This is a genomic window from Amycolatopsis saalfeldensis, from assembly GCF_900110575.1.
GTDB lineage: Bacteria > Actinomycetota > Actinomycetes > Mycobacteriales > Pseudonocardiaceae > Amycolatopsis > Amycolatopsis saalfeldensis.
Genome location: NZ_FOEF01000003.1, coordinates 170,772 through 377,618, shown reverse-complemented (window position 1 = coordinate 377,618; position 206,847 = coordinate 170,772). Strand labels below are relative to the sequence as shown.

Here is a 206,847-nt window from a genome sequence, read left to right as displayed (position 1 = left end):
TGCGGGCACCGCCCGACGACCGACCCAGCAAGGTCCACCGCGTACAGCAGCCCCGCTCTGCCACCCACTGCGGGCACCGCCGGAAGACTGACCCAGCTAGGTCCACCGCGCGTAGCAACCCAGTTCCGCCATGCACTGCGGGCACCGCCCGACGACCGACCCGGCAAGGTCGACCGCGCGCAGCAACCCAGCCCCACCACGCGCCAGGGCCGGACGACCGATCCGGCCGGGTCCACCGCACGCCGGACCGGCCGGGGAGCCCAACCGGGCAAGCCCCGCCGCACGTCACGGGCAGTGCGGGAGGGCTGAGTCCGCCGCGCGTTCTGGGTGCCGCCGGAGTGCCGGGCCTGGCAAGCCTCGTTGGTTGGCTTCTTACCAACGTGTGGGGATATTTTGCCAGCTGTTGACCTTCCCCGGTCGTACGGCGTATGGTCTAGACCACAAATTCCCCTTCGCTCGAGCACCTTTCCGCCCCGGTGCCGTTGTTCTGCTGGGCCACATCGCCAGGTCACAGTGCCGTGGCGGGAAGCGAGCCTTCCCCGAAGGAGCTGGTATGAAAGCGAACCGGAAACTTCTCGCCGCACTCGCGGGCGCGGTGCTCGCACCGGTGCTCGTGCTGGTGAGCCCGGCCGGCATCGCGAGCGCGCACGGGTACGTCAACTCCCCCGCGAGCCGGCAGGCGCAGTGCGCACAGCACACGGTCTCGTGCGGGCAGATCACCTACGAGCCCCAGAGCGTCGAAGGCCCCAAGGGCCTGCACAGCTGCAACGGCGGGCTGGCCCAGTTCGCCGACCTCAACGACGACAGCAAAGGCTGGCAGGCCACTCCGGTGGGCACCACGGCGACCTTCGACTGGACGTTCACCGCCCGGCACAGCACCGCCAGCTACGAGTACTACGTCGGCAACGACCTGGTGGCCAGCTTCGACGGGCACAACCAGCAGCCGCCGGAGACTGTTTCGCATCAGGTGGACCTGAGCGGGCACACCGGGCGGCAGACCGTGCTGGCCGTGTGGAACATCGCCGACACGGCGAACGCCTTCTACTCCTGCATCGACGTGCAGGTGGGCTGACGCCCGCAGAATCACCGGACACCAGTCAGCCAGCGGACCGTCGCCTCGACCACTTCCGGGCCGTGGCCGCGGAAACCGTGCCCGGCGCCGGGAACCGACCGCCAGTCGGTTCCCGGGCGGGCGGCCGCGGTGGCGCGGGCGATTTCGTGGGACACGTGCTCGTCGGCGTCGCCGTGGATCACCAACGCGGGCTGGTCGGCGGACAGGAAAGCCGCGCGCGGGTCCAAGCGGGTGAACTCCTCGAACAGCGGTGCGCCCAGCTGGAACCGGCCCTCGATGTCGAGGAAACCCTTGTCCCGCAACGAAGATCGGTCCGAGTACAGCTTGATCCCCCGGGGCAGCTCCGGCGCCAGGAACGTCCGGCGCAGGTCCAGCACCGGCTGCCACAGCACCACCGACCGCACCGGCAGCGTGGCCAGCGAAAGCGCGGTGCTCACTGCCCCGAAGCTCGACGCGACCACCGACACCGGAGCACCAGCGGCCGAAACAGCGGCGCGCAAGTCCAGCAGCTCTCCCGCCACGGTCATGTCACGAGGCCGTCCCTCGCTCGCCCCGTGCCCGCGAAACGAGAACCGCAGCACCGAAAACCCCGCCGCGACAAGCTTTTCCGCCAGGGTCACGAACAAACCCTGCTCGGTCAGGTCGCCGGTGATGCCGTGCGCCAGCACCACCGCGGACGGCCCGCCCGGGTGCCAGGCCGAGTCGAGCCGGACCCCGTCCGAGGCAGTGATCACAGGTAGAGCACGGACGTGAGCACCATCCCGCCGAGCGCGACGACCCAGGTGTAGGGCAGCGTCGAGGTCATCGCCTTCTCCGGGCGGACGCCGGAGTACTGCGCGGCCCACACCGTCTGCGTGCTGGTCGGGTCGGACACGCTGAACACCTGGTTGTACGAGGCCATCAGCCCCACCACCGCGGACAGCGGGTAGATCCCGCCGGTCACCAGCACGCCCGCGACCCCGGCGCCGAGGCCGAACACGTTGAGCGGCCCGCGGAACAGGCACAGCGGCACCAGCACCACGAACACCACCACGAACCACACCGCCGACGCCGGGCTGATCGCGGACACGATCGGCGTCAGCGCGCTCTTCGCGCCGGGCAGCTTCACGGCCGCGAGCAGCATCCCGATCGCGATGAACAGCACGATCGGCGGCGCCGCCACATGGAACGCCTTGTACAGCGATCGCAGCGCGCGGCCGTTCAGCTCGCCCCACTTCGTGGTCGTCACCAGCGCGTAGACGATCCCGACCAGCAGCGAGGGCACGATCGGCACGGCGAAGCCCAGCGCCAGCACGATCGGGACCAGCGGCGTGATCAGCGCGTACCACGGCGCGTCGCCCCGGCGGACCCGCGCCTTCGGCCGGTCCAGGCGCACCGCCCAGGCGTGCCGGGCGCCGCGCCGGCGGGTCTCGATGAGCACGTACGCGATGCCGACGACCAGCGCCATCGGGAACAGCTTCACCATGATCGCCTTGACGTCGCCGACCGGCGCGCCCAGCGCGTCGGAGAGGAACTGCCACACCGGCAGCTCCAGCGGCGAGCCCGCGGAGATGCCCATCAGCACCGTGCCGCCCGCGACCACCGGTGTGACGCCGACGGCGATCATCGCCGGGATGCCGACCACCCCGGCGAGCATCGCGGCCGGCGCGGAGCCGGTGATGCTGCCGCACAGGATCGACACGGCGAACACGCCCAGCGCCACGACCGAAGGCCGTTCACCGCCGAACTCGACGATCTTGCGCACCAGCGTGGCGGCGATGCCCGTCTCGTCCATCAAAGTACCGAGCCACGAGCCCAGCAGCACGGCGATCATCGTCGACGCCAGCGCCGCCGAGCCGGTCTGCAGCACGCTGGTGAGGATGTCGTTCCTGCCGCCGGACAGCGGCGCCCCGGCGAGCAGGGCGATGCCGAGCGCCAGCAGCACCAGCGCGAACGCGGTGGGCAGGACCCGGGTCAGCATCAGGACCACCCCGACGGCCATCAGGGCCAGGATCGCGATACCCATCAGCGGTTCCCTTCGGCGAGCGCGGCGGTGAGCCGCAGCGGGCTGACGCCCAGCCCGCTGCGGTGGTGGGCGAAACGGTGCGCGACGATCTCGTCCGCGCCGGCCACATGGCCCCGGAGACGGAACGGGCCGAGCCGCGCGGCGGTGTGCCCGAGCCGGCGGTTCAGCTCCCGCACGTCCAGCCGGTGGTGCGCCAGCTCGTGCGCCACGGCGGCCTTGCGCAGGCCGTCGGAGGTGACCGGCCAGCCGCGTCGGGCGGCCAGCTTTTCCATCCGGGCCAACGCATCCCGGTACAGCGTGACGGTGGCGCGGCGGTACTCGGCGAGCAGCAGCTCCCCGTCACGGACCCCGCCGTCGCGTTCGACGATCCGGACGTCTTCGTCGTCGGGCGCGGCGGCCAGCTCGTCGCCGTAGGCCAGAGCGATCGAAGCCCAGCCGCGCAGCTGCGCCTCGGGCCGGTTTTCGTGGGTCGGCGTCGCCCGCAGCAGGGCGACGGCCAAATCCAGGTCAGTACTCATCGCCGGTCCTCCAGAATCGCGACGACCGGCTCGTCCGCCGCCCGGGTCTTCAGCTCGGCCCCGATCAGCGCCACGAGCTGGTCGCGGTCGAGCACCCCGGACAGGTCGGCGATCTTCGGCCCGACGAGCAGCCAGACGGCGGGCGCGCGCGAACCGCCGTCGCCGTAACGAGTGTGTTTGTCGACAAGCGTGGCGAGGCGGGCCGGCGCGGTGCCGACGTCGGTCTTCTCGACCAGCGCCCCGGCGCTGTGCAGGCGCACGACCCCTTCGGCGTCGACCACCCGCACGTGCTCCACCGGCGCGGAGAACCGTCCGAGCCGGCCGGGACGCCGGGCGCGGGCGCCGAACACGCGGTGCTGGGCCGTCGCGGCCAGCTCCGCCACCTCGGAGACCGGCACGCCGAGGCTGCGCGCCACCTCGTCCCGCATCGCCTTATCGTCCACAGTGGACGCGCGGTCCTTGGTGCGCAGCTCGGTGGCCCCGGTGGCGACCGCGCGGATCAGGTTGCGGGTCGGGTCCACCGTCACGTCGACCTCGACGCCGGCCGGGTCCGCGCCCTGCGCGACCACCGCCGCCTCGGCCTCCGCGCGGGCGGCCAAGATGTCCTCATTGGACGGACTCGGCACGATCCGCTCGACCGACTCGCGCACCAGCGCCAGCGCCGCGCCGAGCGGGCTGATCACCTCGCTGTGCGCCGCGATCCGCCAGTCGTGCCCGGTCTCCTCGCCGAGGAACGGCGTCACCGCCGCCGCCCCGCCGCCCCCGCCGACCAGCGACGGGTGGTCGAGGCGGTACTCGCGGACCAGCGTCTCGACGACCGCGCGCACCGGTTTCACGGCCTGGCGCAAGACAATCCGCGCCGCTTCCTCGACCGTCAGCCCCAGCGCTTCGGCCAGCGGCCGCACTGCGAGACGCGAGGCTTCCGGCTCGGCGCGGGCGTAGGAACCGGCCGGCACGACCCCAAGGGCGTTGGCCGCGCAGGTGAGCGTGAGCGCGTACCGCCGGCCGTCCGCCGCCTCCAGCGCCACGTAGTCGTCCGGGTCGTCCGGACGCGGCGAGACCGTCACCAGCTTCGCGCCGGTGAGCGCTGAAGCAGGCGCGAAGCAGGCGTACGGCAGCCCCGCGATGTGCGCGCTGCGCGGGCCGACTTCGGTGACCGCGCGGCCGGAGAACCGGACGAGCGAGCCGCCGCCGATGCCGACCGTGCGGACGTCCAGCGCGGGCAGGTAGGTCTCCCGCCCGCCGAGCCGCGCGTGCCGCACCGGCACCCGGCCGCGGCGGATCACGCTGATGTCGGTGGAGGTCCCGCCGGTCTCGAGGAACACGCCCTCGCTGAGCTTCTCCCCCATCAGCGCGCCCGCGACGCCCGCGGCCGGCCCGGACAGCGCCGTCAGCAGCGGCCGCCGGCGCATCTCCGGCAGCGACATCACGCCGCCGTCGCCGCGGACCACCATCAGCGGCGCGGTGATGCCCGCCCGCTGCACGCTGGCCTCGACCAGGTCGGCGGTGGACACCATGCGCGGCATGATGCCCGCGTTCAGCACCGCCGTCCTGGCCCGTTTGGTGAGGCCGTACAGGCTGGTGATCTCGTGCGTCGCGGTCGCGAGCAGCCCGCGCTCCCGGGCCGCGGCGACCACCGCGCGCTCGCCCTCGGGATCGTCGACGCTGAACGGTTCGACCGCGACCACCACCTCGGCGCCCTGCTCGACCAGCGCGGTGACGGCTTGGTCGGCGTCGCCGGGGTCGGGCACGGCCGCGTACCGCACGGGCAGCCGGCGCCCGGGTGCCAGCTCCATCTTGCCGAGCGACTCGAGCCGCCGGGTGGCGAAGCCGTCGAAGCCCGCGCCGATGCCCGCGATACCCACGATCGCGACGTCGCCTTCCAGCAGCGCGTTGGTGGCCTGCGTGGTGCCGTGCGCGAGGAACGACACGTCACCGGCGCCGATCCCGGCCTCGGCCTGCAGTTTCTCCAGCGCCTCCAGGATGCCGTGGGCGACGCCGTCGGCGTGGTCGTGGCTGGTCGGCACCTTCACCTGGCCGAGCAGCTCGAACGAGTGCGCGTCCACGGCGACGGCGTCGGTGAACGTGCCACCCACGTCGATGCCGATCCGCACGGGACCGGGATGGACCGTCATTGTCCATACCTCCTGGGGAACTGGGGGCTTCAGTAGCCGCGGACTTCGGGCCAGCGCCGCTCGACGCCGGCCTGGTCGAGCAGGCGGGCGAACTCGTCGAACAGCTTCGGGTCCTCGCGGACCTGGTGGGGCTCGCCGCCGCGGCGCAGCGCGAAGCCCGCGAGGTGGCCGGCGACCTCGCCGACGTTCCACTCCACGGGATGCAGCCGGTGGCAGCCGTTGGTGATGTGCGTGGTGCCGATGTTCTTGCCCGCGGGCAGGAGATTCCGCATCCGCCGCGGCAGCAGCGCGCCGAGCGGGATCTCGAACGGCACGCTCGGCACGTCGACGTAGTTGTCGCCGGCGGTCGAGGGGTGCAGGTCGAGGCGGTAGCTGCCGACGCCGACCGAGTCCACATGGGACTTGCGGCCGGTCGCGCCGAGCAGGTCGAGTGACACGTCCTGTTCGACCACCGTGGTGACCGCGCGGATGCGCCGGCCCTCGCGGACGTACGCGGACTTCGCGAGGCCGTCCTTCGTGCCGACGACGTCCGGGCGCAGTTTGAGGCCGGGGAAGCCGGTGCCGCCGTCCAGCCGCGGCGCCTCGGTTTGCAGCCAGTACAGCACCGAAAGCGAAAGCTGCTTGGCCTCGTAGTGGGCGCGCGTGACGTCCTCGGCCGTGCTGACGCCGTCGATCTCCAGGCCGGGCCGCAGCCAGTAGTCGTTGAGCGGCCAGTTCACCAGCGTCAGGTCGGAGTCGAACGCGCCGGGCCGGTGCAGCCCGCGGGCCAGGATGCGGCGGAAGCCCCACAGCTCCTTGTCCCCGGCGTCGGCGCTCTGGTCCGCGCTGATCGCCAGCGGGTCGGTGTCCGGGTTCGGGTCGAAGGTGCGCGGCACCGGCTCCAGCGAGCGCGGGTCCGGCGCCAGGAAGCCGAGCAGCGGGCCGGGCCAGAACTCGGGCCGGTAGTCGCGCCAGAAGCCGTACATCGACGGCCGGTCGATCACGTGGTCCTGGCCCGCGTGGTGCGAAACCGCGAAGCAGTAAGTGAAACCCTGAAGATTCCCCGGATCGGCCCGCTCCGGCGCGTGCGGCTCGCCGTGCTCGTCACGCGACTCGGCGCCGACGGCGAACTCGACGCCCGCGAGCGCCAGCAGGTCGCCGTTCTCGGTCGCGTCGAGCACGTACGCGGCCCGCACCGTGGTGTGCTCGCCGTCCGGTCCCTCGAACGTGACGGCGTCGACCCGGTCGCCGGTCACCTCGGCCGAGACCGGCCGATGCCCGGTGAGCACGGTGATCCGCCCGGCCGCGCGATGGGGCGCCAGCAGGGATTCGAGCACCGCGAGCGCGACCCGCGGCTCGTGGCACAGCTTGCTGACGCGCCCGGCGCCCGGGTTCAGGTCCGCCAGCCGCGCGGCCTCGGCCCGCAGCGGGTAGTGCCGCCGGTAGTAGTCGCGGATCCCTTCGCGGAACGCCCGATACGAGGCTGTGCCACCGAAACGCTCGATCCACGGGTTCTCGTCCGGGGGCACCGCCTGGGCGGTGAACTGGCCGCCGACCCAGTCGGTCTCCTCGGTCAGCACGACCCGATGCCCCGCTCCGGCGGCGGCCAGCGCGGCGGCCACGCCGCCGGTCCCACCGCCTGCCACGAGGATCTCGGTGCCGAGTTCAGCCATGCTCCGTCCTAACGGGATCGTGGTGCGCCGACGGAATCGCCGGCCACCGGGGGGCACCACAGCAGCTGCTGCGGCGTCGTGTCCTGCTCGGTGACGAGGTCGACGAGCAGGCGCACCGCGCACCGGCCCATCTCCCGCATCGGCACCGCGAAGCCGCTCACCCCGGGCGGGCCGCCGAGCACGGCCAGCGAGAGATCGTCCGGTGTGGACAGTCCGGCGGCCTTGACGGCGGTGCGGACCGCGGCGTGCGCGGCCCCGGTGTCGGTGCCCTCGACCACCACGGCGGTGACGCCGTCGCGGACCCAGCCCCGCACCGTGTCCGGGTGCACCTCCGGCCCGCCGACGCGCACGATCTCCGTGCGCGGCGCCGCTTCGAGCACCCCGCGCTGGCGGTCGCTGGACGAGGGGGCCTCGTCCAGCTCGCGGACGTACCGGATCTCCCGGTGCCCCAGCGCGGTCAGCCGCCGCAGCACCTCCGCCGACGCGGTGACGTAGTCGGCCCCGACGTACGGGATCCGCCCGCCCAGCTCCGGCCGCCGTCCGATGTAGACGAACGGGAAGCCGGAGTCGACCAGCCGCGCCACCGGCTCCTCCGGCACGTGCCGGCCGAAGAACAGGCAGCCGTCGGCCATCCGGGTGCGGCGGATCGCGGCCTCCCGCAGCGCGCCGGACCCGGCGGTGCCGGTGAACAGGATCAGGTCCTGCCCCAGCGCCGCGGCCTCCTCCTCGACCCCGGCCAGGATCGGGTGGTAGGAGTCGGCGGTGTCGGTCGGGAACGTGGTGCGGAAGGTGTAGAGCCCCAGCATGTTCGACCGCGCCGACGCCAGCCGCGTCGCGACCGGGTGCGGCACGTAACCGAGCCGTTCGGCGACCTCCAGCACCCGGTGCCGGGTGGACTCGGCCATCCGCACGCCGCGGTTGCCGGCCAGCACCACGGACACCGTCGCCTGGGAGACCCCGGCGATCCGGGCGATGTCCGCCTGCCGCGGCGTCCTGCCTCGCGCTGCCACCTCCGCGCACCTCCTCGTCGCTAATGCGGATTAGCGAAGGCTCTGCGACGCGAAGCCTCCCGTCAACCTCGACCGGGAATTCTGTCCGATTCGGCGAAATGGCGGGACTAATACGTATTAGCACCTTGACAGTCGCGCCCGGCCCCACGCACGGTTCGGCCGCGCGCGGGGTTCCTCCTTCCGTCCGTAATTCACTGACAAAAAGGGCCAACCCCGTGGTTATTCGTTGACCTTCGCTTCCACGCGTGGCTACGGTGCCCGGCACTGAACCGATCAACAGCGCTATCCCTGGAGGCGGTTTCCTTGATTTCCCGGCGAGCTTTTCTCGGCGCGTCCGCGGCCGCGGCGACTTTTCCGTTGTGGGGCAAAGGTTTTGCCTCCGCGGCCACCCCGGACACCTTCAAGCTGGCGTTCGACGATCAGACGGGCGCGGGCGCCACCTACGCCTACGTCACCGGCACGACGCTCGACGGCAAACTGGTGGTGCTCAAGGCCGACGGCACCCCGTACTACCCGCCGTCGCCGGCGGCGCAGACCCCGCTCGCCGAGGACTGCGCGATCCCGATCAAGACGCTCTCGCAGGTGACCGTGCCGAAGATGGCCGGGGCGCGGGTCACCTTCGCCACCGACGCCAAGCTCGACTTCTTCGTCAACCCCGGCCCCGCCCTCGTGCCCCCGAGCTTCGTCAACACCGACGACGTCAACTACAACCGCAACTGGTCGTTCTGCGAGTTCACCTTCAACAATGACGTGCTGTTCGCCAACATCAGCTACGTCGACTTCGTCGCCTTCCCGCTCGGCCTGCACCTGACCACCACCGGCTCCGGCGACCAGACCGTGTCGGGCCTGCCGGCCAAGTCGCTGGACTCGATCGCCGACGCGCTCAAGGCCCAGGGCGGCGCCTGGACCTCGCTGATCGAGGCCGGCCCGGACGGCACCCCGCTGCGGGCGCTGAGCGCGCACTACCGCGCGGACCAGTTCAGCGGTTACCTCGACGGCTACATCGACCAGGTGTGGCAGAAGTACGCGGGCACGGACCTGACCGTCGACACGCAGGTGCCCGGCCTCGGCGTCTTCACCGGCCGCGTCGGCTCCGACGGCGTGCTGAAGTTCAACAACGGCGAGGCCTTCACGAAACCGGTGACGGCCGACGTGTGGAGCTGCGACAGCGGCCCGTTCGCGATCAAGGACGGCGACAGCGACGCGCGCAAGGCGATCATCCCGCGCCTGGCCGCCGCGCTGAACCGCACCACGTTGCTGGACAACGCGAACCAGCCGACCGGCGAGGACCCGGCGAAGTTCTACCAGGCGGCCGAGACCAACCACTACGCCCGCATCGTGCACAGCAAGCTGCCCGACAACCGGGGTTACGCCTTCCCGTACGACGACGTCTCCCCCGGCCCCGACTTCAGCGGCGCCGTCCAGGCCGGCGACCCCGACACGCTCACCGTGACGGTGAACGCGTTGCGCTGAAACACTTCCGCACCACGACGGCCGTGAGTGTCCGCTATGGACGCTCATGGCCGTCGCCGGCGGGGATCGATCCTATGACCCACAGCACCCGGCTGGGCCCTTGAAAATACTCCGCGTTGGCAATTATTGTCGGAGCTGGTAGAGCGCTGTCGCAGCTAGCGCACCCTGCACACTCCGCGGAGACGCCCGTATGAGCACGCTGTTCGAGCCGTACACCCTCCGGTCGCTGACCATCCCGAACCGTGTCTGGATGGCGCCGATGTGCCAGTACAGCGCGGCCCCGGCCGGAGAGCTGGCCGGCGCCCCGGCGGACTGGCACTTCGCCCACCTCGCGGCGCGCGCGGCCGGCGGCACCGGGCTCATCCTCACCGAGGCCACCGCCGTCAGCCCGGAAGGCCGTATCAGCCCGTACGATCTCGGCATCTGGAACGACACCCAGGTCGCCGCGTTCCGCCGGATCACCGATTTCCTGCACACCCAGGGCACCGTGGCGGGCATCCAGCTCGGGCACTCGGGCCGCAAGGCCTCCACCGAGCGCACCTGGGTCGGCCGCGGCGCGCCGATCCCGGCCGGCGCCGAATACGGCTGGACCCCGGTGAGCGCCAGTCCCGTGCCGTTCACCGAGGCCTCCACCACCCCGGAAGAGCTGACCACCGAACAGATCGCGGAGATCGCCGGACAATTCGGGAAGGCCGCGGAACGCGCCCGCGCCGCCGGCTTCGACGTCGTGGAAATCCATGGTGCACACGGTTATCTGATCCACCAGTTCCTGTCGCCGTTCACCAACCGGCGCACCGACGGCTACGGCGGCTCCTTCGAAGGCCGCATCCGCTTCGCGCTGGAGGTCGTCGAGGCGGTCCGCGCCGCGTGGCCCGAGGACCTGCCGGTGTTCTTCCGCGTCTCCGCGACGGACTGGCTGAGCGAGAACGCCGACGACCCCCGCGAGGGCTGGACCGCCGACGAAACCGTGCGGCTGGCCAAGGAACTGCTCGCCCGCGGCGTCGACCTGCTCGACGTGTCCACCGGCGGCGCCGTGCCGGACGCGAAAATCGAGGCCGCGCCGGGCTTCCAGGTGCCGTTCGCCGAGCGAGTGCGCACCGGGGCCGGACTGCCGGTCGCCGCCGTCGGGCTGATCACCGAGCCCCGGCAGGCCGCCGGGATCGTGGCGGACGGCCGTGCGGACGCCGTCCTGCTGGGCCGGGCGCTGCTGCGCGACCCGTACTGGGCCCGCCACGCCGCGGCCGAGCTGGGCGGCGAGGTGGCGGCCCCGGTCCAGTACCACCGCGCCTGACCCGGTGCGTCCACAAAGGAGCGTCACGCCGCGGGAATCCGGTTAGGACTGTCCGTTTTATACGGTTTCTATCCAACGGCTGGTCTCGCCGCCGCTCCCTACTTTCGGCCCTTATTACCGCTCGCGCCGTTATCGAGACTGCCCGCAGCGGGTCACTCGGGATGACCCACTACGCGGAAGGTGATCCATGTCTTCGAAACGGCTGGCTGTTCTGACGACGGCCTTGGCCACGTCGTCACTCCTGGTGGCGGCGGGTGGCGCGGCGACCGCGTCCGCCCAGCAGGCCGACCAGGTGAGCACCGACGCCCAGGGCCGTGTCATCGCGGTCCGCCCCGCGGCGCCGCTGGCCGCCGCGCAGGCCCAGGCCGGGAACGTCGCCGCGGCGGCCGGTTCCCACATCGCGGGACTGGCGAAGCAGTTCGGCCTCGGCGTCGGCGACCTGAACCTGGCGGGAGTGCAGGCGCTGCCGGGCGGCAACGTCGCGCGGCTGCAGCAGACCATCGGCGGCGTGCCCGTGTACGGCGCGCAGATCGTGCAGGACCTCGACTCCCGCGGCGCGCTGCTCGCCGCACTCGGCAAGACCACCCAGCGCAGCGAAGGCGCCTTCCCCGCCGACGCGCGCGGGGCGCAGGCACGGGCTTCGAAGGCGGCGCTGGACGCCGTCACGAAGAAGGCCGGCAAGTCCGCGGGCCTGAAGGCCGGCGCCGAGCAGGCCTACTGGTACGACGCCAGCCTCGGCGGCGACAGCAAGAACGCCACCGCCGTGCCCACCTACTTCGTGCCCGTCAAGGGGATCGACCCCGAGGACAAGTGGACCGCGGTGGTCGGCGCGGGCAGCGGCCAGGTGCTGACCGTGTGGGGCGAGACGAAGCACGCGGGGGTGAACCGCGACGTCTGCGACGCCAACCGCAAGGTCGTCGACCTCGACACCGCCACGCTGGAGGACATCCGCTGCGGCGCGAGCCAGGCGTTCAAGATCACCCGCACCGAGGGCCAGGACCCGGTCGCGACCGAGGACGTCAACCACGTCTACGACTTCTTCGGCGCGGCACAGGACTTCTACAACTCCGCCGCTTCGTACGACCTGACCGCCAACATCGGCGCCGACTACGGCGACGGCAAGGGCAAGGCGCTGCGCGGCACCGTCCGCATGTGCGAGACCGAGAACGGCCAGGAGCAGTGCCCGTGGGCCAACGCCTTCTGGGACGGCGAGCAGATGGCCTTCGGCGAGGGCGTGACCACAATGGACATCACCGGTCACGAGCTCACCCACGGCGTCACCCAGCACACCTCGCAGCTCGGCAGCGGCTACGCGGGCGCGCTGAACGAGGGCATGTCCGACGTGATGGGCCAGTTCATCGCCTTCAAGGCCAAGGACGCGAACGTGCAGGGCGCCAACCGCTGGATGATGGGCGCGGGCTCGTCGATCGGCCAGGTGCGCGACATGAAGAACCCGGCCGACTCGGGTGAAGGCCCCGGGCCGGACCGCGTCAACGGCCAGTACTGGACCGACGAGAACGGCGACCCGCACATCGACGCGGGTGTCGTCGACAAGGTCGACTACCTGATCACCGACGGCGACAGCTTCAACGGCCAGACCATCACCGGGCTCGGCGAGGACAAGGCGATCGCGCTCTGGTGGAAGGTGGAGAACCTGCTCCGCCCGACGTCCACGTTCAAGGACCTCGGCACGGCGCTGAACTCCGCGTGCAGCACCAATGCCCAGACCGGCGTCGCCGGCACCACGACCGCCGACTGCACCCAGGTCGGCAACGCGGTGAAGGCCACCCAGCTGGACAAGGCGCCGTAACCCCGGCTCTGTCCACAATGCACGGAAGCGCCGCCGGTCTTCGCGGACCGGCGGCGCTTTCGTCGTTTTGTCGTTTCCGGTACCCGCGCGCCCGGGCCTTACGGCACTGAGTGCACTTGTCCCGGATCGGCACCGGCGCTGCGCAGGGCCGCGCCCACCCGGGCGACGACCTCGTGCAGCGGCGTCGCGGTGCTCATCACGGCGACCACGGTGGTCTCGGCGGCGGTCCCGTCGGCTTGGCGGCCCGGCCCCGGGGCTTCGGGACCGCGGAAGGCGTCGGCGACGAGCCCGAACGCGTGCGCGGCGCTGGCCGCGATGTCGTCCTTCCCGCCGCTGCGCAGCCAGCTGCGGAGCACGTGGTTGTTGGCCGCCGCGATCGCCGCGGCGGCGACGGCCGCGCGCAGCTCCGAGGAGTCGTCGCCCTGCTCGGCGAACCGCCGCCGGAGGTAGCGCGCGAGCACGCGCTGGTACCGGTCCACGGTCGCGACCTCCTTGTCCCGCAAGGAAGGCACGGTGCGGGTGAGCGCGAACCGCTTGACCGAGACATCGAGGTCCGCGGCGTAGTAGTCGAGCACGAGGCCGACCGTCGCGCAGGCCACCTCGACCGGGTCGCCGCCCGGGCCGGCGGTGTCGAACACCCGCTCCATCTCCGCCACGATCTCGTCGTGGTTGGCGAAGATCACGTCGTCCTTGGCGTCGAAGTAGCGGAAGAATGTGCGTCGCCCGACGCCGGCCGCGGCGGCGATCTCGTCGACAGTGGTCGCCTCGTAGCCCTGGGCCACGAACAGGTCGATCGCGGCCGCAGCCAGCGCCCGGCGCAGCTCCCGGCGACCGGCGGCGGTGGCCCCGACCCGCGTGGCCGGCGAGCGGCGCGGCGATTCCGTCATGGTCCGGAACGGTAGCAGCCGTCTTGCTAGTGGCACTGAGTGCCGTTAGACTGGACGACGGGTTGCGGGCCGCGGCACGCCCGAGCCCTCCCCACCGAGTGGAAGGCGTCGACGATGACCCTCGACCAGCAGCTTCAGCCGACCGGCGCGACGCGGCCGGAGTCCGAGCGTTTCGACGCGTATTACGGACGGCTGTTCGGCTGGTCGGTCCAGTGGCGCGGGCAGGGGCTGTTCCTGGTGCTGGACAACGGGCTCTGCGCGGTGACCCTGCCCAAGCTCACCGCGACCCCGGTGCTGCAGCGGCTGGCCGCGACGGGCTGCCAGGGCCCGGCGCTGACCCTGCCCACCCAGCACGGCGCCCGCGCCGCGCTGCTCGCCGAGACCGACGGCCTGGTCCCCCCGCGCGGCACCCTGCCGAAGGACGTGGACCTGCTCGACTGCGGCGCGCTGGTCCCCCTGCCGATCGGCCCGCGCGCCACCGGGGTGGCCGTGGAGTGGCTCACCGCCCCCGACCCGCGGCAGCGCTGGCTGCCGAGCCTGGGCGCGGTACTGGCAGCACTACACCCACGCCGCTGACCGACGCGGCCCGCTGTCCGCTGCCGAACCTGGGCGCGGTACCGGCAGCACTACACCCACGCCGCTGACCAACGCGGCCCGCTGACCGATGCCGAACCTGCGCGCGGTACCGGCAGCACTACACCCACACCGCTGACCGACGCCGAACCTGCGCGCGGTACCGGCAGCACTACACCCACGCCGCTGACCAACGCGGCCCGCTGACCGATGCCGAACCTGCGCGCGGTACCGGCAGCACTACACCCACACCGCTGACCGACGCGGCCCCGGCCCGATGCGCCCCCATGTCGCCTTGCTAGCTCCAGCCCTGCCCCGCCACCACCCTCGGCTGAGGCGTCTGCTCCCAGCCCTGGTTCCACGCAGCGAACGCCGGGGCGCGGAAGGGCCTCGGCTCAGAAGTGGCTCAGCTGGGCCAGAACCTGCGGGTACGACCCGTCGCGTTCCGCGTAACGCAGCGGCTTCACCGTCTCGACCAGGAGCTCGCCCTCGGCCTGGGCGGCGAGCAGCGCCATCGCCTCGCTGAGGAACGGCTCGAGCGGCATCGCGTTCTCGTCGTCCTCCTGGTTCATCAGCGCGGTCTGCACGGCGGGCGGCACCAGCTCGAAGACCCGCACCGGCGTGTCCGCCAGCTGGACGCGCAGCGACTCGGTGTACGAGTGGATCGCGGCCTTCGTGGCGGCGTAGGTCGGCGTCAGCGGCAGCGGCACGAAAGCCAGCCCCGAGCTGACGGTGATCACCGCGGCCTCCGGCTGCTCCGCGAGGAACGGCAGGAACGCCGACAGCACCCGGATCGTGCCGAGCAGGTTGGTGGTCACCGTCGCCTCGGCGGTGGCCAGGTGCGCGGGGTCCAGCAGACGCTCCGGGTGCATGATCCCGGCGACGGTGGCCACCACGTTCAGCTCCGGGTGGGCGCGGGTGACCTCGTCGGCCACCTCGGCGATCCGCGCGGGGTCGGCGACGTCGAGCGGCACGGTCTCGATCCCCGGGTGCTCGGCGGCGATCCGGTCGAGCCGGTCCTCGCGGCGCCCGCTGATGATCACTTTGTCGCCGAGCTCGTGCAGCCGCAGCGCCAGCCCGAGCCCGATGCCCGACGTCGCCCCGGTCAGGAAGACGGTGTTCGGGGTCTGCTTCATGTTCGTGGTCCTTCCCGTTCGGTCTCCCCCAAGCCTGGCGGGATCCGTTGGGCGTAACCATGGTCTGCCGATCCGTGGCTGCGGCGGCCCTGTCTCAGTCCTGGGGCGGGAACGGCGAGTCGACGGCCAGGGTGAGGACCGCGACCATCGCGTCGAGCGGTAGCTGGGAGGCGCCGGCCTGGTCGAGGAACGCCAGGATGCGGACGCCCTCGGGCGTGAGCACGCCGGCCTCGTCGCTCACCTCGGCGCTCGCCGCCTCCAGCGTGCCGATGCCGGCGTTGTGGTGGGCGTCTCGCACCGCGTTGCGGAGCACGGCCAGCTCGGCCTTCGACGGCCCGCGCTTCTCGGCGCGCAGCCGTTCCACGATCCGCACGACCTGGGGCGAGCGGGCGGCGACCGACTGACGACCGGCGAAGCTGGCGACCATCCGCGGCGTGGACCGCACCTCGGGCGGCGCGAGCGGGACCACGGCGTCGCGCGCGGGCTCCACCCCCGGGACTTTGAGGCTCTCCAACGCTTCCGCCCGACGTCGCTCGCTCTCGCGCAGCCGGGCGATCGGGTCGCGCCGGCGCGACGCGGCGAACTCGCGCGCCTCCTCGCGGGCCTTGGCGCCGGACTCGGACAGCTGCGGGCGGCGCCGGTAGCTGCCCTCCTCGAGCGCCCGGCGACGGCTGGCGGCGAACCAGGCTTCGAAGGTCTGGCCCTGCCGGGGCGGCTCCAGCACGTCGGTCATCGACGCCTGGGCCTCGTCGCTGAACCAGCCGTTCAGCCGTGAGCGCAGGAAGTCCCCCGGCCGCTCGCCCGCCCCGCGCGGCCGCTGCCGGGTGCCGTCCGGCAGGGCGCCCAGCGCCACCAGCAGCGCGTCCGGGCAGTAACCGTTGCCGTACCAGAAGTCCAGCTGGCGATCGACGTCCTCGCGCTCGTCGCGGGTGAGCCGCTCGGTCACCCAGCCCATGCGCCGGAACAGCACGCCGGTGGCCTGGGCGCGCTCGTGCTCGTCGCTCGGCACCACCGTCGACGGCCACGCCCGGTCCGAAATCCGAACCACCAGCACCTCCTCGGGACCCACCCGACGGTACGGCCCCGCCCCGGGCGGCCCGCAGGGGACACGCCCATGGCCGGATCAGTGGGATACCCGTCATTGCTGACACCCTCGCCCGGTGCGAGGCTGGTGGGGTGCGAGAACACCTGGTCCTGATCCCCGTCTTCGACGGTGTGCAGGTGCTCGACGTCACCGGGCCGTTCGAGGTGCTGGCGCACGCCACCAAGCGGCTCGGCGACGCCCCGGGCTACGCCGTGCGCCTGGTCGCCGCCACCCCGGAGCCGGTGACCACGGACGGCGGGCTGAAGCTCGTCCCGGACGGCCCGCTCCCCTCGTCCGGCGAGATCGGCACCCTGCTCGTGCCCGGCGGGGCCGGGGCGAGGGCCCTGACCCCGGCCGACGAGCTGGTCGGCTGGCTGCGGAACGCGGCCGGCCGGTCCGCGCGGGTCGTCTCGGTGTGCACCGGCGCGTTCCCGCTCGCCGCCGCCGGGGTGCTCGACGGCCACGCCGCCGCCACCCACTGGCAGTACGCCGGGCAGCTGGCGAGCACGTACGCGCGAATAGACGTGCAGGCCGACCCGATCTTCGTGCGAGACGGCCGGATCTGGACGTCCGCGGGCGTCACCGCGGGCATCGACCTCGCGCTGGCGCTCGTCGAAGCCGACCACGGCGTGGACCTCGCGCAGCACGTCGCGCGCGAGCTGGTGGTGTTCCTGCGCCGGCCGGGCGGGCAGAGCCAGTACGCGGGTCCGATGTGGACGGAGCCGGCGCGCAAGCCCGGCATCCGCGAGGCGCAGGACCTGATCCACGGCCGCCCGGAGGCCGACCTGCGGGTGCCCGCGCTCGCCGCGCACGCGGGCATGAGCGAGCGGCACTTCAGCCGTGAGTTCACCCGCGCGCTCGGCTACCCGCCCGGCGACTACGTGGAGCAGGTGCGGGTCGACGCCGCCCGCCGGCTCCTGGAGTCCGGGCCCGCGCCGGTGACCGCGGTCGCCGCCCGCACCGGCTTCGGCACCGCCGAGACCATGCGCCGGGCGTTCCTGCGACGCCTCGGCGTGCCACCCGCCCACTACCGGCGGCACTTCGCCGCCGGACCGTCCTGAGAAAGGACTTTCCCATGCAGGTAGCGATCGCCGCCTTCCCCCGGATGACCGCGCTCGACGCCATCGGCCCGTACGAGGTGCTGCAGCGGATCCCGGCGCTGGACCTGGTGTTCGTCGGCGAGCGCCGCGGTGAGGTCCGCACGGAGAACGGCTTCCTCGGGCTCACCGTCGACGCCGCCTACGACGAGGTGCCCTCACCCGACGTGGTCGTGGTGCCCGGCGGCATCGGCACCCGGTCGCTGCTCGACGGCGGCCCGCTCGTCGACTGGGTCCGCGCGACCTACCCCGGCACCCGCTTCACCACGTCCGTCTGCACCGGCTCCCTGGTGCTCGCCGCCGCGGGCCTGCTGAACGGGCTGGCGGCGACCACGCACTGGGGCGCCGTGGACAAGCTGGCCGAGCTGGGCGCGAAACCCGTGCACCGGCGCGTGATCGAACACCTGGACCAGCGGCTGGTCATCGCCGCGGGCGTCTCCTCCGGCATCGACATGGCCCTGCGGCTGGCCGAGCTGCTCGTGGACACCACCGCCGCGAAGGCCGCGCAGACCCTGATCGAGTACGACCCCGAGCCGCCGTTCGACGCGGGCCACCCCAGCAAGGTGGACGCCGCGGTGATGGCCCGGGTGGAGGAGTACCGCGCGGTCCGCGCCTGAGCCGGTCAAGGCTCGTGAGTGTTCCTGACGGTGGGAACCGTTGTCGGCACTCACGAGTCCTGGGCGCGGAACCGCACGTCCGCGGCCGCGGCGGTCCCGGCGGTCCGCCCGGGCGCGGACTGGTACGTCCAGTACAGGTTCGTGTGCGCGATGACCAGTTCCGGTGACGGCGCGCCCCAGGAGGTGCCGTCGTTGGTCGTGTGGGCGTCGGAAACCAGCTGCGCGTCGTAGCCGCGGGTGAAGGCGCCGTGCAGGGTCGAGCGGACGCACGCGTCGGTCTCCGCGCCGGTGACGATCAGCTTCCCGGCGCCGAGGCCCGCCAGCACGGTCTCGAGCGTGGTGTCCTCGAAGGCGTCGCCGTACTGCTTCCCGACGACCGGCTCCGCGTCGCGCGGCTCCAGTTCGGGGACGATCTGCCAGTCTTCGCTGCCGGGGACGAGGTGCTCGGCGGAGTGCCGCACCCACACGACGGGCACGCCGTCCTCCCGCGCCCGCTCGACCAGCCCGGCGATGTTCGCGACGACCTTGTCCCGCTCGTACGCCTCGGCCACCACGCCCACCTGGACGTCGATGACGAGCAGCGCGGTGTTCGGCCGGTTTTCGAGTGTCGTCACGGTTCCCCCCGGTGTTTCGGCCCAGGCTACAACTCTCGCCGCGAGGCCGGATCGGGGACAATGGCCGTCATGGTGGCCCCACTCCGGTTCTCCGCGGCCGACGGCGCCGGGCGGCGGGTGTCGCGCTACCGCGAGCTGCCGCCGCCGGCCGGGCTGGCCCCGGTGGTCCAGTGCTCGTGGGAGGGCGTGCCCGGCTGGGCCCGGTCCCTGCGGGTGCTGCCGGACGGGTGCGCGGACCTGGCCTGGAACGGACGCCGGCTGGTGGTGGTCGGCGCGGCCGGGCCGGTGCGGATCCCGCTGTCCGGCTCCGGCACGGCGGTCGGCGTCCGGCTGCGCTGCGGCGTGGCGGGCGGGCTGCTCGGCCCGGGGTTCGCCGCGGACCCCGTGGTGGACCTGCACGACCTGGTTCGGACCCGGCTCGTCGACCGGCTGTCCGCGGCGGAAACGCCGGCCGCGCAACGCGTTGTGCTCACCGAGTTCGTCGAACGGCGGCTGCGCAACGGTTTCGAGCCGGACCCCGCGATGGCGGCGGCCGTGCGCACACTGTCCACTTCGGACATAAGGGTCGACGCGGCGGCCGGCCGGCTCGGCGTCAGCGACCGGACGTTACGGCGCCGGGTCCGCGACGCGGTCGGCTACGGACCGAAGGAACTGCACCGGGTACTGCGTTTCCACCGTTTCCTCCGGCGCCTCGACGACCTCGCCGCCGGTCGCACCACGCTGTCGGCGATCGCCGCGGAGCTGGGTTTCGCCGACCAGTCGCATCTGGGCCACGAATGCCGGCGCCTGTCCGGCTCCTCGCCCGCCCGGCTCGTGGCCAGTTACGCGCGTCACGAAGGCGTGGCCGAAACCGACCAGACGGCGGCGCGCTGAACGGCCGATCATCGACGGGCATGGACCCCCTCACCCTCGCCGTCCGAGCCGACGACCTCGACCCCAACGGCCACGTGCGCGGCCCCGCCTACCTGGCCTACGCCGACCACGCCCGGTGGGCCGGCCTCGTCGCGGCGGGCGTCGACCTCGCCGCGCTGCGCGAGCACGGCGTCGGCCCGGTCAACCTCACGACCACGATCCGGCACCTCGGGGAGCTGCGCGCCCTCGACTCGGTCACGATCACGTCCGCTTACGAGTGGGGCGACGGGAAGACGTCGAGCATCCGCCAGCAGCTGCACCGCGCGGACGGCCTGCTGGTCGCCGAGGTGACCAGCGTGTGCGGGCTGCTCGACCTCACCGGGCGGCGCCTGGTGCCGCGGCCCCAGGAGCACTGGCGGGCCCACGCCGCCGAGCCCGGGCTGCTCGGGCTCTGAGCCTTCAGAGCGTGAGTTCCCCGTCGCGCGCGACGACCTCGCCGCCGGCCAGCACCAGGGCCCGGCGCGGGACCCGCACCAGGGCGTCCGGCACGTTCTGCGCGTCGAGCAGCACCACGTCGGCGCGGGCGCCGGGCTCGATGCCGTGCCGGGCGCGGTGGACGAACCCGGCGGCGCGGCCGGTGGCGAGCTCGACCGCGTAGGTGAGGTCTTCGTCGGTGCGCAGGCCGTGGAGCCGGGCGAAACCGAGGGCGATGCGGAGCAGGTCGCCGTCGCCGAACGGGGACCACAGGTCGCGGATGCCGTCGGTGCCCAGCCCGATCGGGATGCCGCGCTCGGCCATGCCGCGCCACGGCAGCGGGGCGGTGCGGACGGGCGCGACCGTCGCCCACGAGATGCCGGCTTCGGCCAGCCGGTCGAGCAACGCCGACTGGCGCGGCTCCGGCAGCTCGCCCAGCGCGAAGCCGTGCGAGACCGTGACCCGGCCCTGCAGCCCGGTCCGGACCGTGCGGTCGATGATCAGCTCGTACTGGAACGCGCCCAGCTCGCCGCCGTCGTGCAGGTGGATGTCGAGGCCGACGCCGCGCCGTTCGGCGATCCGGAACAGCCCGTCCAGCTGGGCCACCGGATCACGGTCGATCGAGGCCGGGTCGAGCCCGCCGATACTGGCCGCGCCGGCGGCGGCCGCCCGGTCCAGCAGGTCGAGCACCCCGGGCCGGCGCTGCACCCCGTCCTGCGGGAAGGCGACGACCTCCACCTCGACCGCGCCGCCGAGGACCGCGGCCGCCTCGGCGACCGCCTCGATGCCCGTGAGCCCGACGCCGAGGTCGACGTCCACATGGGACCGGGTGGCCGTGGTGCCGTGGCGCAGGAACTCCCGCAGCACCGCCACCACCCCGTCGACGCCGGGGATGCCGTGCCGGTCCCGCTCCGCCCGCTCGTGCGCGATCCGGCCCTGGGTGGTCGGCTCGCCGCCGTAGGAAACCCAGTCCTGGCCCCACCAGCTCTTGTCCACGTGGGCGTGCGCGTTGACGAATCCCGGCAGCGCGAGCCGGCCACCGCCGTCGATCCGGGCTCCCTGCGCTCGGTGCGCGGTGCCCGCCGGGACGACCTCGGCGATCACCCCGTCCCGGATCACCACGTCGCGAGCCTCGCCGCCCCAGGGGCGGACATTCGCCAGAATCACTTCAGCCACGGACGGATGGTATCCCAAACGTCGGCTCCCCTCGGACCGCCGGGCCCTTCCGATCCCATACGCCTGTATTGTATCCGGCATGCCACGAGTAGTCGATCACGACCAGCGGCGGGCGCAGATCGCGCGGGCGTTCCAGCGGCTGCTGGCCGCCGAAGGTTTCGGCGGGGTGTCGTTCTCCCGGGTGGCCGGCGAGGCCGGGGTGTCGGTCGGGCTCATCCAGCACTACTTCGCGGGCAAGGACGCCCTGCTGCGCTTCGCCTACGAGGACGCCGTGGCCCGGATGAGCGAGCGGGTGCGGGTCCGCGTCCGCAACAGCGAGGCCGCCGGGAGCCCGGTCGCGGAGGTCCTGCTCGACACCCTCGTCGAACTGCTGCCCCTCGACGCGGAACGGGACCTCGAATACCGCGTGCGGCAAGGGTTACAGGCCCAAGCGCAGCACGATCCCGGCCTCGCCGCCGTCGCCCGGCGCTCCGGTGCCGGGTTGCTCGAGTACGTCGTGTCGGTGATCGAGAGCGGCAAGGAGGGCGGCGAAGTCGAGCCCGCCGTCGACGCCTCGCTCGCCGCCCGCCTGATCCTCGCCGCCACCCAGGGCCTGGCCGACCAGGTCGCGCTCTCGGGCGCGGGCGCGTTCCCGGCCCGCGAGGTGCTGGACCGGGCCATCGGCACGGTGTTCACCACCCGCCGCCGGCAATCCCCGCGACAGCACTGAGCCAGTGCGGCTAAGGTAGCAATATGATTGTATTGCCAACGAGGAAGCGCACCCGATGACCGAGCCCGTGACCGTCCGGCTGGCCGAGGGCACCATCCGCGGCCTCCGGCGCGAGGACCACCACTCCTTCCAGGGCATCCCGTACGCCGCGGCGCCCGTCGGCGAACGGCGGTGGCGCGCGCCCGCGCCGGTCGAGCCCTGGTCCGGAGTCCGCGACGCGACCCGCCCCGGCCCGCCCGCACCGCAAACGGCGCAGGCGTTCGACGCCGCCGCCTCGGTCGACGAGGACTGCCTGACGCTGAACGTCACCGTGCCCGCGGCCCCGCGCACCGGGCGCCCGGTGCTGGTCTGGCTGCACGGCGGCGGCGGGACCAACGGGACCGCGGCCGGCTACGACCCCCGGCGGCTCGCCGTCACCGGCGACGTCGTGGTGGTGGCCCCGAACTTCCGGCTCGGCGCGCTCGGCTGGTTCGGGCACCCCGGCCTCGACGGGAGCGGCACTTTCGGCCTGCAGGACCAGCAGGCCGCCCTGCGCTGGGTGCAGCGGGAGATCCCGCGGTTCGGCGGCGACCCGGCGAACGTGACGCTGGTCGGCGAGTCCCACGGGGCGCTCACCGTCGCGGCGCACCTCACCGCGCCCGGGTCGGCCGGGCTGTTCCACCGCGCGGTCCTGCAGAGCGTGTTCGGGATGCTGGGCCCGACGCCCGCGCACCTGTTCATGCCCGGCCTCCCGGCGCTCCCGCCGATGTGGTCGCCGGTGGCGGAGCTGGAGCGGCTCGGCGCCGCGGTCGCGATCGAGCAAGGCTGGGTCGAGCCGGGCAGCGACCCCGGGGCGGCGCTGGCGCAGCTCCGCCGGGTTCCGGTGGCGGATCTGCTCCCGGTGTCGGGCGCGTTCATCCGGCCCGCGTTCGGCGGCGGCGTGCTGCCCGAGTCGCCCGCGGACGCGCTGGCCGCCGGCCGGTTCCAGCGGATGCCGCTGCTGCTGGGCACCACCCGCGACGAGGCGCGCTTCTTCGCCGGGCTGGCGGGTAATCCCGTGACCGCGGAGAGCTACCCGCAGCTGGTGGCCGAAGCGTTCGGCGACGCCGCGGACGAGGTCGCCGCGCGTTACGCACTCGGCAGTTTCGCCACCCCGAGCGTCGCCTGGGCACGGGTCAGCACCGACCGCGCCTGGGCCCGGCCGTTCTGGGAGCTGGCCCGCCTGCTCGCCGCGCACACCGAAACCTGGCTGTACGAGTTCGCCGACGAGGAAGCCCCGGTGCTGTTCCCCGGCTTTCCCTCCGGCGCCCAGCACGGCAGCGAGTTGGCGTACCAGTTCGACCTCCCCGGCGGCCCGGTGTTGCCGGCGGCGCAACAGGAACTCGCCGAGCGGATGAACCGGTACTGGACGGCCTTCGCCCGCCACGGCGACCCGGCGGTGCCGGGCCTGCCGGACTGGCCCGGCGCCGGGCACGTCCACTCGCTGGCGCCCGGGCGGATCGGCGGCGTCGACTACGTCACGGAGCACAGCCTGGACTTCTGGGCACGAATGCCCTGAAGCGGGCGCATCCCCGGACGCCGGAGCGGGCAAGCACACAGGCGACCCCGGCCGGTCGGCGTCGACAGCCGTCACGCCCGCTGGCAGGGTCGTCTCATGCAGCAAGACGATCGGACCCCGCCCCGCCCCGAGGAGGCGACGGCGTTCATCGCCTTCGACGCGTCCGAGCTCAGCCTGCCCGGCGGCGCGCACTGGCCGACCCGCGACCTCGACGTGCCCCGCTCCTACACGGAGATCGCGGTGCAGGTCGCGGTCCCGCAGGCGCCGCCGTCGCCGATCGGGCCGTCCGCTTCGGTGGCCCAGTCGAGCAGCCGGCTGGCCGTCGCGGCGCTGGTCAGCCGGATCACCGGGTTCGGCTGGAAGATCGCGCTGGCGCTGATCATCGGCACCGGGGTGGTCAACGACTCGTTCAACATCGCCAACACCCTGCCGAACATGGTGTTCGAGCTGCTGCTGGGCGGGGTGCTGTCCAGTGTGGTCATCCCGTTGCTGGTCCGCTCGCACGACGACGCCGACGGCGGCGAGGCGTACGCGCAACGGCTGATCACCATGGCGCTGGTGCTGCTCGCGCTGGGCACGGCCTGCGCCGTCGCGGCCGCCCCGCTGTTCACCCTGCTCTACGTGGACAGCTCCTCCCCCGACACCAGCCCCGCACTGACCACCGCGCTGGGCTACCTGGTGCTGCCGCAGATCTTCTTCTACGGCCTGTTCGCACTGTTCGCCGCGATCCTCAACGCCAAGAACGTCTTCGGCCCGCCGGCCTGGGCGCCGGTGCTCAACAACCTCGTCGTGCTCGTCACCCTCGGGGTGTTCTACCTCGTGCCCGGCGAGATCTCGCTGAGCCCGGTCCGGATGGGCGACCCGAAGCTGCTGGTGCTCGGGCTCGGGGTGACGCTCGGCATCGTGGGCCAGGCCGTCGTGCTCATCCCGCCGTTGCTGCGCAGCGGTTTCCGGTTCCGCTGGCGCTGGGGCATCGACCCGCGGCTGAAGGAGTTCGGCGGGCTGGCCGCGTGGATCCTGGGCTACGTCGGGGTGAGCCAGATCGGGCTGGTCGTCAACACCAACGTCCTGACGAGCGGCACCGGTGGCGGGGTCACCGCGTACACCTACGCCTGGCTGCTTTTCCAGCTTCCGTACGGGGTCATCGGCGTTTCGCTGCTGACCGCGTTCATGCCGCGGATGAGCCGGGCCGCCGCGGACGGCGACACCCCGCGCCTGGTGGGCGATCTTTCTTACGCCGCAAGGCTTTCCACCGTGCTGCTGCTGCCCTGCACCGCCGTGCTCGCGGTGATCGGCACGCCGATCGGGATCGCGATCTTCACCTGGGGCAAGGGCACGCTCGCCGACGCCGACCGGCTCGGGCAGACCCTGGCCATCTCCGCGCTCGGCCTGCTGCCGTACGCGATGGTCCTGTTGCAGCTGCGGGTGTTCTACGCGATGAAGGACGCCCGCACACCGACCCTGATCATGATCGTGATGACCGCGGTGAAGATCCCGATGCTGTTCCTCTGCCAGGGCCTGCTCGACCGCGAGCACATCGTGCTCGGCGCGATGCTGGTCAACGGCGCGACCTACGTGATCGGCGCGGTCGTCGGGCAGGTCTGGCTGTGGGTGCGGCTCGGCCACCTGCGCAGCCGGCGCGCGCTGCGCGTCATCCTGGTCACCACCGCGGTCAGCGCGCTCGGCGCCGGCGCGGCTTATCTGGCCGGGCTCGTGGTGCCCGCCTCCCTCGGCGCCAGCTGGCAGGCCGTCGTCCGGCTGCCACTGGAGGGGCTGGTCGGCGCCGGGGTCTCGTTCGGGCTGCTGGCCGTGCTGAAGGTCAGCGAGTTCGACCCGATCTCCCGCCGGATCGCCGGGCTGCGGCGGGCCCGGGCCTGAAAGTTCATTTTCGCCGCGCTGCCACGGTGTTCCGCGGCTCGCGCGGCCGCTCTATCATCGGGCGCGAAACCCCGGCGGCGGACCGGGCCGGGTGGGGACGGGTGTCGAAGATGGGCTTGATCAGCCTGCTGCTCCTCGCCGGCGGCGGCGTGCTGATGTACTTCGGCTTCGACGCGAACCTCGGCCTGTGGATCGGCGGCCAGGCCGTGGTCATCGCCGGCCTCGTCCTGCTGGCCGTGCGCGGCGCGGTCCGCGGCTCGCGCCGGCGCGCGCGGCTGATGCGGTCCGGGGTGCCCGGCACCGCGACCGTCACCGCGTTCCGCGACACCGGGATCACCACGAACGACAACCCGAAGGTCGAATTCACCCTCGAGGTCACCCCGGCCGACGGCACCCCCGCCTTCACCGCGACGACCCGCCACACCGTCTCACGGCTGGAGCTTCCCTTTGTCGGGCAACAGTTCCTCGTGCGCTTCGACGCGGCCGACCACACCGGCCTCACCATCGCCGGCCCCGCCGGGACCCCGGCCTGAGCACGGCCGGCCCGGCCCCAGGAGCGCGCCGGGCGCGGAACCGGGCCATCATGGACGAGTGGAATCGACCCGAGTGGACCGGTGGCTGTGGGCGGTGCGGCTGACCAAGACGCGCGCGGACGCCGCCGCGGCGTGCCGGGGCGGGCACGTCCGCGTCAACGACCGGCCCGCCAAGCCCGCCACCTCGGTGGTGGCCGGCGACGAGGTGCGGCTGCGCAACGGGCAGCAGACCCGGATCGTCGAGGTCGCGCGGGTGATCCAGAAGCGCGTCGGCGCCCCGGACGCCGCCACCTGCCTGATCGACCGCACCCCGGCCCCGCCGCCGGAAGCCTCGGTCCCCGTCGCCCGCCGTGAACGCGGCGCCGGCCGCCCGACCAAACGCGAACGCCGTGAGCTGGACGAATTCCGCGCGCAGCAGGGCCGCCTCGGCTGATCCCGCGCCGGTCCGCCCTGATCAGGGATGCCGGTCCGCCTTTCTGATGACGCCACACCGCGCCCGCGCGGCTACCCGTTCGTGGCATCGAAGACGGGACGCCGGCCGTGCTCAGGCGAAAACGGTGGCCGGTGCCACTCGGCACGGTGGCGGCCCTGGCGGTGAGCGAAGGTGTGACGGCCGCAGCGCCGGCCGGTGCGGATGGCGGGCTGATCGCGCAAGCCGCCGGATCAGCACCCGGCGACCTGGTCGTCCGCACTGCCGCCGGGTCAGTCCGTGGCACGGCCGACGGCACCGTGCGCCGGTTCCAGGGGGTGCCCACGCCCAGTCGCCCGTGGGCGGTCTGCGGTGGGCGCCGCCGCGGGCGGGTCGTGGGCGAGGGTTCGCGACGCCGGGAAGCCCGGGCCGCGGTGTCCGCAGGCCTCCGGGCAGCCCGGTCGGGTGCCGAGCACCGACGAGGACTGCCTGTACCTGAACGTCAACTACCGGCTCGGCCCGCTCGGCAATTTCGCCGCGCCTCAGCTGGGCGCCGAGACCGGCTTCGGCACTCAGGACCAGCTGCGCTGCGCTGGGTCCGGGACAACGCGGCGGCGATCCGCGCAACGTGACGCTGTTCGGCGAGTCCTCCGGCGCACTGGCCACCTGCGCGGTGCTCACGTCGCCGCGGGCGGCTGCGCTGCAGCCGAGGGCGGACGCGGCGGCCAAATTCTGTTGCCAGGGAACGGATTCCGCGGTGCTGGCCTGCCTGCGCCGCGTGCCCGTGAAGGCCTGGCTGGACGGCGGGTACACCGAGGTGTTCACCGCGGCGCCGTACGGCATCCCGGTGCTGCCCGCGTCACCGGTGGACGCGATGCGCGAAGGCCGGACCCCGCACGTGCCGGTGCTGTTCGGCACCGACCGCGACGAGCTGCGGCTGTACGTGGCCGCCGACGCACGGGCGCTCGCCGTCCGCGGCCGTCCGGTGCACGCCTGCCAATTCGCCGACCGGGAGGCGCCCGGCACCCAGGGATACCCGATGCCACCGGGCTTTCCGCTCGTCGCGGCCCACGGCCTGGAGCTGGCCTCGTTGTTCGGGCCCGCGTCCCTGGAAAGGCTTACCACTGCGGGCTTTGGCGTCCGGTCGGGGAAGGCTGAGGCGCGAGCGCGCAAAAGCGGGCCCGAGTCTCCCCATCGGAAGACCCGGGCCCGCTCCGCAGTCAGTTACCCGAGCTCAGGACCTGGTTTCAGTGCCCGATGTGCAGGTCGCCCAGCACACCCTCGACACCGTGGTGCAGGTCGAGGCCGCCCGCGAGGTCGTGCGTGTGGTTCTCCACGTTGCTGACCAGGTCACCGGAGTGCGAGGCGCCGGTGAGGTCGCTGGTCACCGCGTCGCTGCGGATGCCCGTGTCGGTGTGCTCGCCGGCCGCGGCCAGCGCGTGGTTCACCGCGTCGCCGGCGACCGGCAGGTGCGAGGTGGCACCGGCGAGGGTGTGGGTGACCGAGCCGACGGTGGACGAGACGTCCGGCGTGGCCGGCAGCGCCGGGACGCCCGGGACCGCGGGCACGGCCGGCAGCGCCGGGACACCCGGAACGGCGGGCAGGCCCGGAGCCGAGGCACCCGGGACCGCCGGCAGGGCCGGGACCGCGGGCAGGGCCGGAAGCCCGACCGGCAGCGCCGAGACGGCGTGGTCCAGCGAGCCGGACAGGTCGCCGGCGGCACCGAAGTCGCCGTGCGCCTGGATGTTCTCGGCGTTGACGCCCACCGGGGTGGAGCCGATGGCGCCGTTGACCGCGCCGAGCAGGCCGCTGCCCTGGACGCGGACGTCCTCGACCACTCCGCTCAGCGGGCCGCCGACACCGGGCACCTCGCCGACGGTGCTGACCGCGGCCTTCCACAGCAGCGCGTCGCCGAGGTGGTTGGTGGTGGCGTCGACCGCGCTGCCGACCAGCTTGCCGTCGAAGAGGTGGTCGCCCACCGCGCTGACGGTGTGCTGCAGGTCGATGGCGCCGGCGTCGACCAGCGGGCCGACCAGCGGCACGCCGCTGGTGGCGCCGGCGACGCTGTCCACGATGCCGGAGACGTCGCCGAGGGCGCCGTGCGTGGCGGTGTTGAGGCCGGTCTGGTCGGCGATGTCGCTGACCGCGCCGAAAACGCCGCTCAGGTCGAGGGGCGGCACACCGGCGGTGGCGGCGTGGACGGCGTCCTCGGCCTGGGGCGCGGCCGCGGCGAGCGGCGATGTCGCGGCGGCGTGGTCCAGCGTGCCGGTGACGTCACCGGTCGCGAACGCGGCCGGCGAGCCGGCGGCGGGCAGCGGCGCGGTGTCCATGACCAGCGGCATGATGTCGTGGACGTCCGCCGCGCTCAGGTCCCCCAGACCGGCGCCGTTCAGCACAGCCTGCGGGTTGGCGTTGTACTCCGCCAGTGCCTGGGGGTCGCTGAGAAGATTCAACGCGAATTCGTGCAGCGTCTGCACCGGGCCCATAGTTCAATTCTCCTGATAATGACAACAGATCGGCAAGGTGAGGTCGGCACCGTGATCAGCACCGTCGGACATGCCGACGAGCCGGTGGCTCCGGGACGAACTTAGGGCGGCGCCATCTGGGGGCCAACGGGGGCCACCCCGGGTTTTGCGGAGCACCACTAGGGGGCTTCGGGACCCGGCCGATTAGGGGCACTAGGGATTCGCGAGCGGACCTGCGGATACCCGGTGGTCACAGGCCCGGACTGACCGACAGTGACCGAAAGTCACTACGAGGTGGCACGTTCGCTCACTGAAAGTGTCGATCGAAATCACTCGTTAGTGCAAGCGTGACGGCGGACCTTCGGTGTCGCGCGGCCGCCGAAGTGGACGTACTCGTCGCCGGTGGGCAGCGTGTAGAAGGTGGCCGGGAGCCAGCCCCGCCCCTGGGTGGACCGGACCACGAACAGGCCCGGCTCGACCGGGACCAGCGTGTGCTCCTGCACCTTCTCCGGCAGCAGCTCGGCGAGCGGCCCGGTGACGGTGACGCGCAGCCGCGCCCCGTCCTCGCCGCGGAACACCTCCATCAGCGCGCCGGTCCGCTCGTACGTGCCGAGGTACGGCTCGAAATCAACGTTCACCGGCTGCGCGGGCGGGCCGAGCGGCACCGGCAGTTCGACGTCCGCCAGCTCGGCGAAGACCTCCCGGTAGAGGTCCTGGTAGAGGTCGCGGGTGCGGCCGCCGTTGGTGAGCAGCGCGACGGCGAGGCCCTGTTCCGGCAGCAGCCGCAGGAATGCCGACTGGCCGACGGTGTTGCCGTCGTGCCCGATCAGCCGGTGGCCGCCCCAGCCGTACCGGATCCAGCCGAGGCCCCACGAGTCGCCGAACGCGTGTTTGTCGGGCAGGCCGGTCTGGAACGCGGCCATCGCCTCGGCGCTCTCCTGTCCCAGCACTCGGCTGCCGTCCGGGGCCAGCCCGCCGGTCAGGTGCAGGCGCGCGAAGCCGAGCACGTCCGCGGCGCTCGCGGTGATCAGCCCGGCGGGCCCGGCCGACCGCGGCAGTCCCCACACCGGGGCGGGCTCCGGCTCGTCGGCCCCGAAGTGCCCGACGGCCGCGCGGTGCAGCAGCGCCTCTTCCGGCAATGTGACGGTGTGCTTCAGCGCCAACGCGGTGATCAGCCGCTCGCGCACCACAATGTCCCATGTGGACCCGGTGAGCTTCTCGATCACCCGGCCGGCCAAGGAAAACCCGGAGTTGCAGTAGGACCAGGTGGCGCCGAGGGGATGGTTCCGCGCCACGTCGGCCAGCAGGGCGGCGTACTTCTCGAGGCAGTCGTCGCCGCGGCCGGTGTCGGTGAACACGTCGCCGTCGATGCCGCTGGTGTGCGTGAGCAGGTGGCGCATGGTCGTCTCGGCCGCGGCGGGGCCGGCCAGACGCAGCTCCGGCAGCACGTCGGTGAGCGGCGCGTCGAGGTCCAGCAAGCCCTGCTCGACGAGCTGCAGCACCAGGGTTGTCGTCCACACCTTCGAAATCGAGCCGATCTGGAAGACCGAGTCGGTGGTCGTCCCGACGCCGGTGGCGGTGCTCAGCACCCCGTGGGCGGCCTCGGCCAGCTCGTCCTCGCCGCCCGGGCGCAGCCGCAGGATGCCCAGCTGCGCGCCGGGCACCCCGTGCCGCCGAGCCAGCTCGGACAGGCGGCGCTGCCAGTGGGCGGCGTCGATCCGCGGCCGCCGCGGGCCTTCCGGACCCGCGGCGTACTGCTCGACCCAGTCGACGACGCGGCGGTTGAAGTCGAGCCGGTGCGAGGGCGAGCCTTCGAGGATGAACAGGTGACTGGCACCGGGATAGAGCACCAGCCGGGTCGGCACGCCGAGTTCGCGCAGGGCCGTGTGCCACTGCTCGGCCTGCCCGACCGGGCAGCGCAAGTCGTTGTCCCCGTGCAGGATCAGCGTCGGCGTCCGCACGTCGGCGACCTTCGTGTACGGCGACATCCCCGCCAGGTCCGGGCCGCCGGTCCACGGCTGCCCGCCCCACTCGTACTCGCTGATCAGGTGCCCCTCGTCGGAGGTGCCGGCCATGCTGGTCAGGTCGGCGGCCACGCCTCCCGCGACAGCCGCGGCGAACCGGTTGTCGCGGCTGGTGAGGTAGCAGGTCAGGTAGCCGCCGTAGCTGTAACCGGTGACGGCGAGCCGCGCCGGATCGGCCACGCCCTCGGCGACGAGAGTGTCCAGCGGTTCCAGGAAATCCTTCGCGTCGGCCACGCCCCACGCCCCGAGAGCGGCGTTGTAGAACGCCTCGCCGTAGCCGTCGCTCGCACGCGGGTTCAGCAGCAGCACCGTCCAGCCGCGGGCGACGAGTTCCTGATGGTAGAGCCGAATCGGGTCGGCGACGCCGCTCCACGCGCCGTGCGGGCCGCCGTGGATGTCCAGCAGCAACGGCCCGGGACCCTCGACGGCGGGGTCGCGCATCAGCCAGCCCTGGACCACCGTGCCGTCGGAAATCGTGAACTCGCGCTCCTCGCGGCGGAACAGCTCGACGTCCTCGAGCCCGTGCCGGGTCAGCACCGTCTCCGTGCCGGTGGCGAGGTCGACGCCGACGATTTCGCCGTACGAGCCCGGGGTGGCCAGCACGATCGCGGCGGTCCCGCCCGCGACGGACAGGCCGCCCACGGTCCGCCCGGCGCCGCTCACGACCGGGCGCGGCCGGTCACCGTCGTCGACCGGGACCGAGTAGAGGTGGGTGCAGCCGCGGTCGCGGACGCAGAACAGCACGTCGCGGCCCTCGTTCGTGAGCTGCGGCAACGCGCCGGGGTACGCGGGCCCGCCGGGCATCAGGTTGCGGTCGAGTGAGGCCGCGAGCTCGGCCGGCGGGCCGTCGAACGGCAGGCGCAGCAGGCGAAGGTGCCCGGTGGCGTCGCTTTCCGCGCCGATCACAACCAGTCCCGAACCGTCGGCGAGCCACTCGGCAGTGACGCCGACGCCCTCCTCGAGACCGGCGAGGACCGGCTCGGCCGCGGGGCCGTCAGTGTCCACTGTGTACACCGGCTGGCGCGCGACGAGGTCGGCGTCCGGCGCGGTGGCCGCGGCGAAAGCGAGCTTCCGGCCGTCCGGCGACCAGGCCGGGTCACTCGTGTGCCAGTCGCCGTCGGTGAGCCGGCGGACCTTCTTCGCGGCGACGTCCAAGACGTGCAGGTGGCTGCGCAGCGAGCGCAGCCGCCCGGCGCCGTCGGCCTTGTGGCCCAGGCGATCCACCGTCATCGGGGCGTCCGCGCGACGGGTGCGCGCCGCGTCGTCCTCGTTCTCGGCGGCCTCCCGGTCGACGCCGGCGGTGAAGGCGATCCGGGTGCCGTCCGGGCTCCACACCGGGCGGCCGGCGCCGAGCGGCAGGTGGGTCAGCTGCTCGGGCTCGCCGCCGTCCGCGGGCAGGAGCCAGAGCTGCGAACCGCGTTCCTGCGCGCGCAGGAACGCCAGCTGACTGCCGTCGGGCGACCACGCCGGGGCGACGTCGGCCTCCCCGCGCGTCAACCGGCGCGGCCGCCCGGACCGGACCCCCGCCTGCCACAACGCCCGGGTGACGCGATCGGCCTCGGCATCGGCGATGCGGAGCACGTAGACCACCCGGCTGCCGTCGGGCGAAAGGGCCGGCTGCTCGGGAACCGCGATGGCGGTCAGATCGTCGATGCGCGGGCGTCGGGCCACCGGGTGTCTCCTCGCTGTCGCTCGCTGTGCCTTCTCCACAACTACCAGTTCTCGTGCGACAGCGGATGTCCTGCGCGGTCAGGGGTTCACGCTCACCGGCCGAGGGCGGCCAGCTGGCCCAGTGCCAGGAGTTCCAGGGCCAGCAGGATCACCAGCCGCGAGTGGGCCGGGATCCGCGGCACCCGGCGGCGCCGGGCCGGGGCGGGACCGTCGTCCGGGACCACGTTGAGCACGTGGATGTCCTTGATCTCGTTGCCCCGGATGATCACCACGCTCCACCCGTCGGGCTCCAGCGACTCCCACGGTTCGCCGACCGGTTTGGTGATCAGGTGCGGCCGGCCGAGGGTCAGCTCACGGGCGTCGAGGTCGAGGCCGTTGTCGTAGCCGGCGAGACGGCCGCGGTAGAGCACGCCGCTGGCCGTGCGCACCTGCAGGTAGGTGAATTCCGGCGGTGGCAAGCCCTGGTCGGCCGCATCGCGCCGCGGTATCCGGTCGAAGTAGGAGACCCATTGGCTCTCCTGCCGGATCTCCGCGTGCGCGTTCTTCCCGGGCGTGTTGTACAGCCACACGGCCGGGATCGTCATGGTGAGGACCAGGAACCAGGCCACCGTCCAGGCCACCAGGCCGAGGTGCGCGGCCAGGTACCCCGGCTGGGACAGCAGGGCTTGCGGGTCGGCGAGCAGCCGCGGGTCGAGCGCGCGGAATCCGCCGAGCAGGATCAGCGCGGTCAGGCTCACGAGCACCCCGGCCAGCAGGATGCGCGAAACCTCGACGAAGGCGGAATCCCCGCGTCCCGGGCGGGAGCGCTGGCGGATCAGCTCATACCAGATCCCGGGAGCCAGGATGAGCAGGAGCCCGGCCAGGCCGCCGGCGGTCGACGGCACCACGGTTACGCGCCGCTCGGCTCCGCCTCCGGATTCGCGGCCGGGGCCGGCGTCACGGGGTCCGGGACCGGCCGGAGGGGATCGGGCACGGAATGGACGCGGATGACCGGGGTCTCAGGGTCGTGGGTCCCTCCCTTGTTGAAGGTCTCGTCCAGCTGCCGCGCGGCCGTCTCGTAGTTCGCTGACTGCTCGTTGTCCGCCATCGTTCGACTCCCGCCGGATCGGCTGTGCCCTCTGCCGACGCGGTCGCTCGCCGGGGCCCCGGCGTTACGCCCGCGTCCACTGCTGGCTCGCCGATCCCGTGCAGCCGGAGACCACGAGCGGGGTGCTGTCCGCGGTGCCGCCGCCCTCGGCGTCCAGGCATTGGCCCGACGCGACGTTCACCACGGCGCCGTCCGAGCGGACCCGCCACTGCTGGGCCGCGACGCCGGTGCACTCGCTGATCTGGAGCGGGGTGCCGTCGGCCGTGCCGCCGCCGACCACGTCGAGGCAGCGGTTGCCGAACACGGTCAGCTGGTTGGTGGCGGTGGACGTCCACTCCTGGTTGCTGCCGTGGTGGCATTCCCACAGGGTCGGGCGGACGCCGGGCGTCGAGTCTCCCGCGGGCACGTCCGCGCACCGGCCGGACGCGCGGCCCTGCAGCATGCTCGGCGCCGGACTGCGGGCCCAGCCCTGGTTCGGGGCGCCGGTGCACGACGCCGTGCCGAGCCCGTCGGCCGGCGCGGTGCCGGACGCGGCCAGGCACTGGCCCGAACCGCCGTTCACCACGGTGCCGTCGGCCTTCAGGTCCCACTTCTGCGCGGCCGCGCCGGTGCAGTCCTGGATCCGCGCGGCCGCGGGGTCGGTTCCGTCGAGGCATTTGGTGCCGTACACCATCAGCTGCCCGGCGGGGGTGGCCGTCCACTGCTGGTTCACGCCGCCGTTGCAGTCCCACAGCGCGATCGCGGTGCCGTTCTGGTCGCTCACCTTCGGCACGTCGGCGCAGATCCCGGACTCCAGTCCTTTGAGGACACCGCTGTGGTTCCCGGGCGGGGCCGCGGCCACCGACAGGTTGTCGAACAGGTCCGTCTGGTAGCCGGCCACGCCGAACCCGGCCTGGCCCGCGGGGAACGAGCTGTCCGCGGCGGTGCCGAGGGTGGCGCCGTCGAGCGTCGCGGTGATGTCGTCACCGGAGAAGCTGAGGCCGACGCGGTGCCACGAGTTCAGTCCCGGCGCGCCGGTCGTGCCCGAAGCCAGGGTGGTCAGCTCGCCGTTGCTGTCGTTCTTCGCGATCGACCACGCGCCCCGCTCGTCCAGGCGCAGCTGGTAGGCGGCCTGGCGATTCTGCGGCCGGTTCTGGGTGTTCGCCCGGCCCAGCAGGGTGACGGTGCCGGACTGCTGCAGGTCCACGTCGACCGCGACGCTGTAGTCCCGCCAGGCCAGGTCGCCGATCAGGCCGTACGCGTCGCTGTCGCCCTGCCATTCGATCGGCTTGACCGGGGCGACCTGCTGCAGGCACTGCCCGGCGCGGCCGTCGGCACACGGGCGGGACTCGAACGCGCCTTGCATGTCGGAGAAGTACTTCGCCTCGGTGCCGGTGGTGTTGCCGTCGAAGTTGTCGGAATACGGCAGCGCCAGGCCGTGCTCGGCCGGCGCGGTCGCGGTGCCCTTGCCCTGCCCGGTCGTGGTGGTGACCGAGTAGACCCGGCCGGGCTGCAGCGTCAGCGAGTACGAGCCGTTCTGCGGGGTCACGTCGGCCTGTTTGACGAAGTAGTCCGCTTGGTTGGCCGAGCCGAGGTCGCTCGACCAGACGTGCACCGCGCCGGTGCCCAGCCCGCCGGAGACCTGGACGTTCACGGTCTGCGCGCTGGTGGCACTGGTCGTCTCGTAGATGGTGGAGTAGTCCGTGCCATTGCCCGATTTCAGGCTGATGTAGCTGCCGTTCGCGCGATCGCCGCCGAGGTAGCCGCTCGCGGAGCCGGTGAGGAACTTCCAGCCGGGCTGGGTGAACTGGGTGACCTGGGCGGTCGCCCACAGGTTCTTGCCCAGCTGGTACGCGCCCGACCACGGCGAGTTCGCGGTCGCCAGGCCCACCGTGTTGAACGGCAGGTTCGGGTACAGGGCCGCGATGATCGGCCAGTTCATGAAGCCGGTCATCTGCCCGTCGAGGTAGCCGCGGGTGACGCTGCGGATCAACAACTGCGCGCCGGAATCCTGGTCCTGGGAGCCGAATTCGCTGGCCCACAGCGGTTTCCCGGTCGCAACGGCGTTCGCGCTGGAAGCACACGAGGTCGCGTCGGACAGGTAGCCGCACGGGTAATGCGCGCCGACCATGCCGACCGCCTTGCCGAACGCCGGGTCGGACAGCATGTCGTCGGCGGTCCCCCAGTCGGTGTCGTCGCCGACGATCTGCACCGAGCCGTAGCCGTTGGCGTCGAGCGAGGTGCGCAAATCCTTGTACCAGGCGGTGTTGTGGCCCTTCTCGTTCCAGCCGCCGAGGTAGCTGACGGTCAGTCCGTGCTGCTTCGCGCAGCCGAGCCAGGAGATGTCGTAGTCGATCATGTCCTGGGACCAGAAGTTCCCACCGCCGATCCAGCCGGGCGCGGCCCACGGCAGCGCGACCAGCTTGATCCCCGGGTTGCGCGCGACCGCCTGCTCCCCCAGCCAGAACTCGTAGCCGGCGTCGCAGTTCACCTGGCCGCGCACGTGCTCGTGGCTGGGCTCGGCGCCGTCGGTGGAGTTCGCGTCGCCGCCGATCTCCAGCTTCAGCAGCTGCACCGCGGCGCCGTAACCGGGCTTGAACAGGTAGTCGAGCAGTTGCGCCTGCTGCTCCGGCGGATAATCGCGCAGCAGCCGGGAATTGCCGCCACCGCCGCTGATCGCGCCGACGCCGTCGAAGGTCCGGCCCGTCGCCGTCCCGTTCACCGAAACATCGGTGGCGGTGACGGCGGTGGCCGTCGCGGCCGGCACGACCAGCGCGGCGAGGGCCAGCAGGAGCACCGCGGACAGGCGGGCGATCCGGGCCAGGACCATGGTGGGCTCCTCCAGCCGAAGCGAGGCGCCCCGCGACCAGGGCACCAAGAACAGGGAAGCGGCCGGCCGCCGGGGAAGTCAATGAAAACAACGCCCCCATCGATATATTAGTCCCGTTTTCTGTCCGGTTCTTTTCCCCGGCGGGCGGTTGACCGTTTCGGCGATTCACGCCGAAGATCACCGGCGTACCCCGGCAAAGGAGCTGGTCCCCTTGGCGAACCGTACCGTTTTCCGATTACTGTGCACCATTCTCGTCGCCGTCGGCCTGCTGCAGGCGCCGGTGGCGGCCTCGGCCGCGACGCGCGCCGACCTCTCCCGCGCGGTCGCGGATTCGACGATCGCCGCGCACCCCGCCGCCTCACTGGGACTGGGCTACACCGACGCCCTGTTCCTGCTCGGCCTGTACCGCGTTTACCAGCGCACCCACGACTCCCGGTACGTGGACTACCTCGAGGACTGGGGCGCCGCGAAGGTCAAGCCGGACGGCAGCACCGGCAACGCCTACAACGACCTCGACAGCATGCTCGCCGGCAACGTCTTCCTGATCCTCGCGCAGCAGACCGGCGACCAGCGCTATTCGCTCGCCGCGCAGCGCATCCGCACGCGCCTGGACACCTACCCGAAGACCTCCGACGGCGGGTTCATCCACAACACCGGCCTGACCGGGCAGCTGTGGGCCGACGGCGCGTTCATGCTCACCCCGTTCCTCGCGCATTACGGCGCGGACACCGGCGATTCCTTCGCCACCACACAAGCGGCGAAGCAGCTGCTTACCTACTTCGGTCACTTGCGCAATCCCGGCGGCCTGCTGTACCACGCCTACGACGAAACGCATAAGGCGAGCTGGTCCGACCCGGCCACCGGCCACTCCCCCGAAGTGTGGTGCCGCGCGGTCGGCTGGTTCGGCGCGGCGAACGTCGACGTGCTCGACGCGCTTCCGCAGACGGCGCCGGACCGCGGCGCGCTGACCGGCATCGTGCGCTATCTCGCCGACGGCTTCCGCAAGTGGCAGGACCCCGCGACCGGCCGGTGGTTCCAGCTGCCGGTCAGGCCGACGCTGGCGGGCAACTGGACCGAGACCTCGTGCTCGAGCCTGTTCACGTACACGCTTTCGCGCGGGATCCAGCGCGGGTATCTCGGGAAGGACTACCAGCCGGTGGTGGACGCCGGATACGCCGGTGTGCGAGACCGCGTCTCGATCGCCGACGGCGGCGCCACGCAGATCACCCAGATCGGCGTCGGCACGAACGTCGGCGACGCGCCGTTCTACCTCGCGCGGCCCCGCGCCACCAACGACTTCCACGGCGTCGGCGCGTTCCTCTACCTGAACGAGCAGATCACCGGCGCGGCCTGAATCCACAGTAGACACTGACCCGCGCGGCCCCCTTTTCGAAAAGGGGGCCGCGCGGGTTTCGCATGCGCCGGCTGAGCGCCGCCTTCCGCCGTCCGGCTGCCGACGGAGGTCTCTTGACACGCCTCTTAAACTTTTCCCAGCAAGAGTCTGAAACGTTTCAAACCCCGTCCCCGCTGAAGATCGAGGGTTCGCCATGAGGCATCGCCGCCTGGTCCGTGGGCTCGCTCTGGGTGTCACCGTGCTGCTCGTGCCCGCGCTGGCGAATGCGCCGGTCGACGCGGCGCCGTCCTGGCAGCGCTACATCGTCGGACCGCAGAGCCGGGACGTCCGGCCCGTCGCCGTCACGCAGGTGAGCGGCGACGTGACGAATCCACAGGGGGTGCTCGGCGCGGGCGTGACGACGCTGCGCCGCCCGCCCGCGCCCGCCAAGCCCCGGTGGCCCGCCGGCACCACCGCCACCGCGTCCAGCTCGCACGCCCCCAACAACGGCAACGATGGCCGGCCCCGCACCTACGACGCCGCGAACGCCATCGACGGGGACACCGGCACGTTCTGGAACGACGACACGCTCGCCGCGTACCCGGACAGCCTGACCGTCACCACGCCGTCGACCGCGCTGCCCGGCGTCACCCTGCAATCGAGCAGCGACGGCGTGCCGCAGGACTTCACCGTCGACACCTGGGACGGCGCCGCCTGGCACACCGCGGCGACGGTCACCGGGAACACCAAGGCCCAGCTCGCCGTCCCGTTCGACCGGCCGGTGACCACCACGCAGGTCCGGCTGACCGTGACCAAGGACCAGGCGACGGACAAGGGCGAGTTCACCCGCGTGAACGAGCTGTGGCCGGGGCTGGTCGCCGATCCGCCGGTGCCCTCGCTGGTGGTCGACTTCGGCAAGGTCGTGGTCGGGTACCCGAAGCTCGCCTTCGACGGTGCCTCGGCCGGGAATCCCGGGGTGCGGCTGGCGTTTTCCGAGACCCGGCAGTACCTCACCGACCGGTCCGACTTCGCCCGCTCCGATTTCGCCGGCGGGCCCGGCACCGACCAGCACGCCGTCCCCAGTGGACGTTCACAGTGGACGGACACGAAGGGCTGCCAGTCCGGCAGCCAGGTCTGCGCCGACGGCCTGCACGGCTTCCGCTACGTCCGGATCAGCCTCGACGCGCTGCCCGGCGACGCCCCGGCCGCGATCCCGAGCGGCGAGGTCCGCCTCGACGACGTCTCGCTGCTGTTCACCGGGGTGCTCGGCACCCCGGCGGGCTACACCGGCTGGTTCGAGTCCTCCGATGAGGAGCTCAACCGCTACTGGTACGGCGCGGCCTACACCAACGAACTCGTCACCGACACCTTCCGCGCCACCGATGTCGAGCCGCGCAACGCCGCCAGCCCGACCCTGGAAGGAAAGCTGGTGCTGCACGACGGCGCGAAACGCGACCGCGACCCGTATGTCGGCGATGTCGGAGTGTCCGGCCGCACCACCTACCTCACGCACGACACCGCGGCCGCGGCCCGCACCGTGCTCGCCGACCTGGCCGATCACCAGCGCGCCGACGGCTGGATCCCGCCCGCGTCGATCAACGACTACACGCTCCCCCTGTTCGACTATCCACTGTGGTGGGTCACGTCGAGCTGGGACTACGTGCTCTACACCGGAGACACCGGCTACGGCTCGAAGTACTACGCCGCGCTGACCAAGACGCTCGACGGCTGGTACCCGTCGATGACCGACGCGCGCGGGCTGCTGTCCAGGCCCAGCGGCTACGGCGATTACGCGTTCCTGCCCCGCGACGGCGAGGTCACCTACTACAACGCGCTGTACGTCCAGGCGCTCACCGACGCGGCCCAGCTGGCGCGGTCGCTCCACCGCCCCGCCGACGCCGACCGCTGGTCGCAGCGCGCCTCGGCCGTGTCGAGCGCGATCAACACCCACCTGTGGGACCCGGCGGCGGGCGCGTACCTCGACGCCGCCACGGGACCGGTCCGGCACGGCCAGGACGGCAACAGCATCGCGGTCGTCGCGGGGGTCGCCGACCCGGCGCGCACGGCCTCGGCGCTCGGCTACCTGGCGCAGCACACCGCGCTGCCGTACGGGAACTCGTTCATGGACAACGATTCCCTCATCGCCGGCGGTTCGCAGCGGGTGTACGCGTTCACCTCCTACCCCGAGCTGCAGGCCCGGTTCCGCAGCGGCCAGGCCGATTCCGCCGTCGACGAGATCAAGCGGATGTACGGCACGATGGCCGCGCACGACCCGGGGGTCACGGACTGGGAGGGCATCGGCCCGGGCGGCTCGATGTACGAGGGCGCCTACACCTCCGCCGCGCACGGCTGGTCCACCGGCGTGCTGCCCGCGCTGACCAATGACCTGCTCGGCGTCACCCCGCTCACCCCGGGCTTCGCGACGTTCACCGTGGAGCCGCACCCCGGGCCGGTCGCCTGGGCCCGCGGCCAGGTCCCCACGCCGCACGGGCCGATCACGGTGAGCTGGCAGAAGAACGGCTCCTCGATCGCGCTGACCGTGACCGCCCCGCCGGGCACACACGGCCAGATCCGGCTGGGCGACCGGCGTTTCACCGCCACCCCGGGCACCCACTCCTACCGCGCGGCGATCACGGCAGGGTGATGACCGTGCTGAGGGTTCCGCCGTGCGGGACCCTCAGCACGTGGATCCGGCGGCCACCGGTGGACAGGACGTTCACCGTGGTCGCCGTGACCGAGGCGGCGAGTGCGGTGCCCCAGCCGATGGTGATCGCCTTGCCGCCGCGGTGGATGGTCAGCCCGGTCGCGGTCGCGGCGGAATTCCGGCCGTGGCCGATCGGGGTTCCGTCCGAAAAGGACACTGTGTCGGTCGGCTTGAGCACCAGCGGGACCTGCTCGGTGAGCGCGCTGGTGCCCTTCACCGCGCGGGTGACCGTGTTCGGCGTGACGGTGAGCGTGGTGCGGATCCGGCCGTCCGGCAGGGCGTACGCCACCACCACCGGCGCGCTGCCGGGCACGATCCGCTGACCGTCCCAAGCCCGTCCGCCGACCTGGTAGGTGGCGTCGAGGTTGCTGCGCGCGTCCGGGTTCCCGTTGGGCAGGAGGCTCGCCCAGCACTGGGTGTCGTCCTGCTGGCTCTGCACGATCGCGCCCGCGGCCGGGTGCCACAGCAGCCCGGCCGAGCCGCGCACCTCCGAAGACGGGCGGGTGCCGAAGAACGCGGCGAGGTACAGCGCGGGCCGCCGGATGAAGGTGTACGCCTGCTTCGTCAGGTCGTCACGGCGCTGCACCGCGAAGTCCTTGCTCGCCAGGTAGGGCAGCTTGGCGATCGCCGCCTGCTTGGCCGCCTTGGAAGGCAACGATTCCCCGTACGGCGCGTGCGCGATGATCCGCGGCGAAGTGTCCTGTTTGGCCAGTCCGGGGGCCGGGCCGGACGCGGCCGCCCACGCCGCCCTCGTCGCGGCGCGGTCCTCGGCCGAGGTGAAGAACGGGGCCAGCGCGGGGACTTCGGGGACGAAGAACGAGGCCAGGTTCGTGCGGTCCGGGTCCGGGATCACGTTGTCGTAACCGGTCACCGTGGTGCGGGCGGACATGCCGACGTAGGTCAGCGAACCGGTGCCGTCCGGCTCGCGCACGACGTTGTAGCCGAACCAGCCCGCGAACTTCGAGGCCATCGAAAGCACGGTCTTGTCGCCGGTGAGCACGTAGATCTCGGCCAGCTCCGGGAGCATCACCTCGAAGTTGTAGTTGATGTCCATCCCGGTCGGCTCGTAGAAGAACCCGGCCGGGCTCTGCCCGTGCGCCGCGAGGTACGCGATCCGGCTGGCCAGTTTCGCCTGCATCGCCGCGTCCGGGTTCAGCTTCAGCGCGCGGGTGGAACTGGCCAGGCCGGAGGTGTTCTGGTTGGCGTAGTGGATCGGCGACGCCCAGATCGGGTTGGCCGGCTCGAGGAACCAGGTCATGCCCTGGTGCAGCGCGGTGCCGATCTGGCCGCGGCGGGTGGGCAGCGCGTTCGCCTGGCGCAGGTTGGCCAGCGTCTTGGCGAGGTAGCCGAGGCCGAACCCGGTGGCGGCCTTGGACTGCTCGGTCACACTGTATTCGGGCCACGAACCGTCGGCGTGCTGCAGGTTCAGATAATGCGCGATCGCCGCGTCGAGGCGTTTCAGCAGGGCCGCGTTGCCGGAGTACGGGTTCCACGAGCGCGCGTTCGCATGGAACCAGCTCAGCGTGAACACGTGCTCCTGCACCCGCGCGTTGGTCGGCACACTCGGGGTGCGCCACCAGCCGCCGCCCATATAGCCGAGCGTCGCCGGGTCGGTCACCTCGATGTCGTTCACCATTCCGGGCAGGATCGCCAGGTACGGCCCGAACCGCTGCTCCAGCGGGCTGAACAGCTTGCGCACCGGGGCGCCGGCGGGCAGCGGCGGCAGGGCCGGGAACGGCCCGGCCGGCGGGGTGACGGAGGCGGCGGCGACCCCGCCGGGCAGCGTCAGCCCGAGCCCCAGGGTGGCGCCCAGCCCCACCGTCCCGAACAGCATCCCGCGTCGCGACAAGACCATCGGTGAACTCCTTCGTCCGGCGTGGCCAAGACGTTAGGCAGCCACGCGAGACAAAGGCAAGACGCTAATACGTATTAGCTTTCCTCAGCACGAAAGTAGGGCTGAAAGGACACTTTTCCCGCCGATTACGCGCTTTCGGCGGAGGCGAGCACCCGCAGCCAGATCCGGGCGCAGGTCTCGGTCGCCGCGCGCAGTTCGCGGGGGCGAGCCGACGCCCAGTAGAACGTCCGCTCGGTCATCCAGCAGAGGCCGCGCGCCAACGCGGCGGCGCCCTCGGGCCCTTTCTCGTCCGGGATGCCACCACGGACCAGGACGCGGGCCATCGCCTCGGCGTAGGAAGCGAGCGTGTCCTGCCACAGCTCGCCGATTTCCGGGACGGCCGCGGAAAAGTCCACCGCCGCGCGCATCACCAAACCGTGCTCGCGCCATTGTTTCGCGGTGCGCCGCACGGCTTCGCGGACCGTCTCTTCGGGACTGGAGACGGTGTCGCCGGCCGCGCCGAGCGCGTCTTCGCGCAGCACGGCGACCGTGCGCGCCACCAGCGCGGCGAGCACCTCGTGCTTGGAGCCGAAGTAGAAATACAGCGAGGCACGCGAAATCCCGGCCCCCTTGGCGATCGTCTCCACCGTCATCGGCTCGACGCTCTCGTGCTCCAGCAACGCCTCGGCCGCGTCGAGGATCGCCTGCTCCCGCCGGTCCCCCTTGGTCGGGGCCGAGCGCCGTTTCCCGGGCCCGGTCACGGCCGGTTCGACACGATCTGGTGGCCGTCCGGGAAGTCGGTGGACCGCGAAAGGCCCTCCCACTCCCGCAAATCGGCTTCGACGGCCGAGCGGCCGGCCGCGACCAGGCGCAGCGCGTCGGAGCCCAGCACCAGGTGCACCGGGGGCTTCTCCGAGTCGATCACCCGGAGCACCGCCTCGGCGGCCTTCGCCGGATCGCCCAGCTGATGGCCGCTGGCCGCCTGCCGGGCCGCGCGGATGGGCTCGAACAGCTCGTCGTACTCCACAATGGACCGTTCACTGCGGACCATGGAGCGGCCCGCCCAGTCGGTGCGGAACGAGCCGGGCTCGAGGATCGTGACGTGCACGCCGAAGCCGGCCACCTCCTTGGCGACGGTTTCGAGCATTCCCTCGACCGCGTACTTGCTGCCGCAGTAGTAGGCCAGCCCCGGCACCGTCATCAGCCCGCCCATGGAGCCGACCGCGAAGATGTGCCCCGAACGCCGTTTCCGCATGGACGGCAGCACCGCCTGCACGGTCGAGGCGACGCCGAACACGTTGGCGTCGAACTGCGCGCGCAGCTCGGCGATCGGTGACTCCTCGAACACGCCTTCGTGGCCGTAACCGGCGTTCGCGATCAGGACGTCGATCGGCCCGACGGTCTCTTCGATCTCGCCCACCACGGCCGGTACCGCGTGGTCGTCGGTGACGTCGAGCTGCCGCGCGTGGGCCCGGCCCGGGGCGAGCGCCTCGAAGGCCGCGAGGTCGGCCGCCTTGCGGACGGTGCCGACCACGGTGTGCCCGGCGTCGAGCGCCCCTTGCGCGAAGGCCCGGCCGAGGCCGCTGCTGACACCGGTGATGAGGAAGGTCCGAGTGGTCATGCCATCGACTCTACATCGCGTCGGATTAAATCGACACTGTGTCGATTACGACACGGCCGGCGCCCGCCGTCCGGCGACCACCGAGTTGGCCGCCACGATGACCGCGATCGCCGTCCAAGCGGCCGCGTCGGGGTGCTGATGGAGCACCACGAGGCCGACCAGCGCGGCCAGCACCGGGTTGACGCTCATGAACACGCCGAAGAACGCGGCGGGCACCCGGCGCAGAGCCAGCAGGTCGACCAGGAGCGGCACGGCCGAGGAAAGCACTCCGGCGACGAGCGCCTGTCCGAGGGCAGCCGTCGTCGGCGGGTGGTGCGCGAAGGCGAGCACCCCGATCGGAAGGTAGGCCAGTGCGGACGCGCCGGCCGCGGCCGCGGTGCCCTGCACGCCGGGCAGGCGCCGTCCGACGGTCCGGTTCAGCAGGATGTAGCCGGCCCAGCAGGCCGCGGCCAGCAACGCCAGCCCGATGCCGGCGTAGTCCGTGGTGGGTTGCGGGCGGGCCAGCACCGCCACGGCCCCCGCGGCGGCGAGCGCGCACGCCAGGTCCGGCTTCCGGCGCGAGCCGGCCAGCGCCACCGCGAGCGGGCCCAGGAACTCCAGCGTCACCGCGAGCCCCAGGCCGATGCGGTCGATCGCGCTGTACAGCGTGAGGTTCATCGTGCCGAACACGGCCGCCAGCGCCAGGACCGGGCGCCACTGCCGCGCGGTGAACGAGCGCAGCCGCGGCCGTCCGACGGCCAGCAGCAGCGCGCCGGCCACCCACTGCCGCACCGCCACGACCCCGGCGGGGCCGACCACCGGGAAGGCCAGCGCCCCGGTCGCCGCGCCGGTCTGGTTGGCCAGCGCGCTGCCCAGCATCAGCGCCACCCCGGCGGCGCGGCGCTCCTGCGGCGCTGTCCCGGCCGCGCGTTCGGTCGTCGTCATGGCCCGAGCGTGCGCCGTGGCCATCCATGCGCAAAATGCATGAAACAGCGCGGCTATACGCTGAACGCATGGATCTGGAGCTGCGCCACCTGCGGTGCCTGGCCGCGATCGTGGACACCGGCACGTTCACCGACGCGGCGATCGAGCTGGGGGTGTCGCAGGCAGCGGTGTCGCGGACGCTGCTCGCGCTGGAGCGGGTGCTCGGCGTGCGGGTGCTGCACCGCACGAGCCGCAGCGTCGTCCCGACCACCGCGGGCGTGCAGGTCCTCGCCCGCGCCCGGCACCTGCTGGCCGAGGCCGACGAGCTGGTCCGCGAGGCCACCACCGGACACACCCGGCTGCGGGTGGGGCACGCCTGGTCGGCGCTGGGGCGGCACACCGCCGAGTTCCAGCGGCGCTGGGCCGCCCGGCACCCGGACGTCGAGCTGCTCGTGGTCCGCACCAACACCCCGACCGGCGGCCTGGCCGAGGGCCTGTGCGACGTCGCCGTGCTGCGCACCGCGGTCGACCCCCGCCACTACGCCCACCGGACCGTCGGCTACGAGGCCCGTTACTGCGCGATGGCGGCCGACGACCCGTGGGCGCGCCGCCGCACGGTCACCCTCGCCGAGATCGCCGGGCGCGAGCTGGTGATCGACCGCCGCACCGGCACCACCACGGTCGACCTGTGGCCCGAGGACGCCCGCCCGCGGGTCGGGCAGACCCACGATGTGGACGACTGGCTCGCCGCCATCGCGACCGGCCGGTGCGTCGGGATCACCCCGCACGCCACCGTCACGCAGTACCGGCGGGACGGCATCGCCTACCGCCGCGTCCGCGACGCCGCGCCCGTGCCGGTGCACCTGGCCTGGCCCCGCCGCGACCCGCACCCGGCCACCCCCGAGGCGGTCGCGCTGCTGACCGAGCTGTACGGCCGCTGAAGCCGGAATCCCGTGCCCGGAACGGGAATCAGCCGACTTCGACCGGCAAGGCGCACAGCTCTTCCTCACGGTCGACGTACGCGCCCGTTTCGCCGGGGCGGGGTCCGGCGACGGCCTTCGCGAGCATGGCGCCGGACGCGGCGGGCGAGTGCGCGAAAGGCGTCGCGGAACAAGCCGGTGGTCGGCCACCTCCGGAACTGAGTACTAATTGGCACTGAGTACCGTACGACATCCGGGACCGGATCGGCTAGCCTGGCGCCATGCCGCCGCTGCCCCCGCTCCGCGAGCGCAAACGCCGGCGGGCCCAGGAAGCCATCGTCGACGCGGCTTTCGCGCTGTTCGCCGAGCGTGGTTTCGCGGACGTGACGGTCACGGAGATCGCAGAGCGCGCGGAGGTCGGCCGGACCACGTTCTTCCGGTACTTCGGCGACAAGCAGGAAGTGCTGTTCGCCGAAGAGCGGGGGATGGCCGAGTGGCTGCTGGGCCTGCGCGCCGAGCCCGCCGAAACGCCGCCCACCTTGCGCGAGGCGCTGGACCAGGCGCGCGCCGCCGTCCACGCGATGTGCGAGGCGGTGACCGCCGACGCGAAGCGCTACCGCCTGCGCATGCGGCTCGTCAGCGACAGTCCGGAGCTGCACGACCGCGGCGAACGCAAGCTGCTGAACCTGGCCGAAGCCATGGTCTCCACACTGCGGACGCAGGGCATGCCCGAGCTGGAGGCGGCACTGGCCGCCCAGCTCGCGCTGGGGTGCTTCCGCGCGGGCCGGACCGTCGCGGGGCCGGAGCCGCGAGCGCTGGCGGCGGCCGTGGAAGACGCGTTCGCACTGCTGCTGTCCACGGTGCCGCCCGGCTGACGCCGGAAATGTCCACAGTGGAGGCGCCGGGCCGCGGCCGGGGCGTCCGGCCTGGCAATCGCAACGTTATCGGCGTTGACGGGCCGGTCCGGCTTCGGTCATGATGACCACGTCCGAGAACGAGGAGCACCCCATGCCCGGCAAGGCCATGCACCAGGCGCGCAGCAACGAGCGCGCCTCGCTGTGCGACGAGCTTTGCCCGTTGTGTGCCCTAGCGACCCCAGGCTCCCCGCCGTGACGTGCCCAGCGCGTCCTACGCAGGGAGCCGCCCGTCGGGAAACCGAGCCGGGCGGCTTTTTTCGTTCCCGCCCGCCCGACTCCCGAAGGGAGGTGCCCGTCGCCATGGGAGTACTGGTCCTCAATGCCGGCTACGAGCCCCTGCACACCGTGTCCGTCGCCCACGCGATACGCATGCTGGTGCGTGACGTGGCGGTGGTCCACGAGACCGACGGCACCGATTTCGGCGGGCTGTTCCCGCGTCCCAAGGTCGTGCGGCTGGTGCGCTACGTGGTGATGAAGTGGCGTTACTCCGGCCCGCCGCGCTGGTCGCGCCGGGGCGTGCTGCAGCGGGACGGCCACCAGTGCGCCTACTGCGGCCGCCGCGCCACCACGGTCGACCACGTGGTGCCGCTCTCCCGCGGCGGCGAGCGCACCAGCTGGCTCAACACCGTCGCGGCGTGCGGGGGCACGGCGCGCAGCTGCAATTCCCGCAAGGCCGACCGGACCCCGGCCGAGGCCGGGTTGTCGCTGCGCTTCGCCCCGCGCGTGCCTTCCTGGGACGAGCTGCACCGGCCGGCCTGGGCTTGAGGCGGTTCCTCCACCATGTCCACAGTGGAGGGACCGCCTCAGGCGAGCACCTCGCGCACCCTCGCGCGCAGCGCGGGCACCACCTCGGCCTCGAACCACGGGTTCTTCTTCTGCCATCGGAAGTTCAGCGGTGACGGGTGCACCAGCGGCAGCTTCGAGGGCAGGTAGTCCCGGTACGCGCGGACGGTCTCGGTCAGGTTCGCCCCGGCCGAGGCGCCCAGGTAGTACTTCTGCGCGTACCCGCCGACCAGCAGCGTCAAGGCGATGTCCGGCAGCCGGCCGAGCAGCCGTGGATGCCACTTGGGCGCGAAGTCCTTGCGCGGCGGCAGATCGCCGGAGGCGCCCTTGCCGGGGAAGTAGAAGTCCATGGGCAGGATGGCGAACAGCGCGGGGTCGTAGAACTGCTCGTCGGTCACGCCGAGCCATTCGCGCAGTTTGACGCCGCTCGCGTCGTCCCACGGCACGCCGCTCTCCTGCGCCTTGCGGCCGGGGGCCTGCCCGATCAGTGCGATCCGCGCGCCCGGCGCCGCCGCGAACACCGGCTCGTAGCCCAGCTCCCGCGCCCAGGCGTTGTCCGGGTCGGCCACCAGTTCCGCGCGGATCAGCTCCAGCTCGGCGGGCATCGCTCCCCTTCCTCCTGACCGGTCGCCGCTGATGCTACTGGTCACACCAGCCCGCGCCGGGCCGCCCACACCACGGCCTGGATGGGGGTCTCGAGGCCGAGGCGGTCGCAGATGGAGCGGACGCGGCGGCGGATCGTGCGGTCGGACAGGTCCAGGCGCCGCGCGATGGCCTCCAGCGGCAGGCCTTCGGCCAGCAGGGCGAGCAGGGCGATCTCCTCGCGTGCCAGCGACGCGTGCACCGCTCCTCCTCAGTCCGCGAAGACGATGGCGGGCCGGGTCCTCGGCCGCGCGAAGTCCGCGAAGGCCTCCCCACCCGCGTCGAAGTCCGTGAAGGACTCCTCACCCGCGTCGGAGGCGGTGATGGAGGCCTTCACCGCGACACCCCGGCCGGGTGCAGCCGGGCTTCGGCGGCGGCCCAGTCCCCGCCCGAAGGCGTGTACCGCCGCAGCGGCTGGGTCCGGCGGATCAGCTCGCGCATCGCGGCCAGGTCCGGCAGGCCGGCGCCCAGGGTGCGGGCCTGCACGAGCACGTTGCCCAGCGCGGCCGCCTCGACCGGGCCGGCCAGCACCGGGACCTCGCAGGCATCGGCGGTCAGCTGGCACAGCAGGGTGTTGTGGGCACCGCCGCCGACGATGTGGACCACGTCCACCGTCCGGCCCGCCAGCCGCGCGGCCTGGCGGACGGTCCGGCGGTAGGCCAGCGCGAGACTGTCCACAATGCACCGGACCAGCTCGCCGCGGGTCGCCGGCGGCCGCTGCCCGGTCTCCCGGCAGGCGGCGGCGATGCGTGCCGGCATGTCCCCGGGCGGCAGGAACGCGGGCGCGTCCACGTCCACCACGGCGCCCAGCGGCGGCGCGGCGGCGGCTTCGGCCAGGACCTCGGCCAGCTCGGCCCGCTCGTCCCGGGCGGACCACGTCCGCAGCGTCTCGGTGAGCACCCACAGGCCCATCACGTTGCGCAGGAACCGGATCGTGCCGTCGACCCCGCCCTCGTTGGTGAAGTTCGCGGCCAGCGCGGCGTCGCCCAGCTCCGGGGCGTCCAGCTCCAGCCCGACCAGAGACCAGGTGCCCGAGGAGATGTAGGCGAAGTTCGCGCCGGGCTCGGCCGGCACCGCGACCACGGCCGACGCGGTGTCGTGCGAGCCCACCGCGACCACCGGCAGCTCCGGCAGCGCCAGCTCGGCGGCCAGGTCCGGCAGCAGCGTGCCGATCCGCTCCCCCGGCTCGCGCAGCGGCGGCAGCAGCCGGGCGGGCACGCCGACGCGCCCGGCCAGCCCGGTCGCCCAGGTCCGCGCGCGCACGTCGTAGAGCTGCGTGGTGGAGGCGTTGGTGTGCTCGGCCCCGGCCTGCCCGGTGAGCCAGTAGGCCAGCAGGTCCGGGATCAGCAGCAGGGTCGACGCGGTGGCCAATCGGTCCTTTTCGGACACCAGCTGGTACAGCGTGTTGAACGGCAGCTGCTGCAGCCCGGTGACGTCGAACAGCTCCCGCTCCGGCACCGTCCGCACCACCCGCTCCAGCACGCCTTCGGTGCGCGCGTCGCGGTAGTGCACGGGGTTGCCGAGCAGGTTCCCGCGCGCGTCGAGCAGCCCGTAGTCCACCGCCCACGAGTCGATGCCGATGCCGTCCAGCGGTCCGGCGCGGTGCGCCTGGCCGAGGCCGGCGAGGATTTCGCGGTGGAGGCCGAGCACGTCCCAGTACAGCGTCCCGGCCGCGCGCACGGCGCCGTTCGGGAAGCGCCGCACCTCCTCGATCTCCAGCTGCCCGGGCCCGACCGAGCCGGCCATCACGCGCCCGCTGGACGCGCCGAGGTCGACCGCGGCCAGCCGTTTCACACCCGCACCACGGTCAGGTCCAGCCCCAGCAGGTCGGCCACCGCGGCCAGCTCGCCGGCCCGGTGCCCGGTGCCGAGCGCCCAGTGGTGCGCGATGCCGCTGGCCGACCACGCGTCGGTCCACTCCCCCGGATCGCAGCCGAAGTCGACGCGCGAGGTGGTATTGCCGATCTCCAGCAGCGGGCCGGGCACGACCTCGCCCTCCGACGCGACGATCGAGAACGTGCCGTCACGCCCCTGCGCGAGGCCGCACAGCGTCACCGGCCCGTGCTTCACGTCGAACTCGACGGACACGCCCCAGCCGCGTTTGCCGTGGTACACCCCGAGCCCGCGCAACAGCGGCCGGCTCGCGCTGATCGCCAGGTGCGCCGGTCCGTCGTGGCCCATCTCGACCACGTTGTCGCGGAAGTTGAGCGCCTGCAGCTCGGTGAACGAGCCGCCGGCGCCGAGCCGGTCCATCAGCAGCATGGCCAGTGACGTGCGCAGCTCGTACTCGCCGACGGCCGGGATGCCGCGGGCGGTGAGCAGCGAAGCGCCGAGGATGAACCCGGCGCCGACCCGCTCGTGCGCCTCGCCGTCGAGGCCGCGGTGATAGTAGGCGAGCGAGTCCAGCCCGAAGTCGGCCACCAGCCGGTCCAGCGCGACGGAAACCCTGGCGCCCCAGGCGAAATCCTCGTCCACAACGGACTCGTCCACAGTGAACACTTTGCGCGCGAGCTCCATCCGCGCGCCCGTCTCGGCGTCGGTGACCTGCTCCACGCGCACGCGCAGGTCGTCGACCTCCAGGATCTCGACGTGCCCGCCGAGCTGCGCCGAGACGAGCGTGGGATCGGTGGAGACGTCCATCATGCCCGGGTACAGGTGGCCCAGCAGGCCGTGGCGGCCGTGGCGGAACGCCGCCCGCACGCCCGCCGCCTTGATCCACCGCCCGATCCGCGTCCAGGCCCGCTCGTCTTCGAGGTAGCCGGAGACCGACCGGAACTCGACGCCGACGCGGCGGAAGGTGTTCGCCATCTCCGGCAGCGGGCAGGCGCCGCAGTAGGCCAGCCACGCGCCGGTGCCGAAGCTCGCGTGGTCCATCGCCTCGGTCGGCTGGAGGTTCAGCAGCAGCACGGGCGAGCCGCTGCGCTGCGCGATCGGGGCCAGCATGCTGGAGGTCAGGTACGTGGTGAGGAACCCGATGATCAGGTCGCAGTCGGCCACCCGGAGCCGTTCCGCCGCCGCCGCGCCCTCCTGGGCGTCGGAGACGAAGCCGGCGTCGATCACCTCGCAGTCCAGATCGGACAGTCGCGCGGCCACCCGCCGCGCCGAGGCCCGCAACTGCGGCAGCAGCTCCGGGAACTGCGGCCAGTACGCGCCGAGCCCGCCGGCCACCAGGCCGACGCGGGTGCGGCGCGGGGTGATCCGGTCGATCAGCGGGTCGGTCATGGGGTCCTCTCCCGTCTCAGCGAAGGAACGCGGCCGCCACGCCGGCGTCCACGGGCACGTGCAGCCCGGTGGTGTGGGTCAGGTCGCCGCCGGTGAGCGCGAAGACCGCGGCGGCCACGTGCCCGGGCAGCACCTCGCGCTTGAGGATGGTGCGCTGGGCGTAGAACTCGCCGAGCTTCTCCTCCGGCACGCCGTACACCGCGGCCCGCTGCGCGCCCCAGCCGCCGGCGAAGATGCCGGAGCCGCGGACCACCCCGTCGGGGTTCACGCCGTTGACCCGGATGCCGTGCCCGCCCAATTCGGCGGCCAGCAGCCGGACCTGGTGTGCTTGGTCGGCCTTCGCCGCGCCGTACGCGACGTTGTTGGGCCCGGCGAACACCGAGTTCTTCGACGAGATGTACACGATGTCGCCGCCGATGCCCTGCGCGACCATCGCCTTCGCCGCGGCCTGCGAGACCAGGAACGAGCCCTTGGCCATCACGTCGTGCTGGAGGTCCCAGTCGCGTTCGGTGGTCTCCAGCAACGGCTTCGAGATCGACAGCCCGGCGTTGTTCACCACCAGGTCGATCCCGCCGAACGCCAGCACGGTCGCGTCCACCGCGGCCTGCACGGCACCGGCCTCGGTGACGTCGGCGGTCACCGCGACGGCCTTGTCCGGCCCGCCGATGCCCTGCGCCGCTTCGGCCGCCGCGTCCGCGTTCAGGTCCGCGATCGCGACGCACGCGCCCTCGGCCGCGAGCCGCTCGGCGATCGCCTTCCCGATCCCCGAACCGGCCCCGGTGACCAGCGCGATCCGCCCGGCCAGCGGCTTCGGCTTCGGCAGCCGCTTCAGCTTCGCTTCTTCCAGCGCCCAGTACTCGATGCGGAACTTCTCGCTCTCCGCGATCGGCGCGTACGTGGACACCGCCTCGGCGCCGCGCATCACGTTGATCGCGTTGACGTAGAACTCCCCCGCCACCCGCGCGGTCTGCTTGTCCTTGCCGAAGGAGAACATCCCGACACCCGGCACCAGCACGATCGCCGGGTCGGCGCCGCGCATCGCCGGGCTGTCCGGTGTCGCGTGCCGTTCGTAGTAGGCGCGGTACTCGGTGCGGTACTCGGCGTGCAATTCCTTCAGCCGCGCGACGACGTCCTCCAGCGGCGCCGTCGCCGGCAGGTCGACCACCAGCGGGCGGACCTTGGTGCGCAGGAAGTGGTCCGGGCACGAGGTGCCGAGCGCGGCCAGCGGCGCGAGCTTCTCCCGCGCCAGGAATTCCAGCACCACCTCGCTGCCGGTGTAGTGCCCGACCTGGCGCTGGTCGGTCGACGCCAGTCCCCGGACCACCGGCGCCAGCGCGGCCGCCCGGCTCAGACGGTCCTTTTCGGACAGCGCCGCGAACCCGGGCACGACGGCGCCGAACGGCTCGGCCTTGCCCCGCTCGGCCAGGAACTTCTCCGCGGTGTGGATGATCTCGAGCGAGTTCCGTTGGCATTCCATGGAAGTCGCGCCCCACGCGGTGATGCCGTGGCCGCCGAGGATCACGCCGATCGCCTGCGGGTTGGCCGCCTTGACCGCCGCGATGTCCAGCCCGAGCTGGAATCCCGGCCGCCGCCAGTCCACCCAGGCGACGCGGTCCCCGAAGCACTCCTTGGTGAGCGCGGCGCCGTCGGCCGCGGTGGCCAGCGCGATGCCGGAGTCGGGGTGCAGGTGGTCGACGTGCGGCGCGTCGACGAGCCCGTGCATCGCGGTGTCGATCGACGGTGCCGCCCCGCCCCGGCCGTGCAGGCAGTAGTCGAACGCGGCGACCATCTCGTCCTCGCGCTCGACGCCGGGGTAGACCTCGACGAGCGCGCGCAGCCGGTCCAGCCGCAACACCGCGAGCCCGGCCTCGGTCAGCGTGCCGAGGTCGCCCCCGGAGCCCTTGACCCACAGCAGTTCCGTGGGACCACCGGTGACCGGGTCCACTGTGGACCCCTTGGCCGAGGTGTTGCCCCCGGCGTAGTTGGTGTTGCGCGGATCGGCCCCCAGCGCGTTGCTCCGGGCAACGAGTTCCTCCGGCACGGTCATCGCTGTCACGCCCCCCATCCGGCCTGGTCGCCGCCGACCCGTTCCGCGACGATCTTCTCCTGGTACCCGCTGCGGCGGTAAGCCGCGATCGGGTCGGGGTCCAGGCCGGCCTCGGTGCGCAGGTCGGCCAGGATCGGGCGGACGTCGGTGTTGTAGGCGTCCATCAGGATCGCGTTGGACTCCAGCACCCGGCCCTCGCGCTGGGCCGCGCGCAGGGCGTCGCGGTCGACCAGCAGCGCCTTGGCGGTGGCCTCCTGCACGTTCATCACCGACCGGATGATCGCCGGGATCTTCGCCTCGATGTTGTGGCACTGGTCGAGCATGAACTTGATGCCGTACGCCGGGTCGAGGGCGCCGCCGCGGACGATCTCGTACATGATCCGGAACAGCTGGAACGGGTCGGCGGCGCCGGCCATCAGGTCGTCGTCGGCGTAGAAGCGCGAGTTGAAGTCGAACGCGCCGAGCTTGCCCGCCCGCAGCAGGAACGCGACGATGAACTCGATGTTCGTGCCCGGCGCGTGATGCCCGGTGTCGATGCACACCGTCGCCCGCTCGCCCAGCTCCAGGCAATGCGCGTACGCCGTGCCCCAGTCCGGGATGTCGGTGGCGTAGAACGCGGGCTCGAACAGCTTGTACTCCAGCAGGATCCGCTGATCGCCGCCGAGCCGGGCGTAGGCCTCCCGCAGCGCCTCGGCCAGCCGGTCCTGCCGGTCGCGCAGGTCGTCCTGGCCGGGGTAGTTGAGGCCGTCGGAGAACCACAGCTTCAGGTCGCGCGAGCCGGTGGCGTCCATGATGGAGATGGCCTCGAGCAGGTGGTCGGTGGCCTTGCGGCGCACCCCCGCGTCGGGGTTGGTGACCGAGCCGAGCTTGTAGTCCTCGTCCTGGAAGACGTTGGTGTTGATGGCGCCGACCTCGACCCCGAGGTCCCGGGCGTAGCGGGTCAGCGCGCCGAAGTCGGCCACCCGGTCCCACGGGATGTGCAGCGCGACGCTCGGGGCCGCGCCGGTGAACCGGTGCACCGTCGCCGCGTCCGCGATCTTCTCCTCGGGCGTGCGCGGCACCCCGGCCTGCGGGAACACCTTGAAGCGGGTGCCGGAGTTGGCGAACGCCCAGGAGGGCGTCTCGATCCGCTGCGCCCGCAGCGCGGATTTCACGGCCGTCAGGTCGGACAAGTCGATCACGTCTTTCTCGTCAGGCGCTTGCGCGCGGTGTTTCCGGGGCCGGGGTCAGCCGGCGTGGAAGACCTCGGTGAGCAGCCACGGGTCCTCGTCCGGGGCGCGCCCGCCGAGCCCGGTGAAGAACCCGGCCATCTCGGCCTGCCAGCGGGCGTTCACCTCGGTGCGGGCCATCGCCGCCTGCGCCTCGGCCAGGTCCCCGGCCTCGACGTAGCCGATCAGCAGCCCGTCTTCGCGCAGGAACAGCGAATAGTTGTGCCAACCGCTTTCCGAAAGCGCGGCCTGCATCTCCGGCCAGACCGAGCGGTGCCGTTCGGTGTACTCGGCCATCCGCTCGGGTTTCACCTGGAGGCAGAAGCAGTAGCGCGCCATGGCGGTCAGAAGTTGAACTTGTCGATGTTGGACGCGTCGAACACGGTCGGCGGGCCGAGCACGATCTCGCCGTTCGCCCCGACGGTGTACTCGCCGAGCTTGCCCGCCTTGAACTTCTGTCCCGGGGCGCCGGTGATCTGGCCGGAGCTGAGCGCGACGCCGGCGTACGCGGCGAGGTAGCCGATGTCGGCCGGGTTCCACAGCGCGAACTGCTTCACGGTGCCGTCCTTGACGAACGCGCGCATCTGGTTCGGCGTGCCGAGCCCGGTCACCGCGACCTTGCCCTTGTAACTGGAGCTGCTGACGTAACGCGCGGCGGCGGCGATGCCCACGGTGGTCGGCGAGACGATCACCTTCAGGTTCGGGAACGACTGCAGCAGGCCCTGCGCCTCCTGGAACGACTTCTGGTCGTCGTCGTTGCCGTAGGCGATCTTGTCCAGCTTCAGGTTCGCGTACTCCGGCTTGGCCAGCTGCTGCTTGAGCACCTCGATCCAGGCGTTCTGGTTGGTGGCGTTGGGCGTCGCGGACAGCACCGCGATCTCGCCCGAGCCGCCGGAGAGGTCCTTGGCCTGCTTCGCCAGCTGCTCGCCGATGCCCTGGGTGGAGGCCTGGTTGATGAACAGGTCACGGCAGTCCTTCGCCGCGTCGGAGTCGAACGTGACGACCTTGATGCCGGCGCTGCGGGCCTGGTTCAGCGACGGGCAGACCGCGTTCGGGTCGTTCGCCGCGATGCCGATCACGTCCTGCTGCTGCTGGATCAGCGTGTTGATGTAGCTGACCTGGGACGAGGCGCTGGCGTCGTTGGGCCCGACCAGCTTGTAGGCCCCCTTGAGCTCGTCGAGCGCGGCCTTGCCGCCGCCCACCTCGATGTCGGAGTACGGGTTGTTCAGCTGCTTGGGCAGGAACGCCATCTTGACGCCCTGCTTGGTCGCGGCGTTGGGGTCGGCGGCCGCGGTGGACTGGGCGGGACCCGAGCCGGAGCTGTCGTTCTTGGTCGTGCCACCGCAGGCGGTCAGGCTGAGCACCAGCCCGGCCGCGGTGGCCGCCGAGAGCGCGCCGGTGAGGAATCGACGGGACATCTTTGTCACCTTTCTGATCATTGCTCGATCCCGGCGAGCGATCCGGGGTCCGGGGACGGGGATCGCCTTCGCCGGCGCCGCAGGGCCGCGCGGGCGGAGGAGACGATGTTGGGCAGCAGCACCGAGACGATCAGCAGCACCCCGGTGACGATGTTCAGCGCCTCGTTCGAGACGTCCTGCAGCCGCAGCGCGTTCTGCAGCCCGGCCAGCAGCACCACGCCGGCCAGCACCCCCGGCAGCGTGCCCTTGCCGCCGAAGATCGACACGCCGCCGAGCAGCACCGCGGCGACCACGGCCAGCTCCATGCCGAAGCCGTTGTCCGCGCGGGCACTGGAGTAGCGCAGCGTCCACAGCACCCCGGCGAGCCCGGACATCGCGCCGCACACCACGTACAGCCAGAACTTGAGCCGCCCGGTGCGGACGCCGGCGAACCGCGCGGCCTGCTCGCTCGCGCCGGCCGCGAACACCGCGCGCCCGATCGGCGTGGCGTGCAGGACCACGCCGAAGACCACGGCCAGCACCACCAGCGGCACGAGCACGTTCGGGATCGGCCCGCCGCCGAGGGTTCCGGTGACCCACGAGGTGTAGGCGCGCGGGAAGTCCGCCACCGCGCCGTCGCCGAGCACCACGAAGGCCAGGCCGCGGTACAGCGCCATGGTGCCGATGGTGACCGCGAGCGAGGGCAGCTTCAGCACCGTGACGAAAAACCCGTTCACCGCGCCCAGGATCGCGCCCAGCACGATGCTGATCGGGATGATCGACTCGATCGTCAGCCCGGCGTCCCACAGCGAGCCCATCACCGCGGAGGTGAGCCCGAGGGTGCTCGCCACCGACAGGTCGATCTCGCCGGTGACGATGATGAACGTCATCGGCAGCGCGATCAGCGCGATCGGCAGCAGGTCCAGCAGCAGGAAGGTGTAGTTGCGGCCGGTGCCGAAGTTGTCGACCACGCCGGAGGCGGCCAGCAGCACCACGATCGTGACCAGGATGACCGCGGCGTCCCAGCTCGCCAGGCGCGAGAGCCAGGCGGGCCTGCCGCCCGGGGGCGCTGTGCTGTCAGACATGGGCGTCCTTCTTCTTGAGGGACCGGGCGACGCGCACCGCGACCAGCCGGTCCGCCCCGATGGCCAGCAGGATCAGCGCGCCGACGATCGCCTGCTGCCAGAACTGGTTGATGTCGAGCACGGCCAGCGCGCTGCCGATGACGGTCAGCAGCAGGGCGCCGAGGCTCGCGCCCCACACCGAGCCGCTGCCGCCGAACACCGCGACCCCGCCGACCACGGCGGCGGCCACCACGTTCAGCTCGTACCCGGTGCCCGCGGCCGCGTCGACGGTGCCGAAGCGCGCCGCGAACAGCACCCCGGCCAGGCCCGCGAGCGCCCCGCTGACGAGGAACGCCACGGTGGTGTTGCGGCCGACCTTGATGCCCGCCAGCCGGGCCGCCTGCGGGCTCGAGCCCATCGCGTACAGCTCACGGCCGCCGCGGTAGTTCCGCAGCACCACCCCGGCCACGACCATCACCACCACCGCGATCAGCACCAGCCACGGCACGCCGAGCACCGCCGAGTCGCCGAAGCCGAGGAACGAGCCCGGCAGCTGGTCGGCGTTGATCTGCTGGCCGCCGGCCCAGAAGTAGCTCACGCCGCGGAACGCGTACAGCGTGCCGAGCGTGACCACCAGCGCGGGCACCTGGCCGAACCGGACCACCGCGCCGTTGACCAGCCCGCAGACCGCGCCGACCGCGAGCCCGGCCAGCAGCGCCACGACCACGGGCAGGCCCGGGTTCCCGCGCAGCAGCGAGCCGACGGCGAACGCCGAGAGCCCCAGCACCGACCCGACCGACAGGTCGATGTTGCGGGTGATCATCACGACCGCCTGCCCGACCGCCAGCACCGCCAGGATCGCCGTGCCCAGCAGGATGTCGCGGATGCTCTGCCCGGACAGGAACCTCGGGTTCTGCGTCGCGGTGAACGCCACCAGCACCACGAGCGCGAGCACGATGCCCGACTCGCGTGCCCGGAAAAGCCCGCCCAGCACCGATTTCCGCGAAGACGCGGTCAGCTCGCGGGGCGCTGCCACCTCGCCCGCCGTGCCCGGCCCGGTCTTGGTCACGTTCACGCCACCGCTCCTCGTGCTGCCGTCCCCTGGACCGCCTTGGTCACGTTCACGCCGCCGCTTCCTGTCCCATGGCCGCGAACATCACCGAGCTTTCGGTGGCGGCGGCCCGCGGGATCTCCGCCACGATCCGGCCCTCGCGCATGACCAGCACCCGGTCGGCCATGCCGAGCACCTCCGGCAGCTCCGAGGACACCATCACCACGGCGACGCCCTCGGCCGCGAGCGAGGACATCAGCCGGTGCACCTCGGCCTTGGTGCCGACGTCGATGCCGCGCGTCGGCTCGTCCACGATGAGCACCTTCGGCGCCATCGCGAGCCACTTGGCCAGCACCACTTTCTGCTGGTTCCCGCCCGAAAGCGTGCCGACGGGATCGCCGAGGCGCCGGTACTTCGTGCGCAGCCGTTCGGTCCAGCGCACCGCTTCCCGGCGTTCGCCGGGGCCGAGCAGCAGGCCGAGTTTCGAGAGTGCACGCGAACGCGGCAGCGTCACGTTCCGCTCGATCGAAAGGTCCATCACCAGGCCCTGCTGCCGCCGGTCCTCCGGGACCAGCGCCATGCCGGCGGACATCGCCGCGCGCGGCGAGCCGGCGCGCAGCTTCTTCCCGTTCAGCCGCACCACTCCGGCGTCGCGTCCGTCCACTCCGAACACCGCCTGCACGACCTCCGAGCGGCCCGAGCCGACCAGCCCGGCGAACGCGACGATCTCGCCCGCGCGGACCGAGAACGAGATGTCGCGGAAAACCCCTTCGCGCGCCAGGCCTTCCACTTCGAGGACCACCGCGCCGGGCTCCACGTCCTGCTTGGGGAACAGCGTGTCCAGCTCGCGCCCGACCATGCGGCGCACCATCTCCTCGACGGTCACCTCGGCGACGAGGTCGGTGGAGACGTGCTTGCCGTCGCGCATGATCGTCACGCGCTGGCACAGCTCGGTGATCTCCTCGAACCGGTGCGAGATGAACATGATCGCCTTGCCCTCGTCACGCAGGGCGCGCGCCACGGAGAACAGCCGCTCGACCTCGACCAGGCTCAGCGCCGCCGTGGGCTCGTCCATCACCAGCACCCGCGCGTCCGCGCTGAGGGCCTTGGCGATCTCGACGATCTGCTGGTCGGCGATCGACAGCCCGCGCGCGGGGCGGCCCGGGTCGATCCGCACGCCGAGCCGCGCGAACAGCCGCTCGGCCTCGGCGCGGACGGCGGCCCGGTCGATCATCCCGAGCGCCTTGCGCGGGTGCCGGCCCATCACGATGTTCTCCGCCACCGAGAGGTCCGGGAACAGCGTGGGCTCCTGGTAGATCACCGCGATGCCGGCGGCTTTGGCGGCGGCGGGCGAGGAGAACCCGGCCGGCTCGCCGTCCAGCGCCACGGTGCCCTCGTCGGGCCGGTGCACCCCGGCGAGCATCTTGACGATGGTCGACTTGCCCGCGCCGTTCTCGCCGACCAGCGCGTGGGCCTCGCCCGCGTACAGCGGGAACGACACCCCGGCGACCGCCGCGACCGCGCCGAACGACTTGGTCACGCCGCGAACCTCCAGAAGGGGCTCGCGGCCCGGCTCCTGCCGCGTCATCGCGACCTCCGGATTGAAAGGTTTCACAAACCTGGCGCGGTGACGCTACTATGCGTCAGAAGGTGAAGTCAATGACACGAGATAACCGGAAATGAAACGATTTTTCAGCCGGCAGCCGGTCGGTTGGCCCGTTTCGCACATCCCGCCCGGCGGGCTCCGGCAGGCAGGTTTCCCGCACGAAGGGCCGCGATGACGGTGCAAGACCCCCACGAGTCCGGGCCCGGCCGCGACGTCCTCGATGCCCGCGCCGCCGGCATCAAGGACGTCGCGGCCGCGGCCGGGGTCTCCCTCGGCACGGTCTCGAACGTGCTGAACCGGCCGGACCGGGTCAGCCCCGGCACCCGCGCGAAGGTCGAGGCCGCGATGGCCGAGCTGCGGTTCGTGCGCAACGAATCGGCGCGGCAGCTGCGCGTCGGGCACAGCCGCGTGCTCGCGTACGTGATGCTCGACGGCCGCAACCCGTTCTTCACCGACGTCGCCGCGGGCATGGAGGACACGGCCGACGAGGAAGACCTCTCGCTGTTCCTGTGCAACAGCGCCAATCTCGCCACGCGCGAGGCCGCCTACCTCAGCCGGCTGGAACAGCAGCGGGTGCAGGGCATCCTGATCACGCCCGTCGACCCCGGCTCGCCCCAGCTCGACGAGATCGCCCGGCGCGGCACGCCGCTGGTGATCGTCGACCGCACCCGGCCCACGGCCAGCCACTGCTCGGTGGCCGTCGACGACGTGGTCGGCGGCGAGATCGCGGTGCGGCACCTGGTGGAGCAGGGCCACGAGCGGATCGGGTTCGTGGGCGGGCTGCTGGGCGTCGGCCAGGTGCGCGACCGCCGCGAGGGCGCGCTGCGGGCGTTGCGCGCGGCCGGCCTCGGCCCGGACAGCCTGGTCGACCTGACGACGTCCCAGATGGGCGTGGCCGACGGGGGCAACGCGGGCCAGCGCCTGGCCGGCCTGCCCGCCTCGACCCGCCCGACCGCGGCGTTCTGCGCGAACGACCTGCTGGCGCTGGGCCTGCTGCAGGCGTGCGCCGCGCTGCGCCTGCACGTCCCGGACGACCTCGCCATCGTCGGCTACGACGACATCGAGTTCGCCGCGGCCGCCACCGTGCCGCTGACCTCGGTCCGCCAGCCGCGCCGCCGGCTCGGCCGGACGGCCGCGGAACTGCTGATGCAGGAGACCGCCGACCCGGGGCACGAGCACCAGCAGGTGACGTTCACCCCGGAGCTGGTCGTGCGCGCCTCGACTTACCGCTCGTAAGTCAGCGCGCCCGGCCCTCCATGGCGAGCAGCGTGAGCTTCGCGGCCTCGCCGCCGCGGTAGCGCCCGGACGTGCCGTCCGAGCGGACCACCCGGTGGCACGGGACGACCAGCGGCAGCGGGTTCGTCGCGCACGCCGTGCCGACCGCGCGCACCGCCCGCGGGCTGCCCGACGCGGCGGCGACCTGGGCGTAGCTCTCCGTGCTGCCGTACGGGATTTCGGCCAGGTGGGTGAGCACCTCGCGGCGGAAACCCTTGGACAGCCGGAAGTCCAGCGGCACGTCGAACGCGCGCCGCCGCCCGGTGAAGTACTCGTCCAGCTCGCGGGCGACCGGGTCCAGCCGCGCGGGCGCGGCCAGTATCCGCGGGCTGACCGCGCCGGCCAGCTCAGCCAGCACGTCGTCGTGGCCCTCGACGCCGAACGCGACGCGCACCAGGCCCTCCTCGGTCGCGGCGAGCAGCAGCGGGCCGACGGGCGAGTCGACGGTCCGGTAGGCGACGTCGAGCAGGCCGTCACGCTGGGCCAGCCCGGCGAGCCGCGCGCGCAGCCTGGCCGTGGTGGCCTCGTCCGGGCCGGGCACGCCTTCGAACAGCTCGGTGTCGGACGGCTCGGTCATGGGCGTGCTCCTTCCGGCTCCGCAGCACTCAAGTCCTTCAGCCGCAACGCTTTGATGCCGTCCGCGGCCGCGCGGCGGGCGGCGTCGGCGGTGCCGCCGGTGATCGCGGCGACCTCGCGGTAGGGGAAGCCGGCCAGGTAGTGGTAGGCGACGGCGGTGCGCTGCTTCTCCGGCAGCTGGGTGAGCGCGTGCCACAGGTCGCCGTCCCAGTCCTCGGGGCGGCCGGTGCGGCTCGGCTCCTCCGGCAGCGCGTCCACCGGCACCGGACGGCGCGCCCGCGCGCGCAGCACGTCGATCGCCTTGCGGTGGGCGATCGTGACCAGCCAGGCTTCGACGTTCGCGTCCGCGGGAAGCTCCGGGTACGCCTTCAGCGCGGACAGGAACGTCTCGGACCAGGCGTCCTCGGCGTCGGCCGGGCCCACCACCGCGCGGCAGACGCGCAGCACCATCGGCCCGTGCTCGTCCACCACCCGCTCGAACGGCCGCGCGCTCACCGGCGGGCCCCTTCGTCGACCTGCACCGGGTAACCGGCGCGCAGGACGGCCACTGTGGACGGTGGCGTGACGACAGTCGCGGTGCCCGCCTTCGGCCGCGGCCGGCGGGCGCCGTAGCCCGCGCGGGTCCATTCGGTCAGGTGCCCGTCGGCCACCAGCGCCGGGATTCCGTCGCGGAGCACGAAGACGCCGTCGGGCAGCCCGGCCCACGGCAGCTCGTGGAAGCGCCGCCGGTGCGTCCCGCGGAAGAGGCGTTCGCCGTGCAACTGCCGGTTCATCTCCTTCGCCGACGGCGGTGGCACTCGCAGCTGTTCGGCCCAGGCGTCGCGGTAGGCCCGGTAGTCCCGGTGCCGGCACTCGCCGCACGGCCGGTGCCCGGCGGCGAACGCCACCGCCTCGTCGTGGAAGTACAGCGGCGTCCAGCGGTTCGGCAGCCACTGCTCGCGCCACCGCCCGCGGAACTCCAGCGCACAGGTGATCCAGAGGTCGCTCGCGTGGAACCGGACGATCTCGCGGCCGGAGTGCAGGATGCCGCGGTTGCCCGTCCACGCGCCGCGCAGCGCGAACGCCTCGATCTCCCCGGTCGGCGTGACCCGGTTCCGGCCCGTCACGAATCCTCCCCTGTGTTCATGTCGCTCAGAACAGCCTGCCGTCCTCGTCCGCCGGCGGCTCCTCCAGGGCCAGGAGAAAGCGTTTGCGGTCGACGCCGCCCGCGTAGCCGGTGAGCCCGCCGCTCGCGCCGATCACCCGGTGGCACGGCACGACGATGCTGATCGGGTTCCAGCCGTTGGCGTTCCCGACCGCCTGCGCGGCGCCGGGATCGCCCAGCTCCGCCGCCAGCTGCCCGTACGTGCGCGTCTCCCCGTGCGGGATCGTCGTGAGCAGTCCCCAGACCTTCAGCTCGAACTCCGAGCCGCGGGGCGCCAGCGGCAGGTCGAACTCGGTCCGCGAGCCCGCGAAGTACTCCCCCAGCTGCCGGGTCACGTCGCCGAACCCGCGGTCGTCACGCGGCCCGAACCCGTCCAGCCGCGGCTTGCGCTGATGCCCGTCGAAGTAGAGGCCGATGAGCGCGTCGCCGTCCGCGACCAGCGTCAGCTCGCCCACCGGCGAGTCCACGACCGTGTGCCGGACACTCATGCCCCTCGTCCTTTCGCTCCCGGTGGGTGCCTCGTGCCCCCTCCACCGTGAAGACGTCCAGACTGCCGGAAACGTGAGATCCGGGCTCCGGCGGCCCGGCCGGAAGCACCCGGCCGGGCCGCTCGGACCGCCGCTCAGATCTTGCCGAAGATCTTCGAGTACGCGTAGCCGACCTTCTTGTCGTAGGAGTCGACCTCCCAGAACGCCAGCAGCGACACGCCCTTGGACGCCGCGAACGACTCCAGCGTCTTGGCGTTGGCCTGGGTGAAGTTCTCGTTGTCGTCGTTCTTGCCGGCGATCGGGGTCAGCCCGAGCTGCGCCCACGCCGCCGACGAGGACTCGCCGTACAGGCTCGCGAGCTGCTTCGCGGTGGCGTTCGCCCCGGACTCGGCGTCGTTCAGCGCGTTCTCGCCGTCGCCGAAGTCCATGGTCATGATGTTGACCGTGCTGACCTTCACGCCCTTGCTCTTGGCGTCCTTGAGCAGGGACAGCGCGTTGCCCTCCAGCCCGCTCGGGTCGACCGGCAGGGTGTAGTCGACCTGCACCGACGGGTCGGCCTTCTGCAACGCCGCCAGCGCGGTGTCCCGGCGCTGGATCGACGCGGTGTCGTCCAGCGGGCCGCCCTCGATGTCGAAGTCGAGCCGGTGCACGTTGTTGGTCTTCACCACGTTCGCGTAAGCGGCCTGCAGGCTGCTCGCGGACTTGCAGGTCTGCGCCAGCTCACCGCCCTCGGCTCCGCCGAACGAGATGATCACGTCACCGCCCGCCGACTGCAGCGAGCCGATCTGCGACTTGAAATTGCCGACCGGGTAATCGCCGTTCTCCCACTTGGCGGTGCAGCCGCTCTGCGGGATCAGGAAAGCCAGCGTGAAGTGGTTGACGCCGGACGCGCTCTTGTCGGCGGCCATGTCGCCGACCGTGCCGCTGCTGAGCTCGAGGTAGGGCGCGGCGAACTTCGCCGGGAACGACTGTGGCGATGATTGGGGCGAGGACTGGGGTGCGGCCTGGGCGACACCGCCGGCCGCCAGCGCCGCGGGCAGCAGCGCCGCCGCGGCGATCGTCAAGGCTCGGCGCACGGAACAAACCATGGGTCATCCTTCCGGGGACAACGGGGAAACCGAGGCGGCGGTGCCCGGCAGGAGCCCATTGGTTAGGAAAGATTCCTACCGAAGTGACTCAGACGGTAGGACCCGGCACGCAGCGAAGTCAAGACCCCCGCCGCGCGCCGGGCCACGTCAGCCTCAGCGCAGCAGGTCCAGACCTTTCAGATCCGCCGCGTACTTCCGGATCAGCTCCGCCGAAACGTGCGGAATGTCCTTGTCCGCGCCCACTTTCGCGCTTTGGACGGCGGCGCGGAAGCGCTCGGTCGGGATGTCGCCCGCCCCGTCGACCGGCTCGGCCGGCCGGGCGAACGCGTGCAGCAGCGGCAGCAGCGAGTGCTGCTTCTGCGGCTCCGGCAGACCGCGCAGGGCACGGTCGAACCGGGCGAACCACTCGGCGTAGTCGTCGATCCGCTGGATCCGGTAGCCGGCCTCGTTCAGCCAGTCCACGTAGACGTCGAGGGAGATGCCGTCCTCGTGCGGGTTCATCACGTTGTAGGTCCGGTAGCCCTCGGGCTCGGCCAGCCCGACGGTCGTGATGGCCTCGGCGGTGAAGTCGGCCGGGAGCCCGTCGTAGTGCGCGGGCCGGTCGCCGGCGTAGAACGAGCGCGGCGCGATGCCGGTGACGATGAGGCTGAGCAGCAGCCGGGTGAACATGTCGGGCACGTTGAGCTGCCCCGCGTACCGGCTGTGCGCCAGGATCATGTCGGAGCGGAAGGTCGCGACCGGCAGCCGCGCCAGGTCGTGCGCCTCGCGCAGCAGGACCTCGCCGGCCCACTTGCTCGTGCCGTAACCGCTGGCGTACTCCTCGTTGATCGGGCGCGCCGGGCAGGTGACGCGGATGTCGGAGTACTCGTCGGTGCCCGCGGCCTCCTCGGTGAACACGCCCACCGTGGACAGGTAGGTGACCGGCTTGACCCGCGTGGTCAGCGCCAGCCGGATCAGCTCCGCGGTGCCGACCACGTTGGGCCCGAACAGCTGGTCGTAGGGCAGCACGTGGTTGACCAGCGCGGCCGGGTGCACGATCAGGTCCACGGTGTCGGCCAGCCGTCGCCAGGCCGGCTCGTCGAGCCCGAGGTCCGCGTCCCCGATGTCGCCCGCGAGGACCTCCAGGTGCTCGGCCGCCAGCTCCCGGAAGTGCCGCAGCAGCCCCGCGTCTCCGCTGTCGAACGCGTCCTCGAGCCGCTTGCGCGCCGCCTCGGCCGTGCTGCCGCGGACGATGCAGATCAGCTTGCCGCCGGTCTCGGCCAGCCGCTCCAGCCACTCCAGGCACAGGAACCGGCCGAGGTAGCCGTTCGAGCCGGTCAGCAGCACGGTGCGCGGCTGCCCGCCCGGGCGCGGCAGGTCCTTCGCCGCGGCCAGGGTTTCCGCGTCGATGAACTTGTCCAGCGTGAGGTCCGCGGCCCTCGCCTCGGTGCTGCCCTCACCGTGCACGCTCGCGAAGGTGGGCCGCGGCGAACCGGACTCACGCGCCGCCTCGATGTACGCGGCCAGGTGCCGCAGGTCGTTGGCCGGGCTGATCACCACGCCGACCGGGACCTCGACCTCGAAGATCTCCTTGAGCAGCGTGGAAAACGACAGCGCGGACAGCGAATCGCCACCCAGGTCCATGAAGTGCGCGTGCGGCGCCAGCGCGCCGGCCGAGGAGCCGAGCACGGCCAGCGCGGCGCGGACCACCGTGTCGAACACCGGCTCGTCGCGGCCGGTGCGGCGCAGCGCGCGCAGCTCGTTCGCCTCGCGGTCGGCCAGCTCGGCGTAGAACTGCTCCAGCCGCTCGCCGTAGAACTCCTTCAGCTTGGGGCGCAACAGCTTCCGGATCCCCGACAGCAGGCCGTTCTCGGGCGTGAACGGCTCGGTCTCCAGCAGGAAGTCGCGCGGGATCTCGTAGGAGTTGAGGTCCGCCTCCTTCGCGATCCGCTGCAGCGACTCGGCCACCGCCGCCTTCAGGTCGCCGCCGCGCTCGAACGCTTCCGGCGTCGGCACGACCACCGCGAGCAGGTACGCGCGCTCGCTGCTGCCGTAGACGTAGATCTGCCGGACCAGCGGGCTGGTCGCGAACACCGCCTCCAGCCGGGAAACCGCGACGAACTCACCCTGCGACAGCTTGAGCACGTTCTTGCTGCGGTCGAGGTAGACCAGCTCCTCGGGCCCGACCTCGGCCATGATGTCGCCGGTGCGGTAGAAGCCGTCGTCGTCGAAGACCTCGGCCGTGGCATCCGGCCGCTTGAAGTAGCCCGGCACCAGCATCGACGACTTCACCAGCAGCTCGCCGCGGGGATGCGGCAGGTCCGTGGTGAAGTACCCCAGCTCGGGCACGTCGACGAGCTTGTAGGCGGTGACCCGCGGCCGGGAGACGACGTGGTCCACCAGCACCGCGCCCGCCTCCGTCGAGCCGTAGCCGTCGTGCAGCGGCAGCTCCATGCAGGACTCGACGAACGCCGTCATCTCGGCCGAGATCGGCGCGGAACCGGAGCCCACCCACAGCAGCCGGCCGCCCAGGACCTGTTCGCGCAGGCGGGCCTTCACCTCGTCCCCGGTCCCGGAGCCGGTGTCCAGCAAGCTCTGGTAGCGCTGGTAAAGCATGTCGCAGATCCGCGGCACCATCATCATCTCGGTGGGGCGCACCAGCTCGATGTCCTCGAACAGCGTGGACACGTCGCTCTTCGCGACGAAGTAGGAGGTGCCGCCGTCGGCCATCGCGCCGAGCAGGAGCGCGCGGCCCGCGACGTGGCTCATCGGCATGTAGTTGACGGTCAGCACCGCGCGGCCGGTCTTCTCCGGCCAGAACCCGAACCACAGCTCGCGCACCAGCCGGTCGGTGTACATGGCGCCCTTGGGCGTGCCGGTGCTGCCGGAGGTGTAGATGAGCAGGGTCAGCCGGTCGCCGGCCGGGCCGGGGTCGAACTCCGGCGCCGGCGGCAGCGCCTGCCCGCGTGTGACCACCTCGGCCAGCGTGTCGAGCACCACCGTGCTGCCGGACTCCGCGAGCCGCTGCCGCGCGGCCTCGAACTGTTCGCGCTGCTCGTCGACCCCGGCGTGGTAGTCGAACACCAGCAGCCGCCGCACGGAGGCGCTCTCGGCGATCGCGTCGACGGCGGTGGCCAGGTTTTCCGCGCTGGTGGCCAGAATCCGCGGCCCGGTCTCGGCGAGGATCGGCTTCAGGTGCCCCGCGGTCGCGCCGGCCTGCAGCGGGACGCAGACCGCGCCGATCCGCGTGCACGCCAGGTCGATGGTCGCGTAGTCGGTGCTGGTGAACCCGAGCACGGCGACGAATTCCCCGTCCGCCAACGGGTTTCGCGGGTCGTGGTGCCATTCGGCGACAACGGCGCCGACGCGTTCCCATAGCTGGCCGTAGGTGATCGTGTCGAACCGCGGCAGCAGTTCCAGCGTGGTGCGGCCGGTCGCCGGGTCGGTGACGAGCTCCTTCGCCCGCTCCCCCAGCACCGGCCGGTCCGCGTACCCCTCCATGACCGTGGCGACGACCCGCTGGAGCGACAGCCCGGGCCGCCGCATCGCGGCGCTGACGGAGTCCAGCGGCGCGGCTTCGCGAACCTGCTGGTCACCGGCGTACAGCGCGGCGGCGCGGTGCTCCAGCCGCTCGTCGATGGCCGTGCTTGCGGTCGTCATGGGTCAGCCCTCCCGTGAAGTTCGATTACGCACGTGTGGGAGCGGCAGTGGTCCCGGCGTTAGATGTAGTACGACAACTAAATTTACCTTCAGTGATCCACTGCTTACAGGGCCGGACCTTGTGAGATATCGCTCCTTGTGCCCTCTCGATCACCAGTGGTAACGATCTTGAGCGCGGCAAAGATCGGGCGAACCACCGCCCGGGACCTGCTACTGGCAGGCCAGGAATAGCTGCGTCCTCTGTGGACGGACGACCTCGCTCAGTCTCCGCCGCGGCGCAGGCGGACCAGTTCGAAGACGAGGATCCACGTCAGCAGACCCACCAGCAGGCTGCCGGCCAGCCAGGTCCACCACACGGCGGCCGCCCACCACAGGCTCGAAACCAGGAAACCCAGGCCGGCCACCAGGCCGAGACCCGCCATCTGGACCGTCCGGCAAGCGGTCCTTCGGTCGTCCATGGCGCGAAGGCTACTGCCACCCGGAGTAGAGCGGCGCCGCCGAACGAAGGACAGCCGGGGCCGCCGATAATCCGTTCGAGTGTGACCCTTGGTGATCTCTCCCGCGTATGGCCACTCACGGTGTCCAATGAAAACGAGCGGGAGGGCCGGCCTCCGGAAGGGGGAGGCCGGCCCTCCCGCTCGCACCACCGACGTGGCTTACTTCGTGAAGTACCACTCCTCCGGGCTGCGCGCGGTCTGCACGGCGGGGAACGCCACGCCGCCGAGCTTCTTGTCCACCACCTCGATGTACGTGCGCAGCGGCATGTTGATCTGCCCCGGCAAGCTCTTCACCGCGTAGTCCTCGTACGCGGCGAAGGCGTTTTTGTCGTCGCTGTGCAGGGTGGCCTGGATCAGCTTGTCGAGCTGCGGGTCGTCGTAGTTGCCGATGTTGCCGGTGGATCCCGGCAGCAGCAGCTGGTCGCCCGTCGGCACCGCGTTGTACTGCTGGTAGCCGAAGAAGCCCATCTGCCACTCACAGGTCGGGCCCGAACCGTGGCAGCTGCTGATGTCGTTGATCAGGGCGTTGAACTCCTGGCCCTTGAGGTCGAACACGATGCCCGCCTCGGCGGCGTCCGACTTCCACTGCTGCATGATCCGGCCGTACGCCGGGTTGCCGGTCGAGTACTGCAGCGAGAACTCCAGCCGCGTGCCGGCCGTGACGCCCGCACCGCACTGGTTCGGCGCGGTGCCGGGGCTGGTGCAGGTCATCGCGCCGTTCTGCAGGGTCCAGCCGTGGCCGGTCAGCAGGCCCTTGGCCTTCGTCTTGTCGAACGGGTACGGGCCGGCGCCGCGCTCGGACGCGGTCACGTACTCGTTGTCCGGGTTGACCGGCACCGGCCCCGTGGTCGGCGCGCCGTAGCCGCGGAACGCGACGTTCACGTCGGTTTCCTGGTCCAGCGTCTGCTGCATGGCCTGCCGCAGGTACAGCTGCTTGAACGCCGCGCCGAAGGTCGGGTTGTCCATGTTCAGCAGCGTCGTGCTCCAGCCCCAGCCGTACGCGGGCACCAGATCGTAGTTGGCCTGCAACGGGTTCGTGGCCGGCAGCTTCTCCGACGCCTTCTTCTGCGGCAGGTCCGCGCCCTGCACCGAGCCGACGTTCACGGTCTTCCCGCTGCGCAGCGCGTTGAACTCCGCGCTGGTGCTGGTGAACGGCTGCATCTTGTAGTGCGCCAGGTGCGGCTTGTCCGGCCCGCTGTACTTCGGGTTCGGGTCGTAGCTGATGTTGCCCTCGGCGTCGAACGCGGTGAGGTGCCACGGGCCGTCCACGACCTGCCACAGCGGGTCGGTGGCGTAGGTGGAGAGGTCCTTGCTCTTGCCGAACAGGTACTTGTAGACGGCGTCGCACTTCGCGCGGTCGTCCGCGCAGCCGCCGCTGCCGGCCGCCGCGGAGTCGGAGGTCTTGTCCCACGCCATCGGCAACGGCGCGATCTGCGCCAGCTCCTGGCCGGTGAACCAGGTCGGCGAGTACGAGTCGGTGAGCTGCAGCGTCACCTGCTGCGGGCCGGTGGCCGTGGCGGACTTGACGTTGTCCGGGAACTGGCCGGGCACGTAGCCGTACCAGTTCGCCTTCTCCGCGAACATCATGTTCATCCAGAACACGACGTCCTTGGCGTTCACCGTCTCGCCGTTGGACCACTTGTACGGCTTGACGTTGATGACGACCTTGCTGTTGTTGTCACTGAAGACCGGCGGGTCCGCGAGGCTCTTGGTGGTGTTCACCCCGGTGCTGCCCTTGGCGTCGCCGAACCAGTACAGCTCGCGGTACATCAGCTGCTGCAGGTCGCCCGTGGCGTAACCGCTGTTGTGCGCCGAGTCGACGAACGGGAAGATCCAGTTCGGCTGGGTGCCCGGGGCCTCGGCGAACACCGCGGTGCCGCCCTCGGTCGGGGTGCCGCCACCGGAGCCTCCGCTGCTGCCGCTGCACGCCGTCGCCAAACCGGCCAGCAGCACCAAGGGAAGCACGAACGCCCTGGTGATTCTCATCCGTTTTCTCCTTGGTAGACGGGTGTTGCCGCCTGTTCGAGAGGATTGTGCTCAAGCGGGCCGTGTTCGATAGGGAAGTGACAGGCGGCCTGATGCCCGTCGCCGAAGGTCCGCAGCACGGGCTCCTCGGCGGCGCACACGTCCTGCGCGAACGGGCAGCGGGTGCGGAACCGGCAGCCCGAGGGCGGGTCGAGCGCCGACGGCAGTTCGCCGGTGACCCCGCCTTCGCGCCCGTCGGCCCACGGGTCGGCGACCGGCACGGTGTCGATCAGCCCGCGGGTGTACGGGTGCCGCGGCCGCCCGTGCACTTCGGCGGCCGGCCCGACCTCCACGAGCTTGCCGAGGTACATCACGCCGATGCGCTGCGCGAGGTAGCGCACCACCGACAGGTCGTGCGAGATGAACACGTACGTCAGGCCGTGGCGCGAGCGCAGGTCGTTCATCAGGTTCAGGATCTGCGCCTGGATGGACACGTCGAGCGCCGACACCGGCTCGTCGGCCACGATCAGCTTCGGCTCCAGCGCGAGCGCGCGGGCCAGGCCGATGCGCTGGCGCTGGCCGCCGGAGAACTCGTGCGGATAACGCGCGGCCGCGTCGGCGGGCAGGCCGACCTCGGCGAGCAGCTCACGCGCCCGCCGGGCCCGCGTCGCGCGGGTGCCGACGCCGTGGATCTCCAGCGGCTCGGCGAGCACGGCGCCGACGCGCATCCGCGGGTCCAGCGAGGCGTACGGGTCCTGGAAGACCAGGTGCGTCTCGCGCCGCCGCTGCTGGAGTTCCTTGCCCCGCAACGAAGTCAGCTCGGTCCCGGCGATCCGGATCCGCCCGGACGTGGGCTCCTCCAGCCCGACGATCGACCGTCCGACCGTGGTCTTCCCGCACCCGGACTCGCCGACCAGCCCGAAGGTCTCCCCCGCCGCCACGGCGAAACTCACGTCCGCGACCGCGGACACCGTGCCCGCCTTGCGCCGCAGCACCGCGCCGCGCGTCACGGCGAAGTCCTTGACCAGGTGCTCGACTTCCAGCAGCGGCGCGTCCTCGACCCCGCTGCCGTCATCCGCCGGTGCCCCGCCACGCTCGTGCACCCGCACCACTCGCGACGGCTCGGTCAGGCCGGGCTCGCCCACCGGGTGGAAGCACGCGTAGTCGTGGCCCTCGACTTCGCCGTCCAACGGCGGCTCGGCCGCGACGCACTCTTCGGTGGCGTACCGGCAACGCGGCGCGAAGCGGCAACCGGACGGCGGGTCGCTCAAGTCCGGCGGCAGCCCCGGGATGCTGTACAGCTTCTCGCCCGACTCCGCCGCGTTTTCCGGCAGCGCCTCGAAAAGCGCCTCGGTGTACGGGTGGCGCGGGTTGCCGAACAGCGAGCGCGTGCCGGTCAGCTCCGCGATGCGGCCCGCGTACATCACCGCGACCCGGTCGGCGCGGCCCGCGACCACGCCGAGGTCGTGCGTCACCAGGATCACGGCCATGCCGAGGCGCCGCCGCAGGTCGTCGATCAGCTCCAGGATCTGGTGCTGCACGGTGACGTCCAGCGCGGTGGTCGGCTCGTCGGCGATCAGCAGCTCCGGCTCGCAGACCAGCGCGCGGGCGATCATCACCCGCTGGCGCATGCCGCCGGAGAGCTGGTGCGGGTAGTCGTCGACGCGCCGCTTCGCGTCCGGCAGCCCGACCAGTTCGAGCATCTCGACGGCCCGCTCCCGCAGCTTCGCCCGCGAAACCCGCTCGTGCAGCTCCAGCGGCTCGGTGACCTGCTTGCCGATCGGGATGGTCGGGTTGAGCGAGGTCATCGGGTCCTGGAACACCATGCCGATCCGCTTGCCGCGCACCGCGCGCAGCTCCGGATCGGTCATCGCCGCCAGATCGTCGTCGCCGAGCAGGATCCGGCCCGACTCGACCCGCCCGCCCGTGGGCAGCAGGCGCAGGATCGACAGCGCGGTCATCGTCTTGCCGCAGCCGGACTCGCCGACCAGGCCGAGCAGCTCGCCGCGGCCGACCTCGAGCGTGACGCCGTCGACCGGGCGCACCACACCGTCGCGCACGTCGATGGTGGTGCGCAGGTCTTCCAGCCTCAGGACCGGGCTCATTTCACCGCCTCCGCAGCCGCACTTCGAGCGCGTCGCGCAGGGCGTCGCCGAGCAGGTTGAACGCGACCACCACGAGCATGATCGCGATGCCCGGCGGGAGGATCATCCACCAGTAGCCGTTCTGCACGAACTCCGTGCCGTTGGAGAGCATGTTGCCCCAGTCCGCGTGCGGCGGGGCGATGCCGAGGCCGAGGTAGCTCAGCGACGCGACCAGCAGGATCGCGTCGGCCACCTGGAAGGTCGCGTTGACCACGATGGTGCCGATGGCGTTCGGCATGATGTGCCGCAGCACCACCCGGCGGCTCCCGCCGCCCATCATCCGCACCGCCTGCACGTACTCGCGCGTGCGCAGCGAGAGCGTCTCGCCGCGCACGAGCCGCGCCGGGCTCAGCCACGCGCCGAACGACACCACCAGGATCAGCAGGCTGACCGTCGGGGTGAAGATCGCCGCCAGGATCAGCAGCAGGAACAGGGTCGGGATGGCCAGCAGGGTGTCGACCACCCGCATCATCACCGCGTCCACGAACCCGCCGACGTAGCCGGCGATCGCGCCCCACAGCGTGCCGAACACCGTCGCGATCACGGCCGCCGCCACGCCGATCTCCAGGGAGGACCGGCCGCCCTCCATCAGCCGGCCGAGCTCGTCGTAGCCGACGTCGTCGGTGCCCAGCGGATGGCCCGCGCCCGGCGGCTGGTTGGCCCCGGAGAGGTTCGTGGCCACCTGCTCGGTGTGGTACACCAGCGGGCCGAGGAAGCAGAAGAGCAGGAACAGGACGATCAGCACCAGCCCGGCCACCGCGAGGCGGTTCTCCCGGAACGCCCGCAGCGTCATCCGGGCCGCCGAGCGCGGCGGGTTCTTCAGGTCGGAAACCTCGGTGGTCATCAGTACTTCACCCTCGGGTCGAGCACGGCGTAGCCGATGTCCGCCAGCAGCGAGCCCGCCACGGTCGCGAGCGCGACCACGAGCCCGATGCCCAGCAGCAGCGGGTAGTCGTGCACCTGCGCGCCCTGGATGAACGTGAAGCCCATGCCCGGGTAGTTGAACACCTGCTCGGTGATCAGCGCGCCCGCGAACAGCTGCGGCAGCGAAAGCCCGAGCAGCGTGACGATCGGGATCAGCGAGTTGCGCAGCACGTGGCGGGTCAGCACCTTGCCGTCGCTCGCACCGCCGGCCAGCGCCGTGCGGACGTAGTCCTGGCTCAGGTTCTCCATCACCGACGAGCGCGCGTACCGGCTGAACGAGGCGACCGTGATCAGCGCCAGCGTGAGCACCGGCAGCACGAGCGCGGGCGCCTGCGCGAGGATCTCGCCGATCGAGTCCCCGCTCGGCCCCAGCGGCGAGAACCACTGCAGCTGCACGGCGAACAGCAGCACCAGGATCTCGCCGAGGAAGAAGCTCGGCATCGAGTAGAACGCGAACGACAGGCCCGTCACCACGTAGTCGCCCGCGGTGTTGCGCTTGCGCGCCTGGTAGACCCCGAGCGGCACGGCGACCACCAGCGCGACCAAAGTGGACAGCGTCATGAGCAGGATCGTCTTGGGCAGGTGGTCGCCGATGACGGCCGTGACCGGCTGGTTGAGCTTGTAGGAGTAGCCGAGGTCGCCGGTCAGCACGTGGCCGGCCCAGGTCAGGAACTGCGCGGGCAGCGGCCGGTCGTAGCCGTTGTCGTGCAGGAAGGTGCTGATCTGCAGCGACGTCGCCTTCGGCCCGAGGATCGCGCGCGCCGGCCCGCCGGGCAGGAGTTGCAACAGGACGAACGTGACGACCGCGACGAGCACGACCACCACGAGCGACTGCAGGACGCGGCGCACCAGGTACCCCGCCATCACCAGCCCCCAGTTTTGTTTCCGGACCCGACGTGCCCACAACTACACCGGCGACGGCTCACCTGTCCATGACGTCCACGGAAACTGGCCCCCCGCTGTCCCGGTTCGTGATCTTCGCCCCGGCCAGGTCCCTACCTTCGGCGCTACCGGGTCCCGGACCGTCCGATGTAGACGGGGACAAGCGGAGCATTTCGTTCTTTGCGCCTTTTTCGGACATAGCCGTACATGGCCGCGGGGCGGCGTTGTACGGATCGTGTACGACCGCCGCACAGGCTTCACCGCATTCGCGTCGAACGAGTGAATGGAGAACGGTCGTGGTCGGGAATGTGATGGTCCGCCGCGCGGTCGCGGCGCTGCTGGCCGCGGGGGCGGTCACCGCCGGGAGCACGGCGTTCGCGGCGCCCGCCGGCGCCACCGGGGGCGCGCTCGCCTGGCGCGCCGACCTGTCCAAAGTGGATAGTGATGACGTCAACGTGCGGGATTCGGGCGGCGCACTCACCCTGCGTGATTCCGCCTGGCACCGAACGGACCTGATGACGGCGGGCAGCGAGGGCTACCTGATCTCGCCCGAGCAGCCGCTGGCCTCCGCGGTCAACCGCGTCACCGCGAAGGTGACCGCGGACCTGCCGGGGGGAACGGGCGTCGAGGTCGATGTCCGCGGCCGCTCCGGGCCCGGGTCCGACGACTGGACGGAGTGGACCCCGGCCGGCGCCCGGCCCGCCGCGTTCGGCCGCGCGGTGACCGTGGTCCAGACGCGAATCTCGTTGTCCAGCAAGGCCGACCGCGTCCGCCCCACGGTGCGCGAGGTCGGCCTGAGCGGCAGCCTGGCCCCCCAGGCCGAGGCGCTGGCCGCGACCACGCCGCTGACCTACACGATCTACGCCACCCGCGAAGGCCTCGTCGGCCACACCACCGCGAACGGTCACGTGATCACCAGCAACGACCACTTCGTCGCCCTGCCCTCCGGCAAGGCGACGTCGGCCAAGGGCAGCGGCACCTACAGCGTGAAGGTGTGCCGGACCGACGGCAGCCGTTGCGAGTACGCGCCGGTGTGGGACGTCGGCCCGTGGAACACCAGGGACGACTACTGGAACCCGGCCTCGGTGCGCTCGGAGTACAAGGACCTGCCGCAGGGCCAGCCGGAGGCGTACGCCGCCTACCACAACGGCTACAACAACAAGAAGGACGACCTCGGCTACACCGTCGGCAACCCCGCGGGCATCGACCTGGCCGACGGCACCTTCGGCAGCGGCGTGGGCCTGGGCGACAACGGGAACGTGAAGGTCACCTACCTGTGGACGGGCACCTCGGCCGCCTCCGGCACCGTCAGCACCGCCGGCGACCCGGTGAACGTCCGGGCGAGCGCCAGCACCTCGGCCGCCGTCAAGGGCCTCGCCGCGAACTACGCCAAGGTCCCCATCGAGTGCTACGTCAACGGCGACTCGGTCACCGGCAAACTCGGCACCAGCACGATCTGGGACCGCATCGGCGCGGGGAACTACATCTCCGACACTTACGTGCAAACGGGATCCGACCAGCCGGTCGCACCGCTCTGCTCCTAGGGGTTTGCTCGCTGCCCGGCAACCGAAACCGGCGGGGTCCACGAGCGGGACCCCGCCGGCGCGGGCGATCTGCGAGCAGGTCAGCGCTGGCCGCGGATGGTGGCGCGGGCGGCGTAACGGGCCTCGGTGCCCAGCTCCTCCTCGATGCGGATCAGCTGGTTGTACTTGGCCGTGCGGTCCGAACGCGACAGTGAGCCGGTCTTGATCTGGCCGCAGTTGGTGGCCACGGCGAGGTCGGCGATGGCGGTGTCCTCGGTCTCGCCCGAGCGGTGCGAGAGGACCGCCGAGTAACCCGCCTTGTGCGCGGTCTCGACCGCGTCGAGCGTCTCGGTGAGGGTGCCGATCTGGTTGACCTTGATCAGGATCGAGTTCGCGATGCCGCGTTCGATGCCGTCCTTCAGGATGTCCACGTTGGTGCAGAACAGGTCGTCGCCGACGAGCTGCACGCGGTCGCCGATGCCGTCGGTGAGCTGCTTCCAGCCGGCGTAGTCGTCCTGGGCCAGGCCGTCCTCGATGGAGACGATCGGGAACCGCGTGGTCAGCTCGGTGAGGTAGGCGACGTGCTCCTCGACGCTGCGCTTGCGGCCCTCGCCGGTGTAGTCGTAGACCCCGTCGGTGTAGAACTCCGACGCCGCCGGGTCCAGCAGCAGCGCGATGTCCTCGCCCGGGGTGTAGCCGGTCTGCTCGATGGCGCGCACGACGAACTCGAGCGCCTCGTCGGCCGAGCCCAGCTGGGGCGCGAAGCCGCCCTCGTCGCCGACGTTGGTGTTGTGGCCCGCCTCGTGCAGCGACTTGCGCAGGGTGTGGAAGACCTCGGAGCCCATGCGCACGGCGTCGGCGAACGTCTCGGCGCCGACCGGGCCGATCATGAACTCCTGGAAGTCGATCGGGTTGTCGGCGTGCGCGCCGCCGTTGATGATGTTCATCATCGGCATCGGCAGCAGGTGCGCGAAAACGCCGCCGACGTAGCGGTACAGCGGCAGGGCGCTGGCGGCCGCGGCGGCCTTCACCACGGCGAGCGAGACGCCGAGCGTGGCGTTCGCGCCGAGGCGGGCCTTGTTGGCGGTGCCGTCGAGCGCGATCAGGGCGCGGTCGACGTCGGCCTGAGCTTCGGCGTCCATGCCCACGACGGCTTCGGCGATCTCGGTGTTCACGGCGTCGACGGCCTTGCGCACGCCCTTGCCGTGGAACCGCTTCTTGTCGCCGTCACGCAGTTCGACGGCCTCACGGGTACCGGTGGAGGCGCCGGAGGGCACCGCCGCCCGGCCGACGGACCCGTCGGCCAGCACCACGTCCACCTCGACGGTCGGGTTCCCGCGGCTGTCGAGCACCTCACGGCCCTTGACCCGGACGATGGCAGTCATTTCGCTCCTCGGAAGTCGGCGCCGGAGCGCCTTCGACACAACCGTGGGCACTGCGGCAACAGGCGGCACCACGGTGAGCCGCGAATCACGGCGAGGCTAGCAGAGATCCACTGAATCGATCCCGACCTCCGTCCGGCGAATCCGGCCGCAACGCCAGCCACGCACCCAGTCGAGCAGCCTCGGGTCGCGCAGGGAGCCGATGACGAGGTCCGCCGGCAACTCCAGGTGCGCCAGCGTCGGCACCGCGATGACCGGGACGCCGGCCGCGCGCGCCGATCGCACCCCCGTCATGGAGTCCTCGAACGCGACCGCCTTGCCCGGCACCACGTCCAGCGCGGCACAGGCGGCGAGGTACAGGTCCGGCGCCGGCTTGGTCTCGGCAACTTCGTCCGCGGCGACGCTGACCTCGACACTGAAGCCGCCACGGGCCAGCGCCGTGTCGAGGAGCGCGCGCGGGGAGTTGCTGGCCACGGCGAACGGAACCCGCTCCGCGACCAGGTCCACCAGCTCACGCGCTCCGGGCAACGCTTCGGCCCGGGCGGCGACCACCTCGGCGACGCGCTCCAGCAGCTCGGCCGCGAGGGCGTCGCCGGCACCCGGCTCCCCGAACGCCTCCGCCATCGCCGCGCCCGCCGCGGGCAGGGACTTCCCGATCACCAACGCCTTTTGCGCCGGCCCGAACGGCAGCCCGCGGCGCGCGAACAACTCGGTCTCGGCGACCGTCCAGCACGGTTCGGTGTCCATCAGCAGGCCGTCGCAGTCGAAGACCACCGCGCGGGGAGCCGTCGTCCACATGCTCAGAAGGCCGAGTTCGAACGGGCGTGCTCGAGCAGCGCCGGCATCAGGTCGTTCCCCAGGTTCATGCCACCGATCCAAGCACGGCCGCTACGGCGCCGTCGCCACTCCGAGCACCGAATCCGCCATGCCGTAGTACAGGAACCAGCGGTCGTGGAACCGGACCAGGCCCTCGCTGAACGTCACGTGGTTCACCTGGCCGTTCTGCTCGTCGTCCGCCGTGGGGTAGATGAACGGCCGCTCCAGCCGGGCGACCGCCTTCGTCGGGTCGGCCGGGTCGATCAGCAGCTGGCCGCCGGAGTACTGCCCCTTCGGATAGCCGCCGTTGCCGTCCGAGCGGCCGTTGTAGGCCAGGACGAGGTGTCCGCCGGGCCCGGCGACCGGCGGCGGGCCCGGCTCGATGAGCGACCCCTCCCAGGGGAACACCGGCCGGGCGACCGGATCGTCGTTGCCGGGCGTCTCCCAGGTGATCAGGTCCTTCGACCGGGCCCAGAAGATGTTCGACTCGCCGAAGTACATCCAGTACCAGCCCTGCATCGGCGTCGCCGCGATCGTGCCGGACTTGTTCCACGGCTTCGCGCCGTGGCCGGGATCGCGCAGGTCGGGGAACAGCGGCGGATGCTTGGTCCAGTTCCGGAGGTCCTTCGAGGTGGCCAAGCACAGCAGCGCGCTGGTGTGGTCGTAGCCGGTATAGGTCATGTAATAGGTGTCGCCGACGCGCACCACCCGCGGATCCTCGCACCCGCCCGGCAGCTCCCACGGCTCGCTCGGCGTCAGCACCGGATCGGGCAGCCGGGTGAAAGTGATTCCGTCATCGCTGAACGCCAGCCCGATGCTGGAGGTTTTCGCCGCGTCCTGCGCCCGGTAGAACAACGCGACGCGATTGCCGACGACGATCGCACAAGGGTTGTACAGGTAGGCGGATTCCCAGGCGTGGGCCGGATCGGGGCGCAGGATGGGGTTCTGCTTGCTTTTCGTGAACGGCCCGAGCGGGAACGTCGCCTCGCGCGCCGGCGCCGCGCCGGCCGGACCGGCGGTGGCGAACGTGGTCGCCGCCGCGCCGGCGGCTCCGGCCAGCAAGGCCCGGCGGCCGATCGGGAAACCCTTCGCACTGTCCACGAAATACCTCCGCAATCGCCGTTCCCCGGTTCGGATTGCCGATAAAATCAGCACCTCCGCCGAATACCCTTACGAGCTTCGGTGCGGATATCCGGAATAGTCAACCGCCGCCAAGGGCGGGGAATCGGACAGAAAACAGGACACCGTCCGGCCCAGTGGCGCGGCGGACTTCACGCGGGCGACAGTTCGCGTTCACCGCCGCGTCGGGAAACGCGCATACGTTCGCTTCGCGCCGAAGCCGAGGAGGCCCCGTTGTCCGAGAGCAGCAAACACACCGTCACCCGCCGTGGTGCGCTCGGCCTGCTGGGGGCCGGGGCGGCCGCCCCGCTGCTCGGCAGCGGCATCGCCGACGCGGCCCCGCAGAGCGCCGCGTTCGTGCCCTCCATCGGCACCGGCGCGACGCCCGTGCAGGGCCTGCACCTGACCTTCGGCCGGGACCCGGCCCGTCAGATGGTGGTCTCGTGGATCACCGACGGCTCGGTCGCCCGGCCGCGGGTGCTCTACGGCACGCTCGACGGCGGCTTCGGCGCGATCGCGCCGGCCGACACCCGCACCTACGTCGACGGCACGTCCGGGCGGACGGTGTGGGTCCACCACGCCGAGCTGGACCGGCTGCGGCCGGGCACCGAGTACATCTACGCCGCCCAGCACGACGGCGCGACGCCGGACGCGGGCACGTTCCGCACCGCGCCGTCGGGCCGCTCGGCCTTCACCTTCACCAGCTTCGGCGACCAGTCCGCGCCGCAGGTGACCTGGAACGCCGCGGGCGGCGTCGGCCTCGACGCGAACTCGACCCCGGCAACCAAGGACATCGTCACCGGCATCGAGACCGTCGCGCCGCTGTTCCACCTGCTCAACGGCGACCTCTGCTACGCGAACCTCGACCTCGACCGCGTGCGCACCTGGAACAACTTCTTCACCAACAACACCCGCTCGGCGCGGTACCGGCCGTGGATGCCCGCCGCGGGCAACCACGAGATCGAGAAGCAGAACGGCGCCCTCGGCCTCGGCGCGTACCAGGCCTACTTCCAGCTGCCCTCCACCGAGACCGACGCCGAGCTGGCCGGGCTCTGGTACGGCTTCACCGTCGGCGCGGTGCGCGTGATCGTGCTGCAGAACGACGACAACTGCCTGCAGGACGGCGGCGACGTCTACGTCAACGGCTACTCCGGCGGCCGTCAGCTCGCCTGGCTGAAGAAGGAGCTGGCCGCGGCCCGCGCGTCACGCGACATCGACTGGATCGTGGTCGCGATGCACCAGGTGATGATCAGCACCTCCGACGCCAACGGCGCCGACCTCGGCCTGCGCGAGAAGTACGGGCCCCTGTTCGACGCGTACGGCGTGGACCTGGTGCTGTGCGGGCACGAGCACGACTACGAGCGCTCCCTCGCCGTGCGCGGCGTGGTTTCCGGCAGCGAGACGCTCACGCCGAACCCGGTCTCGACGGCCACCGACAACATCGACGCGACGCACGGCACCGTGCACATGATCCTGGGCGGCGGCGGGGTCTCGGGCACCACGAACGGCAGCTTCTTCAAGGACGGCACGGGAAAGGTGCTCACCGCCGTCTCCGCGAAGGCCGATCCGGGCACCGGCAAGCGCGTGCCGACCTACGTCCGCGAGCAGGCCGTGTGGAGCGCGGTGCGGGACCTGGACCACCCGTACGGCTTCGCCGCCTTCACCGTCGACCCGGGCCGCCACCGCGGCGACACGACGACCATGCACGTCACCTACTACAACGTGAACAAGCCGAGCGGGGAGCTTTCGGTGTTCGAGCGGTTTTCCCTGCACCGGCGCCGCGCCGACGGCTGAGCGGCGTCAACCCCTTTCCCCGCTCCCGATCTTCGACCCCTGGACCCGCGGGGGCCGGGCCGGTCGCGCGCTACAGTTCCGGTCGGATTTCACCGGCGTCGCACTACTTCCCCCATTTGTCCATTGTGGACGCGCCGGTGGCCGGTCAGGAGAGCCGCCGATGCAGTACACCGCCCCGCCCTTCGTCCTCGACCCGACCGCGCGCGACGTTCACGGCGAAGGGGCCCGGCTCCGCGAACACGGCCCGGTCACGCAGGTCGAGCTGCCCGGCGGGGTGCTCGCCTGGGCGGTCACGGGCCAGCACGCGCTCAGGACGCTGCTCGCCGACCCGCGGGTGTCGAAGGACGCGCGGCGGCATTGGCCGCCGTACCGCGCGGGTGAGATCTCCGACGACTGGCCGCTGCACATCTGGGTGTCGGTGCAGAACATGTTCACCGCCTACGGCACCGAGCACCTGCGGCTGCGCTCCTTGGTGCAGAAGGCTTTCACCCCGGCGCGGATCGAGCGGCTCCGCCCGTGGATCGCCGGGATCGCCGCGGGCCTGCTCGACGGGCTGGCGGCCGGCCCCACCGCGACCGACCTGCGCGAGCGCTACTGCTACCCGCTGCCGATCGAGGTGATCTGCCAGCTGGTGGGGGTGCCGGACACCGCACGGCCGGGGCTGCGCGCCGCCGTCCGGGGCATGTTCGACACCTCGGCGACCGCCGCGGAGGCGACCGCCAACGTCGAGGCGCTGTACGCGCTGCTGGCCGATTTCGTGGCGCTCCGGCGCGCCGAACCGGGCGACGACCTGGCCACCGTGCTCATCTCCGCCCGCGACGAGGACGGCGCGCAGCTGACCGAAACCGAGCTCGTCGACACCCTGATCCTGATGATCACGGCCGGCCACGAGACCACCGTCAACCTGCTCGACCACTCCGTCGCCGCGCTGCTCGGCCATCCCGCGCAGCTGCGGCTGGTGCTCGACGGCGAGCGCTCGTGGGGCGACGCCGTGGACGAGGTGCTGCGCTGGCAGTCCCCGGTTTCGCACCTGCCGCTGCGGTTCGCGGTCGCCGACATCGAGCTGGGCGCCACGACGATCCGCGAGGGCGACGCGATCCTGGCTTCACTCGGCATCGCCGGGCGCGACGAGGACCGGTACGGCCCGGACGCCGGCCGGTTCGACATCACCCGCTCGGACAAGGCGTCGCTGGCGTTCGGCCACGGCGTGCACTACTGCCTGGGCGCGCCGCTGGCCCGGATGGAAGTGGAAATCGCCTTGCCCGCGCTGTTCTCCCGCTTCCCGCGGCTGACGCTGGACGTGACGCCGGACGAGCTGGTGCCGCTGGCGTCGTTCATCGTCAACGGGCATCAGGCGTTGCCGGTGCGGCTGCACGGGTGAGTGTCCTCGCGACGGAGCGGGTGACCACCCAGCGGTGCGGCGAAATCGGCCGGGTGCGGGTGAAGCCGTGGTTCTCGAACACGGCCATCGGCCCGGTGTGCAGGAACGAGCCCGCCACCGTGCGGTCGTCGGTCTCCTCGGGGTAGCCCTCGACCGTGCCGCCGCCCCGGCGCGCGATCTCGGCCAGCGCCCCGCCGAGCGCGGTGTCGGCAACCCCGCGGCCGCGCCGGCCTTTGCCGGTGAAGAAGCAGGTGACGCGCCAGTCCGGCAGGGTGATCAGGTCTTTCTCGTACCGGCGGCGGCTCTTGACCTCCGGCAGCTCCTCCGGGGCGCCGAACTGGCACCAGCCAAGGCATTCCTCGCCGTCGAACACCAGCGCGGCGTGCGTGCGCCCCTCGGCGACGCGCTGCTGTTTCTCCGCCCGGTTCTGCGCCGCCGTGCGGCCCTGGCCCAGCTTCACGTGGAAGCCGAGGCACCAGCAGCCGCCCCACACGCCGTTGTTCGCCTCGACCAGCCGCGCGAACGCGGGCCAGGTGGCCGGGTCCAGGGGGCGGACGGACAGGGGCCCTGCCGTTTCCGGCGGGCCTGCCGTGCTCGGGGTCGCGGCCATGGCTCAGCCCGTCGTGCCGATCCGGTCGGCCTCGATGCGCAGCAGGAGGCGGACCTGGCCGGGCCCGCCGTACGAGGCGTAGGGCTTGCCGGTGTAGCGGTGGGCGAGCTTCTCGATGTGCTCGGCGGCGCCGTCGGCGGTGATGTCCAGTACCCGGCCGCGGACGCGGTAGTAGCGGAACGGGTTCGCGCTGTCGACGATGTTGAGCGCCACCCGGGGGTCGCGCTGGACGTTGAAGACCTTCTGGTGCCCCTGGACGGTGTTGACCAGCACGTGCTTGCCGTCGGTGTCGACCCAGGTCTGGGTCAGCTGGGGCGAGCCGTCGGGCATCGTCGTGGCGAGGAAGCACAGGCTGGGCTGCTCCAGCAGGGCGCGGAGGCCGTCGGGAAGGTCCATGCGCACCACGCTAGCCCGGGTCCGGCAGTGCCCGCTCAGACGCCCCAGTCATCGAGGACCGCTTCGGTGTCGGCTCCCGGTTTCGGCGGCGGCGTGGGCAGATCCGGTGCGGTGCGGGAGAAACGGGGCGCCGGGGCGGGCTGGAGGACGCCGTCGATTTCGATCAGGCCGTTGCGGGACGCGATGTGCGGGTGCGCGGCGGCCTCGTCCGGCGCGAGCACCGGGGTGACGCAGGAGTCGACTTCGCCGAACACCTCCGTCCACTCGTCGCGGGTGCGGGCCAGGAACGCCTTGGTGAAGGTGGCGCGCAGGGCCGGCCAGCCCGCGCGGTCCAGTTGCGGCGGCAGCGACGCCGGGTCCAGTTCGAGGCCGGCGAGCAGCGCCGCGTAGAACTGCGGTTCCAGCGAGCCGACCGCGACGTACCGGCCGTCCGCGCACACGTAGGTGTCGTAGAAGGGCGCGCCGCCGTCGAGGAGGTTGCTGCCGCGCTCGTCGGACCACGAGCCGAGGCCGCGCAACGCCCACATCATCTGCGCGAGCACGCCGGCGCCGTCGACCATCGCGGCGTCGACGACCTGGCCGAGCCCGGTGCGCTCGCGTTCCCACAGCGCGGAAAGCACCCCGGTGAGCAGGAACATCGAGCCGCCGCCGAAGTCGCCGACGAGGTTCAGCGGCGGCACCGGCCGCTCGCCCGCGCGGCCGATCGTGTGCAGCACCCCGATCAGCCCGACGTAGTTGATGTCGTGCCCGGCGCGCTTGGCGAGCGGCCCTTCCTGGCCCCACCCGGTCATCCGGCCGTAGACCAGCCGCGGGTTGCGGGCGAAGCAGTCGTCCGGCCCGACCCCGAGCCGCTCGGTGACCCCCGGGCGCAGCCCCTCCACCAGCACGTCCGCCTTCTCCGCGAGCCGGAGCACCAGCTCGCGCCCCTCGGCCGTCTTCAGGTCCGCGGCGACGGACCGGCGGCCGCGCAGCAACGGATCGGGCTTGCCCCCGCTGAGGTCGAGCGCGCCCGCCGGCCGCTCCACCCGCACGACGTCCGCGCCGAGGTCCGCCAGCACCATGCACGCATGCGGCCCCGGCCCGATCCCGGCCAGCTCCACGACCTTCAGCCCGCTCAGCGGTCCCGCCACGTGCCCTCCTCCGCTCCGATGCCCGACGGGGCGACGATACCCAGTACCCGGCTAGGTGTATTTGGTCAGGACGTTGGTGGCAGGTGGTGGTGTGGTTGACGTGGGGAGAGCCTCCGGGTGGGTGTGGTGCGTCCAGGACCGCGACTGGCGACGCTCGACCCCATGACCGGCGAGGTGATCCGAGCCAGCAAGACCACCGCAGTGCGCTATGAACGGGACCGGCCAGGCGAACTGGTCCGCATGGACGTCAAGAAGATCGGCCGCAGTCCCGACGGCGGCGGCCGGCGAGCCCATGGCCGTGTGAACCGGGAAGCCACCCGTGACCGCAGCGTCAAAGTCGGGTTCGACTCTGTCCACTCCCTGGTCGACGATCACAGCCGGCTGGCCTACTCCGAGATCCTCCCCGACGAGAAGGAACAGACCTGCGCTGCTTTCCTCACCCGGGCGATCACCTAAGGCGTTCACCAGCAACACCGAACGCACAGCAGCCCTTGCACCCCGGCTCGAGCACTACAACACTCAACACCGCCACAGCGCACTCGGCGACCACCCACCAGCCGACTGCCATCAACCTGATGGCCAAATACACCTAGGTCGTGGGAATGATGCCGCCGTCAACGCGGAATTGGGCTCCTGTCAGCCATTTCGCGCGCGCCGAAGCGAGAAAGGCGATGAGTTCGGCGGCGTCTTCGGGGTCGCCGGGGCGGCCCATCGGCACGTTCAGGTGCTCGACGACCTGGCGGGTCTGCTCCTCGAGGGTGATTCCCTGCCGGTCCGCGAACTGCCGCAGGTGCGAGAGCGCGCCCTGCGTCGCGATGAATCCGGGCAGGACGCACACCACTCGCACGCCGTGGGGGCCGACTTCGGCGGCCAGGGTGCGGCTGTAGGCGTTGAGCGCGGCCTTCGCCGCCGCGTACGAGGCCTCCTGGTTCTGCGGCAGCCGGCTCGCGATCGAGGACACGTGCACGACCACCCCGGTGCCGCGCTCGACCATGCCGGGCACCAGCTCCCGGTCCAGGCGGACCGCGCTGAGCAGGTTCGCGTCGAGGTCGGCCAGCCAGGCCTCGTCGGTGCGGTCCAGGGTCGCGGCCGGGCCGGTGGCCGCCGCCGCGTTGTCGACCAGGACGTCGATGCCGCCGACCTCGTCGAGCACCCGCCGGGCCAGCGCCGCGGCGCCGGCCGGGGTGCCGAGGTCGCCGGGGATGAAGGTGGCGGGCACCGGCTCGGCCGGCGCGTTCCGGGCGACGGCCAGCACCGTCGCCCCCGATTCCGCGAACCGCCGGACGGCCGCCGCCCCCAGGCCCCGGCTCCCGCCGGTCACCAGTACCCGCTTGCCCGCCAGTCCGTCGTCCATGAGCATGGCCTCTCCGCTAAGGTGAACGTACCTCCGGAAATATACGGAGGGTGGTTCACCTTTGGTGCCGGGAGGGATCTTTGTCACGTCCGTTGCGGGCCGACGCCCGCCGCAACCGGGAAGCGCTGCTCACCGTCGCCCGGGAGGCTTTCGCGGCCGGTGAGGCGGACATCCGCGTCGAGGAGATCGCCAAGCGCGCCGGGGTGTCGGTCGGCACGCTCTACCGGCACTTCGACACGCGCGACGCGGTCGTCGAGGAGGTCTACCGGCAGGAGGTCACCGAAGTCTGCGACAGTGCGCGACAGCTGCTCGAGGACCTGGAACCACGCGCCGCGCTCGCGGAATACCTCCGGCGGGTGGTCGAGCACGCCGCCGTCAGCAAGGGCATGGCCGCCGCGCTGGAGAGCATCATGGCGACCGACTCCCCCGTGTTCACCGGCGGCCGGGAGCAGCTCAGCGACGCGCTGGACCTGCTGCTCGAACGAGGCGCGGAAACCGGCGTGATCCGCGGCGACATCACCGGGCGGACGGTGCTGCGCGCGCTGGGCGGAATCTGCGGCGCCCGCACCTATCCCGGCTGGCACGAGGAGGCCTTCCGCATCACCGATCTGCTCGTCGACGGCCTCACGGCGGTGACCCGCCCCGTCTCACCCGATCCGGCGAACCCCGGGCCGGGCCCGCTTCCCGTGGGTACCCGGCAAGAGTCCACGCAGGATTCCGGCACGACGAGAGGAGCGGAACATGGACGGCTTGTTCGACAAGGCGAAGGAAAAGATCCAGGAGTTCGCCGGTAGCAACTCCGACAAGGTCGGCGAGGGCGTCGACAAGGCCGCGCAGTTCGCCGACGAGAAGACCGGCGGCAAGCACGGCGACCAGATCAACCAGGGCGCCGACAAGCTCAAGGAACACTTCAACGGCGGCGACCAGCAGCAGCAGTAGGCCGTTCCGCGGCGAAGGCCTCCGCACCACTTCGGACGGTGCGGAGGCCTTCGCCGGGTCCGATCAGGATTTCCGCGCGGTGCTCAGCAGATGCTCCTCCGGCTGGTGAGGCGCACGGGGCCGGGGAAGTCGACCGGCAAGTCCTCGATGTCGTACGGCACCGTGATCAAGGAGAGCCGCCCGCCCGGCACCAGCCACCGCGCGATCGAGGCGAGCACGCCTTCGGTGTCCGCGCGCGGCATCTGCAGGAACGGGAAAAACCCTGGAGGAAATCCGCGCCGGGCCGCTGCCGATGTCCAGGACCCGCGCGTGCTCCGCCAGCAGCTCTCGCACCGCCGCGTCGACCACCGGCGGACGGCCGAACGCCGCCTCGTAGCCGGCCCCGACCTCGTCGAACAGCTCCGCGGCGGTGACCGCCCGGTCCGCTCCCATCACGTGCTCCCCTCGCCGGACGAGGAACCCGGTCCAGCCAACCACGCCGGGGCGGTCAGCGGGCCCAGATGCCGCGCACGTGCCGGATGTGGCGGTCCATCAGCGCCTCGGCGCCGGCCGCGTCGCGGGCCTCGATGAGGTCCAGCAGCTCGGCGTGCTCGGCCGAGGAGGGGATCAGCTCGTCGCGCTCGGCGAGGCTGCGCAAGCCGTAGATGCGAGACCGGGCCCGCAGCGCGCGCACGGTCTCGACCAGGTGCGGGTTGCCCGCCTGCTCCAGCAGCCGCAGGTGGAACTGCATGTCCGTGGCGACGTGCGCGATGAGGTCGTGCTCGGCGGCCGCGCGCTCGATGCCCAGCGCCAGCGGGCGCAGCTCGGCGATCACCGCCGGGTCGACGCCGGTCTCGGCGAGGCGGCGGACCGTGGGCACCTCGATCAGGGCGCGGAGCTCGGACAGGTCGTCGAGGTCCTTTTCGGACGGTTCGGTGACCCGGAACCCCTTGTTGCGCACCGTGTCGATCAGGCCTTCCTTGACCAGGTCGAGCATCGCCTCGCGGACCGGGGTGGCCGAGACGCCGAACTGGGCGGCCAGGCTCGGCGCGGAATGCACCTCACCGGCCCGCAGCTCGCCGGAGATCACCGCCGCGCGCAGCGTCTGCGTGATCTTCTCGCGCAGGTTCCGCTGGACGCCGAACGAGGGCAGCGCGAGCGGCTGGTGGCCGTCCATCGTCATCGTCGGTCCCCCCTGGCGGTTTCGTGCCGCTTCGCGGCGACCACCAGATCCTCCCACGCCATGCCCACGCTCTTGAACAGCCGGGGCCGCCCCGCGGGCACGTCGGCCTTCCCCCGCACGAGATCCGGCAGCGTCCGCAGCGCGTCCGGCCCGATCGCGCCGGACCGCAGGGCCAAAACCACGTCGCCGGCCTCGCGCAGCGCGGCGGCCCGCGCCTCGACGACCACAATGGAGCGCCGCACCGTGACGTCGTCGACCTCCCGGGCGTCGGGCTCGTGCGAGCCGACCGCGACGACCGTCGTGTGGTCCGGCAGCAGCGAGCCGTCGAACAGCGGGGTACGGGCGGTGGTGCAGCAGGCGACGAGGTCAGCGCCCGCGACGTCCGCGGCCGTGCCCACCCGGGCGTCCAGGTCCCGGTAGCCCGCCACGAACTCCTTGGTACGGCCCGGATCGCGGGCGACCACGACCAGCTCCCGCACCGGCCGGACCGCGCGCAGGGCCTCGACGTGGCTGTGGGCCTGCGGCCCGGTGCCGAACACGACGAGCCGCGCGGCGTCCGGCTCCGCGAGGGCGTCGGCCGCGACCGCCGACACCGCCGCGGTGCGGACCGAGGTCAGCGCGACCGCGTCCAGCAGCGCGAGCGGGCTGAGCGTCGGCCCGTCGAGCAACAGGTAGCCGCCCTGGATCCGCGGCAGGCCCAGCGCCGGGTTGCCGGGCGCGACGGAGGCGACCTTGACCCCGGCGTAACGGCCCCAGTACGCGGGCATGAGCAGCAGCTGCCCCGGCGGCACCTCGGCCACCGACCGCGGCGGGTCCTGCTCCGGGTCGAGTCCTTCCAGCAGGGCCGCGCGCACGGCGTCGATCGCGTCCCGCATCGGCGGCGCCCCGGCCACGCAGTCGATCACAGCTGGAATCCCGCCGGGAACGGGTCGTCCGGGTCGAGCCAGTACTGAGCCGTGCCGGTCAGCCAGGCCCGGCCGGTGATCTTCGGGACCACCGCCGGGATCCCGCCGACCGAGGTTTGTTCGACCAGCCGCCCGAGGAAGTGCGTGCCGATGAACGACTCGTTGCGGAACTCGGTGTCCAGCGGCAGTTCACCACGCGCATGCAGCTGCGCCATCCGCGCGCTGGTGCCGGTGCCGCACGGCGAGCGGTCGAACCAGCCGGGGTGGATGGCCATCGCGTGCCGCGAGTGCCGGGCCGTCGAGCCGGGCGCGGCGAGGTAGACGTGGTGGCAGCCGGAGATCTCCGGGTTCACCGGGTGGGCCGGGCGGTCCTGCCCGGTCACGGCGTCCATGATGGACAGCCCGGCGTCGAGCAGCCGCTGCTTTTCCTTGTGCTCGAACGGGATGCCCAGCTCGGCCAGCTGGACGATGGCGTAGAAGTTGCCGCCGAAGGCCAGGTCGTACCGCACGCGGCCGAGCCCCGGCACGTCCACCTCGCGGTCCAGCCCGACCGAGAACGACGGCACGTTCCGGATCGTCACCGCGCGCGCGGCGCCGTCGGCCACCTCGACCTCGGCGACCACCAGCCCGGCCGGGGTGTCGAGCCGGATCGTGGTGACCGGCTCGGTCACCGCCACCATGCCGGTCTCGACCAGCACCGTGGCCACGCCGATGGTGCCGTGCCCGCACATCGGCAGGCAGCCGGAGACCTCGATGAACAGCACGCCCCAGTCGGCGTCCGGCCGGGTCGGGGGCTGCAGGATGGCGCCGCTCATGGCCGAATGGCCGCGCGGCTCGTACATCAGCAGCTGCCGAATGTGGTCCAGGTGCTCGACGAAGTACTGGCGCCGCTCGAACATCGTGGCCCCCGGCACGACGCCGACGCCGCCGGTGATCACCCGCGTCGGCATGCCCTCGGTGTGGGAGTCGACGGCGTGGAACAGCCGCTTGGCGCGCATGGTCTAGGAAAGCCCTTCCTCGAGTGCCCGCTCGGTCGCCTGCCGGACGGCCTTCTCCTGCTCGGGCGTCAGCGGCACGCGCGGCTGGCGGCACGGACCGCCGTAACGGCCGGCGATGTCCATGCTCAGCTTGATCGCCTGGACGAACTCGGTCCGGGAATCCCAGCGCAGCAACGGATGCAGCAGCCGGTACAGCGGCACCGCCTTCGCCAGGTCGCCGGCCGCGGCCGCGGCCCACAGCTCGGTGGTGGCCTTCGGGAACGCGTTGGGGTAGCCCGCGACCCAGCCGGGCGCCCCGGCGACGGCCAGCTCCAGCAGCACGTCGTCGGCACCGCACAGCACGTCGAGGCCCGGCGCCAGCTCGGCGATCCGGTACGGGCGGCGCACGTCGCCGGAGAACTCCTTGACCGCCGTGATCAGGCCTTCGGCGTACAGCTCGGCCAGCAGCTCGGGGACCAGGTCGACCTTGGTGTCGAACGGGTTGTTGTAGGCCACGACCGGCAGGCCGGCCTTGGCGACCTCGCGGTAGTGCGCGAGCACCGCGCGCTCGTCGGCGCGGTAGGAATTGGGCGGCAGCAGCATCACCGCGGGGCAGCCCAGCTCGGCCGCGTTCTCGGCCCAGCGCCGCGCCTCGGCCGCGCCGTACGCGGCGACCCCGGGCATCACGGTGAACCCCTGCGGTGCCGCGTCGACCGCGGTGCGCACCACCCGCGTCCGCTCCTCGACGCTCAGGGTCTGGTACTCCCCCAGCGAACCGTTCGGCGTCACGCCGTCACAGCCGTTCGCCGCCAGCCACGCGACGTGCTCGGCGTAGGCGTCGAAGTCCGCGGTCAGCGCGCCGGACTCCGGGCCGCGCAGTGGAAGGGCCGTCGCGACCAGCACCCCGTGCCACGGCTTTTCGCGCCCCGTCATGAGACCTCCAGGTTTCCGATGTTACCCAGCGTTGACGACCAGAACCTCAATCGGCAAAACTCATCGTGTCATGTGCCATGTGACATTGTACAGTGGCCTGACCTCGTTCACGCCGATGGAGGCACCATGACCGAGACGACCGGCGAGACCCCGAAGCTGACCTCGCACCTGATGGCGGCCCGGCTCGAACGCCTGCCTGTTTCCCGATTCCACTACAAGCTGCTGTTCGCCGGCGGCCTCGGCTACACCTTCGACGCGATGGACGGCGCGATCGTCGCGTTCATCCTCCCCTCGGTCACCAAGGAATGGGGGCTGTCCAGCGGGGCGACCGGCATCCTGGGCAGCAGCCTGCTGATCGGGTTCCTGTTCGGCGCGCTCGGCGCCGGCATCCTGGGCGACAAGATCGGCCGGCGCGCGGTGATGGTCAGCGCGCTGGTCATCTACGCCGCCGCCAGCCTGGTCGCGGCGGCCGCGCCGAACTTCGCGGTGCTGTTCCTCGCCCGCGTGGTGGCGGGCATGGGGACCGGCGCGGAGAGCGCGATCATCGCGCCGTACCTCTCGGAGTTCGTGCCCTCACGCGTGCGCGGGCGCTACATCGGCTCCCTGGCCGGGTTTTTCGCGTTCGGCTATGTCTTCGCGAGCCTGCTCGGCTACTTCGTGGTGAGCGACGTGCCGCACGGCTGGCGCTGGGTCCAGGTGCTCACCGCGGTGCCGATCCTGATGCTGCTGTGGTGGCGCCGGTCGCTGCCGGAGTCGCCGCGGTTCCTGCACGTCCACGGCCGGGTCGACGAGGCCGAACGCGTGGTGGCCGACATCGAACGGCAGGTGAGCGCGCGCGTCGGGCCGCTGCCCACGCCGCAGCCGTCCACCCAGGCCGAGGAGGTGCACGTCTCGTCGGGCCGGGTCGCGGACAACCTCAAGGCGCTGTTCTCGGGCGGGCTGCGCAAGACCACGATCACCTCGTGGGTCTACTGGTTCGTCGCGATCTTCACCTACTACGGGTTCTTCACCTGGATCCCGTCGCTGCTGGTGAAGCAGGGTTTCGACATATCGAAGAGCTTCCTGTTCTCCATCCTGATCTACCTGGCCCAGATCCCCGGCTATTACTCGGCGGCGTTCGTCAGCGAGCGGATCGAGCGCAAGTGGACGATCGTGATCTACCTGGCCGGCGGCGCCGTCGGGGCGCTGGGGCTGGCGTTCTCGGGCACCAGCACGCAGATCCTGGTCTGGGGCATCGTGCTGTCGTTTTTCATGAACGGCAACGCGGCGCTCGAATACTCCTACACCTCGGAGATCTACCCGACGATGATCCGGACCACCGGGCTCGGCGTCGCCTCGGCCGTCGGCCGGATCGGCGGGATCACCGCGCCCATCGTGATCGGCTTCTCCTACGGCAACGTGGGTTTCGGCGGCGTGTTCACCATGCTGCTGGTCCTGCTCGTGCTCGGGGCGGTGGTGGTGGCCGTGTTCGGCCAGCGCACCACCGGCCGGTCGCTGGAGAGCATCGGCCAGGAGACGATCAAGTCCCCCACCCCTGGAGGTAACGCATGAACGCCGACCTCGTGCTCCGGCACGCGACCGTCGTCGACCCGGTGAGCGAAACGGTGTCGGCCGGCCGGGCCGTCCGGATCGCCGCCGGGCGGATCACGGAGGTGGCGGCCGACCCCGGCGGCCCGGCCGGCGCGGACGAGTTCGACGCGACCGGGCTGTTCGCCGTGCCGGGCCTGATCGACTGCCACGTGCACGTGACCGCCGTGAGCGCGGACCTGGGCTCGGTCGCCGACCGTTCCCCCGCGTACGTGACGGCCCAGGCCTCGCACCTGCTCGGGGACATGCTCGCGCGCGGCTTCACGAGCGTGCGAGACGTCGGCGGCGCGGACTTCGGGCTGGCCGCCGCCGTCGAGCAGGGCCTGTTCGCCGGGCCGCGGATCTTCTTCGGCGGCAAGGCGCTTTCGCAGACGGGTGGTCACGGCGACCTGCGCCCCGCGGGCCGCGACGTCCACGACCAGCATTACGCGGTCCCCGGCCTGGGCCGCGTGTGCGACGGCGTCGACGAGGTGCGCCGCGCCGCCCGCGACGAGATCCGCCGCGGCGCGCACCACCTGAAGCTCATGCTGTCGGGCGGCTGCGCCAGCCACACCGACCGTGTCGACTCACTGCAGTTCTCCGACGAGGAGGTGCGCGCGATCGTCGACGAGGCTGCCGCGGCGAACCTCTACACAGCCGGCCACGCGTACACCGCCGAGGCCGTCAACCGCGGCCTGGAACTCGGCGTCCGCACCATCGAGCACGGCAATCTGCTGGACGCGACGTCGATCGAATTGTTCTTGCGCCACAACGCTTTTTACGTGCCGACGCTGGTGACCTACCAGGCGCTGCTGGAGCAGAGCCGCTCACTCGGGTTCACCGAGGAGCAGTACGCGAAGGTCCTGAAGGTCAGCGAGAACGGGTTCGAGGCCCTGCGGCTCGCCGACGCGGCGGGCGTCCGGATCGCCTACGGCAGCGACCTGCTGGGCGCCATGCAGTCCCGGCAATCGGAGGAGTTTTCCTTACGCGGCAAGGTCCAGTCGCCCGGCGCGGTGCTGCGCTCGGCCACCACGGTCGCGGCGGAGCTGCTGCGCCAGGAGGGTTCGCTGGGCGTGCTGGCCCCGGGCGCGCACGGCGATGTCGTGCTGATCCGCGGGAATCCACTGGACGATCTTGACATCCTGGCCGACCCCGCGGCCGGGGTTGCGGCCGTCATCCAGACGGGCGAAGTGCGGCTGCGGCGGTGATCATGGCCCGCTCCGGTCCGGCCACGATCGTCACCGGGCCGGAGCGGGCGCACAGCCGGTCGTAGTCCTCTGTGGACAGTACGACGATCGGCAGCCGGTGGCCGTACAGCTCCGCGGCGACCCACGCGCCGAGCATCAGGATCGCGTCGGGTTCGGTGAGGACCAGTGCCGCGGGGCCGGTGCCGGACCGGATCTGCTCGGCCAGCACCGAGGACGACGAACTCGACCCCCGCGCCTTCGGCAGCACGAGCACCCGCCCGGTGACCACGGCGCCCCGCTGCGGGTGATGCTCGTCGACAATCCGCCCGGTCGGGTCGGTGCCGCCCCAGAAGGACAGCGGCGCGTCGAGGACCAGCGGGATTCCGGTGGCCTCGCCGGGGAAGACGGTGCGGCCGATCAGCTCGCCCACAGTGCCTCGTCCCGGACGAGGTGGCCGGCGCGGGCCGAGGCGACGCATTCGGCCATCGAGCCGAGTGTGACGGCCACACCGATGTTGCCGGGCGCGTACCAGGCCCACTTGCCGGAATTCGTCATCGCGGTGCGGACGTCCGTGTCGAGCACCGGGGTGATGTAGCTGCAGGTGTCCACCACGATCCGGGCGCCGGCTGCGCGCGCGGTTTCCGCGTAGCCGAGCCGTTCGGCCTCCGCGAGCACCGCGCGGCTGGTCGTCACCCAGGCTCGCACGTCGGGGTGGAACGGCGGGCCGTCACCGAGCAGGCCGGCCAGCTGCTCGAACTCGGTGACCGAAAAGTGCGGTGTGCCAAGGCAAAGCGCGTCGATTCCGCCGCCGCGCGCGGTGGTCAGCTCGTCGCGGATCACGCGCAGGTCCGCGGCGGCGACCTCGTGGACCGGGAGGTCCGCCGTGGCCACCGCTGAAAGTGACGGCGCCTCCGGGGTCACGCCCACGACGTGGAACAGGCCCACTCCCCCGCTGGAGGCGGCCGCGGCGCCGAACGCCTTCAGCCGGTCCTCGGTCACGCCGTCCGGCACCCCGGTGAGCACCGGCACGCCACTGCCCGCGACGCGCCCGGCGAGGTGGCCGAGCACTCCCCAGGCGGCGTCCTCGGCGAGCAGCCGCCGTGACAGGCCCGCGCAGTCGAGCCGGACCGTGGCGCGCCGGTTCGCGTCCCGGTGCAGCCCGGCGTCCGGCGCGCGGCCGGTGATGGCCGCGCCGATGTCGAGGAAGTCGCCGTACCGGTCGGTGCGGGCGCCGAGCACGGAGTTGGCGAACACGATCGCGTTGGACTCCGCCCACGCCACGTGCGTGCCGAACGACGGCCGGTGCGTGAGCTGGTACGGCGCGCAGGTCCAGGTCGGGGTGCAGCCCAGCGCGGTGTAGCCGGCCATCAGCCGGCGCGCGTTCGCGGTCGTCTCCGCGTCGGCGTGGACCAGGCCCGGATGGCGGAGGTCGAGCGAGCCGACGTTGAGCGTCGTCGGCACCGCGACCCGGCCACCCAGCTCCCCGATCCACTCGACGAAATCCAGCCCGGCCTGGCCGTGGTAAAGGCACCCGTCGACGTGGGCCGACGCCACCCGCAGCAACCGGGGCGCACCGCGAACCCGCGCAAGCGCGACGACCATCCGCAGACACAACTGCGCCGCAGGACCGTCCGCGCCGTCCAGCATCGCCTCGTCCTCTTCGGACAGTGCCAGGTCAGCCATCCGCGAGACCCCCGAGCCACTCGACGAAATCCAGCCCGGCCCGACCGTGGTAAAGACACCCATCGACGTGGGCCGACGCCACCCGCAGCAACCGGGGCGCACCGCGAACCCGCGCGAGCGCGACGACCATCCGCAGACACAACTGCGCCGCAGGACCGGCCGCGCCGTCCAGCATCGCCTCGTCCTCTTCGGACAGTGCCAGGTCAGCCATCCGCGAGATCCCCGAGCCGCACCGGCTGCGCGATCGGCCGCCCGGCTGACGCGGCGAGGTCGGCGGCCGTGGGCTCGCGGCCCTGCTCGGCGGCGGTGAGGCAGGCCGTGGCGTAACCGCAGACCCGGCCCTGGCACAGTCCCATTCCGGGGCGCGCCAACAGTTTGACGGTGCGGGCGTCCGTCGCGCCGAGGTCCGCGATGGCACCGCGGACCGTCCCGACGCTCACCTCTTCGCACCGGCAGAGCAGCGTCGGCGCGTCGAGCCAGCTCAGCCAGCCGGGCCGGAGCGGGTGCGCCGCGTGCATCGCCCCGGCGAACGCGCGGGCGGACTCGCGGCGGCGCAACAGCCGCGTGACCCGTGCCCGGTCCGGCTCGGCACCGACCGTCGTGAGCGCGGCGTGCAGCCCGGCCAGCTCACCCTCCACAAGGGACAGTTCGGCCCCGCCGACGCCGCACACCTCACCGGCCAGGTAGACGCCGGGCACGCTGGCGCGCTGCTGGCGGTCGGCCACCGCGATCAGGCTGCCGTCGGCGCCGAGCCGGGTTTCGCAGCCGAGCTGCAGGGGGATCTCCAGCTGCGGCGTGAAGCCGTAACCCACCGCGACGGTGTCGCACGCGATCTCGCGCTCGCTGCCGGCCACGATCCGCCAGTCTTCCTCGAGCGACGCGACGGTCACCGAGCGGACTTCTCCGTCGCCGTGCGCCGCGACGACCGCCGTCCGTGTCCGGTACGGAATCCTGTTGCGCACCAGGGTTTTCAGGTACCCGGCCCCCTCGGCGAGCTTGCCGGGGCTGCCGAGCACGGCTCGTGGCGAGCGGGCGAACCCGGCCGGGGAACCGGCCTCGAACACCCCCGCCACCTCGGCCCCGGCCCGCGCCAGCCCCGCGGCGACCGGCAGCAGGAACGGCCCGGTCCCGGCGACCACGACCCGGCTCCCGGCCCGTACACCGTGGCCCTTGAGCAACGCCTGCGCGCCGCCGGCCGTGAAGACGCCCGGCAGCGTCCAGCCGGGGAACGGCAGCTGACGGTCGTACGCGCCGGTCGCCACGACGAGGGCGCGGGCGCGAACCTCGCCGTGGCCGGTGTGGAGGGTGAAGCCGGCGCCGGTCCGCTCGACGTGCCAGACCGCGTGCCTGGCCAGGAAGTCCAGCCGGGGCAGGGAATCCCTCAGCCGTACCAGGGTTCGCCAGTGGTGGTGGCCGGTGCCGTCGTCGGCTTCGCGGTGGCGCCAGTACTGGCCGCCGACGCGGTCACCCGCGTCGACCAGCGCGACCCGCGCACCGGCCCGCGCGGCGGTGACGGCGGCGGCCAGACCGGCCGGGCCCGCGCCCAGCACCGCGAGGTCATACTCAGCAGGCAAGGTCACTGCGACCGGCTCCTTCCTGGGACCGCACGTCGTCGCCGGGGCGGGCTTCGGTGAGGCAGGCGCGCTCGTTCGGGCGGCCGTTGACGACCACCAGGCAGTCGAAGCACACGCCGATGCCGCAGAACACCCCGCGCGGCGCGCCGCCGTGCCGCGTCGTCCGCCACGACCGATACCCCGCGGCGATCAGCGCGGCGCCGACGCTCTGCCCCGGTTCGGCCGTGATCACCTTGCCGTCGAAGGAAAACCTCACGCCACCTCCCGTGTTCCGCGGAACGCCCGCACGCGGGCCGGCGGCGTTCGCCATTGTGTAGTCACACCGCCTCCTGTGTTCTGCGGGACACCCGCACCCGGGTCGGCGGTGCGACCGGCGTCCGCCATTGTGTGCTTACACCGCCTCCCGGCTGAAACGATCGGCGCGGAACGGCGTCAAGTCCAGGTCCGGCGTCGCCCCGGTCAGCTGTTGCGCGATGAGGTGACCGGTCGCCGCGGCCAGGCCGATGCCCGCGCCCTCGTGTCCGCAGGCGTGCACCAGCCCGGGCCGGCGCGGATCGACGCCGATCACCGGCAGGTGATCCGGGCAGTACGGCCGGAAGCCGAAGTAACCGCGCAGCAAGGCGACGTCGGCCAGGAACGGGAACACACCGAGCGCCTGAGCGGCCAGCTTGCGCACGATCGGCAGCGAGAACTGCCGATCGAAGCCGACGCGCTCGCGGCTGGCGCCGATCAGCACCGTGCCGGCGCGGGTGCCCTCGACCACCACGGACGTCTCGAGCCCGGCGTCGCCACTGGCCACGTTCGCGACGTAGTCCGCGGTGTAGACCTTGTGCCGGACCACCCGCGGCAACGGCTCGGTGACCAGCACGAAACCCCGCCGCGGCAGGACCGGGATCGGCGCACCGGCCAGCGCGGAAACCGGACCGCCCCAGGTACCGGCCGCATTGACGACCCACCGCGCCCCGAACTCGCCACGGTTGGTGACCACGCCGCCCAAAGCCGCAGGTTCCGCGGTGCTGCCAGCCCGAGCTGCGCCAGGCCCAGCGCTGCCATGCCCAGCCCTGCCAGCCGGCGTCCTGCCGCCCGAAGCGGGGCCATTCCCAGCCGCACCGCCCAAAGCCGCGCCTCCACCAGCACCGCCAACCCCAGCACCACCAGCCGAAGCCCTCCCGCCCGAAGCGGGGCCATTCCCAGCCGCACCGGCCAAAGCCGCTCCAGCGCCGCGAGCCGAAGTCCCGCCCACCAAAGCCGCGCCATCCAAAACACTCCCGTCGCGCAGGCGGAACGCGAGCACCTCGGTGTCCGTGTGCAAGGTGGCGCCGAGTGCACGCGCGGCGCGCAACAGCTCAGCAGCAGCCAGCATCGGCTGCACCTGCATGTCCTGGGGGTAAAAAGCGCCCGCGCACACCTCGGGCGTCAGATTCGGTTCCAGTTCGGCCAGTTCCGCCGCGGACACGTCGACCGCCTCGACGCCCAGGCCGCGCTGTTTCGCCGTCAGCACCGCCAAACCGCGAGCCGCTTCGGGCGATTGTGCGACGACCACCCCGCCTTTGTGCTCCAGTTCGAACGCGCCGGGCCCGAATCGCTCCCCCAGCTCACCCCAGAGCCGCGTCGACAGCAGTGCCAGGTCCAGTTCGGGGCTTGGCGATTTGTCGGACACGAGGATGTTGCCTTCGCCGCCGCTGGTGGTTCCGCCGGCGACGCCGCCGCGGTCCAGCACCGCGACCCGCAGGCCCGCCGCCGCGCAGAAATACGCGCACGCGGCGCCGACCACCCCGGCCCCGACGATCAGCACGTCCGGGTGTTCTCGCACCGTCACGACAGTAGTATGTCACATTGCACAATCGAAGACGTGCTCTCCGCGTCACGCGGCCGGGAACTGGTAGTCCCGCTCGATCCGGCCGGCGGGGGGTCGGCAGCAGGACGATCGTTCCGCTCCACTGTGGACTCCCGCCGCCGACCGGGACCAGGTGGGTGGTGAAGACCAGCTCGTCGTGGCCGCGGCAGGGGTTCTCGGAGGTGCACTCCACCGCGTCCTCGTCCCAAAGGCGGCCGACGGCGGCGCAGCCCGGCGTCCGGCTCGTTCCAGACGGCGGCGAAATCAGTCAGGACGGCGTTGACATTCAAGTCAGTGTTGATATCGGTCATGGCAGCGACGCTAAGCCGCGTCAGTGAACCCGGGCACCATCATAGATACAAGCTAAGATGCATGCTAGCGTCCATGGTCATGACCCCCGCCAAGAACACCGCGCCCGGCGCCGCCGACCGGGCTTACCGGCTGACGAAGGAGCTGGTGCTCACCGGCGAGCTGCCGGGCGGGCACCTGTTCAGCGAAGGCGAGATCGCGGAACGCCTCGGCGTCAGCCGGACGCCCGTGCGGGAAGCGTTCCTGCGCCTGCAGGTCGAGGGGTTGCTGAACCTGATCCCGAAACGCGGCGCCGTCGTGGTGCCCGTGCCGCCGGGCGAGGCCGAAGACGTGCTCGACGCGCGGGAGGCCGTCGAGGCCGCGGCCGTGCGGCGGCTCGCGCGCCGGCCCGACCTGATCCCCGATGCACTGCAACAGCTGCGCACCGTGCTCGACACGCAGCGCGCGCACGCCGACGCCGGAGACCTGCCCGCGTTCGCCGAGGCCGACGAACTGTTCCACCGCACCATCGTCGCCGCCGGGGGCAACACGCTGCTGCTCGACTTCTACACCACGCTCGCCGACCGCCAGCGCCGGATGAACGTGCACGCGCTGCGCCCGATCCCGGCCCGCCTGCCCGAGGTCGTCGAGGAGCACACTGCGCTGATCACGATCATCGAGGCCGCCGACGCCGACGCGTTCGCCCCCGCTCTGCGCGCACACCTGGACGGGGTCCACCGCCGATGACAACCACCGCCACCCGGGCCGTCGAGAGCCGCAGCACGGCCTGGTTTCCGGCCGCCGCCGCGGTTTTCGCCTGCGGCTGGGGCGGCAACCAATTCACCCCGTTGCTGGTGATGTACAAGGACGCGGGCTATTCCACTTTCACGGTCGACGCGCTGCTGGGCGCGTACGTGATCGGGCTCATGCCCGGGCTGCTGTTGTCCGGCCGTCTGTCCAATCGCTACGGACGCCGCCCGGTGATGCTCGCCGGCACCGTGCTTTCGCTGGCCGCCAGCGCGCTGATCGCACTCGGCCCGCTGGGCGTCGCCTGGATCGCCGCCGGGCGGTTCGCCACCGGGGTCGCCGTCGCGGTGGCGATGGCCGTCGGCTCGACCTGGATCAAGGAGCTGTCCGACGCTGCCGGAGGCGCTCCCGACCTCGGCACCCGCCGCGCCGCGCTGTGCCTCACGCTCGGCCTCGGCATCGGCCCCGGCGCGGCCGGGGTGCTCGCGCAGTGGGCGCCGTGGCCGATGGTGCTGCCGTTCGCCGTCCACATCGGACTCACCGTGGTGGCGCTGGCCTTCGCGTTGCGGGGCCGGGAAACACTGGGCCGGACGACGACCCTCCCCCGCACCCGGCCGGTGACCACCCGGCATCCCCGCTTCCGCCGGGTGATCCTGCCGATGGCGCCGTGGATCTTCGGCTCGTGCGGCGTGGCGTACGCGATCATGCCGCAGCTGGTCGACGATCAGCTGGGCTCGTGGTCCCTCGCCTACTCGACCCTGCTGACGGTGTGCGCCGTCGGCGCGGGTGTCGGCATCCAGCCGATCGCGAAACGCGTGGACCGCGCCACCAGCGCCCGCGCGGTACTCACCGGCATGACCGTGCTGTGCGCGGGCCTCGCGCTCAGCGCGTTCGCCGCCGCCGTGCGCTCACCATGGCTGGCGCTGGCCACCGCACTGGTGCTCGGCACGGCGTACGGCATCGCGGTCGTGTCCGGGCTGCTTGAACTGCAACGCCTGGCACGGCCGGACGAGATCGCCGAGCTGACCGGTATTTACTACGCGCTGGCATATATCGGTTTTCTGCTGCCTTCGTTACTCGCGGCGCTCAGCGGGGTGGCCGGTTACCCGGTGCTGCTCGGCGGTCTGGTCATCGTGGCGCTCGCCGGGACCCTCGTGATCGCGCGGAACTCCCGCAGTCACCTTCCCGTGACCTGAATACAATTCTCGAAAACAGCCCATAAAAACCAAAAGGGACTCACCGCGCGAGCCGGGGCGGAATTCGGTCTTTTTTGTCGGATTTCTTCACCACTATTGTCGCTTGTGGATCGACGAGGGGTCCGAAATAGTTCTCCCACAGGGAAATCAGGCGGGCACAACCGCGCCCGATTTCGTCGGGGCCAGTAACTTTCAAACCCTTCGAGTAGGAAGTGGGAGCTGCACATGCGGCGTTCCTCGCGATCCGTTCGCGCCCTCGTCATAGCCGCGACGGGAGGTTTGGCCTTGGCCAGCTTGACTCAGCTGGGCACCGGCCAGGCCGCCGTCGCCGCGCCGAGTGCCACCGCGGCCGATGCCGCGCCTCAGTCGGTGATCGTGGTCCTCAACAACCAGCTTCCCGACGCGCCGCCCACCAAGGCGGCTTCGGGCGCCCGGCGCACTGAGGCCACTCAGCAGCAGGAGTCCGTGCTCGCCAAGCTCACCGGCGCGGCCCCGGCCAAGGTGAAGCACTTCGCGCTCGGCAACGCGTTCTCCGCCACGGTGACCTCGGCCCAGGCCGCCCAGCTGGCGCAGGACCCGGCCGTCGCCCAGGTGCTCCCGGACAGCAAGGTGACGCTGCCCGACGCGAAGCCGGCGCCCGGCGCGGACAGCAAAGCCCCGAAGGCCCAGGACAAGGCGGCCCCCCAGGCGCCCGGCACGATCTGCCCGGCCGACCCGGCCAAGCCGCTGGTGGAGCCCGAGGCGCTGACCTCGATCCACGCCTACAGCACCGACGGCTCGAAGAGCGCCTCGGACCTGGCGACCGGGGCGGGGGTGAAGGTCGCGTTCCTCGCGGACAACATGGACCCGAACTACGCGGACTTCATCCGCCCCGACGGCTCCCACGTCTTCTCCGACTACCAGGACTTCTCCGGTGACGGCCCCGCCACCACCGACTCCGGCGCCGAGGCCTTCGGCGACGCCTCGTCGATCGCCGCGCAGGGCACGGTCGTGCACGACCTGTCGAAGTTCGTGAACGAGAACCACCCGCTGCCCGCGGGCTGCAACATCGTCGTCAAGGGCGTCTCCCCCGGCGCGAGCCTGGTGGGCCTCAACGTCTTCGGCTCCACCGCCACGAACTCCGCGGTGCTGCAGGCGATCGACTACGCGGTGACCGTCGACCACGTCGACGTGATCAACGAGTCGCTGGGCCTGAACCAGTACCCGGATGCCAGCTCCCGCAACCTGTTCCAGGTGTTCAACGACCAGGCCGTGGCCGCGGGCGTCACCGTCACCGCCTCCAGCGGCGACGCGGGCATCACCTCGACCATCGGCAGCCCGGCCACCGACCCGCTGGTGATCTCGGCCGGCGCGACCACCGACAACCGGCTGTACGCGCAGACCACCTACGCCGCCTTCCCGTTCTCCAACGGCAAGTGGGTCAACGACAACATCTCCGCGCTGTCGTCCGCGGGCATCACGCAGAACGGCCGCACGATCGACCTGGTCGCGCCCGGTGAGGGCAACTGGGCCGACTGCGCGCCCGCGTACGCCGAATGCCGGAACTTCAAGACCGTGCCGCAGCCGACCGACCTCGAATCCTTCGGCGGCACCAGTGAATCCGCCCCGCTGACGGCCGGCGTCGCCGCGCTGGTCATCCAGGGCTACCGCGGCACGCACCACGGCGCGTCGCCGACGCCCGCGCAGGTGAAGCAGTTCATCACCGGCACCGCGCACGACCTCGGCCTGCCCGCCGACGAGCAGGGCTCCGGCCTGCTCGACGCCCGCGCGGCCGTCGAAGCGGCGCTGACCTCGCCCGGCACGACCGGTGCCCCGGCGGGCGCCGCGTCGAACATCGCCCTCTCGACCGACCAGCTCACCCTGGAAGGCGCGCCGGGCAGCACGCAGAACGCCACGGTGAAGGTGACCAACGTCGGCAGCAAGCCGCTGACGGTGAGCGCCGGCACCCGCACCTTCGCGCCGCAGTCCTCGCAGACGCAGACCACCGCGTTCGACTCGGCCAAGCTGCCGACTTTCCCTTACTACAACGGCACGAACTGGGCGTACAAGAAGGTCACCTTCAGCGTGCCCGCGGGGGCGCAGCGCCTGCTTTCGCGGATGGCGTGGCAGGGCAGCCCGAAGACGGTCAACGGCCAGTCCGTCACCCCCGTGGTGCGGCTGACCCTGATCGCGCCGGACGGCACCTTCGTGGCCAACAGCCGCCCGCAGGGTGGCGCGGCCACGGCGAACTACGCGAACGTGGACGTCACGCGCCCGGCCGCCGGCACCTGGACCGCGGTGCTCTACTCCGCGTCCGGCCCGACCGGCTACACCGGTGACATCCAGCTGAGCAACGACACGCAGCGAGCCGTCCCGTACGGCCAGGTCTCGCCGCAGGTGCTGAGCCTGAACCCGGGCCAAACCCAGCCGGTCAAGGTCTCGCTGGCCACCCCGGCCACGGGCGGCGACGCGGACTACTCGGTGACCTTCGGCAGCTCCGACGGCCACCAGACCACCCTGTCCGCCGTGTTGCGCTCGCTGATCCCGACCAAGAACGGCTCGGGCGGCTTCGGCGGCACGATCACCGGCGGCAACGCGCGGGCGGTCTCGCCGGCGCAGACCTTCAGCTACGAGTTCGACGTCCCCAAGGGCAAGAAGGACCTGGACGTCGCGCTGAAGCTGCAGGACCCGGGCACGCTCGTCGACGGCGTGCTGGTCGACCCGAACGGTGAGTTGGCGGACGTGAACAGCAACGTGTTCCTCAGCGCGCCGAACAAGCTCTCGCAGGGCACCACGCTCCAGCTGACCGACGCGAACCCGTTGCCGGGCCGCTGGCACTTCGTGGTCGTGGTGCAGAACCCGGTGACCGGCAAGCAGATCGACCAGCCGTTCACCGGCACGGTGGGCTTCGACCAGGTTTCGGTCAGCGCCCCGGCACTGCCGAACTCGGCGTCGAAGAAGCTGGCCGCCGGCCAGGCCGTGACCGTCCCGGTGACCGTGCGCAACAACGGGATCGAGCCGGTCGCCATCGGCGTCGACGCGCGTACCAACAGCCGGCAGACGCTGCAGCCGCAGCCGCTCGGCGGCTCGACCGAGGTGGACCTGCCGGAGCTGAACGCCAACGCCCCGGTGTACTCGATCCCGCCGGACACCAGCAAGTTCACCGTCGCCACCTCGTCGACGGTGCCGGCGCAGGTGGAGATCCAGGGCTCGGCCGCGGGCATCGACGTGCTCGGCGACCTGAAGTCCGCGCAGGCGGGCAGCACGGTCTCCGTCGCGACGATCGGCGAGAAGCAGGGCTACGTCACGAAGGGCATCTGGTTCGCCGACGTGCAGGAGATCGGGCCGTTCGGTCCCTCGGGCGCGCCGGCCGGGCACGCCTCGTACACCGCGTCGATCCAGACCGCGGGCTTCGACGCGGCCGTGACGTCGTCCACCGGTGACCCGTACGACCAGTCGGTGAACCCGAACGGCACGGGCGGCACCCCGATGATCGTGAAGCCGGGCCAGACGGTCACGGTTCCGGTGACCATCACGCCGTCGGGCAAGCACGGCGCCGCGGTGGCGGGCCACCTCAACCTGGTGACCGTGCCGACCCTGCCGACCGGGGTGACCGGCCTGCCGCAGGAAGGCACCGGCGAGGTCCTCGCGACCCTGCCGTACAGCTACCAGGTCGGCTGAGTTTGCAGTCCTTTCCAGACGGCCGGGCCGTCGGTCCCTTGTGGACCGGCGGCCCGGCTCGTTCCCGGGGTCAGCCCGGCCGGACCGCCCCGGTCGCGACGGCGTGACAAGCGCCGAAACCCTCGGCCCGCAACACAATCCGCCCGTCCCGGATCCGCACGGCGGTCTCGGTCGCATCGCTCACCGCCGTCACCCCCGCGGCCGCCGCCAGCGCCCCCGCGTCGTCCCGGACCACCTGGGCCCGTGGCCACGTCGACGCCGGGAACGCTTGCTTCAGGTGGCCGCGCAGCTCGGCGAGAGCCAGCTGCGTCAACGGCGACAGCTCGGCGGGCTCGCCCGTCACCACGGCGATCGTGACCGAGTCCCCCGCCGGAGCCGCGCGGATCGCCTCCTCCGCCGCGGAAAGCCGGTGCAGGCCCAGCACCGCCACCACCCCGTCGCCGTCCATCGCGGCGGCCGAATCCCGCAGCGAGTCGACGGCCGAAGGCGGCGTCCACCGCTCGTCCACCGGCCGCGCCTGCGCCACGATCGGCGGCTCCGGCGGCCATTCGTCGGGCAGCCCCAGCCCCGGCAAGGACTCGCAGACGCGCACGACGTTGAACGGCTCGCCGAAGCCCGGCGCCACGGCCGCGAGCCGGCTCGCCCCGTGCAGCGTGGTCAGCGCGGCTTCCGCGACGCGCACGAGCCGCCCGTCCCGTGGTGCCAGCCGTTCCAGCGCCAGCCCGAGCGTGATCGCCTCGAAGCGCATCAGCTGCGCGTACGGGCGGCGGGTCAGCTCGTCGGCCAGGATCTCCGGCATCAGGTCGGCGCCCAGCCGCGCCCCGGGGTCGGTGGCCAGGGGCAGCCGGGCGACCCACGCGCCGGCCAGCGCGCCGAGTGCTTCGGCGGGGCTGAGCGCGGGGTCCTGACTGCGCGGCCCGGCCGAATCCCGCTCAGCCGCCGCGGCCAGCACCGCGAAGTACAACGCCCGTTTGCCGGGGAAGTTCGAGTAGACGGCACCGCGGGTCAGCTCCGCGCGCTCGGCGATGACGTCGATCTTGGCGTCGCGGAAGCCCCGCTCGGCGAACTCGTCACGCGCGGCTTCGAGCACCTTCGCGCGGTTGCGTTCCTGGGTCTCCGCCCTGGTCAGCCGGGCCATCGTCCTCCTCACCTCGGAAAACCCCGGAAAGCCTCGGGATGCTTGCCCAAGATACCGTCACCATGCATATGATGAGAGCATCTGATCTGAACATGCGAAATGGGGACCCGATGGCGCCCGTCCAGGAAGTGCCCGAGATCGAAGTGCCCGAGATCGACCTGACCGACCCGGCCGTGCAGCGGGATCCGTTCGCCGCGTACGGCGCCGCCCGCGAACGCGGCCCGGTGGCGCGCCTGACCGGTTTCGGCCCGATGTGGGTGGTGACGCGGCACGAGGAGGCCCGCGCGATGCTCACCGACCCGCGGTTCGCGCTCGGCGCCGCCAGCTACCAGCGGCCCGAGGTGCCCGAGCACTGCGTGCCGTACCTGCGCACGATGCAGGAGATGGAGGGCGAGGAGCACGGCCGCCTGCGCCGGCTCGTCTCCCCCGCGTTCAGCGCGCGCCGGGCGCTGGAACTCCGGCCGCGGATCGAGCGGATCGTCGAGCGGCTGCTGGCCGCCCTGCCCGCCGGCGGACCGGTGGACCTGCTGCGGGACTTCGCCCAGCCGTTGCCGATGGAGGTGATCTGCGAGCTGGTCGGGGTCCCCGAGGCCGACCGGCCGCGCTGGCACGAATACGGCCGGACCGTCCTCGCGGGCGCGGGCCCGGGGTTCGCCGCCGCGGTGCCGGGCATCATCGACGGCGCGCGCGAGATCGTCGCGGGGCCCGGCCGCGATCTGGTCGCCCTGCTCAAAACCGTGGCCGGGCTCGCGGAGCGGGAACTGGTCACGCTCGTCTGGCAGCTCGTGCTGGCCGGGCAGACGCCGGCGAACCTGATCGCGAACGCGATCGAGGCCCTGCTGGCCCACCCGGGCGAGCTGGCCGCCCTGCGCGCGGACCCGGCGCTGCTGGCCGGCGCCGTCGACGAGCTGATCCGCTGGTGCGGCCCCGCGCTGCTGACGATTCCGCGGCAGGCGACCGAAGACCTCGAGCTGCACGGCGTGCCGATCCGCGCCGGCGAGCCCGTCACCGCGTCGATCGCGGCGGTCAACCGCGACCCCCGCGCCTTCGACGACCCCGAGCGCCTCGACGTCCGCCGCGCCCCCGGCGGGCACCTCGGCTTCGCGTACGGCCCGCATTTCTGCCTCGGCGCCTCGCTCGCGCGCGTCCAGACGGAGGTCGCGCTCGGCGCCGTGCTGCGGCGGTTCCCCTCGCTCGCGATCACCGAGCCCGGCGCGCACCGGGCCCCCGACCCCGGCACCTGGCGCCTCACCGCACTGCCGGTGACCGGCTGACGTCCATTTCGGACACCTATCGGGTGAATACCGGAGCAGTGCCCCGGACTCCTCGCGCTGCTAGCGTTTTCCCAGGTCTTCGTCCTCTCCTGGGAGCCGCACATGTCCGCGTTCATGGCCGCATCCGCCCTCGACCCCCGCCGGGCCTGGCCGCTGGTCGCGGCCCGCGGGGCCTTCGCGGTGCTCTTCGGCATCCTCACCCTGGTTTGGCCTGGCGTCACCGTGCTGGCGCTCGCGATCGTCTTCGGGGTGTACGCGCTTTTCGACGGCATCAGCGCGATCGTGCAGGCGTTCCGGCCGGGAGACGGCGCGCAACGGGCCGCGTACGGGCTGCTCGGTGCGCTCGGCGTGATCGCGGGGGTGCTCGCGCTGGTGTGGCCGGGCACGACCGTGCTCGTGCTGGCGACGCTGGTGGGCGCGTGGGCGGTGGTCACCGGCATCGCGGAGATCGTCGCGGCGGTGCGGCTGCGCAAGCAGATCACCGGCGAGGCGTTCCTCATCGTCGCCGGCGCGCTGAGCGTGCTCGCCGGGGTGCTGGTGCTCGTGCACCCCATCGCGGGCGTGCTCGGGATCGCCGTGCTGATCGGGATTTACGCGGTGCTGTACGGGGTCATGCTGATCGTGCTGGCGTTCCGCCTGCGCGGCCTGCCGGAGCCCGGGGCCTCCGGGGCGTCGGAACAAGCGCCCGCGGCCGGATAGCGGGACAATGGCCCGGTACGGCTCGCGCAACGGAGGGATCCGTGATGGCCCAGTACCCGCAGAACGGCGGTTACGACCGCGACGTCCGGACGGGGGTGGACGCGGCCAGGCTGTGGGCGGGCGGCGTCGCGACGGCGGTGGTGGCCGCGCTGGTCGCCATCGTCGGCCTGCTGATCGCCCGCGGCCTGTTCGAAGTGCCGGTGCTCGCGCCCAAGGGCGAGGGCATCTGGGGGAACGCGAGCACCCCGACGTACGCGATCTCCGCCGCCGTCGCCGCGCTGCTCGCCACCGGGCTGATGCACCTGCTGAGCGTCGCGACGCCCGCGCCGGGGCAGTTCTTCGGCTGGATCATGGTGCTGGTGACGCTCATCGCGGTCGTGCTGCCCCTGACCCTCACGGTCGAGCAGAGCGCGAAGATCGCGACGGCCGTGATCAACCTGGTGATCGGGCTGGTGATCGCGATCGTGGTGAACAGCATGGCCGCGAACGCGCGCACCCTGCACCACCGCAAGCGCCGCGAGACCCGCGCCGCCGACGCCCCGACCCGGCAGTGGAACGAGCCGCCGCAGCCGCCGTCGTCCTACTACGACCGCTGAGGCAACCGTTGTCCTCCCCCGTGCGTGAGAACGGCACAACGGAGGGGCAGGAAACCATGTTCACGGAACTCATCACCGGCGCGGCCCTGCTGGGCTCGACCCTGCTCAGTCCCACCGCCGCACCGACGAGCGTCGGCTGGTCCCTGTGGCCCGCGGAAGTGGCGCCGGGCGGCGAAATGCACGTCGAGACCTACGCCGCGCAGGGCGGTGGCTGCAGTCCGGCGGGCCCCGTCACGTCACCCGGCTTCGCCGCTCCGATCATCTGGACCGACGGTGGCAACTTCGGTTATGCCGGCGGCAAAGGCAAGGCCGGCACCCGTCCCGGCCACTACACCGCCACGTTCACCTGCACGGACGGCCGGGTCGCGACGGGCACGTTCACGATCACCGGCACCCCGCCGACTTCTTCGCCCACCCCGCCGCCTTCTTCGCGGCCGAGCAGGCCTTCTGCCCCTCCCGCCAAGCACCACCAGGTCGCGGTCCGCCCGGCCGGAGCGCCGCAGACCGGCGGTGGCGCGCCGGCGACGTCGTTCACCCCCTGACCGTCCTTTAAGGACGAAATGGCCGGGCCGGTCACCAGGCCTGGTCGAAGCGCACGCCCTTGCCGTACCAGTCCTCGTCCGCGACCGGGCCGGGCTCGGGCGGCGCCGGAGCCACGTCGCCCGAACGGTCGCGGAGGTACTCGCCGGGGAAAGCGGGCCCCGGCGCGGAATCCCCGGTGGCCGGATCTTCGGCGGCGACCTCGTTTTCGGGGATCTCCGGCGAAAACCCGGCCCGCCAGCGCAGGCGGTCCATCAGGTAACCCGTCGTGCCCAGCGGCGCCAGCAGCTCCCCCGTGCGGCGGGCCGAAATGCGCTGCGCCTCGGCGTACGTCCGGAGCACCAGCTCCGCGATCTCGTGCGGGGACATCTCCCGCACGGCGTCCGACAGGCGCAGCGCGGTCAGCACGCCGTCGGTGTTCACCGAGACGCCCGCCGCGCCGTCGGGCGACGTGACGTCGGCCGACAGCGCGGACAGGGCGGTCACGAGCGAATCGCGGTCCGGAGGCGGCGGGGTCATCAGCCGAGCGTGCCCGGGGACATCGGGCGGGACAGGCCGCCGTCCGGCGCGATGTCGACGTTCTCCCGGCGCACCTTGTCCTCCGTGCCCTTCGGGGTGTTCGAGGTCTCGAAGTTGCCCGGGTCGAACGAGTCGCCGGGGCTCACGTCCGGCGGGGCCGGGATCTTCGGCAGCTGGTCGCCGTGCGCGCGGATGTTCGCGGCCAGCCGGCCCGAAGAGCTCTGCATCCCGGTCCGGATCTTGTCGACGTGGTCGAAGAAGCTCTCGTAGATCTCCTTGGCACTGCTGCCTTCGACCGCGGCGCCCTGCTCGGCGACCAGCTCGTTGAGCCCCGCGCCGGCACCGGCGGCCGCGGCCTGGATGCCCTTGGCGGCGAGGGTGACCGTCACCCCCGCGGCGGCGGGCGCGGCCGCGACGACCAGCATCGTCGTCAGCGTCGTGACGAAGGCCGCCGCGAGCACCCGCGACCACGAGATCTCGCCCTGCTTCGACTTTTCCTCAGCCCACTTCTGCGCGGTGTCCTTGAACGTGGCCGCGAGGCTGTTGAGGTCCGAACGGGCGCCCCACACGGCGTCGCGCGCCGCGATGACGCCGCTCTCCAGCACCGAGATCTCCGTCGCCATCCGGTCGTAGGTCGCGTGCAGCTCGTCGAGGTAGGTCTTGACGTTCTCGGCGGCCGTGCCGCGCCACGACTCCATCTGCTGGCGCGCCCGGGTGAGGTCGGTCAGCGGCTCGTTGCCGAACGTCTTCCAGACCTGCTCGTAGCTGTTGACCATGGACTGGAGGCCGTCCGCGGAGTCCGGCTCGATGTCGGCCTCGGAGAACTCCCGGAAGACGTCCGCGATCGCCTCCTGCTGCTGTTCGTAGAGGCCCTCCATCATGTTGTAGGCCATCCAGTCGCCGTACTTCAGCGCCAGCAGGCCGTCGAGCGCGTCGTTGGCGCCGTCGAGCAGGTCGTCGCTGATGCCCTCGAGCAGCGCCGAGCGGTCCTCGTCGCCGGAGGAGGACTGGATGCCGAAGTAGTCGTCGCCCATGTCAGTTCCCCTCCAGCTGCGCGGCCGCGCGGTTCACGCGGGTCTTCGCGTCCGCGTCCGCCTCCTCGTACAGGTCCGCGACCTCGAGCAGCGCCCGGCTCGACTGCTGGGTGGTGAACGCCAGCTTCGCCAGCGCCTCCTCCACCTTCTGCCGGTGGTACTCGTAGGCCGACTTCACGTCGCGCATCCCGAGCGAGCGGCCGAACGCGGTCTGCGCGCCGCCGCCGAACGGCATCAGCGAATCGATCAGGTCCGCGGGCCCCGAAGAGCCCGGGACGTCGAGCTTCTTGACGCCGTCGCGCGCCGCGGTGGCGCCGTCGCCCGCCTTGCCCACCAGCCCCGAAGCGCCGCGCAAGTCGTCGAGGTCGGTCTCGAAACCGATCATGAGTCAAACCCCCAGTTCGTCGTGGATTCCGCCCCCTCGCCGGAAATCGCCGGTATGACGGCGAAAACCCGAGTTTAGTTCACCTCTTCGGAGGGGGTGTGCGCCGGATCACTCCCGCGGTCCGATCGCGGGCCCGCGCCCGCCGGTGGAGGATGGGGTGCCGGATTCCCGCTCGCGAAAGGACCGCTGCCATGATCTTCATCGTCGTCAAGTTCCCTGTGCTGCCGGAGAAGAGCGACGACTGGCTTTCGATCGTCGCGGACTTCACCGCCGGCGTCCGCGCGGAGCCGGGCAACCTCTTCTTCGACTGGTCACGCAGCGCCGACGACCCGAACGAATGGGTGGTGGTGGAGGGCTACCGCGATCAGGAAGCGGCGGTGGCGCACGTCAGCTCGGCGCACTTCAAGACCGCGATGGCCACGCTGCCGGACGCGATCTCCGCGACGCCGCGGATCATCAACACCCAGGTGCCCGGCGAGGACTTCGGCGACATGGCGGAATTGAAGCCCCGCAACGCCTGAGCGGCTTCAGGCCCCGGCTGCGGCACGCCGCGGCCACCACGGCACGATCGGCGACGTCCGGCGCTGGTAGTCGGCGTACTCCGGGTAGCGGCCGCGCGTGATGCTCTCGGTGAACACGGTGGAGCCGACGAAGAGCAGGGTCAGCAGGACCGCGCCGGCGATCGTCCAGGTGACCGCCGCGGCGGCGGCAACGCCGAGGAAGCACACCATCCACCACTGGGCCTGCTCGAAGAAGAAGTTCGGGTGCCGCGAGAAGCGGAACAGCCCGCGCTGCAGGAAACGCGGGTCGGGCGTCCGGCCCGCTTCCTGCTCGCGCGCCTTCCACTGGTGGAAGTCCCACTGCTGCTGGTCCGCCACCGTCTCGCCGGCCAGGAAGGCGAGGCCGATCACCGCCACCACAACGTCCCAGGCGCCGAACGGCGAACGGTTTTCCAGCGCGGTCCAGGCGGGCAGGGTGATCAGCAGCAGGATCGCGTTCTGGTAGATCGTGATGAAGAAGAGGTTGAACAGCTGGAACTGCCAGGGCCGCATCTTCGCGCGCAGTACCGCCCACCGGTAGTCCTCGCCGCCGCGCGCGTAGCCGCCCTTGCGCGCGAAGTTGAAGGTCAGCCTCGCGCCCCACAGCGCCACGAGGACGAACATCACGTCCAGCCGCGGGTCGGCGAACCCGGCGGCGCCGGCGAAGATCGCGACGTAGGCCACCGGCACGAGCGACCAGATCCGGTCCACCCACGAGTACTCCCGCGTGATCACCGACAACAGCCAGCAGACGGCGCAGACCCCCGCGAACACCCAGAGGCAGACCTGAAACGCGTTCATGCGGGCACTCTACTGGCGCGCCGCCCGGGAGGCCCGCTCTCGCCTGCCTAGAATCCGCTCATGACCGCGCCCGCGAACCTGCCGCTGAAGACCCGCCGGGCCGACATCTTCTTCGCGGTCCTGTTCGCCGCGTTCACGGTGACGTCGCTGATCAGCGACCTGCTGCCGACCGTCGGCGTGGACTTCTCGCAGCCGTCCTCGAACTTCTTCGTGCAGTCCAACTACTGGTATGCCCACGACGCCGACGTGCTGTTCATGCACCCGCCGGACTGGATGCGGATCGTCACGGGCCTCTCGGCCTTCGTCTACATGCCGTTCTACGTGCTGCTCGTGTACTGCCTGCTGACCGGGCGGAACTGGATCCAGCTGTTCGCGGTCATCTACGCGACGATGATCGTCACACTCACCGGCGTGGTGGTGTTCGGCGTGGAGTTCTTCGGCGACCCGGCGATGCGCACCGGGAACCCGGGCAAGTTCCTCGCCTTCAACCTGCCGTACGTGCTGGTGCCGTTGCTGCTGCTGATCCGGATGCGCAAGCCGCTGCCGTTCACGCGCCGGTTCTGAAGACTGTCCACACCGGACGGATCAGACGACCCATTCCCCGGTGCGGACCCGCGGCCGGCCGTCCGCCGGCGCCCCGGCCCCCGGATACGGCAGGCGCGGCGGCGGGCAGAGGTGGTACTCGAAGTGCCACCACTCGTTGTCGTAGCGGCGATGCAGGTGGTGGACCCCGCCGTGGCGCTCCAGCCAGGCGGCGCCCTCGGTCGGGCGCACGTCGAGGGCGAGGCCGCTGACGTGCGTCGACTCCGCGGGCGGCAGCACCAAGCGGCAGGCCTCGCGGACGGAGCCGGTGCGGCGGACCTCCTCGCTGAACAGGCGGTGCTGCTCGGCCGCGTCCCGGTGGCCGGAGGTGAGGCCGATCAGCTGGCCGTCGCGCCAGAACGCCTCGGTGCGCGCCGCCGTGAACGCCTCGCGGACGGCCGGCACCAGCCCGGTCAGGTCCTCGGCCGGGAACCGCAGGCCGAGCGCCCACTGGCAGGCCAGGTAGCAGGCCCGCCCGGGGGCCCGCAGGAAGGCGAACGGGAGCAGCAGGACGGCCAGCACCCGCGTTACCACCGCATAGAGCCGGGCTCGGGAGAAGATCATGCGATTCATGCTCGGCGGCCAATGTGCACGGGCGACCCCTGCTCGGTCCGCATCCGTCGACAGCTTTGTAACAGCCGCGTAAGCATCGCCGTTTGTTACCGAACGATGACACTCCGCTGACGCGGTCGTAGGCGCCACTGCAATAGTGGAGCCCATGCCCCGGGTGTTGCTGATCGAAGACGACCAGGCCGTGCGAGACGGCCTGCAGCTCGCGCTGACCTACCAAGGTCACACGGTGGAAGCCGTGGAAACGGGGGAACTGGGCCTGCAGCGCCTCACCTCCGACGTCGCCGACGTGGTGGTGCTCGACCTGATGCTGCCCGGCATGGACGGCTTCGAAGTGTGCCGCCGGATCCGCGCGGGCGGCGATCTGCCGATCATCATGCTCACCGCGCGCAACGACGACATCGACGTGGTCGCCGGGCTCGAGGCCGGCGCCGACGACTACGTGGTGAAGCCCGCGCAGGCCCGTGTGCTGGAGGCCCGCATCCGCGCCGTGCTGCGCCGGACCGCGAGCGAGCCGCGGCCGGCCGAGTCGAAGACGGAAGCCGAACGGCACGGGGCGCTGACCATCGACCGGGCCGGCCTCGTCGTCGCCAAGCACGGCGAGCCGGTCGGCCTCGCGCCCACGGAGCTGCGGCTGCTGCTGGAGCTGTCCGCGGCGCCCGGGCGGGTGCTGAGCCGGCAGCAGCTGCTGGAATCGGTGTGGGATCAGGGTTATCTCGGCGACTCGCGGCTCGTCGACGCCTGCGTGCAGCGGCTGCGCTCGAAGATCGAGGACGATCCGGCGGCGCCGGTGTACGTGCAGACGCTGCGCGGCTTCGGCTACCGGTTCGGCCCCCTGTGAAGGGATGGTCCGACTGGGGCTTGCAGACGCGGCTGCTGTCCGCGTTCGCCTTGCTGAGCGTGGTCACGGCGGCCGCCGTGGCCGGTTTCGGCTACGTGCAGGCCCGCACCACGATCCTGCAGAGCGCGCAGGACAAGGCCGTGATCGAGGTGACGAACCGGATCGAGCAGCTGTACCCGTTGACGACGCTGACGCCGACCGCGAGCGACCTGACGACGATGGCCGGCCACGTCGCGGGCCGGGGCGACAGCGCCGTGGCGGAGTCCGGTGGCCAGGCCGCCGGCGGTATGGCCCCCTCCCTGGTCAGCGCGGAACTGCACCGCCGGGTGCGCACCGGCATCGTGGCCTGGCAGCGGATCGACTACGACGGTCATCCGGGGCTGGTGATCGGAACCCAGCTGCTGGTCAAGGACCCTTCGGGGGCGGGCGGCACCCGGCCGTCCGGGATCGAGGTGTACGTGGTGCGCGGGCTGGACTCGGAAGCCGCGAGCATCGGCGACCTGGCGCGCGGCGCGTGGTTCACCGGCGGCGCCGCGCTGGTGCTCGCGATGCTGCTGGCGCTGCTGGCCGCGCGCAGTGTGCTGCGGCCGGTGCAGGAGCTGCGCCGGGCCGCGCACCGGCTCGGCGAGGGCGAGCTGACGACCCGGCTGGAGGTGCGCGGGTCCGACGAGCTGGCCGGCGTGGCCCGGACGTTCAACACCACCGCCGAATCCCTGCAGCGCCACGTCGGCGAGCTGGAGCGGATGGAGGCGGACGCCCGGCGGTTCGTCGCCGACGTCTCGCACGAGCTGCGCACGCCGCTGACCGCGATGACCGCGGTCACCGACCTGCTCGACGCCGAGGCCGCGGCCCTGCCCGGGCCCGCCGGGCAGGCGGCGCGGCTGGTCAGCCAGGAGACGCACAACCTGACCCGGCTGGTGAACGACCTGATCGAGGTGACCCGGTTCGACGCCGGCTCGGCCGCGCTGGCGCTGGACGACGTCGACGTCGCCGAGGCCGTCGGCGCCACCTTGCGCGCCCGCGGCTGGGCGGCGGAGGTGGCCACGGAACTGCCGCCCGGCGTCCGGGCCCGGCTGGACCCGCGGCGGCTCGACGTGATCGTCGCGAACCTCGTCGGCAACGCGCTGCGCCACGGCGCACCGCCCGTCACGGTGCGGCTCTCGGCCGAGCCGGACCGGCTGGCGATCGAGGTCACCGACGAGGGTCCCGGCCTCGACCCGGATGTGCTGCCCCACGTGTTCGACCGGTTCTACAAGGCCGACACGGCCCGTTCCCGGTCCGAGGGCAGCGGCCTGGGCCTCGCGATCGCCTGGGAGAACGCCAGGCTGCACGGCGGCGCCCTCACCGCGGCCAACCGTCCCGAGGGCGGCGCCGTCTTCACCGTCCGCCTCCCCCGCGACCCAGGAGGTGCTTGATGCGCACCGGAAAACCGTTGCCCGGAAAGGAAAACCCGAACGCCGGAGGGACGGGGCGGGCGGTGTGCCGGATCGGGCTGGTGGCCGTGGTGGCCGTGGTGCTGGCCGGCTGCGGGGTGCGGCCCAGCGGGGTGATCCCCGGGGGCCCGGCGCCGAGCGGGCCGGTCGTCCCGGAAAGCTCGCAGAGCACCGTGCTCTACTTCGTGCTGGGCGGACAGCCGACCGCGGCGCAGCGGCAGGGGACGACGACGTCGCCGGGCGGTGTGCTCACCCTGCTGGCGGAGGGGCCGGACGACGCCGAGCGGGCGGCGGGCCTGACCACCGAGGTGCCCGCGAACGCGGCCCCGGCGTCGGTGTCGATGGCGCCGGGGGACGTCACGGTGGCGCTGGGCCTCGACGTCCAGTCACTGTCCACAATGGCCACCCAGCAGATCGCTTGCACGGTGGGGCACCTGGGTTCCGCGCCCGGCGCGGCGGCGGTGACGCTGACCGGCGGCGGCCACCGCCGGGGGCCGCTGACCTGCCCGTTCTGACCTGCCCGTTCTGACCCCGCCGAGCTCAGCCGACCTCGGCGGGCTCACGGTCGCGGCGCCGGGTCAGCACCGGGGCGAACACCACGGCCAGCACGCAGAGCACAAACGGCACGGCGAAGGCGACGTTCAGCGGCATCCACCGGGTGAGGCCGCCGATCAGGGCGGGGCCGGCCAGCAGGCCGACGTAGCCGAGGCCGACCACCTTCGCCATCAACGCGCCGGAAGCGCGGGTGTCGAGGTTGCCCGCCGCGGTGAACAGCTGCGGCACCCCGCCGGACAGGCCGAGGCCGAACAGCGCCCAGCCCACCAGCGCGAGCGGCACCCACGGCGAGAGCGAAGCGATGGCGAGCCCGAAGGCGGCGAGCGCCGAGCCGTAACGCACGATCGCGGCCGGGCCGACCAGCGCGGCCACCCGGTCGGTCGCGAACCGGCCCACGGTCATCGCCACGGCGAACGAGCCGTAGCCCAGTGCGGCGGTGGCCGCGGACGTGCCCAGCACGTCCTGCAGGTGCAGCGCCGCCCAGTCGTTCGCGACGCCCTCGGACAGCATGAGCGCGAACGCCAGCGCGCCGAGCAGCCACACCAGGCGCAGCGGCGGCCGGACCCGCTCGGCCGGACCCGCCGCCGTCCCGGCCGGCTCGGGCTCCGCCGGTTCCGCGTTGAGCAGGAACCGCCCGGCCACCAGGGAAAGGACCACGCACAGCGCGCCCGTGCCGCCCAGCGCGGCCGCCGTCGGGATCCCGGCCTTGAGCACCGCCGCGCCGGCGAACGCGGCGATCGCCCCGCCGATCGACCACATGGCGTGGAACGAGGCCATGATCGGCCGCGGGTACGCGCGCTCGACGACCACGGCGTGGGAGTTCATCGCGACGTCGATCGAGCCGTTGAAGAATCCGAACGCCACCAGCGTGAGGCCGAGCGACCACCAGCTGCCGGCGAGCCCGGGCCCGATCAGCGCGAGCCCGAGCAGCACGCCGGACACCGGCAGGACCAGGCGCTGGCCCCACCGGTCCGCGAGCGGGCCCACCACCTGCATCCCGGCGAACGCGGCCGCGCCGAGCACCAGCAGCAGCACGCCCAGCGTGCTGTGCGAGATGCCGGTGGAGCGCTCGACCACGGGGATGTGCACGACCCACATGCCGACCGCGAACCCGTTCAGGGCGAAGAAGGTCCAGGTCGCGACGCGGGCGGCGCGGGGCAGCCCGGTGCGCGAAGGGCGATCGTTCATGATGGGCGGTTCCTCCTGGGGTGTGGTCCTGCCGATGATGCCACGAAACCCGGTAGTTCGTACAACCCGATTGTTCGAACGATCACTGTGATTGTTCATTTCGGGTCTGCGGCATGATGGTCGGGTGCATGTCGCCGAACCGATAGACATCCCGTGAGCGGGGGCTACCTCAAGGGCCGGATCCGCCGCGAGGACATCATTTCGGCGGCCGCCACCCTGTACGGCGAAGCCGGCTACCACGGTTCGTCGCTGCGGGAGATCGCAAAGCGCGTCGGCATCAGCCATGCCGGCCTGCTGTACTACTTCCCCACCAAGGAGGCGCTGCTCGCCGCCGTGCTGGTGCGCCGGGACGCCGAGGACTCCGAGCGTGAGCAGCTGAACGTGCCGCCGGGCCTGGAGGTGCTCCGCCACTTCGTCGCGCTGGCCGGGCACAACGTGCGCCACCCCGGCATCGTCGACCTGTACTCGCGCCTGGCCGCCGAAGCGGTGGCGCCCGACCACCCGGCGCACAGCTACTTCGAGCGCCACTACGAGCAGGCGCGCGAGAGCGTGGTCGAGTCGTTCCGCGTGCTGTCCGCGAGCGGCGAGCTGCGCGAAGGCGCCGACCCCGAGTACGCGGCGCTGACGTTCATCGCGCTGATGGACGGGCTCCAGGTCCAATGGCTCACCGCCCCCGACCGCGTCGACCTCGTCGGCTCCCTGCGCTTCTACCTGCAGAACCTGCTCACCGTGCCGCTCGGCTGAGCCGTCCCGGCGCGGGTGCCGCCGCGCCGGGACGGCCGGCTACAGGGTCGCGGCGTACGGGTCCCAGCCCTCCGGCAGGGCGGGCGGCACCTCGACCGTGCTCTCCACTTCGACCGACTGGCCGCGGGTGATCGACTCGTCGATGGCGAGCATCGCGTCGAGCACGTGGTAGGCCAGCTCGCCGGACGCGCGCTCCGGCACCCCGGCCCGGATCGCGCGGGCCAGCTCCAGCGCGCCGGTGCCTCGCGAGGCCGCATGTCCTTGCGCGGCAAGCTCTTCCGGCTCCCCGGCCCCGAGCAGGTGCAGCCGCGTGGCGCCGTCGAACCGGTTCGGGTCGGGCAGCACGGCGGTGCCGAGCGTGCCCGACACCTCGACGAAGCCCGTGCGGGTCAGCGCCGAATCGAAGCTCAGCACCACCTGCGCGCTGCCGCCCCGGGTGAACTCGACGAGCGCGGTCACCGTGGTCGGCACGGTCACCGGGAACCCGGTGCCCGCGCGCGGGCCGGAGCCGATCACGCGGGTCGCCCGCGCCTGTCCCCCGGCCCCGGTGACCCGGTGGATCGGGCCGAGGAGCTGGACCAGCTCGGTCAGGTAGTACGGCCCCATGTCGAGCAGCGGCCCGCCGCCGGCCTGGAACAGGAACTCCGGCGCCGGGTGCCAGCTCTCCGGCCCCGGCGTCTGGAACAGCGCCAGCGCCGTGCGCGGCTCGCCGATGCGCCCGGCGTCCACCGCGCGCCGGGCCGTCTGCAGCCCGGCGCCGAGCACGGTGTCCGGCGCGCTCGCGACGCGCAAACCCTTCTCCCGCGCGCGGTCCAGCAGTTTGCGCCCGGTCTGCCGGTCGAGCGCGAGCGGCTTCTCCGCCCACACGCTCTTGCCCGCGTCCAGAATGGACAGTCCGACCTCGACGTGCGCGGCCGGGATCGTGAGGTTCACGACCAGCTCGATCTCCGGGTGCGCGAGCAGCTCGGCGACCGTGGTCCCTTGCGGCACACCGTGTTTGGCCGCCTGCGCCGCCGCCCGACCGGCCTCGAGGTCCGCGACGGCGAGCACCCGCACGTCCGGGAACGAGGTGAGGTTCTCCAGGTAGGTGTCACTGATGACGCCGGCGCCGATCACGCCGACGCCGACCGGTCCGGTGCTCACTTCTCGGCGTCGGCGAGGAAGGCGAAGCTGCCCGCGACGGCTTCGAAGATGTCGCCGTCGTAGCGGTCGAACTCCACCACGCGCAACGCGTCCGGCGCCGCGGCGAGGATCTCCGCGAGCGGCAGGGCGCCCTGGCCCGCCGGGACCTGGCCGGAGGCATCGGTGGCCAGCGCCCCGTCCTTGACGTGGATGGCGCGCACGCGGTCGCCGAGCCGGCTGAGCAGCCCGGCCGCGTCCTCGCCGCCCGCGGTGGCCCAGTAGGCGTCGACCTCGAGCGCGACCGCCGGGTCGAGCTGGTCGGCGAACACCTCGAACGCGCTGCGCCCGCCGATCCGGGACTCCAGCTCCCACCAGTGGTTGTGGTAGCCGACCGTGATCCCGTGCTCCGCGGCGGTCTTCGCGGCCGCGTTCAGCGCGGCGGCGGTGGCGGCGATGTCGGCCGGGTCCTGCCACTGCTCCGGCTTGACCAGCGGGTCGATCACGATCCCGATGCCGAGCGATTTCGCGGCGGTGAACACGGCCTCCTGGTCGACGCCGATCAGCTGCGCGTGCGCGGTCGGCGCGGTGAGCCCGTTGGCCGGCAGCCCGGCGGCGAGCGCCTCGACGTTCTCGACCACGCCGTACGGCTCGACCTGGGTGAACCCGATGGCGGCCAGCCGCCGCAGAACGTCCGCCGGATCGGTCGCGAACACGTCACGCACCGAGTACAGCTGCACGGAGACCTTGCCCATTCCAGCTCCCTTGCCTCGCGGGGTCGACGGCCGCGAAGGACGGCGTCGGAAGATTTCTACCACCTGGTCAAAATTCACACCAGACGCTGACGCGGGCAGGCGGGCACAACCCCACGTTCGGCAGAGCGCGAGCGTCACGTGGTCCTGGGCCGTGGCCGCGCGCCAGAACTTCTACGCGGGCCGGCGACCGCGCTCGCCCTGCCAGATCCGGGCCGACGCCGACAGCGAGTCCCGGCCCAGCGCCGGCGGGTTACGCCAGATGCGGCGGATCCGGTCCGCGCGGTCGAATCGCGGCCAGCCCGGGTCGCCGGTACTGGCGAACGCGGTGAAGGCGGCACGCATCGCGGTCGAGAGCGGGGCGAAGTCCGGCGGCACCTCCGGGCCGATCAGGCCGGCGGCGAGCGGGCTGCGCGGGGTGGTGAAGGTGAACGGGATGTCGAGGCCGTGGCAGGCACCCAGCGCACCGCCGCGCGCCGGGCTGGGCCACGCGAACTCGTACAGGTAGGCGTTTCTTCCCGCGGCTGCGCCGGCCTCGGCGCACCACAGGGACGGCATCCGGAAGAGGGCATCGGACAGGATCAGGGCGTGCAGGTCATCGCCGGTGATGCCGGGGTTTCCGTCTCGGTAGGCCCGGACCGCGCGCTCGGACAGGCCGTAGGCGTGGGCGGTGCCGGCCGGATCCGCTGCCGACAGATCGGCGTCGACGGTGAACATCCGGGCCTCGTCCGTGGTGTACCCGCAGATGATTTCCCGGCTCAGGCCGGCGGCGCGCCGACGGGTGTCCCACGGCGGAGCGTCGAACAGCTCGCCGTCGACGATCAGCGAATACGGAGCGTTCGGCTGAGTCCACCGTCCCGGCTCACCCGCCATGACGGCCACCGGCGCCAGCTGCACCGCGTGGATGGTTTCGGCAGGCACCTCCGCCAAGGCTTCGACGGTCGGGCGGACGCCGAGCCGCGAAGTGATCATCGCCGAAACGGCGCGGGCCTCGTCGGCCGGGACGAAGATCCGTCCCGGGCTCTGCGCGATCCCGCGCCGGAAGAGCCCGGGCGCGCAGCCGGCCGCGATCAGGCCCGCGATCGACGAGGCGCCGGCGGACTGCCCGATCAGCGTCACCGCGTCCGGGTCCCCGCCGAAAGCGGCGATGTTCTCGTGCACCCAGCCGAGCGCGGCGAGCTGATCGAGCACCCCGCGGTTGGCCGGGGCGTCCTCGACCCAGCCGAAACCCTCGTAGCCCACCCGGTAGTTGAGAGTGACCACCACGATCCCCGCGGCGGCCAGTGCCGCGCCGTCGAAGTCGGGGGTGGTGGCGGTGCTGCCGAGGCACACGCCGCCGTGGAACCACACCAGGACCGGCAGCCCGGACTGGGTGATATTAGGCGTCCAGACGTTGACGGTGAGGCATTCCGGATCGTCGCCGGGATGCCAGAGCCCCGGCTGCGGAACCGGGGAGCCGAACGCCCGCGCGTCGCGCACACCGTCCCAGCGCCGCGCCGGAGCCGGCGCCTGGAACCGGCGAGGGCCCTCAAGTGGTGCGGCATAAGGAATGCCGCGAAAGCCCCTGAACTCTGCCGCGCTGTGGCGGCTGGCGTACCGCGAAGGCTGGGACGCGGTGGGCCTGCACCGGGTCGCGGCGGAGGCCGGGTTGTCGCTCGGGTCGGTCCAGCACTACTTCCCCGGGACGGACGACCTGCTCGACTACGCGGTCGGCGGAGTGCTGGAAATGCTCGACGAGCAGCGCGTCGGCCAGCTCACCGCGCTGACCGGCCCGCGACACGCCCAGTCGACCGTGCGCCGCGTGCTCCAGGGCATGATCCCCGGGACAGCCGGCGATTCCGGCCACGTCTGGCCGATCCAGGTGCTGGCCTGGGTGACCGTGGTGAACCGCGCGGCACGGAATCCGGAGATGTCGGCGCGCCTGTCCGCCGGTTCCGGGCAGCTCGCCGACGCGATCGCCGCGGCCATCCGCCTGAGCCGACCCCGCCGCTCCCCCGGCGACGCGCACCGCGACGCGCGGGGACTGCTTCCCTCGTCGAAGGCCTCTTGCTCCAGCTGGCGCGGCGCGACCTCGACCCGGCCGAGGCGGCCCTGGTGGTCGAGCGCTTCGTCGCGGCCGTCACTCGCTGAGCTCGGCCCCGAGATCCTTGCGGTACACCAGGAAATCGCACGGGGTGGCCAGCAGCGGGGCCAGATGCGGGTACGCCTCGTCGATCGTCGAGGTGCGCACCACGCGGTAGCCGAGACGGCCGTACCAACCGGCGAGGAACTCCTTCGACGGGTGGGTCCAGTCGCGCGGGACCAGCAGCTCCAGCTGCATCTCGGCGCATCCATCGGCCCGGCACCGCTGCTCGGCGAACCGCACCAGCGCCCGCCCGATGCCCGCGCCCCGCACGTCCGGGGCGGCGGCCAGCAGGCCGAACTCCCCGGCCCCGTCCGCCAGCCGGTGGATCCGCACGCAGCCGACGGTCCGGCCGTCGAGCCGCGCGACGGCGATCTCCCCGGCGCGCACCAGCCCGGCCACCTCGGCGACCGTCGTCCGGTCCGCCGGCCCGGCCCACAGGCCCTTCTCGGCGACCGCGTACACCTGGTTCACCAGGGCGGTGACGGCGAGGTCCTCGCCCGCCGCGGCCGAAGGCGGCAGCAGCTCGATCTCCAGGCTCACACGGACTCCGCGTCCGCCGGGTCCGCGGGCACCGGACGGGCCTCGCCGAAGCCGCCGTAACGGCCGGCCTTGGCGCGTTTGCGGACCTCGTCGAAGTGCCGGTGGACGGCCTCCGCCGCGGCCTCGGCATCGCCGCCGGCCAGCGCGTCGACGATCGCCTGGTGCCGTTTCGCGGTGCCCGCCGCCGAGGTCGGGGGCCCGCCCAGCTCGGCCTCCGCGGCCCGGTAGACGTCCCAGAACAGGCCGGTCAGCTCGCGGGCCAGGTCGAAGCCCGCCTCGGCGCAGATGAGGTCGTGGAACTCACGGTCGGCCACCGCCGAGTCGGGGCCCTTGCGGCGCATCCGGGCGACGCGCGCCTGCAGCTCCCCGATCAGCTCCGGCCGGTGCTCCAGCGCGACGCGGCTGGTCAGCTCCGTCTCGATCATCTCGCGGACCTCCAGCAGGTCGCGCAGCCGACCGGCGTCGCTCGCGCCGCGGGTGCGCGTGCGGAACAGCAGCCAGGTCTGCAGCGCCTCGGAGCCCGCGGAGCCGACGAAGGTGCCGTAGCCGTGCCGGATCTCGACGATGCCCAGCGCCTGCAGCGCCTTGATCGCCTCCCGGATCGAATTGCGGCTGACCCCGATGTCGTCCATCAGGCTCAGCTCCGTGGGCATCGGCGCGCCCGGCGGGAGGTCCCGCTCGATGATCAGGTCGATGATCCGCTTGGTGATCTCTTCACTGCGTTGAGGGCGCGCCAAAACATCTCTCCCCGGCTGTCCTTCGGTCGCTGGCCCGTCGCCATCGCCAGGACATCCTACGTCATGCCCGGCTTGTTTCCCCGCGGTGACGCCCGGGTTGCGAAAGTGCTTCGGTCCCCTTGACCGGTACCCCCGCGGGTTCTAGGGTTCGGCCAAGTCATAGGACGTCCCATGTCCTCCCTCTTGCAAAATCGCAGCTTGAAGCTTACTGGTGGGCGTACCAACATCGAGTCAGGAGACGCTATGTCCCGAACCGCCATGGGGACCGGCCCTTCGTTCAACCGGCGCGCGCTGCTGCGCTACGCCGGCCTGGCAGGCGCCGCGGCGGCGTTCTCGTCGACGCTGGCCGCGTGCGGCGGTCCCGCCTCGACCAACAAGACCGGCAGCTCCACCGGGCTGGTCACCGCGGTGGTCGGCTACGGCAACAATCAGTCCTGGGACCCGCTGCAGACCGCGTCGGCCTTCTCCATGGCCGCCTTCCTGCACGTCTACGAGTCCCTGGTGGAGGGTGACCCGATCACCCGCGACCCCTTCCCCGGCCTGGCCAAGGCGCTGCCCGCCGACGTGAGCGGCACGAGCATCGAGTTCGAGCTGCGCGACGGCGCCCAGTGGCACGACGGGCAGCCGGTGACCGCCGACGACGTGGTGTTCACCTACGCGCGCGCCCTCGACGAGAAGGAGAACGTGCTCATCCACAGCTTCTTCTCCCAGTGGCTGAAGGAGGTGAAGAAGGTCGACGACCGCAGCGTCGAGTTCGTGCTGAAGTTCCCCTTCCCCTACGCGCTCAAGCGCATCCAGTCGTGCAAGATCCTGCCGCGGCACGTCTACGAGGGCAAATGGGCCGACGCCGCGGCCGGCAAGGTGGTGGGCTCCGGCCCGTACAAGATCACCGAGCAGGCGCCGCTGAGCCACACCTCGTTCGAGAAGTTCGCGGCCTACAACGGCAGCCGGCCCGCCGCCTACGACAAGATGCTGTGGAAGTCCATCGTGGACTCCGCCCCGCGGGTGGCCGCGATCTCCGGCGCGAAGCCGGACGCGCAGGTCGTGGAGAACATCCCGGCCGCCAACGCCGATCAGCTGCGCCAGGCCGGGCGCACGGTCGAGTTCGCCGACGGCGGCAACAACCTGTACCTGATGTTCAACACCGCGCACGCCCCGTTCGGCGACCAGCGCGTGCGCCAGGCGCTGCACTACGCGATCGACAAGAAGAAGATGATCGACATCGGCCTGCGCGGCACCGGCACCCCGGGCACGTCGTTCATCAACCCGAAGCTGCCGGAGTCGCAGCCGGCCGCGCTGGACTTCGCCTACGACCCGGCGAAGGCCAAGCAGCTGCTCGCCGAGGCCGGCGTCACCGGGCTGAAGATCTCCTTGTCCACCACCAACACCTCGCTGGTGCTCGACTGCGTGAAGGTGATCAAGGAGGGCTGGGACGCCGTCGGCGTGCAGACCACTTTGGACTCCCAGGACACCAAGGCGCTGTTCTCCAAGCTGGACAACGGCGGCGACTTCCAGGTCGTGTCCACCACGAACAACCCGATGCAGTTCGGCAACGACCCGGACCTGCTCATCCGCTACTACTACGACGCGCAGTCGCTGATGATGACGAAGTACGCGCGCTGGACGAACGCCGACGCCCAGGCCCTGCTGGCGCTGCAGGACCAGGCCGCGCAGCAGACCGACGAGGCCAAGCGCAACGGGCTGTACAAGCAGCTGCTCGACCGGATCTCCGAGCAGGCGGTGATCTACCCGATCGTCTTCACCCAGCTGGGCACGGCCTGGGACCCGAAGGCCATCACCGGGGTGCGCGCGCAGGGTTACCCCGGCCTCTACCTGAACCAGGCCAAGCCGGTCTGAGCGAGGAGACCCCCTGTGACCGTTGTCGTGCGGATGCTGGCCGGCCGCATCCTCGCCCTGATCCCGCTGCTGCTCGGCGTGATCCTGTTCGTGTTCATCGTGATGCGCTTCTCCCCCGTCGACCCGGCGCTGGCCGCGTTCAACGGGGCGAACGCCACCGCCGCGCAGCTGCAGCAGTTCCGGGCCGACAACGGCCTGCTGGACCCGCTGCCGCTGCAGTACGTGCACTTCGTCTGGCACCTGCTGCAAGGCGACTTCGGCACCAGCGTGATCACCAAGGAGCCGGTCGGGCAGACCATCGCCACCGCGCTCCCGCTCACCGTGCAGCTGACCCTGCTCGGCCTGCTGATCGCGCTGGTGCTGTCGATCGTGCTCGGCGTGACCTCGGCGCTGTTCCGCGACCGCTGGCCGGATCACCTGATCCGGGTGGTCACGCTCGCGGGGGTCGCGGCGCCCGCGTTCTGGATCGCGCTGCTGCTCGTGCAGTGGCTCGCGGTGGGCCAGGGCCTGTTCCCCACCAGTGGTTACGTCAGCCCGGCCGACTCGTTCTCCGGCTGGCTCAACTCGCTGGCCCTGCCCGCGATTTCGCTGTCGCTGCCGGTGGCCGCGCAGCTGACGCGCGTGATCCGCACGTCGATGGTGGAGGAGCTGGACAAGGACTACGTGCGCACCGCGCGCGGCGGCGGCCTGCCGCCGGTGGTCGTGGTGGGCCGCAACGTGCTGCGAAACGCGCTCGTGAACCCGTTGACCGTGCTGGGCTTGCGGGTCGGCTACCTGCTCGGCGGGGCCGTGGTGATCGAGACGATGTTCGCGCTGCCCGGCATGGGGCAGAACATGATCCAGGCCGTGCAGGACGGCGACACCGCCAAGGTGCAGGGCTTCGTGATCACGATCGCCGTGGGCTTCGTGCTGGTGAACCTGATCGTCGACGTGCTCTACCTGATCGCCAACCCGCGGCTGAGGAGCCACTCGTGATGCGCCCGGTGATCCGCCCGAACCTGACCGCGCGCCTGGCCCGCCCGGGCATCCGGTTCCGCAGGCTCCCGACGACGTCATGGGTCGCGCTCGGCGTGCTCGCGCTGCTGGTGCTCGTCGCGATCCTCGGCACGGTGCTGGCCACGCACAACCCGGACGCGCTCAGCACCGACACCGGCGGCCCGAGCGCCGCGCACTGGTTCGGCACCGACCAGTCCGGCCGGGACGTCTTCTCCCGCCTGGTGGCCGGCACCCGCTGGTCGCTCGCGATCGGCCTCGGCGCCACCCTGCTCGCGCTCCTCACGGGAGTGGTGATCGGCTCCTTCGCGGCGACCTCCGGGCGCCGGACCGACGCCGTGGTGATGCGCGTGCTGGACGTGATCATGGCGTTCCCCGGCATCGCGCTGGCCGCGGTGCTGGTCGCCGTGTTCGGCCACGGCATCCTGGTGCTGATCCTCGCGATCGGCTTCCTGAACATGCCGTCGGTGGCCCGGGTGGTGCGGGCGAACGTGCTCGCGCAGTACGGCGAGGACTACGTGGCCGCCGAGCGCGTGATCGGCGCGAAGCGGCTCTTCATCCTCACCCGGCACATCGCGGTCAACACCGCCGCACCGATCCTGGTGTACTGCACGGTGACGGTGGCCGACGCGATCGTGTTCGAGGCGTCGCTCTCGTTCATCGGCGCGGGCATCCGGCCGCCGGACCCGTCGTGGGGCTCGGTGCTGGCCGACGGCAAGGACCTGGTGCTGACCGGCGGCTGGTGGGCGACGCTGTTCCCCGGCCTGCTGATCCTGATCACGGTGCTGGCGCTGAACGTCCTGTCCGAGGGCATCTCCGACGCGTGGGCGGCGCCCTCGGGCCGCGGCGCCAAACCGGGCGCGGTGGCGCAGGAGATCGAGAAAGCCATCGCGGGCACCGAAAACCCTGCCCCGGTGCTGCCGATCGCGGGCCTGCTGGAGGCCGGGGAACGGCTGGCGGCCAAGGCGCGTGACCTGACCGGGCGACCGGCGGTGCTGGAGGTGAAGCACCTCGCCATCGGCTTCCCCGGGCGGCATGACGGCGTGAACGTGGTGGACGATGTGTCGTTCACCGTCCGGGCCGGCGAGGTGCTGGGGCTGATCGGCGAGTCCGGCTGCGGCAAGTCGCTCACCGCGCTTTCCGTCATGGGGCTCCAGCCCACCGCCGCGAGGCTTTCCGGAGAGATCCTGTTCGACGGCGAAGACCTGCTCACCATGAAGCCCGGCACCCGCCGCCGTCACCTCGGCCACGACATCTCGATGGTCTATCAGGACGCGCTCAGCTCGCTGAACCCGGCGATGACGATCCGCGCGCAGCTCAAGCAGTTCACCCGCCGCGGCGGCACGCGCACCCCGGAAGAGCTGCTGGAACTGGTGAACCTCGACCCCGGCCGGACGCTGCGCGCGTACCCGCACGAGCTGTCCGGCGGCCAGCGCCAGCGGGTGCTGATCGCGATGGCGCTGTCCCGCAGCCCGCAGCTGATCGTGGCCGACGAGCCGACCACCGCGCTCGACGTGACCGTGCAGGCGCAGATCATCGCGCTGCTGCTGCGGTTGCAGGAGGAGCTGGGCTTCGCGCTGATCCTGGTGTCGCACGACCTCGCGCTGGTCTCGGATATCGCGGACCGCGTGGTGGTGATGTACGGGGGGCAGGTGGCCGAGACCGGGGCCACCGCGCAGGTGATCGGCTCGCCGCGCCACCACTACACCCGCGGCCTGCTCGGCGCGGTGCTGTCGCTGGAGGAGCACGAGGCCACGCTCACCCAGATCAAGGGCGTGGTCCCGGCACCGGCGGACTTCCCGCCCGGCTGCCGGTTCGCCGCCCGCTGCCCGGCGGCGCGCGGGCACTGCTTCGAGGTGGCGCCGGAGCGGGCCGGGGACAGTGCCGACCACGTCGTCGCCTGCCATTACCCGGCCGAGCGCACGGCACCCGCGATCGCGGAAGGAGCGCAGGTATGAGTCTCGTCGAAGTCGACGGTGTGCATGTGGTGCACCGAATCCGCGGAGCCGGCCTGTTCGGGCGCGACAGCGTGTACGCGCTCACGGACGCGAACCTGACCATCTCGGCGGGCGAGACCGTGGGCGTGGTCGGCGAGTCCGGCTGCGGCAAGTCCACGCTGGCCAAGGTGCTGGTCGGGCTGCAACACCCGACCTCGGGAACCGTTCGCTACCAGGGAAAGCCGCTCGCGGAGCTACGGGCGGCCGACGTCGGGCGCCGGGTCGGGATGATCTTCCAGGACCCGTCCACCGCGCTGAACCGGCGGCTTCCGGTCGCGAAGATCCTGCGCGACCCGCTCGACGTGCACCACGTCGGCTCCCCCGCCGGACGCGAGGAGCGCGTGCGCGAGCTGATGGGCCTGGTCGGGCTGCCGTCCAGCGTGGCCGACGCCGTGCCTTCGCAGCTGTCCGGCGGGCAGCGCCAGCGCGTCGCCATCGCCCGGGCCCTCGCGCTGGGCCCGGAGCTGCTGGTGGCGGACGAGCCGACGTCCGCGCTGGACGTCTCGGTCCGCGCGCAGATCCTGAACCTGCTGATCGACCTGCGTGACCGGCTCGGGCTCGCGATGGTCTTCGTCTCGCACGACATCCAGACCGTGCGGCGGATGAGCGACCGGATCGTGACGATGTACCTCGGCCGCGTCGTCGAGACCGCGCCGGCCGCCGATCTTCCCGGCGGCGCAAGGCATCCGTACACCCGGGCGCTGTTCTCGGCCACGCCGAGCCTGCTGCACCCGGTCGAGCCGATCGTCCTCAGTGGACCCGTCCCGTCCGCGACGGCGCCGCCGCCCGGCTGCCCGTTCCACACCCGGTGCCCGAAGGCCACGGACGAGTGCGCGGCAACGCTGCCACCGCTGTCCGAAGCCGGCGGGCACGCCTACCGCTGCATCCACCCAGAGACCCTCACCGGAGTGAACGCCTCATGACCGCGAAGAAGTTCGCCGGCATCATCCCGCCCCTGTGCACGCCCTTCGCCGACGACTTCACCGTCGACACCGAATCGCTGCGCCGGCACATCGAATTCCAGCTCGACGCGGGCGTGCACGGCGTCTTCGTGCTCGGCTCCTCCGGCGAGGTCGCGTTCATCCCCGACGCCCAGCGCCGCGTGGTCATCGAGACGGCCGTGGACCAGGTCGCCGGCCGGGTGCCGGTACTCGCGGGCTGTATCGACATGACGACCCAGCGCGTCGCCGAGCACGTGAAGACCGCCGAGGCGGCCGGCGCCGACGCGGTCGTGATCACCGCGCCGTACTACACGCGCACGCACGTGGCCGAGGTCGACCGGCATTTCCGGCTGCTGCACGAGCGGACCGCGCTGCCGATCTTCGCCTACGACATCCCGGTCGCCGTGCACACCAAGCTCGACCGGAACCTGGTGCTCGACCTGGCCGAGGCCGGGGTGCTGGCCGGGCTCAAGGACTCCAGCGGCGACGAGGCCGGCTTCCGCTTCGTGCTCAAGGGCCGTCGCGAGCGCGGGCTGGACCAGTTCTCCGTGTTCACCGGCTCGGAGCTGCTCGTGGACGCGGCGCTGGCCCTGGGTGCGGACGGCGCCGTGCCCGGGCTCGGCAACGTCGACCCGGTCGGCTTCGTGCTGATCTACGACCACTGCCGCTCCGGCAACCCGCTCGCCGCGCGCCGTGAGCAGGAGCGCCTGCTCACGCTGTTCGGCATCGTCGACGTGGCGCCGCCGAGCCGGATGGGGCGCGGCTCGGCGGCGCTCGGCGCGTTCAAGGCGGCGATGAAGATGCGCGGGTTCATCGACAACGCTGTCACGGCACCGCCACAGCTGCCGCTGAACGACGACGAACTGTTGCGCATCAAGGAGAAGCTCGCGGAAACGGGGCTGCTCTAGATGGTCTCCTTCGACCGGATCCACTACGGGGGCGACTACAACCCCGAGCACTGGTCCCCCGAGGTGTGGGACGAGGACGTCGAGCTGATGGCCGAGGCCGGCGTCTCCCTGGTGACCATGGGGATCTACTCCTGGGCGCAGGTGGAGCCGCGGCCCGGCGAGTTCGATTTCGGCTGGTTCGACAGTGTCATGGACAAGCTCGCGGACCACGGAGTCGCGGTCTGCCTCGCGACCATGACCGGCTCACCGCCGCCGTGGCTTTCCCACCAGTACCCGGAGATCCTGCCGGTCCGGGCGGACGGAACCCGGCTTTCGGCGGGCGCGCGGCAGCAGTTCTGCCCGTCCAGCCAGGTGTTCCGCGAGCACGCGGCCCGGCTCGTCGACCGGCTCGCCACGCGGTACGCCGGGCATCCGGCACTGGCCATGTGGCACATCGGCAACGAGTTCGGCTGCCACATCCGCGCCTGCTACTGCGAGGCCTCCGCCGAGCACTTCCGGCACTGGCTCCAGTGCCGTTACTCCACAATGGACTCGCTGAACGCGGCGTGGAGCACCACCTTCTGGTCGCAGCGCTACGAGGACTGGTCGGAGATCGAGCCGCCGCGCGTCGCCCCGACGTTCCCGAACCCCGCGCAGCAGCTGGACTACCACCGGTTCTCCTCCGACGCCTCCCTCGGCTGCTACCTGACCGAGCGCGAGGTGCTCGGCCGCGTGACGCCGGACGTGCCCGTGACCACGAACTTCGTCGGCCTGGTGCAGAAGGCGCTCGACTGGCACACCTGGACGCCGCACGAGGACATCGTCAGCCTCGACTCCTATCCCGACCCGCACGAGCCGCGCAGCCAGGTGGAGGCGGCGTTCGCGTACGACCTGGTCCGGTCCACTAAGGACGGGCAGCCGTGGATGCTGCTGGAGCAGGCGCCGAGCGCGGTGAACTGGCGCCCCCGCAACGGTCCCAAGCCACCGGGTGCGATGCGCCTCGGCAGCTGGCAGGCCGTGGCGCAGGGCGCGGACGCCGTCCTGTTCTTCCAGTGGCGCCAGACCTCCGGCGGCGCCGAGAAGTTCCACTCGGCGATGGTGCCGCACGGCGGCCGCGAGACCCGCACGTTCCGCGAGGTGGCGGACCTGGGCCGCGAACTGGCCGCACTGCCCGAACTGGCGGGCAGCCGCGTGCACGCCGACGTCGCGATCCTGCACGACTGGCCCAGCTGGTGGGCGCTGGAACTGGACTCCCACCCGTCCGACGACCTGCGCCAGCTCGAAACGCACCTCGCGCACTACGTTCCGCTGTTCGATGCCGGTGTCACCTGCGACGTCGTGCGGCCGACGCGGGAGCTTTCCGGCTACCGGCTCGTGGTGGTGCCGAACCTGTACCTGATGGACGCCGGGGTCGCGGAGAACCTGCGGTCCTATGTGGCCGGTGGCGGGCAGCTCGTGGTGTCCTTCTTCTCCGGCATCGTGGACGAGAGCGACCGCGCGTATCTCGGCGGTTACCCGGCCCCGCTGCGCGAAGTCCTGGGGCTGCGCGTGGACGAGTTCTGGCCGTTGCCCGAAGACGGCTCGATCGATATTGACACGGCGGGGAAAGCGGCGACCGGCACGATCTGGTCCGAGTGGGTGGAACCCGAGGGCGCCTCGGTGATCGCGACGTTCGGCGAGGGCCCTTTGGCGGGCCGCCCCGCGGTGACCCGGCACGAGTTCGGCGACGGGATCGCCTGGTACCTCGCGACACGGCCGGACCCGGCGGCCATGCGGGCGCTGTTCGACCGGATCACCGCCGAGGCCGGGGTCGCGCCGGTACTGCCCGGCCTGCCCGCGGGCGTGCAGGCGGTCGTCCGGGAAGCGGCCGGGGGAAGCGCTTACCTGTTCCTGCTCAACCATGGCGAGGAGGCGGTCACGGTGCCGCTGCCCGAGCCCGCCCGTGACCTGCTCACCGAGCCCGGCCGTCTGGTCGAATCGGTGCCGCTGGCGCCGCGCGGGGTGGCCGTCCTGACCCGAGGTGAAGGGAAAACCGTCTGATGAGAGCGATAAGCCGCTGGGGGCTGGCCTTCGTCGTACTGCTGTCCGGGCTGCTCGTGCCCGGCGCGGCGACAGCCAGTGCTCCAGTCCCTCAATTCGACCAGCAGGTCCTGTTCAACCCCCACCAGGAAACCGGGTACGCCTGCTTCTGCATCCCGGCGATCGTCCGCAGCACGCACGGCACCCTGCTCGCGTTCGCCGAGGGGCGCGTCGACAACTGCGGTGACACCGGCGACATCAACCTGGTGCTCAAGCGTTCGGCCGACGGTGGCAAGACCTGGTCCCCGCTGCAGGTGGTCAACCCCGGCGGCGGCGACACCCACGGCAACCCGGTGCCCATTGTGGACAGCCGCACCGGCCGGATCGTGCTGATCACCACGTACAACAAGGGCCGCGACGACGACAAGGCCTGCGACGTCCCGTGCCCGCGGACCCCGCACTCGCAGTACAGCGACGACGACGGCCTCACCTGGTCCGCGCCCGTCGACATCAGCGCGCAGGCGAAGCTGCCGGCGTGGGATTCGTGGTATGCCTCAGGCCCGGTGCACGGCATCCAGCTGACGAAGGGCCGTCACGCGGGGCGGCTCGTCTTCGGCGTCAACGCCGAGCGCAGCGACGGCACCAACTCGATCAAGAACTACGCCGCCCTGATCTACAGCGACGACCACGGGGCGAGCTGGCACGTCGGCGCCGTCGACAGTTATCCGCACCCGGTGGGCGGGACGTACACGCAGAAGCCGTCCGAAGTCAGCGTGGTGGAACTGCCCGACGGCACGATTTACGCCGGCGGCCGGGAGCAGGGCGGCACCGACGTCGGCAATCGTGACTACGCGCTGAGCCGGGACGGCGGCGAGACGTTCAGCCGGCGGTTCACCACCATCCCCGACCTCGTCACGCCGATGGTGCAGGGCTCGCTGCTGCGCCTGCAACGCCCGGGTGGGGACCGGATCCTGTTCGCGTCGCCTTCGGACACCGACCGGCGCCGGTGGATGATGGTCCGCTCGTCCTACGACAACGGCCGCACCTGGGAGGACGCCGAGCAGGGCACGCGGGTGACCACGGACTGGTCGGGCTACTCCGACCTGGTGCAGCTCAGCGATCAGCGCGACCCGGACGCGAAAATCGGGCTGATGTATGAAGGTGGCGCTGTCGACGCCCGTGACGAGATCCGTTTCGCGCGCTTCGACGAGGCTTACCTCGGGCATCACCCGGCCGGGCCGAGCACCCCCGACGTCTCGAGCACGCACGCCGACGCGCGGGTCCTCGGCGGCGCCACGGTGACCGCCGGCCGGTTCGGCGGGGCGCTGAACCTGGACGGGGTCGACGACTTCGTCCGCGTGCCGTACTCGCCCTCGCAGCTGCCGGGCGCGGGCGACTTCACGTTCACCACGTGGTTCCGCTACGGCGCGGTGAAGGACCCGCAAGTGCTGTTCTGGCTGGGCGGCATGGGCACCACGGCGCCGCAGCTGTGGCTGCGCGGCGAGCCCGCTTCGCACCGGCTCATCGCCACCATGGCCACGGCGGCGGGCACGAAATCCGTGACCACCGCGCAGGCCTACGACGACCAGGCCTGGCACCACGTGGCCCTGGAGCGCACGGCGGGCCGGCTGACGATCCGGGTCGACGGGACGGTGGTCGCCGACGGGCCGGACTCCCCCGGCTCGGTCAGCCAGACCGTCTCGTTCCAGCTCTGGCTGGGCGCGCGGCTCGACGGCGCCTACCACCTGAACGGCGCGCTGGACGACACCCGGCTCTACCGCCGGGCCCTCACACCGTCCGAAGTGGACCTGGTCCGCACGCACGGGGCCGACGTCCGGCCGGGGCCGGTGCTGCAGCTGCCCTTCGACCGGGTCCGGTGATCAGCCGCCGTGGAAGGCAAGGTAAGGCGCGACGGCCAGCAGGGCGGCGATCAGCACGATCTTGAGCCGCCGCACCGGCATCCGCCGCGCGAGTTTCCAGCCGAGCAGCACCCCGGCCAGCTCCGGTAGCCCGATCACCAGGGCGAGCGGCCCGTCGACGGCGCCGTGCACGAGGTACCCGATCGTGCCGGCGCCGGCGATGACCACCGACTGCGCCTGCGCCGCGGCGAGCCCCTCCAGCATCGGCACGCCACACGCCACCAGCAGCGGCACGGTCAGCATCGGCCCGCCCACCCCGACGAGCCCGGCCGCGGTCGCGACCACCAGCCCCAGCCCCACGACCAGTCCGGCCGGCAGGTCCGGCCGGACCGGGGTGCCCCGCCGGTCCCGCAGCCAGACCAGCCCCGCGACGACCACGGCGAACACCGCCAGCAGAAGCCCGAACAGCCGCGCCGAGACCAACGAGTTGAGCCACACCCCGACCGGCGCCCCGACCACCGCGGTGGCGGCGAGCACCCCCGCGATCCGTCGCGTGTGGACCTCCCGCAACTGTCCGGAGTGGACATACGCGGCCGTGCCCAGCGCCCCGGTCGCCACATGAGTGACGATCGCCGTCCCCGCCACCTGCGCCGGCGCCAGCGGCGTCAACAGGAACAACCCGATCGTCGGCAGCACCCCACCGGGGCCGAACGCCGTGATCCCGATCCCGCCCACCAGCCCGAATAGTCCTAAGAGGACATACGTCGTCACGCCGGACCCCCATTCAACGCCGCACGCAGAGTGAGCCGGTTCGCGCACACGTGGATCGACCCGCCGACGACCAACCCGAAACGTCCCAAAAGGACACGCGCCGTCACGCCGGACCCCGATGCAGCGTCGCACGCAGGGTCAGCCGGTCCGCGCACACGTGGATCGATTCGGCGTCCACCGGGCGGCCGTCGTCGAGGTGGGTCAGGCGTTCCAGGGCGAAGACCGCGGTGCCGGCCGGGATTTCCAGGAGCGTGGCGGTGTCCGGGCCGGCCGTCACGGCGTGCACGACCACGTCGGCCCGGCCCAGGCGGCGGCCGCAGGTCTCTTCGATCAGCGCGAACAGGTCGCGGCCGGCGAGGTCGGCGTCCAGCAGCGGCAGGCCGATGTCGGCCGTGAGGTAGGTCGTGTCCAGCGAGAGCGGCACCCCGGCGAGCCGGCGCAGCCGTTCCAGGTGCACGACCTCCGTGCCGGGGGCCAGGCCCAGCCGCGCCGCGATCGCGGGCGGCGCCGCGGCCACCCCCGCCGAGCGGACCTCGTTGACCACCTCGCCGTACCCCTCGAGCGCCTCCGCCAGCCCGGCGAGCCGGTCGAGCCCGTGCCCGTACTTCGGCCGCACGACAAGCGTCCCGACTCCCCGCCGCCGCTCGACGAGCCCCTCGGCGCGCAGCAGCCCCAGCGCCTCCCGGACCGCGTTGCGCGAAGCCCCGAGCCGCCGCCCGAGCGCGAGCTCGTCCGGCAGCACCCCGTCGAACGCGCCCGAGGTGATCTGGTGCCGGATCACGTCGGCCACCTGCCGGGCCCGCTCGGCCCGCGGCGCCGAGGAAACCCATCCCGTGCTGTCCACAACACCGGACCCTACGGACATCCGGATTACGCCGGTGTTACGCCACCCGTTCTGACCTGCGCAAACCTTCCATCAGGGCGTTCTCGGCGCGGGACGGCGGGTTCCGCCACCCGCGCCCTACCCAATGAGGTGAGCCTCGGTCCCGGCCCGGTACCGGGCGTGGTCCGGTGGAGCGCGCGCGTTACCCCGAAGGGCACCGCCAAACCTCCACTTTCCGGGGTCACCCTCCGGCACACCGGAAAGTTGCCATGATCAGCCAACCGTCCGACGGTGGTGCTCGAAGACCAAGCACCACCGATCGAGAAAGGACGCGAGAGACATGGCCGGCACCATGCACCCCCAGCAGCTGATGGACAGCGCCGTAGTCGATCCCGAGGGCCACAAGATCGGCAAGGTGGGGAACGTTTATCTCGCCGACACGACGCGCGAGCCCGAGTGGATCACGGTCAAGACCGGGCTGTTCGGCAGCAAGGAGAGCTTCGTGCCGCTTTCCGGCGCGAACCTCGACAACGACGGCGTCCACGTGAACGTCGCCAAGGACCAGGTTTCCGAGGCACCGCAGATCGACACCGACGGTCACCTCTCGTCCGGCGAGAGCGCCGAGCTCTACCGGCACTACGGCCTGCCGATGCCGCGCACCGCCCCCGACGCGAGCGGCGGCCGCGCCGACCGGCCGGACCAGGCCGCGAACAGCGGCAAGGACACCCGCGACAACGCGATGATCCGTTCGGAAGAGCGGCTGAACGTCGGCACCGAGCAGGTCGAGACCGGGCACGTCCACCTCCGCAAGTACGTGGTCACCGAGGAGCAGCAGGTCACGGTCCCGGTCAGCCACGAGGAGGTCCGCATCGAGCGCGAGCCGATCACCGACGGCCGCGCCCGGCCCGGGACGAAGCTCGGCGAAGAGGATCAGGACCTCACCCTGCACGCCGAAAAAGCGGTGGTGCACAAGGAAACCGTGCCGGTCGAGCGGGTCCGCATGAGCACCGAGACGGTCACCGAGGACCAGACCGTCACCGGCGAGGTGCGCAAGGAGCAGTTCGACATCCAGGACGACAGCGGGAAGAAGCACCGCAAGTAGCGGAGTGGGGGCCGTGCCCGGTCAGGCACGGCCCCGCCGCGGCGGCCGGAGAGCGGTTACAGCGCGCGTTCTCCCTTGCCCAGCACGACGATCCCGCCGGGGCTCACGTGGTAGTGCTCGCGGTCGCGGGTCAGGTCGACGCCGATGTGGGCACCGGGCGGGACGACGGTGTTCTTGTCCAGGATCGCGCGGCGGACCACGGCGCCGCGGCCCACGCGGACGCCGTCGAGCAGCACCGAGCCCTGCACCACGGCGCCGTTCTCCACCAGCACGTCCGGGGAGAGCACCGAGTCGACCACCTGGGCGCCGGAGATGATGCAGCCGTTGCTGACGATCGACTGGTTGGCCGTGCCGCCCTCGACGAACTTCGCCGCGGCCCGCTGGCCCGGATGCGCCAGGATCGGCCATTTCCGGTTGTACAGGTTGAAGATCGGGTACGTCGAGATCAGGTCCGTGTGCGCGTCGTAGTAGCTGTCGATGGTCCCGACGTCGCGCCAGTAGCCGTGGTCGCGCTCGGTCTCGCCGGGGACCTCGTTGCCGTTGAAGTCGTAGACGGCCGCCTCGCCCTTCGCGACGAGCGCCGGGATGATGTCGCGGCCCATGTCGTGCTTCGAGCCGACGTTCTTCGAGTCCTCCTTCAGCGCGTCGATCATCACCTGCGTGGTGAACACGTAGTTGCCCATCGACACGTACGACTCGTCGGGCGAGCCCGGCAGGCCCGGCGGGTCTTCCGGCTTCTCCAGGAACGCGTCGATCCTCGTGCCGTCCTCGGTGTGGATCACGCCGAACGCGCTCGCCTCGGCCCGCGGCACCCGGATGCCGGCCACGGTGACGCCCGCGCCCGAGGCGATGTGCGCGTCCATCATCTGCCGCGGGTCCATCCGGTAGATGTTGTCGGCGCCGAACACCGCGATGTAGGCGGGCTGCTCGTCGTAGACCAGGTTCAGGCTCTGGTGGATGGCGTCGGCGCTGCCCTGGAACCAGCGCGGGCCCAGGCGCTGCTGCGCGGGCACCGGAGTCACGTACTCCCCGGTCAGCGACGAGAGCCGCCAGGTCGTGCTGATGTGCCGGTCGAGCGAGTGCGATTTGTACTGGGTGAGCACGCAGATCCGCCGGATGCCGCCGTGCACCAGGCTGGAGAGCACGAAGTCGATCAGCCGGTGCACCCCGCCGAAGGGCACCGCGGGCTTGGCGCGGTCGGCGGTCAGCGGCATCAGCCGCTTGCCCTCGCCGCCCGCCAGGACGATGCCCAGCACGTCGGATCCGTCGATCACGAAACCCTCCCGCACGCCTCGTAGATCGCGACCGTCCGAGCGGCGATCGCGGCCCAGCCGAACTCTCCCACGGCCCTCGCCCGCCCGGCCAGGCCCATCCCGGTGGCGCGGGCGGGATCGGCGACGAGTGCGTTGACGCGCCGGGCGAGGTCCGCCTCGAACGCCGCGGGGTCCGCCTCGTCGTAGTGCACGAGCAGGCCGGTGACCCCGTCTTCGACGACCTCGGGGATGCCGCCGACGTCGCTGGCCACCACGGCCGTGCCGCAGGCCATGGCCTCGAGGTTCACGATGCCGAGCGGCTCGTACACCGAGGGGCAGACGAACACCGTCGCGTGCGTGAGCAGCTGGACGACCTCCGCGCGCGGCAGCATCTCCGGGATCCAGTGCACGCCGGTGCGTTCGCGCTGCAGGTCCGCGACCAGGCCGCGGAACTCGGCGTCCAGCTCGGGGGTGTCGGCGCCGCCGGCGCACAGCACCAGCTGCACGTCCTCGGCGAGGTCGAACCCGGCGCGCACCAGGTGCGGCACGCCCTTCTGCCGGGTGATCCGGCCGACGAACAACGCGTACGGCCGGTCCGGGTCGATGCCGTGCTTGAGCAGCACGTCCCGGTCCGGGTCGGGCTGGTAGAGCGTGGTGTCGATGCCGTTGTGCACCACGTGGACCCGCCCCGGGTCCACCGCCGGGTATGCCCGGAGCACGTCCTCGCGCATGCCGCCGCTGACGGCGATGATCGCGTCCGCGGCCTCGTAGGCGTCGCGCTCGATCCAGGACGACACGCGGTAGCCGCCACCGAGCTGCTCGGCCTTCCACGGCCGCAACGGCTCCAGCGAGTGCGCGGTGATCACGTGCGGGATGCCGTGGGTGAGCTTCGCGAGGTGGCCGCCGAGGTTGGCGTACCAGGTGTGGCTGTGCGCGAGGTCGTGGCCCCGCAGCGCTTCGGCCATGGACACGGCGATGTCGATCGTCGCGAACGCGGGCTGGCTGTACTCGTGCGGGTCCCGGTGCCCGTACGCGCCGTCGGGACGGTCCGGGCCCCAGCAGTGGACGTCGAGATCGACCAGCGACCGCAGCTCCCGGGCGAGGAACTCGACGTGCACCCCCGCTCCCCCGTAGACGTCCGGTGGGTACTCCCGGGTGAGCAGGCCGACCAACATGACCCGACCCTAAACGGCGCGGCGCCGTGAGTGCAGTGCGAGGACCGGACGAATCCGTGTCGTGATCGACAACGCCACGAATGCCGGTCAGCGCAGCCCGTGCCGCCGGAGCTCCCAGCCCGCGAGGCGGTGGATCACGGCGGGGTCGTGCTCGCGCCAGCCGGCGGTCAGCTCGCCCGCTTTCGCCACTCGCGGCAGCGGGCGCGTGACGAGGGCGCGCAGGGCGAGCAGGTCGAGACCGTCTTCGCCCTGACGGCGCAGGCGGGCGGCCGCGGTGGCGCCACGGGTGAACCGCCAGCGCAGCGGCAGCCACGAGACCAGCAGGAACACCACGGGCAAGGCCACCACGAACGCCGCCATCCACCACGCGAGGTCGGTGACGGCGTCGATCTGCCAGTGCCCGGCGTCGGCGAGCTTGGTGCCGGCGGCGGAGCCGGTGTGCAGCGCCCCGGCCAGCGCGTCGCCGATCAGCGGGATGCCGCCGGCCTTTCCCGCGGCCGAGTCGAACGTGCCGCGCAGGCCCGAGCCCGCGTCGACGAGGCCGTCGCCGGGCGCGCGCATCCGCATCACCTCGGTGTGCACCTGCACGGCGAGCCACACCGCGGCGGTGGTGAGGCCGAGGGCGAAGAGATCGGCGAGGAGCTGGGCGGCGCGGCGGGCCGGGCGGTCGGCGTAAACCTTCATCGAGGTCCCTTCTCTCGCGACCCCGGCGACATACCCGCGGGCCCGCCCGGCCAACCACCGTCCGAGGGATTACTCCTTGTGCAGCAACGGTTCTACGGCCGATCGCTGCCCGACGACCACGGTGGCCCCCAGCTCCGCCGATTCCTCGACGCGCGCGCGCAGGCCGGCGCGTTCGACGTCGGCCATCGCGCGGGCCGCCTGGCCCTCGCTCGTCTCGAACAGCACGTGGCCGCCGGGCGCGAGCCAGCCCGGGGCCTCGGTGACCACGCGGCGCAGGACGTCGAGCCCGTCGGCCCCGCCGTCGAGGGCGACCAGCGGCTCGTGCTCGCGCGCCTCGGGCGGGAGCAGGGCGATCTCGCCGGTGGGCACGTACGGGACGTTGGAGATCAGCACGTCGACGCGTCCGCGCAGCTCGCTCGGCAACGGCGCGTAGAGGTCGCCCTGGTAGACGCGGCCGACGACGTTGCGACGAGCGCACCGGACCGCCGCGGGCTCGAGGTCGGTGGCGTGCAGCTCGACCGGCACGGCCGCGGCGACCACGGCGCCGAGCGCCCCGGACCCGCAGCACAGGTCGACGACCACGGCGCCGGCGTGCGCGAACCCGGTGGCCAGCCGCGCGAGCAGCTCGGTGCGGTGCCGCGGCACGAACACCCCCGGCTCCACCACGAACCGCCGGCCGGCGAACTCCGCCCAGCCGAGCACGTGCTCCAGCGGCAGGCCGCCGACCCGGCGCCTGACCATGGCGTCCAGCTCGCCGGGGGTGGCGGCAGCCTCGACGAGCAGCCGCGCCTCTTCTTCGGCGAACACACACCCGGCGGCGCGCAACCGTAGGACAACGGACTCGGGATCCGGCAAGGGAACGCCTCTCGATGACCAGGGAGTAACGCGCTCACCGTCGCACGGGCGCGCATCTGAGTCACAATCGCGGTCCTGCGCGCGTCAGAGTGGGGAGAGCACCCGGAGCGGAGGAGCACAGTGGACGAGCGGGACCTGGCGGCGCAGCAGTTCGAGACCCACCGCGCCCACCTCAGGGCGGTGGCCTACCGGATGCTGGGCTCGCTGGCCGAGGCGGACGACGCCGTGCAGGAGGCCTGGCTGCGGTTCAGCCGCGCCGGCACCGAGGACGTCGGGAACCTCGGCGGCTGGCTGACCACGGTGGTCAGCCGGGTGTGCCTCGACGTGCTGCGCTCGCGGGCGTCGCGGCGCGAGGAGCCGGCCGGGGACGAGCTGCCGGACCAGGCTGGCGGCACCGATCCCGGGGACGAGGCCGTGCTGGCCGATTCGGTCGGGCTCGCGCTGCTCGTCGTGCTCGACACCCTGTCCCCGGCCGAGCGGCTGGCGTTCGTGCTGCACGACATCTTCGCGCTGCCGTTCGAGGAGATCGCGCCGATCGTGGACCGCGCCCCGGCCGCCGCGCGTCAGCTCGCGAGCCGCGCGCGGCGCCGGGTCCGGGGCGGCACCACCGCTTCGGAAGCCGGCCTCGCCCGACGGCGCCGGGTCGTCGACGCTTTCCTCGCCGCCGCGCGCGAAGGGGACTTCACCGCACTCGTCGCCGTGCTCGACCCCGACGTCGTGCTGCGCGTGGACGGCGACGACGCCACTGTCGTCCGCGGCGCCGAGCAGGTGGCGAACGGCGCGCGGCGGTTCTCCGAACGCGCCCGCTTCGCGCGCCCGGCCCTCGTCGACGGCAAGCCCGGCATCATCGTCGCCCCGCTGGGCCGGCTGACCTCGACGATGGCGTTCACCGTCGACGGCGACCGGATCACCGGCATCGAGATCGTCACCGAGCCCGAGCGGCTGGCCGGGCTGGAGGTGGCGGTCTTCTGAGGCGCGGCGGCCGGCACCCCGGCCGGGCCGGAGCGGTAACCTGACCGGACGCCCGTCCCCGTCTCCTCGGAAGGCGGTGATCCGCTCGTGGCGGCTACCCGGCCCACCGTGACCCGCCGGCGCGAGCTGGCGCACACCAGCGCCCGGTCGCTGCTGATGACGGTGCTCGGCGAGTACGTGCTGCCCCGGCCCGACGCGGTCTGGACCTCCACGCTGGTCGACGTGCTCGCCCTGTTCAAGGTCGAGGAGAAGTCGGCGCGGCAGGCGCTGGCCCGGGCTTCGGGCGAGGGCTGGCTGCAGTCGGAGCGGGCCGGACGGCGCGTGCGCTGGTCGCTGACCCCGCCGGGACGGCGGCTGCTGACCGAAGGCGCCGAGCGGATCTACAGCTTCGGCCGCGGCCGCGGGGAATGGGACCGCCGGTGGCTCGTGCTGCTGGTCTCGGTGCCGGAGACGCAGCGGGATCTGCGCCACCGCATGCGCACGCGGCTGAGCTGGGCCGGTTTCGGCTCGCCCGCGCCGGGCGTGTGGATCAGCCCGGACACCTCCGCGCAGGCCGAGGCCGCGCGGCTGGTCGGGGACCTCACCGACAGCGGCCAGGCGATGTCGTTCGTCGCCGGCTACGCGGACATCGGCGACGAGCACCAGATGGCGGCGCGCGCCTGGGACCTCAGCGAACTGGACCGCCACTACGAGCGGTTCATCGACGAGTTCACCGGCCTGGCGCCCCGCTCGGGCGAAGCCGTGCTGCTCGCCCAGACCCACCTGGTCCACGAATGGCGCCGCTTCCCGTTCCTCGACCCCGGCCTGCCGCCCGACCTGCTGCCCGAACGCTGGAGCGGCGCCCAGGCGGCCGACCTGTTCCACCGCCGTTACGCCGAATGGCGAACCGAAGCCCAGTCACACTGGGACACGATCGTCGCCCGCGAAGCCGGCTGAGCACTGCTCCGACCGGATTACCCACTGGCGCGAAAATGCGGCTGTGGCGTACTTTCTCCGTTGATCGCAGCTCTCGAGCCGGCCCGGCAAGCGTGCGTCGGGGGACGCCCACGGACGGCCTTTTCCCAGGGGGAAACACCCTTGTCCCACAGACCCCTGCGCGGGCTCACCCGGCTCCTGTCCGGGCTGACCGCCGCGCTGACCCTCGGTGCCCTCCTCACGCCGGCCGCTTCGGCCGACCCGCCCCCACCACAGCTGGAAGTGAGCGCGTCCACCGACAGCGGCGCGCACCTGGTCGGGAAACCGTTCCCGCTCACCGTTTCCCTGCACAGCCTGGCGGAGTACCCGCTCACCGGGCTCCACGTCTCGCTCGACCAGATCGGCGGGTCCTGGCTGAACGTCAAGGACTGGGCCGGGCTGGACCCGAGCGGGCCGGGCGTGACCCTCGACCCCGGCGCGACCGCCGCCGTCACGCTCACCGCCGAGGTGGACTGGTGGACCGGGCCGCCGCAGGTGCGGGTCAGCACCTGGCTGGCGCCCTCCGACCAGCTTCCGGCCGAGGTGACCGTGCCGTTCATCGATCCGACCACGACCACCGGATCCGCCGACGGCGTCGTGTACGGCGACCGCAACGGCAACCACGCCTTCGACCCCGGTGAGGGCCTGGCCGGCGCGACGGTGCAGGTCTACAGCCCCCAGTCGAGGTTCCCGGTCACCACCGGTGCCGACGGCACGTTCACCTTCACCGGGCCCGCGCAGCGCTACGCCGTCAGCGCCGATGCGCTGCCCGGTGGCTGGATCGCCGAAGGCGGGCAGGGGCCGGCCTTCGACGTCGGCGGTGACCAGCCCTCGTCCGGGGTGCTACTCCGCGCCGTGCGGCCGTTTTCGGACAAGTTGCAGGCGACGGCTTCACTGGACCGCACCACCTACGCGGCGGGTGACAGCGCGCAGCTGACCGTGACGCTGACCAACACCAGCGCCGAAACGCTGACCGACGTCTCGGGCTGGTGCGACCGGGTCGGCGACGACCCCGACAGCCTCGTCGGCTGGAAGTCCTGGTCCGACCTCGTGTACCCGGCTTCGCTGACGTTCGCGCCCGGTGAGACGCGGACCTTCACCGAAACCGGCACGGTCCCACCGGCCGCGAGCCAGTACGGCGGCTTCGGCGTGGCGTGCGACTTCGGCCCCGCGATGGCCGGCCCGGAGGGCTACCCGGCGATCGAGCTCTGGGCCAAGGTGCCGGGCACCGCGGCCGGGACCAGCGGCCGGATCTACCACGACGACAACCACAACTCCACCCAGGACGCGGGTGAAGCGATCACCAGCACCGCGGTGAGCCTCGTCGACCACACCGACGGCCAGGTGGTCGCGACCGGGCAGACCGACGCCGACGGGCACGTCGCCTTCAGCGCGGTACCCGCCGGGCGCTACGACCTCCGTGTCTCGGACGGCTGGGTCCCGGTCGGCGGCCACGGCGGCCAGGTTCAGGCCGGCACCTGCCAGAGCTGTGGCTGGGAGTGGTCCCTGATCTACGCCCACGCCTGAGCCCGCACCGGCCCCGGGTTACCCGCCGCGGTAGCCCGGGCCCGGCTCCGGGGTCACGTTCGCCGTGGTGACCTCCTCGGCGCAGTGGCGGCAGGCGAGGTACGGCGAAACCGGTTCACCGCAAGGGTGGTGACGCAGGATCAGCGGCGGGCCGTCCGGGGGCGGGAGGTGGTCGTCGCCCCAGTGCATGAGGACGACCAGGGCCGGGAAGATCGCCTTGCCGGCCGTGGTGAGGCGGTATTCGAAGCGGTCCGGGTCCGTCGCGTAGACCACGCGGTCCAGGACTTCCAGCTCCACCAGGCTTTTCAGGCGCGCGGACAGGGTCGGGCGCGGGATGCCGAGGTTCCGCGCGAACTGCGCGTACCGCCGCACGCCGAAGAACGCCTCGCGCAGGATCAGCAGGGTCCAGCGCTCCCCCAGCGCCTCCAGCGACCGGCCGACGGATTCCGCGGTGAACCGGTGGCGCAGCTCGTGTTCCGCGGCCATCACGGCGCCAGCTCGCGCAGCAGTGCCCGGCCGGCCGGGTCTTCCGCCGTGGCCGGGACCAGGCCGACGTGGTCCGCGCCCGCCGCGTGGTACTCGGCGATCCGCCCGCGAACCTGCGAAACGTCACCGATCGCGCCGACGGCCGCGGCCAGCTCCGGCGGGACGGCGGCCGCCAGCTCGGCGCGCGACGCACCGGACCGCGCCGAAGCCACGAGCGAGCCGTAACCCAGTGACGCGAACATTTCGCCGTAGCCCGGCGGGCTCAGGTAGACGCTGAGCTGCGCGGCCAGCTGCCGTCGCGTGGCCGCGCCGGGGTCGAGCGCCACCGGGATCCACACCGCCAGCCGCGGCGGCGTCCGCCCGGCGGCAGCGGCGTGCGCGTCCACCGCCTTCCGCGCCGCCGCGACCCGCGCGGGCGGCACCAGGTTGAGCACGACCTCGTCCGCCACCTCCGCGGCCACCCGCGTCATCGCCGGGCCGAACGCCGCCACCGTGATCGGCAGCTCCGGCACCGGCTGCCGCAGGCGGAAACCGTCACTGCGGATATGTTCCCCGGCAAGGGAAAGCCGTTGTCCATTCAGGACAGCACGCAGCGCCCCGACCGTCTCGCGCATCCGGCCCGCGGCGTGCTCCCACGGCCGGTCGTGCCAGCGGCCGACGATCGCCGGGCTCGAGCCGCCGAGCGCGAGCCCCACCGGCGGACGCGTCAGCCCGGCCACCGACGAGACGCCGAGCGCCAGCGAAACCGGCGTGCGGACACCGATCGGCAACGGGCCGACCCGCACGCCGAGCCGTTCCGTGCGCAGCCCGACGGCCGTCGCCAGCGCGAACGCGTCGAACGTCGCCATCTCGCCGATCCACAGCTCGCCGAAGCCGTTGCGGTCGGCCGCCACGGCGATCTCGACCGCCTCGGCATCCGGCCGGTCGAGCCAGAACGGCGTCACCACGCCGATTCCGCTCACAGCTGCGCCGTCTCCGCCGGGAGGCCGAGCAGGACCCGGCCGGCCAGCTCGTAGGTGGCGGGGTTGACCTGGAAGTGCGCGGTGGCCGTGTGCGCGTCGCGGAACCGGCGCTGCAGCGGCGAAGTCTCGTAGATCGCCGACCCGCCGCCGAGGTCGTACATCGTCCGCGCGACCTCCGCCGACGTCCGGACGGCATGCGTGCAAGCCAGCCGTAACGCGAGCCGCAGCTCCTCGGCGACCACAATGGACCCCGAAGCGACGGCCTGCCAGGCGTCGTCGATGGCGCGGTAGTAGAACTCGCGGGCCGCGCGCAGCGAAGCCTCGGCCTCGGCGACGGCGCCCTGCGTGGCCGAGCGCTCGGCGAGCGTGCGACGCGAACCGCTCGGGTTCTTCACCCCGGCCAGCTCGACGAGGTCCGCGACCGCGCCGCGCGCGTTGCCGAGCGCGGCCGCGGCGATCGACGCGGCGAAGAAGCCGAAGAGCGGGAACCGATGCAGCGTGCCGGCGTTCGCGGGTGGTCCGTCCACAACGGACAGCAGGCGGTGCGCGGGCACGAAGACCCCGTCCGCGCTGACGTCGTGGCTGCCGGTGCCGCGCAGGCCCGAGGTGTGCCAGGTGTCGTGCACGGTCAGCTCGGCGGCCGGGATCGCGGCGACGACCAGCCGGCCGTCCTGGCCCTCGGGCCGGACGCAGCCGAGGAAGGCCCAGTCCGCGTGCGGCACCCCGCTGCAGAACGACCAGCGCCCGGAGACCGTGACCCCGCCGTCGGCCGGGACCGCCTTCCCGCGCGGGGCCCAGACGCCGGCGGCGACCGAAGCCGGGTCGCCGAAGACCTCGTGGCCGCCGTCGGCGGGCAGGTACGCGCCGAGCAGGCTGCTGGTGGCCGCGATGGAGACGCACCAGCCGGCCGACGCGTCGGCCTCGGCCACCTTCTCCGCGGCCCGCAGCACCGCCGCCGCGGACGGCTCGGCTCCCCCGAGCGCCGCGGGCAGCCCGGCGCGGAACAGGCCCGAGGCCCGGGCCGCCTCGACCACGGCGGGGGCCAGCGCCCGCCGTTGCTCGGTCTCCACGGCGTGATCCGCGGCCACCGCCCCCAGCTTCGCCGCCTCGCCCAGCAACTCGTCCTGTGGATCCACCCGACGGCCTCCAACCGGTGCAATATTCTTACCGGTTCATTATTCTTACCGCTCGCCGGGCAGCTGTCAACGCCGCCGAAGTGCCGGACAGTCAGGGGACGACGACCACGGGCCAGTGCGCGGCGCGGACCAGCCGGTTGGCCACCGAGCCGACCAGCCGGTGACCGGCCAGCTCGGACGCGCCCACCACGACCAGGTCCGCGCTCTCGTCGATCGCCGCCTGCTGCAGTTCGGGGAAGGCCTCGCCGCGCCGGACCATGAAGGTGACCGGCACGCCCAGCTCGTCGGCCCGGTTGTGCAGCTCCGAGCGCAGCTCCTCGATCTCTTCTTCGAAGGTCTGCTGCTGCATGTCGGCCACGGCGGCCGCGGCCAGCCCGGCCCACATCGACGGCGCCGCGACGTACACGATCACCAGCCGCGCCTTCTGACGGCGGGCCAGGCCGCCGGCGTAGGACGCCGCGCGCAGGCCCGTCTGGGACATGTCCACCCCGACCAGGATGACCCGCGGGCCGTCGGTTCCCCGCTCGTACGGCCCGGGCTCCCAGCGGGGGCCGTACTCCTCGACCAATTGCTCCACCCGGACATTATGGGACCCGGCGGCGAGCCCGCCCGACAGCACACTCTCCCCAGGCCCGCAGCGTGGTTGTGACCTGCTGCCAGAAAATTCCCACCCAGCGGATCCGGGGTCGTTCGGAGTACCAGAGCTGCCCCATTTGCTGATAGCGTGCGCCGGACCTGAACGCGTGTCCGGTGGGAACCGGGGAGCAGAACGCGCACGGCGACTGAGGCGGATCGCATGCGAGACGATGTAGTCGAGGCGAGCGCGATGGCCGGGCACCCGCCCGACCAGGTGTGGCAGATCATCGGGTCGCCCGAGCTGTACCCGAGATTCGTGCCGGCGATCAGCTGGTGCGAGGTGACCGAGGCCGCCGCGCGCGGCCGGGGCCCGCGGTGCCTGATCCGGCTGGCCCCGGACCGCGAGACGCTGGTGGAAGGCACCATCCACGCGGTGGTCTACCGGCCGAACGAGCACGTGGTCTGGTGCGGGCTGCCCGACGAGCGCAACTGGGTCTCCTTCGAGCTGCACGCGATCGAAGGCGGCCGCACCGAGATCGTGCTGCGCCTGATGCTCCCCTCGCTGCCGCCGGAGCGCCGCGACTTCTTCTCCCGGTCCGCGGTCAAGGGCCTGCTCAAGGAGCTCACGCGGCGGATCGACCAGCAGCTCGCGGGCGAGGCCGCCGACCCGCCCCCGCAGGACCGGGCGACCGCGCTGCGCACGGCGAACGTCCTGGTCCGCGCCGGCGTGATCGCCGCGGGACGGCCGGACAAGGTCATCCGGCAGCTGAACTCGCTCTCGCAGTGGGGCGCCACCGTCGCCGGCGGCTACCTGGCCGCCACCGCGCGCGGCGCCGACGAGATCGCGGTGCACGACGAGCGCAACACCCGCACCTTCCGCGAGATCGACGAGCGCAGCAACCGGCTGGCCAACGCGCTCGCCAAGCTCGGCGTCCAGGCCGGCCAGCGGGTGGCGCTGATGTGCCGCAACCACGCGGCGATGATCGAGGCCTTCGTCGGCTGCAGCAAGCTCGGCACCGACGTCATCCTGCTCAACACCGGCCTGTCCCCCAGCGCCGTGGAGGACGTGCTGGCCGATCACCGCCCCGCCGCGGTGCTCGCCGACGACGAGTTCGCGCGGACGATCTCCGACGTGCGCGGCGACTTCCCGCGCGTCAGCACCTGGGACGACGCGGAGCAGGGCTACCGCACCGTCGACGAGCTGATCCACGACACGCCGTCGAACCGGCCGAAGCCGAGCGAACGGCCCGGCCAGATCGTCGTGCTCACCTCGGGCACCACCGGGGCGCCGAAGGGCGCGCGCCGCCCCACGCCCAAGGGCCTCGGCACCGCCGCGACGATCCTGGCCCGGATCCCGTTGCGCGCCAGGGACAAGATCGCCGTCGCGGCGCCGATGTTCCACAGCTGGGGCCTCGCCGCGATGCAGGTCGGCATGGCCCTGCGCGCGGAGCTTTCGCTGATCCGCCGGTTCGACGCGGAGCAGACGCTGCGGATGATCGCCGAGCACCGGTGCGACGCGCTGTTCGCCGTGCCGATCATGCTGCAGCGCATCCAGGACCTGCCCGAGCGCGTGCGCAGCCGGTACGACCTGTCCTCGCTGCGGATCGTGGCCAGCAGCGGCTCGGCGATGTCGGGCACGTTCGTGACCACGTTCATGGACACCTTCGGCGACATCCTCTACAACTTCTACGGCTCCACCGAGGTCTCCTGGGCGAGCATCGCCGACCCGGCCGACCTGCGCGCCGCGCCGACCACCGCGGGCCGCTGCCCGCCGGGCACCCGGATCGCCGTGCTGGACGAGGACCGCAAGCTCGTGCCGCCCGGCGACGAGGGCCAGATCTTCGTCGGCAACGACATGCTGTTCGACGGCTACACCAACGGTTCCAGCGTGCCGCGCGCGCAGGACCTGATGGCCACCGGCGACATCGGCTACACCGACGCCGGCGGGCGGCTGTTCATCACCGGCCGCGCCGACGAGATGATCGTGTCCGGTGGCGAGAACGTCTTCCCGCGGCCGGTCGAGGAGGCGCTCGTCGCGCTGCCGGGGGTCTCCGACGCCGCGGTGGTGGGCGTGCCCGACGACGAGTACGGCCAGCGGCTCGCCGCGTACGTGGTGCTTCGCGAGGGCGCGCGGATGCACGCCGAGGACGTGCAGCACTACATCCACCAGAAGCTCGCGCGCTTCGCCGTCCCGCGGGACGTGTTCTTCGTGACCGAGCTGCCACGCAACGCGACGGGCAAGATCCTCAAGCGGCTGCTGAACGACGACATGTGGCCGGTTTCGCCCCAAACCTGAACGACGCAGACCTGATCACAGCTGTCCCGCGAGCATCGTGACGCCGAGCGCGGTCATGGTGACGGCGATCAGCGCGTCCAGCACCCGCCACGCGGCCGGGCGCGCGAACACCCCCGCGAGCCGGCGCGCGCCGAAGCCCAGTGCGCAGAACCAGAACGCGCTCGCGAGCACGGCGCCGACGCCGAACAGCCAGCGGCCGTCGCCGTGCCCCGCGGCCACCGAGCCGAGCAGCAGGACGGTGTCCAGGTACACGTGCGGGTTCAGCCAGGTCAGCGCGAGACAGGTGAACACGGTGCGGCGCAAGGACTTCACCTCGGCCGCGCCGGTGGTCAGCGCGCCCGGCCGGACCGCGCGGCGCGCGGCGAGGAAGCCGTAAGCCATCAGGAACAGGCCGCCGGCCACGCCGATCACGCCGACGGCGGCCGGCCAGCGGCCCAGCGCGGCGCCGATCCCCCCGACCCCCGCGGCGATCAGCACCGCGTCCGACAGCGCGCAGACCAGCACGACCGGCACCACGGCCGCCCCGCGCAGGCCTTGCTGGAGCACAAAGGTGTTCTGCGCGCCGATGGCGACGATCAGGGACAGGCTGGTGCCGAAGCCGGCGGCGAGTACGGGAAGCACAGTGGTGAAGGTAAGCGCGCTGCTCGTCATGAGACCAGCTAAAGATTCTAACGTAGCATTAGCTCTCGTGATGTCAGATCTGCCGCTCGACCAGGTCCGGACGCTGCTCGCCGTCGTCGACGAGGGGTCCTTCGACGCGGCCGCCGCGGCGCTGCACGTGACGCCGTCGGCGGTGAGCCAGCGGGTGAAGGCACTGGAGCAGCGCACGGGGCGGGTGCTGGTCCAGCGGTCGAAACCGGTGCGCCTCACCGAATCCGGGGCGGTGCTGGTGCGGTTCGCCCGCCAGCTCACGCGGCTGGAAGCCGACACGCGGGCGGAGCTGGGCCTGGCGGAGGCGGGCGTGCCGACGACGCTGCCGATCGCCGTCAACGCCGATTCGCTGGCCACCTGGTTCCTGCCGGCGCTCGCCGACCTGCCCGCCGAGCTGCGGGTGTGCTTCGACCTGCGCAGCGACGACCAGGACCACACTGCCGCGCTGTTGCGGGAGGGGCTGGTGATGGCGGCGGTGACGTCCGCTCCCCACCCGGTGCAGGGCTGCACGGCGACGCGGCTGGGCCGGATGCGGTACCGCGCCGTGGCCTCGCCGGAGTTCGCCGAACGCTGGCTCGGCGACGGCCCGCGCGCGCTCGCCGACGCGCCCGCCGTGCTGTTCGACCGCAAGGACGACCTGCAGGACCGTTTCCTGCGCGGCCTCACCCGCCGTCGCGCCCCCGGCGGAGCGCGCCACTACGTGCCCGCCTCGGAGTCGTTCGCCGAGGCGGTGGCCGCGGGGCTCGGCTGGGGCATGGTGCCCGAGGCCCAGCTGGCCCGCCGCGGCCCGCTGGTGGACCTGGCGCCGGACCGGCCGGTGGACGTGCCGCTGTACTGGCAGCAGTGGAAGCTGGACTCGCCCGCGCTGGCCGCGGTCGCCGCCGCCGTCACCCGCGCGGCGGCCCGGGCGCTGGCCCGCTGAGCGGGGCGTCCTCAGTGGACACTCCACCCCCGCCGACGGGCCGGCGGCCGGGGATGGTTGGATCGCGCGGTGCAGAAGACGAGGTCACCCGAACGGCTGGTGTTCTTCACCGACGCCGTCGCCGCCATCGCCCTGACCCTGCTGGTGCTGCCGCTTTCGGAGCTGGTGCCGGAGCTGGCCGCCGAAAAAGCCGACGCGATCCAGGTCTTCACGGACAACCAGTGGAAGGTCTACACCTTCCTGCTGAGCTTCGCCGTCATCGCGCGCCTGTGGTACGCCCACCACCAGATCTTCGAGCACGTCGAGGCCTACAACGCGGCCCTGGTGTACCTGAACTTCGGCTGGATCCTCACGATCGCCGTGCTGCCCTTCCCGACGCAGATCGTGGGCGCCTTCCAGACCAGCCGGTTCGCCGTGCTGTTCTACATCGGCACCGTGCTGGTGAACAGCCTGTGCTACACCGCGATGGTCCTGGTCATCCGCCGCTCCCCCGAAGTCCACGGCGACGCCGACCCCATCGACGACCAGGGGATGGCCAACTCCATGCTGACCAGCGGGGCGTTCCTCGTGGCCTTCATCGTGGGCGCGATCTGGCCCCACCTCGGCTACTGGGCCCTGCTGCTGGTCGCGGCCTCCCAGTGGATCGCCCGCTGGATCAAGCCGCGCCCGGCGCCGGCAAACGGGTCCTAGCGGCCCGGTTCCGCGACCGGCCGGGCACTTTCGGCAATAGGTTGGCCGATGCGGGTGACCGAAGGCCGACTGCATCTGGAAGATCCGAGGACACCGTCGTGGAAATGCCGCTCGAAGACGGCAGCACTGTGCTGGTCGAGGACCAGCAGCGGCTGCAGCGGGCCGGCTCGGTGGTGCGGGACTCCGCCGAGACGCTGGAGGAGGCGTTGCGGCGGGTGAAACTGGCCGTCGCCACGGTGCTGCACCAGGTCCGGGACCTGGTCGGCGCGCCGGGCACGGTGAAAATCGAGCTCGGCGTGAAGCTCACCGCCGAGCCCGGCGGGGTCGTCGCGAAAGCGGCCACGGAGGCCAACTTGAAGCTGTCGCTGGAATGGTCCGCGGCCTCACCCGCCTGACCGCGCTCGCCGCTGCCACCGGACATCCGGGAACCGAACGGACCGAGCGGACATTAAGCGTTGCTGATAGCTCTGACTCAGAGCTACATTCGCGGCCATGACCGGACGCGCAAACCCCGTGCTCGCCGAACGGCTGATGCTGGCCGTGCAGGGGGTCCGGCGGGTGGTGCGGCGCCGGGTGCGCGCGGAGCTGTCCGTGCCGCACCTGCCCGGCTCGCAGGTCGAGCTGCTGCGGGTGGTGGACGAGCAGCCCGGCATCGGCGTCGCCGCCGCGGCGCGGAAGCTGAGCCTGGCCGGCAATTCGGTGAGCACCCTGGTGAACCTGCTCGTGGAAGCCGGCCTGCTGCGCCGTGAGGTCGATCCCGCCGACCGCCGCGCGGCCCGCCTCGAGATTACCGAAGCCGCCCGCGAACGCATGACCAGCTGGCGCCGCGCGCGCACCGGCCTGGTGTCCGCCGCACTCACCCGGCTGTCCGAAGAGGACACCACAGCCATCGCCGCCGCCCTGCCCGCACTGGAAAAGCTGATGGAAATCCTGAAGGAGGACGGATGAGCGACACCGGCGCCGGGCCGGAAACACCACAGACCACGTCAACCGACGGCGCCATCCCAGTCCGGCCTGAGGCAGGCTCGCAGCGGGCCACCGGCAGCCCGGTTCAGCCGGACACCAGCACACCGCAAGCCGCAGCAACCAACACCGGCCCACGGCCGGGCACAGACGCGCGCCAGACGACGGCGACCGACACCGCCAACTCAACCCGACCGGGCACAGACGCACCGCGGCCCACCGACAGCGACACCAGCAACCCAACCCCGCCGGACTCCAGCGCGCCGCAGGCCACCAGCGGCGACACCGGCGACCGTCCGCCCGCTGTGCGGTGCGTCGGGCTGGAGCACTCGTTCGGCCCTGTCAAGGCAGTGGACGGCGTCGATCTCGAGATCGTGTGCGGGGAGGTGTTCGGGTTGCTCGGGCCGAACGGTGCGGGCAAGACCACCACGATCCGGATGATCACCACGCTGCTGCCCATCCCGGCCGGCGAGGTCCGCGTCTTCGGGCTCGACGTGGCGCGTCGCAAGATGGCCGTCCGGAGGCTGATCGGGTACGTGCCGCAGCAGCTGTCCGCGGACGGCGCGCTGACCGGGCGGGAGAACGTTTCGCTGTTCGCCCGGCTCTTCGACGTTCCCCGCGCCGAGCGGGCGGAGCAGGTGCGCCACGCGATCGGGCTGGTCGGGCTGCTCGACGACGCGGACCGCCCGGCCGGCGGCTACTCCGGCGGCATGATCCGCCGGCTGGAGCTGGCGCAGGCGCTGGTCAGCTCGCCGCGGCTGCTGATCCTCGACGAGCCGACGATCGGGCTCGACCCGGTGGCGCGCTCGGCGGTGTGGGAGCGGATCTCGGAGATCCGCGCCGAGACCGGCATGACCGTGCTCGTCACCACGCATTACATGGACGAGGCCGAGCAGTACTGCGACCGCGTCGCCCTGATGCACGCCGGGCGCATCCGCGCGCTCGGCACCCCCGCCGAGCTCGAGGCGGGCCTCGGGCCGGACTCCACTTTGGACGATGTATTCCGGTCCGTGACCGGCGACGCGCTCGCCGGCGAAGCAGGAGGGATGCGCGATGTCCGTGCCACTCGCCGCACCGCCCGCCGTCTCGGCTGACCCCGGCCCGCTCGCGCAGCTGCGGATCCTGGCCTCGCGCGTCGGCGCGATGTGCCTGATCGAGCTGCAGAAGCTGCGCCGCGACCAGACGGAGCTGCTCACCCGCGCGATCCAGCCCGCGCTGTGGCTGCTGATCTTCGGCGAGACCTTCACCCGGTTGCGCGCGATCCCGACCGGCTCGATCCCCTACCTCGACTACCTCGCGCCCGGCATCCTGGCGCAGTCGGCGTTGTTCATCGCGATCTTCTACGGCATCCAGATCATCTGGGAGCGCGACGCCGGGGTGCTGGCCAAGCTGCTGGTCACGCCGACGCCGCGGGCCGCGCTGGTCGCCGGCAAGGCGTTCGCCGCCGGGGTGCGCGCGCTCGTGCAGGCGCTGATGGTGCTGATCCTGTCCGCGATCCTCGGCGTCGGGCTGACCGCGAACCCGCTGCGGCTGCTGGCCATGGCCGTGGTCGTGGTGCTCGGCTCGGCGTTCTTCTGCTGCCTGTCCATCGTCATCGCGGGTGTGGTGCTTTCCCGGGAACGGCTGATGGGCATCGGGCAGGCCATCACCATGCCGTTGTTCTTCGGCTCCAACGCCCTCTATCCGGTGAACCTGATGCCCGGCTGGCTCAAGGTGCTCAGCCACGCCAACCCGCTGAGCTATCAGGTGGATGCCCTGCGCGGGTTGCTTATCGGCACGCCGGCCAACCTGGGACTGGACTTCGGCGTCCTAGCAGGTGCCTCCGCGATTGCGATCGGCGTAGCGTCGGCTCTGCTGGGAAGGTTGGCCCGATGAAAGAAACGTCTCACCCCACGCCCTGCTCACCCGGGCAGTCCTAACGTGGCGTCCGTGGCTCGCAGCAGGGGGATAGCCCCGTTTCTCGGATTGTGTGTGCTGGCCGGGATCCTGGTCGCCGGCACCATGGCGCCGGTCGCGATCGGCGCCGGTGTGCTGTCCAATCAGGTCAGTGATTCGGTCGACACCATTTCGGCCGATCTCGCGCACGCGGATCCGCCTTTGGTGACAACGGTGACGGATCGGAATGGCGGCGCGATCGCGACTTTGTACTCGCAATACCGCGTTCCGGTCACCGCGGCACAGATCGCCACCACGATGAAGGCCGCGATCGTCGACATCGAAGACCGCCGCTTCTACACCGAGGGCGGCGTCGACCCGCAGGGCATGCTGCGCGCAGCGGTCAACAACAGCTCGGGCGGCAACGTGCAGGGCGCGTCGACGATCACCCAGCAGTACGTGAAGAACTACCTGATCAACGTGGTGGACCGCGGGAACAAGAACGCGCAGGCCCAGGACCGCGAGGACTCGCTGGCGCGCAAGCTGCGCGAGGCGAAGATGGCCGTGCAGGTGAGCCAGACCGTGTCGAAGGACGACGTGCTCGCCGATTACCTGAACGTGGTCGAGTTCAGCGGCACCGTCTACGGCATCGGCGCCGCCGCGCAAGCGTATTTCGGGACCACAGCGGACAAATTGACCGTGCCGCAGGCCGCGCTGCTCGCCGGGATGGTGAACAACCCGAGCGTCTACAACCCGTACAGCCATCCGGACCAGGCGCTCAAACGCCGCAACGTGGTCATCGACTCCATGGTGACCGCCCACTCGCTGCCCGCCGCGTACGCCGCCACGGCGAAGGCGACCCCGCTGGGCGTGGTCGGCACCCACCCGCAGACGCCGCCGAGCACCTGCATGGGCGCGGCGCCGGACGCCGGGTTCTTCTGCACGTACGCGGTGAACTACCTGGAGAAGGCCGGCCTCACCGCCGACCAGATCGACACCGGCGGCTACGTCGTCAAGACCACCATGGACCCGCACGTGAGCCAGGTGACCAAGGACGCGGTCGACGGGAACGTGCCGACCACGCAGGACGGTGTCGCCAACACCTTCGCCGTGATCCAGCCGGGCAGCAGCCAGCACCAGGTGCTCGCGATGGTGGCGAACCGCAACTACGGCACGGACCCGGCGCAGGGCGAGACGTCCACCGACATCGTGGCCGACGCGAGCAACAAGTTCGGCGCGGGCTCCTCGTTCAAGATCTTCACCACCGCCGCCGCGATGGTGGCCGGCAAGGCCGGGCTGAACACCCCGCTGCCCAACCCGATGAGCAACTGCTTCACCCCGCCGAACGCGAACCAGTACACCCACTGCTACCCGGTGAGCAACGACGGCACCAGCTACCCGGACCCGATCACGGTGGCGAACGGCCTGGCGACCTCGCCGAACGTCGCGTTCGTGGGCCTCGAGAGCCAGGTCGGCATGCCCGCGGTGCTGGACATGGCGCGGAAGCTGGGCCTGCGCAACACCCTGGCGACCAACGACGCGGGCAACCCGCCGATCACCGACCCCGGCAACGCGCTGTCGAAGAACCCGCAGTACAACCAGCCGCAGTCGACGTACTTCCAGAACCTGCTGTCGTTCACGCTCGGCAACAGCCCGGTCAGCCCGCTGGAGATGGCGAACGTGTCGGCCACGCTGATGAGCGGCGGCACCTGGTGCGCGCCGAACCCGATCCTGTCGGTGACCGACCGGGACGGGAAGCCGGTGCCGGTCCAGCAGCCGGCCTGTGAGCAGGTGATCCCGCAGGGCGTCGCGGCCACGCTGGAGTCCGGGCTCAGCCAGGACACCACCATCGGCACCTCGGCCAGCGCGGCCCGCAACGCCGGCTGGACCCGGCCCGACATCGGCAAGACCGGGACCACGCAGCAGAGCGAGTCGGTCGCCTTCGTCGGCGGCGTGGACAACTTCGCGGTGTCCTCGATGGTGTTCGCCGACGGCCCGCACCCGGCGGAGATCTGCCCGGGCACCCCGGTGCACCTGGGCAACTGCGGGCACGGCGCGTTCGGTGGCACGGTCGCCGCGCCGCCGTACTTCAGCTCCATGAGCACCCTGCTGGCCGGCCAGCCCGACATCCCGATCCCGCCGCCGGACCCGGCCTACCTCGACGCCCGCTCCTGAACCCGGCGCCACTCCCTCGCCACGCGGCGACGGGAGTGGCGCCGAGGTCTCGCTGGGATCCCGTTCGGCTTGCGCTTGGTTGACGAGGTTTCTCCCCTCGTGTGACCATCCGGTACTCGATGGCCGATTTCTGGGGAGTGAGGCCATGCACAAGTTCCTGGCGCGCCGGAGAAGACCGCCTGCCGAACCGTCATCCGCGGAGATCGCCGCCGTGCGCAAGTGGCTGGCCTGGCATACCTGAGGCCGGAGTGGCTACCGGGCGTGCGCGGCCAGGAGATGCCCCCGAGCTTCCCCCTGTACTTCTTCTTCGCCGCCCTCCAGATCGGGCAGTGGCGGGCCCGGCAAGTGCGTCTGCGCAACCTCGTCGCACTGGTGCCCGATCGCGTCACCGAGGTCACCCGGCCGACGGGGCTGGTCGACGGCTGGTTCGTCGCAGCGGTGGCCGGTACCTTCCTCGGCGGGGCTGCGCTGGCACTGTCGATGTTCGTCGCCGGGGCGCGGACGTATGCGTGGAGCTGGCTCGGACTGCTCGCGCTGGGCGCGATCTGCACCGGGGTGGTGCTGTGCAGCACTCTGCGCGAGCCGGTGATCGCCGAAGACGACGGTTCCCTCGCCGCGGACGAACTGCTGCGCCGCCAGGCGATCGCAACCACCATACCCGCGATCTACTCGGTGCCGGCGGCCTTCGACCTCGTCGGCGAAGGCCGCCCGCCACATGCCTTCACCGGGCCGATCCTCGGCTACGTGGCGCTGTGCCTCGCGCTCCAAACCGGGGTGGCGATCGCGCAGCGGCACCGGAAACTGCCACCAGGTCATTACGGCACAACGGATTCCGGCACCGGGGAAACCACCCCGGACACCTCCGACAACGTGTGGAGGCCCGCCGACGGCGGCTGAGGCGGCCCGGCCGTTGTCGCGTCTTCCTGACGATCGTAAACTGTATTACAGTGGCGTTCTGGTGCCGGACTGCACCGGAAGCGAGGTTTACCGTGCCGCTCTCGCCCAGTGCCCACGTGGACACCTTCTGCCGGGACCACCTGCCGCCCGCCGGGTCGTGGCCGGAGCTGGTCTTCGACCTTCCCGAGCTGGCCTACCCGGCCCGGCTCAACGCCGCGACCCGGCTGCTCGACGGTGCCGTCGAGCGCTGGGGCGCCGAGCGCCGCGCCGTGGTGTCCGCGGACACCACGTGGACGTACGGCGAGTTGCTGGCCCGCGCGAACCAGGTGGCCGGGACGCTGGCCGGGCTGGGCGTGGTGCCCGGCAACCGCGTGCTGCTGCGCGGGCCGAACACCCCCTGGCTGGCCGCGTGCTGGCTGGGCGTGCTGAAGGCGGGCGCGGTCGCCGTCGCGACCATGCCGATGCTGCGCGCGCACGAGCTGACGAAGATCATCGACGCCTCCTCGCCGACACTCGCACTGTCCGACCACCGCTATACCGAGGAACTGCAAGCGTTCGACCTGCCCGTGCTCGCGTACGGCGGAGACTCGCCCGAGGACCTCGCCACCCGCTGTGCTGGGCAGCCGACGACGTTCGACGACGTGGCGACGGCCGCCGACGACGTCGCGATCCTGGCGTTCACCTCGGGCACGACCGGTCGCCCGAAGGCGACCATGCACTTCCACCGCGACCTGCTCGCCATCGCGGACACCTTCTCGCGGCACGTGGTGAAGCCGGAGCCGGACGACCTGTTCACCGGCACGCCGCCGCTGGCGTTCACCTTCGGGCTCGGCGGCCTGCTGGTGTTCCCGCTGCACGCGGGCGCGGCCACGCTGCTGGTCGAGCGGGCCACTCCCCTGGAACTGGCCGAGCTGGCGGCCGCGCACGGCGTCACGGTGCTGTTCACCGCGCCCACCGCGTACCGCGCGATCCTCGCCTCGGACCGGCGGCCGCTGCTGCGGGGCCTGCGACGCGCGGTTTCGGCGGGCGAGGCCCTGCCGGCCGCGGTGGCCGCCGACTTCCACGAAGCGACCGGGCACTGGCTGATCGACGGCATCGGCAGCACCGAAATGCTGCACGTGTTCATCTCCGCCGCCGACGGCGACGCGCGCCCGGGCTCCACCGGCCGCGTCGTGCCGGGCTACCGCGCCCGCATCGTCGACGAGGACGGCCACCCGGTCCCGGACGGCACCGCGGGCCGGCTCGCCGTGGTGGGCCCCACCGGCTGCCGCTACCTCGCCGACGACCGCCAGTCCGTGTTCGTGCAGGACGGCTGGAACCTGACCGGCGACACCTACGTCCGCGACGAGGACGGCTACTTCCACTACCGCGCCCGCAGCGACGACATGATCGTCTCCTCGGGCTACAACATCGCCGGCCCCGAAGTCGAGGAGGTGCTGCTGCGCCATCCGGACGTCCTGGAGTGCGCGGTGGTCGCCGCCCCGGACGAGGCCCGCGGCTCGGTGGTGGCCGCCTACGTGGTCCTGCGCGACGGCGTCCCGCCCTCCCCCGTCAAGGCCGCGGAACTGCAGGACTTCGCGAAATCCCTTGCGGCGCCGTACAAGTACCCCCGGCGGCTGGAGTTCGTCGAGGCGCTGCCCCGGAATCCGAGCGGCAAGGTGCAGCGCTTCCTGCTGCGCCGCCGCGCGGCCGGGGTGCCCAGCCCCTCAGTGTGAAGACGGGACCGGCAGGTTCCAGCCCAGGGTCACCACGGTGCCGTCCGCGCCGGGGGTGATCTCCGCGGCGTCCGCGCTCGCGCGCAGGAGCATCAGGCCGCGGCCCCGCAGCGACACCCGGGCCGAGTCGGCGACCGGCGCGCGCCACTGGCCGTGGTCGGTGATCACGACCTCGACGCGGCCGTCGTGCAGAGCGGCTTCGAGGTCCACCAGGCCGCCGTGGTTGTTCTGGTACGCGTGGTCCGCGACGTTCGCCAGCGCCTCGTAGCCGGCCAAAGCGATGTCCTGGGCCAGATCCGGCTCGATGCCGGCCGCCAGCGCCCACTCCTTGAGGCGGTGGCGCAGGGTGCGCAGGGCGCGGGGCTCGGCCGGGACGCCGTCGCAGCGCAAAGGCGCGACCGGCAAGGCGCCCTCCTCGGTCACCGCCACGCTCACTCCCCCGTTCCCGGGGCCGGGGCCAGCGCCTCGTCGACCGAGGGGAACAGGCCGATCCAGGTGTCCAGGCCGGTGCTGGTGAACGGCCTCGACGTGACGGCCGAGGTGGTGACCGCCCGCAGGCCGCGCTCGCCGAGCCGCCGGTGGGCGCCCGCGAGCACCTGCAGGCCGGCCGAGCTGAGGAACGAGACCGCGCCCAGGTCGACCACCAGCACGGCCGGGCCCTGGTCCACGACGCCGGCGACGACCTCGTCGAACTCCGGCGCGGTCACCAGGTCGATCTCGCCCGACACCGCCACCACCGCCGCGTCGCCGCGCCAGCGCACGGTGACCTGCAGGTCGCCGCTGTCCTGGCGCGCGGCGGGAACATCCCGGGAAGAAGACGTCACGAATGCCTATCGTGCAGCAACAACCACGCGCACGCCACCGGCTCAGCGGGGCAACTTGACGACCGTGACCCAGAAATCGTCGATCTGGCGGACGACCTCGACAAACCGGTCGAAGTCCACCGGCTTGGTCACGTAGGCGTTGGCGTGCAGGTCGTAGCTGCGCAGGATGTCCTCCTCGGCCTCCGAGGTGGTCAGCACCACCACCGGGATGCAGCGCAGCTCGGGCGCGGCCTTGACCTCGGCCAGCACCTCGCGCCCGTCCTTGCGGGGCAGGTTCAGGTCCAGCAGCACCAGCCCGGGGCGCGGCACGTCGGCGTACGGCGGCTCCTGCCGCAGGAACTGCAGCGCCTCGACGCCGTCGGACACCACGTACAGCGGGTTGCGGATCTTGTGGTGCTCGAACGCCTCCCGCGTCATCAGCACGTCGCCGGGGTCGTCCTCGACGAGGAGGATGTCGATGGGGTCGAAGGTCTCGGTCATGCGTCCTCGTTCCGGCTCTCGGGCCCGGCGTCCACTGTGGACACCACGGGCAGGGTGAAGCGGAAGCGGCTGCCCCCGGGGTGCGCGGTGTCCAGCCAGATCCGGCCGCCGTGGTGCTCGATGATCTTGCGGCACATCGCCAGCCCGATGCCGGTCCCCCCGTAGGCGGTCCGGCTGTGCAGCCGTTGGAAGATCACGAAGATGCGGTCGGCGTACTGCTCTTCGATGCCGATTCCGTTGTCCGTGACGGAAAACAGCCACTGGCCACCGTCGCGCTCGGCTTCGACGCGCACGACGGGCGGCTCGTCGGCGTGGAACTTCAGCGCGTTGTTCACCAGGTTCTGCAACACCGCGGTGAGCAGCGACGCCTCGCCGCGCACCTCGGGCAGCTCGCCCCGCTCGACCCGGGCGCCGGTCTCCTCGATGGCCGTCCCGAGATTGGCGAGCGCCTGGTCGAGCAGCCGGCCGGAATCGAGGACCACCGGCTCGGCGGTGTGCCGGCCGACGCGGGAGAAGGCGAGCAGGTCGTTGATCAGGCTCTGCATCCGTTTCGCGCCGTCGACGGCGAAGTCGATGTACTGCTCGCCGCGCTCGTCGAGCTGCCCCTTGTACCGGCGCTCCAGCAGCTGACAGAAGCTCGTCACCTTGCGCAGCGGCTCCTGCAAGTCGTGCGAAGCGACGTACGCGAACTGCTCCAGATCGGAGTTGGACCGCTCCAGCGCCTGGGTCCGGAGGTCGAGCAGGGCGTGCGCACGCTCCAGCGCGCTGACCTCGTCGACGATCCGCCGCCGCATCGCCTCGACGTCCGCGCCCAGCTTGACCAGCTCCCGCGGCCCGGTGCCGAGCACGGGGTGGTGCAGGTCGTCGTCCGACACCACCCGCACCTCCTCGGCCAGCCGCGTGATCGGCCGGGTGATGGTCCGGCGCAGCCCCAGGAACAGCAACACGAACAGGATCACCACCAGCGCGGCGATCACGGCCAGCGACGCAGTGAGCACCCCGGACGCGCGGTCCAGCGCGGTCCGGCCGGTGTCACGGGCGACCGACAGGTGCGCGTTCAGCGTCGAAAGGCCCGCGCGGACCTGGTCGAACAGGGTCTTGCCGCGGTCGGCCAGCACGGGCGACGGCCCTCCGGTGCCGGCCTGGTCCGGCGCGGCGGCGACGTCCTGCCAGGCTTTCGCCGAGCGCAGCACGGCTTCGAGGTCGTTGCCGGCCTCTGTGCCCGGCGTCGCGCCGAGCTGCCGCAACGCCTCCACCGCGTCGGTCTGGGCCTGCCTGCCGTCGATGTAGGGCTGGAGGAAATCGCGTTGCCCGGTCAGGAGATAACCGCGGATGCCGGTCTCCTGGTTGAGCAGTGACTGGGCCAAAGCGTTGGCCTGCAACAGTTGCGGGCCGGTCTGGTCCAGCAGGAGCGAGCGCGCGCTGTTCAGGTTGGCGATCGAGATCCCGCCGCCGGCGAGCGCCGCGAGCAGCAGGATCGCCTCGACCACGGCGACCAGGGTGACCCAGCGGCGGATCGGCCACGACGATTCCGCGCCCGCGTACCGGTTCATCCGCCCGCCTCCGGGAAGTGCGTGAGCATGGCGAGGGCGACGTCGTCGTCGAGGGCGCCCGCGTTCAGCTCCTCGACGCGGGTGATCAGCCGGTCCAGCACCGCGCCGCGGTCGGCGTCCGGGCCGGCCTCGCGCAGCAGCCGCAGGAGCAGCTCCGCCATCTTCTCGTGGCCGAGGCGCGCGGGGCCGTCGCCGACCCGGCCCTCGAAGACCCCGTCGGTGTAGAGCAGCAGCGACCAGCCCGGCTCCAGCGCCACGTCGAGGGGATCCCAGCGCGCGTCCGGGATCAGGCCGAGCGGCACGCCCAGCTTCTCCCCCGGCAGCAGGTGCCCGCGGCCGTCGCGGGTCGCGACCAGTGGCGGCGGGTGCCCCGCGAGGCTCATCCGCAGCGAATCGCGGCCCGGCGCGACCTCCACCATGCACAACGTCGCGAACAGCGGCCGGATCCGCTCGTGGACCAGCACCCGCTCGACGGTGGCCAGCACCTCGGCCGTCGGCAGCCCGGCCAGCACCAGCGCGCGCCAGGCGATGCGCAGCGCGACGCCCAGCGCCGCCTCGTCCGGGCCGTGGCCGCAGACGTCGCCGATCACCAGCTGGACCCGGCCGTCGGGCAGCTCGATGGCGTCGTAGAAGTCGCCGCCGAGCAGCGATCCGTTGCGGCCGGGCCGGTACTTCGCGGCCAGGCTCAGGTGCCGGTCGGCGAGCAGCGGCGTCGGCAGCAGCCCGCGCTCCAGGCGCGAGTTCTCGCTGGCCAGCAGCTGCTGCTGGAGCAGCTGCTGTTCCGCCTGCTCGGCGCGCTTGCGCTCCCAGGCGTAGCGCAGCGCCTTGCCCAGCAGCGGCCCGTCGACCTGGCCCTTGCCGAGGTAGTCCTGGGCGCCGGCGGCGACCGCCGCGACCCCGGTCGCCTCGTCGTCCTGGCCGGTCAGCACCACCACGGCGGTGCCGGGCGCGTGCCGCAGCAGCCGGGTCAGCCCGGTCAGCCCCATCGCGTCGGGCAGCTGGAGGTCCAGCAGCACGCAGTCGACGGCGACCGGCCCGTCCAGTGCCCCGGCCAGCGTCCGCACCCGGGCGAGGGTGGTGGGGACTCTCGCGTCGGCGAGCAGCTCCTCGACGAGCAGCGCGTCCCCGTCGTCGTCCTCGATCAGCAGGACCCGCAGCCGGAAGCCCGGGGCGTCCAGGCGACCGGCCGGTGTCAGCGACGTGGTGTCCCGCTCTACTGCGTTCGACAGAGCATCCAGCCTTTCCCGGGCTCGAAGTCCGTCGTCTCACCCTCCGCTCAGCCTAGTGCGGTGACTCCCGAGGCGGGAGGGGCTTCACACGGTGAAGCGGTCCGGGTCGGCCGCCTTCCAGTCCCCGGCCCAGTCCGCCGGCGGCTCGGCGAGCAGCTGCCCGGGCGCGAGCCAGTCGTACAGCTCCCCGTACGAGCGGACGGTGTGCGGGTCGAGCCGGCGGCGCAGCATGTGCGGGGAAAGCCCGGCCGGCTCCGAGACGCCCATCGCGGCCATGATCCGCACCGCGCCCTCGACCGTCGAGGCCTGGTAACGCCGCACCCGTTCCGACTTGTCGCCGACTTCGAGCGCGCGGCCGCGGCGCGGGTCCTGGGTGGCGACGCCGACCGGGCACTTGTTCGTGTGGCAGCGCTGCGACTGGATGCAGCCGACGGCGAACATCATCGCCCGCGCCGCGTTGGTGTAGTCGGCGCCCTGCAGCAGCCGTTTGACGATGTCCGCCCCGGTGGCCACCTTCCCGCCGGCGCCCAGCCGGATCCGGTCCCGCAGGCCCGTCCCGACGAGTGCGTTGTGGACGGTGATCAGGCCCTCGGTGAGCGGGGTGCCGAGGTGGTCGGCGAACTCCAGCGGCGCCGCCCCGGTGCCGCCCTCGGACCCGTCGACGACGATGAAGTCCGGCGTCACGCCCTCGTCCGCCATCGCCTTGCACAGCGCCAGCACCTGCCGCCGCGAGCCGACGCACAGCTTGAACCCGGCCGGCTTGCCGCCCGCCAGCTCCCGCATCCGCGCCACGAACCGCACCAGCTCGCGCGGCGTCGAGAACACCCGGTGGTACGGCGGGGAAATCACCGTCTGCCCCACCGGCACCTCGCGGACCCGGGCGATCTCGGCGTTGACCTTGCTGCCGGGCAGCACCCCGCCGATGCCGGGCTTCGCGCCCTGCGAGAGCTTGAGCGAGACGCACTTGACCGCGTCCTGGGCGGCCTTGTCCGCGAACGCGCCCGGGTCGAAGTCCCCGTCGGCGGTGCGGCAGCCGAAGTACCCGGTGCCGACCTCCCAGATCAGGTCGCCGCCGCCGCGCAGGTGGTACTCGCTCAGCCCGCCCTCGCCGGTGTCGTGGGCGAACCCGCCGAGCGCCGCGCCGCGGTTGAGCGCCAAGATCGCGTTGGCCGACAACGCGCCGAAGCTCATCGCCGAAACGTTCAGCAACGCCATGTCGTACGGCTTCGCGCAGTCCGGCCCGCCGACCCGCACCCGTGGCGGCGTCTCCGGTTCCTTGACCGGCGCCATCGAGTGCACCAGGAACTCGTAGCCGTCGGCGTACACGTCACGCTCGGTGCCGAACGGCTCCTCCGCGTCCGTGCCCTTCGCGCGCTGGTAGACGATGCTGCGGACATCGCGGTCGTACGGCCGCCCGTCGAAGTTGCGCTCCACGAAGTACTGCTGCAGCTCCGGCCGGATGCCCTCCAGCAGGAACCGGGCGTGCCCGAGCACCGGGTAGTTCCGCAGCACCGAGTGCCGCCGCTGGGCCAGGTCGTGGACCCCGGTCACGGCGAGCGCCAGCAACGGCCCGGCGAGGAACCACCACCAGGGCGAGACCGCCACCACCAGCGCGACGCCGCCGAGTGCCACGAGCCCGAGCAGCGCCACCGCGCCGAACCTCACCGCGCTGATTCCGACCACGGGGAGAAACTAGCCGCCGTCCCGCTGCCGCGCAGGTCGTGAGTGTTGAGAACGGTTCTCACCGTCCTCAACACGCACGAGCATTTTCCCGGAACCGCCGCGCCGCGCGGGACGTCTCTGTGACACTGTCCGCCGGACTGTTTCGAGCACAGGAGCGCACGATGGTGATCTGGGGTTACCGCACGAAGATGTTCCAGCTGGTGCTGGCGACCTTCCTCTGCGGCCGGTGCGGCAATCCGGCCGCGCACGCGGTGCTGAAGCGCGTCACGAAGTTCACGCTGTTCTTCATCCCGCTCTTCCCGATCAACGTCAAGTACCTCACGCAGTGCACCTTCTGCGGCGGCCAGAACCGGATCACCCGCGAGCAGGCCGACCAGATCGTGGCGCAGCAGCAGGGTGGGCCCGACCAAGGCCAGGGCCAGCCGGGGCAGTACCCGCAGCAGCAGCCGGGCCAGTACCCCCAGCAGCACCAGGGTCAGTAGGCCAGGTTCGGCCGCAGCCAGCGCTCGATCTCCTCCAGGTCCAGGCCGCGCCGCCGGGCGTAGTCCTCGACCTGGTCGCGGCCGAGGCGGCCGACGGTGAAGTACCGCGAGTCCGGGTGGGCGAAGATCAGCCCGCTCACCGCCGCGGCCGGCATCATCGCGTACGACTCCGTCAGCCGGATGCCGAGGTTCTCCGCGTCCAGCAGGGTGAACAGGTCCCGCTTCTCGCTGTGGTCCGGGCTGGCCGGGTAGCCGAGCGCGGGGCGGATGCCGCGGAAGCGCTCGGCGTGCAGGTCGGCCAGGTCCGGCTGGACGTCCGGCTCGAACCAGCGGCGCCGGGCCTCCAGGTGGATGTACTCGGCGAACGCCTCGGCGAGCCGGTCGGCCAGCGCCTTGACCATGATGGCGCGGTAGTCGTCGTGCTCGGCCTCGTAGTGCGCGGCCAGCTCGCCGGCGCCGTGGATGGCGACCGCGAAGCCGCCGAGGTGGTCGCCCTCGGGCGCGATGTAGTCGGCCAGGCAGCGGTTCGCGCGGCCTTCGGGCTTCTTCGTCTGCTGACGCAGCATGGGGAAGCTGTAGTCCGCGTACTCGCCTTCGAGCAGGATGTCGTCGCCCTCGGCGTGCGCGGGCCAGAAGCCGTACGTGCCGCGCGCGGTGAACGAGCCGTTCGCGATGATCTCGTCCATCATCGTGTTCGCGTCGTCGAACAGCTCCCGCGCGACGGGCTGGTCGAGGATCGCCGGGTACTTGCCCTTCAGCTCCCAGGCGAGGAACAGGAACTGCCAGTCGACCATCTTCCGCAGCTCGGCGATCGAGGGCTCCAGCACGCGGACGCCGGTGAAGTCGGGCACCGGGATCTCGTCGAACGAGACCGCCTCCGGATTCGCCCGGGCCTGCTCGACGGTCAGCAACGGGGTGCTGTGCCGGTTCTCGTGCTGCTCGCGCAGCCGCTGCTGCTCGGCGCGGTTCGCCGTGTCGAGCACGTCCGCGCGGTCGGTGTCGAGCAGGTCGGAGACCACCCCGACGACCCGTGACGCGTCGAGCACGTGGACCGTGGTGTGGTCGTAGGCCGGCGCGATCTTCACCGCGGTGTGCTGCTTGGACGTGGTGGCGCCGCCGATCAGCAGCGGCAGCTTCAGGCCGCGGCGCTGCATCTCGTTCGCGACGCTGACCATCTCGTCGAGCGACGGGGTGATCAGCCCGGACAGGCCGACGGCGTCGGCGCTCTCGGCCACCGCGGTGTCCAGGATCTTGGCCGCGGGCACCATCACGCCGAGGTCGATCACCTCGTAGTTGTTGCAGCCCAGCACCACGCCGACGATGTTCTTGCCGATGTCGTGCACGTCGCCCTTCACCGTGGCGAGCACGACCTTGCCCTGGCCGCGGGAGGTGTCGATGCGGCCTTCGAGGCGCATCTTCTCCTTCTCCGCCTCCATGTACGGCTCGAGATAGGCCACCGAGCGCTTCATCACGCGCGCGCTCTTCACCACCTGCGGCAGGAACATCTTCCCGGAGCCGAACAGGTCGCCGACGATCTTCATGCCGTCCATCAACGGGCCCTCGATCACCTGGAGGGGCCGCTCGAACGACTGCCGCGCCTCTTCCGTGTCGTCCTCGATGAAGTCGACGATGCCGTGCACGAGCGCGTGCGAGAGCCGTTTCTCCACCGAGGCTTCGCGCCAGGACAGGTCGACGACGCGCTTGGTGCCGCTGCCCTTCACGGTCTCGGCGAACTCGACCAGCCGGTCGGTCGCGTCCTCGCGGCGGTCGAAGAGCACGTCCTCGACGAGCTCCAGCAGGTCCGCCGGGATGTCCTCGTACACGGCGAGCTGGCCGGCGTTGACGATGCCCATGTCCAGGCCCGCGCGCACGGCGTGCAGCAGGAAGGCCGAGTGCATCGCCTCGCGCACGACATTGTTGCCGCGGAAGGAGAACGACAGGTTGGAGATGCCGCCCGAGGTGTGCGCGCCCGGACAGCGCTCCTTGATCCGCGGCAGCGCTTCGAGGAACGCCTTCGCGTAGCCGTTGTGCTCGCTGATGCCGGTGGCCACGGCCAGCACGTTGGGGTCGAAGATGATGTCCTCGCCCGCGAACCCGGCCTGCTGGGTGAGCAGGTCGTACGCGCGGCCGCAGATGCTGACCTTCCGGTCGGCGGTGTCGGCCTGGCCCTGCTCGTCGAACGCCATCACCACCACGCCCGCGCCGTAGTCGCGGATGCGGCGGGCCTGCTCCAGGAACGGGCCCTCGCCCTCCTTGAGGCTGATGGAGTTGACCACGCCCTTGCCCTGCAGGCAGCGCAGCCCGGCTTCGAGCACGCGCCAGCGGGAGCTGTCGACCATCACCGGGATGCGCGCGACCTCGGGCTCGGTGGCGATCAGGTTGAGGAAGGTGGTCATCGCCTCCTCGGACTCGAGCAGGTCGGCGTCCATGTTGACGTCCAGCAGGTTCGCGCCGCCGCGCACCTGCTCCAGCGCGACGTCGACGGCGGCCTGGTGGTCGCCGCCCTCGATCAGGCGGCGGAACTTCGCCGAGCCCGTCACGTTCGTGCGCTCGCCGATCATCACGAACCCGGTGTCGGCGCTGATCTTGAACGGCTCGAGGCCGCTGAACCGCGTCTGGTGCCCGGTGCGGGGCACCTCGCGGGGCGGCACGCCCTTGACCGCCTCGGCGATCTTCGCGATGTGCGCGGGCGTGGTGCCGCAGCAGCCGCCGACGATGTTGACCATGCCCGCGCCGGCGAACTCGCCGAGCATGCCGCCGGTCTCCTCGGGCGTCTGGTCGTAGCCGCCGAACGCGTTGGGCAGGCCCGCGTTCGGGTGGCACGCGGTGTAGGTGCCCGCGATCTTCGCGAGCTCTTCGACGTGCGGGCGCATCTCCTGGGCCCCGAGCGAGCAGTTCACGCCGACGACCAGCGGCTCGGCGTGCGCGATCGAGCTCCAGAACGCCTCCACCGTCTGGCCCGAGAGCGTGCGGCCGCTCAGGTCGACGATCGTCACCGAGATCCACAGCGGCAGGTCCGGCGCGACCTCGCGGGCGGCGGTGATCGCGGCCTTGGCGTTGAGGGTGTCGAAGATCGTCTCGATCAGCAGCAGGTCGACCCCGCCGTCGGCGAGCGCCTTGATCTGCTCCGCGTAGGAGGCCTTCACCTGCTCGTAGGTGACCGCGCGGTACGCCGGGTCCTCGACGCGCGGCGAGAGCGAGAGCGTGACGTTCAGCGGGCCGATGGAGCCGGCCACGAACCGGCCATCGAACTCGTCGGCCGCCTGGCGGGCCAGCGCCACGGCGCGCAGGTTCATCTCACGGACGTGGTCCTGGAGGCCGTAGTCGGCCTGGCCGATGCCGGTGGCGGTGAAGGTGTTGGTGGTGGTGACGTCCGCGCCCGCGGCCAGGTACTGGCGGTGCACGTCGAGCACCACGTCGGGGCGGGTGAGGTTGAGCAGATCCGGGTCGCCGGTGACGTCCTTCTCGTGGCCTTCCAGCCACTCGGCGCGGTAGTCGGCCGGGGTGAGGCCGGCCCCCTGCAGCATCGTGCCCCAAGCGCCGTCGAGGACGACGATCCGCTCGTCGAGCAGGTCCCGCAGGCTCTGCGTCATACCGGCCACCTCCGTATCGCATCACGGAGGCGCCCTTTCACGAACGGAGCGGCCGAGCGTGGCGGACCGCCTGGTCCGTTGCAGCGCCTCTCGACCTGGCTGTCAAGACTACCGGATGTGACCGTGGCGGGGCAGCCGCGTTCACCCTGCGAGACGGCCGGTCACTCGCCGAGCGGGGCGCCCCGCCGCTCGTCCGCACCCGACGAGGCGGCCGGTCACTCGCCGAAGGGGGCGCCGCGCCACGTCCAGTCTGTGCGCCTCGGCCGCCCCGGCAGCTCGATCCGGCCCGCGCACCAGCGCAGCGCCTGCCAGGCGTCACCTTCGACGTCGTGTTCCGGGAACAACCGCGCCAGCACGCGGGCGCACACGTCACGCGGCGGGTCGATCCGCTCCGGCACGCCGAGGCCGGTGGCGATGTCCTCACCGTGCATCAGCGCCTCGACGCACCCCATGGCGGCGAAGCCCTCCGCGTCCGCCAAGCCGGTCGGGTGATAGGCGCGGACGTCCGGGCCGGTGGTCCGCACGGCCGCGGCGAGCAGCCGGCCGCCGGTGAGCGCGACGTCGAGCGCCTGGGCGTTCGACGCGCCTTCCTCCATCGTGGCGAGCAGCGGCACGTAACCCTCGAGCGGCGCGGTGACCAGCTGGGCGGCGTAGGAGAGCAGGCAGTCGCCGACGTGCTCGGCGGTGTGCCGGCAGTCCCACTCGACGTCGCCGGCCCGGCGAGTCCAGTCCCGGTCGACGACCGGCCGGAGCGCCTGGTCGAAACAGCCGAGGACAACGTCGAGGTCCGCTGCGGTCACCGTCATGGCGGACATCCTGCCGGAACCGGGTCAGTGCCGGGTGAAGCCGCTCCAGAACGCGCAGCGGTGATCCGCGGCGAAGGACTTCGTCACCGCGACGCCGTCCGCGCGGAACGTCTGCACGGCACCGAACCGCGGCCAGACCGGCGGGGCGCCCGAGCGCACGAACCCGGTCCAGGCGGCGATCATCCGGTCCGAAAGCCGTTGCTGCGCCGGGTCAAGCGGGCCGACCTGGCCGTCGAACCGGAAGAGGTACGGCAGCTCGAACGTGTGCGAAGCGCCGAGCGGGAACGGCGCGTGGATCGTGGCGGCGGCCGGTGATGTCGGGTCGTTGAACTCGTATGCCCACACCGGCGCCCGCGCGGCCAGTGCGGTCGCCATGTCCTGCGCGGCGCACGAGAAGCCGCTGTCGGTGACAGCTGCCGCGTACGCACGCGAAGCGTCACCACCGAACAAGGCCAACGGGTAGTGCGAAGCCACCGAAGCGCCGTCGCCGAAGACGGAGGTCAGAGCTGCGACGTAACGGTCTGGCGTCACGGGTTTCTTCGTGGCCGCGACCTGCTCCGCGAGGAAGTACGTGAACTCGTCGTGCGTCGTGCCCACCACCACCGGCACCGGAACGGCCGCCCCGCGGCGGAACCCGTCGAGCGGCGCCACCGGCAGCACCGAGCCGCCCACCACCGGGCCGGGCATGCCGATCCCGGCGACCGCGAAGAACTGGGGCGCGTCCAGCAGGTCCGCCGCCGGCAGCGCCCGCAGGCAGGCCGCCGCCGTCGCCCGGTCCGCGCACCCGTGCCGGCTGCTGTAGTCCACACTGGACTTGACGGCGCCGGCCAGCGTCGCCTGGGCCTGGCACGGTCCACTTTGGATCACGGCGGCGCGGAACAGCCCGCGCGAGCCCGGCGCCACCAGGTGATCGCACACCGATATGCCGCCCGCGGACTGGCCGGCGATCGTCACCGCCCCGGGGTCGCCGCCGAAGGCCTCGATGTTGTCGCGCACCCAGCGCAGCGCCTGCTGCTGGTCCTGCAGCCCGTAGTTCCCGGCTTCGCCCGAAGGCGCCAGCGCGGGGTCGGCCAGGAAGCCGAGGGCGCCGAGCCGGTAGTTGACCGTGACCACGACCTCGTCGCCGCGCGTGGCCAGGTCCCGCGCGTCGTAGCGGTCGCCGCCGCCGTTCACGAACGCGCCGCCGTGGATCCACACCAGCACCGGGAGCCGGGTGGCGGTCTTCGGCGTCCAGACGTTCAGCGAAAGGCAGTTCTCACTCGTCGCCGCCCCGTCGGCGGGTTTGTCCTGCGGGCACCGCGGCGCGGGCTTCGTCGCGTCCCGCTCGCCGAGCCACGGCTCCGGCGCGGCGGGCGGCTGCCAGCGCCGCTCCCCCACCGGCGGCGCGGCATACGGGATGCCCTGGAACAGCCGGTAATCCTCGGCGACGGTGCCGCGCACCTGGCCCGACGCCGTCCGCACGACGGAATCCCCGCCCACGGCCGCGTCGGACGAAGCGCAGGCCGAGGCGGCCAGCAGGAGGAAAACAACCACCACGAACCGCACGGGTGCACGGTAGAGCGCCCGCGTTGATCCACTCGGGGCGGGGGCGACCACCGGGCTGCTCCTTCAGGCGGCCGGCCACCCGCGAAGTGGAAATGACCGGCGAGCACTGCGACGCGGAGCCCCCGCGGTCCGGGCGTCCGGGCCTCACGCAGCCGATCGCGCCGGCACGCGGGCCGGTCGCGAGGCCGGCTCCAGAGCGGCTTGCCGAACCGGCTGCGGAGCCGTCCGGCGCAGGCCGCCGACCCAGTGCGCGAGCAGCAGCGCGCCGCCGGGCAGACTGGACACCAGGCCGAGCACGCCGTAGACCACGGCCACGGTCAGGCCCAGCTGCGCGCCGAGCCCGGCCGCGGCGAAGGCCAGTGCCGCAACGCCTTCGCGCGGCCCGAAGCCGCCGACGTTCACCGGCAGGCCCATCGCCAGCAGCGCGAGCACCAGCAGCGGCAGCACGGTCGTGAGCGACGCCGTCGCCCCGGCGGCCCGCGCGGCGACGACGAACAAGGCCAGGTGCCCGGCGAGCGCGAGCAGCGAAAGCGCGGTCACCCGGGGCCAGGCGCCGAGGCCGAGCAGCCCGGCGCGCACGTCGGCCATCGAGACGGCGAACGCGCGCCGCCACCGTGACGGGCTCTCCAGCCACCGCGAGCCGCCGGCGAACGCCACCGCGACCACGGCCACGGCGATCGCCAGCACGGCCGCGCCGGACACGATCAGCACGTCGTGCGCCACCGGCGGCACCACCGCCGGGCGCAGGAGCAGCACGGCCACCCCGGCGAGGACGACCACCACCTGGCCGGCGGTCCGCTCCAGCACCACCGCCCGCACGCCGCGGCCGACGTCACCGGATTTGCGCCCGTGCTGCACGGCCCGGTGGACGTCGCCGAGCACGCCGGCCGGCAGCACGCCGTTGAGGAACTGCGCGCGGTAGTAGTCGCCCACCGCGTCGCGTAACGCGAGCCGCAGCCCGAGCCGCGACGCCACCACCCGCCAGCGGCAGGCACTCGCCACCGTGCTCACCAAGCCCAGCACGAGCGCGGCGAGCAGCGGCCACGGGCCGATCACGCGCAGCCCCTCGAGGAACGCGCCGGTGCCCAGCCGCCAGGCCAGCCCGCCGATGATGGCGAAGCCGCCGAGAACCCGGAACCACACCCAGAACGTGCGCATTTTCAGGCCACCTCGATGGGAGCAAAACGGAAACGGGTGAGGACTTCGGTGAGCCGGCGAGCGGCGCCGTCCCAGTCCTCGAGGGTGCCGGCGCGCTCGATCGCGGCGGCACGGAGACGGTCGCGCAGCTCGGCGTCGTCCGCCCAGCGGCGCAGGGCGCCGGCCAGCGCGCCCACGTCACCGGGTGGCACGAGCAGTCCGGGCACGGTGCCGCCGGGGGAGGTGCCGAGCGCGTCACGGACGCCGCCGACGTCGGTGGCGAGCACGGGGATGCCGCGGGCCAGCGCCTCGGTGACGACCATGCCGTAGGTCTCGGCGTGGGACGGGAGCACCAGCAGGTCCGCGGTGTCGTAGACGGCGTCGAGGGCGGCGCCGGACCTCGGCCCGGTCAGCTGCACACGCTCGTCGAGGCCGAGCCGCCGGACGGTCCAGCGCAGTTCGTCGGCGTAGTCCGGCTCCCGGGTGAGCGAGCCGACGCACTCGGCCGTGAGATCGTCCACTTGGGACAGTGCCTCGACCAGCAGGTCCTGCGCCTTGCGCGGCGTCACCGCGGCGACGCACAGCAGGCGGGAAACACCGTCGGACCCGGACGCCAGCGGCGCGCGGTCGGTGCCCGGCGCCACGACCTGCACGCGAGACGGTTCCAGCTCGTGCCGTCGGACCAGGTCCCGCCCCGCGGCCGGACTGGTCGCGACGACGAGCCCGGCCAGCCGCAGCGTCTCGCGTTCGCGGCCCTCCAGCTCGGCGGCACGCTCCGGGTCGAGCCCGGTCTCGTCGGCCAGCGGCAGGTGGACGAGCACGCCGAGCCGCAGCCGCCGCGCGTGCGGGGCGAGGATCTCGGGCACCCCGCAGGCCACCAGCCCGTCGAGCAGCACGGTGGCCCGGTCCGGCAGTTCGGCGAGCGCCCCGGCCAGCCGCGCCCGCGCCGTGGGCCCCGGCTCGGGCCAGCTCCCGGGCACCGCCAGCTCCAGCACGGCCGTCCCGGCGCCCGGCAGGCTCCCGCACATCCGGCGGTCGTAGGTGTTGCCGCCGCTGGGCTCGGTCAGGTCGTCGACGTTGCCCGGCAGCACCAACACCACCGGCCCGTCCTGGTGGAACCGCATCCTGGCCTCCCTGCCCGCTCGCTGTCATCCCAGCACACGGACGATCGGGCCCGCCGGTTCAACGGCACTTGCGGCAACCCTCTGACCTGCACGTTTGGTTCCCGCCGGGACCGGGGTACCCAGCGGTCGAGGAAGGGAGCAGCCATGCCGCAGCAAACCTGGAGCACCAAGCGCGAGCGTCAGTACCAGCACATCAAGGACTCCCAGCGCGAGCGGGGCGCCAGTACCGATCGCGCCGAGGAGATCGCCGCCCGCACCGTCAACAAGAACCGCGCCCAGTCCGGCGAGTCCCGCCAGGCGAGCCGCACCTCCACCCACGACGTGAGCCCCCAGCACCGCGGCGGCAAACGCTCGGGCAACCGCCAAGGCCCCGGCGGCCCCACCAAGGACCAGCTCTACAACGAGGCCAAGCAGCGCAACATCCGCGGCCGCTCGGCCATGTCCAAGCAGGAACTGAAGAAAGCCCTCGGCAAGTAGGCCGGCCACCCGGCCGGGTTTCCGCACGGCCCGCTGTCACCGGTGTTTGCCCGCATAACAACACCGGCTCGTCCGCGACCGTGTTCGAACACGGTCGCGGTCTTCAGCCGACTCGCCGGATCAGGACAGCCATCCGGGCCGCTTGCCCCGCAATCGCCGCCAAGCCCGCGCGAATCCGTCCCGATGCTCGGCCGCGGCCCCATCGCCGCGCCCGAGCAACACCCCGAACGTGAACGTGTTCTCACCATCCCCGAAGCCCGAGATTCCCAGCCGGTACAACACTTCCCGGCTCGCCACCACATCCTGGTGCCGTCCCAGCTCCCGCAGCGCGCCCTTCACGCGCTTGCGCCAGTCCCCCACCTTTTCGACGGGCCGGATCACGTCCAGCGCGTACCGGACCCGCTTGGCCTTCTTCCGCACACTGTGCAGGGCCACCTCCCGGTCCACACCGGAAAGGCCCCGCGCCGCCTTCTCCGCCCGCTCCATCTTCCGCACGGCCTTGCGCACCGGCCTCCGCAACCCCTTGCGCGCGGGTTTCCCGGCCGCGGCAGTCAACGGCGGCTCCGCCAGCACCGAATCCAGCGAACGCAGCAACCGCAGGTACCGGCCGCCGTCCACCGTCTCCACAACCCGTTCCCGCGCAACGGTTTGCTCCCGCGCGAAATACCGCGTCACGTACTGGCGCACCGGACCCAGAACCAGCTCCGGCGGCAACCGGTCCACGTCCGCGGCCACCAGCGTCGCGGCGACCTCCAAGTCCCGCGCCGGCCCCAGCCGCCGTCCCAGCCAGCCCAGCTCGGCCACCAGCTCCGCGGTCGCCGCACCATCCACAATGGACCCGAAGGTCCGCAGCGCGCTTCGCAGCTTCCGCACGGCCACGCGCAACTGGTGCACGGAGTCGTCGGCATCCCGCCGCACGCCCACGTCCGCCTGGCGCAAGCGGTCGGCCTGCTGCCGCAGGTACCCGACCACAACGGTGCCCGCGTCGGGCCGTTCGGCCGGCTTCTTCCGCGCCGGCACCCGGTCCCCGATCAGCCGGCGCAGCTTCGACGGCCACGGCGACGTCTTCGCACCCGCGCCGGTCAACGCGTGTCCCAGCTCGTCGAGCACTCCGGGCGCGACCTCGGGGGCCAGCTCGATCTCCAGCTCCCGCCACCGGTCCAGCCGCGCGGACTCGCCACCGGCCTCGCCCGTCACGTGGTCGTCGGTGAGCGTGGCGACGGGGTGCCCGTCGCCGTCGGTGAGCTGGTGCGCGAAGCGGTCGGTCTTGAGGTGCGCGATCGGCACCAACTTGCGGCCCAGCGTGTACGCGCGCAGAAGCCGCGACAGCTCCTTCGGCACCTTCAGCTCGTCCGCGCCGAGCGCGACGTTCAGCTCCTCGCGCGTGTCAGGGCCGATCGGCAGCTTCAGATGCCACCCCGCGTCTTCGCCGCCGGTGCGCCGTCGCAGCGTGATTCCCTTCTGCGCCAACGCGAAACCGGTGGTGTCGTAGTAGGTGGCGTCCAGGAACTGCTCGGCGGGCGCCGCCTGGCTCCGGACCGGGCCGGTACCGACCAGCCCCGGAATCCCGGTCGTCTCACCGATCTCGTACTTGCGCTCGCGCTCGATCCCCGCGATCGGACCTCTCATGCTGTGACTCCTCGTGTACGTCGGCGTGTCCCCCTGATGGGGTACCCACAATCAGGTAAGCCGCACACGGACCTCCCCAGGGCTTGAGGTCAGGGAGTGGAGTACGGCGCGCGATGCTCCAGCGAGGGGCTCACGTCGGGGTAGTTCCCCTCCTGGCCCGGCACCGGCGTGACGACCGAGCCGCGCTGTTCGGCCTCGCTGCGGGACATCCGCCGGTTCACCACCGCCTCGCCGACCTGCGCACCGCGCAGGCGGCCGAGCGCGCCGAGGGTGACGGCGTGGATGACCGCGAGCACCAGCAGCAGCGCGCCGAGGCGGCCCACCACTCCCGGGAGATCGCCGTCCCCCATGGGGATCGTGGACAGCAGGGCCAGCAACCCCAGCGCCACCAGGTGGAACAGCACGGTCACCAGGCGGGTCATCGACGCGCCGGCGCCCGGGTCGCCGTAGGAGTTCTCCAGGTACCCGCGGCCGCTGCGGTAGATGACCTGCCCGTCGACGACGACGAGCACGATCCCGATCGCGAGGAAAGACAGGTACGCGTTGGTGTTCATCCGAGTGCTCCATCCTGGCGTGGTTTCACGTGGGGTACCCCGCCCGATCGTGGACGGAAACCATTGCGGTGAAAGGGTTACCCGCCGAAGGTGTCCGGGTCGAAGCCGGTGCGGTGGCCGGCGTCGAGCTTGCCGATCGCCGCCAGGTCGTCGTCGGACAGCGCGAAGTCGAACACGTCGATGTTCTCGCGGATGCGGTCGGGTGTCTTGGACTTGGGGAACACGATGTTGCCGAGCTGGATGTGCCACCGCAGCACCACCTGGGCGGCGGTTCTCCCGTGTTTCCCGGCCAGGTCGGTGAGCACCGGGTCCGTCAGCAGCTCCCCCTGGGCCAGCGGGCTCCACGCTTCCGTGGCGATGCCGTGCGTCCGGTGGTAGGCGCGCAGCTCCGTCTGCTGCAACGCGGGGTGCAGCTCGATCTGGTTCACCGCGGGCACCGTCCCGGTCTCCCCGGCCAGCCGTTCGAGGTGCGCGATCTGGAAGTTCGACACGCCGATCGCGCGGGTCTTGCCCGCCCGCAGCAGCTCTTCGAAACCCGTCCACGTCCGCACGTACTTGTCCTGGCTCGGCAGCGGCCAGTGGATCAGGTAGAGGTCCACCTGTTCGAGCCCCAGCCGTTGCAGGCTGCCTTCCAGTGCGTTGATCGCGTTGTCGTGGCCTTGCGCGTCGTTGGCGAGCTTGGTGGTGACGAAGAGTTCTTCACGCGGCAGGCCCGACTGGCGGATGCCGTCGCCGACGCCCTGCTCGTTGCCGTACAGCTGCGCGGTGTCGAGGTGGCGGTAGCCGGCTTCGAGCGCGGTCCGCACCGCCTCCGCGGTGCCCTCCGGCGGGATCTGGAAGACCCCGAACCCGAACTGCGGGATGCGGACACCGTTGTTCAGCTCGATTTCCGGGACGTTCTCGGTCTGGGCAGTCATCTCCCCGGCCTACCCGGGCCGCCCGGCGGCGAAACGCACCGCCCCGATCAGGTGGTCGATTCCTCGTTCCTGGCGGGCGAAATCGCCGCGGCCAGCGTCTCGTGGATCGTCAGGTGCCGGCCGGCGTCGGTGATTTCCAGGCAGCGCCGCACCCCGTGCCCGGTGCCGGACACCACGGTGAGCGACGGGTGCCGCTCGGCGGCGACGCAGAGCACCCGAATCCCGGCGCAGCCGAGGAATTCCACGCGAGAGAGGTCCACGATCACCCGCTCGCTGCCGGCCAGCGCGGTGACCAGCGCCTCGTCGAGCGCACGAACGCTGGCGGCGTCGATGTCACCGACGGTGGTCAGGACCAAGACGCCTTCGCGGCCGGTGATGGTCACCGTGAGCTCGGTGGGAGCGGAGAATACCGAAAACCGGGCAGTCATGGTGCGCTCCTTCCGCAGGCAACTACTGAAGGCGCTGACCGAAGCACATGGTTTTGAACAACAGCCAACCATCATGACCGTACGCCGCTGAGGGCACAGGTCAACCCGCGCCACCCACCGGGGCGAATGCCCCCTGACGCCCGCGGACGGGCGAGGGAAACGAGAAAACCCTTTCACGGCGGGGGAGGCAGCGTATTCGAGAACGCTCGCCGAGCCGGAACCGGGAAACCACAACGGGTCGGGGTTCGGGATTCGTTACCAGGTCGCGCACAGCCTGGTGTGCGCGGCGGTGAGCCGTCGGGCTGTCGGCCCTTGGACTGTCGGCCCTTGGACTGTCGGGCTGTTGGGTTGAGCCGTTGAGCCGTTGACCTTCGGCCGGGCTTCGCGTGATGGCGTCCAGCCGTCGTCACCCGGCCCGGCCGCGATGAGCACCGCGGTGCCCGGCCGACCCGCGATCCCCACCCGCCCGCTCGCGGATCCGCCCGCCGGAAAAAGCGGGTCGGTCAGTCGTGCATCGCGAGCTTGGTCAGCTCGTGGTCGAAGTCGAACCAGCGGGCCTCGTCGCCGGCGGGGATCGCGTCGTAGGTGCGGTCGAGGAAGTCGGCGAGCTCGCTGGCCGGGGCTTCCAGCACGGCGGAGCCGTCGGGGGCGTTCAGCTCGACGATCACGCGCGAGGGGTCGGCGGCCGGGCGGACGCGAACGTCCCCGTCACCCGCCGGCGCGATCAGGCCGTCGGCCAGCAGGTCGCGGCCGAACAGCCACCGCACCACCCCCGGACCGGCGTGATAACCCACGGCGATCGCATACGGATCCGACGGGTCGTACTCGAGGTCGGCGCGCACCGGCAGCGGGACGGCCCCGAACGTGCGCAGCCCGAAGATGACCGTCGCGCGGACGGCGGGGCTCTCGGTGCCCATGGCGGTACCTCCTTGATTCGTTCTCGGGGTCTAACGTGAATGTTCCTCTATGAGTAACGCGCCGTAAGACTACGAGCTGCCCGACAGTCGATCTTTCACCCCTTTGGTGGAGACCCATGTCTCATACGCTCACTCATCGGCATTAGCGACCACTCGAAAGGGAGACCCGGCGGCAGCCGCATCAGACCACCCGCACCTCAGCCATGGTGAGCCCCGCCCCCGACCCGGCCAAGCGATCGCGACGAGGGCCACAGCACCGATACCCGGAAAACGCCACCCACCCCGCGCGCGTCGCCCAGCTCGGCAGCGTCGAATGGCACAGGCGCCGGGCGCCGGGCCGCACCTCTCGAGCGCCGGTGGGCGGGATGTCGGCCGCACCTCTCGAGCACCGGCCTGCGGGCCCCAGACGCAGGGCGCCGGGCCGCTGCTGTGAGGGCGCCGGGGCCGCACCTCTCGAGCGCCGGTCGGCCGGGCGCCAATGCAGGGCACCGGACCACACCTTTCGGACACCGGTCGGCCGGGTGCCAGATACAGGGCGCCGGACCACACCTTTCGGACACCGGTCGGCCGGGCGCCAGATACAGGGCGCCGGACCACATCTTTCGGACACCGGTCGGCCGGGCGCCAGATACAGGGCGCCGGGCCGCTGCTGTGAGGCGCCGGTCGGCCGGGTGCCAGACGCTGGGCGGGGAGCGGGCAGTCCAGGTCAGCGGCAGGCGCGCATGGCCACGGCCGCCGCCAGCCTGCCTCCTGTGAGGTCCAGGCCCATTCGCACCTGGCCCCGGCACGCCGTCCTCAGTGACCCAACCCCGACAACGCGGGTGGGTCTCAGTCAGCCAACCCCAGCACGCCGATCTCAGCGGGCCAGCCCAGCAGGCCGGTCTCAGCCGGTCGGGACCCACCGACCGACCGACCAACCGACCACTCAGCCCGCCCGGCTCCACTCCTCCACCCGTACCCCCATCAGTTCCGCCGCCGCCCGGAGCTCGGGGCGGAAGTCGCCGGGGACGGCGTGGATGTGGTTGGCGCCGAAGGTCGAGAGGAAGGTCGGGGCGGGTACGTCGAGGCGGGCGAAGGCGTGGGGCCATTCCGGGGTCGAGGAGGCGGCCAGGGCGGCGTTCGTCGCGGCGTCGTAGGACTCGAAGTCGCCCTGGAGGAGCTGGAGGCGGTAGGCGCCGGAGAGGCGGGTCAGGCGGGCGAGGGTCATGGCGCCCGGGGCGGCGATGTGCTGCACCGAGGCGCCGCCCGCGGGGAAGAAGAACACCTCCGGGTACAGGTGCACCTTCGCCAGGTTCTCCGCCGGGTCCGCGCTGCGCGCCGCGAACCAGGTCGCGTGCTGGCCCGAATTGCACAGGTCCCAGATGTCGCGGTCGGCGTGGTAGTGGCGGACGTCCGCGAACAGCACCGGCGTGCCCGTGATCCGGTGCATCAGCTGCATGGTCAGCGCGCCGTCCATGTCCGCCTCGGTGGCGGTCACGTGCACGGCCTTGGGCCCGTTCCAGTCGTACGGGTCGTTCAGGAACGCCTCCGTGACGTCCATCGTCGCGAAGTTCTCCGTCAGCTCCGGCTGGCCCTTGATGCCGGAGAAGTCGATGCCGCGCTCCGCCACGATGTCGCGCACCGCCAGGTACGACCGGATCTGCCGCTCCAGCAGCTCGGGCGTGAGCTTCTCGCCGTCGTAGTGCACGGTCGCCAGGCGCTCCAGCCACTCGCGCGCGCCGGCGGCTTCCGCGGCGTCGGCCCGCTCGGCGCGCAGCACCAGCTCGTACTGGTCGATCTCCTCGACGTCCACGCCGAACTGCCGCATCCACTGGTCGGTGTTCGCGACGGCCGTGTTCATCCCCATCGGCCGCCCGCCGAACCGCCCGAACGTCGAACCGCGCAGCGACGCCACCGCCGAAGCGGCCCTCGCCCGCACCCCGATCTCCGCGATCAGGGACGCCTCGTCCGGCGCGCCCCACAGCCGCGTGTGCGCCCGGCCGATCTGGTCCAGCGCGCCGCCGGCGGCGAGCATCCCGACCAGCCCCGGCTCGGCCGGGTCCGTGCTGGCGACCAGCAGCAACGGGCTCGTGGTCGCGTCCGCCGCGAGCATCGTGAAGTGCGGGAAGCTCCACACCGCGTAGTAGAAGACCGTGACGTCCACGCCCGCCGCCGCGACCTCCCGGGCCGCCGCCGTGGCGACGGTGTTGGTGGCCACCAGGTCGCCGACGACCACCTCGTGCCCCGCCGCCTCCAGCGCCGCCGTGAAACTGTCCCGTTTGGACCGGATGAACCCGGTGTTGCGGCGGTGCACGTGGCCGCGCCCGTCGGAAATGGCCAGGACGCCGATTCGAGCCATGCTCTCCCCCTGCTCAGCCGCGGTTGAACTCGGCGTACACCGCGGCGGCGTTGTCCTTGGTCACCAGCCGCGTGCCGAGGGTCTGCGTCTTGGCCACCGGCTGGCAGTCGATGAGCAGTTTCTTCGCCGCCGCAACGGCTTCCGCGCCGCCCGTCGGGTAGACGAACGTCGCCGACAGCCGGCCGGCCTCCACCGCCTTGATGCCGCCCTCGGGCACCGGCAGCCCGTCGATGCCGACGATCGGCAGGTCCGCCTTGCCCGCGTTCTGCGCGGCCAGCCGCGCGCCCTCGGCCATCGGGTCGTTCTCGGAGAAGATCGCCTGCGCGTCCGGGTGCGCCTTGAGGAGGGCTTCGGCCTGCTGCTGGCCCTTGTCCCGCAACCAGTCCGCGTCCGCCGTCGCGATGACGCTCACGTTCTTGCCCGCGATGCCCTTGTCGAAGCCGTCACTGCGCTCCTTGGCGGGCGTCGAGCCGGCGAGGCCCTTCAGCTCGACGACCTTTCCGCCCTGCGGCAACAGCTTCTCGGCGAAGAACTGCCCAGCCTGGCGCCCGATGTCCACGTTGTCCGCGCCGATGAACGAGGTGTACGCGTCGCCGTCCACCTTGCGGTCCAGGATCAGCACCGGGATGCCCTGGTCGTAGGCCTGCTTGACGACGCCGGTCAGCGGCGTCGCCTCGTTGGGGCTGATGATCAGCAGGTCGATCTTCTGCGTCAGGAAGGTGTTGACCTGCTCCACCTGCTTCGAATTGTCCTGCGCGGCATCGGAGTAGTGGACGGTGAACTGCGGCACGCCCGCCGCCGCCTTGCGGATGTCGTCGTCCATCCGCACGCGGTAGGGCTCGGCGAGGTTCGCCTGGCTCATGCCGATGGTGAACTTCCCGCTGGGCCCCTTGCAGGCCTTCGGCGCGGGCGCGGTGCCGGACGACGCGCCGGGCGCGTTCTCGTGGGTGGTGCCGCAGGCCGTCAGCGCCAGCCCGGCGGCCACCAGAACCGCCATCCGGCGGGTGTTCTTGGACATCAGCTCCCCTTCCCTGCCTGAGCATCTGCTTGAGAATCCGCTGGAGGATCCGCCTGGAGGTCGGGCACGGCGCCGAGCGACGCCGGCCGCAGCCGCTGCAGGCCGGCGGCGAACACGATCACCACGCCGACCACGATCAGCTGCACGTTGGAGTCGACGTCGTTGAGCTGCAGGATGTTGTCCAGCACGCCGACCAGCAGCGCGCCCGCCACGGTGCCGAGCACGGACCCGCGCCCGCCCGAAAGACTGGTCCCGCCGATCACCACGGCGGCGATCGCGTTCAGCTCGTAGCCGACGCCGTCGTTGGGGCCGCCGAAGTTCAGCTGTCCCGCGTGGACGATCCCGGCCAGCGCCGCGAGCAGCCCGCAGACGCCGAACACGAGCACCTTCACCCGGGTCACCGGCACACCGGACAGGCGCGCGGCCCGCTCGTTGCCGCCGATCGCGTAGACGTGCCGGGAGAACGCGCTCACCCGCAGCAGCACCACGGCCAGCACGGCGACCACCACGAAGATCAGCGCCGGGATCGGCACCACGCCGCCGAAGGTCCGTTCGCCCAGCAGGGAGAACGGCACCGGGGCCTGGCCCGGGCCGTCGCCGTAGGTGATCGACACGCCCTCGCCGCCGGACCACATGCGGGCCAGCCCGCGCGCGATCTGCATGCCGGCGAGGGTGACGATGAACGCCTGGATCCGGAAGCGCGCGCTCGCGATCCCTTGCAGCAGGCCGAAAACCAGGCCCAGCGCGAGGATCAGCAGCACCGCCGGGACCAGCCCCCAGTCGTCGGCGGTGAGCAGCTCCGCGATGCCGACGCTGGCCAGCCCGACCACCGAGCCGACCGACAGGTCGATCCCGCCGACCAGGATCACCAGCGTCATGCCGACCGCGATGATGCCGATCTCGGAGATCGCGCGCACCACGCTGAACAGGTTGTCGGCGCCCAGGAAGACCAGGCTCCCGCCGTACGAGGGGGAAAACGCGACGGCCGCGGCGAACACGATGACCAGCCCGAAGAGGCTCTGGAACCGGAACAGCACCGCGAGGGCCTTCACCGCACATCTCCCATCGACGCCGCCAGCAGCTCCGCCTCGCCGGCCAGCGCGGTGTCCAGCTCGTGGACACTGCGCCCGCCGCGCAGCACCACCACGCGATCGCACACGCCGACCAGCTCCGCGGGTTCGGAAGACGCCAGCAGCACGCCGACGCCGGTCCGCGCGATCTCGCCGAGGATGCGGTAGATCTCGGCCTTGGCGCCGACGTCGACGCCGCGGGTCGGCTCGTCGAGCAGCAGCAGGGCGGGCTCGGTCAGCAACGCCCGGCCCAGCACCACCTTCTGCTGGTTGCCGCCGGAGAGCGCGCCGACCGGATCGGCCAGCGAGGTGAGCTTCACGCCGAGGCGCCCCGCGGTCTCCCGGGCCTTGCCGCGCTCGCGGGCGGCGGGCACGAGGCCGAACCGCGTCAGCTTGTCCACAATAGACAGCACGGTGTTGGCCAGCACCGAATGCTCCAGCGCCAGCCCGGAGACGCGCCGGTCCTCCGGCACGTACGCGACACCGGCCCGCAATGCCGCGCGCGGCGACCGTGGCCGGAAGTCCTTGCCCCGCAGGCGAACCGTGCCGCTGCGCGCGCCCTTCGGCCCGGCGCCGTACAGCGTCTCCAGCAGTTCGGTGCGGCCGGAGCCGAGCAGCCCGGCGACGCCGACGATCTCGCCGGCCCCCACGCGCAGGCTGATCCCGGCGGGCTCGCGCCGCCCGGCCCGGGGCCGGACCACCAGGTCGGCCACCTCCAGCACGTCCTCGGTCACCGTCGCGCGGGTTTCGGCGTGGAACATGAGGTGCACCGGGCGGCCGACCATCGCCTCGGCCGCCTGCGCCGCGGTCAGCTCGCGCGCGTCGAACTCGGCCACCACCTCGCCGTTGCGCAGCACCGTCGCGCGGTCGGCGACGCGGCCGATCTCCTCCATCCGGTGCGAGATGTAGACCACGGCCACGCCGTCGCGGCGGAGCTGGTCGATCACCGCGAACAGCCGCGTCACCTCGTGCGGGGACAACGCCGAAGTGGGCTCGTCCATGATCAGGATCCGCGCGTCGAGCGAGAGCGCCTTGGCGATGGTGACCAGCTGCCGCTCGCCGGTGCGCAACAGCTCCACCGGCGTGGCCGCGTCGAAGCCGACACCGGTGCGCGCGAGCAGCTGCCGGGTCTCGGCCACCATCCGGCGGCGGTCGAGCACCCCGCGCGCGTGCGGCTCGCGGCCGAGGAAAACGTTCTCCGCCACCGAAAGCGCGGGCACGAGGTCCAGCTCCTGGTGGATCATCGCGACGCCGGCCCGCTGCGCGTCGGCCGGCCGGGCGAACCGGACCGCCTCCCCTGCGATCCGGATCGTCCCCTGCTCGGCGGCCACTTCACCGGAGAGCACCTTCATCAGGGTGGACTTGCCCGCCCCGTTCTCCCCGAGCAGCGCGTGCACCTCCCCCGCGCGCACGGTGAAGTCCACCGCGCGCACTGCGCGCACCCCGCCGTAGGCCTTGCTGACGCCGGCCAGCTCGACCAGCGCGACGCCCTCGTCGCCCATTCCCGCCCTCGCCCCTCGCCCGCCCGCGCCTGTCCCGGCTCGAGCGGCCCTCGTCGAGAAATCGATTACCGGTGAACGTAGGTGCACCCGGAAGGGTGTGTCAAGGGTCACCGGCCGAACCGCCGGCGCGGTACCGCGGGCCGGTGGCGGGCCCTTGGCGAGCTGAACGGCGGATGGCCACCACCCAGCGTGGCGGCGAAGACCCCCTGTCCGCCCCTTAGTCACGGGCTTTCCCCAGCCGTCCCGCGCTAGCTTGTTCGATGTGATTTGTGGCGAACCTCGCGCGAACGGCGGCCGGACCCGTGTGGCCCAGGCCGCTTTTTGGCTGGTTCCCACAATTCAGCCGGTGCGGCATGCGCCATGCACGACATTGGTGTACCCGCCGGTAAGGGAGCAGGCTGTAAGCAAGTGCAGGCGACGATCCGGGGGCCGGACGTCGCCTGCTGCGTGTGGGTACATGGGAGGCTCAGCCGGTGTTCAGTCGTGTCGCCATCGTGAACCGCGGGGAGGCCGCGATGCGGCTCATCCACGCAGTCCGGGACCTTTCCGCGGAAACCGGGGCGCGGATCGAGACGGTCGCCCTCTACACCGACGCGGACCGGTCCGCCACCTTCGTCCGTGAGGCCGACCTGGCCTACCCGCTGGGCCCGGCCTCGGCGCGCCCGTACCTCGACCTCGCCGTGCTGGAGAAGGCGCTGGTCGAGACCGGGGCCGACGCCGCGTGGGTCGGCTGGGGCTTCGTGGCCGAGGACCCGGCGTTCGCCGAGCTGTGCGAGAAGGTCGGCGTCACGTTCGTCGGCCCGAGCGCCGAGGCGATGCGCAAGCTCGGCGACAAGATCGGCGCGAAGCTGATCGCCGAGGAGGTCGGGGTCCCGGTCGCGCCGTGGAGCCGAGGCGAGGTCGCGAGCCTGGACGCCGCCCTGCGCGCCGGCGACGAGATCGGCTATCCGCTGATGCTGAAGGCAACCGCGGGCGGCGGCGGGCGCGGTATCCGCATGGTCGCCTCGGCCGAAGACCTCACCGAGGCCTACGAGCGCACCAGCCAGGAGGCGTTGCGCGCGTTCGGCTCCGGCATCGTGTTCCTGGAGCGCCTGGTCACCGGCGCGCGGCACGTCGAGGTCCAGGTGATCTCCGACGGCGAGACGGCGTGGGCGCTCGGCGTCCGCGACTGCTCCGTGCAGCGGCGCAACCAGAAGATCATCGAGGAGTCTTCCTCGCCGGTGCTCTCGCCGGAGCAGACCGCCGAGCTGAAGACCTCGGCCGAACGGCTCGCCGTCGCGGTGGACTACCGCGGCGCCTGCACCGTCGAATTCCTTTACCACCCCGGGGAAAAGCTGTTCGCCTTCCTCGAGGTGAACACCCGGCTCCAGGTCGAGCACCCGATCACCGAGATCACCACCGGCACGGACCTGGTGCAGCTGCAGCTGCACGTCGCGGGCGGCGGCAAGCTCGAAGGCCCGCAGCCGGGCGAGTCCGGCCACGCCGTCGAGGCGCGGCTGAACGCCGAGGACCCGGACCGCGACTTCGCCCCGTCCCCCGGCCACATCGCGCGGCTGCTGCTGCCCGCGGGCCCGGGCATCCGCGTCGACACCGGCGTGAGCGAGGGCGACACCATCCCCGCCGACTTCGACTCGATGATCGCCAAGATCATCGCCTACGGCCGTGACCGCGACCAGGCGCTGGCCCGGCTGCGCCGCGCGCTCGGCGAGACCACCGTGATCATCGAGGGCGGCGCCACCAACAAGAGCTTCGTGCTCGACCTGCTCGACCAGCCCGAGGTGATCGACGCCAGCGCCGACACCGGCTGGATCGACCGCGTGCGCGGTGAGGGCCGGCTCGTCACGAGCAAGCACTCCGCGATCGCGCTCGCCGCGGCCGCCATCGAGGCGTACGAGGACGAGGAAGAGGTTGCCCGCCAACGCCTTCTGGCCACCGCGCACGGCGGCCGCCCGCAGGTGCAGCACGAGAGCGGCCGCCCGCTGGACCTCAAGCTCCGCGGCGTCGGCTACCGGGTTTCCGTGGCCCGCGTCGGGCAGAAGCGCTTCCGCGTCGGCATCAGCGGCGGCGGCGAGGTCAGCCCGGCCGACGTCGAGATCGACCGCTTCGACGCCCACTCCGGCCAGATCACCGTCAACGGCAGGCGGTTCCGCCTGGTCACCGGCACCCACGGCCCGGTGCACCTGGTCGAGGTCGACGGCGTCACGCACCGCGTGAGCCGCGACGAGGGCGGTGTGGTCCGCTCCCCCGCGCCCGCGCTGGTGGTCGCGACCCCGGTCGCCGTCGGCGACGAGGTGGACGGCGGCGCGCCGATCCTGGTGCTGGAGAGCATGAAGATGGAGACGGTGCTGCGCGCGCCGTTCCGGGCCCGGGTGCGGGAGCTGCCGGTTTCCATCGGCAGCCAGGTGGAGACGGGCGCGGCGCTGCTGCGCCTGGAGCCGCTGGCCGAGGAAGAGGACGCCGGCGAGACCGCGGCGGCCGCCGACGAGGTCGTCGAGATCGAGCTGCCCGCCGAGCCCGCCGCCGCCTCGGCCGCCGACCGCGCCGAGCGTGGCCGGCAGGACCTGCGCAGCCTGCTGCTGGGCTTCGACGTGGACCCGCACGACCAGCGCCGCGTGCTGACCGGCTACCTCGCCGCGCGCGCCGAGCTGGGCGAGCCCGGCCGGGCGCTGACCGCCGAGGTCGCGCTGCTGGGCACCTTCGCCGACCTGTCCGAGCTGACCCGCAACAAGCCGGCCGGCGAGGACATCAGCGCCGAGCGGCCGGTGCACAGCGCGCGCGAGTACTTCCACAGCTACCTGCAGAGCCTCGACGTGGAGCGCGCCGGGCTGCCGGACGCGTTCCAGGACCGGCTGCGCCGCGTGCTCGGGCACTACGGCATCACGGACTTCGAGCGCACGCCGGAGCTGGAGGAGGCGGTCTTCCGCATCTTCCTGGCCCAGCAGCGGGCCTCGTCCGACGTCGCGATCGTCTCGGCGCTGCTGCGCCAGTGGCTCACCGAAGCGCCGCCGCTGGAGTCGCTGCGCGAGGAGGCCGGCCTGGCGCTGGAGCACCTCGTGGCCGCCACCCAGGTGCGGTACCCGGCGGTCAGCGACCTCGCCCGCGGCGTGGTGTTCCGCTGGTTCGCGCAGCCGCTGCTGCGCCGGGCCCGCGCGGAGGTCTACGCCGGGGTGCGGCAGAGCCTGCGCCACCTCGACCGCAACCCGGACTCGCCGGACCGCGCCGAGCGCATCGCCGCCATGGTCGCCGGCTCCGAGCCGCTGGTGCGGCTGCTCGGCCAGCGCATCGGCAGGCCGGGCACCGACCCGGCGCCGCTGCTGGAAGTCCTGACCCGCCGTTATTACGGCAACAAGGGCCTGTCCGGCATTCGCTCGCGCGATGTCGCGGGCTGCGCGTTCGTCACCGCCGAGCACGTGGAGCCGGCCCGGGTGGTCACCACCGCCGTCGACTTCGCGCAGCTGCCCGACGCCGTGCGCGCCGTCGGCGAGCTGGCCGGGGACGCCGCGGCCGGCGCGCACGTGGTCGCCGACCTCTACCTACGCTGGGCCGGCCAGCCGGACGCCGACGCGATGGCGGACCGGCTCGGCGAGGTGATCGCGGCGCACCCGCTGCCCGAGCGCGTCGACCGGATCACCACCACCGTCGCCGGGGGTGACGGCGCGGTGGTCCACCACCACTTCACCTTCCGCCGCGGCACGGAGACCTCCGGGAACAGCGCGGGCTTCGCCGAGGACCGCCTGATCCGCGGCCTGCACCCGCGCGTGGCCGAGCGCATGCAGCTGCAGCGGCTCCAGGAGTTCGACCTCACCCGGCTGCCCTCCTCGGACGAGGAGGTGTACCTGTTCAAGTGCGTCGCCAAGGCCAACCCGGCCGACGAGCGGCTGGTCGCGATGGCGCAGGTCCGCGACCTCACCCCGCTGCGCGAGACCGACGGGCGGCTCGTGTCGCTGCCCGCCGCCGAGGACACCCTCGCCGGCTGCCTCGACGCCATCCGCAACGTGCAGGCGCAGCGGCCGGCCAAGAAGCGCTTCGACACCAACCGCATCGTCCTGTACGTCTGGCCGCCGACCGAGCTGACCATGGACGAGCTGAACCACCTCGCCCGGCGCGTCCTGCCGAGCACGGCGGGCGCGGGCCTGGAGGAGATCCTCTTCCTGGCCCGGCGGCGCGATTCGGCGACCGGCGAGCTGGTCGAGCTGGCTGTCACGATCCGCAACGACGTCGGCTCCGGCGTGCGGCTCGCGGTGGGCCAGCCGTCTTCCGAACCCGTGCAGCCGCTCGACGGCTACCGGCAGAAGGTGCTGCGCGCGGCGCGGCGCGACACCGTCTACCCGTACGAGCTGACCGGGATGCTGGCCGGTGAGGGCAGCTTCGTCGAGCACGACCTCGACGACGCCGGCGAGCTGGTCCCGGTGGACCGGCCGCGGGGCGGGAACAAGGCCGCGATCGTCGCGGGGGTCGTGCGCACGCCGTCGAAGCTGGTGCCCGAGGGCGTCGAGCGGGTGGTGCTGCTGGGTGACCCGACGAAGGCGCTGGGCGCGCTGTCCGAGCCCGAGTGCGCCCGCGTGATCGCCGCGCTGGACCTGGCCGAGCGCAAGCAGGTGCCGCTGGAGTGGTTCTCGCTGTCGTCGGGCGCGCGGATCTCGATGGACTCCGGCACCGAGAACATGGACTGGGTGGCGGCCGCGCTCAAGCGGATCGTCGAGTTCACCCAGGGGGGCGGCGAGATCAACATCGTCGTCGCCGGCATCAACGTGGGCGCGCAGCCGTACTGGAACGCCGAAGCCACGATGCTCATGCACACCAAGGGAATCCTGGTGATGACGCCGGATTCGGCGATGGTGCTCACCGGCAAGGACGCGCTGGACTTCTCCGGCGGCGTCTCGGCCGAGGACAACTTCGGCATCGGCGGCTACGACCGCGTGATGGGCCCGAACGGGCAGGCGCAGTACTGGGCGCCGAACCTGGCCGGCGCGCGTGACGTGCTGATGGCGCACTACGAGCACACGTACGTGGTGCCGGGCGAGTCCTCACCGCGCCAGGCCGTGACGACCGACCCGGCGGGCCGCGACGTCTCGGGCTACCCGCACGCGATCGTCGGCAGCGACTTCACCACGGTGGGCCAGATCTTCTCGGCCGAGCACAACCCGGACCGGAAGAAGCCGTTCGACATCCGCACGGTGATGCGCGCACTGTCCGATCAGGACCATCCGGTGCTGGAGCGCTGGGCCGGCATGGCGGACGCGGACACCGCCGCGGTGCAGGACGTGCACATCGGCGGCCGCCCGGTGTGCCTGCTCGGCATCGAGTCGCGCTCGGTGCCGCGCCGCGGCTTCCCCCCCACCGACGGGCCTGACGCGTTCACTGCGGGTACGCTTTTCCCGCGCTCGTCGAAGAAGGCGGCGCGCGCGATCAACTCGGCGAGCGGCAACCGCCCGCTGGTGGTGCTCGCCAACCTGTCCGGCTTCGACGGCTCCCCGGAGTCGATGCGCAAGCTGCAGCTGGAGTACGGCGCGGAGATCGGCCGGGCCATCGTCAACTTCGACGGCCCGATCGTGTTCACCGTGATCTCCCGCTACCACGGCGGCGCGTTCGTGGTGTTCTCCAAGGCGCTCAACCCGAAGATGACGGTCCTGGCGCTGGAGGGCTCGTTCGCCTCGGTGCTCGGCGGGGCGCCCGCCGCGGCGGTGGTGTTCGCCGGCGAGGTGAACAACCGCACGGCGAACGACCCCCGCGTGGCCTCGCTGCAGGCCCGCCTGACCGAGGTCAGCGGCGCCGAGCGCGCGGCGCTGACCGCGGAGCTGGCCGAAGTCCAGTCCGGCGTGCGGGCCGAGAAGCTGGGCCAGGTGGCCGCGGAGTTCGACCGGGTGCACAGCGTCCAGCGCGCGGTCGAGGTCGGCTCGGTGGACGCGATCATCAGCCCGGCGGAGCTGCGGCCGCGCATCATCGAGGCGATCGAGCACGGCCTGAAGAGCTGACGCGGCGGGGCTGGTGAGTGTTGCGGACACGCGCCAGCCCCCGCACCGCGGCTCAGCTCCGCCAGCGGTCCACGGCCTGCTCGTCCAGCTCGAAACCGAGCCCGGGCCGTGACGGCACTGCCAGCTCGCCGGCCGCGGTGACCGTCACGGGCTCGGCCAGCATGAAGTCGCGCCGCTGCGGCGTCCAGCCCGGCGGGTCGAACGGGAACTCGAAGTACGGGCCGCCGCCGACCCCGGCCGCGACGGCCAGGTTCGCCAGCACGCCGATGCCGTTCGTCCAGCTGTGCGGGGTGAACGCGCGGTGCTTGAGCTGGGCCAGCTCCCCCAGCGTCCGCGCGCGGTGCATGCCGACGGCGAGCACGACGTCCATCTGGTAGACGTCGAGCACGTCCTCTTCCAGGCAGCGCAGCAGTTCCGGCACCGAGTGGTGCATCTCCCCCGCCGCGAGCCGGACGCCCGGGTTGTCCGCGCGCAGGGCTCGGAAGCCGTCGAGATCGTGGTACGGCAAGGGTTCCTCGACCCAGAACACGTCCAGTTCGGACAGTCCGCGGACCAGCTTCCGGGTCGCGGCCAGGTCCGTCGCGGGCGCGGTGTCGCCCGCCATCCGCCAGGACTGGTTGAGGTCGACCATGATCTCGAAGTCCGGCCCGAGCGCGTCCCGCACGGCGGCGACCGTCGCCACGCCCTCGGCGGCGCGGTCGCGGTCGATGCGGATCTTCATCGCGCGGAACCCGGCCTCGCGTGCCTGGAGTGCGGATTCAACGCGTTCCGCCGGCGGCTTCAGCTCCGCCGTGGACGCGTACACGGGCACCGACCGCGCGGCGTTGCCGAAGAGCGTGGCGACCGGCAGGCCGGCTACTTTGCCGATGAGGTCCCAGAGCGCGACTTCCAGCGGCCAGTAGCTGCCGCCGTGGAAGTTGGCCGTCTCGATGGCCTTGACGTGGCGGACGATGTCCAGCGGGTCCTCGCCGACGAACAGGTGCTTGACGGCCTCGAAGCCCGCCATGGTGTCGCCGGACCCGATGCCGGTGACGCCGTCGTCGGTGTGCACCCGCACGATCGTGGCGTCGAAATGCCGGCGCGGCTCCGGGTCCCACGCCGCGCGCAACGGCGGGTCCAGCCGCAGCCGCAGGCGGTCGAGGGTGATGTCGGTGATCTTCATGGTGTCCCTTCGCTTCCCTCCCGAAGCTACGAGCGGCCCGCTCGCGACGGCAAGCCACGCGGGGAGATCGCAATGCGCGGTGCGCTCAGGCCAACTCCCTTACGCTGCGGTGCATGGACCGCCACCCCGGCCACGGCCTGCGCCGCGACCTCGACCTGCTCGAAGCGCTGGCGTCGGAAGAGGGGCAACGCGCGGGCGGGCTCGGCGTCGTCCGGCTGGCGCAGCTGACGGGCCGGGAGAAGAGCCAGGTTTCGCGTGCGCTCAAGGCGCTGGCCGAAGAAGGCGTTGTCGAGCGTGACCCGGACACACTCGAGTACCGCATGGGGCGACGGCTGTTCTCGCTGGTCGCGCGGACGGTGGAGGACCGGCTGGCGCGGGCCGCGGAGCCGGTGATGCGCGCGCTGTCGGCGGATCTGGAGGAGACCGTGCACCTGTGTGTGCTGCGGGATCAGGAAGTGCTGACGCTGCTTTCGGTCTCGGGGCATTCGTTCCGCGTGCACGGCTGGGAGGGCCGCGGCGTCCCGGCGGACCGCACGTCGGCCGGCCGCGTCCTCCTGCTGGACGCGACGCCCGACGAGCTGTACGTGCGCTTCCCTTCGCAGGACGGCCTGCCGGCGCTGTGGGCGAAGATCCAGGACGCCCGGGCGCACGGTTTCGCCCGCGTGGAAGAGGAATTCGAGCCCGGCCTGTCCGGCGTCTCCGCCCCGATCCGCGACTTCCGCGGCCGGGTGGTGGCGGCGCTGAACGTGTCCGCGCCGCACCCCCGGATCGCGGCCAGCCTGAGCGCCGCTGGCCTGGCCACCGCGGCCGCCGCGGCGACGGTGTCGGACCACCTGGGCTGGGCGGCCGGCCCGTCGCCCACGCGGCTGACCTAACGTCGACCGACGATCCGGCTGATCTCCTCCGCCGGATACGGGGCCTGCCTGCTCTCCAGCTGGAACTTGCGGTAGAAGTCCGTCATCACCTCGGCGAGCGGCGCGTGCTCGGCGAGGATCGCCGCGACCTCCGGCGGAATCCCCTTCGGCCGCTCCCCCTGGGCGCAGGCGCGCACGAACGCGCTGCGCTCCTCCCCCCGGTACCCGTACAGGGCGGTGACCAGCCAGATCACCAGATGCGTCACGGAGTAGGCGCGGTCGTAGGACTGGTGCCCGGTGAAGAAGCCGGCCTCTTCCCCGGACAGGTCGAACTCCGACGAGATCGCGAGACCGTAGTCCGCGAAGAACAGCCGCTCACCGTCGGTCAGGATGTTCTGGAAGTGGGCGTCGAAGTGCAGGAGGCCGCGGGCGTTCATGAACGAGGTCCCGGCCCGCAGCTGCTCGACGACCATGGCGCAGGCCCGGTCGGCCGCCTCGTCGCCGGCCTTCACCTGGACGCCCAGCCAGTCGTGCAGGTTCTGCGGGAGGTACTCCAGGAACAGCGCGATGCTCGCCGAGGAATCCCGCACGGCTTCGATCCGCCGGCGCACCGCCGATCCGCCTCCCCAGTAGGCGACGGCCTTGTCCACGTCGGCCAGTTCCCCGGGAAGCGACTGCCCGGGGTGCGGCAGGACCCGCCAGTGGTACGTCAGCGGGAAGCCCTCGAAATCCTTTGCCAGCACCCAGTTCGTCGTCATGGTGTGCACGGCCAGCTCTCGCCAGGCGCCGAAGCCCGCGCCCCCGATGAGCCCGACCCCGAAATGGGCGAAGTCCGGCAGTCCGAAGAGGTTCGCCGTCGACCGGACGTTCTCCGGCTGCCGTTCCAGGTCGGTCAGCGGCACCCGCTTGACGAAGACCGGGGTCTCGCCGACGTCCAGCAGCGCCGTCGTCCCGCCGATGCCGGATCCTACGGGCTCAGCCGCGTCCACGAGGTCGCGCAGCTCGAGATCACTGCGCAGGGCCAGCGCCGTGGAGACCGCGCTGTAGGCCGCCAGCCGCGCATCGCGCGACAGGGCATCGTTCCCGGCTTTCACGTGGGCAACAACCTCTCCGGAACGCCTGGGCGTCTCCCGTCCGGCTGCACTGTACGTGCCGATCAGGCGGATTCGGTCCAGGGCCGGAGTTTCAGCAGCCGTTCGGCGTTGCCGTGCGCGATCTTGTGCCGGTCGGCGTCGCTGAGCGCGGCTCCGGCGAACGCGGTGGTGGCCGGTCCGGTGAACTCGTAGGGGTAGTCGATCGCGAACAGGATCGCGTCGGCGCCGATGGCCAGGATCGCGCCGGCCAGCGCCGCCGGGGACTGGACGCCGCTGAGGGTGATGAGGATGTTCGTGCCGACGTACGCCGACGGGGCGCGGTCCAGGGTGCGCCCCGGGGCGAGGGTCGCGTAGCGCGAATCGAGCCGGGACAGCATGAACGGCAGGTACTCGCCCATGTGCCCGAGGATGAGGCGCGCGCCGGGGTGCCGGTCGAAAACGCCGGAGTAGAGCAGGCGCAGGGCGTGCCCGCCGGTCTGCGCGCCCCAGGTGAAGGTCGGCCCGATCAGCTCGGCGCAGCCGTCCGTGACCTGCCACTGCTCGGCGGGCGGGGCGCCGGGGTGGAGGTAGAGCGGGACGTCCAGCTCCTCCAGCGTGGTCCAGAACCGCTCGTAGCCCGGGTCGTCGAGGTAGCGGCTCCCGGTGTGGTCGTTGACCAGCGCACCGCGGAAACCGAGTTCCTCGACGGCCCGGCGCAGTTCGGCGGCCGCGGCGGGCGGGTCCTGCATCGGCAGCGCCGCGAAGCCGGCGAACCGGGCCGGGTGCTCGGCCACCACGTTCGCGAGGTAGTCGTTGGCGAACCTCGCGGCGGCGACCGCGTCTTCGGCCGAGAGCCCGGCCTGGAGGCCCGGGGCGGTGTGCGAAAGGACCTGCACGTCCACGCCGTAACGGTCCATTTCGGGCAGCCGCAGCTCGGTGAAATCGGGCAGCCGCCGCGCGACGTGCCGGCCGAACTCCGGGCTGACCGGGATGGGCCCGAGGTCGGTCAGGCCCGGGAAACGGTCGCTGAGCCGGGGAATCGAGAACGCTTCCTCCAGCGCGATCAGCCGCATGTTGTCGCTCCCTTGTGGATGGTCACGGTGCCTGCCGTCCATCGTCGATCGGGGGTGCCGGGCGCGTCCAACGAACGATTCCGCTGCTTCGATCGACGTCGGCGATACTGGCCCGTATGGAGCTTCAGCAGCTGGCCTACTTCATCGCGGTCGCCGACGAGGGCAGTTTCACCCGCGGCGCCCAGCGCGAACGCGTGGTGCAGTCGACGATGTCGGCCGCGGTCGGGCGCCTGGAACACGAGCTCGGCCAGTCGCTGTTCCGCCGGATCGGCCACCGCATCGAGCTCACGGCGGCGGGCGGGATCCTGCTCGACCGCGCCCGGGCCATCGTGGGCGCGGCCCGCGACGTCCGCCGTGAACTCGACTCGCTCGACGGCGGCCTGCACGGCACCGTCACCCTCGGTACGGTGCTGTCCACCGGCACGTTCCCGCTGGCCGAGGTGCTCGGCGCGATCCGCCGGGATCATCCGGGCATCGCGCTGCGCGTCCAGTTCTCGCCGCTGACCCTCGACCGCCACCTCGACCGCATCGCCGACGGCACGTTCGACCTCGCGCTGATCCCCGAGCCGGACACCACCGTCGCGTCGATCGGCCTGCGCCCGGTCGGCACCCTGGACCTCGTGCTGGCCGCGGCCCCGGACACCCCGCTGCCGGACCGGCCGCTGCGGTGCGCCGACCTCGCGGACGTCCCGTTCATCGACTTCCCGGCCGGCTGGGCCAACCGGACCCGCACCGACGAGCTGTTCGCGCGGGCCGGCGTCGAACGCGACGTCGCCATCGAGGTCGCCGACCCGGCCATGGCACTGGACCTGGTCCGAGGCGGCCTGGGGATCGCCTTCGTCCCCCGCCGCCTGACCGAGGACCGCCACGACATCCGGACTGTGGTGCTGGAAATGCCGGCCCTCAGCCGGGTCCTGATGCTCGCGCGGCTCGGCCGGAAACAGAGCCCGGCGGTGGAAACCGTGCACCGGGCGCTGCTCGAACACGCGGCCACTGTCGGTTGAGGACACTGTCGTTCCCGGGCGGCGAGTCCACTGTGGACTCGCCGCCCTCGTTGACGCCCGTCAGTCCTCGGTGTCCTCGGCCAGCACGCCGTAGATCCGGCGGCGGGCCTCGTTGAGGACCTTGCGGACCTCGGCGAACTGCGCGTCGGTCCCGGTGTAGGCGACCTGTCCCGCCGCGCCGGAGAGGTCGCCGAGCTGCTTGTAGAGCGCGTGGACCCGGTCGACGCTGGGATCGTCGCTGTCGACGCGGGACTCCCACAGCCCGGCGAACTCCTCGTCCCGCCCGGCGACGTGCTCACGTCCGGCCTCGGTCAGCTGCGCGACGCGGCGCCCGCCCGACTCGTCGGACCGGACGAGGCCCTCGTCCTCGAGCTGCTGCAGGATCGGGTAGATCGACCCGGGACTGGGCCGCCACTCGTCGCCGGTGCGGCGGCGGATCTCCTGCATGATCTGGTAGCCGTGCATGGGTTCCTCGGCCAGCAACGCGAGCACCGCGGGCCGCACCGACCGAGCCGGCCCGCGAGCACCCCGCCCCCACGGCGCCCCGCCGAACACCCCTCGCGGCCCACCCGGCCCACCCGGTCCGCCCGGCCCGCCGGGAAACCCCGGAAACCCGGGGAAACCGGGAAACCCGGGCCCACCCGGCGGCGGCGGGGGCGGAGGCGGCGGCGGGAACCCACCCGGCCCCCGCGCCGCGTCGTACCCGAGCGGGAGCCCTTCGGACTCTTCGCGTTCGCCGCCCCCGACCGGGAACCCACCCGGCCACCCTTCGCCCCCCGCCCCGAACGGAAACCCGCCCGGCCCATGGTGACCGCCATGCCCGAAGGGAGCCCCACCAGGACCGCGCTGCTCCGGCCCGAACGGGAACCCGCCGGGACCGTGGTGCTCGCCGCCGAACGGGACTTCGCCGGGACCGTGGCGCTCATGGCCGAACGGGAACCCACTGACACCATGATGCTCGCCGCCGAACGGGAACCCAGCGCCATGGCGCTCGAACCCGAACGGGAACCCCCCGGCACCGTAGTGCTCGCCGCCAAACGGGAAACCGCCAGCACAATGATGCACGCGGCTGAAGGGGACTTCGCCGTGACCGTGATGCTCAGAGCCGAAGGGGAATCCACCAAGACCGCGGCGCTCAGGCCCGAAGGGCGACCCACCGGCGCCGTGATACTCGTGTCCCAAGGGGACTTCACCCGAGCTGTGGTGCTCGCCGCCGAAGGGGAATCCACCTGATCGGGGATCCCGGCCCGGTCCGAACGGGAATCCGCCCGGGCCGTGGTGACCGCCGTGCTCGTGGTGCTCGCCGTCCTCGTGGTGCTCGCCGTGGTCGTGGTGGCCGCCGTGGTCGGGTGGGGGGCCGCCGGGGCCTGGCCGAGAGCCTAATGGCCCGGCTGGGTGACCCATGGTGAACCCGAAGCCGTGCGGATGGCCGAAGCCGGACTGGTGGCCTGGACCCGGCCGGTCACCGAAGCCGAACCGGTGGTCGGCACCCGGCCGGTCGCCGGAGCCGTGCTGGCCGTCGGCACCCGGCCGGTCGCCGGAGCCGTGCTGGCCGTCGGCACCCGGCCGGTCGCCGGAGCTGCGCTGGCCGTCGGAGCCGTGCTGGCTGTCGGAGCTGGGCCGGTCGTGAGAGCCGTGCCAGTGGTGAGGGTTGTGCTGATCGCCGGGGCCGTGCCGGTCGTCGGGGCCGAAGCCGTCGAAGAGGTGGTTGCTGCCTGCCGTCCTGGTCATGATGTCCTCCCGAGGGGTTGTTCTATCGCCGACACTTCGACGATATATCGCCGCCATGTCGGTGCGCAACCCCGCAGGTCAGAGGCGACACTCAAGCTCAACCCGGACGGCAGCAGCAGCGATCAACACCGCCGGGAACGCCCGAAAAGCGAACCAGGGGCCCCGGCACCATGCCGGGACCCCTGTCGATAACAGCGCCGTTGAATACGGCCGCTTACTTGTCCGGGAAATACTGCCCGTTGAACCACTGGCCAACGCCGTTGTCAGAATAGACGTCGACGTTGAAATTGTAGTTTTCCGTGTGCTTGTGCTGCGCGTATCCGATCCAGCCCGATGCCGCGGCCTCGTCGCAGATGATGTCGTCCGTGCACAGCGAAACAGTCGGAATGTTGCCGAAGAAGCTGTCGACCCCGACGAGCGGGTAGCCGACGATCGGGCCGAAGATCACCGACGGCGCCTGGCCCGCGAGGCCGGGGCCGCCCAGGCCGTGCGGGTCGCGCTTGGGGTCGGCGATCAGGACCGCGTTGACGTTGCCGAAGGTCTTCCAGTTCTCGGTCACCCAGATGTGCAAGACCGCGGCGCCCTCGGAGAACCCGACGGCTTTGACGTGCTGGCCGGGGCAGGCCGCGCGCTGGTTGCGGATCAGCCGGTTCAGCTCGTCCACGCCCTGGCGCGCGCTCTGGCTGTTGAGCTCGGCCGAGTAGCCGACGCGCTGGCTGATGCCGGCGCCGCTGAAGATCGTCGAGTCGCGGTCGGTGAAGCCGCCTACCACGATCGTGTAAGTGCCGTCGCACGAAGCCGCGGACGCCGAAGGCGCGCCCACCAGCACGATTCCCGCCGACATCAGCAGACCGGCCAGTACGGCCGCGAGCCTTCTCATGTTCACTCCCCGAATAGCGCACGGTCCGAATAACACTCGGTGGCCGAAAGGCCAAGCGTACTGAACAGTTTCCGATGTTAGCGGTTTTCACGCAACCGCACCAGACCGGAAAAACCATCCCGAGGAGCCCGAATTCGAAACAAATTCGGTTTCATCAGAATTTCATCGGGCTGCTCTATTGTGCCCGCATTTACCGGAAACCCATTCTCAGCCGCCGCTCACCGGCGCCGTGGTCGCCGCCTCGCCGCCGAAGCGAATCGACTTGGCCTCCTTGCCGAACGAGGTCAGGACCGCGACCAGCACCAGCGCCGGGATGACCGTCCACAGCAGCGCGGCCGTGTACCCCTGCGACTCGGCGATGCTCTGCTGGATCGGCAGGTTCAGCGCGGCCAGCAGGTTGCCCAGCTGGTACGTGACGCCGGGGTAGAACCCGCGGACCGCGTCCGGCGACATCTCGGTCAGGTGCGCCGGGATGACGCCCCACGCGCCCTGCACCATGATCTGCATCAGGAACGAGCCCAGCGCGAGCAGGCCCGCGCCGTGGTCGAAGGCGAAGATCGGGATGATCGGCAGCCCCAGCACGGCCGCCGTGACAATGGTGCGACGCCGGCCGAGTTTCTCCGACAACGCGCCGAAGGTCAGTCCGCCGATGATCGCGCCGATGTTGTAGATCACCGCGATCCACGTGCTCGTCGCCGAGGTCAGGCCCGCGCCGCCGTGCTCGGTGGCCTTGAGGAACGTCGGGTAGACGTCCTGGGTGCCGTGGCTCATCCAGTTGAACGCGGTCATCAGCAGGATCAGGTAGACGAACCGGCGGATCACCTTGCGGTTGAGCAGCACGTCCTTCACCGACGTCTTGGTGACGCGCATCTTCTCCTGCGCGGCCTCCCAGACCTCCGACTCCTTCACCCGCGACCGGATCAGCAGGCTGATCAGCGCCGGGAAGATGCTCAGCGCGAAGATCCACCGCCAGTCCAGCCCCAGCGCGGTGTGGAACAGCAGGTACGCCAGCGCCGCGACCAGGTAGCCGGCCGAGTACCCGGCCTGCAGCACGCCGGAGAAGAACCCGCGCCGCTGCACCGGGATCTTCTCCATGGCCAGCGCCGCGCCGAGGCCCCACTCGCCGCCCATCCCGATGCCGTAGACGAACCGCAGGATCAGCAGCACGGTGAAGTTCGGCGCCACCGCGCACAGCACGCCCGCCACCGAGTACAGGATCACGTCCACCATCAGCGGGACCCGCCGCCCGACGCGGTCCGCCCACAGGCCGAAGACCAGCGCCCCGACCGGCCGCATCACCAGCGTCGCCGTGGTGATGAACGCCAACTGCGTCGCGGTCGCGCCGAAGGACTTGTCCTTGGCGATGTCGGCGATCACGAACACGACCAGGAAGTAGTCGAACGCGTCCATGCTCCAGCCGAGCGACGCGGCGATGAAGGAGTTCCTCTGGTCGGAGGTCAGTTTCTGCTTACCCGGCTTCGCCACCACGCTGTCCGCGCTGTCCGACACACGAGCCCCCGTCGTTCTCTTTCGGAATCGGCCTCCGCTTGGTTTACACCCGGCCCGGCACGTCGGCAACACCCGGAACGGGAACGGGAAAACCAGTCACACCAAGCAAAAACGACACCAGTGTCACAACAGGACACGCGTGCGGACGCGGCGGCCGACGTCCCGGGCCCAGGCCCGGATCAGGTCCCAGTCGCGGAAGTCGCCCGCCCGCCGGCCCGACGCCATGAACCGCGCGATCAGCCCACGCGCGCGGGCCGGGTCGAGCCGCCCGCCGAAGGTCGCGGTCCGCTCCGCGTCGATCTGCGCGGCGAGGAAGGCGACCTTCGCCGGCAGGCTGACCTGGACCAGCGCCGCGCCGGGCCCGCACGGCCCGCTGTGGAACAGCCAGACCGGCCGTTCCCGCAGGTCATCGACGTGCCGCTCGAGCAGCCGCACCGCCTCCGGCCGCCAGCGCGAGTAGTACAGCGCGCTGCCGAGCACCACCGCCGCGTACTCCTCGACCCCGGCGACGTCGGCCGCGTCCCGCACGTCCACCCGCAGTTCCTGCGCGCGCAGCTCGGTGGCGATCACCTCGGCGATTTCCCGGGTGCCGCCGTTCTTGCCCGCGAAGACGACGAGGACTGCGGTCATGACCCCATTCTCCGCCCGCGGCGGACCGCCGGCTCCCCCGGTCTTCCACGATCCGCCGAACGGGCGTTCCCGTTCAGCCGGGCGGCAGGAAAGCCGGCCGGGCCGCCGGGTCCGGCTCGTCGTAGTAGCGGTGGAAGACGGCGGTCTGCGCGCCCGAGAGCGGCGGCACGATCCAGCTCCAGTCCGCCGGGCACGAACGGCCCGCTCGCTCCTCCCGCTCGAGGTGGGCCAGGAACCGCCGTGACTCCGAGTGGTGGTCGGCGACGGTGACCCCGGCCTGGTCGAACGAGTGCTGCACGGCCAGGGTCAGCTCGACCAGCGCGCGGTCGCGCCACAGCGTGCGGTCGTCGCCCGTGGCCAGGCCCATCAGGTCGGCGATCACCGGCAGCAGGTCGTACCGGCCGGGGTCGGCGAGGTTGCGGGCGCCGATCTCGCTGGCCATGTACCAGCCGTTGAACGGCGCCGACGGGTACCGCACGCCGCCGATCTCCAGCGGCATGTCGCTGATCGCGGGCACCGCGTGCCAGCGCAGCCCGAGGCCGGCGAACCAGCGGTGGTCCGGGTGCGTGAGCGGCACCTCCAGCACCGCGTCGGCGGGCAGGCCGAACAGCCGCCGCTCGCCGGGGCGGGCCTCGATCAGCAGCGGCAGCACGTCGAACGAGCCGCGGCGCTCCGGGCCGCGCCAGCCCAGCTCCCGCACGCTGCGGGTGAAGGCGACGTGCTGCGGGTCGCCGAGCACCGAGCCGTCGTCGAGCCGGTAGCCGGCGTAGCGGACCAGCTGGTTGTTGTGGATGCGCGGGCCCGGCCCGGCCGGGGTGTCCGGCGGGAACACGGTGACGGTCGGGCGGATCCGCCCGCCGCGCGTCGCGTCCCGCAGGTGCGCCACGCACTCCCCGGCGAGGCCCGCGGCGTCGCGCACGTGCCGCCGGTCGCGGACCCGCAGGCTCCGCCAGTACAGCCGCCCGATGCACCGCGCCGAGTTGCGCCACGCCACCCGCGCGCCGTACGCCAGCTCGGCGGGCGTGTGCCGGTAGGTGCCGGTCTCCGCGATTTCGTCGGAGATCCGCGCCAGCCGCTCGCCGAGGCGCTGCCCGGGCGGCACCGCCTGTTCGGCGTGGCAGAGCCGCACGAATTCCTCGGCCTCCGCGAACTGAACGCCGCGTTTCACCTGCGTGGATACCATGGTCACCGGGCTACTCCACTCTCCGAGAACACCACCTGTGAAACGCCGGAAAAGGGCATTGCCCCTCCGCCGCCTGTCCGTGCTCATGATCAGGAAACCCTGTAGCCCCAAGGGATCCGATCAGACGGGGTAGGTTACCCGACCACACCGGGGAAACAACCACTTCAATGGTGAGTCACCGCGGGCCCGGAAGGTAAGGTCGCGGCGACGACCGAGAGGGGTGCGGGTGGCCAGGCAGCGGATCCCGGTGGTCCTCGTCGCGGGCTTCCTCGGCTCGGGCAAGACCACGATGCTCAACCATCTGCTGGCCAACCGGCAGGGCGCGCGGGTCGGGGTGGTCGTCAACGACTTCGGCCGGGTGAACATCGACGCGCTCGCCGTCTCCGGCCAGGTGGACACCATGGTCTCGCTCGGCAACGGCTGCCTGTGCTGCGCCGTGGACGCCAGTGGCCTCGACGCCATGCTCGGCAAGCTCGCCGACGCCGAGGCGGGCATCGACGTGATCGTCGTCGAGGCCAGCGGCATCGCCGAGCCGCGTGACCTGGTGCGGCTGATGATCGCCAGCGACAACCCGGGCATCCGTTACGGCGGGCTCGCCGAAGTGGTCGACGCCGCCGAGTTCGCGGCCACCCGCGAACGCCACCCCGAGCTGGCCGACCATCTGCGCGTCGCCGACCTGGTGGTGCTCAACAAGGCCGACCGCGTGACGGCCGGGGAGCTGGCCAAAACGCGCGGCACCGTCGAAGAGCTGGCGCCGGGCGTCCCGCTGCTGGTCACCGACCACGGCTGCGTCGACCCGGAGCTGTTCTTCGACCCGAGGCCGCGCGAGCGCTTCGGCCAGCTCTCGTTCGACGACCTGCGGGAGCACGAGGACCACTCCCGGCACCTGCACGCGGCCTACGAGAGCGTCACGTTCACCGCGGAACAGCCCCTTTCGCCGCGGCGTTTCCTGGACTTCCTGGAGCAGCGCCCCGCCGGGCTGTACCGGGTGAAAGGCCACCTCGACCTGGGCCCGAACGGCATCCGGTCGCGGTTCGGGCTGCACACCGTCGGCGGATTCGTCGAGTTCGACCGGTCCGCCTGGCCGGCGGGACGGCCGCGGCGCACCGAGCTGGTGCTGATCGGCGCGGGCTTCGACGCCGCCGACCTGACCCGCCGGCTCGAGGCCTGCCTCGCCGGCGACAGCACGCCGGACGAGCGCGGCATGCTGCGGATCCTGCGTTACCTCGACGAGCCGGACGACGGAGCGCGCCACGCCGAACAGGCGTAAACGCACGGATTCCCGCGCACGGCGACGGACACTGGCCGTGGTGTAAGGAAAGCTGCTGAACCGCCCTCCCCAGGAGGAACAGTTCCATGGCGAATCCGTCCACGCTCCTCGGCGCGACGCGCTGGTACCTCGTCGGCGCGCTGCCCGAGGACTCCCCCGTCGCCCACCTGATGACCCGCTCCGGCGACCTGCGTTACCGCGCCTCGGCCTGCGGCGAACGCGAATCCCGCACCTGGACGCCGATCGACCTCGGCGCCGTCGCCCCGTGCCCGGCCTGCGCCGCCACCCTGTCCGGCTCGCCCGCCACAGCCGGCGGGACCGAGCAGCTCGCCTTCGACCTGCCGCTCTCGTGAGTGGTTCAGGACGGTTAGAACCGCTTGGGTCCTAGTGGTCGTTGCAGCACCTGATGCAGGAGGTGCTGTCATGACGGGGAAGTGTCGTCGGTGGCTGTCCCGGGAGGTGCGGGTCGGGTTCTGGGACCAGGTCCGGGCGGGGCTGTCGGTGGACCGGGCGGCGATAGCGTCCGGCGTGTCGCCGGCGAGCGGGAGACGGTTGTTCGAGCAGGCTGGCGGCGTGATCACCAACGCGCCGGTGGCCTGCTCGGGCCGCTTGCTGTCCTGGGCCGAGTGGGAACTGGCTCGCAACAGCACCGCTGCCGGCTACCGGGCCAGCACCGCCCAACACACCGCCGAACACCACGCGAAACGACCGAAACCCGCGAAGCTGACCACCAACCCCGCCCTGCACGCCCGCGTCCAGCAAGACCTGCGGGCCCGGTGGTCGCCCGAGCAGATCGCTGCCAGGCTGAAACGGGACTTCCCCGACCAGCCGAGGATGCACGTGACCCACGAAACCATCTGCCAGGCCCTCTATGTCCAAGCCCGCGGCGGGCTGCACCGCGAACTCGCCGCCTGCCTGCGCACCGGACGAGCCGTCCGCACACCCCAGCGCACCCCTGACGGGCGTCGCACCCGCCAGGGCAAGATCGCCGGAATGGTCCCGATCTCCGAACGCCCCCGCCGAAGCCGCCGACCCGGGCCATCCCCGGGCACTGGGAAGGCGACCTGATCGTCGGCAAAGACAGCCAATCGGTGATCGGGACCCTGGTCGAGCGCAGCACCCGTTCCTGCCTGCTGCTGCACCTGCCCGAGCGCGAAGACGCCACCGGGGTCGCCGAAACCATGATCACCACGATCCGGCGGCTGCCCGGGCAACAGCGCCGGTCGCTGGCCTGGGACCAGGACACCGAGATGGCCCAGCACGCCACCATCACCATGGCCACCGAGATGGCCATCTACTTCTGCGACCCGCACTCACCCTGGCAGCGAGGTTCGAACGAGAACACCAACGGACTGCTGCGCCAATACTTCCCCAAAAGTACCGACCTAGCCGCCCACACCCCGGCCCGCCTGGCCGAGGTCGCGGTCGAACTCGACGACCGCCCCCGCAAAACCCTCGAAACCAGTTGCAACAACCGCATGAATCCACCCTGTCCTCAACACTCAAGCCTTCTTGGCGCGGCTGGGCGCGACGCGCGGCGGCTCGTTCGGCATCTTCGGGTAGACCGGCGGCCACGGCGCGTCCATCAGCCCGCTCGCGAGGTCCGCACGGGACAGCTCCAGCAACGGCTCGATCGACTGCGGCCGGTCGTTCGCGCCCGCCCACGGGTCGCCGGCCGACGCGAGGCGGGCCGGGACCGTGGACAGCGTGAGCGTGTCCGGCTCGACGGTCGGCAGCTCGTCCCAGGAAATCGGCGTGGACACCTGCCCGCCGACGCGCGGGCGCACGCACCACGCGCCGAACACCGTCTTGTGCGGCGCGTTCTGGTTGAAGTCGACGAACACGCGTGAGCCGCGCTCCTCCTTCCACCACTGGGCGGTGATGAGGTCCGGGTGCCGCCGTTCCAGCGCCCGGGCGAGCGCGACGGCCGCGGCGCGGACCTGGTAGCCGTCCCAGCGCGGCTCGAGGATCGCGTACAGGTGCAGGCCGCGGGAGCCGGACGTCTTCACGTACGCCTCGATGCTCAGCTCGCCGAGGAACGCGCGCACGAGCACGGCGGCGTCGCGCAGCTGCGGGAACCCGATGCCGGGTGACGGGTCGAGGTCGATCCGCAGCTCGTCGGCGATGTCCAGGGCACCAGCGCGGTTCGGCCAGACGTGGAAGCCGAGGCAGCCCTGGTTGACCGCCCACAGCACGTGCGCGAGGTCGGCGGCCACCAGCGCGTCGCTGGTCGTGCCGTTCGGGGTGGAGACGACGGTCGTGGTCAGCCAGTCCGGTGGGTTCTTGACCCGCTTCTGGAACCAGGACTTGCCGCCCGCGCCGTCCGGGTAGCGCTCCAGCAGCAGCGGGCGGCCGCCGAGCCGGTCGAGCAGCGGCCCGGCGACGGCCTGGTAGTAGCGGACGAGGTCGAGCTTCGTCTCGCCGTGCTCGGGAAAGTAGACCTTGTCCGGGCTGGACACGGTCAGCTCGACCCCGTCGACCTCGAGGATCATCTCGCCTCCCGGAACAGCGCGGCCAGCTCGGCGGGCGGCGCCTCCTCGAGCTGGGCGTACGTGCAGGACGCGGGTTCGCGGTCGGGCCGGAAGCGCACCAGCCGACCGCCGTGCCGCAGCCGACCGCCCTGCAGGTGCTCGTACCGGATCTCGGCGACCCACTCGGGCCGCACCGGCTCCCAGCTCAGGTCCTTCTGCGGCGCCCAGCGGCTGTTCGCGCCGGGCCGCCGCCCGGTCTCCTCGTCGGCGGTCTGGTACTCGGCCCAGGTCCGCCAGGGATGCCCGTCCAGCGCGTTTTCGGTCAGGGGCTTGAGTTCTTCGACCAGCTCCCGCCGCCGCTTCGCGGTGAAACTGCTGGCGACGCCGACGTGGTGCAGCTCGCCGCGCTCGTCGAACAGCCCGAGCAGCAGCGACCCGATCCCGGCGCCGTCCTTGTGCCACCGGAACCCGGCGACGACGCAGTCCGCCGTCCGCTCGTGCTTGACCTTCCACATCACGCGCTTGTCCTGCTCGTAGGGCTGATCGGCGGGTTTGGCCATCACCCCGTCGAAGCCCGCGCCCTCGAAGCGGGTGAACCAGTCCTGCGCGGTGTCCGGATCCGTGGACAGGGGCGTGAGGTGGACGCGCTGCAGCACGCCCGTCGGATCGCCGCCGAGTGCCTCTTCGAGCAGCCGCCGCCGTTCGCTGAACGGCTCCCCGGTGAGATCACGGTCCCCGAGCGCCAGCAGGTCGAACGCGATGAAGCTGGCCGGCGTCTCCTCGGCCAGCTTCGCCACGCGCGAGGCCGCGGGATGCAGCCGCAGCTGAAGCGCCCCGAAGTCCAGCCCCCGCGGCGTCACCAGCACGATCTCCCCGTCGACGACACACCGTGGCGGCAAAGCGTCCTTGAGCAGCTGGACCAGCTCGGGGAAGTACCGCGTCAACGGCCGGTCGTTGCGCGACCCCAGCTCCACCTCGTCGTGATCGCGGAACACGACGCAGCGGAACCCGTCCCACTTGGGCTCGAACCACAGTCCCCCGGCGCGCGGCACCTCGTGCACGGCCTTGGCCAGCATCGGCCGCACGGGCGGCATCACGGGCAGCTTCACGAGGCGATCCTAGGCCGCGAGCGCGTTGACCTGCAGGATTTCGCACCTTGACGCGAAAGTGGCAACCGGCCACGATGTGAGGCTTCTCGGCTACGACGGGTGATCGGTGCGAGGAGGCCTCATGCGGCAGGGGACCAGGCGCGGACGGGCCCTCGCGGGGGCGGCGATCGTGGCGGGGGCGCTGGTGGCCGGGTGTTCGGCCGGCAGCGGGACCACGATCAACCTCTACCTCTCCCCCGAAGACCACATGCAGACCCTCGTCG

Annotated in this window: 186 protein-coding genes and 4 pseudogenes (1 of these 190 cut by a window edge); 75 read left to right on the top strand and 115 right to left on the bottom strand. The window is 72.1% G+C overall.

Translation table 11 applies throughout. The features are described from left to right. Positions 1-553: 553 nt before the first annotated feature. Positions 554-1,072, top strand: coding sequence for a lytic polysaccharide monooxygenase auxiliary activity family 9 protein (locus BMY97_RS09390; protein WP_091615501.1), 519 nt, complete (start codon positions 554-556; stop codon positions 1,070-1,072). An 11-nt stretch (positions 1,073-1,083) separates the two neighbouring features. Here BMY97_RS09390 and BMY97_RS09385 read toward each other — a convergent pair whose 3' ends face one another. From BMY97_RS09385 to BMY97_RS09360, 6 genes are read right to left on the bottom strand one after another with little or no spacing between them, the layout of a single operon-like run. Beyond that, positions 1,084-1,806 carry an alpha/beta hydrolase gene (locus tag BMY97_RS09385; protein ID WP_091615498.1) on the bottom strand — a complete coding sequence of 241 codons (723 nt, stop codon included), beginning with the start codon at positions 1,804-1,806 and terminating at the stop codon, positions 1,084-1,086. Continuing rightward, entirely contained in the window at positions 1,803-3,077 is a 1,275-nt protein-coding gene (locus tag BMY97_RS09380) for a TRAP transporter large permease (RefSeq protein WP_091615496.1), read from the bottom strand. Before BMY97_RS09380 ends, BMY97_RS09385 begins: the two co-directional genes overlap by 4 nt. Continuing rightward, positions 3,077-3,595 carry a hypothetical protein gene (locus BMY97_RS09375; protein WP_091615494.1) on the bottom strand — a complete coding sequence of 173 codons (519 nt, stop codon included), beginning with the start codon at positions 3,593-3,595 and terminating at the stop codon, positions 3,077-3,079. Before BMY97_RS09375 ends, BMY97_RS09380 begins: the two co-directional genes overlap by 1 nt. Beyond that, on the bottom strand, positions 3,592-5,730 hold the full coding sequence (locus BMY97_RS09370) for a hydantoinase/oxoprolinase family protein (protein WP_091615492.1): 2,139 nt from the start codon (positions 5,728-5,730) through the stop codon (positions 3,592-3,594). Before BMY97_RS09370 ends, BMY97_RS09375 begins: the two co-directional genes overlap by 4 nt. Before the next feature lie 29 nt (positions 5,731-5,759). After that, a complete protein-coding gene (locus BMY97_RS09365; protein WP_091615489.1) occupies positions 5,760-7,382 on the bottom strand; it encodes an FAD-dependent oxidoreductase in 1,623 nt (540 codons plus the stop codon). Positions 7,383-7,390: 8 nt separating this feature from the next. Next, positions 7,391-8,392, bottom strand: coding sequence for a LacI family DNA-binding transcriptional regulator (locus tag BMY97_RS09360; protein ID WP_091615487.1), 1,002 nt, complete (start codon positions 8,390-8,392; stop codon positions 7,391-7,393). 303 nt (positions 8,393-8,695) lie between these two features. Here BMY97_RS09360 and BMY97_RS09355 point away from each other — a divergent pair, with 303 nt between their 5' ends. The 3 genes from BMY97_RS09355 to BMY97_RS09345 all read left to right on the top strand — a co-directional run bounded on the left by BMY97_RS09355 (position 8,696) and on the right by BMY97_RS09345 (position 12,966). Next, positions 8,696-9,865 carry a glycoside hydrolase family 64 protein gene (locus BMY97_RS09355; RefSeq protein ID WP_091615484.1) on the top strand — a complete coding sequence of 390 codons (1,170 nt, stop codon included), beginning with the start codon at positions 8,696-8,698 and terminating at the stop codon, positions 9,863-9,865. 190 nt (positions 9,866-10,055) lie between these two features. Next, the gene (locus BMY97_RS09350; protein ID WP_091615481.1) at positions 10,056-11,156 is read left to right on the top strand and encodes an NADH:flavin oxidoreductase/NADH oxidase; all 1,101 of its coding nucleotides are present in this window, start codon (positions 10,056-10,058) and stop codon (positions 11,154-11,156) included. 187 nt (positions 11,157-11,343) lie between these two features. Then, positions 11,344-12,966 carry a M4 family metallopeptidase gene (locus BMY97_RS09345; RefSeq protein WP_091615479.1) on the top strand — a complete coding sequence of 541 codons (1,623 nt, stop codon included), beginning with the start codon at positions 11,344-11,346 and terminating at the stop codon, positions 12,964-12,966. 98 nt (positions 12,967-13,064) lie between these two features. Here the strand turns inward: BMY97_RS09345 and BMY97_RS09340 are convergent, their stop codons facing one another. Beyond that, positions 13,065-13,853, bottom strand: coding sequence for a TetR family transcriptional regulator (locus BMY97_RS09340; protein ID WP_091615476.1), 789 nt, complete (start codon positions 13,851-13,853; stop codon positions 13,065-13,067). Positions 13,854-13,967: 114 nt separating this feature from the next. Here BMY97_RS09340 and BMY97_RS09335 point away from each other — a divergent pair, with 114 nt between their 5' ends. Then, positions 13,968-14,429 carry a hypothetical protein gene (locus BMY97_RS09335; RefSeq protein WP_091615473.1) on the top strand — a complete coding sequence of 154 codons (462 nt, stop codon included), beginning with the start codon at positions 13,968-13,970 and terminating at the stop codon, positions 14,427-14,429. A gap of 392 nt (positions 14,430-14,821) precedes the next feature. Here the strand turns inward: BMY97_RS09335 and BMY97_RS09330 are convergent, their stop codons facing one another. Both BMY97_RS09330 and BMY97_RS09325 read right to left on the bottom strand, forming a co-directional pair. Continuing rightward, positions 14,822-15,562 carry an SDR family oxidoreductase gene (locus tag BMY97_RS09330; RefSeq protein ID WP_091615470.1) on the bottom strand — a complete coding sequence of 247 codons (741 nt, stop codon included), beginning with the start codon at positions 15,560-15,562 and terminating at the stop codon, positions 14,822-14,824. A 94-nt stretch (positions 15,563-15,656) separates the two neighbouring features. Next, positions 15,657-16,610 (bottom strand): hypothetical protein, encoded by a 954-nt coding sequence (locus BMY97_RS09325; protein ID WP_245787235.1) that lies wholly within the window; start codon positions 16,608-16,610, stop codon positions 15,657-15,659. A gap of 128 nt (positions 16,611-16,738) precedes the next feature. On the opposite strand from BMY97_RS09325, the gene BMY97_RS09320 reads away from it, so the two are divergent. Next, complete coding sequence (locus tag BMY97_RS09320) at positions 16,739-17,707, top strand: GlxA family transcriptional regulator (protein ID WP_091615468.1); 969 nt, start codon at positions 16,739-16,741, stop codon at positions 17,705-17,707. Between the two features lie 14 nt (positions 17,708-17,721). Further along, positions 17,722-18,360, top strand: coding sequence for a DJ-1/PfpI family protein (locus BMY97_RS09315; protein ID WP_091615466.1), 639 nt, complete (start codon positions 17,722-17,724; stop codon positions 18,358-18,360). Between the two features lie 50 nt (positions 18,361-18,410). Here BMY97_RS09315 and BMY97_RS09310 read toward each other — a convergent pair whose 3' ends face one another. Further along, a complete protein-coding gene (locus BMY97_RS09310) occupies positions 18,411-18,974 on the bottom strand; it encodes a cysteine hydrolase family protein (protein WP_091615463.1) in 564 nt (187 codons plus the stop codon). Positions 18,975-19,043: 69 nt separating this feature from the next. Between BMY97_RS09310 and BMY97_RS09305 the strand changes: the two genes are divergently transcribed. Both BMY97_RS09305 and BMY97_RS09300 read left to right on the top strand, forming a co-directional pair. Continuing rightward, positions 19,044-19,847, top strand: coding sequence for a helix-turn-helix domain-containing protein (locus BMY97_RS09305; protein ID WP_091616250.1), 804 nt, complete (start codon positions 19,044-19,046; stop codon positions 19,845-19,847). 20 nt (positions 19,848-19,867) lie between these two features. Next, positions 19,868-20,281: a thioesterase family protein gene (locus BMY97_RS09300; protein WP_091615460.1), complete on the top strand. Its 414-nt coding sequence runs from the start codon at positions 19,868-19,870 to the stop codon at positions 20,279-20,281. A gap of 4 nt (positions 20,282-20,285) precedes the next feature. Here the strand turns inward: BMY97_RS09300 and BMY97_RS09295 are convergent, their stop codons facing one another. Continuing rightward, positions 20,286-21,476, bottom strand: a complete 1,191-nt coding sequence (locus BMY97_RS09295) for an amidohydrolase (protein ID WP_091615458.1) — start codon at positions 21,474-21,476, stop codon at positions 20,286-20,288. A gap of 79 nt (positions 21,477-21,555) precedes the next feature. On the opposite strand from BMY97_RS09295, the gene BMY97_RS09290 reads away from it, so the two are divergent. The 6 genes from BMY97_RS09290 (at position 21,556) to BMY97_RS49545 (ending at position 27,887) form a co-directional block, all read left to right on the top strand. Beyond that, on the top strand, positions 21,556-22,185 hold the full coding sequence (locus BMY97_RS09290) for a TetR/AcrR family transcriptional regulator (RefSeq protein WP_091615454.1): 630 nt from the start codon (positions 21,556-21,558) through the stop codon (positions 22,183-22,185). 55 nt (positions 22,186-22,240) lie between these two features. Continuing rightward, entirely contained in the window at positions 22,241-23,722 is a 1,482-nt protein-coding gene (locus BMY97_RS09285) for a carboxylesterase/lipase family protein (protein ID WP_091615451.1), read from the top strand. A 96-nt stretch (positions 23,723-23,818) separates the two neighbouring features. Continuing rightward, positions 23,819-25,600 carry a murein biosynthesis integral membrane protein MurJ gene (gene murJ / locus BMY97_RS09280; protein WP_091615448.1) on the top strand — a complete coding sequence of 594 codons (1,782 nt, stop codon included), beginning with the start codon at positions 23,819-23,821 and terminating at the stop codon, positions 25,598-25,600. 110 nt (positions 25,601-25,710) lie between these two features. After that, a complete protein-coding gene (locus BMY97_RS09275) occupies positions 25,711-26,133 on the top strand; it encodes a hypothetical protein (protein ID WP_143086165.1) in 423 nt (140 codons plus the stop codon). Positions 26,134-26,191: 58 nt separating this feature from the next. Then, positions 26,192-26,566 carry an RNA-binding S4 domain-containing protein gene (locus tag BMY97_RS09270; RefSeq protein WP_177231249.1) on the top strand — a complete coding sequence of 125 codons (375 nt, stop codon included), beginning with the start codon at positions 26,192-26,194 and terminating at the stop codon, positions 26,564-26,566. Between the two features lie 604 nt (positions 26,567-27,170). Beyond that, a complete protein-coding gene (locus BMY97_RS49545) occupies positions 27,171-27,887 on the top strand; it encodes a carboxylesterase/lipase family protein (protein WP_177231248.1) in 717 nt (238 codons plus the stop codon). Here BMY97_RS49545 and BMY97_RS09265 read toward each other — a convergent pair. The 5 genes from BMY97_RS09265 to BMY97_RS09245 form a co-directional block, all read right to left on the bottom strand. Beyond that, entirely contained in the window at positions 27,790-29,028 is a 1,239-nt protein-coding gene (locus BMY97_RS09265; protein ID WP_091615440.1) for an IniB N-terminal domain-containing protein, read from the bottom strand. The genes BMY97_RS49545 and BMY97_RS09265 overlap by 98 nt on opposite strands. Positions 29,029-29,336: 308 nt before the next feature. After that, positions 29,337-32,702: a serine hydrolase gene (locus BMY97_RS09260; protein ID WP_091615438.1), complete on the bottom strand. Its 3,366-nt coding sequence runs from the start codon at positions 32,700-32,702 to the stop codon at positions 29,337-29,339. A 92-nt stretch (positions 32,703-32,794) separates the two neighbouring features. Further along, positions 32,795-33,586: a DUF6338 family protein gene (locus BMY97_RS46950; protein WP_177231247.1), complete on the bottom strand. Its 792-nt coding sequence runs from the start codon at positions 33,584-33,586 to the stop codon at positions 32,795-32,797. Between the two features lie 5 nt (positions 33,587-33,591). After that, entirely contained in the window at positions 33,592-33,789 is a 198-nt protein-coding gene (locus BMY97_RS09250) for a hypothetical protein (protein WP_091615432.1), read from the bottom strand. 64 nt (positions 33,790-33,853) lie between these two features. Beyond that, the gene (locus tag BMY97_RS09245; RefSeq protein WP_091615429.1) at positions 33,854-36,598 is read right to left on the bottom strand and encodes a ricin-type beta-trefoil lectin domain protein; all 2,745 of its coding nucleotides are present in this window, start codon (positions 36,596-36,598) and stop codon (positions 33,854-33,856) included. A gap of 211 nt (positions 36,599-36,809) precedes the next feature. On the opposite strand from BMY97_RS09245, the gene BMY97_RS09240 reads away from it, so the two are divergent. Then, on the top strand, positions 36,810-37,952 hold the full coding sequence (locus tag BMY97_RS09240; protein ID WP_091615427.1) for a glycoside hydrolase family 88/105 protein: 1,143 nt from the start codon (positions 36,810-36,812) through the stop codon (positions 37,950-37,952). Positions 37,953-38,145: 193 nt separating this feature from the next. After that, on the top strand, positions 38,146-40,575 hold the full coding sequence (locus BMY97_RS09235) for an alpha-L-rhamnosidase-related protein (protein WP_091615425.1): 2,430 nt from the start codon (positions 38,146-38,148) through the stop codon (positions 40,573-40,575). Here BMY97_RS09235 and BMY97_RS09230 read toward each other — a convergent pair. The 4 genes from BMY97_RS09230 to BMY97_RS09215 form a co-directional block, all read right to left on the bottom strand. Next, positions 40,562-42,490, bottom strand: a complete 1,929-nt coding sequence (locus tag BMY97_RS09230; RefSeq protein WP_091615421.1) for a hypothetical protein — start codon at positions 42,488-42,490, stop codon at positions 40,562-40,564. The genes BMY97_RS09235 and BMY97_RS09230 overlap by 14 nt on opposite strands. A gap of 125 nt (positions 42,491-42,615) precedes the next feature. Continuing rightward, the gene (locus tag BMY97_RS09225; protein ID WP_091615418.1) at positions 42,616-43,230 is read right to left on the bottom strand and encodes a TetR/AcrR family transcriptional regulator; all 615 of its coding nucleotides are present in this window, start codon (positions 43,228-43,230) and stop codon (positions 42,616-42,618) included. Beyond that, entirely contained in the window at positions 43,227-44,090 is an 864-nt protein-coding gene (locus BMY97_RS09220) for an oxidoreductase (protein WP_091615416.1), read from the bottom strand. Before BMY97_RS09220 ends, BMY97_RS09225 begins: the two co-directional genes overlap by 4 nt. 45 nt (positions 44,091-44,135) lie before the next feature. Continuing rightward, positions 44,136-45,014 (bottom strand): EamA family transporter, encoded by an 879-nt coding sequence (locus tag BMY97_RS09215; protein WP_091615413.1) that lies wholly within the window; start codon positions 45,012-45,014, stop codon positions 44,136-44,138. A gap of 68 nt (positions 45,015-45,082) precedes the next feature. Here BMY97_RS09215 and BMY97_RS09210 point away from each other — a divergent pair, with 68 nt between their 5' ends. The 4 genes from BMY97_RS09210 to BMY97_RS09200 all read left to right on the top strand — a co-directional run bounded on the left by BMY97_RS09210 (position 45,083) and on the right by BMY97_RS09200 (position 47,595). After that, positions 45,083-45,934: a LysR family transcriptional regulator gene (locus BMY97_RS09210; protein ID WP_091615410.1), complete on the top strand. Its 852-nt coding sequence runs from the start codon at positions 45,083-45,085 to the stop codon at positions 45,932-45,934. Positions 45,935-46,194: 260 nt separating this feature from the next. Beyond that, complete coding sequence (locus BMY97_RS09205; protein WP_091615406.1) at positions 46,195-46,788, top strand: TetR/AcrR family transcriptional regulator; 594 nt, start codon at positions 46,195-46,197, stop codon at positions 46,786-46,788. A gap of 100 nt (positions 46,789-46,888) precedes the next feature. Then, on the top strand, positions 46,889-47,026 hold the full coding sequence (locus tag BMY97_RS46945) for a hypothetical protein (RefSeq protein ID WP_177231246.1): 138 nt from the start codon (positions 46,889-46,891) through the stop codon (positions 47,024-47,026). 104 nt (positions 47,027-47,130) lie between these two features. Beyond that, the gene (locus BMY97_RS09200) at positions 47,131-47,595 is read left to right on the top strand and encodes an HNH endonuclease (RefSeq protein ID WP_091615403.1); all 465 of its coding nucleotides are present in this window, start codon (positions 47,131-47,133) and stop codon (positions 47,593-47,595) included. 38 nt (positions 47,596-47,633) lie between these two features. Here BMY97_RS09200 and BMY97_RS09195 read toward each other — a convergent pair whose 3' ends face one another. From BMY97_RS09195 to BMY97_RS09145, 12 genes are all read right to left on the bottom strand, one after another. Then, on the bottom strand, positions 47,634-48,218 hold the full coding sequence (locus tag BMY97_RS09195) for a uracil-DNA glycosylase family protein (RefSeq protein ID WP_091615401.1): 585 nt from the start codon (positions 48,216-48,218) through the stop codon (positions 47,634-47,636). Between the two features lie 41 nt (positions 48,219-48,259). Next, on the bottom strand, positions 48,260-48,457 hold the full coding sequence (locus tag BMY97_RS09190; RefSeq protein WP_091615398.1) for a LuxR C-terminal-related transcriptional regulator: 198 nt from the start codon (positions 48,455-48,457) through the stop codon (positions 48,260-48,262). Between the two features lie 9 nt (positions 48,458-48,466). Then, entirely contained in the window at positions 48,467-48,592 is a 126-nt protein-coding gene (locus tag BMY97_RS49065) for a hypothetical protein (protein WP_281246889.1), read from the bottom strand. Beyond that, a complete protein-coding gene (locus tag BMY97_RS09185) occupies positions 48,589-50,040 on the bottom strand; it encodes a rhamnulokinase (RefSeq protein WP_091616248.1) in 1,452 nt (483 codons plus the stop codon). The genes BMY97_RS49065 and BMY97_RS09185 overlap by 4 nt, the downstream gene beginning before the upstream one ends. 5 nt (positions 50,041-50,045) lie before the next feature. After that, positions 50,046-51,476: an L-fucose/L-arabinose isomerase family protein gene (locus tag BMY97_RS09180; RefSeq protein WP_091615396.1), complete on the bottom strand. Its 1,431-nt coding sequence runs from the start codon at positions 51,474-51,476 to the stop codon at positions 50,046-50,048. Between the two features lie 16 nt (positions 51,477-51,492). Then, entirely contained in the window at positions 51,493-53,523 is a 2,031-nt protein-coding gene (locus BMY97_RS09175) for a bifunctional aldolase/short-chain dehydrogenase (RefSeq protein ID WP_091616245.1), read from the bottom strand. Between the two features lie 5 nt (positions 53,524-53,528). Further along, a complete protein-coding gene (rhaI, locus tag BMY97_RS09170) occupies positions 53,529-54,704 on the bottom strand; it encodes an L-rhamnose isomerase (protein WP_091615393.1) in 1,176 nt (391 codons plus the stop codon). Positions 54,705-54,749: 45 nt separating this feature from the next. Next, the gene (locus tag BMY97_RS09165; protein ID WP_091615391.1) at positions 54,750-55,070 is read right to left on the bottom strand and encodes an L-rhamnose mutarotase; all 321 of its coding nucleotides are present in this window, start codon (positions 55,068-55,070) and stop codon (positions 54,750-54,752) included. 5 nt (positions 55,071-55,075) lie between these two features. Then, on the bottom strand, positions 55,076-56,149 hold the full coding sequence (gene rhaS / locus BMY97_RS09160; RefSeq protein ID WP_091615388.1) for a rhamnose ABC transporter substrate-binding protein: 1,074 nt from the start codon (positions 56,147-56,149) through the stop codon (positions 55,076-55,078). A 17-nt stretch (positions 56,150-56,166) separates the two neighbouring features. Then, positions 56,167-57,213 (bottom strand): ABC transporter permease, encoded by a 1,047-nt coding sequence (locus tag BMY97_RS09155; protein WP_091615385.1) that lies wholly within the window; start codon positions 57,211-57,213, stop codon positions 56,167-56,169. Continuing rightward, positions 57,206-58,228, bottom strand: a complete 1,023-nt coding sequence (locus tag BMY97_RS09150) for an ABC transporter permease (RefSeq protein WP_091616243.1) — start codon at positions 58,226-58,228, stop codon at positions 57,206-57,208. The genes BMY97_RS09155 and BMY97_RS09150 overlap by 8 nt, the downstream gene beginning before the upstream one ends. A gap of 85 nt (positions 58,229-58,313) precedes the next feature. Next, the gene (locus BMY97_RS09145; protein WP_091615382.1) at positions 58,314-59,831 is read right to left on the bottom strand and encodes a sugar ABC transporter ATP-binding protein; all 1,518 of its coding nucleotides are present in this window, start codon (positions 59,829-59,831) and stop codon (positions 58,314-58,316) included. A 255-nt stretch (positions 59,832-60,086) separates the two neighbouring features. Between BMY97_RS09145 and BMY97_RS09140 the strand changes: the two genes are divergently transcribed. Continuing rightward, entirely contained in the window at positions 60,087-61,085 is a 999-nt protein-coding gene (locus BMY97_RS09140; RefSeq protein WP_091616240.1) for a LacI family DNA-binding transcriptional regulator, read from the top strand. Between the two features lies 1 nt (position 61,086). Here the strand turns inward: BMY97_RS09140 and BMY97_RS09135 are convergent, their stop codons facing one another. The 11 genes from BMY97_RS09135 to BMY97_RS09090 form a co-directional block, all read right to left on the bottom strand. Continuing rightward, complete coding sequence (locus BMY97_RS09135; protein ID WP_091615379.1) at positions 61,087-61,701, bottom strand: methylated-DNA--[protein]-cysteine S-methyltransferase; 615 nt, start codon at positions 61,699-61,701, stop codon at positions 61,087-61,089. Then, a complete protein-coding gene (locus BMY97_RS09130) occupies positions 61,698-62,195 on the bottom strand; it encodes an RNA polymerase sigma factor (RefSeq protein ID WP_091615377.1) in 498 nt (165 codons plus the stop codon). Before BMY97_RS09130 ends, BMY97_RS09135 begins: the two co-directional genes overlap by 4 nt. Then, on the bottom strand, positions 62,192-62,806 hold the full coding sequence (locus BMY97_RS09125; RefSeq protein WP_091615374.1) for a hypothetical protein: 615 nt from the start codon (positions 62,804-62,806) through the stop codon (positions 62,192-62,194). The genes BMY97_RS09130 and BMY97_RS09125 overlap by 4 nt, the downstream gene beginning before the upstream one ends. A gap of 25 nt (positions 62,807-62,831) precedes the next feature. Beyond that, on the bottom strand, positions 62,832-63,332 hold the full coding sequence (locus BMY97_RS09120) for a methylated-DNA--[protein]-cysteine S-methyltransferase (protein ID WP_091615371.1): 501 nt from the start codon (positions 63,330-63,332) through the stop codon (positions 62,832-62,834). A gap of 134 nt (positions 63,333-63,466) precedes the next feature. Next, positions 63,467-64,420, bottom strand: a complete 954-nt coding sequence (locus BMY97_RS09115; RefSeq protein ID WP_091615367.1) for a chitinase — start codon at positions 64,418-64,420, stop codon at positions 63,467-63,469. A gap of 153 nt (positions 64,421-64,573) precedes the next feature. After that, positions 64,574-68,059 (bottom strand): carboxylic acid reductase, encoded by a 3,486-nt coding sequence (car, locus tag BMY97_RS09110; protein WP_091615365.1) that lies wholly within the window; start codon positions 68,057-68,059, stop codon positions 64,574-64,576. Between the two features lie 260 nt (positions 68,060-68,319). After that, on the bottom strand, positions 68,320-68,517 hold the full coding sequence (locus BMY97_RS45860) for a hypothetical protein (RefSeq protein WP_143086163.1): 198 nt from the start codon (positions 68,515-68,517) through the stop codon (positions 68,320-68,322). Between the two features lie 198 nt (positions 68,518-68,715). Continuing rightward, positions 68,716-70,542, bottom strand: a complete 1,827-nt coding sequence (locus BMY97_RS09105; protein WP_091615362.1) for an ABC transporter substrate-binding protein — start codon at positions 70,540-70,542, stop codon at positions 68,716-68,718. After that, positions 70,539-72,626: an ABC transporter ATP-binding protein gene (locus BMY97_RS09100; protein WP_091615360.1), complete on the bottom strand. Its 2,088-nt coding sequence runs from the start codon at positions 72,624-72,626 to the stop codon at positions 70,539-70,541. Before BMY97_RS09100 ends, BMY97_RS09105 begins: the two co-directional genes overlap by 4 nt. Position 72,627: 1 nt before the next feature. Continuing rightward, positions 72,628-73,509, bottom strand: a complete 882-nt coding sequence (locus tag BMY97_RS09095; RefSeq protein WP_091615357.1) for an ABC transporter permease — start codon at positions 73,507-73,509, stop codon at positions 72,628-72,630. After that, complete coding sequence (locus BMY97_RS09090) at positions 73,509-74,453, bottom strand: ABC transporter permease (protein ID WP_091615355.1); 945 nt, start codon at positions 74,451-74,453, stop codon at positions 73,509-73,511. Before BMY97_RS09090 ends, BMY97_RS09095 begins: the two co-directional genes overlap by 1 nt. Positions 74,454-74,767: 314 nt before the next feature. On the opposite strand from BMY97_RS09090, the gene BMY97_RS09085 reads away from it, so the two are divergent. Next, positions 74,768-76,015 carry a hypothetical protein gene (locus tag BMY97_RS09085; protein WP_425425244.1) on the top strand — a complete coding sequence of 416 codons (1,248 nt, stop codon included), beginning with the start codon at positions 74,768-74,770 and terminating at the stop codon, positions 76,013-76,015. Between the two features lie 80 nt (positions 76,016-76,095). Here BMY97_RS09085 and eno read toward each other — a convergent pair whose 3' ends face one another. The 3 genes from eno to BMY97_RS09070 all read right to left on the bottom strand — a co-directional run bounded on the left by eno (position 76,096) and on the right by BMY97_RS09070 (position 79,293). Then, positions 76,096-77,379: a phosphopyruvate hydratase gene (gene eno / locus BMY97_RS09080; protein WP_091615349.1), complete on the bottom strand. Its 1,284-nt coding sequence runs from the start codon at positions 77,377-77,379 to the stop codon at positions 76,096-76,098. A gap of 96 nt (positions 77,380-77,475) precedes the next feature. Further along, entirely contained in the window at positions 77,476-78,174 is a 699-nt protein-coding gene (locus BMY97_RS09075; RefSeq protein ID WP_091615348.1) for an HAD family hydrolase, read from the bottom strand. Positions 78,175-78,264: 90 nt separating this feature from the next. Next, the gene (locus BMY97_RS09070) at positions 78,265-79,293 is read right to left on the bottom strand and encodes a glycoside hydrolase family 130 protein (protein ID WP_218156731.1); all 1,029 of its coding nucleotides are present in this window, start codon (positions 79,291-79,293) and stop codon (positions 78,265-78,267) included. Positions 79,294-79,545: 252 nt separating this feature from the next. Here BMY97_RS09070 and BMY97_RS09065 point away from each other — a divergent pair, with 252 nt between their 5' ends. Beyond that, positions 79,546-81,105: a purple acid phosphatase family protein gene (locus BMY97_RS09065; RefSeq protein ID WP_091615345.1), complete on the top strand. Its 1,560-nt coding sequence runs from the start codon at positions 79,546-79,548 to the stop codon at positions 81,103-81,105. Positions 81,106-81,265: 160 nt separating this feature from the next. Further along, positions 81,266-82,486: a cytochrome P450 family protein gene (locus BMY97_RS09060; protein WP_091615342.1), complete on the top strand. Its 1,221-nt coding sequence runs from the start codon at positions 81,266-81,268 to the stop codon at positions 82,484-82,486. On the opposite strand, the gene BMY97_RS09055 is transcribed toward BMY97_RS09060, so the two are convergent. Genes BMY97_RS09055 through BMY97_RS09045 form a run of 3 tightly spaced genes read right to left on the bottom strand, consistent with a single transcriptional unit; the run spans position 82,446 to position 84,622 of the window. Further along, the gene (locus tag BMY97_RS09055; RefSeq protein WP_091615339.1) at positions 82,446-83,096 is read right to left on the bottom strand and encodes a GNAT family N-acetyltransferase; all 651 of its coding nucleotides are present in this window, start codon (positions 83,094-83,096) and stop codon (positions 82,446-82,448) included. The two genes, BMY97_RS09060 and BMY97_RS09055, sit on opposite strands and share 41 nt — an antisense overlap. Before the next feature lie 3 nt (positions 83,097-83,099). Further along, a complete protein-coding gene (locus BMY97_RS09050; RefSeq protein ID WP_091615336.1) occupies positions 83,100-83,492 on the bottom strand; it encodes a PPOX class F420-dependent oxidoreductase in 393 nt (130 codons plus the stop codon). A 35-nt stretch (positions 83,493-83,527) separates the two neighbouring features. Beyond that, the gene (locus tag BMY97_RS09045) at positions 83,528-84,622 is read right to left on the bottom strand and encodes a CaiB/BaiF CoA transferase family protein (RefSeq protein ID WP_091615334.1); all 1,095 of its coding nucleotides are present in this window, start codon (positions 84,620-84,622) and stop codon (positions 83,528-83,530) included. A 138-nt stretch (positions 84,623-84,760) separates the two neighbouring features. Here BMY97_RS09045 and BMY97_RS09040 point away from each other — a divergent pair. Then, a pseudogene (locus BMY97_RS09040) lies at positions 84,761-85,196 on the top strand (integrase core domain-containing protein); the annotation flags it as partial. 15 nt (positions 85,197-85,211) lie between these two features. Here BMY97_RS09040 and BMY97_RS09035 read toward each other — a convergent pair. Next, positions 85,212-85,976, bottom strand: a complete 765-nt coding sequence (locus BMY97_RS09035) for an oxidoreductase (protein ID WP_091616235.1) — start codon at positions 85,974-85,976, stop codon at positions 85,212-85,214. An 80-nt stretch (positions 85,977-86,056) separates the two neighbouring features. Between BMY97_RS09035 and BMY97_RS09030 the strand changes: the two genes are divergently transcribed. Further along, on the top strand, positions 86,057-86,770 hold the full coding sequence (locus tag BMY97_RS09030) for a TetR/AcrR family transcriptional regulator (protein ID WP_218156729.1): 714 nt from the start codon (positions 86,057-86,059) through the stop codon (positions 86,768-86,770). Then, entirely contained in the window at positions 86,718-86,915 is a 198-nt protein-coding gene (locus BMY97_RS09025; protein ID WP_091615329.1) for an antitoxin, read from the top strand. Before BMY97_RS09030 ends, BMY97_RS09025 begins: the two co-directional genes overlap by 53 nt. An 83-nt stretch (positions 86,916-86,998) precedes the next feature. On the opposite strand, the gene BMY97_RS46940 is transcribed toward BMY97_RS09025, so the two are convergent. From BMY97_RS46940 to BMY97_RS09000, 5 genes are all read right to left on the bottom strand, one after another. After that, complete coding sequence (locus BMY97_RS46940) at positions 86,999-87,157, bottom strand: hypothetical protein (protein WP_177231244.1); 159 nt, start codon at positions 87,155-87,157, stop codon at positions 86,999-87,001. Positions 87,158-87,402: 245 nt separating this feature from the next. Further along, complete coding sequence (locus BMY97_RS09015) at positions 87,403-88,077, bottom strand: GntR family transcriptional regulator (RefSeq protein ID WP_091615326.1); 675 nt, start codon at positions 88,075-88,077, stop codon at positions 87,403-87,405. Further along, positions 88,074-88,982 carry an ornithine cyclodeaminase family protein gene (locus tag BMY97_RS09010; protein ID WP_218156728.1) on the bottom strand — a complete coding sequence of 303 codons (909 nt, stop codon included), beginning with the start codon at positions 88,980-88,982 and terminating at the stop codon, positions 88,074-88,076. Before BMY97_RS09010 ends, BMY97_RS09015 begins: the two co-directional genes overlap by 4 nt. Then, complete coding sequence (locus BMY97_RS09005; RefSeq protein WP_091615323.1) at positions 88,979-89,980, bottom strand: proline racemase family protein; 1,002 nt, start codon at positions 89,978-89,980, stop codon at positions 88,979-88,981. The genes BMY97_RS09010 and BMY97_RS09005 overlap by 4 nt, the downstream gene beginning before the upstream one ends. A gap of 3 nt (positions 89,981-89,983) precedes the next feature. Beyond that, on the bottom strand, positions 89,984-90,892 hold the full coding sequence (locus BMY97_RS09000) for a dihydrodipicolinate synthase family protein (protein ID WP_091615319.1): 909 nt from the start codon (positions 90,890-90,892) through the stop codon (positions 89,984-89,986). A 126-nt stretch (positions 90,893-91,018) separates the two neighbouring features. Between BMY97_RS09000 and BMY97_RS08995 the strand changes: the two genes are divergently transcribed. Continuing rightward, positions 91,019-92,443, top strand: coding sequence for an MFS transporter (locus tag BMY97_RS08995; protein WP_245787234.1), 1,425 nt, complete (start codon positions 91,019-91,021; stop codon positions 92,441-92,443). After that, the gene (locus BMY97_RS08990) at positions 92,440-93,666 is read left to right on the top strand and encodes a metal-dependent hydrolase family protein (protein ID WP_091615316.1); all 1,227 of its coding nucleotides are present in this window, start codon (positions 92,440-92,442) and stop codon (positions 93,664-93,666) included. Before BMY97_RS08995 ends, BMY97_RS08990 begins: the two co-directional genes overlap by 4 nt. On the opposite strand, the gene BMY97_RS08985 is transcribed toward BMY97_RS08990, so the two are convergent. The 6 genes from BMY97_RS08985 to BMY97_RS47745 all read right to left on the bottom strand — a co-directional run bounded on the left by BMY97_RS08985 (position 93,632) and on the right by BMY97_RS47745 (position 98,697). After that, positions 93,632-94,075, bottom strand: coding sequence for an aconitase X swivel domain-containing protein (locus tag BMY97_RS08985; RefSeq protein ID WP_218156727.1), 444 nt, complete (start codon positions 94,073-94,075; stop codon positions 93,632-93,634). The two genes, BMY97_RS08990 and BMY97_RS08985, sit on opposite strands and share 35 nt — an antisense overlap. Beyond that, the gene (locus tag BMY97_RS08980; protein ID WP_091615310.1) at positions 94,063-95,328 is read right to left on the bottom strand and encodes an aconitase X; all 1,266 of its coding nucleotides are present in this window, start codon (positions 95,326-95,328) and stop codon (positions 94,063-94,065) included. Before BMY97_RS08980 ends, BMY97_RS08985 begins: the two co-directional genes overlap by 13 nt. After that, positions 95,321-95,539 carry an aconitase X gene (locus tag BMY97_RS08975; protein ID WP_091615307.1) on the bottom strand — a complete coding sequence of 73 codons (219 nt, stop codon included), beginning with the start codon at positions 95,537-95,539 and terminating at the stop codon, positions 95,321-95,323. The genes BMY97_RS08980 and BMY97_RS08975 overlap by 8 nt, the downstream gene beginning before the upstream one ends. Then, the gene (locus tag BMY97_RS08970) at positions 95,532-96,908 is read right to left on the bottom strand and encodes an FAD/NAD(P)-dependent oxidoreductase (protein ID WP_091615304.1); all 1,377 of its coding nucleotides are present in this window, start codon (positions 96,906-96,908) and stop codon (positions 95,532-95,534) included. The genes BMY97_RS08975 and BMY97_RS08970 overlap by 8 nt, the downstream gene beginning before the upstream one ends. Further along, complete coding sequence (locus BMY97_RS08965) at positions 96,892-97,158, bottom strand: (2Fe-2S)-binding protein (RefSeq protein ID WP_245787233.1); 267 nt, start codon at positions 97,156-97,158, stop codon at positions 96,892-96,894. The genes BMY97_RS08970 and BMY97_RS08965 overlap by 17 nt, the downstream gene beginning before the upstream one ends. A gap of 135 nt (positions 97,159-97,293) precedes the next feature. Then, positions 97,294-98,697 carry an NAD(P)/FAD-dependent oxidoreductase gene (locus tag BMY97_RS47745; protein ID WP_281246894.1) on the bottom strand — a complete coding sequence of 468 codons (1,404 nt, stop codon included), beginning with the start codon at positions 98,695-98,697 and terminating at the stop codon, positions 97,294-97,296. Positions 98,698-99,129: 432 nt separating this feature from the next. Between BMY97_RS47745 and BMY97_RS08950 the strand changes: the two genes are divergently transcribed. The 3 genes from BMY97_RS08950 to BMY97_RS08940 all read left to right on the top strand — a co-directional run bounded on the left by BMY97_RS08950 (position 99,130) and on the right by BMY97_RS08940 (position 104,630). Then, positions 99,130-99,774 (top strand): GntR family transcriptional regulator, encoded by a 645-nt coding sequence (locus BMY97_RS08950; RefSeq protein WP_091616226.1) that lies wholly within the window; start codon positions 99,130-99,132, stop codon positions 99,772-99,774. Next, the gene (locus BMY97_RS08945) at positions 99,771-100,970 is read left to right on the top strand and encodes an MFS transporter (protein WP_091615298.1); all 1,200 of its coding nucleotides are present in this window, start codon (positions 99,771-99,773) and stop codon (positions 100,968-100,970) included. Before BMY97_RS08950 ends, BMY97_RS08945 begins: the two co-directional genes overlap by 4 nt. Before the next feature lie 285 nt (positions 100,971-101,255). Then, entirely contained in the window at positions 101,256-104,630 is a 3,375-nt protein-coding gene (locus tag BMY97_RS08940; protein ID WP_245787232.1) for a S8 family serine peptidase, read from the top strand. A 70-nt stretch (positions 104,631-104,700) separates the two neighbouring features. Here the strand turns inward: BMY97_RS08940 and BMY97_RS08935 are convergent, their stop codons facing one another. After that, positions 104,701-105,768 carry a TetR/AcrR family transcriptional regulator gene (locus tag BMY97_RS08935; RefSeq protein WP_091615292.1) on the bottom strand — a complete coding sequence of 356 codons (1,068 nt, stop codon included), beginning with the start codon at positions 105,766-105,768 and terminating at the stop codon, positions 104,701-104,703. Positions 105,769-105,860: 92 nt separating this feature from the next. Between BMY97_RS08935 and BMY97_RS08930 the strand changes: the two genes are divergently transcribed. The 4 genes from BMY97_RS08930 (at position 105,861) to BMY97_RS08915 (ending at position 108,879) form a co-directional block, all read left to right on the top strand. Then, positions 105,861-107,042: a cytochrome P450 family protein gene (locus BMY97_RS08930; protein ID WP_245787231.1), complete on the top strand. Its 1,182-nt coding sequence runs from the start codon at positions 105,861-105,863 to the stop codon at positions 107,040-107,042. A 102-nt stretch (positions 107,043-107,144) separates the two neighbouring features. After that, positions 107,145-107,741 (top strand): HdeD family acid-resistance protein, encoded by a 597-nt coding sequence (locus BMY97_RS08925; RefSeq protein WP_091615287.1) that lies wholly within the window; start codon positions 107,145-107,147, stop codon positions 107,739-107,741. A 44-nt stretch (positions 107,742-107,785) separates the two neighbouring features. After that, positions 107,786-108,337: a DUF6069 family protein gene (locus BMY97_RS08920; protein WP_091615285.1), complete on the top strand. Its 552-nt coding sequence runs from the start codon at positions 107,786-107,788 to the stop codon at positions 108,335-108,337. A 56-nt stretch (positions 108,338-108,393) separates the two neighbouring features. Continuing rightward, a complete protein-coding gene (locus BMY97_RS08915) occupies positions 108,394-108,879 on the top strand; it encodes a hypothetical protein (RefSeq protein ID WP_091615282.1) in 486 nt (161 codons plus the stop codon). A 31-nt stretch (positions 108,880-108,910) separates the two neighbouring features. On the opposite strand, the gene BMY97_RS08910 is transcribed toward BMY97_RS08915, so the two are convergent. The 3 genes from BMY97_RS08910 to BMY97_RS08900 are packed head-to-tail and all read right to left on the bottom strand — an operon-like array spanning position 108,911 to position 110,815. Next, entirely contained in the window at positions 108,911-109,396 is a 486-nt protein-coding gene (locus BMY97_RS08910) for a YbaB/EbfC family nucleoid-associated protein (protein ID WP_091615279.1), read from the bottom strand. Next, a complete protein-coding gene (locus tag BMY97_RS08905; protein WP_091615277.1) occupies positions 109,396-110,430 on the bottom strand; it encodes a hypothetical protein in 1,035 nt (344 codons plus the stop codon). Before BMY97_RS08905 ends, BMY97_RS08910 begins: the two co-directional genes overlap by 1 nt. A gap of 1 nt (position 110,431) precedes the next feature. After that, the gene (locus BMY97_RS08900; protein ID WP_091615274.1) at positions 110,432-110,815 is read right to left on the bottom strand and encodes a hypothetical protein; all 384 of its coding nucleotides are present in this window, start codon (positions 110,813-110,815) and stop codon (positions 110,432-110,434) included. A gap of 191 nt (positions 110,816-111,006) precedes the next feature. On the opposite strand from BMY97_RS08900, the gene BMY97_RS08895 reads away from it, so the two are divergent. Further along, entirely contained in the window at positions 111,007-111,336 is a 330-nt protein-coding gene (locus BMY97_RS08895; RefSeq protein ID WP_091615271.1) for a putative quinol monooxygenase, read from the top strand. Between the two features lie 6 nt (positions 111,337-111,342). On the opposite strand, the gene BMY97_RS08890 is transcribed toward BMY97_RS08895, so the two are convergent. Next, entirely contained in the window at positions 111,343-112,155 is an 813-nt protein-coding gene (locus BMY97_RS08890) for a DUF1295 domain-containing protein (RefSeq protein ID WP_091615267.1), read from the bottom strand. 60 nt (positions 112,156-112,215) lie between these two features. On the opposite strand from BMY97_RS08890, the gene BMY97_RS08885 reads away from it, so the two are divergent. Then, entirely contained in the window at positions 112,216-112,719 is a 504-nt protein-coding gene (locus BMY97_RS08885) for an EXPERA domain-containing protein (RefSeq protein ID WP_091615265.1), read from the top strand. 21 nt (positions 112,720-112,740) lie between these two features. Here BMY97_RS08885 and BMY97_RS08880 read toward each other — a convergent pair whose 3' ends face one another. Continuing rightward, entirely contained in the window at positions 112,741-113,301 is a 561-nt protein-coding gene (locus tag BMY97_RS08880; RefSeq protein WP_091615262.1) for a D-alanyl-D-alanine carboxypeptidase family protein, read from the bottom strand. Positions 113,302-113,455: 154 nt separating this feature from the next. Here BMY97_RS08880 and BMY97_RS08875 point away from each other — a divergent pair, with 154 nt between their 5' ends. From BMY97_RS08875 to BMY97_RS08865, 3 genes are read left to right on the top strand one after another with little or no spacing between them, the layout of a single operon-like run. Next, entirely contained in the window at positions 113,456-114,148 is a 693-nt protein-coding gene (locus BMY97_RS08875; RefSeq protein WP_091615259.1) for a response regulator transcription factor, read from the top strand. Then, positions 114,145-115,563, top strand: coding sequence for a sensor histidine kinase (locus BMY97_RS08870; RefSeq protein WP_091615256.1), 1,419 nt, complete (start codon positions 114,145-114,147; stop codon positions 115,561-115,563). Before BMY97_RS08875 ends, BMY97_RS08870 begins: the two co-directional genes overlap by 4 nt. Then, positions 115,563-116,096: a hypothetical protein gene (locus BMY97_RS08865; protein ID WP_245787230.1), complete on the top strand. Its 534-nt coding sequence runs from the start codon at positions 115,563-115,565 to the stop codon at positions 116,094-116,096. The genes BMY97_RS08870 and BMY97_RS08865 overlap by 1 nt, the downstream gene beginning before the upstream one ends. A 25-nt stretch (positions 116,097-116,121) precedes the next feature. Here the strand turns inward: BMY97_RS08865 and BMY97_RS08860 are convergent, their stop codons facing one another. Next, entirely contained in the window at positions 116,122-117,324 is a 1,203-nt protein-coding gene (locus BMY97_RS08860; RefSeq protein WP_091615254.1) for an MFS transporter, read from the bottom strand. Positions 117,325-117,477: 153 nt separating this feature from the next. On the opposite strand from BMY97_RS08860, the gene BMY97_RS08855 reads away from it, so the two are divergent. After that, positions 117,478-118,068, top strand: coding sequence for a TetR/AcrR family transcriptional regulator (locus BMY97_RS08855; protein ID WP_091615251.1), 591 nt, complete (start codon positions 117,478-117,480; stop codon positions 118,066-118,068). A 39-nt stretch (positions 118,069-118,107) separates the two neighbouring features. Here the strand turns inward: BMY97_RS08855 and BMY97_RS08850 are convergent, their stop codons facing one another. The 3 genes and pseudogenes from BMY97_RS08850 to BMY97_RS08840 all read right to left on the bottom strand — a co-directional run. Next, complete coding sequence (locus tag BMY97_RS08850) at positions 118,108-119,211, bottom strand: Gfo/Idh/MocA family protein (RefSeq protein ID WP_091615249.1); 1,104 nt, start codon at positions 119,209-119,211, stop codon at positions 118,108-118,110. Beyond that, positions 119,208-119,942, bottom strand: coding sequence for a sugar phosphate isomerase/epimerase family protein (locus BMY97_RS08845; protein ID WP_091615248.1), 735 nt, complete (start codon positions 119,940-119,942; stop codon positions 119,208-119,210). Before BMY97_RS08845 ends, BMY97_RS08850 begins: the two co-directional genes overlap by 4 nt. 171 nt (positions 119,943-120,113) lie before the next feature. Beyond that, positions 120,114-121,508 (bottom strand): annotated as a pseudogene (locus BMY97_RS08840) (carboxylesterase/lipase family protein); the annotation flags it as partial. On the opposite strand from BMY97_RS08840, the pseudogene BMY97_RS49540 reads away from it, so the two are divergent. Beyond that, positions 121,489-121,584: pseudogene (locus tag BMY97_RS49540) on the top strand (hypothetical protein); the annotation flags it as partial. The pseudogenes BMY97_RS08840 and BMY97_RS49540 overlap by 20 nt on opposite strands. A gap of 56 nt (positions 121,585-121,640) precedes the next feature. Here BMY97_RS49540 and BMY97_RS08830 read toward each other — a convergent pair. From BMY97_RS08830 to BMY97_RS08820, 3 genes are all read right to left on the bottom strand, one after another. After that, on the bottom strand, positions 121,641-121,907 hold the full coding sequence (locus tag BMY97_RS08830) for a hypothetical protein (RefSeq protein ID WP_091615244.1): 267 nt from the start codon (positions 121,905-121,907) through the stop codon (positions 121,641-121,643). Positions 121,908-122,058: 151 nt separating this feature from the next. Continuing rightward, positions 122,059-122,604: a GNAT family N-acetyltransferase gene (locus tag BMY97_RS08825; RefSeq protein WP_245787229.1), complete on the bottom strand. Its 546-nt coding sequence runs from the start codon at positions 122,602-122,604 to the stop codon at positions 122,059-122,061. Further along, on the bottom strand, positions 122,601-123,341 hold the full coding sequence (locus BMY97_RS08820) for a FadR/GntR family transcriptional regulator (protein WP_091615241.1): 741 nt from the start codon (positions 123,339-123,341) through the stop codon (positions 122,601-122,603). Before BMY97_RS08820 ends, BMY97_RS08825 begins: the two co-directional genes overlap by 4 nt. A gap of 243 nt (positions 123,342-123,584) precedes the next feature. Between BMY97_RS08820 and BMY97_RS08815 the strand changes: the two genes are divergently transcribed. Genes BMY97_RS08815 through BMY97_RS08785 form a run of 7 tightly spaced genes read left to right on the top strand, consistent with a single transcriptional unit; the run spans position 123,585 to position 133,915 of the window. Then, positions 123,585-125,198: an ABC transporter substrate-binding protein gene (locus tag BMY97_RS08815; protein ID WP_091615238.1), complete on the top strand. Its 1,614-nt coding sequence runs from the start codon at positions 123,585-123,587 to the stop codon at positions 125,196-125,198. Positions 125,199-125,213: 15 nt separating this feature from the next. Next, positions 125,214-126,173, top strand: coding sequence for an ABC transporter permease (locus tag BMY97_RS08810; RefSeq protein WP_091615236.1), 960 nt, complete (start codon positions 125,214-125,216; stop codon positions 126,171-126,173). Further along, a complete protein-coding gene (locus BMY97_RS08805; protein ID WP_091615233.1) occupies positions 126,173-128,149 on the top strand; it encodes a dipeptide/oligopeptide/nickel ABC transporter permease/ATP-binding protein in 1,977 nt (658 codons plus the stop codon). Before BMY97_RS08810 ends, BMY97_RS08805 begins: the two co-directional genes overlap by 1 nt. After that, positions 128,146-129,111, top strand: a complete 966-nt coding sequence (locus tag BMY97_RS08800; protein ID WP_091615231.1) for an oligopeptide/dipeptide ABC transporter ATP-binding protein — start codon at positions 128,146-128,148, stop codon at positions 129,109-129,111. The genes BMY97_RS08805 and BMY97_RS08800 overlap by 4 nt, the downstream gene beginning before the upstream one ends. Beyond that, complete coding sequence (locus BMY97_RS08795; protein WP_091615229.1) at positions 129,108-130,037, top strand: dihydrodipicolinate synthase family protein; 930 nt, start codon at positions 129,108-129,110, stop codon at positions 130,035-130,037. The genes BMY97_RS08800 and BMY97_RS08795 overlap by 4 nt, the downstream gene beginning before the upstream one ends. Continuing rightward, the gene (locus tag BMY97_RS08790) at positions 130,038-132,056 is read left to right on the top strand and encodes a beta-galactosidase (RefSeq protein ID WP_091615227.1); all 2,019 of its coding nucleotides are present in this window, start codon (positions 130,038-130,040) and stop codon (positions 132,054-132,056) included. Beyond that, entirely contained in the window at positions 132,056-133,915 is a 1,860-nt protein-coding gene (locus BMY97_RS08785; protein WP_091615224.1) for a sialidase family protein, read from the top strand. Before BMY97_RS08790 ends, BMY97_RS08785 begins: the two co-directional genes overlap by 1 nt. On the opposite strand, the gene BMY97_RS08780 is transcribed toward BMY97_RS08785, so the two are convergent. Next, positions 133,916-134,665, bottom strand: a complete 750-nt coding sequence (locus BMY97_RS08780) for a sulfite exporter TauE/SafE family protein (protein ID WP_091615221.1) — start codon at positions 134,663-134,665, stop codon at positions 133,916-133,918. It abuts the gene before it with no gap. Positions 134,666-134,768: 103 nt separating this feature from the next. Continuing rightward, the gene (locus BMY97_RS08775) at positions 134,769-135,509 is read right to left on the bottom strand and encodes a GntR family transcriptional regulator (RefSeq protein WP_245787228.1); all 741 of its coding nucleotides are present in this window, start codon (positions 135,507-135,509) and stop codon (positions 134,769-134,771) included. A gap of 319 nt (positions 135,510-135,828) precedes the next feature. Here BMY97_RS08775 and BMY97_RS08770 point away from each other — a divergent pair, with 319 nt between their 5' ends. Next, positions 135,829-136,590 (top strand): DUF2382 domain-containing protein, encoded by a 762-nt coding sequence (locus tag BMY97_RS08770; protein WP_091615216.1) that lies wholly within the window; start codon positions 135,829-135,831, stop codon positions 136,588-136,590. A 56-nt stretch (positions 136,591-136,646) separates the two neighbouring features. Here BMY97_RS08770 and glgC read toward each other — a convergent pair whose 3' ends face one another. The 4 genes from glgC to BMY97_RS08750 all read right to left on the bottom strand — a co-directional run bounded on the left by glgC (position 136,647) and on the right by BMY97_RS08750 (position 140,557). Next, positions 136,647-137,864: a glucose-1-phosphate adenylyltransferase gene (glgC, locus tag BMY97_RS08765; protein ID WP_177231243.1), complete on the bottom strand. Its 1,218-nt coding sequence runs from the start codon at positions 137,862-137,864 to the stop codon at positions 136,647-136,649. Further along, positions 137,861-139,018, bottom strand: coding sequence for a glycogen synthase (gene glgA, locus BMY97_RS08760; RefSeq protein ID WP_091615213.1), 1,158 nt, complete (start codon positions 139,016-139,018; stop codon positions 137,861-137,863). Before glgA ends, glgC begins: the two co-directional genes overlap by 4 nt. A gap of 87 nt (positions 139,019-139,105) precedes the next feature. Further along, positions 139,106-139,702 (bottom strand): hypothetical protein, encoded by a 597-nt coding sequence (locus BMY97_RS08755; RefSeq protein ID WP_091615210.1) that lies wholly within the window; start codon positions 139,700-139,702, stop codon positions 139,106-139,108. 69 nt (positions 139,703-139,771) lie between these two features. Beyond that, complete coding sequence (locus tag BMY97_RS08750; RefSeq protein WP_091615208.1) at positions 139,772-140,557, bottom strand: putative protein N(5)-glutamine methyltransferase; 786 nt, start codon at positions 140,555-140,557, stop codon at positions 139,772-139,774. Between the two features lie 120 nt (positions 140,558-140,677). Between BMY97_RS08750 and BMY97_RS08745 the strand changes: the two genes are divergently transcribed. The 3 genes from BMY97_RS08745 to BMY97_RS08735 all read left to right on the top strand — a co-directional run bounded on the left by BMY97_RS08745 (position 140,678) and on the right by BMY97_RS08735 (position 144,010). After that, positions 140,678-141,529 (top strand): sigma-70 family RNA polymerase sigma factor, encoded by an 852-nt coding sequence (locus BMY97_RS08745; RefSeq protein ID WP_091615206.1) that lies wholly within the window; start codon positions 140,678-140,680, stop codon positions 141,527-141,529. Between the two features lie 108 nt (positions 141,530-141,637). Continuing rightward, a complete protein-coding gene (locus BMY97_RS08740) occupies positions 141,638-142,465 on the top strand; it encodes a PaaX family transcriptional regulator (protein ID WP_281246888.1) in 828 nt (275 codons plus the stop codon). Positions 142,466-142,606: 141 nt separating this feature from the next. Beyond that, the gene (locus BMY97_RS08735; protein ID WP_245787227.1) at positions 142,607-144,010 is read left to right on the top strand and encodes an SdrD B-like domain-containing protein; all 1,404 of its coding nucleotides are present in this window, start codon (positions 142,607-142,609) and stop codon (positions 144,008-144,010) included. Positions 144,011-144,028: 18 nt separating this feature from the next. Here the strand turns inward: BMY97_RS08735 and BMY97_RS08730 are convergent, their stop codons facing one another. The 4 genes from BMY97_RS08730 to BMY97_RS08715 form a co-directional block, all read right to left on the bottom strand. Beyond that, entirely contained in the window at positions 144,029-144,496 is a 468-nt protein-coding gene (locus BMY97_RS08730) for a winged helix-turn-helix transcriptional regulator (protein ID WP_091615204.1), read from the bottom strand. Next, positions 144,496-145,458 (bottom strand): LLM class F420-dependent oxidoreductase, encoded by a 963-nt coding sequence (locus tag BMY97_RS08725; RefSeq protein WP_091615202.1) that lies wholly within the window; start codon positions 145,456-145,458, stop codon positions 144,496-144,498. The genes BMY97_RS08730 and BMY97_RS08725 overlap by 1 nt, the downstream gene beginning before the upstream one ends. After that, positions 145,455-146,594, bottom strand: coding sequence for an acyl-CoA dehydrogenase family protein (locus tag BMY97_RS08720; protein WP_177231242.1), 1,140 nt, complete (start codon positions 146,592-146,594; stop codon positions 145,455-145,457). Before BMY97_RS08720 ends, BMY97_RS08725 begins: the two co-directional genes overlap by 4 nt. A gap of 91 nt (positions 146,595-146,685) precedes the next feature. Next, the gene (locus tag BMY97_RS08715) at positions 146,686-147,171 is read right to left on the bottom strand and encodes a universal stress protein (RefSeq protein ID WP_218156725.1); all 486 of its coding nucleotides are present in this window, start codon (positions 147,169-147,171) and stop codon (positions 146,686-146,688) included. Positions 147,172-147,390: 219 nt separating this feature from the next. Here BMY97_RS08715 and BMY97_RS08710 point away from each other — a divergent pair, with 219 nt between their 5' ends. After that, positions 147,391-149,466, top strand: a complete 2,076-nt coding sequence (locus tag BMY97_RS08710) for an AMP-binding protein (protein WP_091615195.1) — start codon at positions 147,391-147,393, stop codon at positions 149,464-149,466. Positions 149,467-149,481: 15 nt separating this feature from the next. Here BMY97_RS08710 and BMY97_RS08705 read toward each other — a convergent pair whose 3' ends face one another. After that, complete coding sequence (locus tag BMY97_RS08705) at positions 149,482-150,117, bottom strand: LysE/ArgO family amino acid transporter (protein ID WP_091615191.1); 636 nt, start codon at positions 150,115-150,117, stop codon at positions 149,482-149,484. A gap of 40 nt (positions 150,118-150,157) precedes the next feature. On the opposite strand from BMY97_RS08705, the gene BMY97_RS08700 reads away from it, so the two are divergent. The 9 genes from BMY97_RS08700 to BMY97_RS08660 all read left to right on the top strand — a co-directional run bounded on the left by BMY97_RS08700 (position 150,158) and on the right by BMY97_RS08660 (position 159,354). Further along, complete coding sequence (locus BMY97_RS08700) at positions 150,158-151,039, top strand: LysR family transcriptional regulator ArgP (protein WP_218156724.1); 882 nt, start codon at positions 150,158-150,160, stop codon at positions 151,037-151,039. A gap of 69 nt (positions 151,040-151,108) precedes the next feature. Beyond that, positions 151,109-151,729, top strand: a complete 621-nt coding sequence (locus BMY97_RS08695) for a TMEM175 family protein (protein WP_091616208.1) — start codon at positions 151,109-151,111, stop codon at positions 151,727-151,729. A gap of 104 nt (positions 151,730-151,833) precedes the next feature. After that, a complete protein-coding gene (locus tag BMY97_RS08690; protein WP_091616205.1) occupies positions 151,834-152,124 on the top strand; it encodes a CU044_2847 family protein in 291 nt (96 codons plus the stop codon). A gap of 97 nt (positions 152,125-152,221) precedes the next feature. Then, a complete protein-coding gene (locus BMY97_RS08685) occupies positions 152,222-152,677 on the top strand; it encodes a MarR family winged helix-turn-helix transcriptional regulator (protein ID WP_091615184.1) in 456 nt (151 codons plus the stop codon). 365 nt (positions 152,678-153,042) lie between these two features. Next, positions 153,043-153,786 carry an ABC transporter ATP-binding protein gene (locus tag BMY97_RS08680; RefSeq protein WP_218156723.1) on the top strand — a complete coding sequence of 248 codons (744 nt, stop codon included), beginning with the start codon at positions 153,043-153,045 and terminating at the stop codon, positions 153,784-153,786. Next, positions 153,746-154,567, top strand: coding sequence for an ABC transporter permease (locus tag BMY97_RS08675; protein ID WP_091615180.1), 822 nt, complete (start codon positions 153,746-153,748; stop codon positions 154,565-154,567). Before BMY97_RS08680 ends, BMY97_RS08675 begins: the two co-directional genes overlap by 41 nt. Before the next feature lie 45 nt (positions 154,568-154,612). Next, the gene (locus BMY97_RS08670; RefSeq protein WP_425425243.1) at positions 154,613-156,742 is read left to right on the top strand and encodes a transglycosylase domain-containing protein; all 2,130 of its coding nucleotides are present in this window, start codon (positions 154,613-154,615) and stop codon (positions 156,740-156,742) included. 219 nt (positions 156,743-156,961) lie between these two features. After that, complete coding sequence (locus BMY97_RS08665; protein ID WP_143086162.1) at positions 156,962-157,639, top strand: hypothetical protein; 678 nt, start codon at positions 156,962-156,964, stop codon at positions 157,637-157,639. A gap of 92 nt (positions 157,640-157,731) precedes the next feature. Continuing rightward, entirely contained in the window at positions 157,732-159,354 is a 1,623-nt protein-coding gene (locus tag BMY97_RS08660) for an AMP-binding protein (protein WP_091615157.1), read from the top strand. On the opposite strand, the gene BMY97_RS08655 is transcribed toward BMY97_RS08660, so the two are convergent. From BMY97_RS08655 to BMY97_RS08630, 6 genes are all read right to left on the bottom strand, one after another. Further along, positions 159,346-159,783 (bottom strand): ATP-binding protein, encoded by a 438-nt coding sequence (locus BMY97_RS08655; RefSeq protein WP_245787226.1) that lies wholly within the window; start codon positions 159,781-159,783, stop codon positions 159,346-159,348. The two genes, BMY97_RS08660 and BMY97_RS08655, sit on opposite strands and share 9 nt — an antisense overlap. A gap of 2 nt (positions 159,784-159,785) precedes the next feature. Continuing rightward, positions 159,786-160,178, bottom strand: a complete 393-nt coding sequence (locus BMY97_RS08650; RefSeq protein WP_091615154.1) for an STAS domain-containing protein — start codon at positions 160,176-160,178, stop codon at positions 159,786-159,788. Between the two features lie 42 nt (positions 160,179-160,220). Next, the gene (locus tag BMY97_RS08645) at positions 160,221-160,658 is read right to left on the bottom strand and encodes a response regulator (RefSeq protein ID WP_091615152.1); all 438 of its coding nucleotides are present in this window, start codon (positions 160,656-160,658) and stop codon (positions 160,221-160,223) included. Then, the gene (locus BMY97_RS08640) at positions 160,655-162,211 is read right to left on the bottom strand and encodes a sensor histidine kinase (RefSeq protein WP_091615149.1); all 1,557 of its coding nucleotides are present in this window, start codon (positions 162,209-162,211) and stop codon (positions 160,655-160,657) included. Before BMY97_RS08640 ends, BMY97_RS08645 begins: the two co-directional genes overlap by 4 nt. Further along, positions 162,208-163,440, bottom strand: coding sequence for a PP2C family protein-serine/threonine phosphatase (locus BMY97_RS08635; RefSeq protein ID WP_425425251.1), 1,233 nt, complete (start codon positions 163,438-163,440; stop codon positions 162,208-162,210). Before BMY97_RS08635 ends, BMY97_RS08640 begins: the two co-directional genes overlap by 4 nt. Positions 163,441-163,524: 84 nt before the next feature. After that, complete coding sequence (locus BMY97_RS08630) at positions 163,525-165,123, bottom strand: FMN-binding glutamate synthase family protein (RefSeq protein WP_245787225.1); 1,599 nt, start codon at positions 165,121-165,123, stop codon at positions 163,525-163,527. Between the two features lie 161 nt (positions 165,124-165,284). On the opposite strand from BMY97_RS08630, the gene BMY97_RS08625 reads away from it, so the two are divergent. Further along, complete coding sequence (locus BMY97_RS08625) at positions 165,285-165,605, top strand: zinc ribbon domain-containing protein (RefSeq protein WP_091615144.1); 321 nt, start codon at positions 165,285-165,287, stop codon at positions 165,603-165,605. Here the strand turns inward: BMY97_RS08625 and metH are convergent. The 5 genes from metH to BMY97_RS08600 all read right to left on the bottom strand — a co-directional run bounded on the left by metH (position 165,599) and on the right by BMY97_RS08600 (position 173,810). Next, positions 165,599-169,198, bottom strand: coding sequence for a methionine synthase (gene metH / locus BMY97_RS08620; protein ID WP_091615140.1), 3,600 nt, complete (start codon positions 169,196-169,198; stop codon positions 165,599-165,601). The genes BMY97_RS08625 and metH overlap by 7 nt on opposite strands. 215 nt (positions 169,199-169,413) lie before the next feature. Then, positions 169,414-170,004 carry a maleylpyruvate isomerase mycothiol-dependent enzyme family protein gene (locus BMY97_RS08615; protein WP_091615137.1) on the bottom strand — a complete coding sequence of 197 codons (591 nt, stop codon included), beginning with the start codon at positions 170,002-170,004 and terminating at the stop codon, positions 169,414-169,416. 24 nt (positions 170,005-170,028) lie between these two features. Further along, entirely contained in the window at positions 170,029-171,549 is a 1,521-nt protein-coding gene (locus tag BMY97_RS08610; RefSeq protein ID WP_245787224.1) for a carboxylesterase/lipase family protein, read from the bottom strand. 144 nt (positions 171,550-171,693) lie between these two features. Further along, the gene (locus tag BMY97_RS08605; protein ID WP_091615133.1) at positions 171,694-172,707 is read right to left on the bottom strand and encodes a lysylphosphatidylglycerol synthase domain-containing protein; all 1,014 of its coding nucleotides are present in this window, start codon (positions 172,705-172,707) and stop codon (positions 171,694-171,696) included. A gap of 2 nt (positions 172,708-172,709) precedes the next feature. Next, entirely contained in the window at positions 172,710-173,810 is a 1,101-nt protein-coding gene (locus BMY97_RS08600; RefSeq protein WP_091615131.1) for a glycosyltransferase family 4 protein, read from the bottom strand. A 144-nt stretch (positions 173,811-173,954) separates the two neighbouring features. Between BMY97_RS08600 and BMY97_RS08595 the strand changes: the two genes are divergently transcribed. Beyond that, positions 173,955-174,287 (top strand): plasmid stabilization protein, encoded by a 333-nt coding sequence (locus BMY97_RS08595; protein WP_091615128.1) that lies wholly within the window; start codon positions 173,955-173,957, stop codon positions 174,285-174,287. Between the two features lie 120 nt (positions 174,288-174,407). On the opposite strand, the gene BMY97_RS08590 is transcribed toward BMY97_RS08595, so the two are convergent. From BMY97_RS08590 to BMY97_RS08550, 9 genes are all read right to left on the bottom strand, one after another. Then, positions 174,408-175,916 carry a CYTH and CHAD domain-containing protein gene (locus BMY97_RS08590; protein WP_091615125.1) on the bottom strand — a complete coding sequence of 503 codons (1,509 nt, stop codon included), beginning with the start codon at positions 175,914-175,916 and terminating at the stop codon, positions 174,408-174,410. An 89-nt stretch (positions 175,917-176,005) separates the two neighbouring features. Continuing rightward, positions 176,006-176,470, bottom strand: a complete 465-nt coding sequence (locus BMY97_RS08585; protein WP_091615122.1) for a hypothetical protein — start codon at positions 176,468-176,470, stop codon at positions 176,006-176,008. A gap of 77 nt (positions 176,471-176,547) precedes the next feature. Continuing rightward, the gene (locus BMY97_RS08580; RefSeq protein ID WP_091615119.1) at positions 176,548-177,387 is read right to left on the bottom strand and encodes an aldo/keto reductase; all 840 of its coding nucleotides are present in this window, start codon (positions 177,385-177,387) and stop codon (positions 176,548-176,550) included. Between the two features lie 47 nt (positions 177,388-177,434). Beyond that, positions 177,435-177,815 (bottom strand): STAS domain-containing protein, encoded by a 381-nt coding sequence (locus BMY97_RS08575; RefSeq protein ID WP_091615117.1) that lies wholly within the window; start codon positions 177,813-177,815, stop codon positions 177,435-177,437. A gap of 503 nt (positions 177,816-178,318) precedes the next feature. Then, entirely contained in the window at positions 178,319-178,732 is a 414-nt protein-coding gene (locus BMY97_RS08570; RefSeq protein ID WP_091615114.1) for an SsgA family sporulation/cell division regulator, read from the bottom strand. Between the two features lie 925 nt (positions 178,733-179,657). Next, complete coding sequence (locus tag BMY97_RS08565; protein ID WP_091615111.1) at positions 179,658-181,070, bottom strand: L-fucose/L-arabinose isomerase family protein; 1,413 nt, start codon at positions 181,068-181,070, stop codon at positions 179,658-179,660. A 13-nt stretch (positions 181,071-181,083) separates the two neighbouring features. Continuing rightward, positions 181,084-182,088: a substrate-binding domain-containing protein gene (locus tag BMY97_RS08560; RefSeq protein WP_091615109.1), complete on the bottom strand. Its 1,005-nt coding sequence runs from the start codon at positions 182,086-182,088 to the stop codon at positions 181,084-181,086. Continuing rightward, complete coding sequence (locus BMY97_RS08555) at positions 182,088-183,140, bottom strand: ABC transporter permease (RefSeq protein ID WP_091615106.1); 1,053 nt, start codon at positions 183,138-183,140, stop codon at positions 182,088-182,090. The genes BMY97_RS08560 and BMY97_RS08555 overlap by 1 nt, the downstream gene beginning before the upstream one ends. Beyond that, on the bottom strand, positions 183,137-184,660 hold the full coding sequence (locus BMY97_RS08550; RefSeq protein WP_091615103.1) for a sugar ABC transporter ATP-binding protein: 1,524 nt from the start codon (positions 184,658-184,660) through the stop codon (positions 183,137-183,139). Before BMY97_RS08550 ends, BMY97_RS08555 begins: the two co-directional genes overlap by 4 nt. 473 nt (positions 184,661-185,133) lie before the next feature. On the opposite strand from BMY97_RS08550, the gene BMY97_RS08545 reads away from it, so the two are divergent. Then, the gene (locus BMY97_RS08545; RefSeq protein WP_091615100.1) at positions 185,134-190,635 is read left to right on the top strand and encodes an ATP-binding protein; all 5,502 of its coding nucleotides are present in this window, start codon (positions 185,134-185,136) and stop codon (positions 190,633-190,635) included. A 52-nt stretch (positions 190,636-190,687) separates the two neighbouring features. On the opposite strand, the gene BMY97_RS08540 is transcribed toward BMY97_RS08545, so the two are convergent. After that, on the bottom strand, positions 190,688-191,797 hold the full coding sequence (locus tag BMY97_RS08540) for a mandelate racemase/muconate lactonizing enzyme family protein (RefSeq protein WP_091615097.1): 1,110 nt from the start codon (positions 191,795-191,797) through the stop codon (positions 190,688-190,690). Between the two features lie 113 nt (positions 191,798-191,910). On the opposite strand from BMY97_RS08540, the gene BMY97_RS08535 reads away from it, so the two are divergent. After that, the gene (locus tag BMY97_RS08535; RefSeq protein ID WP_091615094.1) at positions 191,911-192,672 is read left to right on the top strand and encodes an IclR family transcriptional regulator; all 762 of its coding nucleotides are present in this window, start codon (positions 191,911-191,913) and stop codon (positions 192,670-192,672) included. Here BMY97_RS08535 and BMY97_RS08530 read toward each other — a convergent pair. Beyond that, positions 192,669-193,745 (bottom strand): hypothetical protein, encoded by a 1,077-nt coding sequence (locus BMY97_RS08530; RefSeq protein ID WP_245787223.1) that lies wholly within the window; start codon positions 193,743-193,745, stop codon positions 192,669-192,671. The two genes, BMY97_RS08535 and BMY97_RS08530, sit on opposite strands and share 4 nt — an antisense overlap. Before the next feature lie 62 nt (positions 193,746-193,807). Next, on the bottom strand, positions 193,808-194,797 hold the full coding sequence (locus tag BMY97_RS08525) for an amidohydrolase family protein (RefSeq protein WP_091615091.1): 990 nt from the start codon (positions 194,795-194,797) through the stop codon (positions 193,808-193,810). A 116-nt stretch (positions 194,798-194,913) separates the two neighbouring features. Here BMY97_RS08525 and BMY97_RS08520 point away from each other — a divergent pair, with 116 nt between their 5' ends. Then, positions 194,914-195,801 (top strand): LysR family transcriptional regulator, encoded by an 888-nt coding sequence (locus tag BMY97_RS08520; RefSeq protein ID WP_091615088.1) that lies wholly within the window; start codon positions 194,914-194,916, stop codon positions 195,799-195,801. Positions 195,802-195,861: 60 nt separating this feature from the next. On the opposite strand, the gene BMY97_RS48275 is transcribed toward BMY97_RS08520, so the two are convergent. Further along, positions 195,862-196,305, bottom strand: a complete 444-nt coding sequence (locus BMY97_RS48275) for a PadR family transcriptional regulator (protein ID WP_245787222.1) — start codon at positions 196,303-196,305, stop codon at positions 195,862-195,864. Between the two features lie 312 nt (positions 196,306-196,617). On the opposite strand from BMY97_RS48275, the gene BMY97_RS48270 reads away from it, so the two are divergent. Continuing rightward, positions 196,618-197,034 (top strand): hypothetical protein, encoded by a 417-nt coding sequence (locus BMY97_RS48270; RefSeq protein ID WP_245787221.1) that lies wholly within the window; start codon positions 196,618-196,620, stop codon positions 197,032-197,034. 712 nt (positions 197,035-197,746) lie between these two features. Here BMY97_RS48270 and BMY97_RS08510 read toward each other — a convergent pair. From BMY97_RS08510 to BMY97_RS08495, 4 genes are all read right to left on the bottom strand, one after another. Beyond that, a complete protein-coding gene (locus tag BMY97_RS08510; RefSeq protein ID WP_177231241.1) occupies positions 197,747-198,412 on the bottom strand; it encodes a cutinase family protein in 666 nt (221 codons plus the stop codon). A 207-nt stretch (positions 198,413-198,619) separates the two neighbouring features. Then, positions 198,620-199,822, bottom strand: a complete 1,203-nt coding sequence (locus tag BMY97_RS08505; protein WP_425425250.1) for an MFS transporter — start codon at positions 199,820-199,822, stop codon at positions 198,620-198,622. Positions 199,823-200,044: 222 nt separating this feature from the next. Further along, positions 200,045-200,551 (bottom strand): flavodoxin domain-containing protein, encoded by a 507-nt coding sequence (locus BMY97_RS08500; RefSeq protein ID WP_091615079.1) that lies wholly within the window; start codon positions 200,549-200,551, stop codon positions 200,045-200,047. Positions 200,552-200,624: 73 nt separating this feature from the next. After that, positions 200,625-201,734 carry a nitric oxide synthase oxygenase gene (locus tag BMY97_RS08495; RefSeq protein WP_091616185.1) on the bottom strand — a complete coding sequence of 370 codons (1,110 nt, stop codon included), beginning with the start codon at positions 201,732-201,734 and terminating at the stop codon, positions 200,625-200,627. Between the two features lie 226 nt (positions 201,735-201,960). On the opposite strand from BMY97_RS08495, the gene BMY97_RS08490 reads away from it, so the two are divergent. The 3 genes and pseudogenes from BMY97_RS08490 to BMY97_RS49535 all read left to right on the top strand — a co-directional run. After that, positions 201,961-203,004 (top strand): CobW family GTP-binding protein, encoded by a 1,044-nt coding sequence (locus BMY97_RS08490; RefSeq protein WP_091616183.1) that lies wholly within the window; start codon positions 201,961-201,963, stop codon positions 203,002-203,004. Between the two features lie 86 nt (positions 203,005-203,090). Further along, a complete protein-coding gene (locus BMY97_RS08485) occupies positions 203,091-203,357 on the top strand; it encodes a hypothetical protein (RefSeq protein WP_091615076.1) in 267 nt (88 codons plus the stop codon). Between the two features lie 70 nt (positions 203,358-203,427). Continuing rightward, a pseudogene (locus BMY97_RS49535) lies at positions 203,428-204,464 on the top strand (IS30 family transposase); the annotation flags it as partial. Positions 204,465-204,506: 42 nt separating this feature from the next. On the opposite strand, the gene ligD reads toward BMY97_RS49535, so the two are convergent. Continuing rightward, positions 204,507-205,496: a non-homologous end-joining DNA ligase gene (gene ligD / locus BMY97_RS08470; protein WP_091615071.1), complete on the bottom strand. Its 990-nt coding sequence runs from the start codon at positions 205,494-205,496 to the stop codon at positions 204,507-204,509. Further along, a complete protein-coding gene (locus tag BMY97_RS08465; RefSeq protein WP_177231240.1) occupies positions 205,493-206,584 on the bottom strand; it encodes an ATP-dependent DNA ligase in 1,092 nt (363 codons plus the stop codon). Before BMY97_RS08465 ends, ligD begins: the two co-directional genes overlap by 4 nt. A gap of 121 nt (positions 206,585-206,705) precedes the next feature. Between BMY97_RS08465 and BMY97_RS08460 the strand changes: the two genes are divergently transcribed. Then, positions 206,706-206,847, top strand: partial view of an ABC transporter substrate-binding protein gene (locus BMY97_RS08460; protein ID WP_091615068.1) — the start only. The gene runs 1,157 nt beyond the window's last position; 142 of the gene's 1,299 nt are visible here — the first part of the coding sequence; it begins with the start codon at positions 206,706-206,708; the stop codon falls past the right edge of the window.

Excerpts from the sequence above, each read along its gene's own strand:
- BMY97_RS09390 (WP_091615501.1), top strand. The coding sequence starts at position 554 with ATGAAAGCGAACCGGAAACTTCTCGCCGCACTCGCGGGCGCGGTGCTC.
- BMY97_RS09380 (WP_091615496.1), bottom strand. The coding sequence starts at position 3,077 with ATGGGTATCGCGATCCTGGCCCTGATGGCCGTCGGGGTGGTCCTGATG.
- BMY97_RS09375 (WP_091615494.1), bottom strand. The coding sequence starts at position 3,595 with ATGAGTACTGACCTGGATTTGGCCGTCGCCCTGCTGCGGGCGACGCCG.
- BMY97_RS09370 (WP_091615492.1), bottom strand. The coding sequence starts at position 5,730 with ATGACGGTCCATCCCGGTCCCGTGCGGATCGGCATCGACGTGGGTGGC.
- BMY97_RS09365 (WP_091615489.1), bottom strand. The coding sequence starts at position 7,382 with ATGGCTGAACTCGGCACCGAGATCCTCGTGGCAGGCGGTGGGACCGGC.
- BMY97_RS09350 (WP_091615481.1), top strand. The coding sequence starts at position 10,056 with ATGAGCACGCTGTTCGAGCCGTACACCCTCCGGTCGCTGACCATCCCG.
- BMY97_RS09345 (WP_091615479.1), top strand. The coding sequence starts at position 11,344 with ATGTCTTCGAAACGGCTGGCTGTTCTGACGACGGCCTTGGCCACGTCG.
- BMY97_RS09340 (WP_091615476.1), bottom strand. The coding sequence starts at position 13,853 with ATGACGGAATCGCCGCGCCGCTCGCCGGCCACGCGGGTCGGGGCCACC.
- BMY97_RS09335 (WP_091615473.1), top strand. The coding sequence starts at position 13,968 with ATGACCCTCGACCAGCAGCTTCAGCCGACCGGCGCGACGCGGCCGGAG.
- BMY97_RS09330 (WP_091615470.1), bottom strand. The coding sequence starts at position 15,562 with ATGAAGCAGACCCCGAACACCGTCTTCCTGACCGGGGCGACGTCGGGC.
- BMY97_RS09315 (WP_091615466.1), top strand. The coding sequence starts at position 17,722 with ATGCAGGTAGCGATCGCCGCCTTCCCCCGGATGACCGCGCTCGACGCC.
- BMY97_RS09305 (WP_091616250.1), top strand. The coding sequence starts at position 19,044 with ATGGTGGCCCCACTCCGGTTCTCCGCGGCCGACGGCGCCGGGCGGCGG.
- BMY97_RS09300 (WP_091615460.1), top strand. The coding sequence starts at position 19,868 with ATGGACCCCCTCACCCTCGCCGTCCGAGCCGACGACCTCGACCCCAAC.
- BMY97_RS09290 (WP_091615454.1), top strand. The coding sequence starts at position 21,556 with ATGCCACGAGTAGTCGATCACGACCAGCGGCGGGCGCAGATCGCGCGG.
- BMY97_RS09285 (WP_091615451.1), top strand. The coding sequence starts at position 22,241 with ATGACCGAGCCCGTGACCGTCCGGCTGGCCGAGGGCACCATCCGCGGC.
- murJ (WP_091615448.1), top strand. The coding sequence starts at position 23,819 with ATGCAGCAAGACGATCGGACCCCGCCCCGCCCCGAGGAGGCGACGGCG.
- BMY97_RS09275 (WP_143086165.1), top strand. The coding sequence starts at position 25,711 with ATGGGCTTGATCAGCCTGCTGCTCCTCGCCGGCGGCGGCGTGCTGATG.
- BMY97_RS09265 (WP_091615440.1), bottom strand. The coding sequence starts at position 29,028 with ATGGGCCCGGTGCAGACGCTGCACGAATTCGCGTTGAATCTTCTCAGC.
- BMY97_RS09250 (WP_091615432.1), bottom strand. The coding sequence starts at position 33,789 with ATGGCGGACAACGAGCAGTCAGCGAACTACGAGACGGCCGCGCGGCAG.
- BMY97_RS09245 (WP_091615429.1), bottom strand. The coding sequence starts at position 36,598 with ATGGTCCTGGCCCGGATCGCCCGCCTGTCCGCGGTGCTCCTGCTGGCC.
- BMY97_RS09235 (WP_091615425.1), top strand. The coding sequence starts at position 38,146 with ATGAGGCATCGCCGCCTGGTCCGTGGGCTCGCTCTGGGTGTCACCGTG.
- BMY97_RS09230 (WP_091615421.1), bottom strand. The coding sequence starts at position 42,490 with ATGGTCTTGTCGCGACGCGGGATGCTGTTCGGGACGGTGGGGCTGGGC.
- BMY97_RS09220 (WP_091615416.1), bottom strand. The coding sequence starts at position 44,090 with ATGACCACTCGGACCTTCCTCATCACCGGTGTCAGCAGCGGCCTCGGC.
- BMY97_RS09215 (WP_091615413.1), bottom strand. The coding sequence starts at position 45,014 with ATGACGACGACCGAACGCGCGGCCGGGACAGCGCCGCAGGAGCGCCGC.
- BMY97_RS09210 (WP_091615410.1), top strand. The coding sequence starts at position 45,083 with ATGGATCTGGAGCTGCGCCACCTGCGGTGCCTGGCCGCGATCGTGGAC.
- BMY97_RS09205 (WP_091615406.1), top strand. The coding sequence starts at position 46,195 with ATGCCGCCGCTGCCCCCGCTCCGCGAGCGCAAACGCCGGCGGGCCCAG.
- BMY97_RS46945 (WP_177231246.1), top strand. The coding sequence starts at position 46,889 with ATGATGACCACGTCCGAGAACGAGGAGCACCCCATGCCCGGCAAGGCC.
- BMY97_RS09200 (WP_091615403.1), top strand. The coding sequence starts at position 47,131 with ATGGGAGTACTGGTCCTCAATGCCGGCTACGAGCCCCTGCACACCGTG.
- BMY97_RS09195 (WP_091615401.1), bottom strand. The coding sequence starts at position 48,218 with ATGCCCGCCGAGCTGGAGCTGATCCGCGCGGAACTGGTGGCCGACCCG.
- BMY97_RS09180 (WP_091615396.1), bottom strand. The coding sequence starts at position 51,476 with ATGACCGACCCGCTGATCGACCGGATCACCCCGCGCCGCACCCGCGTC.
- BMY97_RS09175 (WP_091616245.1), bottom strand. The coding sequence starts at position 53,523 with ATGACCGTGCCGGAGGAACTCGTTGCCCGGAGCAACGCGCTGGGGGCC.
- BMY97_RS09165 (WP_091615391.1), bottom strand. The coding sequence starts at position 55,070 with ATGGCGCGCTACTGCTTCTGCCTCCAGGTGAAACCCGAGCGGATGGCC.
- rhaS (WP_091615388.1), bottom strand. The coding sequence starts at position 56,149 with ATGTCCCGTCGATTCCTCACCGGCGCGCTCTCGGCGGCCACCGCGGCC.
- BMY97_RS09155 (WP_091615385.1), bottom strand. The coding sequence starts at position 57,213 with ATGTCTGACAGCACAGCGCCCCCGGGCGGCAGGCCCGCCTGGCTCTCG.
- BMY97_RS09145 (WP_091615382.1), bottom strand. The coding sequence starts at position 59,831 with ATGACGCGGCAGGAGCCGGGCCGCGAGCCCCTTCTGGAGGTTCGCGGC.
- BMY97_RS09135 (WP_091615379.1), bottom strand. The coding sequence starts at position 61,701 with ATGACCGAGCCGTCCGACACCGAGCTGTTCGAAGGCGTGCCCGGCCCG.
- BMY97_RS09120 (WP_091615371.1), bottom strand. The coding sequence starts at position 63,332 with ATGAGTGTCCGGCACACGGTCGTGGACTCGCCGGTGGGCGAGCTGACG.
- BMY97_RS09115 (WP_091615367.1), bottom strand. The coding sequence starts at position 64,420 with ATGGTTTGTTCCGTGCGCCGAGCCTTGACGATCGCCGCGGCGGCGCTG.
- car (WP_091615365.1), bottom strand. The coding sequence starts at position 68,059 with ATGACGACCGCAAGCACGGCCATCGACGAGCGGCTGGAGCACCGCGCC.
- BMY97_RS45860 (WP_143086163.1), bottom strand. The coding sequence starts at position 68,517 with ATGGACGACCGAAGGACCGCTTGCCGGACGGTCCAGATGGCGGGTCTC.
- BMY97_RS09105 (WP_091615362.1), bottom strand. The coding sequence starts at position 70,542 with ATGAGAATCACCAGGGCGTTCGTGCTTCCCTTGGTGCTGCTGGCCGGT.
- BMY97_RS09100 (WP_091615360.1), bottom strand. The coding sequence starts at position 72,626 with ATGAGCCCGGTCCTGAGGCTGGAAGACCTGCGCACCACCATCGACGTG.
- BMY97_RS09095 (WP_091615357.1), bottom strand. The coding sequence starts at position 73,509 with ATGACCACCGAGGTTTCCGACCTGAAGAACCCGCCGCGCTCGGCGGCC.
- BMY97_RS09090 (WP_091615355.1), bottom strand. The coding sequence starts at position 74,453 with ATGGCGGGGTACCTGGTGCGCCGCGTCCTGCAGTCGCTCGTGGTGGTC.
- eno (WP_091615349.1), bottom strand. The coding sequence starts at position 77,379 with ATGACTGCCATCGTCCGGGTCAAGGGCCGTGAGGTGCTCGACAGCCGC.
- BMY97_RS09075 (WP_091615348.1), bottom strand. The coding sequence starts at position 78,174 with ATGTGGACGACGGCTCCCCGCGCGGTGGTCTTCGACTGCGACGGCCTG.
- BMY97_RS09060 (WP_091615342.1), top strand. The coding sequence starts at position 81,266 with ATGCAGTACACCGCCCCGCCCTTCGTCCTCGACCCGACCGCGCGCGAC.
- BMY97_RS09055 (WP_091615339.1), bottom strand. The coding sequence starts at position 83,096 with ATGGCCGCGACCCCGAGCACGGCAGGCCCGCCGGAAACGGCAGGGCCC.
- BMY97_RS09050 (WP_091615336.1), bottom strand. The coding sequence starts at position 83,492 with ATGGACCTTCCCGACGGCCTCCGCGCCCTGCTGGAGCAGCCCAGCCTG.
- BMY97_RS09035 (WP_091616235.1), bottom strand. The coding sequence starts at position 85,976 with ATGGACGACGGACTGGCGGGCAAGCGGGTACTGGTGACCGGCGGGAGC.
- BMY97_RS09025 (WP_091615329.1), top strand. The coding sequence starts at position 86,718 with ATGGACGGCTTGTTCGACAAGGCGAAGGAAAAGATCCAGGAGTTCGCC.
- BMY97_RS46940 (WP_177231244.1), bottom strand. The coding sequence starts at position 87,157 with ATGCCGCGCGCGGACACCGAAGGCGTGCTCGCCTCGATCGCGCGGTGG.
- BMY97_RS09015 (WP_091615326.1), bottom strand. The coding sequence starts at position 88,077 with ATGACGATGGACGGCCACCAGCCGCTCGCGCTGCCCTCGTTCGGCGTC.
- BMY97_RS09005 (WP_091615323.1), bottom strand. The coding sequence starts at position 89,980 with ATGCGCGCCAAGCGGCTGTTCCACGCCGTCGACTCCCACACCGAGGGC.
- BMY97_RS09000 (WP_091615319.1), bottom strand. The coding sequence starts at position 90,892 with ATGACGGGGCGCGAAAAGCCGTGGCACGGGGTGCTGGTCGCGACGGCC.
- BMY97_RS08995 (WP_245787234.1), top strand. The coding sequence starts at position 91,019 with ATGACCGAGACGACCGGCGAGACCCCGAAGCTGACCTCGCACCTGATG.
- BMY97_RS08990 (WP_091615316.1), top strand. The coding sequence starts at position 92,440 with ATGAACGCCGACCTCGTGCTCCGGCACGCGACCGTCGTCGACCCGGTG.
- BMY97_RS08980 (WP_091615310.1), bottom strand. The coding sequence starts at position 95,328 with ATGGCTGACCTGGCACTGTCCGAAGAGGACGAGGCGATGCTGGACGGC.
- BMY97_RS08975 (WP_091615307.1), bottom strand. The coding sequence starts at position 95,539 with ATGGCTGACCTGGCACTGTCCGAAGAGGACGAGGCGATGCTGGACGGC.
- BMY97_RS08950 (WP_091616226.1), top strand. The coding sequence starts at position 99,130 with ATGACCCCCGCCAAGAACACCGCGCCCGGCGCCGCCGACCGGGCTTAC.
- BMY97_RS08945 (WP_091615298.1), top strand. The coding sequence starts at position 99,771 with ATGACAACCACCGCCACCCGGGCCGTCGAGAGCCGCAGCACGGCCTGG.
- BMY97_RS08935 (WP_091615292.1), bottom strand. The coding sequence starts at position 105,768 with ATGGCCCGGCTGACCAGGGCGGAGACCCAGGAACGCAACCGCGCGAAG.
- BMY97_RS08930 (WP_245787231.1), top strand. The coding sequence starts at position 105,861 with ATGCGAAATGGGGACCCGATGGCGCCCGTCCAGGAAGTGCCCGAGATC.
- BMY97_RS08925 (WP_091615287.1), top strand. The coding sequence starts at position 107,145 with ATGTCCGCGTTCATGGCCGCATCCGCCCTCGACCCCCGCCGGGCCTGG.
- BMY97_RS08920 (WP_091615285.1), top strand. The coding sequence starts at position 107,786 with ATGGCCCAGTACCCGCAGAACGGCGGTTACGACCGCGACGTCCGGACG.
- BMY97_RS08915 (WP_091615282.1), top strand. The coding sequence starts at position 108,394 with ATGTTCACGGAACTCATCACCGGCGCGGCCCTGCTGGGCTCGACCCTG.
- BMY97_RS08910 (WP_091615279.1), bottom strand. The coding sequence starts at position 109,396 with ATGACCCCGCCGCCTCCGGACCGCGATTCGCTCGTGACCGCCCTGTCC.
- BMY97_RS08905 (WP_091615277.1), bottom strand. The coding sequence starts at position 110,430 with ATGGGCGACGACTACTTCGGCATCCAGTCCTCCTCCGGCGACGAGGAC.
- BMY97_RS08900 (WP_091615274.1), bottom strand. The coding sequence starts at position 110,815 with ATGATCGGTTTCGAGACCGACCTCGACGACTTGCGCGGCGCTTCGGGG.
- BMY97_RS08895 (WP_091615271.1), top strand. The coding sequence starts at position 111,007 with ATGATCTTCATCGTCGTCAAGTTCCCTGTGCTGCCGGAGAAGAGCGAC.
- BMY97_RS08890 (WP_091615267.1), bottom strand. The coding sequence starts at position 112,155 with ATGAACGCGTTTCAGGTCTGCCTCTGGGTGTTCGCGGGGGTCTGCGCC.
- BMY97_RS08885 (WP_091615265.1), top strand. The coding sequence starts at position 112,216 with ATGACCGCGCCCGCGAACCTGCCGCTGAAGACCCGCCGGGCCGACATC.
- BMY97_RS08880 (WP_091615262.1), bottom strand. The coding sequence starts at position 113,301 with ATGATCTTCTCCCGAGCCCGGCTCTATGCGGTGGTAACGCGGGTGCTG.
- BMY97_RS08875 (WP_091615259.1), top strand. The coding sequence starts at position 113,456 with ATGCCCCGGGTGTTGCTGATCGAAGACGACCAGGCCGTGCGAGACGGC.
- BMY97_RS08865 (WP_245787230.1), top strand. The coding sequence starts at position 115,563 with ATGCGCACCGGAAAACCGTTGCCCGGAAAGGAAAACCCGAACGCCGGA.
- BMY97_RS08860 (WP_091615254.1), bottom strand. The coding sequence starts at position 117,324 with ATGAACGATCGCCCTTCGCGCACCGGGCTGCCCCGCGCCGCCCGCGTC.
- BMY97_RS08845 (WP_091615248.1), bottom strand. The coding sequence starts at position 119,942 with ATGGGCAAGGTCTCCGTGCAGCTGTACTCGGTGCGTGACGTGTTCGCG.
- BMY97_RS08830 (WP_091615244.1), bottom strand. The coding sequence starts at position 121,907 with ATGGCCGCGGCGATCGCGTCGGCGAGCTGCCCGGAACCGGCGGACAGG.
- BMY97_RS08815 (WP_091615238.1), top strand. The coding sequence starts at position 123,585 with ATGTCCCGAACCGCCATGGGGACCGGCCCTTCGTTCAACCGGCGCGCG.
- BMY97_RS08805 (WP_091615233.1), top strand. The coding sequence starts at position 126,173 with ATGCGCCCGGTGATCCGCCCGAACCTGACCGCGCGCCTGGCCCGCCCG.
- BMY97_RS08800 (WP_091615231.1), top strand. The coding sequence starts at position 128,146 with ATGAGTCTCGTCGAAGTCGACGGTGTGCATGTGGTGCACCGAATCCGC.
- BMY97_RS08795 (WP_091615229.1), top strand. The coding sequence starts at position 129,108 with ATGACCGCGAAGAAGTTCGCCGGCATCATCCCGCCCCTGTGCACGCCC.
- BMY97_RS08790 (WP_091615227.1), top strand. The coding sequence starts at position 130,038 with ATGGTCTCCTTCGACCGGATCCACTACGGGGGCGACTACAACCCCGAG.
- BMY97_RS08785 (WP_091615224.1), top strand. The coding sequence starts at position 132,056 with ATGAGAGCGATAAGCCGCTGGGGGCTGGCCTTCGTCGTACTGCTGTCC.
- BMY97_RS08770 (WP_091615216.1), top strand. The coding sequence starts at position 135,829 with ATGGCCGGCACCATGCACCCCCAGCAGCTGATGGACAGCGCCGTAGTC.
- glgA (WP_091615213.1), bottom strand. The coding sequence starts at position 139,018 with ATGTTGGTCGGCCTGCTCACCCGGGAGTACCCACCGGACGTCTACGGG.
- BMY97_RS08755 (WP_091615210.1), bottom strand. The coding sequence starts at position 139,702 with ATGAAGGTTTACGCCGACCGCCCGGCCCGCCGCGCCGCCCAGCTCCTC.
- BMY97_RS08730 (WP_091615204.1), bottom strand. The coding sequence starts at position 144,496 with ATGGCCGCGGAACACGAGCTGCGCCACCGGTTCACCGCGGAATCCGTC.
- BMY97_RS08710 (WP_091615195.1), top strand. The coding sequence starts at position 147,391 with ATGCGAGACGATGTAGTCGAGGCGAGCGCGATGGCCGGGCACCCGCCC.
- BMY97_RS08705 (WP_091615191.1), bottom strand. The coding sequence starts at position 150,117 with ATGACGAGCAGCGCGCTTACCTTCACCACTGTGCTTCCCGTACTCGCC.
- BMY97_RS08700 (WP_218156724.1), top strand. The coding sequence starts at position 150,158 with ATGTCAGATCTGCCGCTCGACCAGGTCCGGACGCTGCTCGCCGTCGTC.
- BMY97_RS08690 (WP_091616205.1), top strand. The coding sequence starts at position 151,834 with ATGCCGCTCGAAGACGGCAGCACTGTGCTGGTCGAGGACCAGCAGCGG.
- BMY97_RS08685 (WP_091615184.1), top strand. The coding sequence starts at position 152,222 with ATGACCGGACGCGCAAACCCCGTGCTCGCCGAACGGCTGATGCTGGCC.
- BMY97_RS08675 (WP_091615180.1), top strand. The coding sequence starts at position 153,746 with ATGTCCGTGCCACTCGCCGCACCGCCCGCCGTCTCGGCTGACCCCGGC.
- BMY97_RS08645 (WP_091615152.1), bottom strand. The coding sequence starts at position 160,658 with ATGACCGAGACCTTCGACCCCATCGACATCCTCCTCGTCGAGGACGAC.
- BMY97_RS08640 (WP_091615149.1), bottom strand. The coding sequence starts at position 162,211 with ATGAACCGGTACGCGGGCGCGGAATCGTCGTGGCCGATCCGCCGCTGG.
- BMY97_RS08625 (WP_091615144.1), top strand. The coding sequence starts at position 165,285 with ATGGTGATCTGGGGTTACCGCACGAAGATGTTCCAGCTGGTGCTGGCG.
- metH (WP_091615140.1), bottom strand. The coding sequence starts at position 169,198 with ATGACGCAGAGCCTGCGGGACCTGCTCGACGAGCGGATCGTCGTCCTC.
- BMY97_RS08615 (WP_091615137.1), bottom strand. The coding sequence starts at position 170,004 with ATGACGGTGACCGCAGCGGACCTCGACGTTGTCCTCGGCTGTTTCGAC.
- BMY97_RS08605 (WP_091615133.1), bottom strand. The coding sequence starts at position 172,707 with ATGCGCACGTTCTGGGTGTGGTTCCGGGTTCTCGGCGGCTTCGCCATC.
- BMY97_RS08600 (WP_091615131.1), bottom strand. The coding sequence starts at position 173,810 with ATGCGGTTCCACCAGGACGGGCCGGTGGTGTTGGTGCTGCCGGGCAAC.
- BMY97_RS08595 (WP_091615128.1), top strand. The coding sequence starts at position 173,955 with ATGCCGCAGCAAACCTGGAGCACCAAGCGCGAGCGTCAGTACCAGCAC.
- BMY97_RS08590 (WP_091615125.1), bottom strand. The coding sequence starts at position 175,916 with ATGAGAGGTCCGATCGCGGGGATCGAGCGCGAGCGCAAGTACGAGATC.
- BMY97_RS08585 (WP_091615122.1), bottom strand. The coding sequence starts at position 176,470 with ATGAACACCAACGCGTACCTGTCTTTCCTCGCGATCGGGATCGTGCTC.
- BMY97_RS08580 (WP_091615119.1), bottom strand. The coding sequence starts at position 177,387 with ATGACTGCCCAGACCGAGAACGTCCCGGAAATCGAGCTGAACAACGGT.
- BMY97_RS08575 (WP_091615117.1), bottom strand. The coding sequence starts at position 177,815 with ATGACTGCCCGGTTTTCGGTATTCTCCGCTCCCACCGAGCTCACGGTG.
- BMY97_RS08570 (WP_091615114.1), bottom strand. The coding sequence starts at position 178,732 with ATGGGCACCGAGAGCCCCGCCGTCCGCGCGACGGTCATCTTCGGGCTG.
- BMY97_RS08565 (WP_091615111.1), bottom strand. The coding sequence starts at position 181,070 with ATGGCTCGAATCGGCGTCCTGGCCATTTCCGACGGGCGCGGCCACGTG.
- BMY97_RS08560 (WP_091615109.1), bottom strand. The coding sequence starts at position 182,088 with ATGTCCAAGAACACCCGCCGGATGGCGGTTCTGGTGGCCGCCGGGCTG.
- BMY97_RS08550 (WP_091615103.1), bottom strand. The coding sequence starts at position 184,660 with ATGGGCGACGAGGGCGTCGCGCTGGTCGAGCTGGCCGGCGTCAGCAAG.
- BMY97_RS08540 (WP_091615097.1), bottom strand. The coding sequence starts at position 191,797 with ATGAAGATCACCGACATCACCCTCGACCGCCTGCGGCTGCGGCTGGAC.
- BMY97_RS08535 (WP_091615094.1), top strand. The coding sequence starts at position 191,911 with ATGGACCGCCACCCCGGCCACGGCCTGCGCCGCGACCTCGACCTGCTC.
- BMY97_RS08525 (WP_091615091.1), bottom strand. The coding sequence starts at position 194,797 with ATGCGGCTGATCGCGCTGGAGGAAGCGTTCTCGATTCCCCGGCTCAGC.
- BMY97_RS08520 (WP_091615088.1), top strand. The coding sequence starts at position 194,914 with ATGGAGCTTCAGCAGCTGGCCTACTTCATCGCGGTCGCCGACGAGGGC.
- BMY97_RS48270 (WP_245787221.1), top strand. The coding sequence starts at position 196,618 with ATGCCCGAAGGGAGCCCCACCAGGACCGCGCTGCTCCGGCCCGAACGG.
- BMY97_RS08510 (WP_177231241.1), bottom strand. The coding sequence starts at position 198,412 with ATGAGAAGGCTCGCGGCCGTACTGGCCGGTCTGCTGATGTCGGCGGGA.
- BMY97_RS08505 (WP_425425250.1), bottom strand. The coding sequence starts at position 199,822 with ATGGACGCGTTCGACTACTTCCTGGTCGTGTTCGTGATCGCCGACATC.
- BMY97_RS08500 (WP_091615079.1), bottom strand. The coding sequence starts at position 200,551 with ATGACCGCAGTCCTCGTCGTCTTCGCGGGCAAGAACGGCGGCACCCGG.
- BMY97_RS08495 (WP_091616185.1), bottom strand. The coding sequence starts at position 201,734 with ATGGTATCCACGCAGGTGAAACGCGGCGTTCAGTTCGCGGAGGCCGAG.
- BMY97_RS08485 (WP_091615076.1), top strand. The coding sequence starts at position 203,091 with ATGGCGAATCCGTCCACGCTCCTCGGCGCGACGCGCTGGTACCTCGTC.
- ligD (WP_091615071.1), bottom strand. The coding sequence starts at position 205,496 with ATGATCCTCGAGGTCGACGGGGTCGAGCTGACCGTGTCCAGCCCGGAC.